General features: G+C 74.4%; 154 protein-coding genes and 2 pseudogenes. 61 read left to right on the top strand and 95 right to left on the bottom strand.

Annotation, left to right across the window (positions count from 1 at the left end; all coding sequences use genetic code 11):
* Positions 1-521 precede the first annotated feature (521 nt).
* Both B073_RS0121115 and ptsP read left to right on the top strand, forming a co-directional pair.
* Entirely contained in the window at positions 522-971 is a 450-nt protein-coding gene (locus tag B073_RS0121115) for a PTS sugar transporter subunit IIA (RefSeq protein ID WP_018540076.1), read from the top strand.
* A gap of 84 nt (positions 972-1,055) precedes the next feature.
* Entirely contained in the window at positions 1,056-2,726 is a 1,671-nt protein-coding gene (ptsP, locus tag B073_RS0121110) for a phosphoenolpyruvate--protein phosphotransferase (protein ID WP_018540075.1), read from the top strand.
* Between the two features lie 104 nt (positions 2,727-2,830).
* Here the strand turns inward: ptsP and B073_RS0121105 are convergent, their stop codons facing one another.
* Together B073_RS0121105 and B073_RS0121100 are read right to left on the bottom strand one after the other, a co-directional pair.
* Positions 2,831-3,784: a hypothetical protein gene (locus B073_RS0121105; protein WP_018540074.1), complete on the bottom strand. Its 954-nt coding sequence runs from the start codon at positions 3,782-3,784 to the stop codon at positions 2,831-2,833.
* Positions 3,785-3,929: 145 nt separating this feature from the next.
* On the bottom strand, positions 3,930-5,954 hold the full coding sequence (locus B073_RS0121100) for an acetoacetate--CoA ligase (protein WP_018540073.1): 2,025 nt from the start codon (positions 5,952-5,954) through the stop codon (positions 3,930-3,932).
* A gap of 347 nt (positions 5,955-6,301) precedes the next feature.
* Here B073_RS0121100 and B073_RS0121095 point away from each other — a divergent pair, with 347 nt between their 5' ends.
* The 4 genes from B073_RS0121095 to glpK all read left to right on the top strand — a co-directional run bounded on the left by B073_RS0121095 (position 6,302) and on the right by glpK (position 13,228).
* Positions 6,302-8,740 carry a TIM-barrel domain-containing protein gene (locus B073_RS0121095; protein WP_037812192.1) on the top strand — a complete coding sequence of 813 codons (2,439 nt, stop codon included), beginning with the start codon at positions 6,302-6,304 and terminating at the stop codon, positions 8,738-8,740.
* Positions 8,741-8,861: 121 nt separating this feature from the next.
* Positions 8,862-9,716: a M15 family metallopeptidase gene (locus tag B073_RS0121090; protein ID WP_018540071.1), complete on the top strand. Its 855-nt coding sequence runs from the start codon at positions 8,862-8,864 to the stop codon at positions 9,714-9,716.
* Between the two features lie 91 nt (positions 9,717-9,807).
* The gene (locus B073_RS0121085; RefSeq protein WP_018540070.1) at positions 9,808-11,550 is read left to right on the top strand and encodes a GGDEF domain-containing protein; all 1,743 of its coding nucleotides are present in this window, start codon (positions 9,808-9,810) and stop codon (positions 11,548-11,550) included.
* A gap of 139 nt (positions 11,551-11,689) precedes the next feature.
* Complete coding sequence (gene glpK, locus B073_RS0121080; RefSeq protein ID WP_018540069.1) at positions 11,690-13,228, top strand: glycerol kinase GlpK; 1,539 nt, start codon at positions 11,690-11,692, stop codon at positions 13,226-13,228.
* 129 nt (positions 13,229-13,357) lie between these two features.
* On the opposite strand, the gene B073_RS0121075 is transcribed toward glpK, so the two are convergent.
* The 5 genes from B073_RS0121075 to B073_RS0121055 form a co-directional block, all read right to left on the bottom strand.
* Positions 13,358-13,969, bottom strand: a complete 612-nt coding sequence (locus B073_RS0121075) for a GTP-binding protein (RefSeq protein ID WP_018540068.1) — start codon at positions 13,967-13,969, stop codon at positions 13,358-13,360.
* A 203-nt stretch (positions 13,970-14,172) separates the two neighbouring features.
* The gene (locus B073_RS0121070; protein ID WP_018540067.1) at positions 14,173-15,039 is read right to left on the bottom strand and encodes an alpha/beta fold hydrolase; all 867 of its coding nucleotides are present in this window, start codon (positions 15,037-15,039) and stop codon (positions 14,173-14,175) included.
* Positions 15,040-15,131: 92 nt separating this feature from the next.
* Positions 15,132-15,545, bottom strand: coding sequence for a DUF742 domain-containing protein (locus B073_RS0121065; RefSeq protein WP_018540066.1), 414 nt, complete (start codon positions 15,543-15,545; stop codon positions 15,132-15,134).
* A gap of 31 nt (positions 15,546-15,576) precedes the next feature.
* Positions 15,577-16,002, bottom strand: coding sequence for a roadblock/LC7 domain-containing protein (locus B073_RS0121060; RefSeq protein ID WP_018540065.1), 426 nt, complete (start codon positions 16,000-16,002; stop codon positions 15,577-15,579).
* Positions 15,999-18,710: a nitrate- and nitrite sensing domain-containing protein gene (locus B073_RS0121055; RefSeq protein ID WP_026247578.1), complete on the bottom strand. Its 2,712-nt coding sequence runs from the start codon at positions 18,708-18,710 to the stop codon at positions 15,999-16,001. The genes B073_RS0121060 and B073_RS0121055 overlap by 4 nt, the downstream gene beginning before the upstream one ends.
* Before the next feature lie 364 nt (positions 18,711-19,074).
* Here B073_RS0121055 and B073_RS0121050 point away from each other — a divergent pair, with 364 nt between their 5' ends.
* Together B073_RS0121050 and B073_RS0121045 are read left to right on the top strand one after the other, a co-directional pair.
* Positions 19,075-19,458 carry a hypothetical protein gene (locus B073_RS0121050; protein WP_018540063.1) on the top strand — a complete coding sequence of 128 codons (384 nt, stop codon included), beginning with the start codon at positions 19,075-19,077 and terminating at the stop codon, positions 19,456-19,458.
* Between the two features lie 218 nt (positions 19,459-19,676).
* Complete coding sequence (locus tag B073_RS0121045; protein ID WP_018540062.1) at positions 19,677-20,480, top strand: IclR family transcriptional regulator; 804 nt, start codon at positions 19,677-19,679, stop codon at positions 20,478-20,480.
* Positions 20,481-20,534: 54 nt separating this feature from the next.
* On the opposite strand, the gene B073_RS0121040 is transcribed toward B073_RS0121045, so the two are convergent.
* From B073_RS0121040 to B073_RS0121010, 7 genes are all read right to left on the bottom strand, one after another.
* A complete protein-coding gene (locus B073_RS0121040) occupies positions 20,535-25,208 on the bottom strand; it encodes a hypothetical protein (RefSeq protein WP_018540061.1) in 4,674 nt (1,557 codons plus the stop codon).
* 58 nt (positions 25,209-25,266) lie between these two features.
* The gene (locus tag B073_RS0121035) at positions 25,267-26,253 is read right to left on the bottom strand and encodes a hypothetical protein (RefSeq protein WP_018540060.1); all 987 of its coding nucleotides are present in this window, start codon (positions 26,251-26,253) and stop codon (positions 25,267-25,269) included.
* A 91-nt stretch (positions 26,254-26,344) separates the two neighbouring features.
* Positions 26,345-27,883: a hypothetical protein gene (locus B073_RS0121030; RefSeq protein ID WP_018540059.1), complete on the bottom strand. Its 1,539-nt coding sequence runs from the start codon at positions 27,881-27,883 to the stop codon at positions 26,345-26,347.
* A 132-nt stretch (positions 27,884-28,015) separates the two neighbouring features.
* Positions 28,016-28,699 carry a pyroglutamyl-peptidase I gene (pcp, locus tag B073_RS0121025; protein WP_018540058.1) on the bottom strand — a complete coding sequence of 228 codons (684 nt, stop codon included), beginning with the start codon at positions 28,697-28,699 and terminating at the stop codon, positions 28,016-28,018.
* Between the two features lie 23 nt (positions 28,700-28,722).
* A complete protein-coding gene (locus tag B073_RS0121020; protein WP_018540057.1) occupies positions 28,723-29,691 on the bottom strand; it encodes a DUF979 domain-containing protein in 969 nt (322 codons plus the stop codon).
* Entirely contained in the window at positions 29,688-30,398 is a 711-nt protein-coding gene (locus tag B073_RS0121015) for a DUF969 domain-containing protein (protein ID WP_018540056.1), read from the bottom strand. Before B073_RS0121015 ends, B073_RS0121020 begins: the two co-directional genes overlap by 4 nt.
* A 214-nt stretch (positions 30,399-30,612) precedes the next feature.
* Positions 30,613-31,356 (bottom strand): GntR family transcriptional regulator, encoded by a 744-nt coding sequence (locus B073_RS0121010; RefSeq protein ID WP_018540055.1) that lies wholly within the window; start codon positions 31,354-31,356, stop codon positions 30,613-30,615.
* A gap of 213 nt (positions 31,357-31,569) precedes the next feature.
* On the opposite strand from B073_RS0121010, the gene B073_RS0121005 reads away from it, so the two are divergent.
* The 4 genes from B073_RS0121005 (at position 31,570) to B073_RS0120990 (ending at position 34,410) form a co-directional block, all read left to right on the top strand.
* Complete coding sequence (locus B073_RS0121005; protein WP_018540054.1) at positions 31,570-32,346, top strand: LamB/YcsF family protein; 777 nt, start codon at positions 31,570-31,572, stop codon at positions 32,344-32,346.
* Entirely contained in the window at positions 32,343-33,068 is a 726-nt protein-coding gene (gene pxpB / locus B073_RS0121000) for a 5-oxoprolinase subunit PxpB (protein WP_018540053.1), read from the top strand. Before B073_RS0121005 ends, pxpB begins: the two co-directional genes overlap by 4 nt.
* The gene (locus B073_RS0120995) at positions 33,065-33,958 is read left to right on the top strand and encodes a biotin-dependent carboxyltransferase family protein (RefSeq protein ID WP_018540052.1); all 894 of its coding nucleotides are present in this window, start codon (positions 33,065-33,067) and stop codon (positions 33,956-33,958) included. Before pxpB ends, B073_RS0120995 begins: the two co-directional genes overlap by 4 nt.
* Before the next feature lie 167 nt (positions 33,959-34,125).
* Complete coding sequence (locus B073_RS0120990; protein WP_018540051.1) at positions 34,126-34,410, top strand: hypothetical protein; 285 nt, start codon at positions 34,126-34,128, stop codon at positions 34,408-34,410.
* Between the two features lie 64 nt (positions 34,411-34,474).
* Here B073_RS0120990 and B073_RS0120985 read toward each other — a convergent pair whose 3' ends face one another.
* From B073_RS0120985 to B073_RS0120965, 5 genes are all read right to left on the bottom strand, one after another.
* Positions 34,475-38,107, bottom strand: coding sequence for a hydantoinase B/oxoprolinase family protein (locus B073_RS0120985; RefSeq protein ID WP_018540050.1), 3,633 nt, complete (start codon positions 38,105-38,107; stop codon positions 34,475-34,477).
* Positions 38,104-38,964 carry an SGNH/GDSL hydrolase family protein gene (locus B073_RS0120980; RefSeq protein ID WP_018540049.1) on the bottom strand — a complete coding sequence of 287 codons (861 nt, stop codon included), beginning with the start codon at positions 38,962-38,964 and terminating at the stop codon, positions 38,104-38,106. Before B073_RS0120980 ends, B073_RS0120985 begins: the two co-directional genes overlap by 4 nt.
* A complete protein-coding gene (locus B073_RS42855) occupies positions 38,961-40,199 on the bottom strand; it encodes a glycosyltransferase (protein WP_018540048.1) in 1,239 nt (412 codons plus the stop codon). Before B073_RS42855 ends, B073_RS0120980 begins: the two co-directional genes overlap by 4 nt.
* Positions 40,196-41,326 carry a glycosyltransferase family 4 protein gene (locus B073_RS0120970; protein ID WP_018540047.1) on the bottom strand — a complete coding sequence of 377 codons (1,131 nt, stop codon included), beginning with the start codon at positions 41,324-41,326 and terminating at the stop codon, positions 40,196-40,198. The genes B073_RS42855 and B073_RS0120970 overlap by 4 nt, the downstream gene beginning before the upstream one ends.
* Before the next feature lie 126 nt (positions 41,327-41,452).
* Entirely contained in the window at positions 41,453-42,877 is a 1,425-nt protein-coding gene (locus B073_RS0120965; protein ID WP_018540046.1) for a hypothetical protein, read from the bottom strand.
* 312 nt (positions 42,878-43,189) lie between these two features.
* Between B073_RS0120965 and B073_RS0120960 the strand changes: the two genes are divergently transcribed.
* Complete coding sequence (locus B073_RS0120960; RefSeq protein ID WP_018540045.1) at positions 43,190-44,656, top strand: PP2C family protein-serine/threonine phosphatase; 1,467 nt, start codon at positions 43,190-43,192, stop codon at positions 44,654-44,656.
* Between the two features lie 218 nt (positions 44,657-44,874).
* Here the strand turns inward: B073_RS0120960 and B073_RS0120955 are convergent, their stop codons facing one another.
* On the bottom strand, positions 44,875-46,401 hold the full coding sequence (locus B073_RS0120955; RefSeq protein ID WP_018540044.1) for a hypothetical protein: 1,527 nt from the start codon (positions 46,399-46,401) through the stop codon (positions 44,875-44,877).
* 285 nt (positions 46,402-46,686) lie between these two features.
* On the opposite strand from B073_RS0120955, the gene B073_RS0120950 reads away from it, so the two are divergent.
* Both B073_RS0120950 and B073_RS0120945 read left to right on the top strand, forming a co-directional pair.
* Entirely contained in the window at positions 46,687-47,820 is a 1,134-nt protein-coding gene (locus B073_RS0120950; protein WP_026247576.1) for an aminoglycoside phosphotransferase family protein, read from the top strand.
* 344 nt (positions 47,821-48,164) lie between these two features.
* Positions 48,165-50,186, top strand: coding sequence for an N-acetylmuramoyl-L-alanine amidase (locus tag B073_RS0120945; protein WP_018540042.1), 2,022 nt, complete (start codon positions 48,165-48,167; stop codon positions 50,184-50,186).
* Between the two features lie 90 nt (positions 50,187-50,276).
* Here the strand turns inward: B073_RS0120945 and B073_RS0120940 are convergent, their stop codons facing one another.
* Positions 50,277-50,777: a hypothetical protein gene (locus B073_RS0120940; RefSeq protein ID WP_018540041.1), complete on the bottom strand. Its 501-nt coding sequence runs from the start codon at positions 50,775-50,777 to the stop codon at positions 50,277-50,279.
* Positions 50,778-51,029: 252 nt separating this feature from the next.
* Positions 51,030-51,635 carry a CGNR zinc finger domain-containing protein gene (locus tag B073_RS0120935; protein WP_018540040.1) on the bottom strand — a complete coding sequence of 202 codons (606 nt, stop codon included), beginning with the start codon at positions 51,633-51,635 and terminating at the stop codon, positions 51,030-51,032.
* A gap of 51 nt (positions 51,636-51,686) precedes the next feature.
* Here B073_RS0120935 and B073_RS0120930 point away from each other — a divergent pair, with 51 nt between their 5' ends.
* Genes B073_RS0120930 through B073_RS0120920 form a run of 3 tightly spaced genes read left to right on the top strand, consistent with a single transcriptional unit; the run spans position 51,687 to position 54,444 of the window.
* Positions 51,687-52,340, top strand: coding sequence for a pyridoxine/pyridoxamine 5'-phosphate oxidase (locus tag B073_RS0120930; RefSeq protein WP_018540039.1), 654 nt, complete (start codon positions 51,687-51,689; stop codon positions 52,338-52,340).
* Complete coding sequence (locus tag B073_RS0120925) at positions 52,331-53,086, top strand: maleylpyruvate isomerase family mycothiol-dependent enzyme (protein WP_018540038.1); 756 nt, start codon at positions 52,331-52,333, stop codon at positions 53,084-53,086. The genes B073_RS0120930 and B073_RS0120925 overlap by 10 nt, the downstream gene beginning before the upstream one ends.
* A 59-nt stretch (positions 53,087-53,145) precedes the next feature.
* Positions 53,146-54,444, top strand: a complete 1,299-nt coding sequence (locus B073_RS0120920; protein WP_018540037.1) for a helix-turn-helix domain-containing protein — start codon at positions 53,146-53,148, stop codon at positions 54,442-54,444.
* A gap of 28 nt (positions 54,445-54,472) precedes the next feature.
* Here the strand turns inward: B073_RS0120920 and B073_RS0120915 are convergent, their stop codons facing one another.
* From B073_RS0120915 to B073_RS0120875, 9 genes are all read right to left on the bottom strand, one after another.
* Positions 54,473-55,405, bottom strand: a complete 933-nt coding sequence (locus tag B073_RS0120915; RefSeq protein ID WP_026247573.1) for an NADP-dependent oxidoreductase — start codon at positions 55,403-55,405, stop codon at positions 54,473-54,475.
* A 29-nt stretch (positions 55,406-55,434) separates the two neighbouring features.
* The gene (locus tag B073_RS0120910) at positions 55,435-55,833 is read right to left on the bottom strand and encodes a nuclear transport factor 2 family protein (RefSeq protein WP_018540035.1); all 399 of its coding nucleotides are present in this window, start codon (positions 55,831-55,833) and stop codon (positions 55,435-55,437) included.
* A 103-nt stretch (positions 55,834-55,936) separates the two neighbouring features.
* Complete coding sequence (locus B073_RS0120905; protein WP_018540034.1) at positions 55,937-56,962, bottom strand: methyltransferase; 1,026 nt, start codon at positions 56,960-56,962, stop codon at positions 55,937-55,939.
* The gene (locus tag B073_RS0120900; RefSeq protein WP_051094104.1) at positions 56,959-58,116 is read right to left on the bottom strand and encodes an acyl-CoA dehydrogenase family protein; all 1,158 of its coding nucleotides are present in this window, start codon (positions 58,114-58,116) and stop codon (positions 56,959-56,961) included. Before B073_RS0120900 ends, B073_RS0120905 begins: the two co-directional genes overlap by 4 nt.
* Before the next feature lie 5 nt (positions 58,117-58,121).
* Positions 58,122-60,056, bottom strand: a complete 1,935-nt coding sequence (locus B073_RS0120895) for a flavin-containing monooxygenase (protein WP_018540032.1) — start codon at positions 60,054-60,056, stop codon at positions 58,122-58,124.
* 23 nt (positions 60,057-60,079) lie between these two features.
* A complete protein-coding gene (locus B073_RS0120890; protein ID WP_018540031.1) occupies positions 60,080-60,556 on the bottom strand; it encodes a flavin reductase family protein in 477 nt (158 codons plus the stop codon).
* 14 nt (positions 60,557-60,570) lie between these two features.
* On the bottom strand, positions 60,571-60,828 hold the full coding sequence (locus tag B073_RS0120885; RefSeq protein ID WP_018540030.1) for an acyl carrier protein: 258 nt from the start codon (positions 60,826-60,828) through the stop codon (positions 60,571-60,573).
* A 40-nt stretch (positions 60,829-60,868) separates the two neighbouring features.
* Positions 60,869-62,104: a ketosynthase chain-length factor gene (locus B073_RS0120880; RefSeq protein WP_018540029.1), complete on the bottom strand. Its 1,236-nt coding sequence runs from the start codon at positions 62,102-62,104 to the stop codon at positions 60,869-60,871.
* Positions 62,101-63,369 carry a beta-ketoacyl-[acyl-carrier-protein] synthase family protein gene (locus B073_RS0120875; RefSeq protein ID WP_018540028.1) on the bottom strand — a complete coding sequence of 423 codons (1,269 nt, stop codon included), beginning with the start codon at positions 63,367-63,369 and terminating at the stop codon, positions 62,101-62,103. The genes B073_RS0120880 and B073_RS0120875 overlap by 4 nt, the downstream gene beginning before the upstream one ends.
* A gap of 313 nt (positions 63,370-63,682) precedes the next feature.
* On the opposite strand from B073_RS0120875, the gene B073_RS0120870 reads away from it, so the two are divergent.
* The 3 genes from B073_RS0120870 (at position 63,683) to B073_RS0120860 (ending at position 66,280) form a co-directional block, all read left to right on the top strand.
* A complete protein-coding gene (locus B073_RS0120870) occupies positions 63,683-64,831 on the top strand; it encodes an acyl-CoA dehydrogenase family protein (protein ID WP_018540027.1) in 1,149 nt (382 codons plus the stop codon).
* Positions 64,832-64,913: 82 nt separating this feature from the next.
* Positions 64,914-65,357 carry a lipocalin-like domain-containing protein gene (locus B073_RS42850; RefSeq protein ID WP_018540026.1) on the top strand — a complete coding sequence of 148 codons (444 nt, stop codon included), beginning with the start codon at positions 64,914-64,916 and terminating at the stop codon, positions 65,355-65,357.
* Positions 65,354-66,280 (top strand): alpha/beta hydrolase, encoded by a 927-nt coding sequence (locus tag B073_RS0120860; protein ID WP_018540025.1) that lies wholly within the window; start codon positions 65,354-65,356, stop codon positions 66,278-66,280. The genes B073_RS42850 and B073_RS0120860 overlap by 4 nt, the downstream gene beginning before the upstream one ends.
* Positions 66,281-66,295: 15 nt before the next feature.
* Here the strand turns inward: B073_RS0120860 and B073_RS0120855 are convergent, their stop codons facing one another.
* The gene (locus B073_RS0120855) at positions 66,296-66,874 is read right to left on the bottom strand and encodes a flavodoxin family protein (protein WP_018540024.1); all 579 of its coding nucleotides are present in this window, start codon (positions 66,872-66,874) and stop codon (positions 66,296-66,298) included.
* Between the two features lie 486 nt (positions 66,875-67,360).
* Between B073_RS0120855 and B073_RS0120850 the strand changes: the two genes are divergently transcribed.
* The gene (locus B073_RS0120850; RefSeq protein WP_018540023.1) at positions 67,361-68,128 is read left to right on the top strand and encodes an AfsR/SARP family transcriptional regulator; all 768 of its coding nucleotides are present in this window, start codon (positions 67,361-67,363) and stop codon (positions 68,126-68,128) included.
* 94 nt (positions 68,129-68,222) lie between these two features.
* Here B073_RS0120850 and B073_RS0120845 read toward each other — a convergent pair whose 3' ends face one another.
* Complete coding sequence (locus B073_RS0120845; protein ID WP_018540022.1) at positions 68,223-68,969, bottom strand: cyclase family protein; 747 nt, start codon at positions 68,967-68,969, stop codon at positions 68,223-68,225.
* A 355-nt stretch (positions 68,970-69,324) separates the two neighbouring features.
* Here B073_RS0120845 and B073_RS0120840 point away from each other — a divergent pair, with 355 nt between their 5' ends.
* Positions 69,325-70,827, top strand: a complete 1,503-nt coding sequence (locus B073_RS0120840) for an FAD-dependent oxidoreductase (RefSeq protein WP_018540021.1) — start codon at positions 69,325-69,327, stop codon at positions 70,825-70,827.
* Between the two features lie 97 nt (positions 70,828-70,924).
* Positions 70,925-71,872: an aromatase/cyclase gene (locus B073_RS0120835; RefSeq protein WP_018540020.1), complete on the top strand. Its 948-nt coding sequence runs from the start codon at positions 70,925-70,927 to the stop codon at positions 71,870-71,872.
* Positions 71,873-71,905: 33 nt separating this feature from the next.
* On the opposite strand, the gene B073_RS0120830 is transcribed toward B073_RS0120835, so the two are convergent.
* The gene (locus B073_RS0120830; RefSeq protein ID WP_018540019.1) at positions 71,906-72,340 is read right to left on the bottom strand and encodes a nuclear transport factor 2 family protein; all 435 of its coding nucleotides are present in this window, start codon (positions 72,338-72,340) and stop codon (positions 71,906-71,908) included.
* Positions 72,341-72,530: 190 nt separating this feature from the next.
* On the opposite strand from B073_RS0120830, the gene B073_RS0120825 reads away from it, so the two are divergent.
* Entirely contained in the window at positions 72,531-73,313 is a 783-nt protein-coding gene (locus B073_RS0120825) for an SDR family NAD(P)-dependent oxidoreductase (protein ID WP_018540018.1), read from the top strand.
* Between the two features lie 58 nt (positions 73,314-73,371).
* Positions 73,372-74,139 (top strand): SDR family oxidoreductase, encoded by a 768-nt coding sequence (locus B073_RS0120820; protein ID WP_018540017.1) that lies wholly within the window; start codon positions 73,372-73,374, stop codon positions 74,137-74,139.
* 31 nt (positions 74,140-74,170) lie between these two features.
* On the opposite strand, the gene B073_RS0120815 is transcribed toward B073_RS0120820, so the two are convergent.
* The 5 genes from B073_RS0120815 to B073_RS0120795 all read right to left on the bottom strand — a co-directional run bounded on the left by B073_RS0120815 (position 74,171) and on the right by B073_RS0120795 (position 78,677).
* Positions 74,171-74,413: a DUF397 domain-containing protein gene (locus B073_RS0120815; RefSeq protein ID WP_018540016.1), complete on the bottom strand. Its 243-nt coding sequence runs from the start codon at positions 74,411-74,413 to the stop codon at positions 74,171-74,173.
* 87 nt (positions 74,414-74,500) lie between these two features.
* Positions 74,501-75,682 (bottom strand): thiolase domain-containing protein, encoded by a 1,182-nt coding sequence (locus B073_RS0120810; RefSeq protein ID WP_018540015.1) that lies wholly within the window; start codon positions 75,680-75,682, stop codon positions 74,501-74,503.
* Positions 75,679-76,725 (bottom strand): thiolase domain-containing protein, encoded by a 1,047-nt coding sequence (locus tag B073_RS0120805; RefSeq protein WP_018540014.1) that lies wholly within the window; start codon positions 76,723-76,725, stop codon positions 75,679-75,681. The genes B073_RS0120810 and B073_RS0120805 overlap by 4 nt, the downstream gene beginning before the upstream one ends.
* Positions 76,725-77,807 (bottom strand): Zn-ribbon domain-containing OB-fold protein, encoded by a 1,083-nt coding sequence (locus B073_RS0120800; protein WP_018540013.1) that lies wholly within the window; start codon positions 77,805-77,807, stop codon positions 76,725-76,727. Before B073_RS0120800 ends, B073_RS0120805 begins: the two co-directional genes overlap by 1 nt.
* Positions 77,808-77,831: 24 nt before the next feature.
* Positions 77,832-78,677, bottom strand: coding sequence for a crotonase/enoyl-CoA hydratase family protein (locus tag B073_RS0120795; RefSeq protein ID WP_051094103.1), 846 nt, complete (start codon positions 78,675-78,677; stop codon positions 77,832-77,834).
* Positions 78,678-78,839: 162 nt separating this feature from the next.
* Between B073_RS0120795 and B073_RS0120790 the strand changes: the two genes are divergently transcribed.
* Positions 78,840-80,468 (top strand): acyl-CoA synthetase, encoded by a 1,629-nt coding sequence (locus B073_RS0120790; RefSeq protein ID WP_018540011.1) that lies wholly within the window; start codon positions 78,840-78,842, stop codon positions 80,466-80,468.
* A gap of 142 nt (positions 80,469-80,610) precedes the next feature.
* Here the strand turns inward: B073_RS0120790 and B073_RS0120785 are convergent, their stop codons facing one another.
* The 3 genes from B073_RS0120785 to B073_RS0120775 form a co-directional block, all read right to left on the bottom strand.
* Entirely contained in the window at positions 80,611-81,315 is a 705-nt protein-coding gene (locus B073_RS0120785) for a hypothetical protein (RefSeq protein WP_018540010.1), read from the bottom strand.
* Positions 81,316-81,485: 170 nt separating this feature from the next.
* Positions 81,486-82,109 (bottom strand): gamma subclass chorismate mutase AroQ, encoded by a 624-nt coding sequence (gene aroQ, locus B073_RS0120780; protein WP_018540009.1) that lies wholly within the window; start codon positions 82,107-82,109, stop codon positions 81,486-81,488.
* 176 nt (positions 82,110-82,285) lie between these two features.
* Complete coding sequence (locus tag B073_RS0120775) at positions 82,286-82,984, bottom strand: alpha/beta fold hydrolase (protein ID WP_018540008.1); 699 nt, start codon at positions 82,982-82,984, stop codon at positions 82,286-82,288.
* 121 nt (positions 82,985-83,105) lie between these two features.
* Here B073_RS0120775 and paaK point away from each other — a divergent pair, with 121 nt between their 5' ends.
* Positions 83,106-84,443 carry a phenylacetate--CoA ligase PaaK gene (gene paaK / locus B073_RS0120770; RefSeq protein ID WP_018540007.1) on the top strand — a complete coding sequence of 446 codons (1,338 nt, stop codon included), beginning with the start codon at positions 83,106-83,108 and terminating at the stop codon, positions 84,441-84,443.
* A 69-nt stretch (positions 84,444-84,512) separates the two neighbouring features.
* On the opposite strand, the gene B073_RS0120765 is transcribed toward paaK, so the two are convergent.
* The 5 genes from B073_RS0120765 to B073_RS0120745 all read right to left on the bottom strand — a co-directional run bounded on the left by B073_RS0120765 (position 84,513) and on the right by B073_RS0120745 (position 91,479).
* Positions 84,513-85,313, bottom strand: coding sequence for a VOC family protein (locus B073_RS0120765; protein ID WP_018540006.1), 801 nt, complete (start codon positions 85,311-85,313; stop codon positions 84,513-84,515).
* Between the two features lie 67 nt (positions 85,314-85,380).
* On the bottom strand, positions 85,381-87,000 hold the full coding sequence (locus B073_RS0120760; RefSeq protein WP_018540005.1) for a fatty acyl-CoA synthetase: 1,620 nt from the start codon (positions 86,998-87,000) through the stop codon (positions 85,381-85,383).
* Positions 87,001-87,108: 108 nt separating this feature from the next.
* Positions 87,109-88,659, bottom strand: a complete 1,551-nt coding sequence (locus tag B073_RS0120755) for an acyl-CoA synthetase (protein ID WP_018540004.1) — start codon at positions 88,657-88,659, stop codon at positions 87,109-87,111.
* 57 nt (positions 88,660-88,716) lie between these two features.
* A complete protein-coding gene (locus B073_RS0120750; RefSeq protein WP_018540003.1) occupies positions 88,717-89,835 on the bottom strand; it encodes an NAD(P)H-dependent flavin oxidoreductase in 1,119 nt (372 codons plus the stop codon).
* A 54-nt stretch (positions 89,836-89,889) separates the two neighbouring features.
* On the bottom strand, positions 89,890-91,479 hold the full coding sequence (locus tag B073_RS0120745; RefSeq protein ID WP_018540002.1) for a phytoene desaturase family protein: 1,590 nt from the start codon (positions 91,477-91,479) through the stop codon (positions 89,890-89,892).
* Positions 91,480-91,673: 194 nt separating this feature from the next.
* Here B073_RS0120745 and B073_RS0120740 point away from each other — a divergent pair, with 194 nt between their 5' ends.
* Positions 91,674-92,978, top strand: a complete 1,305-nt coding sequence (locus B073_RS0120740; protein WP_018540001.1) for a glycoside hydrolase family 27 protein — start codon at positions 91,674-91,676, stop codon at positions 92,976-92,978.
* Positions 92,979-93,021: 43 nt separating this feature from the next.
* Here the strand turns inward: B073_RS0120740 and B073_RS0120735 are convergent, their stop codons facing one another.
* The 6 genes from B073_RS0120735 to B073_RS0120710 form a co-directional block, all read right to left on the bottom strand.
* The gene (locus B073_RS0120735) at positions 93,022-95,010 is read right to left on the bottom strand and encodes a serine/threonine-protein kinase (protein WP_018540000.1); all 1,989 of its coding nucleotides are present in this window, start codon (positions 95,008-95,010) and stop codon (positions 93,022-93,024) included.
* A gap of 108 nt (positions 95,011-95,118) precedes the next feature.
* Positions 95,119-95,973: an oxygenase MpaB family protein gene (locus B073_RS40540; RefSeq protein WP_018539999.1), complete on the bottom strand. Its 855-nt coding sequence runs from the start codon at positions 95,971-95,973 to the stop codon at positions 95,119-95,121.
* A gap of 23 nt (positions 95,974-95,996) precedes the next feature.
* Positions 95,997-97,196, bottom strand: a complete 1,200-nt coding sequence (locus tag B073_RS0120725; RefSeq protein ID WP_018539998.1) for an acyl-CoA dehydrogenase family protein — start codon at positions 97,194-97,196, stop codon at positions 95,997-95,999.
* 213 nt (positions 97,197-97,409) lie between these two features.
* Complete coding sequence (locus tag B073_RS0120720; protein ID WP_018539997.1) at positions 97,410-97,892, bottom strand: hypothetical protein; 483 nt, start codon at positions 97,890-97,892, stop codon at positions 97,410-97,412.
* 141 nt (positions 97,893-98,033) lie between these two features.
* Positions 98,034-98,798, bottom strand: a complete 765-nt coding sequence (locus B073_RS0120715) for a VOC family protein (protein ID WP_018539996.1) — start codon at positions 98,796-98,798, stop codon at positions 98,034-98,036.
* Positions 98,799-98,922: 124 nt separating this feature from the next.
* The gene (locus B073_RS0120710) at positions 98,923-100,092 is read right to left on the bottom strand and encodes an FAD-dependent oxidoreductase (RefSeq protein ID WP_018539995.1); all 1,170 of its coding nucleotides are present in this window, start codon (positions 100,090-100,092) and stop codon (positions 98,923-98,925) included.
* Positions 100,093-100,598: 506 nt separating this feature from the next.
* On the opposite strand from B073_RS0120710, the gene B073_RS0120705 reads away from it, so the two are divergent.
* The 4 genes and pseudogenes from B073_RS0120705 to B073_RS0120690 all read left to right on the top strand — a co-directional run bounded on the left by B073_RS0120705 (position 100,599) and on the right by B073_RS0120690 (position 104,022).
* Positions 100,599-100,790 (top strand): hypothetical protein, encoded by a 192-nt coding sequence (locus B073_RS0120705; protein ID WP_018539994.1) that lies wholly within the window; start codon positions 100,599-100,601, stop codon positions 100,788-100,790.
* 155 nt (positions 100,791-100,945) lie between these two features.
* Complete coding sequence (locus B073_RS0120700; protein ID WP_018539993.1) at positions 100,946-101,227, top strand: DUF5133 domain-containing protein; 282 nt, start codon at positions 100,946-100,948, stop codon at positions 101,225-101,227.
* A 105-nt stretch (positions 101,228-101,332) separates the two neighbouring features.
* Positions 101,333-101,482, top strand: a pseudogene (locus B073_RS47235) (LLM class F420-dependent oxidoreductase); the annotation flags it as partial.
* Between the two features lie 125 nt (positions 101,483-101,607).
* The gene (locus tag B073_RS0120690) at positions 101,608-104,022 is read left to right on the top strand and encodes a phosphoketolase (RefSeq protein WP_018539991.1); all 2,415 of its coding nucleotides are present in this window, start codon (positions 101,608-101,610) and stop codon (positions 104,020-104,022) included.
* A gap of 57 nt (positions 104,023-104,079) precedes the next feature.
* Here B073_RS0120690 and ligD read toward each other — a convergent pair whose 3' ends face one another.
* Positions 104,080-105,024 carry a non-homologous end-joining DNA ligase gene (ligD, locus tag B073_RS0120685; protein WP_026247567.1) on the bottom strand — a complete coding sequence of 315 codons (945 nt, stop codon included), beginning with the start codon at positions 105,022-105,024 and terminating at the stop codon, positions 104,080-104,082.
* A 153-nt stretch (positions 105,025-105,177) separates the two neighbouring features.
* Here ligD and B073_RS0120680 point away from each other — a divergent pair, with 153 nt between their 5' ends.
* Positions 105,178-106,275 (top strand): Ku protein, encoded by a 1,098-nt coding sequence (locus B073_RS0120680; protein ID WP_018539989.1) that lies wholly within the window; start codon positions 105,178-105,180, stop codon positions 106,273-106,275.
* A 39-nt stretch (positions 106,276-106,314) separates the two neighbouring features.
* Here the strand turns inward: B073_RS0120680 and B073_RS0120675 are convergent, their stop codons facing one another.
* Positions 106,315-107,895 (bottom strand): alpha/beta hydrolase, encoded by a 1,581-nt coding sequence (locus B073_RS0120675; protein WP_018539988.1) that lies wholly within the window; start codon positions 107,893-107,895, stop codon positions 106,315-106,317.
* An 88-nt stretch (positions 107,896-107,983) separates the two neighbouring features.
* Entirely contained in the window at positions 107,984-109,027 is a 1,044-nt protein-coding gene (locus tag B073_RS0120670; RefSeq protein ID WP_018539987.1) for an Lrp/AsnC family transcriptional regulator, read from the bottom strand.
* Positions 109,028-109,160: 133 nt separating this feature from the next.
* On the opposite strand from B073_RS0120670, the gene B073_RS0120665 reads away from it, so the two are divergent.
* Positions 109,161-109,637, top strand: coding sequence for a hypothetical protein (locus B073_RS0120665; protein WP_018539986.1), 477 nt, complete (start codon positions 109,161-109,163; stop codon positions 109,635-109,637).
* A gap of 53 nt (positions 109,638-109,690) precedes the next feature.
* On the opposite strand, the gene B073_RS46535 is transcribed toward B073_RS0120665, so the two are convergent.
* Together B073_RS46535 and B073_RS0120655 are read right to left on the bottom strand one after the other, a co-directional pair.
* Positions 109,691-109,876 (bottom strand): hypothetical protein, encoded by a 186-nt coding sequence (locus B073_RS46535; RefSeq protein ID WP_158690169.1) that lies wholly within the window; start codon positions 109,874-109,876, stop codon positions 109,691-109,693.
* Positions 109,877-110,012: 136 nt separating this feature from the next.
* Positions 110,013-110,945, bottom strand: a complete 933-nt coding sequence (locus B073_RS0120655) for a LysR family transcriptional regulator (protein WP_018539984.1) — start codon at positions 110,943-110,945, stop codon at positions 110,013-110,015.
* Positions 110,946-111,340: 395 nt separating this feature from the next.
* On the opposite strand from B073_RS0120655, the gene dnaE reads away from it, so the two are divergent.
* Positions 111,341-114,937, top strand: coding sequence for a DNA polymerase III subunit alpha (gene dnaE, locus B073_RS0120650; protein ID WP_018539983.1), 3,597 nt, complete (start codon positions 111,341-111,343; stop codon positions 114,935-114,937).
* Entirely contained in the window at positions 114,934-115,341 is a 408-nt protein-coding gene (locus B073_RS0120645) for a DUF6300 family protein (protein WP_158690168.1), read from the top strand. Before dnaE ends, B073_RS0120645 begins: the two co-directional genes overlap by 4 nt.
* Positions 115,342-115,448: 107 nt before the next feature.
* On the opposite strand, the gene B073_RS40535 is transcribed toward B073_RS0120645, so the two are convergent.
* From B073_RS40535 to B073_RS40505, 23 genes and pseudogenes are all read right to left on the bottom strand, one after another.
* On the bottom strand, positions 115,449-116,855 hold the full coding sequence (locus tag B073_RS40535) for an SGNH/GDSL hydrolase family protein (protein ID WP_018539981.1): 1,407 nt from the start codon (positions 116,853-116,855) through the stop codon (positions 115,449-115,451).
* An 81-nt stretch (positions 116,856-116,936) separates the two neighbouring features.
* On the bottom strand, positions 116,937-117,176 hold the full coding sequence (locus B073_RS0120635) for a hypothetical protein (RefSeq protein WP_018539980.1): 240 nt from the start codon (positions 117,174-117,176) through the stop codon (positions 116,937-116,939).
* A 135-nt stretch (positions 117,177-117,311) separates the two neighbouring features.
* On the bottom strand, positions 117,312-118,907 hold the full coding sequence (locus tag B073_RS0120630; protein ID WP_037812236.1) for a hypothetical protein: 1,596 nt from the start codon (positions 118,905-118,907) through the stop codon (positions 117,312-117,314).
* A gap of 13 nt (positions 118,908-118,920) precedes the next feature.
* On the bottom strand, positions 118,921-119,841 hold the full coding sequence (locus B073_RS0120625) for an ABC transporter ATP-binding protein (RefSeq protein WP_018539978.1): 921 nt from the start codon (positions 119,839-119,841) through the stop codon (positions 118,921-118,923).
* Positions 119,842-119,844: 3 nt separating this feature from the next.
* Complete coding sequence (locus B073_RS0120620; RefSeq protein WP_018539977.1) at positions 119,845-120,240, bottom strand: hypothetical protein; 396 nt, start codon at positions 120,238-120,240, stop codon at positions 119,845-119,847.
* Between the two features lie 117 nt (positions 120,241-120,357).
* On the bottom strand, positions 120,358-121,545 hold the full coding sequence (locus tag B073_RS0120615; RefSeq protein WP_018539976.1) for a sensor histidine kinase: 1,188 nt from the start codon (positions 121,543-121,545) through the stop codon (positions 120,358-120,360).
* 140 nt (positions 121,546-121,685) lie between these two features.
* The gene (locus B073_RS0120610) at positions 121,686-122,357 is read right to left on the bottom strand and encodes a response regulator (protein WP_026247566.1); all 672 of its coding nucleotides are present in this window, start codon (positions 122,355-122,357) and stop codon (positions 121,686-121,688) included.
* A gap of 92 nt (positions 122,358-122,449) precedes the next feature.
* Positions 122,450-122,680 carry an MbtH family protein gene (locus tag B073_RS0120605; RefSeq protein WP_018539974.1) on the bottom strand — a complete coding sequence of 77 codons (231 nt, stop codon included), beginning with the start codon at positions 122,678-122,680 and terminating at the stop codon, positions 122,450-122,452.
* A 94-nt stretch (positions 122,681-122,774) separates the two neighbouring features.
* Positions 122,775-123,725, bottom strand: a complete 951-nt coding sequence (locus B073_RS40530) for an ArsR/SmtB family transcription factor (protein WP_018539973.1) — start codon at positions 123,723-123,725, stop codon at positions 122,775-122,777.
* Between the two features lie 19 nt (positions 123,726-123,744).
* Positions 123,745-124,653: an enduracididine biosynthesis enzyme MppR gene (mppR, locus tag B073_RS0120595; protein ID WP_018539972.1), complete on the bottom strand. Its 909-nt coding sequence runs from the start codon at positions 124,651-124,653 to the stop codon at positions 123,745-123,747.
* Complete coding sequence (gene mppQ, locus B073_RS40525; protein WP_018539971.1) at positions 124,650-125,900, bottom strand: enduracididine biosynthesis enzyme MppQ; 1,251 nt, start codon at positions 125,898-125,900, stop codon at positions 124,650-124,652. Before mppQ ends, mppR begins: the two co-directional genes overlap by 4 nt.
* Entirely contained in the window at positions 125,897-127,048 is a 1,152-nt protein-coding gene (gene mppP / locus B073_RS0120585; RefSeq protein ID WP_018539970.1) for an enduracididine biosynthesis enzyme MppP, read from the bottom strand. The genes mppQ and mppP overlap by 4 nt, the downstream gene beginning before the upstream one ends.
* A gap of 184 nt (positions 127,049-127,232) precedes the next feature.
* Positions 127,233-128,258: a guanitoxin biosynthesis L-enduracididine beta-hydroxylase GntD gene (gntD, locus tag B073_RS0120580; RefSeq protein ID WP_018539969.1), complete on the bottom strand. Its 1,026-nt coding sequence runs from the start codon at positions 128,256-128,258 to the stop codon at positions 127,233-127,235.
* 111 nt (positions 128,259-128,369) lie between these two features.
* Positions 128,370-129,521, bottom strand: coding sequence for an acyltransferase family protein (locus B073_RS40520; protein ID WP_018539968.1), 1,152 nt, complete (start codon positions 129,519-129,521; stop codon positions 128,370-128,372).
* A gap of 321 nt (positions 129,522-129,842) precedes the next feature.
* Entirely contained in the window at positions 129,843-131,057 is a 1,215-nt protein-coding gene (locus B073_RS40515; RefSeq protein WP_018539967.1) for an acyltransferase family protein, read from the bottom strand.
* A 237-nt stretch (positions 131,058-131,294) separates the two neighbouring features.
* Positions 131,295-132,647, bottom strand: a complete 1,353-nt coding sequence (locus B073_RS0120565) for an MFS transporter (RefSeq protein ID WP_018539966.1) — start codon at positions 132,645-132,647, stop codon at positions 131,295-131,297.
* Positions 132,644-133,987: a serine hydrolase domain-containing protein gene (locus B073_RS0120560; protein ID WP_018539965.1), complete on the bottom strand. Its 1,344-nt coding sequence runs from the start codon at positions 133,985-133,987 to the stop codon at positions 132,644-132,646. Before B073_RS0120560 ends, B073_RS0120565 begins: the two co-directional genes overlap by 4 nt.
* A 3-nt stretch (positions 133,988-133,990) precedes the next feature.
* Positions 133,991-144,958 carry a non-ribosomal peptide synthetase gene (locus B073_RS0120555; protein WP_018539964.1) on the bottom strand — a complete coding sequence of 3,656 codons (10,968 nt, stop codon included), beginning with the start codon at positions 144,956-144,958 and terminating at the stop codon, positions 133,991-133,993.
* A pseudogene (locus B073_RS40510) lies at positions 144,955-153,210 on the bottom strand (amino acid adenylation domain-containing protein); the annotation flags it as partial. The pseudogene B073_RS40510 and the gene B073_RS0120555, both read right to left, overlap by 4 nt.
* A 57-nt stretch (positions 153,211-153,267) precedes the next feature.
* Complete coding sequence (gene mppJ, locus B073_RS0120545; protein ID WP_018539962.1) at positions 153,268-154,281, bottom strand: phenylpyruvate C(3)-methyltransferase; 1,014 nt, start codon at positions 154,279-154,281, stop codon at positions 153,268-153,270.
* 181 nt (positions 154,282-154,462) lie between these two features.
* On the bottom strand, positions 154,463-155,995 hold the full coding sequence (locus B073_RS0120540) for a glycosyltransferase family 39 protein (protein WP_018539961.1): 1,533 nt from the start codon (positions 155,993-155,995) through the stop codon (positions 154,463-154,465).
* A 53-nt stretch (positions 155,996-156,048) separates the two neighbouring features.
* A complete protein-coding gene (locus tag B073_RS0120535; RefSeq protein WP_026247561.1) occupies positions 156,049-157,554 on the bottom strand; it encodes a glycosyltransferase family 39 protein in 1,506 nt (501 codons plus the stop codon).
* A 149-nt stretch (positions 157,555-157,703) separates the two neighbouring features.
* Entirely contained in the window at positions 157,704-158,879 is a 1,176-nt protein-coding gene (locus B073_RS40505) for a glycosyltransferase (protein WP_018539959.1), read from the bottom strand.
* Between the two features lie 262 nt (positions 158,880-159,141).
* Between B073_RS40505 and dhaK the strand changes: the two genes are divergently transcribed.
* The 3 genes from dhaK to dhaM all read left to right on the top strand — a co-directional run bounded on the left by dhaK (position 159,142) and on the right by dhaM (position 161,247).
* Complete coding sequence (gene dhaK, locus B073_RS0120525) at positions 159,142-160,134, top strand: dihydroxyacetone kinase subunit DhaK (protein ID WP_026247560.1); 993 nt, start codon at positions 159,142-159,144, stop codon at positions 160,132-160,134.
* Positions 160,135-160,270: 136 nt separating this feature from the next.
* A complete protein-coding gene (gene dhaL, locus B073_RS0120520; RefSeq protein ID WP_037812220.1) occupies positions 160,271-160,837 on the top strand; it encodes a dihydroxyacetone kinase subunit DhaL in 567 nt (188 codons plus the stop codon).
* Positions 160,834-161,247 (top strand): dihydroxyacetone kinase phosphoryl donor subunit DhaM, encoded by a 414-nt coding sequence (gene dhaM / locus B073_RS0120515; protein ID WP_018539956.1) that lies wholly within the window; start codon positions 160,834-160,836, stop codon positions 161,245-161,247. The genes dhaL and dhaM overlap by 4 nt, the downstream gene beginning before the upstream one ends.
* Positions 161,248-161,274: 27 nt before the next feature.
* On the opposite strand, the gene B073_RS0120510 is transcribed toward dhaM, so the two are convergent.
* Complete coding sequence (locus B073_RS0120510; RefSeq protein ID WP_018539955.1) at positions 161,275-162,093, bottom strand: SAM-dependent methyltransferase; 819 nt, start codon at positions 162,091-162,093, stop codon at positions 161,275-161,277.
* 361 nt (positions 162,094-162,454) lie between these two features.
* Between B073_RS0120510 and B073_RS0120505 the strand changes: the two genes are divergently transcribed.
* The gene (locus B073_RS0120505) at positions 162,455-163,054 is read left to right on the top strand and encodes an RNA polymerase sigma factor (protein WP_018539954.1); all 600 of its coding nucleotides are present in this window, start codon (positions 162,455-162,457) and stop codon (positions 163,052-163,054) included.
* Positions 163,055-163,122: 68 nt separating this feature from the next.
* Positions 163,123-163,887 carry a hypothetical protein gene (locus B073_RS0120500; protein WP_037812218.1) on the top strand — a complete coding sequence of 255 codons (765 nt, stop codon included), beginning with the start codon at positions 163,123-163,125 and terminating at the stop codon, positions 163,885-163,887.
* Positions 163,888-163,903: 16 nt separating this feature from the next.
* Here B073_RS0120500 and B073_RS0120495 read toward each other — a convergent pair whose 3' ends face one another.
* The 3 genes from B073_RS0120495 to B073_RS0120485 form a co-directional block, all read right to left on the bottom strand.
* On the bottom strand, positions 163,904-165,478 hold the full coding sequence (locus B073_RS0120495) for an aldehyde dehydrogenase family protein (protein ID WP_018539952.1): 1,575 nt from the start codon (positions 165,476-165,478) through the stop codon (positions 163,904-163,906).
* Between the two features lie 209 nt (positions 165,479-165,687).
* Entirely contained in the window at positions 165,688-167,100 is a 1,413-nt protein-coding gene (locus B073_RS0120490) for a VOC family protein (protein ID WP_018539951.1), read from the bottom strand.
* A 29-nt stretch (positions 167,101-167,129) separates the two neighbouring features.
* Positions 167,130-168,338, bottom strand: coding sequence for an NAD(P)/FAD-dependent oxidoreductase (locus B073_RS0120485; RefSeq protein ID WP_018539950.1), 1,209 nt, complete (start codon positions 168,336-168,338; stop codon positions 167,130-167,132).
* Between the two features lie 219 nt (positions 168,339-168,557).
* Between B073_RS0120485 and B073_RS0120480 the strand changes: the two genes are divergently transcribed.
* Entirely contained in the window at positions 168,558-169,679 is a 1,122-nt protein-coding gene (locus tag B073_RS0120480; RefSeq protein WP_234025127.1) for a LysR family transcriptional regulator, read from the top strand.
* A 51-nt stretch (positions 169,680-169,730) separates the two neighbouring features.
* On the opposite strand, the gene B073_RS0120475 is transcribed toward B073_RS0120480, so the two are convergent.
* From B073_RS0120475 to B073_RS0120465, 3 genes are all read right to left on the bottom strand, one after another.
* Positions 169,731-170,135 (bottom strand): STAS domain-containing protein, encoded by a 405-nt coding sequence (locus B073_RS0120475; RefSeq protein WP_234025126.1) that lies wholly within the window; start codon positions 170,133-170,135, stop codon positions 169,731-169,733.
* A gap of 239 nt (positions 170,136-170,374) precedes the next feature.
* Positions 170,375-170,896, bottom strand: a complete 522-nt coding sequence (locus B073_RS0120470; protein WP_018539947.1) for an NUDIX domain-containing protein — start codon at positions 170,894-170,896, stop codon at positions 170,375-170,377.
* A gap of 75 nt (positions 170,897-170,971) precedes the next feature.
* Positions 170,972-172,534, bottom strand: a complete 1,563-nt coding sequence (locus tag B073_RS0120465; RefSeq protein WP_018539946.1) for an ATP-dependent DNA ligase — start codon at positions 172,532-172,534, stop codon at positions 170,972-170,974.
* A gap of 146 nt (positions 172,535-172,680) precedes the next feature.
* On the opposite strand from B073_RS0120465, the gene B073_RS0120460 reads away from it, so the two are divergent.
* Complete coding sequence (locus B073_RS0120460; RefSeq protein ID WP_018539945.1) at positions 172,681-173,370, top strand: hypothetical protein; 690 nt, start codon at positions 172,681-172,683, stop codon at positions 173,368-173,370.
* 123 nt (positions 173,371-173,493) lie between these two features.
* Positions 173,494-174,828, top strand: coding sequence for a phosphoribosyltransferase (locus B073_RS0120455; protein ID WP_018539944.1), 1,335 nt, complete (start codon positions 173,494-173,496; stop codon positions 174,826-174,828).
* A gap of 104 nt (positions 174,829-174,932) precedes the next feature.
* Here the strand turns inward: B073_RS0120455 and B073_RS0120450 are convergent, their stop codons facing one another.
* The gene (locus B073_RS0120450) at positions 174,933-176,048 is read right to left on the bottom strand and encodes a hypothetical protein (protein WP_018539943.1); all 1,116 of its coding nucleotides are present in this window, start codon (positions 176,046-176,048) and stop codon (positions 174,933-174,935) included.
* A gap of 385 nt (positions 176,049-176,433) precedes the next feature.
* Between B073_RS0120450 and B073_RS0120445 the strand changes: the two genes are divergently transcribed.
* From B073_RS0120445 to B073_RS0120435, 3 genes are all read left to right on the top strand, one after another.
* The gene (locus B073_RS0120445; RefSeq protein ID WP_018539942.1) at positions 176,434-176,868 is read left to right on the top strand and encodes a CBS domain-containing protein; all 435 of its coding nucleotides are present in this window, start codon (positions 176,434-176,436) and stop codon (positions 176,866-176,868) included.
* 72 nt (positions 176,869-176,940) lie between these two features.
* A complete protein-coding gene (locus B073_RS46530; protein WP_018539941.1) occupies positions 176,941-177,192 on the top strand; it encodes a hypothetical protein in 252 nt (83 codons plus the stop codon).
* A gap of 369 nt (positions 177,193-177,561) precedes the next feature.
* The gene (locus B073_RS0120435; protein WP_018539940.1) at positions 177,562-178,086 is read left to right on the top strand and encodes a hypothetical protein; all 525 of its coding nucleotides are present in this window, start codon (positions 177,562-177,564) and stop codon (positions 178,084-178,086) included.
* Between the two features lie 214 nt (positions 178,087-178,300).
* Here the strand turns inward: B073_RS0120435 and B073_RS0120430 are convergent, their stop codons facing one another.
* From B073_RS0120430 to B073_RS0120420, 3 genes are all read right to left on the bottom strand, one after another.
* On the bottom strand, positions 178,301-178,792 hold the full coding sequence (locus B073_RS0120430; protein WP_018539939.1) for an NUDIX hydrolase: 492 nt from the start codon (positions 178,790-178,792) through the stop codon (positions 178,301-178,303).
* Positions 178,793-178,864: 72 nt separating this feature from the next.
* A complete protein-coding gene (locus B073_RS0120425; RefSeq protein ID WP_018539938.1) occupies positions 178,865-179,479 on the bottom strand; it encodes a hypothetical protein in 615 nt (204 codons plus the stop codon).
* Between the two features lie 66 nt (positions 179,480-179,545).
* Positions 179,546-180,343, bottom strand: a complete 798-nt coding sequence (locus B073_RS0120420) for a glutamate racemase (RefSeq protein WP_018539937.1) — start codon at positions 180,341-180,343, stop codon at positions 179,546-179,548.
* Positions 180,344-180,479: 136 nt separating this feature from the next.
* Here B073_RS0120420 and B073_RS0120415 point away from each other — a divergent pair, with 136 nt between their 5' ends.
* The 6 genes from B073_RS0120415 (at position 180,480) to B073_RS0120385 (ending at position 187,410) form a co-directional block, all read left to right on the top strand.
* Positions 180,480-181,628, top strand: coding sequence for a glycosyltransferase (locus tag B073_RS0120415; RefSeq protein ID WP_018539936.1), 1,149 nt, complete (start codon positions 180,480-180,482; stop codon positions 181,626-181,628).
* Between the two features lie 525 nt (positions 181,629-182,153).
* Complete coding sequence (locus B073_RS0120405) at positions 182,154-182,618, top strand: DUF6643 family protein (protein WP_018539935.1); 465 nt, start codon at positions 182,154-182,156, stop codon at positions 182,616-182,618.
* Between the two features lie 46 nt (positions 182,619-182,664).
* Entirely contained in the window at positions 182,665-183,489 is an 825-nt protein-coding gene (locus tag B073_RS0120400; protein WP_018539934.1) for an MOSC domain-containing protein, read from the top strand.
* A gap of 134 nt (positions 183,490-183,623) precedes the next feature.
* Entirely contained in the window at positions 183,624-184,103 is a 480-nt protein-coding gene (locus B073_RS0120395) for a hypothetical protein (protein WP_018539933.1), read from the top strand.
* The gene (locus tag B073_RS0120390) at positions 184,097-184,555 is read left to right on the top strand and encodes an ATP-binding protein (RefSeq protein ID WP_018539932.1); all 459 of its coding nucleotides are present in this window, start codon (positions 184,097-184,099) and stop codon (positions 184,553-184,555) included. The genes B073_RS0120395 and B073_RS0120390 overlap by 7 nt, the downstream gene beginning before the upstream one ends.
* A gap of 422 nt (positions 184,556-184,977) precedes the next feature.
* Entirely contained in the window at positions 184,978-187,410 is a 2,433-nt protein-coding gene (locus B073_RS0120385) for a right-handed parallel beta-helix repeat-containing protein (RefSeq protein ID WP_018539931.1), read from the top strand.
* Here the strand turns inward: B073_RS0120385 and B073_RS0120380 are convergent.
* Positions 187,380-189,785: a hypothetical protein gene (locus B073_RS0120380; protein ID WP_018539930.1), complete on the bottom strand. Its 2,406-nt coding sequence runs from the start codon at positions 189,783-189,785 to the stop codon at positions 187,380-187,382. The genes B073_RS0120385 and B073_RS0120380 overlap by 31 nt on opposite strands.
* A 318-nt stretch (positions 189,786-190,103) precedes the next feature.
* On the opposite strand from B073_RS0120380, the gene B073_RS0120375 reads away from it, so the two are divergent.
* Together B073_RS0120375 and B073_RS0120370 are read left to right on the top strand one after the other, a co-directional pair.
* Positions 190,104-190,952 carry a DeoR/GlpR family DNA-binding transcription regulator gene (locus B073_RS0120375; protein ID WP_018539929.1) on the top strand — a complete coding sequence of 283 codons (849 nt, stop codon included), beginning with the start codon at positions 190,104-190,106 and terminating at the stop codon, positions 190,950-190,952.
* A 58-nt stretch (positions 190,953-191,010) separates the two neighbouring features.
* A complete protein-coding gene (locus B073_RS0120370) occupies positions 191,011-191,484 on the top strand; it encodes an SRPBCC family protein (protein WP_018539928.1) in 474 nt (157 codons plus the stop codon).
* Between the two features lie 51 nt (positions 191,485-191,535).
* Here the strand turns inward: B073_RS0120370 and B073_RS0120365 are convergent, their stop codons facing one another.
* Positions 191,536-192,705, bottom strand: a complete 1,170-nt coding sequence (locus B073_RS0120365; RefSeq protein WP_018539927.1) for a pyridoxal-phosphate dependent enzyme — start codon at positions 192,703-192,705, stop codon at positions 191,536-191,538.
* Positions 192,706-192,950: 245 nt separating this feature from the next.
* Between B073_RS0120365 and B073_RS0120360 the strand changes: the two genes are divergently transcribed.
* Complete coding sequence (locus tag B073_RS0120360; protein ID WP_018539926.1) at positions 192,951-193,238, top strand: hypothetical protein; 288 nt, start codon at positions 192,951-192,953, stop codon at positions 193,236-193,238.
* A gap of 173 nt (positions 193,239-193,411) precedes the next feature.
* Positions 193,412-193,912, top strand: coding sequence for an ATP-binding protein (locus B073_RS0120355; protein WP_018539925.1), 501 nt, complete (start codon positions 193,412-193,414; stop codon positions 193,910-193,912).
* 15 nt (positions 193,913-193,927) lie between these two features.
* On the opposite strand, the gene B073_RS49315 is transcribed toward B073_RS0120355, so the two are convergent.
* Entirely contained in the window at positions 193,928-194,161 is a 234-nt protein-coding gene (locus B073_RS49315) for an SHOCT domain-containing protein (RefSeq protein ID WP_018539924.1), read from the bottom strand.
* Positions 194,162-194,227: 66 nt separating this feature from the next.
* Here B073_RS49315 and B073_RS40490 point away from each other — a divergent pair, with 66 nt between their 5' ends.
* The 3 genes from B073_RS40490 to B073_RS0120335 are packed head-to-tail and all read left to right on the top strand — an operon-like array spanning position 194,228 to position 196,519.
* Positions 194,228-194,893 (top strand): TetR/AcrR family transcriptional regulator, encoded by a 666-nt coding sequence (locus B073_RS40490; protein ID WP_018539923.1) that lies wholly within the window; start codon positions 194,228-194,230, stop codon positions 194,891-194,893.
* Between the two features lie 40 nt (positions 194,894-194,933).
* Positions 194,934-195,521 carry a DUF4865 family protein gene (locus B073_RS0120340; RefSeq protein WP_018539922.1) on the top strand — a complete coding sequence of 196 codons (588 nt, stop codon included), beginning with the start codon at positions 194,934-194,936 and terminating at the stop codon, positions 195,519-195,521.
* Positions 195,518-196,519, top strand: coding sequence for a phosphotriesterase family protein (locus B073_RS0120335; RefSeq protein WP_018539921.1), 1,002 nt, complete (start codon positions 195,518-195,520; stop codon positions 196,517-196,519). Before B073_RS0120340 ends, B073_RS0120335 begins: the two co-directional genes overlap by 4 nt.
* Positions 196,520-197,034: the final 515 nt, after the last annotated feature.

Here is a 197,034-nt window from a genome sequence, read left to right as displayed (position 1 = left end):
GTTCACAGCGTCCTCGCTGTGTGCCTCCCAAGCATGTTGGGAGGTCTTTCAAAGGAACCTCGTCCCAGCTTGTGCTGGAGACGGGGTATCAACATATCTGGCGTTGACTTTTGGCACGCTGTTGAGTTCTCAAGGAACGGACGCTTCCTTTGGATTCCCTTTCGGGTTTCCGCCGGGCGCTTCCCTTCGGTGTTTCACACTCTATCAGGGCTTTTCCGGCTTTTCGAACCGCGCTTTTCTGCAGGCATGCAGAAGTGCGTGATCCGAGAATCTGGATCATGACTCTGAGGAGTGCCGCCCACTCAGTCGGTCGCGCTGAGCGCTTCCTGGCTGTCCGGGGCAGAGCTAAGACACTACAGGGGCCTGATGGGCGAGGCAAATCGATTCGGCGCCGGAGCCGCATCAACTGGGCTCTGTCATGCGGAACCGTCAGTTCTTATGACTTACGCTTCTCAACGGTGCGCCGTCCGGGACAGGCAGTGACGGCGGCCTGATGAATCTTCACCCCTGGGAGGTTTCCCATGACCACCGTGACGTCCCCTCTTGCCGGACGCGCCATCGGACTGGCCGCCGTGCCGGACCCCGTCTTCTCCGGCGCGATGGTGGGCCCCGGCACCGCCATCGACCCGGTCCGCGAGCCCTCGGAGGCGGTGTCGCCCGTGGAGGGCGTGGTCGTCTCCCTGCACCCGCACGCGTTCGTCGTCGTGGACGCCGAAGGGCACGGCGTGCTGACGCACCTCGGCATCGACACCGTGCAGCTCAACGGCGAAGGCTTCGAGCTGCTGGTGAACAAGGGCGACACCGTCACCCGCGGACAGGCCGTCGTGCGCTGGAACCCGGCGGCGGTCGAGGAGGCCGGCAAGTCGCCGGTGTGCCCCGTCGTCGCGCTGGAGGCCACCGCGGACTCGCTCGGCGAGGTCCGTGAGGACGGCGAGATCAAGGCCGGCGACGAGCTCTTCTCCTGGCAGTAGGAGCAACCGGTCGCCGTTGCGAGACGGCAGGTACGACATCCACCGCGGCGGCCGGGCCCGCCGCAACAACCGGAGACGGGTGACATGGAGACAACGCTGCGGGGCGTCGGGGTGAGCCACGGCGTGGCCATCGGCGAGGTGCGGCACATGGGGACGGCGGTGCTGGAGCCGCCGGCCAAGCAGATTCCGGCGGAGGAGGCGGAGCGCGAACAGGGGCGCGCCCGCCAGGCCGTGGAAGCTGTGGCCGCCGACCTGATCGCGCGGGGCAATCTGGCGGGCGGCGAGGCACAGCATGTGCTGGAGGCGCAGGCCATGATGGCCCAGGACCCCGAGCTGATGGCCGATGTCGACCGGCGGATCGCCGTGGGCAGCACGGCCGAGCGCGCGGTGTACGACGCGTTCGCCGCCTATCGGGCGCTGCTGGCCGGGGCGGGCGAGTACCTGGCGGGCCGGGTGGCCGACCTCGACGACGTGCGGAACCGTATCGTCGCGCGGCTGTTGGGCGTGCCGATGCCGGGTGTGCCGGACAGCGACGAGCCGTATGTGCTGATCGCGCGGGATCTGGCGCCGGCCGACACGGCGCTGCTGGACCCGGCGCTGGTGCTCGGGTTCGTGACCGAGGAGGGCGGGCCGACCAGCCACAGCGCGATTCTGGCGCGGGCGCTGGGGGTGCCGGCCGTGGTGGCGCTGCCGGGTGCGGGTGAGCTCGTCGAGGGCACCGTGATCGCGGTGGACGGCAGCACCGGTGAGGTCTTCGTCGACCCGAGTGAGGACAAGCGGGCCGAGCTGACGGAGGCCGCCGAGGCGCGGAAGGCGGCGCTGGCGGCGGCGTCCGGTCCGGGTGCCACGTCCGACGGGCACAAGGTGCCGCTGCTGGCGAACGTCGGCGGGCCGGCGGATGTGCCGGCGGCGGTGGAGGCCGGTGCGGAGGGCGTCGGGCTGTTCCGTACGGAGTTCCTGTTCCTGGACGACAGCAAGCAGGCGCCGTCGGAGGAGAAGCAGGTCGAGGCGTACCGGAAGGTGCTGGAAGCCTTCCCGGAGGGGCGCGTGGTGGTGCGCGTGCTGGATGCCGGGGCGGACAAGCCGCTGGACTTCCTGACGCCGGCGGACGAGCCGAACCCGGCGCTGGGTGTCCGCGGTCTGCGGACCCTGCTGGACCACCCCGAGGTGCTGCGGACGCAGCTGACGGCGCTGGCGAAGGCCGCCGAGGGGCTGCCCGTCTACCTTGAGGTCATGGCGCCGATGGTGGCGGACCGGACCGACGCCCGGGCGTTCGCCGACGCGTGCCGGGAGGCCGGGCTGCAGGCGAAGTTCGGCGCGATGGTGGAGATTCCGTCGGCGGCGCTGCGGGCCCGGTCGATCCTGCAGGAGGTGGAGTTCCTGTCGCTGGGCACCAACGACCTGGCGCAGTACACCTTCGCGGCGGACCGGCAGGTGGGCGCGGTGTCGCGGCTGCAGGACCCGTGGCAGCCGGCGCTGCTGGACCTGGTGGCGGTGTCGGCCGAGGCCGCGAAGGCCGAGGGCAAGAGCTGTGGTGTGTGTGGTGAGGCGGCCTCCGATCCGCTGTTGGCGTGTGTGCTGACGGGTCTGGGCGTCACCAGCCTGTCCATGGGCGCGGCGTCGATCCCGTATGTGCGGGCGTCGCTGGCCAAGCACACGCTGGCGCAGTGCGAGCGGGCCGCTGCCGCGGCGCGGGCCGCGGACACCGCGGAGGATGCCCGGGCGGCCGCGCAGGCGGTGCTCTCCGGGGAGTGATCCGGGCGGCGCGCGGCGCCGTGCGAGGTGATTCGGGACGGCCGTCCCGCCGGTGTGGCGGGGCGGCCGTTTCGCGTGTGCGTGAGGTCCGGCCCTGGTGGGGGTCAGGGGTGGCAGTGGGGGGCGGGTGGGGGTGGGAGGGGCAGGCCGGGGGCGTAGTCGACGCGGTGTTCGGGTGGGATGGGTTCGTCGGTTTCGGGGTCGGTGCAGTACGCGTCGAAGATCTCGGCGGCGCTGATGGGGTCGGGCCAGGCGCCCCGGAGGCGCCAGCCGCGGACGGTGGCGGGACCGGGGTCGAGGGCGGGACCTGGGTCGCTGGGATCGGTGGGGCGGCTGGGGTCTTCGGTGGCGGGGAGGGTGCGGCAGACCAGGGCGCCGGTGACGGGTTGGACCAGGGCGGCGGCGAGGACCGTGCAGAAGGCGAGGGTTTCGGATGCGGGGAGGTCGGCCGGGGTGCCGTCGGGGGTGGCGGTGGTGTGCAGATAGGCGCGGAGGGAGCCGGTGGGGTCGGGGAGGGTGCAGACGAGGTGGTGGGTGCCCGCCCCCAGGGCCGCCAGGAGGTGGTGGAGGGCGGTGGTGGCGCGGGTGAAGGCGGCGTGCGCGAGGTCCTCGCCGCAGGTGGCGCAGCGGCCGGCGCGGGCGAGGAGGGTGGTGGCGCGGTCGCAGGATTCCCGGCGGGCGGCTTCCTCGGTGAGTAAGGGGAGGAGGTGTTCCAGCGGGGTGCCGTCGTAGGCGAGGGAGGCGCCGGTGCAGGCGACGGCGGCGGTGTAGCGGCTGCGGCTGGCCGGGGCGTCCGGGTCGAGGCCGTGGTCGGCGCAGTAGCGGGCGAAGGCGGCCGGGTCGAAGAGGCAGAGGGTGGTGTGCACGCCCTGGGCGGCGAGGGTGCGCAGCAGGGTCTCCAACTGCCGGAGGTAGCCGCGGTGGTCGTCGAAGGGGAAGGTGCGGTAGCGGCGCATGGCGGCGAAGTCCCGGGCGTCGGCGAGGACGGCGGCGGTGCTGGGGAGTTCGCGGCGGAGCGGGTGGGCGGGGTGGTGGTGGGTGGGTCGGGCGGGTGTCATGGCTCCCCCTCGGTGGGTGCGCTGGTCGGGCGTACGGGTCGGCGTCACTGGTCGGACGTCGACTGTCACCGAGAGTAATCGGGGGGTCTGACAACGGCGGGTGGCCGGCGCCGGGGCGGGGGTGCCACCGGCGCCGGTCCGGGGGTCACTTGGCGCGGTCGGCGGCGATCCGCTCGTAGAAGCGGAGGAGTTCGAGGTTGTCGACGGAGCCGGGGTTGACGGCCTTTTCGAGGGGGGTGCCCTGGAGGAGGCGCTTGACGGGGACCTCGATGCGCTTGCCGGTGAGGGTGTGCGGGACGCCGGGGGCCTCGATGATCTCGTCGGGGACGTGGCGGGGGGAGAGCTGTTCGCGGATGGTCCGCTTGATGCGGTCGCGGAGGGCGTCGTCCAGGGTTCTGCCTGGGGCGAGGTGGACGAAGAGGGGCATCCAGTAGCCGCCGTCGGGGAGTTCGAGGCCGATGACGAGGGATTCGCGGATCTCGGGGAGGCGTTCGACGGCCTCGTAGATGTCGGCGGAGCCCATCCGGACGCCCTGGCGGTTGAGGGTGGAGTCGGAGCGGCCGTGGATGACGACGCTGCCGCGGGAGGTGAGGGTGATCCAGTCGCCGTGCCGCCAGACGCCGGGGTACATGTCGAAGTAGCTGTCGTGGTAGCGGGTGCCGTCGGGGTCGTTCCAGAAGCGGGTGGGCATGGACGGCATGGGCTTGGTGACGACCAGTTCGCCGACCTCGTCGATGACGGGCTTGCCCTGGGGGTCCCATGCCTGGAGGTCGGTGCCGAGGCAGGCGGCCTGGAGTTCGCCGATGTGGACGGGGAGGGTGGGAACGGCGCCGGCGAAGCAGCTGCAGACGTCGGTGCCGCCGCTGACGGAGGCGGTCCACAGGTCGGTGCCGGTCTCGGCGAAGGTGTCGTGGAGCCAGCGGAAGCCGTCGGGCGGGAGCGGGGAGCCGGTGGTGGCGACGCAGCCGACGGTGGAGAGGTCGAGGTCGCGGGCGGGGTGCAGGCCGGCCTTGCGGCAGGCCATGACGTAGGCGGCGGAGGTGCCGAAGACGGTGGTGCGGGTGGCGGCGGCGACTCGCCACTGGGCGGCGGTGTCGGGGTGGCCGGGGCTGCCGTCGTAGAGGACGATCGTGGATCCGGCGAGGAGGCCGCCGACGAGGAAGTTCCACATCATCCAGCCGGTGGAGGTGTACCAGAAGAAGCGGTCGTCGGGGCCGAGGTCGCAGTGCAGGCCGGTCTGCTTGAGGTGTTCGAGGAGGATGCCGCCCTGGGACTGGACGATGGCCTTGGGGAGGCCGGTGGTGCCGGAGGAGTACAGGACCCACAGCGGGTGGTCGAAGGGGACCTGCTCGAAGACCGGGTCGGTGGCGCCTGCGGTCAGGTCGGACCACTCCAGGGCGCCTTCGGGGGCGGGGGTGCCGAGCAGGGGGACGTGGACGACGGCGCGCAGGGTGGGGAGTTCGGCGCGGAGTTCGGCGACGGTGGCGCGGCGGTCGTGTTCCTTTCCGCCGTAGCGGTAGCCGTCGACGGTGAACAGGACGACCGGTTCGACCTGCTGGAAGCGGTCCAGGACGCTGCGGGCGCCGAAGTCGGGGGCGCAGGAGGTCCAGACGGCGCCGACCGCGGCGGTGGCGAGGAGGGCGACCACGGCCTGCGGGATGTTGGGGAGGTAGCCGCTGACGCGGTCGCCGGGGCGGACGCCGAGCCGGCGGAGGGCGGCGGCCAGGGAGCCGACCTGGGTGCGGAGTTCGGCCCAGGTGACGGGGGCGGGTTCCTGGCGTTCGTCGACGTGGAGGAGGGCGGGGGTGCCGGCGCGGGCGGGGTCCTCGGCGGTGCGCAGGGCGTGTTCGGCGTAGTTGAGGGTGGCGCCGGGGAACCAGCGAGCGCCGGGCATGGTGGGGTCGGCGAGGACGGTGTCGTAGGGGGTGGTGAAGCGGACGTCGAACCATGTGGCGACGGCCTGCCAGAAGGTGGGGAGCTCTTCGACGGACCAGCGGTGCAGGGTGGCGTAACTGGCCGCGGGGTCGCCGGGGGTGGGGGCGGGGGCGCCGTGGTGGGTGGTGGCCCAGGTGTGGAAGCGGGTGACCTGTGCGCCGGCGATCCGGTCCGGGCCGGGCTGCCAGAGGGGTTCCGGGGCAGGCTGGGCGGCGGAGTGCGGTGCGGTGGTCATGATGCGGCTCCTGGCAGGTACGCGTCGTGGGCGTCGGCCGTGCGCGGTGGCGGGGGTCCCCCGGTGGGGCGCGTGGCCGGCTTCTTGGGACGATGCCATGTGATCGACTTGTGCACCAGGGTGGATCGGCACATTCCGGGGGTGGCGCGGGCCTGCGGGTGCGGGCAGCGGTGGGTGCGGTCCGGGTGGGGAGGTGGCCCGGGACGGTTCGGGGTGGTTCGGCGGGGTGGGTTCCGGCCACTGGGCGGGGGTGGTCGGGGCACGGAGGTGGCCGGGTCGGCCGTGCGCAGGTGAACGGCAGTTGAACGGTTCCCGCCGGAGGGGTCGGCAGTGGCAGGCTGACCGGCATGGACGGGCGTGATCTGGTGCGGTCGGTACGGATGGTCAGGGCGGTCGGGCCGGCGCAGGGGCTGCGGTCCGTGCGTGCGGCGTGGCGCCGGAGCAGAGCGGATGCGCGGGCGCTGCCGCGGCGAGGTCCGGAGCGGGCGCGGGTGCCGGGCACGGCGCTGGGGGCGGAGCCGTTGCCGGGTGGCGGGGTGATCCGTTTCGCGCGGTCGTCGCTGCGGGTGCGGGTCGCGGCGGGCGGTGCGGTGTTCTGCGGGTGGGACGGGGCCGGGCCGGAGCCGTCGTACGCGCTGGCCGGGGCGTGTCCGGCGGTGGATCCGCGGGTGGTGCTGGAGCCGGACACGGAGGGCGGCTGGCGGATCGTCTCGCAGCGGGTGCTGGTGGTGGTGTCGCGGTTCGGTGCGGTGGAGGTGCGGACGCCGGGTGGGGCGATGCTGCGGCGGGAGCTGCCGCCGCGCTGGTGGGACCGGGTGGCGGAGGCCGGGGCGGGAGCGGAGGGTGCCGGGGCGGACGGGGCCGGGCCGTCGGAGGGGGCGGTGGCGTCGCGGTGGGTGCAGCGGTCGGAGGTGGCGGCGGACGCGCGGTTCTTCGGGCTGGGCGGCCGGTCGGCGGGGCCGCGGCTGCGGGACGGGGTGTACCGGCTGTGGAACACCGATCCGGGTGGCGCCTTCGGGCCCGGGGACGATCCGCTGTATCTGACGATGCCGGTGCAGTTGGTGGTGGCGGACGCGGGGACGCACCTGGTGTTCCACGACAACTCCTGGGACGGCCGGGTGGCACTGCGGGAGGGGGCGGAGGGCGCCGGGTCGGGGCATGACCGGCGCGGTGTCTGCGAGCTGCGGATGGACGGCGGGCCGCTGCGCTACTGGGTGCTGGCGGGGACGCCGGCCCGGGTGCTGCTGGGGTGGACGGCACTGACGGGGGCGCCGGCGCTGCCGCCCCGTTGGGCGCTGGGGTACCAGCACGCCCGGTGGGGCTTCGGCAGCGCCGACGAGGTGCGGCGGGTGGTGGCGGGCTACCGGGAGCGGGGGCTGCCGCTGTCGGCGGTCCATCTGGACATCGACCACTACGACGGGCACCGGGTGTTCACCGTGGACCGTGCGCGGTTCCCGGATCTGCCGGGGCTGGCCGGGGAGTTGCGGGCCGAGGGCGTGCGCCTGGTGTCGATCGTGGACCCGGCGGTGAAGGCGGAGCCGGGGAACGCGGTGTACGACGGCGGGGTGGCGGTGGACGGATTCGTACGGGACGCCCGGGGGCGGGTGGTGCGGGGGGAGGTGTGGCCGGGCGAGTCGGTGTATCCGGACTTCACCGACGCGCGGGTGCGCAAGTGGTGGGGGGCGCTGTACGCGGAGCGGCTGGCGCAGGGGTTCTCCGGGGTGTGGCACGACATGAACGAGCCGGTGTCGTTCGCGGCGTTCGGGGAGCCGACGCTGCCGCGGTCGGCGCGGCACGACCTGGAGGGGCGCGGCGGCGACCACCGGGAGGCGCACAACGTCTACGGGCTGGCGATGGCGCAGGCGGCCTACGAGGGGCTGTGCGAACTGCGGCCCGGGGAGCGGCCGTTCCTCTTCTCCCGGTCGGGGTGGGCGGGGCTGCAGCGGTACGGGGGGACGTGGTCGGGGGACGTGGCGACCGGGTGGCCGGGGCTGCGGGCGTCGTTGGCGCTGGTGCTGGGGCTGGGGCTGTGCGGGGTGCCGTACAGCGGGCCGGATGTGGGCGGCTTCTCGGGGGTGCCGTCGCCGGAGCTGTATCTGCGGTGGTTCCAACTGGGGGCGTATCTGCCGTTGTTCCGTACGCATTCGGCGCTCTGGGCGGGGCGGCGGGAGCCGTGGGAGTACGGGGCGGAGGTGCTGGCGCACGCGCGGGCGGCGCTGCGGGAGCGGGCGCGGCTGGTGCCGTACTTCGTGACGCTGGGGCAGTTGGCGCGGCTGTCGGGGGCGCCGTATGTGCGTCCGGTGTGGTGGAACGCGCCGCGGGACCGGGCGCTGCGGGATTGCGAGGACGCGTTCCTGTTGGGGGACGCGCTGTTGGTGGCGCCCATAGTGGAGGCGGGGGCGGTGCGGCGGGCGGTGCGGCTGCCGCGCGGCCGGTGGTACGACACCGCGACGGGGCGGGCGTACGAGGGGCCGGGGCGGGTGTGGGTGGACGCGCCGCTGTCCCGTATTCCGGTGCTGGCGCGGGCGGGTGCGGTGCTGCCGGTGGCGGGGGCGGACGGTGGGACGGAGCTGGAGGTGTGGGCACCGGCGGCCGGGCGTACGGGCGGGGGGCTGGTGGTGCCGGACGGCGGGGACGGCTGGCGGCGGCCGGAGGTGGAGCGGTTCGTCACCCGGTGGGAGGGCGGCCGGGTGGTCGTGGAGCGGCGGGACGAGGGCCCGGCGGGGTATCCGGTGCGGGTGCGAGGGCTGGCCGGCGAGGAGGAGCCGGGGCCGGTGGTCGGCTGAACGGCGCGGCGGGGCAGGCCCGTTGGGGTACGCCGTGTACGAGGGGGACGTGCCGGGGGTGGTATACGGGCGGTGGGCCGGGGGGTTCCGTCGGGCCCGCCGGGCCTGGTAGACGAGGGGCATGTCGAGACTTGCTGCCACCTGGCGCGGCCTGGCCGCCGCTGCCGCCGCCCTGTCGGCCCTCACCGCCGTCCCGTCGGGTGCCGTCGCGCGGTCCGTCACGGCGCCGTCGCCGGGCCCCGCCGGGCAGGGCGCGCGGGCCCACGACCCCAAGGCGCCGAAGGAGTTCGTGGCACTGCGCGATGTCGATCCCACCATCATCCAGGAGATCCGCTACGCCACCCCGCACGATTTCCTGGGGGTGCCGGCGACGGGCTACCGGGAGCCGATGTGCATCCTGACCCGGGACGCGGCGCGGGCGCTGCACCGGGCGCAGTCATCCTTCCTGCGGCGCGGCTACTCCCTCAAGGTCTATGACTGCTACCGCCCGCAGCGGGCGGTGGACCACTTCGTGGCGTGGGCCAAGGACCTGTCGGACCAGCGGATGAAGGCGGAGTTCTATCCGCGGGTGGACAAGTCGGTGCTGTTCCGGGACGGGTACATCGCGGAGAAGTCCGGGCACAGCAGGGGCAGTACGGTCGATCTGACGCTGGTCCGGCTGCCGGCGCTGCCGACCCGGCCGTATGTGCCCGGGGAGCCGCTGACGTCCTGCTTCGGGCCGAAGGCGAGCCGTTTCCCGGACAACTCCCTGGACATGGGGACCGGCTTCGACTGCTTCGACACCCTCGCGCACACCCTGGACCCGCGGATCAGGGGGAGGCAGCGGGCGAACCGGCTGCTGCTGAAGGCGGGGCTGGAGCGGGCCGGGTTCGTGAACTACGCGGACGAGTGGTGGCACTACACGTTCTCGCCGGAGACGTTTCCGGACACCTATTTCAACTTCCCGGTGGCGCGCGGTTCGCTGGTGCGGCACTGAGGCGCGGGTGCCGCCGCCTGTACGGTCGTACGCTCCGGAAGGATGCGTGAACAGTGCGTGAACGGGGTGCCGCCAGTGCCCCCTGAGCGGCATGCTGCTGCTCGTGCCTGCCTGGACCGACCAGCTCCGCTTCGCTTTCCAGCCCGTGGTGAACCTCGCGACCGGTACGGTCGCCGCGCTGGAGCCGCTCGCCAGACCCGAGGACGGCGAGACCGACCTGCTGACCTGTGCGCGCCACTGCCCCGAACTGGACGCCGAGTTGGCCGCGCGCGCCGTCCGGGCCGCGGCGGAGCAGGAGACCCCTCTGCCGCTGCACATCAACGTCTTCGCGGGGACACTCGCGCGCCGGCCCGGGCTGGCGTCGCTGGGCGAGGCGGTGCGGGACACCGGGCGGCGGCCGTGGGAGATCACCCTGGATCTGGGCGGGCCGTTCAGCCCGGTCCCGGAGCGGGAGCTGCTGGGGGCGGTGGCGGGGCTGCGGGACGCGGGCTACCGGATCTGCGCGGACGGGGTCGGGGACGGCGATCTGCCGCTCCGGCTGCTGGGTGAACTCTCACCGGACGTGGTCAAGTTGGACCGTTCGCTGTGTGTGCGGCTGGAGCGCGATCCGGGGCGGCAGGCGGCGGTGGCCGCGATGCGGGAGCTGTGCGACCGGGTGGGCGGGCTGCTGGCCGTCGAGGGGGTGGAGACCGAGCGGCAGTACGCGGCGGTGCGGGCGGCCGGGGTGCAGCTGGCGCAGGGGAACCTGTTCGCGCCGCCGGCGCGGCGGGTGGCGAGCGAGGTGTATCTGCCGGCCTCGCAACCGCCGCCGGTGAGCGGCCGGCCGGCCCTGGGCCGCCCGCCGTCGGGGCCGCCGGTGGCGCAGTTCCTGCAGCCGGCGGCGCTGCTGCCGATGGAGGCGTCGGCGGGCGCGGTGCGCAGCCATCTGACGGGGTTCCCGGAGGTGTCGGGGGTGCTGCTGGTGGACGCGGAGGGGGTGCCGGTGCGGGCGATCGACCGCGACCGCTTCCTGCTCTCGCTCTCCGGGCGGTACGGGCACGCGCTGTACGCGGACCGGCCGGCGCTGCGGCTGGCGGACCGGCCGCGGACGGTGGGCGCCGATGCCACCGCGTGGCAGGTGCTGGACATGATCGCCGACGGGGAGCGGGACCGTACCGGGGACGATGTGGCGGTGGTGGACGAACGAGGCCGCTGCATCGGGGTGGTGCACCTCGCGGACATCCTGCGGGCGCTGGCCGAGAGCCGGGTGGAGGAGGCGGCGCGGCTCAATCCGCTGACCCGGCTGCCCGGTTCGGACGCGGTGAACGCCGAGGTGGACCGGCGGATCGCCGAGGGCCGGGAGTTCGCCCTGAGCTGGCTGGACGTGGACGGGTTCAAGCAGGTCAACGACGGGGCCGGGTTCGCGGCGGGGGACGAGCTGATCCGGTCGGTGGGGCGGACGCTGGCCGAGGTGGCGGGGGACGAGCCGGGCAGCCGGGTGGGGCACATCGGCGGGGACGACTTCCTGGTGCTGGCCGAGCCGGACGGGCTGGAGCCGTTCGCCAAGGCGCTGCTGGACGTGGACTGGTCGGCGGGTGAGATGCCGGTGACGCTCTCGCTGGCGACGGTGGTCTGCCCGCCCGGGAGCGTCACCGGCCACGGCCCTGCGGCAGCCGCGCTGGCACCCTTGAAGAAGGCCGCCAAGGAGCTGCCGGGGGCGAGCTGGGTGGTGGGGCGGCCGGGGACGGAGCGTACGGAGGTACGGCGCGGGGCGGCGGCGCGGGTGCCGGGGCAGACAGGGGCGGAGGGGGGCGCGGTGGCGGAGGCGGACGCGGGGTCCCCCGCGCGGCCTTGACGCCCCCTCGGCCGCGGAGAACACTTCCGGGTGCCGGTCGCCGGATGCCCCGTGGTGTGGGCACCGCCGTACCCGGGCACGGCACGCACCCTGCACGGAGGACCGGGGCCCGTCCCCGGGCCGGGGCCGAGGAGCCGCCATGTACGGACGGAACGGGTCGGACGGGACGTATGTCGCCGCGATCGACCAGGGGACGACGTCGAGCCGCTGCATCATCTTCGACCGCGCCGGCGCGGTGGTCGCCGCCGACCAGCGGGAGCACCGCCAGATCTTCCCCCGGCCCGGCTGGGTGGAGCACGACGCCGGCGAGATCTGGGCCAGGGTGCAGGAGGTGGTGGCGGGCGCGCTGGCCCGGGCGGGGCTGCGGGCCGACGAGCTGCGCGCGCTGGGCATCACCAACCAGCGGGAGACCACGGTGCTGTGGGACCGGGCCACCGGCCGGCCGGTCCATCACGCCGTGGTCTGGCAGGACACCCGGACCGACCGGCTCTGCGCCGAGCTGGGCGGGGCGGCCGGTCCGGACCGCTTCCGGGAGGCAACCGGGCTGCCGCTGGCGAGCTACTTCTCCGGGCCGAAGGCGGCCTGGCTGCTGGACGAGGTGCCGGGGCTGCGGGCCCGCGCCGAGCGCGGCGAGATCGCGTTCGGCACCGTCGACTCCTGGCTGATCTGGAACCTGACCGGCGGCACCGACGGCGGGGTGCACGTCACGGACGTCACCAACGCCGCCCGCACACTGCTGATGGACCTGCGCACCCTGCAGTGGGATCCGGCGATCCTGTCGGCGATGCGGGTGCCGGAGGCGATGCTGCCGGAGATCAGGTCGTCGGCGGAGGTGTACGGGACGGCGGTGGGGCGGATGGCGGGCGTTCCGGTGGCGTCGGCGCTGGGCGACCAGCAGGCGGCGGTCTTCGGGCAGACCTGCTACGGCGTCGGCGAGGCCAAGAACACCTACGGCACCGGCTCGTTCCTGCTGCTCAACACCGGGGACCGGCCGGTGCCGTCGCGGCACGGGCTGCTGACGACCCTGGGCTACCAGCTGGGCGGGGAGGCGCCCGTCTACTGCCTGGAGGGCTCGATCGCCGTCACGGGGGCGCTGGTGCAGTGGTTCCGCGACCAGCTCGGGCTGATCTCCTCGGCGGCCGACATCGAGGAGCTGGCGGCGAGCGTGCCGGACAACGGCGGTGCCTATGTCGTGCCGGCGTTCTCGGGCCTGTTCGCGCCGCACTGGCGCGCCGACGCACGCGGGGTGATCACCGGGCTGACCGGGTACGTCACCAAGGCCCATCTGGCGCGCGCGGTGCTGGAGGCGACCAGCTGGCAGACCCGCGAGGTGGTGGACGCGATGGTCAAGGACTCGGGGGTGCCGATCACCCGGCTGAAGGCCGACGGCGGGATGACCGCCAACGGCCTGCTGATGCAGCATCAGGCGGATGTGCTGGGGGTGCCGGTGATCCGCCCGGTGGTCCCGGAGACGACCTGTCTGGGCGCGGCGTACGCGGCCGGGCTCGCCACCGGTGTCTGGCAGGACCTGGACGAGCTGCGGTCCCACTGGCGGCCGGACACCGAGTGGACGCCGCGGCTCGACGCGGCGGCCCGGGAGCGCGAGTACGCCAACTGGCGGCGGGCGGTGGAGCGGAGCTTCGGCTGGCTGGCGGAGGACGGCGGCGGCGCGTCCTGATGCCGGTGGCCGGCAGGCGTACGGCCCGCACCCCGGGCGGCGGGGTACGGGCCGTACTTCCGCGCCCTGTCAGGGAGGCGCGGGTCGGGGTGGCGCGAACCGGGCGGACCCGGGCCGGCGCGGCGCCGGTCAGGGCAGGGCGGGCTCGCGCTGCTGGGTGCCGCGCCGCATCGCGTGCTCGACGACGGCGATCAGCACGTCCCGGGCGGAGTCCCGCGCCCGGGCGTCGCAGAGCAGCACCGGCACCGCGGGGTCGAGGTCCAGGGCGTCCCGGACGGCGTCGGCGGGGTAGCGGTCGGCGCCGTCGAAGCAGTTGACGGCGACGACGAACGGCAGGCCGCGGCGCTCGAAGTAGTCGATGGCGGCGAAGCTGTCGGCCAGCCGGCGGGTGTCGGCGAGCACCACCGCGCCGAGCGCGCCGCGGGCCAACTCGTCCCACAGGAACCAGAAGCGGTCCTGTCCGGGGGTGCCGAAGAGGTAGAGGACCAGTTCGTCGTGGACGGTGATCCGGCCGAAGTCCATCGCGACGGTGGTGGTGGACTTGGCCTCGACGCCGTGCAGGTCGTCGACCGGGCGGCCGGCCTCGGTCAGCCGCTCCTCGGTCCGCAGCGGCCGGATCTCGCTGACCGCGCCCACCAGGGTGGTCTTGCCGACGCCGAAGCCGCCCGCGACGAGGATCTTGAGCGTCACCGGCTCGGCCGCGGCGGGCCGGCGACGGCGCTCGGAACGCCCGAAGACCATGGGTTTCGTTCTCCTGGTTGCGGTGGATACGGGGGCACGGGGCAGCGGGGGATGTCCCTGGTGCACTGGCGGCCGCCGCCGGGCGGTCGCCAGTGCACCGTACAACGTGGGCGGTACGGCGCCCACTTGAGGTGCGGCCGGATCGGGCGGGGCCGCCGGTCCAAGGCCGCCAACCGCCCCAAAAGGGCCGTGCGGCGGGCGGATCAGCCCGGCCGGTGGGCGGCGAGGTGGTCGAGGATCTTCGGTACGACCAGGGCCGGGACCTCTTCGGGCAGCCAGTGGCTGGCCCCCTCCAGGGCCTCGAAGGAGTAGGGTCCGTCCACCCACTCCCCCGTCGACTCGGCGGCGGTGCGGCCCAGGGCGAGGTCCTCGCTGCCCCACAGGAAGAGGGTGGGCACCGCGATCCGGCCGGCGGGGACGGAGATCACCGCCTCGGGGGCGCGGTACCAGTTCAGGACCGCGGTCAGCGCGCCGGGCTCGGCGAGCCGCCGGACATTGTCCTCGACCAGGTCGGCGGGCACCTTGCCGCCGTAGACGGCGCGCAGCCGGGCCGCGTCGTCGGCGAGCAGGGCGGACTCGGCGGCACCGTCGGGGCGGCGGAAGAAGCGGACGTAGTCCAGCCGGTGGTGCTGTTCGGGGTCGCCGGCGGCGGCGCGGTTGAGCGCCTCGGGGTGCGGGGTGGCGAGGACGGTCAGCGAGGCCAGCCGCTCGGGGTGGGCGCCGGCCAGCGCCCAGGCGACCAGGCCGCCCCAGTCGTGGGAGACCAGGTGGAAGCGGTCGGCGCCCTGGGCGTCGGCGAAGGCGAGGGCGTCGGCGACGAGTTCGGGGACGGCGTAGTCGGCGATCCGGGGCGGGCGGGCGTCCGGGGAGTAGCCGCGCTGGTCGACGGCGACCGCGCGGTATCCGGCGGCGCCCAGGGCGGGCAGCACCGCGCGCCAGGAGTCGGCGAACTCGGGCCAGCCGTGCAGCAGCAGGACGACCTCGCCGTCGGCCGGTCCGCAGGCCAGGGCGTCGAAGGTGTGGGGTCCGGCGGTGATCCGCAGGCGTTCGAGGGCGGTGGCGTCGGCCATGGCGGGGGCTCCTGGCTCCTGGGTTCGGGGGCCGCCCGCCCGTCGGGCGGGGCGGGCGGCGGGGTGGTGCGCGGTGGCATCCGGCCCGGACGTCACAGCGCGCGCAGGCCGTCGATGACCTCGCGCAGCACGTCCTCGTCGGGCAGTTCGGCCGGCGGCACCGGGCGGGTGACGTGGACCAGCCCGGCGTCCAGCAGGTCGCCGATGAGGACCCGGACCACGCCGACCGGGAGGTCGAACTCGGCCGCCAGCTCGGCGACCGACTGCGGCGCCTCCCGGCACAGCTCGACGATGTCCACCTGCTCCGGGGACAGCGTCTGGTCGGTGATCGGCTCCTCGGCGCGGCTCTCGGCGATCACCAGGGCGATCAGGTCCAGCCGCCCCTCGGCGGCCGTCCGGGTGCGCCCGCGCGTCATCGCGTACGGGCGGACGACGGGACCCGCGTCGTCGTCGAACCACCGGGCCGGCTGCGGTTCCGGTGCCGGCCGGCCCTCCTGATCGGTCATGGCGTCACCGTAGTCGTACTCGGCCGGCAGGTCAGGACCGGGGCGCGGTGCCCAGGTGCGTGCCGACGCGCTTGACGAGCAGGGTCATCTCGTAGGCGACCAGCCCGACGTCGGAGTCGGCGTCGGCGAGGACCGCCAGGCAGCTGCCGTCGCCGGCGGCGCTGACGAAGAGGAACGCGTCGTCCAGTTCGACCAGGGTCTGCCGGACCTGGCCGGCGTCGAAGTGCCGGCCGACGCCCTTGGCGAGGCTGTGGAAGCCGGAGGCGACCGCGGCCAGGTGCTCGCTGTCCTCGCGGGTGAGGTCCTTGGAGGCGCCGGTGGCCAGGCCGTCGCTGGAGAGGACCAGTGCCTTGCGGATGCTGCCGACCCGCTCGACCAACTCGTCCAGGAGCCAGTTGAGTTCGCCCGATCCGTGCGGCGCGACTGCGGTGGAAGCGGATGCCTTGGGTGCGGTCATGGACCGTCCTCTCCCGATGTGGTTCGTGGTGGTGCGGTTGCTCCCCCGGCGGCGCCGTCTGCGGTGCCCGGGTCCGGGGGTGTGGGGGCGTGCGGGGCCCGGTCGTTCTCCCGGCGGCCGCGCTGCCAGCCGCGCTGGAGCGAGGCCATCCGGGCCCGGACCGCCTCGGCGTCCCGGTCGTCCGCGGCCGGTGCGGCGGGGCGGTCCGCCGGGGGCTCGGCGCCCGGGTCGGTCTTGAGCTGCGGGGCGAGGCTGGCCTGGCGGACCCGGCGGGGCAGGCCCTTGGGGGTGGTGGCCGGGGCGGGGGTGCCGTCGGTAGGGGGCTCGTCGGGGGTGTGCCGTGCGGCGGCCGGCGGTTCGGCGGGCTGCGGGCGGTCCTGCCGACTGTCGTCGTCCGGGGTCCGGGCGCCGTCCACGGTCCGGCCGTGGTCGGAGACCAGGACCGGTGTGCGGGGGCGGCGGGGCAGCGGGGTGAGGCCGCCGGTCGGCGCCTGGTCGCCGGCCTGCTGGTGCTGTTCGCCGGAGGGGATGCGGTCGCGCCCGGGTGCGGTCCTGGGGCCGTTGGGGGCGGCGGGCCGCCGGCGGCCGCGGGTCCGGTCACGGAACAGCGCGCCCTGGTCGTCGGCGGGGTCCGCGGCGGCCGGGCCGTCCTCGGAGGCGGCGGTCCGCGGTTCGGCCGGGCCGTCGAGGGCGGCGGGCCGGGAGCGCCTGGGCAGCGGCACCGGTACCTGGGCGAGCGGGTCGAGGCCGGGGTCCTCGGCCGTCTCGGGGCCGGTGTCGGCGGCGGCCGGTCCGGCGGGGCGGGCGCCCTCGGCGGAGTCGGTGAGCAGCGCGCCGGGGACGAGGACCACGGCGGTGGTGCCGCCGTACGGCGAGGGCTGGAGGGAGACCCGGACGCCCTGCCGCTGGGCGAGCCGGCTGACGACGAAGAGGCCGAGCCGGTCGGTGTCGGACAGTTCGAACTCGGGCGTCTCGGCGAGCCGGAGGTTGGCGTCCAGCAGCTGGTCGGGGGACATGCCCAGGCCGCGGTCGTGGATCTCCAGGGTGTAACCGTTGGAGACCTGCACGCCGAGCACCTGGACGGCGGTGTGCGGCGGGGAGAAGACGGTCGCGTTCTCCAGGAGTTCGGCGATCAGGTGGGTGAGGTCGGAGACCGCGGGGCCGTCCACCGCGAGCCGGGGCAGCCGGCGGACCTCGATGCGCTCGTAGTCCTCGACCTCGGCGACCGCCGCGCGCACCACGTCCATCAGCTGGACGGGCTTGCGCCACTGCCGGGAGGGGGCGGCGCCGGAGAGGATGACCAGGCCCTCGGCGTGCCGCCGCATACGAGTCGTCATGTGGTCGAGCCGGAACAGGTCGGCGAGTTCCTCGGCATCCTCGGTGCGCCGTTCCATGGCGTCCAGGAGGGTCAGCTGGCGGTGCAGCAGGACCTGGTTGCGGCGGGCGAGGTTGACGAAGACCTCGGAGACGCCGCGGCGCATGTCGGCCTGTTTGACGGCGGCCTCGACGGCGGCCCGCTGGAGGGTGTTGAGCGCCTGCCCGACCTGGCCGGTCTCGTCCGGGCCGAACTCCAGCCGGGGCGCCTCGGTCTCCACGTCGACCTGCTCGCCGGCGGCCAGCCGGCGCATCACGCTCGGCAGCCGTACGCCGGAGACCTCGTGGGCGGTCTTGCGGAGCCGGGTCAGGTCCCTCACGTGCCGGCGGCCGATGCGCAGCGAGACGACGACCGAGACGAGCAGGGCGACGAAGCCGAGGACGCCGGTGGCGACCGCCTTGACGACGATGCGGGTGGCGATCGGCTCGACCCGCTGCTGGTAGCGGTCGCCGGCGTCCCGGCCCATCCGGCCGAGGTCGCCGAGGACCTTCTCCGCGGCGGTGTTCCAGCGGTCGGCGTTGACCGCGTGGGCGGCGTTCGCGGGGTCGGCGGCGATCACCTTGTCCTCGTAGGAGGTGAGTTCGCGGGCGGCGGCGGAGTGCCAGTAGTCCTCGTAGACGCCGCGGTCGGTGACGGGCAGCAGGGAGAGGTTGGTGCTGTAGAGGATGCGGCGCTCGGCGATCCGGTCGGAGAGGGCGCGCTGGTCGCGCTTGCCGATGCTGCCGGAGGCGAGGATCGCGGACATCAGGGCGTCCTCGCGGGAGAACGCCTCGCGGGCGCGGCTGAGGTAGACCAGCGCGCGGCCCTGCTTGTCCATCTCGACGTTCTCCAGGGCGTGGAGGGCGGCGAGCAGGTCGTAGCCGGGGTCGACCAGGGCGTCGTAGGACTCCATGGCCTCGTCGCGGCCGATCCGGTTCTCCTCGACCTGGGTGCGCAGGACGTCCAGGCCGTCCAGGCCCTTGACGAGGTCGTCGACCCGGCGGGCGGCCGAGCCGGCCAGGTCGTCGCGGATGTCCTGGATGTCGACGTCGTCGTGGAGCCGGGCCACGGCGTCGTCGGTGGCCCGGGTCTGGCCGCGGAGTTCGGTGACGGCGTTGGCGCCGCGGCGGTCGGCGAGGTAGAGCAGGCTCTGCCGGCGTTCGCGCTGGAGGGCCTGGATGACGTCCTCGACCGGGTAGCCGAGGTTGCGGACGACGGTGCCGACGTCGAGGAGCTGGTTGGCCTCGCGTCCGGTGACGTAGGTCGTGACGCTCCACATCGCCGTCAGGGACAGCAGCGGCACGAGCAGCAGCGCCACGATCTTCCGGCGGACCGACCTCCCGCGAAAGCGCATGGCCTCCCCTACGTCGCCCCGGCGTGCGGGGTTGGTGTTCCGTCAACAGCGGCGCGAGCCTACTACTGTCGGGGGAACGAGCCGAGGCCCGGCGGCGCGGCGAGCGACGCCGGCGGGGCGGGATCGTCATGAGATGTCCGGCGATGCCCGGACGGCCGGCGGGCGAGTGTGGCTATGGCCACCCGGGGGCGCGCGGGCGGCCGGCCCGCTGCGGGTGCTTCGGCGCACCTCGTTGTGTGGCACCGGAGACGGATGCGGGGTGGACAGGAGCCCCTCCCGTGTGGCATGTATCCGGTGAAACCCGGGCAGCCGACGAGGAGTCGGACAGGCCGGGGACGCGGGGAGAGTCGGGGAGTGTGACGCGATGGACGGCGGCAGGCGTCCCTTGTGGCAGGAGGAGACGAAGGTCCGGCGCCGGATGGCCGAGCCGGTCCGCACGGCCGCGGTCCGCGCCGTGATCATCGTGGCGGTCACCCTGATCCAGGCCATGGTGGCCTTCCTGTGCACCCTGGCGGGGTCCTGGTTCGCCTTCCCCGCGGTGCTGTGCACGGTCGCCAGCACCGTCGTCGCCACCTGGGCGGTGCTGGACGTCTGGGTGACGCGCCAGGTCTGGGTGCAGCGACACGGGGTGCGGTCCGAACCGAGCAGTACCGCCCGGGAGTTGCGCCGGGAGCGCCGGGAGGCGCGCCGCCGGGAGCGGCGCCGGCCGCCGGAGGAGCCGGCGCGCACGGACCGCGCGGCGGCCTGACGGGCGGGCGCGCGCCGGTGCGCGGGCCGAACGGCGCGGCGCGCAGCGGGCGTTCGACGTGGCGGCCGGTGCGCTGATCGCTATCATGACGTTGCGCATCGTGCATCGCATCGCACGATGCGCAACAGAATCCGAGCCGGGGAGCGCCCCGCCAAGGGCTTTCCGGAGAACGCCCCCAGGACGTGCCCCCGACGCAACGGGCGGTGAGGCGAAGAGCCATGGCGAAGACGACAGACGCGGCGGCGGAGCCCGCCGAGGAGCGGCGCGGGGCGGGTTCCGTCCAGTCCGTGGACCGCGCGGTGAGCGTACTGGAGAGCCTGGCCCGGCTGGGCGAGGCCGGGGTCACCGAACTCGCCGACGAACTGGGCGTGCGCAAGTCGACGGCGTTCCGGATCCTGGGCGTGCTGGAGAGCCGCGGTCTGGTGGAGCAGGAGAAGGACCGCGGCAAGTACTTCCTGGGCGCCGGGGTGCTGCGGCTGGCCGGCGCGGCCGCGATCCGGCTGGACATCTCGCAGGAGGGCCAGCCGGTGTGCCGGGCGCTGGCCGACGAGACCGGCGAGACCGCCAACATCGCGGTGCTGGACGGCGATGCCGCGGTCAACATCATGCAGGCCCGGGGCTCCGCCGCGGTCACCGCCTTCAACTGGCTGGGCCGCCGCACCCCGCTGCACGCCACCGCCAGCGGCAAGGTACTGCTGGCCCACCTGCCCCGGGAGCGCCGGGAGGCACTGCTCGGCCGCAAGCTGCCGCGCTTCACCGACGGCACGCTGACCGCCCCGGCCGCCGTGCGGGAGCAGCTGGCGGCCGTCCGCGAGGACGGCTTCGCCCGCACCGCCGAGGAGTTCGAGACCGGGCTGAACGCCGTCGCGGCGCCGGTGCGCTCCTACGACGGCACGGTGATCGGGGCCATCGGGGTCTCCGGGCCCGCCTACCGGATGGCGCCGGAGCGCCTCCCGGAGCTGGCGAAGGCGGCGGTGAAGGCCGCGGCCGAGCTGTCCCGCCGCATGGGGTACGGCGGCTGAACCCGGCGCGGCGGCCGGTGCGGTGGGGCGGTCGGCGCGGGCCGGACGGCCCGCTCAGCCGCCGGCCGGCTCCGCCCCCGCCGGCTCCTCCGGGCGCCGGTACATCCGCGTCGCGGTGATCTGCCCGTGCACCGCCTCGCCGGACGGGTCCGGCTGCGGCAGGCCGGGGCGCAGATGCTCCTCGACGCTGATGTACTTCAGGCCCGCCCGCAGGTCCGCGTCGTTGCGCAGCCGGATCACCAGCGGGAACTCCGCGAGCGCGGTGGTGTCGAACAGGCCGGTGGTGTAGAGGAGTTGGACGCCCAGGGCGTCGGCGACGGCGCGCTGGAGCTCCAGCAGGTAGGTGGCGTTGGCGCGGCCGATGGGGTTGTCGAGGAACAGCGTGCCGGCGTGCCGCTGCTTGTCGCGGCCCCGGTCGTTGCTGCGCAGCGCCGCCATCGTGCAGTACAGGGCGATGGCGGCGGTCAGCAGCTGGCCGCCGGAGAAGACGTCGCCCATCTGCCCGACGGGGACCCGCTCGGCGCGCAGCACCGCGTCCGGCTTGAGGATCTCCACGGCCACCCCGCGCGGCTGGAGCGCGGCCTGCACCCCGCGCAGCAGCAGGGACATCCCGTCGCGCCGCAGATCGCTGTTCTTCCGCACCGCCGCGCTGGTCGCCTCGTCGATGACCTCGCCGAGCCGCTCGGTGAGCGTGGCCTGATCGGGGTCCTCGAAACGGATCCGCAGGAACTCCTGGCCGGACCACTCCCCCAGCCCCTCGGGCAACCGGGAGAGCCGCTGGGCGGAGCGCAGCGTCGTCAGCGAGGACTCCACCAGCCCGCGGAGCCGGTCGACGATGGAGTCGCGGTTGCGCTCCAGCTGCGCCAGCTCGTCGGTGAGCACCCGCAGGCGGGGCGCGAACGCCTCGGCCCACTTGGCGGCGTGGTCCGGCAGCGCCGCGGCGGGCAGCTCGCGGATCTGCTGCCGGGCGGGGGTGCGCACCTGCTCGTAGCGGGTGGCGTTGGCGTGCCGGACGAGGACGTCGGAGGCGTCCCGGACGGCGGACTCGGCGGCGGAGAGGTCGGCGGCGCAGCCGCGCAGCGAGCGGCGGGACTCCGCGGCGGCCTGCCGGGCCTCGGCCAGGCCGCCGGCGTACGGCTCGATCGGCGCGTCCTCGCCGTCCGCCCCCCGTTCGGCGTCCGGGTGGTCCCGCAGCAGATCGCGCAGCAGGGCGGCGGTCTCGTCGAAGCCGCCGGCCGCGTCCTCGGCGGCACGGTGCGCGCGCAGCAGCTCCTCGTGCCCGGTGCGGGCGGCCTCCAGGGCCTCGGTGGCGGTGGCCAGTTCGGCGTTGGCGGTGCGCAACAGCTCCTTGGCCCGGTCGGCGTCGGCGGGCACCAGCTCCTCGGGCAGCTCGGTGTGCGCCTCACCGTCGGTGGGCGCCAGCCGCTCCGCCTCGCCGCGCAGCCGGCCGAGCTGCTCGCTGGCGGCCGAAGCACGGGTCTCCAGCATCTGCACCATCGACTCGGCGCGGGCCGCGGCGGCCTGCCGGGACGGGCCGTCGGCCGCGTCGGGGCTCTGCAGCAGCTGCTCGGCGCGGGTGCGGACCTTGTTGGTGAGGCGGTTCAGCTCGGCCAGGGCGGCGGACTCGTCGCTCTCGGCGCGGGCCTGCTCGGCGCGCAGGTCGGCGCCGACGCCGACCTTCTCGTAGAGCTGGGAGGCGGCGCGGTACGCCTCGCGGAGCGCGGGCAGCGAGGCGGCCGGGTCCTCCGGGGCGTCGCCGAGGTCGTCGGGGACGCCGGCGATCTCGGAGCGCTCGGCGCGCAGCGCGCGGGCGGTGCGGCGGGCGTCGTCGGCGGCCCGCTGGGCGGCCCGGCGGTCCTCGTCGGCGGCCCGGGCGCGATCCACGCACTCCTCGGCGCGGGCCTCGAACTCCACGGCCTCGTCGGCGAGTTCGCGCATCCTGGACTGCCAGCCGGCGCGCTCGCGGAGCCGGTGGGCGAGGCCGGCGAGCAGGTCGGCGGCGCGCCGGGCGCGCTGCGCGGCCTCCTGTCGTTCGTCACGCACCCGGGTGGCCTCGCCGGCGACCTCGTCGGCCTCGGCGCGGGCCGTACGGGCCTCGGTCAGCTCGGCGGCGGCCTCCTCGGCGGCGGCCCGGGCGGCCTGGGCGGCCTCGGCCAGCTCGGTGAGCCGGCCGGCCGGGCAGCCGGCGCGCCAGGAGCCGAGCCGGGCGGCGAGCGCGCGGTCCCCGGCGAGGCGGGCAGCCAGCGACCGGATCTCCTCGTCGCGCTCGGCGGCGCGGGCGCGCAGCGCGCGGCGCTCCTCGTCGGCGGCGGACTCGTCGTGCATGGCCGGATTCGGCGGGACGAGAAAGACACCGGAGTCGTCCGCGTCGGGGCCCGGGGTGGGGGCGAGCAGCGCGGCGGCGGTGCCCACCGCGACGGCGGAACGGGGCAGCAGCGCGGCCTGGGCGAGGACCTCGCGGGCCCGGGCGTGGGTGTCGGGATCGGTGATGATCACGCCGTCGACCAGCTCGGGGCGGGCGGCCAGCACCCGGGCGTGGTCGGCGGGGTCGACGGACTGGGCCAGATAGCGCCAGCCGGGCAGCGCGGGGACGCCGTGCTCGCCCAGATACTCCACCGCCGCCAGCACGTCGGGGCCGGGCGGCAGCAGGCCGCCGTCGCCCAGCGCGCCCAGGATCCGGGAGTCGTCGGCGGCGGCCGTCCGCAGGTCGAACAGCTGGCGCTCGGCGGCCGCGACGCCGTCCTCCAGCAGCTCGTGCAGGGCGTCGGCGCTGCGGTCCAGCTCCTCGGCGGAGAGCGGGCCGGCGGGGCGGCGCGGGGCGGCGGCCGGGGCGCCGTCGGCCGTACGGGGGCCGGGCAGGGCGATCGCCGACGCCTCGGGGAGGCCGAGGAGTTCGACGAGCCGCTGCTCGGCGCCGATCGACTCGGCGGCCCGGCGCTCGGCGTCGTGGGCGCGCTCGGCGGCCTGGGCGGCGTCCTCGGCGCGGGCCGCGGCGAGTTCGGCGGCGGAGTGCCTTGCGGCGGTCTCGCGGGCCCGGTCGGTGGCCTGCCGGGCGGCCTCGCGGGCCGCGTCCCACGCCTCGACGGCGGTCTTCTCGGCGTCGGAGGCGGCGAGTGCGGCGCGGGCCGGATCGGCGTCCGGCGCGGTGTCGTCGAGCCAGCCGGCCCGGACCGCCTCGGCGGTCTCCTCCGCGACCTCGGCGAGCCGCTGCTTGAGGTGGTCGGCCTCGCTGCGGGCGCGCTGGGCGTGGGTGGCGGCGGTGGTGGCGTCGCGGTGCGCGGACTCGCCGGCCTCCTGGAGGGCGGCGGAGCGCTCCTCCTCCTCGTTGGCGAGGCGTTCGCCGGCCTCGGCGGCGCTGTGCAGGGCGCGCACCAGGTCGGCGGCGGCGGTGGCGCGGGCGGCCAGCGCCGGGGCGGCGTCCCGCTCGGCCTCGCGGATGGCGGCGGCGACCCGCGCGGAGCGGTCGGCGGCGGCGCGGTGCCGCAGCGCGGTCTCGGCGGCCTGCCAGGCGCTGTGCAGGGTGCGGGCGTCGTTGAGCTCGCGGCGCTGGGCGGCGGCGCCCTTCTCGGCGGCGGTCAGCGCCAACGAGGCGTGGCGGTAGGCGAGTTCGGCGGAGACCAGGGCGCGGCGCTCGCGGCCGCGCTCGGCGTCGGTGACGCGGTGCGCGGCCGCGGCGACCGCCTCGGCCAGCTCGGCGGCCCGGCCGCGCTCCTCGGTGCCGCGGGCGTGCAGCCGCTGGGCCAGGCCGCGGGTGCGGCGCTCGGCGGCGGCGTGCACCTCGCGGGCCCGGTCGCGGGCCTCGGCGGCCTCGGCGATCTTCGAGAGCAGGTCCAGCGAGCCGGCGGTGAAGTCGCGTTCGGCGGTCAGCTCGGCGCGGCGGCCGAGCTTGTGGGCGAAGCCGTGGACGAGGTCGGCGAGGCCGTCGGTGTCGCGGGTGTCGGTGACCGCGCGCAGCAGCAGGTCGGTGAAGTCGGAGTCGTTCTTGACCGCGAAGAGGCCGGCCGCCTCGCCCTCGTCGGCGTTCATCTCCCGCTGGTAGCGGAAGAGTTCGGGGTCCAGGCCGAGGTCGCCGAGGTGTTCGTTCCAGCGCTCGTGGACCTCCTCCCAGACCACGTCGAGGTTGGGGTAGTTCTTGCCAGCCTCGGTGAGGGCGTCGCGGAAGCCCTTCATCGTGCGGCGGCGGCCGTGCGCGCCGGAGCCGCCCTCGCCCTGCTCCGTCCGGGGGCGGACGAGGGTGGCCTCGGCGACGGGGAGGGAGTCCAGGCTCATCCCGGGGCCGGGCCGGAAGCTGTACCACGCCTCGGCGAACTTGCGGGGGTCGTTGGAGACCTGGCGGCCGCGCCACTCGCTGACCTTGCCGACCACGACGGACTCGCCGGTGACGACGTGCTGCCATTCCAGGGCGACATGGCCGCAGTCGTCGGCCAGCAGGAACTTGCGGAGCACGCCGGAGCTGGCGCCGCCGAGGGTGTTGCGGTGGCCCGGCAGCATGACCGAGAAGATCAGCTTGAGCAGGACGGACTTGCCGCCGCCGTTCTCCAGGAAGAGCACGCCGGCGGGGGCCGGGCGGCGCGGCGGGCCGACCGGTTCGTCCTCGAAGAAGTCCGCCTGGGCGGGGGCCGGCTGCGGCACCGGCGCGCCGACCCCGCGCAGGTCCAGGACGGTGTCGGCGTAGCGCGCACCGGCGGGCCCGATGGAGTAGAGGCGGACCCGGGACAGCTCGTACATGGCGGACTCTCGTTGGTGTGTGGGTGGGTCGGTGGTCGGGGTGGGCGGCGGCGGGCGGTCAGCCGGAGTGGAACGGCAGACCGGCCTCGGCGACCAGGTCGAGGTCGTCGGACTCCTCGCCGGGCAGCAGCGAGGCGCTGCCGTCGGAGACCGGCACGATGCCCAGCTCCAGCAGCTCGGCCATGGCGGCGGTGCCGGCCATGTCGCGGACCTGGAGCTGATAGCGGGCGGTGGTGCGGTAGGCGCCGCCGGCGTCGTCGCCGGTGCGCTGGAGGAAGCCGGAGTCGACGAGGAAGGTGACGGCCTTGGCGATGATGCCGGTGGTCGAACCGGCCAGCCGCCGGGCGTCCTTGGTGGCGCCGGTGGCGCTGCGCCGCGCGTAGACCCGCCAGGCGGACTCCAGGCCGGGGGCGTCGGTGACCGGGTCGGTGTTCTCGCCGTCCTGCGCGGCGCGCTCCTCCAGGCGGCGGCACGCCTGCCGGACGAAGGCGTCGACGCCGTTGACGGTGATCCGGCCGATGTAGCCGTCGTCGGCGAGGTCCTCGGGGCGGGGGAAGGACATGGCGGCGACGGCGAGATGGGCCAGGCCGTGCAGGAAGCGGTCGGCGGAGTCGGCGGAGGCGCGGCGGGCGTAGTCGCCCATCCGGACCGCGAAGACGGAGTCCTCGGCGGCGGTGACGGCCATCCCGGCGCGGGTGGAGACCTCCAGGACGATCAGCCCGAGGCCCGAGGCGACGGCGTCGGCAAGCCGGGCGAAGGCGGGTTCGTCGCGATACCGGCGGAGCAGGTCGGCGTAGGCGGCGTCGCGGGCCGGCAGCAGCTTGGGCTGGAGGCCGAAGGCGACCAGCCGCGCGGCGTCGGCGGCGTCGGCCGGGGATTGGGGTCTCCCCTGCTCGAGCGGAGCCGAGAGCTCGGGGACCGCGGCGGGAGCGGCCGTCGCGACCGCGGTCGTCTCGGGGGCGTCGGCGGGCGCGCCCCAGGCCGCCTCGCCGCTGCCCGGCGCCGGCTCGGGCCGCGGCGCCTCGTCGGCGTCGTACTGGGTCACGGGTGGAGCTCCTTGCGGGGGACGGTCGGGGGTATCTCGTAGCGCGGCGGCGGTGCGGCCGCTATCCGGCGGCGGGGGTGCGCGGTGGGCATCAGGCCACCTCCGAGCGGTCGGCGGCCATACCGGCCGCGTCCAGCAGGGCGGTGCCGACGATGAGGTCGGCGCCGCCGAACTCGGGGTCGACCAGCTCGGTGCCGTCGTCGACGGCGAAGAGCAGGTGCTGCTCGCCCTGGCGGTAGGCGGTGCCGACCGGGGGGCTGGCGGCGTGCACCGCCAACAGGGCGACCAGGTACGGGAGTTCGGGGTCGCTGCGGCGGGCCTCGGCGAGCAGGCCGGAGAGCCGGCGGGGGGCGTCGGCGGGCAGGTCGAGCAGGGCCGTCGCGGCGTCCATCTGGGCCTCGCTGAAGCGGCTGTCGTCGGGCGTGGCCACCAGGTCGGGCTCGGGCATCTCGGCGCCGAGGTGCTCGCGCTCCAGGGGCGGGGTGAGCAGCACCTCGACGAGGTCGCCGACCCGGACGGCGGTGGGGGTGCGCAGACCGGTGCCGTGGGCGAAGAAGGCGTCGGTGACCCGGGTGGCCGCCTCGACGGGGAGCGGGAGGACGGGGGCGACGAGTTGGCCGTAGAGGTCCAGGCCGGTGCGGGCGGCGGGGGCGGCGAACGCCTGGCGGTCCTGCTCGGCGCGGAAGAGCGGGCCGGCCTCCAGGAGCCGGGACTGCAGCTGGGTGTGCCGGCGGATGCAGTCCTTGACGATGTCGACCAGCTCGGCGGCGCGCCGCTTGTGCTCGCCGGTGCGCGCGTCGACGGCCTCGGCCTCGTCGCGGGCCTTGCGGATGTTGGTGAGGATGGCGTTCTCGTGGCGGTAGCGGTCCGCCACGTGGTCCAGCGCCTCGTTGATCATGTCGGGGACGGTGTGCAGCCAGTCGACCGAGCGGACGTTGCGCCGGGTGGCCTCCAGGGTCCTGCGGAGGGTCTCGGCGTACTGGACGGTGCGGTAGCGGGCCTGCTCGGCGGCGAGCTGGGCGTCGGCCAGCCGGCCGCGGCTGATCAGCACCTCCAGCTTGACCTCGGCGGCGATCTGGGCGCTGGTGACGTCCGTGTCGAGGGCGCCGACGAGGACGTTGACCGCCTCGTCGGTGGCGCGGAGGTAGACGGTGCCGCCGGCGCCGGGGACCTCTTCGACGAGCTTGAAGTCGTAGTCGCGGCGGACGTAGGCGCCGTCGGTGGTGAAGGTGCCGTAGACGGCGCGGAAGCCGCGGTCGACGCTGCCGACGTTGATGAGGTTCTCCAGCACCCAGCGGGCCACCCGCTCGTGCTCCGCGGCGGGGCGGTCCGGGGCCTGGGCGGCGACCCGCGGGAGGACCTTGGCCACTATCTCCTCGTGGTCGGCGCCGGTGTCGAAGTCCATGTTGAGGGTGACCAGGTCGATGACGGCGAGCGCCACCTCCGCCATGGCGTAGACGCCGTACTCGCCCGCGAGGTTGGCCTTGCGCACGTCGAGGTCGTGCAGCGGCGCGGTGCACGCCAGCGCGCGCAGCCGGCGGGCCAGTCCTTCGTCGGCGGCCGGGCCCGGCGCGGGCCGGCCGGTGCCGTTGAGCTGGGGCGCAGCGGCCCCCGGGGCGGAAAAAGTCACGTCGCACAGCGTAGGCGCTGGCACTGACAACGGACGAAACGGCGCGGATCCGCTCATGGGCGGACCGCCGCCGGATGCCGGAAGCAGCTCAGGGGCCGGCCGGCTGGTCATTTTACCGGCGGCGCCGGCGGCTCAGTGCGTGGCCCCCTCGGCGACCCGCAGGTCGGTGCGGGTGCGGGCGGCGGTGGCGGCGATGGCGCGCAGCGCGGTGGCGGCCGCGTCGACCGGCAGCGACGGCCGGGCGCGGTCGGTGACCTGCTCGGGCGCGTAGGGGACGTGCACGAAACCGCCGCGCACATGCGGCAGTTCGGTGGCGATGAGGTGGGCGAGCCCGTAGAAGACGTGGTTGCAGACGAAGGTGCCGGCGGTGTTGGAGACCGAGGCCGGCAGGCCCGCGGCGCGGACGGCGGCCACACACGCCTTGATCGGGAGGGTGGCGAAGTAGGCGGCGGGCCCGCCCGGCACGATGGGCTCGTCGATCGGCTCCGCGCCCGCGGAGTCGGGGATGCGGGCGTCGTCCACGTTGACGGCGACCCGTTCGACGGTGATGTCCGGGCGCCCGCCCGCCTGTCCGACGCATACCACGATGTCGGGACATGTCTCGTCGATCGCGGTGCGCAGGGCGGTCATGGAGCCGCCGTAGACGCAGGGGAGTTCGGCGGTGTGCAGGGCCAGCCCGTCGAGCGGTGCGGCCGCCGCGGCGCGCACCGCGCGCCAGGACGGGTTGGTGGCCTCGCCGTCGAACGGCTCGAATCCGGTGAGCAGTACGCGGCTGGGGGTGGGACGCGAGCCGTTCGGCGGGGTGGTGGAGGTCATGGGTCTCTCCCGGGGTGGGGCGGTCAGAACGCGAACAACGCCATGATCACGATGTTGCAGCCCAGCAGGACGCCGGCGGTCGGCAGTTGCGCCTTGATGGGCCCGTACTGGTCCTTCAGCTCCAGCAGCGCCGCCGGGACGATGTTGAAGTTGGCGGCCATCGGGGTCACCAGCGTCCCGCAGAAGCCGGCGAGCATGCCGAGGGCCAGGACGGCGGCCGGGTTGCCGTGGAAGTGGCCGATCAGGACGGGCCAGCCGACGGCCGCGGTCATCACGGGGAAGGCGGCGAAGGCGTTGCCCATGATGAGCGTGAAGGCGAACATGCCCAGGCAGTAGACGGCGACGGCGACGTAGAGCGAGTCCTTCGGGAGCAGGGCGGTGGCGAGCTTGCCCACCTGGCCGCCGACGCCGGAGACCTGGAAGATGGCGCCGAGCGTGGCCAGCATCTGCGGCAGCAGCATCGCCCAGCCCATCGCCTCCAGCATGGTGCGGCCGGACTGCACCGGCACCGAGATCCGCTTCTCACGCAGCATCACCATGCCGACGACGAGCGCGGCGACCGCGCCGATGCCGAGGCCCAGGATGGTCTCGCTGCCCTTCTGGAGGACCGGTTCGCCCCCGAGGGAGAGGTGTTTGACGCCGATGGCGCAGGCCATCGCGACGACCGGGATGGTCAGCGCGGGGACGAAGAGCCGGTTGCCGAGGCGGGCGGCGCTCGCGGTGCGCTCCTCGGGGGTGGTGGTGCGCGGAGTGCCGCGCCCGGTGAAGCCGAAGCCGGCCAGCGCGGCCATCACGAGCACCGCGGCGCCCAGCGGTTCGGCCGGGGCCTGCTTGGTGACGACCCAGCTGCTGTAGATGAACCCGGCGCCGATCAGCCCCCAGAAGGCGCCGGTGCCCAGCCGCTTGGGGTTGCTGCGGTCGGTGACCATCTGGGCGGCCATCACCAGGAAGCTGAGGCCGACGAGCCAGTAGAACCACTCTGCCTTGATCATCGGGTGGCCTCCGCTGCGGTGGTGGATCGGGCGTCGGCGGCGAGCAGTTCGCGCTCCAGGTGGCGGTCCAGGCGCAGCAGCCGCCAGCCGTGGACGACGAAGGCGCACAGCGCGGTGGGGATCGCCCACAGGGCCAGCTGGAGCGGTTCGAGGTGGGTCCCGTAGGTGGTGTTGACGAAGCCGGTGATCAGCAGGATGGAGCCGACGGCGAGGAAGACGTCCTCCCCGAAGAAGAGGCCGACGTTGTCCGCGCCGGCCGCGAACGAGCGGATCTTCTCCCGGGTCCGCTCGGGGAGCGGGCCGTGGCGGCGCTCGGCGGCGCCCTCCGCCATGGGGACGGCGAGCGGACGGACGGTCTGGGCGTGGCCGAAGACGTTGGTCAGCCCGATGGCGGCGCCGATCTGCCGCAGGCCCAGGTAGAGCGCGAGGAAGCGCCCGGTGGTGAGCCGGCCGAACCGGGCGATCAGGGCGCGGGCCTGCTCCTGGAGGCCGTAGCGCTCCAGGAGGCCGATGACCGGGAGGGTGATCGCGAAGATGGTCACCGCCCGGCTGCCGGCGAAGCCGTCGCCGAAGGCGGCCAGCACCTTCGCCGGCGAGAGCCCGCCGAGGAGTCCGGTGACGATCCCGGCCGCCGCGACGACCAGCAGGGCGTTGCGTTTCGTGGCGAAGCCGACCACGACCACGAGCACGCCGAGGAGGACGATCATGGATCCGCCTTCCGCGTACGGGTCCCCCGCGAGACGCGCGCGCCGCGGGTCGACGGAAGGTCGACGGGCAAGGGGCACGAGGGGGGAGCGTTGAGGAGTTGCTCAGGAATTGCTGCGGAGGCTATGCGATTGTTGAACGATCCGACAAGGGGTCGGCGACGACGAAACGGGAGCGCGGCCGGCGTCCGGCCGCACCGGCGGACCGGCGGCAGCCCTAACCCTCGGCGATGCGCTGGGCGTACGCCGCCGACAACTGGGCGCGGGAGTCCTCCAGATAGGCCCGCAGCAGCAGTTCGGCCGCGGCCGCGTCGCCGGCCAGCAGCGTCTCGGCGATCTGCCGGTTGCGCACCAGGTAGGGCGAGTGGAAGCGCCGCGGGTCGTCCATCACATGGAAGACCAGCCGGAGTTCGGCCAGCACACCGCGCATCAGCTCGTCGGTGCGCGGACTGCCGGCCAGTGCCACGACGGACTGGTGGAAGCGGAGGTTGGCGGTCGACAGCTCGGCCCAGGCCCGCTCCGCGGCAGCCGCCTCGCCGGCCCGCACCGCCTCCTCGATCGCCGCCACCAGCCGGGCGGTCGCGGCGTCGTAGGGGCCCTGGCCCAGTCCGCGCACCGCCGCGCACTCCACCAGCAGCCGCACCCGGAAGATGTCGTCGAGGTCCTCGACGGTCACCATCCGTACGAACACCCCGCGGTTGAGCCGGTGTTCCAGCAGCCGCTCATGAGTGAGCAGCCGGAACGACTCGCGGAGGGTGTTGCGCGAGACGCCCAGCGCGCCGCCGATGCTCTCCTCCGACAGCCGTGCGCCGGGCGGGAAGTAGCCCTCGGTGATCCGGCCCCGCAGGATGTCGGCGACCCGTTCGGCCGTGCTGGCGCGGCCGAGCAGGGCGCGGTCCCCTTCCAGTCCCGCGACCTCGGCGAGCCGCCGTCGATCGTTCCCCGCCACTCCGCCGGCCATAGCGCTGTCCGCTCCGTCCGTCGGGACGGACCGGCGAGGCCCGTCCCGCTGTGCTGTTCCGCTGTCTGTCAGCCGAAGTCAATCCCAGATAACGGGACAGGACAACACACCTCTTGTCGGATCGTTCAACGATCTGTACGTTGGCGAGCGCTTCGGCATCGCCGCAGCCGCCTCCCGCATCCGCACGGCACCCCGCATCCGGAACGGAGATCCATGAGCAACCCGGCGGCCCCTCCCGTCATCGACCTCAACGCCGACCTCGGGGAAGGCTTCGGCCGCTGGCACCTCACCGACGACGAGGCCCTGCTGTCCGTCGTCACCAGCGCCAACGTCGCCTGCGGCTTCCACGCCGGCGACCCGTCCACCATGCGCCGGGTGTGCGCCCTGGCCGCCGAGCGCGGGGTGGTGATCGGCGCCCAGGTCTCCTACCGCGACCTGGCCGGCTTCGGCCGCCGCGCCATGGACGTGCCGCCCGACGAACTGGCCGACGAGATCACCTACCAGATCGGCGCATTGGAGGTCTTCGCCCGCGCCGCCGGCGCCCGGGTCGGCTACGTCAAACCGCACGGCGCGCTCTACAACCGCTGCGTCCACGACGCCGGGCAGGCCGCCGCGGTGGTCGCCGGGATCCGCGCCGCGGGCGGCCGCCTGCCGGTCCTCGGGCTGCCCGGCTCCCGGCTGCACGGGGCCGCGACGGAGGCCGGACTCCCGGTCGTGGGCGAGGCGTTCGCCGACCGCGCCTACACCGACGCGGGCACCCTGGTGCCGCGCCGCGAGCCGGGCGCGGTGGTCCACGACCCCGACGCGGTGGTCAAGCGCGCCGTCGGCCTGGCCCGGGACCGCACGGTCACCTCGCTCGACGGCAACCGGATCACGGTCGCCGCGCGCTCCCTCTGCCTGCACGGCGACACCCCGGGCGCCGCCGAGCTGGCCCGCCGGGTCCGCGCCGAACTGACCTCGGCCGGGGTCCGGGTGCGGAGCTTCGTATGACGCCGGACAGGACACCGGACGGGACGGAGACGGCGGTCCGCGGAGCCGGGCGGCCGTCGCCCACGGTGCTGCCGGTCGGCGAACACGGGCTGCTGATCGAACTGGCCCGTGCCGAGGACGCCGAGGCCCTCCACGCCGAACTGCTGCGCCGTGCCGCCGACGGCCGCCTCCCCGCCGTCCGCGAGATCGTGCCGGCCGCCCGGACGGTCTTCCTCGACGGCCTGGCCGACCCCGGCGCGCTCGCCGTCGAACTGCCCGGCTGGCACCTTCCGCCGCCGGCCGCCGGCGACCGCGCGGCCGTCGAGATCCCGGTGCACTACGACGGCCCGGACCTCGCCGACGTCGCCGCACTGTGGGGCGTCTCCGCCGACGAGGTGGTCCGGCGGCACTCCGCCACCGCCTTCCGCGTCGCGTTCTGCGGGTTCGCGCCCGGCTTCGGCTATCTGACGGGGCTTCCGGAGCACCTGCACGTCCCGCGCCGGGAGAACCCCCGCACCCGGGTCCCGGTCGGCTCGGTCGGCCTGGCCGGCCCGTACACCGGGGTCTATCCGCGCTCCTCCCCCGGCGGCTGGCAGCTGATCGGCCGCACCGAGGCCGTCCTGTGGGATCCCCGGCGCGAACCCGCCGCACTGCTCGCCCCCGGCACGCCCGTCCGCTTCGTGCCCCAGGACGCCCCCGTGCCGGCCCCGCGCACCACTGCCTGCGAGGAGTCCGCCCGATGACCGACCGCGCCCTGTCGGTGGTCCGGGCCGGCGCGCTCACCACCGTCCAGGACCTCGGCCGGCCCGGCCACGCGCACCTGGGAGTGCCCCGCTCCGGGGCGCTGGACGGGCCCGCGCACCGGCTCGCCAACCGCCTGGTGGGCAACCCCGCGTCGGCGGCCACCCTGGAGACCACGCTCACCGGCTGCGCGGTCCGCCTGCGCGGCGCCGCCACCGCCGCGGTCACCGGCGCCCCCTGCCCGGTGACGGTGGACGGCCGGCCCGTCCCCTGGGGCGCCCCGGTCCACGTCCCGGCCGGCGCCGTGCTGGAGGCCGGGCCGGCCACCCACGGCGTGCGCTCCTACCTCGCGTTCGCCGGCGGCGTCGGCCCCGAACCGGTGCTCGGCAGCCGCGCCACCGACCTGCTCTCGGGCCTCGGCCCGGACCCGCTGGCGGACGGCGCCGGGCTCCCGCTGGGGTCGCCGTGCGGCCCCCCACCGGCGGCCGACGTGGTCCCGTGCGCCGGACCTGCGGCCGAGCTGGTGCTGCCGTTCCTGCCCGGGCCGCGCGACGCGTGGTTCACCGCCGAGGGGCTGCGCACCCTGACCGACGGCCGGTTCCGGGTCTCCGCGGCCTCCAACCGGATCGGGCTGCGCACCGAGGGCCCTCCCCTGGAGCGCGCCCGGGACGGCGAACTCCCCAGTGAGGGCATGCCGTTGGGCGCGCTCCAGGTACCACCGAACGGCCTTCCGGTGCTGTTCCTGCACGACCATCCGACGACCGGCGGCTACCCGGTCGCCGGGGTCGTCCCGGAGCGCTTCCTGGCCGCGGCGGCACAGGCGGCACCGGGCACTCCGGTCCGGTTCGTACGGCTCGGCCGGCGACCGGGAGCGGTGGCGCACCCCGGCTGACATCGGCGCACCCTGCCACCCCAAGTACGTTCCGTGCGCCGGGTGTTCGCGCCCGGCGCCCCGGCCCCTCTCGCATCACCACCGGCACAGCCGGGCACCGTCCGTAGCGGATCAACCGCCCCGAGTGACCAGCTCGGGGCTCTCGCACGGAAGGACCCGTCACCACCATGCGTCTCATCCCGCGCCTGGCCACCGCCCTCAGCGGTCTCGTCTTCGCCCTCGGCGGCGTCGTCGCCCTCGCGCCGGCCGCCCACGCCACCCCGCAGGCGTGCTTCTACACCGTCCTGGAGCGACACCCCGAAGCCAACCCGGAGGTGGTCGAACGGGCCTGTCGCCTCGGGGCGGAGGGCGGCGCCGAGAGCGTTCGGGCCTGCTACTTCGAGCTGCGGCGGGAACACGTCCCCGCGGTGCTCGCCTACGAGGCGTGCCGCCGCTCGGCGGCGGAGGAGTAGCCGGCGGGCAGACCCGGCACCCGGCCGCGGACCCGACGCATCTCCGCGGCCGGACCCCGGCCCGCTACGCCACCCCGTACCCCCCGCCCCCCGGTGTACGGATCACCAGTACGTCGTCCACCCCGACCTCGGCCGTGTCGCAGCCCCGCAGCTCCTCCCGCGAACCGTCCGCCCGCTCCAGGAAGTTGGCGCCGAGCGCGCCCGGGCCGCCGCCCGCCATCCCGTACGGCGGGACCCGGCGGTGGCCGGAGAGCAGGGCGATGGTCATCGGCTCCAGGAAGCGCAGCCGCCGCTCCGCGCCGCGGCCGCCGTGCCAGCGGCCGGTGCCGCCGCTGCCCTCGCGCAGCGCGAAGCCCTCGACGCGGACCGGATAGCGCCACTCCAGCACCTCGGGGTCGGTGAGCCGGGAGTTGGTCATATGGGTCTGGACGGCGTCCGCCCCGTCGAAGCCGTCGCCGGCGCCGGAGCCGCTGGCGACGGTCTCGTAGTACTGCACCCGGTCGTTGCCGAAGGTGAGGTTGTTCATCGTGCCCGAGCCCTCCGCCTGGACGCGCATCGCGGCGTAGAGGGCGCCGGTGACCGCCTGGGAGGTCTCCACGTTGCCCGCGACGGTGGCGGCCGGGAAGACGGGCGCCAGCATCGAGCCCTCCGGGATGCGGACCTCGACGGGCTCCAGGCAGCCGCTGTTGAGCGGGATGTCCTCGGCGACCAGGGTCCGCAGCACGTACAGCACCGCCGCCATCACCACCGAACGGGGCGCGTTGGCGTTGCCGGGCTGCTGCGGGGAGGTGCCGGCGAAGTCCAGTACCGCGCTGCGGGCGGCGCGGTCGACGGTCAGCGCGACGTGGATCTGCGCGCCGCTGTCCGTCTCGTAGCGGCAGTGCCCGTCCGGCAGCCGGGCGAGGATCCGGCGCACCGACTCCTCGGCGTTGTCCCGGACGTGCCGCATATAGGCCCGTACGACGTCCAGCCCGAACTGTTCGGTCATCCGCCGCAGTTCGCGGATGCCCTTCTCGTTGGCGGCGATCTGGGCCCGCAGGTCGGCGAGGTTGGCGTCCGGGGCGCGGGACGGGTACGGCCCGGAGCCGAGCAGCTCGCGGGTCTCGGCCTCGCGCAACCGGCCGTCCCGGACCAGCAGCCAGTTGTCGAAGAGGACACCCTCCTCCTGGACGGTGCGGCTGAACGCCGGCATCGAACCGGGGGTGATGCCGCCGATCTCGGCGTGGTGGCCGCGCGAGGCCACCAGGAAGAGGAGTTCGCTCCCCGACGGGCCCTCCTCCGGGGCGAAGACGGGGGTGACGACGGTGATGTCCGGCAGGTGCGTGCCCCCGTGGTACGGGTCGTTGATCGCGTACACGTCGCCCGGCCGCAGGTCGCTTCCGCGCCGCCGCAGCACCTCCTTGATGGACTCCCCCATCGACCCCAGGTGGACGGGGATGTGCGGGGCGTTGGCGATCAGGTTGCCCGCGGCGTCGAAGAGGGCGCAGGAGAAGTCCAGCCGCTCCTTGATGTTGACGGAGTGCGCGGTGTTCTCCAGCCGGACGCCCATCTGCTCGGCGATGGCCATGAAGAGGCTGTTGAAGACCTCCAGCATCACCGGGTCCGCCTCGGTGCCGACGGCGGTCCGGCCGGAGCGCGGCCGGGCGCGGGTGAGCAGCAGATGGCCGCGCTCGCCGACGGTGGCCCGCCAGTCGGGGTCGAGGACGGTGGTGGCGTCCGCCTCGGCGACGATCGCCGGACCGGTGAGGGTGTCGCCGGGCCGCAGCTCGTCGCGGCGGTACAGCGCGGTGTCCCGCCAGCGCCCGCCGGCGTACATCCGGACCGTCGCGGCGGCCGCCAACTCCCCCTTTCTTACGCCCAGTCGGACGGCGTAGTCGGCCGCGCCGCCGGCCGCTCCCCGGGTCTCCACCGACACCGCCTCGGCGACCAGCGGCTTGTCCATGGTGAAGGCGTACCGCTCGCGGTGCGCGCGGACGAACTCCGCTTCCATGGCGGCCGGTTCGCCGAGCGGCACACCGAGGGTGGAGTCGGTCCCGGCGTAGCGGACCAGGACCCGGGCGCCGGTGGTCAGCGACGCCTCCGGCACGCCGTCGGCCAGGAGTTCCCGCCGGGTCTGCCGGGCGAGGCCGTCGCACACCGCCCGGACCCGCTCGATCGCACCGGGCTCGTCGAAGCGCTCCTCGACGGCCTGCTCCCGCATCGCGGTGGCGTCGGCGACCCCGATGCCGTACGCGGAGAGCACCCCGGCCAGCGGCGGGACGACGACGGTGGCGACGCCCAGTGCGTCGGCGACCGCGCAGGCGTGCTGGCCGCCCGCGCCACCGAAGCTCACCAGGGCGTAGCGGGTGATGTCCCGGCCGCGCTGGACGGAGATCTTCTTGACCGCGTTGGCCATGTTGAGCACCGCGATGTCCAGGAAGCCGGCGGCGACGTCCTCGGGGCCGCGGTCGTCCCCGGTCTCGGCGGCGGCCCGGGCGGCCAGCTCGGCGAAGCGGGTGCGGACGGTCGCGGCGTCCAGCGGCCGGTCGCCGTCGGGCCCGAACACCGCGGGGAAGTGGTCGGGTTGGATGCGGCCGAGCATGACGTTGGCGTCGGTGACGGTGAGCGGGCCGCCGCCCCGGTAGCAGGCCGGGCCGGGGTCGGCGCCGGCGGAGTCGGGGCCGACGCGGTAGCGGCGGCCGTCGAAGTGCAGGACGGAGCCGCCGCCGGCCGCGACGGTGTGGATGTGCATCATCGGGGCCCGCATCCGCACCCCGGCGACCTCGCTGCCGAAGATCCGCTCGAACTCGCCCGCGTAGTGCGACACATCGGTGGAGGTGCCGCCCATGTCGAAGCCGATCACCCGGTCGAAGCCGCCGTCCGGGCCCGGCCCGCCGGCTTCGGCGGCGGTCCGCGCCATGCCGACCACCCCGCCCGCCGGGCCGGACAGCACCGCGTCCTTGCCCCGGAAGTGACCGGCCTCCCGCAGCCCCCCGTTGGACTGCATGAACAGCAGGCGGATACCGGGCAGTTGAGCGGCGACCTCCTCGACGTACCGCGCGAGGATCGGCGAGAGATAGGCGTCGACGACCGTGGTGTCCCCGCGCGCCACCAGCTTCATCAGCGGGCTGACCTCGTGCGAGCAGCTGACCTGCGGAAAACCCGCCTCCCTGGCCAGCGCGGCGACCGCCTGCTCGTGCGCGGGGTGGCGGTAGCCGTGCAGCAGCACCACGGCGGCGCTGCGCAGGCCCTCGGCGTGCGCCCGCCGCAGCTCCCGGCGGACGGGCTCCTCGTCGAGCGGCCGGACCGGCTCGCCGCGGGCACCGACGCGTTCGGGCACCTCGATCACCCGTGCGTAGAGCGCCTCGGGCAGCACGATCCGCCGGTCGAAGATCCGCGGCCGGTTCTGGTACGCGATCCGCAGCGCGTCCCGGAAGCCCTCGGTGATCAGCAGCACCGTCGGCTCACCGGTGCGCTCCAGGAGGGCGTTGGTGGCGACGGTGGTGCCCATGCGGACGACCGAGACCCGCTCGGCCGGCACCGGTTCGTCCGGGCCGAGCCCCAGCATCTGCCGGATACCGGCGACCGCGGCGTCGCGGTAGCGCTCGGGGCGGTGCGAGAGCAGCTTGCCGGTGACCAGGCGCCCGTCCGGCCGCCTGCCCACCACGTCGGTGAAGGTGCCGCCGCGGTCGATCCAGAACTCCCAGCGTCCGGTCACCCCGCCATTGTCGCAGCGCCGCCCGGTTCGGACAGGGCCGCCAGCGCGCTGCGGGTGGCGCGCTCGGCGGCGGCGTCCAGCAACCGGCCGGATCCGGCCAGCCCGTACCGGCACTCCCGTACGGCCAGCGCCAGCAGGCCCGGCAGCAGGTCGGTGCAGCGCTCGGCCACCCACCGGGTGCCGCGGGTCGCCATCCACAGCGCCGCGCCGGCCCGGGTGGGCGGCGGCCCGTCGAGGGCGAGCGGAGGCGGCGGGCCGGCGGCCAGTCCGCGAGCGGCGAGCAGGTCGTGGAAGCCGCGGGCCAGCAGCCGGTGGCCGCGCTCACCGGGGTGCAGCCGGTCCACGCTCCAGGTGGCCCGGTCGGCCACCCACGGGTGGTCGGCCAGGTGGAGGTGGACGCCGCCGTAGCGGGCCGAGACCGCGTGCACGACGGTGTTGACGGCGCGCATCCGGCGGGCCAGCGGACGGGCCAGCGGCGCAGGCAGTCCCAGCATCCGCCCGGGGTCGGGCAGACACGCCGTCAGCACCACCGCGCCGCCGGCGCTCAGCGTGCCGTGCGCCCGGTCCAGTGCGGCGGCGACCCGCTCGATGGCGAACGCGGCGCGCAGCGTGTCGTTGGCCCCGACCAGCAGGGAGGCGAAGCGCGGGGCCAGTTCCCGCGCGACCGGCAGCTGCTCCCGCGCCACATCGTCCGCGAGCGCCCCGCTGCGCGCGAGGTTCACCAGCGGGACGTCGTCCGGCCGCTCCCCCAGCGCGGCGGCGAGCAGCGCCGCCCAGCCCCGCCAGCCGCCGCCCGCCACCGGGTCACCGAGCCCCTCGGTCAACGAGTCGCCGAGGGCCGCGAACGGGGGCGTCACCGCCGGCTCCAGGGGCCCGCGGCGGGCGGCACGGTCACCGCGGCCGGCCGCCGTCCGCCGGCCGGCCGGGGCGCGTCGTGGGCCGCCAGGAACGCCTCCACCGCGGGCTGCCAGCCGTAGCCCTCGGCGCGCCGCCGCGCGGCGGCCCGGCGCGCCGGCTCGGGCCGGGCCAGCACCCGCTGCACCGCGTCGGCGAAGGACGGGCCGTCGTCGAGCGCGGTGTCCCCGCCGTCGCCCACCAGCCCGGCCAGCGCCGAGGCCGCGCTGGCGACGACCGGGGTGCCGCAGGCCAGCGCCTCCAGCGCGGCCAGCCCGAAGGTCTCGGCCGGGCCGGGCGCCAGGACGAGGTCGGCGGCGGCCTGCAGCGCGGCCAGCCGGGTTCGGTCGGGCAGGTGCCCGAGGAACGTCACCGGCAGCCGGGCCGCCCGCGCCCGCTGCTCCAGCCGGGCCCGCAGCGGTCCGTCGCCGGCCACCACCAGCGCCGCGTCCACGCCCCGCCGGCGCAGCTCGGCGAGCGCCTCCAGGGCCCGGCCCGGCCGCTTCTCCGTCGACAGCCGGGAGCACATCAGCAGCACCACGGCGGCCCGCCCGGCGCACCGGCCGCGCAGTTCGGCGCTGCGCAGCCGCGGGTGCCAGGCGGTCAGATCGACCCCGAGCGGCGCCCGCACCACGTTGCGCGCCCCGGCCCGGAGGAACTCCGCGGCCGCCCACTCGGTGGTGCACACCACCCGGCTGTAGGCATACGCGGTACGGGAGTTGACGCGGTCGGCGACCGCGCGGGCCAGCGGCCGCGGCACGCCCCAGGTGTGCAGCACCCCGTCCACGCTCTCGTGCGACACCATCACCGCGGGGACCCGGGCCCGCCGCGCCCACTCCCCCGTCCAGCGCAGCGTCGTGCGGTCGGAGACCTCCAGCCGGTCCGGGGCCAGCTCCGCCAGCAGGCGCGCCAGCCGCCGACGGTCGGTCAACACCCGGTAGCCGCCGCTGCCCGGCACCAGGGGCCCGGGCAGGGTGAGCACCCGGCCCTGGGCGCTCTCCTCGTCCCGTATGCCGCGCGGCCCCACCGACTCCGGCGGGCCGGGCACGACGAGCACCGGTTCGTGGCCGGCGGCCCGGTAGCCGGCGCCCAGCTCGCACAGCGCGGTGCGCAGCCCGCCGGAGGCCGGGGCGACGAAGTTGGCGACCCGGACGATCCGCAGCCCCGCCCGGGCGTTCCGGGCCCCGCGGGCGGTCACGCCGCCACCGCCGTCCGGTCGGCCAGCACGTCCTCGTAGTGGGCCAGCAGCTGGTCGCCGACGGCCTCCCAGGTGCGGGCCGCCACCGCCCGCCGCCCGGCGGCGCCGTAGCGCACCCGCAGCTCGGCGTTCCCGCCCAGCGTCCGCACCGCGTCCCGCAGCGCGCCGCCGTCCCCGGGCGGGACCAGCAGCCCGGTCCGCCCGTGGTCGACGAGGTCCAGCGGCCCGCCGGCAGCCGGCGCGACGACCGGGACACCGGACGCCATCGCCTCCTGCACGGTCTGGCAGAAGGTCTCGAACGGCCCGGTGTGCACGAAGACGTCCAACGAGGCGTACAGCCGGGCCAGTTCGTCGCCGGTGCGCCGGCCCAGGAACCGCACCGCGGGCAGCTGCGCCCGGAGGGCGGCGGCGCTGGGGCCCTCGCCGATCACCACGGTGCGCACGCCCGGGAGCGCGGAGGTCTCGGCCAGCAGCCGGACGTCCTTCTCCGGCGCCAGCCGCCCCACGTACCCCACCAGCAGCTCCCGCCCCGCCAGCAGTGAGCTGCGCAGCACCGCGTCCCGCCGCCCGGGGTGGAACCGGCCGGAGTCGACCCCGCGCGGCCACAGCCGCACCCGCGGCACCCCGTGCTCGGTCAGGTCCAGCAGCGCCGCGCTGGAGGGGGCCAGGGTGAGGTCGGCGGCGGCGTGCACCGCCCGGATCCGCCGCCAGGCCGCGGCCCCGCCGCGCCCCAGGTAGGTGTGCGCGTAGCGCGCCATGTCGGTCTGGTAGACGGCGACCGCCGGCACCCCCCGCCGGGCCGCGGCCGCCATCCCCCGCGCCCCGAGGACAAAGGGGCTGGCCAGGTGCACCAGGTCGGGCCGGTGCCCGTCCAGCGCGGCGGACAGCCGCCGCCCCGGAAGCGCGATGCGCACCTGCGGATATCCGGGCAGCGGCATCGAGGGCACCCGCACCACGGGGCACGGGCTCTCGTGGGCGTGCGGGGCGGTGGGGGCGGAGTTCGCCAGCGGCGCGACGACCAGCGGCTCGTGCCCGCGCCGGACGAGGTGGCGGGCGGTCTGGAGGGCACAGTGTGCGACGCCGTTGACGTCGGGCGGGAAGGATTCGGTGACAAGGGCGACACGCATACCGCTGTTGTCGGCGGGCCGTGCGTGGACGGGACCACGGGGATCTTTCCAACCGGCGAACGTCCCATGAGCGTTCGCCTCCCGGCCTCCCGCACCCCGGGCCCGTCAGGGCGGGCCCGGCGGGTCTCACACCGCGGAGGCGTCCGGCCCGAAGCGGGCGCGTACGGCGGTCTGCACCTCGGCCTCCTCGGCCGGATCGGCGGCCAGCCGGCGGAGCTGTTCGACGACCCGGTCGTCGGCGGTGGCCGCGTGCCGGGCGGCCAGTTCCCGGGTGTGCTCCTCGCAGTCCCACAGGCACTCGACGGCGAACCCGGCGGCGAACCCGGGGTCGGTGGCGGCGAGCGCTGCGGCGGCCAGGCCGCGCAGATGGGAGGAGGAGGTCTCGCGATAGATGTGGCGCAATACCGGCGCCGCGCAGCTGATCCCGAGGCGGCCGGCGCCGTCCACCAGTTCCCACAGTGCGCAGACGTCCGGCCCCTCTTCCCGCACCGTGCGGCGCAGCGCGGCCAGCACCAGGTCGGCGTCCCGGCGGTCGCCGCGCCGGGCCAGCATCGCGGCGGCGGACCCGCCCAGCCGGTCGGCGCGCGCCACCCAGACCCGCGCCCGCTCCACGGCGGCCGCACTGCGCATCCGCTCGTACGAGGAGAGCGCGGCGGCGACCAGCGGTTCGGTGGCGAGCGGATCGGTGACGGCGGCCTCGATGAGGTCGAGGACCTCCGGGTCGCTCCGTTCGGCGAGGTGGTGCAGGACGGCGGCGCGGGCCGCGTCCGGTCCGCCGCGGCCGGCCCGCAGCAGCTCGGCGCGGTCCTCGGGGCCGGCGACGGCGCTCAGGCAGCGGGCGGCGGCGAGGTAGCGGTGCTCGTCGGGGTGCGGTTCCAGCTCCTGCTGGGCCCATTCCAGCACCTCGGCCACGCTCCAGCCGGGGCGCGGGCCGCGCGGCCGGAGCTGGCGCTGCCAGCGGTCGAAGGAGCCCTGTTCCCCGGCGGCGGCCAGCCGCGCGCGGTAGCGGGGGTCCTCGGCCCACAGGCGCCAGGGGCGGGGCTCGAAGGCGTCGCGGACGGCGGCGGCCAGCAGGGCGTCGCCCTCCGGGGTCGCGGGGAAGCGGGCCAGGACCGCGGGCGCCAGGCCGAGCAGCCCGGCGTCGTCGTCCCGCAGCGCGAGCTCGTCGAGGGCCCAGCGCCAGTTGCTGCCGACCGCGGCGTAGCTGCGCAGCAGCAGCCGCGCGGCGTCCCTGCCGTAGGCGGCGAGGTGGCCGAGGACCGCGAGGGCGAGGCCGGTGCGCTCCTCGCCGGTGTCGGTGAGGTCGTCGGCGTGGAAGAGGTGCCGTTCGATCTCCTCGAGACCGCCGTCGAGCTGCATGTAGAGGCGCGCGTAGTAGAGCGAGCGGTTCTCCACCTGCCAGTTCCGGCGGGGGTCGCGCAGCACACTGGCGTTGAGTGCCGCGAGCGCCTCGGCCCGCGGCGCCGCGAGGGCATGCAGGGTCCCGTCGCCGCGACCTCGCTGCAGGAGGCCGAGCAGGGTGCCACTGGGCGCTATGTCTGGATCGAACATGAGGTCAGCATCCGGTGCGGGGGACAGGCTGGCAACGGGATTTCCGCCGACCGGCATTCTTGCCGGTGACCGCGGGCCCTATGCGTCGTTCCCCCCATGGATCGGCGGGGTAGACAGCTGTACGGCGGCCGCAGCCTAGCGTGGAACCCTGCATTCCGCCGATTCGGGCCCGACCACGGAAGGGAGGCCATTGGCATATGCCAGGTGCACCACCGTATCGGGTAATGCCAAATCCCTTACGGACCGTCGCAGCCTGTGCAAGAGTCGTAACCGGCCCATACGTTCCGGCGCCGCCTGATCACGGAGTACGTCATGCCGCCCCCTCTCTACGCGGATCACCCAGCCGATCGGACCCCCGAGCGTGATGCGGTCGAGGCCCTCATCTCGCAGGCCCGCACCCTGCGCGGTGGCCTCGACGCGGTACGCAGAGAGTCCTCGGTGGCCGGTGACCTCGCCGCCGACCCGCAGCTGCGCTGGCAGCGGGCACTGTGCGACCTCGCCGTCCACCACCTGGACGACCTCGGCGGCCATCTCGACCAGCTCAGAGAGGGCCTGCCCACCGCGCTCACGGACGCCGCGGAGGCGCCCGCCGAGCCGCCCGCGGCCCCGGCCGGGCCCGCGGCACCCGAGCGGGGCGCACTGCTGCGCCGGGTGGGCAGCGCCGAGTGGAATCTGCTCACCGACGACGTGACCTGGTCCGACGAGCTGTTCGCGATGTTCGGCCAGGACCCGGCCGACGGCCCGCTGACCCTGGACGAGCTGCCCTCCCTGGTGCACCCCGAGGACCAGGAGAAGCTGGCCGTGATGGTCACCGACTGTCTGGTGGACGGCCGGCCGATCGACGGCGAGTTCCGCATCGTGCGCACCGACTCCGGCATCCGCACGGTCCACATGGTCGGCGAGCCGGTGCTCGACTCCGACGGCGGCACCGCCTGCGTGTGGACGGTGCTCCGCGACGTCAGCGAGCTGCGCCGCAGCCAGACGGCAGTGCGCGAGACCGGTGACTCGCTCCGGCGCCAGCGGCACATCGCGCAGACCGAGCACCGGCTCGCGGTCGAGCTCCAGGAGGCCGTGCTGCCGCCCTGGCGCGGCTCGCTGCGCTTCCCCGAGGGCGGCCCGGTCACCCTGGATCTGGCCGGCCGCTATCTCCCCGCCGCCGCCTCCGACCTGATCGGCGGCGACTGGTACGACGCCCTCCAACTCCCCGACGGGCGCACGCTGTTGAGCGTCGGCGACCTCACGGGGCACGGCGTGGCGGCGACGTCCGGGATGGCGATGGTGCTCGGCGCGCTGCGCGGGATGGCCATGGCCGGGAACCGCCCCGGGCAGCTGATGGGGTTCCTCAACCAGCTGCTGGACACCGCCAGCCAGCCGGCGCTGGGCAGCGCGCTGTGCGCGCAGTTCGATCCCGCGACGCGGGCGCTGGAGTGGGCCCAGGCCGCGCACCCCGCGCCACTGCTGTTCCGCGGCGGCACGGGGCGCGCGCTGGACCCGCCGGAGGGCGTGCTGCTCGGCGCCACGACGGGCGCGAGCTACGGCCAACACACCGAGCGGCTGGAGCCGGGCGACCTGCTGGTGCTGCACACCGACGGGCTGGTCCCGCGCCGCACCCACGGCCCGGACAGCACTCATGAGGGCACCGAGCGGCTGCTGGCCCTGGCGCCGCGGTTCGGCGCGGCCCGCAGCGCGCAGGACAGCGTCCGCATCGTGGTCGAGGAGTTCGGCACCACCGAGCGGGAGGACGACGCCTGTGTGCTGATCGCCAAGGTCGGCGACTGACGCACGGCGCTACCGTCGGGGGCGGACCGGCCACGGCAGGCGTCGGCCGCCCCGAGGGTTCGGGGGCCTCTTGACGACGAGCGCTGTGACGTGACGGGCGCTGTGACGTCCTGTCATGCGACCGTCGGCGATGCCCGGTTGGCGGGTTGGCGAGTCGGCGGGTTGGTGAACACGTTGACGAGCAGCGCGACATCGCGCGGCGGTGGTGCGGGCGGCGCTCAGACCGCGAAGTTCGGTCCCAGGTCCGGCCCGAGGCCCGTGCCGAGAGCGGGTCCCTTTCCCTTGGGGCGCTGCTTCGGCAGCACCTGCTGGAGCTCCTCGCGAAGCTCCTGGACCTTGCCGCAGCCGGAGTACTGGCCGGTGAGCCGGAACATCTCGCGCAGCCGGTCCCAGGTGCGGTGCGAGGAGTTCTCACCGATGGAGACCAGCGCCAACCGGGCGTAGCGGTCGGCCTGTTCGGGGTCGTCGCCGATGAAGCAGGCCGAGGCCATCGAGATGTAGTCGAAGATCTGGGACCGCTGGTGACCGTTCTTGCGCAGCTGGAGCGCCTTTCTGGCATGGACCTGGGCGATCCTGGCGGCGGACGGGTCGTGCTCCGCGAGGGTGCGGAAGGCCAGCGCCTGCATGCCGTGCAGATCCGCCTCGTCGAACATCTGCATCCAGGACGGCGGCGGCACATCGCGCTTGTCCGAGACGAACAGCTCCTCGGCCTCGCCGAGGGTGCGCCGCATCGCCTGGCCGTGACCCTTGGAGGCGTGCGCCCACGCCTCGATGGTGTGCAGCATGGCGCGGGTGCGCGGCAGGGTCTCCTGGCCGGAGCCGGACTGGGCGAGCTTCATCAGGTCCAGCGCGTCGTCCGGGCGGCCCAGGTGGACCATCTGGCGGGCGGCGCGGGAGAGCGCCTCGCCGGCGCGCGGGCGGTCGCCGCCCTCGCGGGCCGCGTGCGCGGCGATGATGAAGTACTTCTGCGCGGTGGGCTCCAGGCCCACGTCATGGGACATCCAGCCGGCCAGTACGGCGAGGTTGGCGGCCACCCCCCAGAGCCGGCGCTGGAGGTGGTCGGGGTGGCGGTAGGCGAGCATCCCGCCGACTTCATTGAGCTGGCCCACCACGGCCTTGCGCTGGAGGCCGCCGCCGCGTGCCGCGTCCCACCGGCGGAACACCTCCACGGAGTGCTCCAGTGCGTCGATCTCCTGTGACCCCACCGGGGCCGCGTCGTAGCGGTCGAGGCCGATCTGGTCGAGTTCGTGCAGGGATTCGTGGGCGAGCGGATCGTCGTGGCGGAGGGCGAGCGGGGCGGGGTCGGTGTGCAGCCAGTCGTGCATGGCGCCGGTGAGTGCGGAGCCCGCGGCGAGCGCCGCGCCCGCCCCCACCAAGCCGCGTCGATTGAGCATGAGGTCCATTCCCGTGAATTCCGTGAGGACCGCCGCGGTCCGCTCGGGCGCCCAGGGCAGACCGTCCATGGCCTGCCGCTTCCCCGCGCGACCAGTCCGGGCGAACCCGAGGTCCTCGATGGTTACGACACGGCCGAGGCGCTCGGTGAAGAGGGAGGCGAGGACCTTGGGCACCGGGTCCCTGGGCGTCTCGCCCATGTCGATCCAGCGCCGTACCCGCGAGGTGTCGGTCGCCAGCTGCGGGTGGCCCATGGCCGCCGCCTGCCGGTTGACCAGCCTCGCGAGTTCTCCCTTGGACCAGCCGGCCAGGCCGAAAAGGTCCGCGAGACGGGTGTTCGGCTCCCTGCTCACGTCAAGCCCCCAGGTTCCTCGACTGAGTTGACAGTAACGGCCCGTGACATGCGCTGCGAGCATTCGCCAGGGTTCGCCAGGGTGCGCCAGATGGTCTGCCACCCGCATCCGCGTGTTCGGTAGGTGTGCAGCCCCCGGCCCGGTGGCGGGACCGCATTCCCCAGGGTGCGTGCCCTGCACGGGGACCTACGGATCGGCCGCCCGTACGGGGCCCGTTCACGGGTTCCCGCCACCGGGCCGGGAGCGCACGCAACTCGTCGGCGCACGAAGGGATCAGTCTCACCCATGTATGCAGCATCGTCCGCCGTGACCGCCCCCACCCGGACGTACCGCCCGCACCCCCACGGGAGCGGGCCGTATCTCGATCCCTCCCCTTCCGCGGGGGCGGTGGCCGGCCTCCCCGGAGGACGCAACCGGCGGGCGCAGGGGATGGGCACCCAACCGCTCAGCGGGAGACTCGACTTGTCCGGTCCCCAGGGCGCCCAGCTGCGCGCCGCCGTCGCCTCGGTGCACCGCATCTGTCCGGAGTTCAACCCGGTCCAGGTGCTGCGCCGCGGCGGGAAGTCCGTACTGCTCCTGGGGACGACGGGTCGGATGAGCGCCGTCGCCAAGTGTTTACTGGACCACTCCCCCGCGTGGGTCGAGAGCTTCCGGCAGGAAATAAGCGCGTACCGGGCGTTCGTCCGGCACCGTCCGCCGGTGCGGGTGCCCCGGCTGGTGGCGGCCGACCCCGACAACTGCACGCTGGTCGTGGAGCGGATGCCGGGCCGGGTGGCGGCCCTGGCGCGGCACCCCTCGGAGGCCCCGCCGCGGGCCGATGTGCGGGCCGCGCTGGCGGCGATCTGCCGGGTCAACGCCTGGCGTCCGCCGGCCGGGCTGTTCGACGCCCCGCTGGACTACGCGGGCCGGATCGGGCGGTACCACGACCTGGGGCTGCTCACCGACCGCGACCTGGGTGACCTGCAGAAGCTGCTGCACGGGCTGGCGCACACCCAGGGCCAGTTCTGCCACGGCGACGCGCTGCTGAACAACGTCCTGCTCTCGCCCGCCGGTCCGGTGCTGCTGGACTGGGACAACGCGGGCTGGTACCTCCCGGGTTACGACCTGGCGACGCTGTGGACGGTGCTCGGCGACGCCCCGGTGGCCCGCCGGCACATCAGCCAGCTGGCACAGGCGGCGGGCACCCCCGCGCGGGACGCCTTCCTGGTGAACCTCATGCTCGTGCTCACCCGGGAGATCCGGCGGTACGAGACCGCGGTCCAGCGGACGATGCGGGAGCCCGCGCCGGCCACCACCGCGGGGGCGGGTCACCCCGGCGCGGTCGCGGCGGGCGAGGAGCAGCGGCTGCTGCTGCGCAGGCTGCACGACGACGCGCAGATGGCGCGGCGGGCGGTGCGGGCGGCGGTCGGCACCCGCTGACCGCCGGGGCTGCCGAGAGCGGCGGCCCCGAGGGGAGATTCGTGAGCGGCGCGCCCGGGTACGGGCCGCGCCGCTCACCCGTGTGTTGGTCCATTCCACTGACGCCCCGCAGGTCCCGGCCCGGTCCGGGAAGGCTCCTGGCAATACTGTCCGGACATGCGAAATCCGAACCAGGTGTGGTGATTGACGGCGCGTCGGCACATCTATGGTTCTCGGCCGACCTGAGGCTTACCCTCGGGTTCTCCCGCGCGACCGCGGCCTGGCCGGCTCACACAGCACCGGGCAGGCCCCTGGCACACCACCGTCACACCGTCCCGGCTCGGGCCGGCTAGAAGGAGGCTGTTTTGCGAGGATCCGCACCGGAAGACGCGCCGAGAACCCGCCACCACCCCGCCCTGCGCAGATCCGCCACCGCCGTCGCCGCCGCGGCGCTGCTGCTGCCGCTGGTCTCCGCGGCCCCGTCCGCGGGCGCCGACCGGCCCCCGTCCGGCTCCCTCCAGCGGGCCTTCGCGGACGCCGCGGCGCGCTACCACGTCCCGCGCAGTGTGCTGATGGGCGTCGCGTATCTGGAGTCGCGCTGGGACGGCCATGGTGGCGCGCCCAGTGTGTCCGGGGGATACGGGCCGATGCACCTGACCGATGCCCGGGCGGCCGTGGCGCGGGCGCCGGAGTTCGCCACGGACGGCGGGGACGCACGCGGCGACGCCGCCCGGCCGCTCCGGGCGTCCGTGCAGTCGCGGTCCCGGCGGGTGGTGCTGCCCGCCCAACTCCCCACCAGATTGCGCACTTTGCCGACCGCGGCGAAGCTCACCGGGCTGCCGGCGGCACGGCTGCGCAGCGATCCGGCCGCGAACGTACTCGGCGGCGCCGCGCTGCTGGCCGCCGCCCAGCGCGCGCTGGGGCAGCCGGCCAGCAGCGACCCGGGCAAGTGGTACGCGGCGGTGGCGCGCTACGGCGGTGCGGACGATCCACGCAGCGGCGCGGCGTTCGCCCGGGACGTCTTCGAGGTGCTGCGGCAGGGGCAGAGCCGTACCACCGACGCGGGGCAGCGGGTCACACTGGCGGCCGCGCCGCGGCTGGCCGCCGACGCCGCCCAGGCACGGCGTCTCACCAGCGCCGCCGCCGCTCTGCGCACCGCCCCCCGCGGTGCCGGCGGGGCGCTGGAGTGCCCCTGGTCCGTCGCCTGCGAGTCCTGGCCGGCGCCCTACGAGCAGTACGACAACGGCACCAACTACGGCAACCACGATCTGGCCGACCGGCCCAAGGACCAGAAGATCGACGCCATCGTCATCCATGACACCGAGGGGTCGTGGGAGACCACACTGCGGCTGATCAAGGACCCCAAGTACGTGTCCTGGCACTACACCGTGCGCTCCGCGGACGGGCTGATCGCGCAGCATGTGCCGACCAAGGACGTCGCCTGGCACGCGGGCAACTGGTACATGAACTCGCACTCGATCGGCATCGAGCACGAGGGGTTCCTGGCGGCGCCGGACGCCTGGTACACGGAGGCGATGTACCGCGCCTCGGCCCGGCTGGTGAAGTACCTGGCGAAGGAGTACCGCATCCCGCTGGACCGGCAGCACATCCTGGGCCATGACAACGTCCCCGGTACGGTCCCCTCGACGATCGCGGGGATGCACACCGACCCCGGTCCGTACTGGGACTGGGCGCACTACTTCGCGCTGCTGGGCCGGCCGTTCAAGCGCACCGCGGGCCCGCACGGCGGCCTGGTCACCATCCGGCCGTCCTACGACCGCAACCGGCCGGTCTACACCGACTGTGAGAAGCCCGGTCAGCCCTGCGCGCCGCACGGGTCCGGCGCCGTGCGGCTGCACGTCGCGCCCAGTGAGAGCGCGCCGCTGGTCAAGGACATCGGGCTGCACCCGGACGGCTCGGCGTCCACGACCGGGGTGAACGACACCGGGGCGCGGGCGACGACCGGCCAGCGGTTCGCGGTGGCGGGCCGGTCCGGTGACTGGACGGCGATCTGGTACCTCGGGCAGCAGGCGTGGTTCCACAACCCGCGCTCGCACCCGACGGCGGTGAACGCCAAGGGGCTGGTGGCCACGCCGAAGGCGGGCCGGGCGGAGATCCCGGTGTACGGGCGGGCGTATCCGGAGCAGTCGGCGTACCCGTCGCAGGTGCCGGTGCAGGCGGTGACCCCGCTGCCGTACACGCTGCTCGCGGGCCAGCGGTACGCGGTCGGCGGGCGGGTGCAGTCGGAGTACTTCTTCTCGCCGACCTTCGACGTCACCAAGCATGCGATCGTCCGCGGCCAGGACGTGTACTACGAGATCCAGCTCGGGCACCGGGTCGGCTATGTGCGGGCGGCCGACGTGGACGTCCGGTCCTCGGCGTCGTAGCACCCGGGAGCGGGCGGGAACGCCGACGCGCCCGGTGGTGGCCCTGGGGCCCCACCGGGCGCGTGGTGTGTGCGCAGCCGGTCCTGCCGATCAGCCCTGCTGGAAGAGCTCCGCCGGGAGCGGCTTGAGCAGGGCGTAGAGGTCGTCGGTGATCGGGCGGTCCCAGCTGGCGATGGTCACCAGCACGCCGTCGTCGCGGTCGAACTGCACGCAGGAGATGCGGCCCTCGGAGCACTTGACGCGCTTGACGATCAGGAGGTTGTCCTGGTGCATCACGGGGGTGTCCTCGGTCTCGACGACCGTCACCGGCTCGTCGTTGCCGAGCGCCGCGAGCAGCTGGGCCACCTCGAAGGGCACCTGCTCCCCCTCGACCTCGCGGGCCGGGGAGCCTTCCGGAAGGTTGCCGATGATCATCGCCGGGCCGCGGCCGCCGAACAGGTCGTAACGGAGGAACACGCCCTGGCAGCTCCCGTCGGGCGCGGGCAGCAGCCCGGCCCCGAGATTGCCGGGCCAGTCACCCGGGTCCATGGCGAGTACGTCGAAGTCTGGACCGGCGGGCGTGGCTGCGCTGCGGCGACGGAGGAAGGACATGCCGCCATCGTACGTGGCCCGGCCCGGCGCACCGTGCGGGTGCCCGCCCCCGGCGCACGTCCGTGGCGCGCGAAGCCGGTCGTCGAACTCCCGGCGCTCGCCCGGAGGGCGGGCCGGCCGGTGGGTGGAATCTGACGGCCGAACCCAACCGAACCTAGGGGGCTTCTGACGGATCTCCGCGGCGTCGCGGCGCCTGGTGCGTGCTCTCGCAAGGCGCCGCTCCTTCTTCCACGGAGATCCGTCAGAAGCCCCCTAGGCGCCGTCCTCCCGGCGGCGGCGCTCGTGGTGGCGGGCGACGCGGGCGCGGTTGCCGCAGGAGGGTGTGCACCATTCCTGGCGGGCGTGGTCCTTGACGAAGTAGCGCACGCAGCGCGGGGCGGGGCAGGCCCGCAGCCGGTCGCGGTCGGGGCCGCCGAGGAAGGCGAGGGCGGCCCGGGCCAGGGCGGCGGTGAGCCGGTCGGCGGCGGGCGGGGAGCCGGCCGGGAGGTCGCGCAGGACGGGGGATGCGCCGGTGTCCCAGGTGAGCCGGGGGGCGGTGGGGACCCGGGCGGCAGCGGTGTTCAGCCGGGCGAGCGCCTCGTCCTCGGGGAGCAGCCGGTGGGCGTCGGCGGAGCTGGGCGGGCCCGGGCGGACGGCGCGGGCGAACAGCGAGCGGGCGGCGGCCCGCAGCTCCCGGACGGCGGTGAGCAGTGCCTGGTCCACCGGGGGCGGGCCGTCCTCGGTGCAGTCCAGTGCGGCGGCGCGGTCGCCGATCCAGGCGGCGAGCCCGGCGGGGTCGGCGAGGTCGTCGGCGACGCCGCCGTGTCCGTCGTGGCGGATGGTGACGGCGAGATCCAGAGCGAGCCGTGTTGCGTCCATGACGCTAATGGTACGGTCGCGATCAACCATTAGCACCCACGAGGGGGAAACATGGCCGATGTACGTCAACTGCTGCGCGGTCTGCCGGTGTTCGGGGGTGAGCTGCCCGCCTTCGATCCGGCCGCGACGCCCGACGCCCCGGTGGAGCTGTTCACCGACTGGCTGCTCGGCGCCATCCGGGCGCAGGTCCCCGAGCCGCATGCGATGACCCTCGCCACCGCCGACGCGGACGGCAATCCGTCGGCACGCACCCTGATCCTCAAGGACGTCGACGCGGACGGCTGGCGGTTCGCCGCGCACGACGGCAGCGCCAAGGGCCGGGAGCTGACCGCCCGCCCGTATGCCGCGCTGACCTTCTATTGGCAGCCGCTCGCCCGCCAGGTGCGGGTGCGGGGCCCGGTGGTGCGGGAGAGTGCGGAGCGGTCCGCCGCGGACTTCCTGGCCCGCAGCGCCGGGGCACGCGCCGAGGCGCTGCTCGGCCGGCAGAGCCGTCCGCTGGAGTCCCTGGCCGAGCGGGACACCGCGGTGGCCGGCGCCGCCGAGCGGCTGGCCGGCGACCCCGGGCTGGTGCCGCCGGAGTGGACGCTGCACACCCTCCGGGCGGAGTCGGTGGAGTTCTGGCAGGGCGCCGCGGACCGCAACCACACCCGGCTGGTGTACCGCCGGACCGGTTCCGCCTGGACCAAGGAGCTGCTGTGGCCCTGACACCCGACACCACCGCCGCGCCGGGCACCCCGCCGGCCGCCGAAGCCGTACGGGACGCGGTCGAGGCCGGGCACGCGCGGCTGCGCGCCCTGCTGCCCGGCCTCACCGACGCCGCGGTGCGCGAGCCCAGTGCGCTGCCGGACTGGTCCCGGGCCCATGTCCTCGCGCACCTGGAGGGCATCGGCCGGGCGACGGCCCGCCAGGCCCGCTACGCCCTGCGCGGCGAACTGGTCGAGCTGTACGACGGCGGCCTCCCGGCCCGTACCGCCGCCATCGAGGCGGGCGCCCGGCGCGACGCCGACGGCCTGCGGGCCGCGGTCGAGGACGCGCTGGCGGAGGCGTCCGCGGCCTGGGCGGCGGTCGGCCCGGACGACTGGTCGCGGCCGGTGCACTACCGCGACGGCGAGCTGCGCGGGATGCTGCTGGCCTGGTGGCGGGAGCTGGTGATCCACACGGCGGACGCCCGGCTCGGCCCCGGCACGGACCAGTGGCCGCCGGAGCTGTGCCACCACCTCCTGGAGTATCTGGCTCCGCGCGCGCCCGAGGACGTGCGGCTGGTGCTGGAACCGGTGGACGACGCCGCGGCGGTGCACCCGTACGGTCCGGCCGACGGGCCGGTGGTGACCGTGCGCGGTCCGCTCACCGCGCTGGCGGCCTGGCTGGCCGGCCGCGCCCCGCACACCCCGCTCGGCTGCGAGCGCGCGGGGGCCGCCGCCCCGCTGCCCGTCCTGCGGCCGTGGCCGTAATGCCGCGCCCGGCGCCTCGCCTCAACTCCGGCTGACCGGCGGGCGATTACGATGCCCTCATGGTGTATGCGGACTGGGGGGACCCGCAGCGCACGCTGGCTGTGGCGACGGAGCTGATGCGGGCACCCCTGAAGGAGATCCTGTCCAGGATGTCGGCCGCGCTGGCCGATCTCGTTCCCCACGAAGCCCTGGTGATGCTCACCGGGGACTGCCCCAAGTCGGCCAACTGGGGGCACGGCGACGCCGGGTTGACCGCTGAGGTCACCACGGCCGAGCTGGCGACGCTCGCCACCCATGTCGGCGTCGGCCGGCCGTGGTGGGGGCGGGCCGCGCTGGCCGGCTCGGCCCGGCCGGTGCTGGCCGTCGCCTCGGCGCCGCCGGGGTCGGCCGGGGCGCTGCTGGCCGTGATGGTCTCCGCGGGGTGCGCGCCGGAGCCCGAAGTGCTGGCGCTGGTCCAGCAGTTGTGGGATCTGGCCACCGCGCGGGTGATCGATCTGCTGCCCGGGGAGGTGCCGGTCGACATGGCGGCGCCGTGGATCGCCAACAGCGAGCGGGCCCGGGCGGTGGCCGACGCGACCGACGCGCACGCCGCCACCCTCACCGCCCTGCTCGGCGTGCTGCGCAGCCGTACGCTGCCGGACGCGGCCGCCCGGCGGACCGCCACGGACGTCGCGGTCGCCGCGCTGGTCGAGCTGCGGGCCACCGACGAGGACGCACAACTCCCGCCCGAGGAGAGCCTCCAGGACGCCTTCGGGCGGCTGACGGACATGCTCAGCCTGCTCTCCCGCCACGGCGACGTCACCCTGCAGTACAGCGAGCCCGACAGCCCGCGGCGCCTGATCCCCTCGGCCATCGCGCGGGCCGCCCGCACCACGGCGCGCGGCACCGTGCTGACGATGCTGGAGCAGGGCGGCGTCGAACGGATCCGGGTGAGCTGGGAGGCCGGGGACACCGAGCTGCGCACGGTGATCCGCGACGACGGTCCGGGGACGCTCGCCGCGGAGGCGCTGGCCGTGCACCGGCTCACCGACCGGGTCGTCGCGCTGGGCGGGACGCTGACGGTGGACGCGGTGCCGGCGTGGGGGACGATCGTCACCGTGCGGCTGCCGCTGGCCGCGCCGGACGTCCCGCGCAGCGATCCGCTGAGCGGGCTGCACCCCCGGGAGCTGGACGTGCTCCGCCATCTCGTCCACGGCCACCGGAACCGCACGATCGCCGAGGCGCTGCACATCAGCGAACACACCGTCAAGTTCCATGTGGGGAAGATCCTCAAGAAGCTGGAGGTGCGCTCGCGCGGCGAGGCCGCGGCGCTGGCCCGCGCCGCGGGCTTCCCGGCCGCGGTGTCGCTGGTGCATTAAGCCCGTGGTGTATCTGGGCGGTGGTGCGTCAGGGCGTGAGGACGAGCTTGCCCAGGGTGGAACCCGACTCGATGAGCCGGTGGGCCCGGGCTGCCTCGGCGAGCGGCAGGGTGTGGGCGAGGTGCACCCGCAGCGCGCCGGAGTCGGCCAGGTCCGCCAGTGCCGCGAGGCCCACCTGGTCCGGCTCGGCAGTCACGCCCAGGCACCGCAGTCCGCGGTCGGCCGCCGCACGCGCCAGCTCCGCGTTGCGCATCTCGACGATGGTGACCAGGGTGCCGCCCGGCCGCAGCACGTCCAGGGAGCGCAGCGCGGTGTCACCGCCCACGGTGTCGAGGACGACGTCCACGTCCCGGACGGCGTCCGCGAAGTCCGTGGTGCGGTAGTCGATCACCTCGTCGGCGCCCAGCTCCCGGACGAAGTCGGCCTTGGCGGCGCTGGCGGTGGTCAGGACCTCGGCGCCGCGGGCCCTGGCTATCTGGAGCGCGAGGTGGCCGACGCCGCCCCCGCCGGCGTGGACCAGGACCCGCCGCCCGGTGTCGAGACCGGCCGCGTCCACCAGCGCCTGCCAGGCGGTCAGTCCGGCGAGCGGCAGCGCGGCGGCGTGCGGATGGTCCAACGCCTCCGGTTTGCGGGCCAGTTGACGGGAGGGCGCGGTGACGTACTCGGCGTAGCCGCCGGCGGCCCGCGGCATGAGCGGCATGCCGAAGACCTCGTCGCCGACGGCGAACCGGGTGACTCCGGGAGCCACCTCCTCGACCACGCCGGAGACGTCCCAGCCGACGACGAACGGCGGTTGCCCCAGCAACGGGATGGTGCCGGAGCGGACGTGCGCGTCGATGGGGTTCACGCCGGCCGCCCGCACCCGCACCAGGACCTCGTTGAGCAGCGGCCGCGGGCGGTCGGCCGCGGCCGGCTCCAGCACCTCGGGGCCGCCGAACGACCGCTGGGTGACGATGCGCATCCGGGCGGCCGGCACCGGGTGTTCGGCCGTCACCGGGCGTCCGCGATCAGCTCGTCGAGGGTGCTGCCCTCGGGGACGGCCTGTCCGACGTCCCAGTGCTCGGCCAGTCTGCCGTCCGCGATCCGCCACAGGTCCACCACGATCACCGGCGGGGCGTCGGGGGCGACCCGGACGACGCCGTGGGTCCACACCTGGTCGCCCTCGGCGAGCACGCGGTGGACGGTCAGGGTGAAGTCGGGGAAGGGCGTGGCGGCGTGCTCCCGGAAGCTGTCGACCGTGCGGTCCGGGCCGACCCCGGCCCCCGGGTGATGGTTGGTGAAGTCCTCGGTGAGCAGCCCACGCGCCCGGTCGAAGTCCTTCTCGTTGTAGAAGAGGCGGATGAACTCGGCGACGAGTTCCTTGTTCGCCGTCAAGGAGCCGGACTGCATCGGCGGTTTCCCTTCCTCGTGCCTCGCTGACGTTCCTTCGTCCGCTGGCATTCCTACGTGCGCTGACATTCCGTCGTTCTTCGTTCCGTCGTTGTTCGGTGCGTCATTCCTTGATGCCGACCACGATCGAATCCGGGCCGACGAGGTGCTCGCTCCAGGTGCGGCCGAAGCCCGCCTCGGCCATCCAGTCGCGGCACTCGCGTGCGGTGTAGCCGAAGCCTCCGTCGGTGACCGCGCGCATGGTCAGGCTCATCAGCAGGGCGAAGGCGTTCTCGGACCGGTCGTCGTCGATGAGCGAGTCGTAGACGACGACCGCGCCGCCCGTGGGCAGGGCCTGCCATGCCTTCTTCAGCAGCAGCCGCTTCTTCTCCAGGTCCCAGTTGTGCAGGATGTGGCCGAAGGTGAAGGCGTCGGCCCGGGGGAAATCATCGGCGAAGAAGTCGCCGCCGGCGAACGTCAGCCGCTCTTTCAGGCCATGGGCCCGGACGTACTCGTCGAAGACCGGGCCGACCGCCGGCAGGTCGAAGCCGACGCCGGTCAGGTGCGGGTTGGCCAGCAGGACCTGCACCGCCAGGTCGCCCTGGGCGGTGCCCATGTCGGCCACGGTCCGGTAGTCCCGCCACGGCACCTGGCGGGCGATGGCGCGGTTGGCGGTGTGGCTGATGCCGGTCATGGACGCCAGGAACTGCTTCAGGCGCACGGGGTCGGCGTAGAGGGCGTCGTAGGTGTCCAGGTCGCTGGACTGCGACTCGTCGTGCGGCCGTCCGGTTCGCAGGGTGTCGGTCAGATGGTGGTAGATGCCGTACAGCCGGGAGTTGGCCATCTCCAGCAGGCCGCCGAGGTGGGCGTAGTCCGGCTTGTCACGGTCGAGGAAGGCGTCGGTGTCGGCGGCGTTGTGGTAGACGCCGTCCACCCGCCGCAGCAGGCCCAGCGCGACCAGGGTGTCGAAGAAGTCCTGTGCCGCGCGCGGGTGCAGGCCCAGCCGGGCGCACAGCGCCGGGCCGTCCGCGGGGCCCTTGGCGAGTGCGGTGAACACGCCGAGTTCGACGGCGCTCAGCAGCGTCTTGGACGCCTGGAAGCCCATGCCGAGTTCGAGGATGCGGTCGGGGGTCGGTCGGGGCTGGCTCACGGGGTGCTCCTTGAGGTGAAGAGGGACCGGGCGTAGGCGCGGGCCGTCGGCTCGATCTGGAGGGCCTGGTGGGTGGCGATGGCGTTGACGTCGCGCCAGAAGCGCTGGAGGGGGCCGCCGGCGGCCTGGCCGCTGGTCCCCGCGGTGCGGAAGATCCGGTTCACGGTGCCGGCCAGCGTATCGATGGCGAAGGCGCTGTCCCGGGCATTGCGGGCGACCTGTGCCGGGGTGATCCGGTCGCCGGCGTCGGCCAGGTCCGCGATGCGCTCCAGCAGGAGCTGGACCGCGTCGATCTCGGCGGCGCTGCGCGCCAGCACGGTCTCGTAGGTGCTCTGGTTGTCCAGAGCACCCGGTACGCCGGGCAGGACGGGGACGTCGTGGAGCTTCCGGCCGAGGTGGTGGGTGAGCAGGGCCAGGGCGCCGCGGGCCGCGCCGAGGGCCGGGACGACGAAGGTCAGGCCGTTGACGGCGGGCAGCGGTGCGAGGCCGGCGGTCGGCTCGCCGGGTTCCGCCGGGCGGCCGGCGAAGAGGGCCGCCCGGTCGCCGATCCGGTGCGCGGGGACGAGGACGTCCTCCAGCACCACGGTGTTGCTGCCGGTGCCCTGCATGCCCACGCTGAACCAGGTGTCCTCGGCCCGGCACTGTGCGCGCGGGACGGCCACCAGCGTCAGGCGCGGGCCGCCGCGGGCCAGCAGTTCCTTGGCGCAGACGATGACCCAGTCGGCGCACTCGATGCCGCTCATGTACGGCCAGCGGCCGGAGACCCGCAGCCCGCCCGCCTCGCCGACCGCCTCGCCGAACGGGATGACCGAGCAGACCACGGCGGCGTCGGGCCCCTCGGCCCAGATCTCCTGCCGGCCCTCGGCGGGGAAGAACGACACGAACCGGGGGGAGCTGGCGAAGAGGGAGGCGCACCAGGCGGTGGCCGTGCAGGTCTCGCCGAGGGTGGTGACCGCGGCCGTCAGTTCGCGGAAGGTGCCGGCGCGTCCGCCGAACGCGGCGGGGACGAAGTGCCGCATGAATCCGGCCTCGGTCAGGGCCTTGGCCACGTCGGGGCCGAGCCGGCGTTCGCGTTCCATCTGGGCGGCCAGGCCGGCGGCCCGTTCGGCGACGGCCGCGGCGGCCGTCGGCAGTGACTCGCGCACTGGGTGCATTCTCATCATCCTCGATCGGTTCGGCGCAGGACGTAGTCGGCGGGGTCGGCGGTCCGGGTCAGGCGCCAGTACTCCTGGGCGGAGTAGGGCCAGTTGGTGGCCGAGCGGCCGTTGGCGCGGTACCAGCCGCCGACCGACGACCAGCCCCAGGCGCGGTGGGCGTTCCCGGTGTCGATCCAGCGGTTGTAGGCGTCGTGGGTCTCCCGGCGGACCTCGACGGCGCGGTGTCCGCCGGCCAGCATGAGCCGGAGGACGTCGAGGACCTGGGTCATGGCGCACTCCGAGAAGTAGACGATGCTCCCGCCCTGGCCGACGAGGTTGGTGTTCGGCCCGTACAGGCAGAACAGGTTGGGGAACGCGGGCACGGTGATGCCCAGATAGGCCCGGGGGTCGCCGTGCCAGGTCGTGTGCAGGTCGGCGCCGTCCCGGCCGGTCACGGTCATGGGGGCGAGGAAGCGGGACGCCTGGAATCCGGTGGCGTAGACGACGGCGTCGACGGCGTGTGCGGTGCCGCCGGCGATCAGTCCGGTCGGCGTCACCCGGTCGATCGGCGCGGTCACCAGGCGGACGTCGTCCCGCCGGAGCGTGGCCAGCCAGCGGCCGTCGTCGCGCAGCACGCGCTTGGCGCCGACCGGGTAGGCCGGTGTCACGGCGTCCAGCAGCTCGGGGGCGTCGGGCAGTTGGGCCGCCATCGACCGCAGCAGGCCGGTGCGCAGTTCCTCGTTGAGTGCGGAGACCGCGCGCTCGGTGGGCGGGTGGCCGGGGTCGACGATCCAGCCCTCCAGGATGCCCCGCAGGCCCGGGGCGAGGAGCCAGAGGCGGTACCACTGGGTGTAGTAGGGCAGGTGCTCGCACAGCCATCGGGCGCCGTCCGGCATCGGGTGGCGGTAGTGCGGGGTGGGCCGCAGCCACGGCGGGTTGCGCATGAAGACGACGACCTCGGCGGCCGTTCCGGCGAGTTCCGGGACGATCTGGAAGGCGCTGGCGCCGGTGCCGACGACGGCGACCCGCCGGCCGACGAGGTCGACGGTGTGGTCCCAGGCGGCGGAGTGGAAGGCGGGGCCGGCGAAGCTGTCCCGGCCGGGCAGGTCGGGGAGTTGGGGCCGGTTGAGCTGGCCCACGGCGCTGATGACGGCGTGGTGGGTGACGGTGCGCGGGCCGTCCGGCCCGCGGAGGTCGAGGTGCCAGCGGGCCGCGTGCTCGTCCCAGCGCAGGGCGGTGACCTCGGTGCCGAGGCGCATGTGGTCGGTGAGCCCGGCCTCCTTCGCGAAGTCGCGGAGGTAGTCCAGGACGACGTCGTGGGTGCAGAAGTGGTCGGGCCAGTCGGGCCTGGGGGCGAAGGAGTAGTTGTAGAGGTGACTGGCGACGTCGGTGCGGCAGCCGGGGTAGGTGTTCTCCAGCCAGGTCCCGCCGACGTCGGGGTTCTTGTCGTAGAGGACGAACGGGATGCCGGCCTGGGCCAGGCGGTGGCCGGCCAGCAATCCGCTGAACCCGGCGCCGATGACGGCGACATGGAAGTCGCGGTCCGGGGCGAGCTGCCGGAGCGTCCAGTCGGGGGCCCTGGGGTCCTGGGCGGGGAGCACGATCTCCTCCGCGAGCAGCGGCAGGAGGTCGTCGGTGTCGGCGCCCATGGCCCAGGTGGTGATCGTGCGCAGCAGCTCCCGGTCCGGTGGGGCGGGCGGGGTGGCGGGGCCGCGGTCGCGCAGCCGCAGCAGGATCTGCACGGCCCGTTCGCGGGCGGCGGCCTGCTGTTCCTCGGTCAGCCCGCCCTGCGGCGCGAACAGCCAGCCGGGGGCACGGAGTTCGGCGCCCAGCACCGAGGGGTCGCCGGTCAGGTGCGCGAGCGTCATCAGCAGCGCGGGGACGTCCGCGCCGGCCAGGTGCCGCCGCAGGGTCTCCGCGTCGCCGGTGGGCGGGGGGAACAGCCTGCTGAACGCCATGGGTCAACCGCCTTCGCAGTAGGTCAGCGCGCCGGGCTGATCGTGGTGAACTTCCGGTCGACGTAGACGGCGGGGGCTCCGTGGTCGGCGAGCCGGTGGTCGACGACCTTGCCGACGAGGATGACGTGGTCCCCTGCCTCGTGCCGCCCGTCGACCAGGCAGTCGAGGGTGGCCAGGGCGTCGTCGACGACCACGCCGCCGCGCGCGGTCCGGGTGAAGCCGCCGGCGGCGAACTTCTCGGCCGTACGGGTCGCGAAGCGCCGGGCCAGCTCGGCGTGGTGCCGGCGGAGCACGCTGACCGCGAACTCCCCGCTGCGTTCGAACACCCGGAAGCAGCGCGCGGACCTGGCCACGCAGATCAGCACCAGCGGCGGGTCCAGCGACACCGAGCACAGGGAGCCGATGGTCAGGCCGTGCGGTTCGCCGGCCTCGTCGCAGGTGGTGGCGATGGCGACGCCGGTGGGGAAGCGGGCCATCGCGTCCTTGAAGTCGTGGGTCATCGCGTGCACCGCGGTCAACCCGCCGGGTGCGGGGTGCCGTTGACGAGGTCGAGGACCGCGCGCGGGGTGGTCAGTTCGGCGATCCGCTCGTCGGGGATCTGCACGCCGTACTCGGACGTGATCCGGGCGGCGGTCTCCAGCATGGCCAGCGAGTCGTAGCCGAGGCTGGTGAAGTCCGCGTCCAGGATGTCGCCGGACAGGCTGTCGTCGTCGGTGGCGCCCGCGCAGTCGATCAGCAGGCGGCGGAGGTCGTCGAGGGTCATCTGGGGCATGGTGCACTCCTTGAGAGGGTGTGGGCGGGTCGGTGGCGGGTCACGGTGTGCGGGTGGTTCGGACGACGAGGGCGCTGTTGAAGCCCCATCTGCCGCGGGCGAGCACGAGGGCCGCCGACAGCGGACCGGGCCGGGGGGCGCCCCGCACCAGGTCCATCTGGTACTCCTCGGGCACCTCGGTCGTGCCGGCGGTCGGCGGGATCACGGCGTCGCGGAGGGACAGCAGGGCCGTGCAGACGTCCACCGGGCCGCCGCCGGAGTAGAGGCGCCCGGTCAGCGTCTTGGGGGCGGTCACCGGCACGCCGCGCGGTCCGAAGAGGCCGCTGAGGGCCTCGGCTTCGGCGCGGTCGAGGTCCGGTACGCCGGCGGCGTCGGCGAACACCACGTCGATGTCGTCGGGCGTCAACCCGGCGTCGGCGAGGGCCAGTTCCGCGGCACGGCGCAGGCCGGGCGGGCGCGGCGAGCCCGGTGGCGGGTCGAAGGTGGTGGCGTGTCCGGCGATCTCGCCGTGGAGGCGGGGGGCGCGGCGGGCGGCGGCCGCGCCGGCGGCCTCCAGGACGAGGATCGCGCCGCCCTCGCCGGGGACGTAGCCGCGGGCGTGGGCGTCGAAGGGCAGATAGGCGCGGTGCGGGTCGGTGGCGGTGCTCAGTCGCCCGCCGGAGATCTGGGACACCCAGCCCCAGGGGTCCAGTGCCGAGTCGACGCCGCCGGTGACGACCATGGGCGTGCCGCGCAGGACGGTGCGGCGGGCGTGGCCGAGGGCGTCGAGTCCGCCGGCCTGTTCGGCGACGAGCGCGCTGCCGGGGCCGCGGAGGCCGTTGCGGATGGAGATCTGCCCGGTGTTCACCGCGTAGAACCAGGCGTAGGACTCGTAGACGCTGACCGCACCGGGGCCCTGGGACCAGAGCTTGTGGAACTCGCGGTGGGTGAACTCGAAGCCGCCGGAGGCATTGGAGGTGACCACGCCCATGTCGTAGTCGGCGAAGGCGCCCGGCTCGATCCCGGCGTCGGCCAGTGCCCAGTCCGCGGCGACCAGGGCGTACCGGGTGGAGACGTCGGTCTGCGGCAGGAGGCGGCTGGGCAGGTGGTCCGCCGCGTCGAAGCCGTCGATCTGGCCGGCCAGTCGGGCCGGGTAGCGTGCGGCGTCGAACCGGGTGAGCGTGCCGATGCCGCTGCGGCCTTCGAGGACCGCCGCCCAGTACTCCTCCAGGCCCAGGCCGTTCGGGGTGATCAGTCCGATGCCGGTGACGTGGACGGGTTCCCGCTGCGCTGTCATGTCCGGGCACCCCCGGCCCGGCGCAGGACCATCGCGCTCTGGAAGCCGCCGAATCCGCTGCCGACCGTGAGCACGTTGCGGAGTTTCCGTTCCCGGGCGGTGCGCGGGACGTAGTCGAGGTCGCATTCGGGGTCGGCCTCGTGGAGGTTCGCGGTCGGCGGTACCACCCCGTTTTCGAGCGCCAGGGCGCAGGCGGCGATCTCGATCGAGCCGATGGCGCCGAGGGAGTGCCCGACCATGGACTTGATGGAGCTGACCGGCGCCCGGTAGGCGTGGTCGCCCAGGCTGCGTTTGTAGGCGGCGGTCTCGTGGCGGTCGTTCTGCTTGGTGCCGGAGCCGTGGGCGTTGATGTAGTCGATGGCGGTGGGGTCGATCCGGGACTCGTCCAGGGCGACGCGGATGGCCTCGGCCATCTCCCGGCCGTCGGGCTTGAGCCCGGTCATGTGGTAGGCGTTGCAGCGCGAGGCGTAGCCGGTGATCTCGGCGTAGATGTGCGCGCCGCGCCGCCGGGCGTGCTCGTGGTCCTCCAGGACGAACAGGGCGGCGCCCTCGGCGAGGACGAAGCCGTTGCGGGTCCGGTCGAAGGGCCGGGAGGCGTGCTCGGGGTCGTCGTTGCGTGCGGTGGTCGCCTTGATGGCGTCGAAGCACGCGACGACGATCGGGGTGATGGGGGTGTCGGAGGCGCCGGCGAGCATGACGTCCGCGCTGCCCTCCCGGATCAGCTGGCAGGCGTGCCCCACCGCGTCGATGCCCGAGGTGCAGCCGTTGGAGACCATCGTCACCGGGCCCTCGGCGGCGACGGTCCACGCCACCTCGGCGGGCATCGCGCTGGGCATCAGGTAGTCGAACATGTGCGGGGACAGGCTGCCGTGGTCGACCAGCCAGTTCCGTCCACTGTCGGACAGGACGAGGTACTCCTGCTCCAGGCTGGTCGCCGCGGCCACCGCGCTGCCCAGGCTGACCCCGACCCGGCCGGGGTCGAACGCCTCGAACTGCAGCCCGCTGTCGGCGATCGCCTCCCGTGCGCACACCACGGCGAACTGCGACGCGCGGTCCATGCGGCGGATCTCGCGCGGGGAGAGCCCCTCGTGCACCGGGTCGAAGTCGGCCTCGCCGGCGACCTGGGAACGGTAGGGGGACGGGTCGAAGAAGGAGATGCGGCGGGTGGCGGTGCGGCCCGACGTCAGCAGCTTCCAGAACGCCTTCGCGCCGTCTCCGCCCGGCGTCCGCACCCCGATGCCGGTGATCACCACGCGGCGCGTCATCGCACACCTCCCGTCGTCCTCGAAGCTGCCGAGTCGGTCATGACGATCCCCTTTCGTCGGAAGCGCACGGCGCCGGCTGACGGGTCCGTCGCGGCGCGGCGCACCAAGACGTCCGGCAGGTTCCGGGCGGCTGCTCGGACGTCGCTCGAAGGCCGGTGGTATGCGGCTCGCCCCGGGCGGGGCGGCCGGCCGGGTTCGAGCAAGGTCCAAGCCATCTGCGAACGGGCGGCGCAAGCGTGCCGGGCGCCGGCCGCCGTTGTCGCGGTGACCGGGTCCGCACCAGCCGAGCCACCGAGCCGAGGAGCGCACCAGGATGGACGACCTGAGGTCAACCACGCTGCCGGCGGCGGCCGGGGACGTCGCCGCGGCGGCGGCCCGCTGCGCGGCCGCCGCCGAAGCCGCCCGCCGGCTCGACCCCGACGTGGTCAAGGCCCTGGTCGCGGCGGGTTTTCCACGCCACTTCGTGCCGGCCGGCCACGGCGGGCGANAGGGNACGTTCGTGGAGCTGCACCGCGCGGTGACCNCGGTCGGCGAGGGCTGCACCGCCACCGCCTGGTGCGCGTCGCTGGCCGCGCACGTGTCCCGGATGGCCGCGCACCTGCCCGCCGAGGGCTGCCGCGAGATCTGGGCCGACGGCCCGGACGCCCTGCTGGTCGCCGCGCTNTCCCCGGTCGGCACGGCCGAGCCGGTGCCCGGCGGCCACCGGCTGTGCGGCACCTGGCCGTTCGTCAGCGCCATCGACCACGCCGACTGGGCTCTGCTGTCCGCCATGGCGCGCACCGGCGGCGAGCCCCAGCCGCGGCTGTTCGCGGTGCCGCGCAGCGCCTGGCGGACCGTCGACAGCTGGCAGAACATGGGCATGGCGGCCACCGGCAGCAACACGGTGATCGTCGAGGACGTGCTGGTCCCGGCGGCCCGCTCGATCAGCCGGGAGGACCTCTTCGCGGGCCGGGCCGCCGCCTCCAAGGCGCCCTGCCACGCGGTGCCGATGCAGTCCACGACGATGATGTTCGCCTCCCCCGCGCTGGGCGCCGCCAAGGGAGCGCTGGCATCCTGGATCGACCACGCCACAGCCAAACTCCGGGGCGCGGCCCGCCGTTCGGGACCCGTGCCGGACGGTATGCCGACCGTCGACCGCACCTCCTACGACATGGTCCTGGCCCGCTGCGCCGCCGAGATCGACGCCGCGGACCTGCTGCTCGAACGGGCCTCGGCCACGGCGGACGCCGGCCCCGGCATCGACGGACCGGCGACCATGCGCAGCTGGCGCGACTGCGCGATGGCCACCGACATCCTCGTCGGCGTGGTCAACCGCCTGCTCCGCGCCGTGGGCACCAGCGGCCAGTCCGCGACCCACCCGGTGCAACGCTTCTGGCGCGACGTCAACTCGGTGGCCGGGCACCAGGCACTCCAGCTGGAGTCCGCCGCCACCGCCTATGGGCGGACCGTCTTCGCGCTCTGACCGCGCGGCCGCGCCGCCGGACGCCCGCGCCCGGCGCACCGTCGCCACCCGCCCGCACCCACCACGTCTGCGAAGGGGTCCCATGACCACCACGACCAACCCCCGCCCGCCCGCGGTCTCCCCGGAGGAACTGGTCGGGGCGTGGGAGCTGATGTCCTATGTCACCGTCGAGGAGAGCGGCGCCCTGAGCGAGGGCCCCCTGGGCCCGGACCCGCGAGGGCTGTTGCTCTACAGCGCCGACGGCCGGGTGGCAGTGAGCATGATGCGCGGGGACCCGCCGCCGTCCGGCCGGGAGGGGCCGGCTGCGCGGTTCATGGGATACGCCGGGACGTGGCGGCTGGACGGGAAGCAGGTCGTCCACCAGGTCGTGGTGAGTTCGCACGCATACCTGGTCGGCACCCGGCAAACACGCCAACTGACGCTCGAGGGGCCGGTGTTGACGCTCTCCGGTTCGGCGGGCGCCGCCGGCGGGCCGCCGCAGCAGCGCGTGCTGATCTGGCGACGAGCGGCGGGAGGCCGGCCGTGAGCTACGGCTTCGACCCCGAACTGGCGCCCTTCGCGGCGCGGATGCGGCCGCTCGACTACGCCGATCCGGCGGGGGCGCGGGCCGGGCTCCGCGAGGTGATGTCCAGTCAGCCGGTGTACGAGCCGGGGTCCCGGGTCGCGGTGGAGGACCGCCGGGTCCCGGTGCCCGGCGGGCCCGCGGTGACCGTACGGCTGTACCGGCCGCTGGACCGCCCAGGTCCGCGGCCGGCGCTGGTCTTCCCGCACTGGGGCGGTTTCCTCACCGGCGACCTGGAGACCTCGCGGACGGCCGCCACCCGGATCGCCGATCTGGTGGGCGCGGTGGTGGTGTCCCCCGACTACCGGCTCGCGCCCGAGCACCCCTTCCCCGCCGGTTTCGAGGACTGTGCCGCCGCGCTGGAGTGGACCGCCGCGCACGCCGCCGCGCTGGGGGTGGACCGCGCCCGGATCGGCGTCGGCGGTTTCAGCGCGGGCGGCGGGCTGGCCGCCGCCCTCGCCCTGCGGTCCCGCGACCGCAAGGGGCCGCCGGTGCGCTTCCTCTATCTGCTCTTCCCGCAGCTGGACGACCGCCTGGCGACCGTCTCCGCCCGGGAGTTCGTGGACACCCCGATGCTCGACCGCGGCAATCTCGTACTGAGCTGGCGGCACTACCTCGGCGGCCGGGAGCCCTCGCCGTACGCGGCGCCGGCCCGGGCCGGGGAGCTGGGCGGGCTGCCGCCGGCCTTCGTGGGGGTGTGCGAGTACGACCCGCTCCGGGACGAGGGCATCGCCTTCGCCCAGCGGCTGACCCGGGCCGGTGTGCGGACCGAGCTGGTGCACTATCCGGGCACCTTCCACGGGTCCGTGGGCGTCGCGCACGCCGCGGTCTCCCGGCGGATGGTGGCCGATCAGATCGACGCACTCCGCCGGGGACTCGGCACCTGAACCGCCTACCGGCGGTCAGGTCAGCGACCTGGCCCGGTGCAGCAGGAGCGTGTGCGTGGCGACGCGCTGCCCGAGGTGGGACGCGGTGAGCAGGTCGGACTTCTGCATCGCGTCCGGGCCGGAGTCGCCGGGCGACTGGGCCATCGCGCCCAACCAGCCGCCGAGGCGGTTGAGTTCGCCCTCGCCCGACCCGGGCAGCAGGTCGAGGTTGACCCAGTGCATGCCGTGCTGGGCGGCCAGCACGGTGAAGTACTGCAGGGTGTTGAGCTTGTCGCCGCTCATCGCACCGGAGCTGGTGAAGCCGGCGGCCACCTTGTCCTTCCAGGTCTGTGCGTACCAGCGTCCGCTGGTGTCGTGGGCGAAGGTGTGGAAGGCCGGGCTCGCCGAGCCCATGTAGGTGGGCGCGCCGAAGACGATGGCGTCGGCGGCGTCCAGCGTGGCCCAGCGCTCCTCGGTGAGCGCGTCGACCGAGATCATCTCGACGGCGGCCCCCGCCACCGAGGCCGCGCCGTCCCGGACGGCCTCGGCCATCCGGGCCGTGTGCCCGTATCCGCTGTGGTAGGCGATGACGACGGACACCGAGCTGTCGGACATGTGTTTTCCCCTCGTGATGGCACGTTCGACGGGGCGCGCCCAGCGCGCACCCGTGTCTCCCCGACGCCCGCCCGGCATGGAGCGGCGCGTCCTGCCCCCAGCCTTGCAGTTCGGCCCGGAACGGCGCACTGCTCGAGCGGGCTGTTCCACCTGACCGAAAGGACTGCCCGTCCGTAGCCGTTTGCGAATATCCGGGCAAAATCCGTGCCGCCCGGCGCGGAGAGCAGGTTCGGCAAATAACTGCACTGGTAATTTATGCGATGTGACCGGGGTCACGCCGACCATGGTGGTTTCGGGACGTTCCGTCGGTTACCTTGCCAGGAAAGTGATTCGCCGCTGCCCGCACGGAATGTGTGGGTCCGAGGCGACGGGGGTTGCAAGGGTCGGCCGATCCGACGAAGCCATTGATCCATTGTCGACGCATTGCATTCGAAAATGGAATCAACGCCTCCACGGATTTCGCTGATCAATTAAGGGGGAAAGTCAGTGAAGTTCAAGCTGCTCGGACAATTCGAGATCGTGTCGGGCAACGGCAGGTCGTTCTTACTGAGCAGGTCGAAGGTGAGCCAGCTCCTGGGACTGCTGCTGGTCCAGAACGGCGAGACGGTCGGCGTGGACACGCTGATCGAGGAACTGTGGGGCGAGCACGTCCCGCGCAGCGCGTCCACCACACTCCAGACGTACGTCTACCACGCCCGGAAGATCTTCGCGGAACTGCCGGACGGTCAGGCGGTCCTGGCCACCAGGCCGGCCGGCTATGTCATCCAGGTACCCGACGACGCGATCGACGTCGCCGTCTTCGAGCGGCTCGTCCAGCAGTCCAGGCGGCTGCTGGAGAACGGGCGCGCGGAGGCGGCGCTGGACCGTCTCGACGAGGCGCTCGCCCTCTGGCGGGGGCCGGTGCTCGTCGGCATGATGCTCGGCAGCGTCCTCGACGCCCACCTCACCTACCTCAACGAACTCCGGTTCGCGGCCACCGAGTTGCGCATCGAGGCCAACCAGCGCCTCGGGCGGCACCAGGAGCTCATCCCGCAGCTGCGGCTGCTGGTCGCCGCGAACCCGCTGAACGAACGGCTGCACGCCCAGCTCATCACCTCGCTGCACAAGTGCGGGCGGCGGGCCGAGGCCCTGCAGGCGTACCAGAGCCTGTGGCGGACGCTCGACCTGGAGCTGGGCGTCGAGCCCGCGCGCGAGGTGCAGCTCCTCCAGCACGCCATGCTGAGCGAGGGGAGCGCGGTGCCGGACCGGTGCTGAGCGGCCGCGCGCCGGACCCGGCCGGAAGGCGGTCGGGCCCGGCGCCGCGGCGCAGCGGGCCGGGTCGCCGAAAGAGGTGCGCACCGGGCGCGGCTCAGTCGAGGAGGGCCACCACCCGCGTCCAGCCGGCGCCGGCACCGGCGACGGCGACCGGGAAGCAGGCGACCGTGAAGCCGGTGGCCGCGGGCAGGTCGGCGAGGTGGGCGAGCTTTTCGAGCTGGAGGTACTCCCGGGTCCGGCCGTAGAGATGGGCGGGCCACAGGTGGCCGCGGTCGCCGGTGCGCCGGTAGTCCTCGATCATCGACCGCATCGGCCGGTCCAGGCCCCAGGCGTCGATGCCGATGACCCGCACCCCGCGCTCGACGAGGAAGCGCGTCCCCTCACCGGTGAGTCCGGCGTAGTCGGTGAGATAGCGCTCCGAGCCCCACAGCGCGTCGGCCCCGGTCCACAGCAGGACGAGGTCGCCGGGCCGCAGTCGGTGCCGGGCCGCGGCCAGCGCCTGCTCCAGCGCGTCGACGGTGATGCCCTCGCCGGCCGGCACGTGGCGCAGGTCGAGCCGGACGCCGGGTCCGAGGCACCACTCCAGCGGCACCTGGTCGATGCTCTTCGCCGGGCGGCCGCCGCTGAGCGGGCCGTAGTGCAGGGGGGCGTCCATGTGCGTGCCGGTGTGCGTGGTGAGCGTGACGGTCTCGTTCGAGATCGCCATGCCGTCGGGGAAGTCCGCCGGCGTGAGGCCGAGCACGGTGGTGGCCGCCTCGTGGTCGAGCACCTCCACCGTCACCGGTGTGGCCTCGCTGGGGGTGTCCCGGGTGGTCACGCTGAGGTCGATGAGGCGGGTCACACCGCTCCCCCCTCACCGGCCGGCCGGTCCGCGTCGGTGGTGCGCATGGGCACTCTCCTGTCCTCCAGGCAGCGAATTCGCGCCAGCGTCGGCCACCCGAATCGAATATCGCTCGGATATGCCATGGGCGCGCCTAGCGGAACTACGGGCTCCAGAAGTAAACACCGGCGGGAATCGTGGTACGGCTCCCCGGGGTGTGCAAAGATGCGCCCGACGCGCGGGGGCACCGCGGGGAACCGCGCCGGAACAAGATCCGAGAAGCAAGATCCACAACGGAAAAGCGAGCACCGGAGGGGGAATCGGCATGCAGGCCGATCAGGAAGAGGCGTTCACAAATCCACGGGAATTCGGTCCCATGACCGTCGGGCCGGACGACCGACGGTATCTGGATCTTGTTTCCGGATTCAATCGGCGCTGGCAGGCCGCGCCCGACGGTATTCGTCTGGTCGGATCCACCGGGCAGGTCGTGCGGGCCGTCCAGGAGGCGGTCGACACCGGAAAGCGCCTCTCCATCCGCAGCGGCGGCCATTCCTACGGCGACTTCACGTACAACAAGGACGTGGACATCGTCGTCGACCTCTCGATGATGGACGACATCTCCTACGACCCGCACCGCAGGGCGTTCGCCGTCCAGAGCGGCGCCCAGCTGGGGCACATCTACGAACGGCTCTTCCGCGGCTGGGGCGTGACCCTGCCCGGCGGGGTCTGCCCGTCGGTCGGCATCGGCGGCCATGCGACCGGAGGCGGACACGGGCTGCTCTCACGGCAGTTCGGCTATGTCTGCGACCTGATCGAGGCGGTGGAGATCGTGGTCGTCGACCGCCACCGCAGGGCCCGCGCCGTGATCGCCTCCCGGGAGGATTCCGGCGAGCTGCACGACCTGTGGTGGGCCTGCTCCGGGGGCGGCGGCGGCAGCTTCGGCATCATCACCCGGTTCTGGTTCCGCTCCCGCGACGCGTCCGGGCACCGTCCGGAGCACCAACTCCCCCGCCCGCCGCGCGAGGTGCTGATCAGCACGGTCTTCGCCACCTGGGATCAGCTCGACCAGGCCGCCTTCACCCACCTGGTCCGCAACCAGTGCCAGTGGTACGTGGAGAACAGCGCGCCCGGCTCGCCGGCCGAGGCGCTGTGCGGTCTGCTCTTCCTGCAGCATGTGTCGAGCGGCGGGATCGGCCTGCTCACCCAGGTCGACGCCGCGGCGCCGAACGCGGAGAAGCTGTTGGAGGAGTACCTCGGCACGGTGACCGCCAACACCGGCCTGACCGGGCCGTTCCCGTCCCGCCGGCTGCCCTGGCTGGCCTCGACCGTCACCATCGACACCAGCAACCCCACGGTCGAGACCAACGCCACCCTGCGGGCCGCGGTCAAGCACGCCTTCCTGCGCGAGGCGTTCACCGAGGAGCAGTGCGCCCTCATGTACCGGCAGTTGACCCGCCGGGACTACGTCAACACCAGCCCCGGTTCGGCGCTCATCCAGCTCGGCGCGATGGCCGGCGGCCGGATGAACGCGCCGGCGCCCTCCGACACCGCGCTGTTCCAGCGCCGTTCGGCGACCGTGGCGCTCTTCGAGACGTTCTGGACGGAGACGGCCGAGGACGACAAACACCTCGGCTGGCTGCGCGAGCTCTACGGCGGGGTCTTCGCCGGGACCGGCGGCTACCCCGTCCCCGGCGACCGCTACCAGGGCTGCAACATCAACGCGCCCGACCTGGACATCCTCGACCCCGCGTACAACACCTCGGGCGTGCCCTGGCACACCTTCTACTTCGGCGAGAACTACCCCCGCCTCCAGCGCACCAAGGCCCGTTGGGACCCGACCGACGTCTTCCGGCACTCGCTGTCGGTCAAGGCCGTCTGACGTTCCATCAGGACCGGGCCGGTCGCGGGCATCCGCCCCGCGGCCGGCCCGACACGGTTTCGAGCGGTCCTCAAGCCCCCCGGCCCAATTTGGCCGCATGGATGCCACACACGCACAGCACACCGAGCACAGCCGGATCGTCGCCGCCCCGGCGGCCACGCTCTACGGCCTGGTGGCCGACGTCACCCTGTGGCCGGCCCTCTTCGGACCGAGCGTCCACGTCCAGCACCTGGAGCGCTCCGAGCACGCGGAGCGCTTCGAGCTCTGGGCGACGGTGAACGGAGCGGTCACCCGCTGGGTCTCCCGCCGAACCCTCGACCCGGACCGGCTGCGGGTGACCTTCGCCCAGGAGGTCAGCCGCCCGCCGTTCGCGTCGATGGGCGGGGAATGGCTCTTCCGCGAACTGCCGGGCGGGCGCACCGACGTGGTGCTGCGGCACTCCTTCACGCCCGCGGACCCCGGCCGGGAGGCGGTGGCACGGGCGGTCGCCGCCCTGGACCACAACAGCTTCGCGGAGCTGGCGGCCCTCGCCCGGATCGCCGAGCTGGGCCACCCCGTCGCGGACCTCGCCTTCTCCTTCAGCGACCGCGTCGAGCTGCCCGGCGCGCCCGCCGACGCCTATGCGTTCATCGCGCAGGCGGACCGGTGGGCCGAACGGCTGCCGCACGTCGCCCGGGTCAAGCTCACCGAACCGGCCGAGGGCGTCCAGGAGTTGGAGATGGACACCGTGACGGCGGACGGGGCGGGCCACACCACACGTTCGGTACGGGTGTGCCGTCCGCCGGAGTGGATCGCCTACAAGCAGCAGCTCCCCCCGAAGCTGCTGCTCGGCCACAGCGGCCTGTGGACCTTCGCCGACGGCCCCGACGGCGCGGTGCTCACCTCCCGGCACACGGTCCTGCTCGATCCCGACGCGATCACCGAGGTCCTGGGTCCGGGCCGCGGCCTGGCCGACGCCCGGGACGCGGTGCGCACCGCGCTCGGCCGCAACAGCGCCACCACCATGGCCCACGCGGCGCAGCACGCGGCCCGCGCCCGCCGGTGAGCACGGCGGACGCGGGCCGGGGGTGCGCGGCGGTCAGGGCGCGAGCAGCAGCCGGTCCTGCCTGACCTGCCGGGACCTGTTCAGCAGGGCGCCGTCGACGCGGACCAGCACATCGGTCACCAGACAGCTCGGCCCCAGCCGGCTGTCGACGCCGGGCCGGGTGTCGACCACCAGGGCGTAGAAGGTGGCGCGCAGCGAACCGTCCTGCTGCGGGTCGACGACGAGCATGTCGAACCAGTGCCGGCGGACGACCGGGTCGTCGTCGAAGCGCCGGTGGAACTCCCGCAGCTCGACGACGATCCCGGCCCGCGTCCGGGCCAGTTGGCCCGGTGTGTGGCTGAACTCGCCGTCCTCGGTGAACGTGGCCGCGAACGCCTCGAAGTCGCGCCGGTCCATGAGCTGCATCTGTCGTGCGTAGAAGTGCTGGACCTCGGCGTAGAGCGCGGTGAGGTCCTGGGGCGCTGTCATCGGCTTCTCCTCCGGAACGCGGCAGGGGGACGGCCGCCACCGTGGCCGGGGCGGCTCGCAACTCGCTCGCGGATCGCCTGCAGACTCCTGGGACGCGTCCAGACGCGTCCCAGCGGTCTTCGAGCGGCCCCGGCCAGGGTGACGCCCGTCCCGGACACCGCCCGAGTGCCCCCTGTGGGAGGAGCAGACCATGACCCGTACCGACCGGCATGTCGTCATCACCGGTGCCACCAGCGGCATCGGCCTGGCCATCACCGAACGGCTCGCGCAACTGGGCCACCGCGTCTACGTCTGCGCACGGCGGGAGGACGTGCTCGCCGACCTCGTCGCGTCCCTCCGGGGCAAGGGCCTGGAGGTGGACGGAAGCCCCTGTGACGTGGCCGTGCCGGAGCAGATCCGCGGTTTCGTCCGCGCCGCCGTCGACCGGTACGGCCCGGTGGACATCCTGGTCAACAACGCCGGCCGCAGCGGGGGCGGCGCCACCGCGGAGATCCCCGACGAGCTGTGGTTCGACGTCATGAACACCAACCTCAACAGCGTCTTCCTCATGACGAAGGCCGTGCTGACCACCGGCGGGATGCAGGGCCGGGACTGGGGCCGGATCATCAACATCGCCTCCACCGGCGGCAAGCAGGGCGTCGTCCACGCCGCCCCCTACTCGGCCTCGAAGCACGGCGTGGTGGGCTTCAGCAAGGCGCTCGGCCTGGAGCTGGCGCCGACCGGCATCACCGTCAACGCCGTCTGCCCCGGCTTCGTGGAGACCCCGATGGCCGAACGGGTGCGGGAGCACTACGCCGGCATCTGGGGAGTGACGACCGGTGAGGCGTTCGACCGCATCACCACCCGGGTGCCGATGCGCCGCTACGTGGAGACGGACGAGGTGGCCGCCATGGTGGAGTACCTGAGCGGCGACCGGGCCGGCGCGGTCACGGCCCAGGCCCTCAACGTCTGTGGTGGACTGGGGAATTACTAGGATCGGTCCGGCGATTGGGCCACGAGCGGGCACCACCACCGAGTGCGGAGGGCGCAGCATGACCGACGGACGGCACCACGACGAGACGGCACTGGTGACGGGGGCCAACAAGGGCATCGGCCGGGAGATCGCCCGCCGGCTGGCCGCCGAGGGGATGACCGTCTACCTCGGTGCCCGCGACGAGCGCCGCGGCCGGGAGGCGGAGCGCGCGCTGGCCGGCGAGGGCCTGGACGTCCGCTTCGTGCAGCTGGACGTGACCGTGCAGGCGCAGATCGACGCCGCGGTCCGGCGGATCGAGGAGGCGAGCGGCCGGCTGGACGTACTGGTCAACAACGCGGGTGTGGTCGTGGAGTGGGGCGTCGAGGTGTCGGAGGTCACCGCCGCGCACATGCGGACGGCCTTCGACGTCAACGTCTTCGGGACCGTCGCGGTGACCCAGGCGTGCCTGCCGCTGCTGCGCCGCTCGCCCGCCGGCCGGGTGGTCAACCTCTCCAGCCCGCTGGGCTCGCTGACCTACCTCAGCGATCCGGACCATCCGATCTCCACCCGCGGGCTGCTGCCGTACAGCGCGTCCAAGGCGGCGCTCAACGCCGTCACGGTGGTGTACGCCAACGCGCTGCGCGAGGCGGGCATCACGGTGAACGCGGCCAACCCGGGGCTGGTCGCCACCGACCTCAACTCCCGCTCCCCCTTCGACCGCGGCGGCCGCGGCCCCGAGGAGGGCGCCGAGGTCCCGGTGCGGCTCGCGCTCATGGGCCCGGACGGGCCGACCGGAACCTTCCGCGGCAGCATGGACGGCGCGGTGGAGGAAACGGTGCCGTGGTAGCCCGCTCCCCCGCCGGCCGGGGCCGGATCGATCAGGTCAGGTCGAACTCGCCGGCGCGGGCGCCCAGGACGAAGCCGCGCCACTCGGCGGGGGTGAAGATCAGCGCCGGTATCTCCGGGCTGCGGCCGTTGCGCATCGCCACGTAGCCCTCGACGAAGGCGATCTGGACGTCGCCGCCCACACCGCGGGTGCTCGTCTGCCACTCGGCGCCGGCCAGGTCGAGTTCGGGCCTGGGCCCGCCTGCCAGCCGCTGGTCGATGATGCTGTCGGCCACCTATCCACTCCTCCCGCTCGTCGTCCGTGGCCAGGGTAACGACTGGGCCCGGGGACGGACAGAGGACGTCCGGCGGGCGCCGGGGGGTCAGCCGGTGGGGGCCTCGGAGCCCACCAGCCACATCGAGAAGAACTGCGCGCCGCCCCCGTAGGCGTGCCCCAACGCCCGCCGGGCGCCGGACACTTGGTGCTCGCCGGCCCGGCCGCGCACCTGGAGGGCGGCCTCGGCGAAGCGGATCATTCCGGAGGCGCCGATGGGGTTGGTGGAGAGCACTCCGCCGGAGGGGTTGACGGGCAGGTCGCCGTCGAGTTCGGTGACCCCGGACTCGGTGAGCTTCCAGCCCTCGCCCTCCGCGGCGAAGCCCAGGTTCTCCAGCCACATCGGCTCGTACCAGGAGAACGGGACGTACATCTCGACGGCGTCGATCTGGCGGCGCGGGTCGGTGATCCCGGCCTGGCGGTAGACGTCGGCCGCACACTCCTTGCCCGCGAGCGGGGAGACGAAGTCCTTGCCGGCGAAGAGGGTGGGTTCGCTGCGCATGGCTCCGCCGTGCACCCAGGCCGGCGGGTGCGGGGCGCGGGCGGCGCCGGCCCGGTCGGTGAGGACCATGGCGCAGGCGCCGTCGGAGGAGGGGCAGGTCTCGGAGTAGCGGATCGGGTCCCAGAGCATCGGCGAGGACTGGACCTTCTCCAGGGTGAGGTCGTGCTCGTGGAGGTGGGCGTAGGGGTTCTTCAGGGCGTTGCGGCGGTCCTTGTAGGCGACGAGGGAGCCGATGGTGTCGGGGGCGCCGGTGCGCCGTATGTAGGCGCGGACGTGCGGGGCGAAGAAGCCGCCGGCGCCGGCCAGCAGCGGCTGCTGGAAGGGGACCGGCAGCGACAGGCCCCACATCGCGTTGGACTCGGACTGCTTCTCGAAGGCGAGGGTGAGGACGGTGCCGTGCACCCGGGCGGCGACGAGGTTGGCCGCGACCAGGGCGGTGGAGCCGCCGACCGAGCCGGCGGTGTGCACCCGCAGCATCGGTTTGCCGACGGCGCCCAGCGCGTCCGCGAGGTACAGCTCCGGCATCATCACGCCCTCGAAGAAGTCGGGGGCCTTGCCGATGACGACCGCGTCGATGTCGGACCAGTTCAACTCGGCGTCGTCCAGGGCGCGTCGGGCCGCTTCCCGGACGAGTCCGGCGATCGAGACGTCGCGCCGGGCGGCGACGTGCTTGGTCTGGCCGATGCCGACGACGGCCACCGGCTCCTTCGCGGTCGCTGCGTTGCTCATCGCTCCCCCTCCAGGACGGCGACCAGGTTCTGCTGCAGGCACGGCCCCGAGGTGGCGTGCGCCAGGGCGCGGTGCGCGTCGCCGCGCCGGATGGCGGCGGCGGCCTCGCCGAGGCGGATCAGCCCGGCGGCCATCACGGGGTTGGCGGCCAGCGCGCCGCCGGACGGGTTGATGCGGACCGTGCAGCCGGGTGCGTCGAGGCGCAACGCACGGCGCAGGACGACTTCCTGGGAGGTGAACGGGGCGTGCAGCTCGGCGAGGTCGGCGGGCGCGTCGAAGGCCCCGGCGCGTTCGGCGGCGAGCCGGGTCGAGGGCGAGTCGGTCAGGTCGCGGACGCCCAAGCCGTGCGCCTCGATGCGGTGGTCCAGGCCGCGGATCCAGGCGGGGCGGTCGGTGAGGCGGCGGGCGGTGTCGCCGGCGGCGAGGATCACCGCGGCGGCGCCGTCGACGACCGGCGGGCAGTCGCCGGTGCGCAGCGGTCCGACGACCTGCCGGCCGGGGCCGGTGTCCGCGCCGCCCCGGCTGCGGGCGCCGATTCCGGCCAGTTCGCGGGCGTCGGTGAGGCCGGCCTCGAGCAGGGCCTGGGCCTGGAGGGCGGCGAGCGCCACGGAGTCGGGCCAGAGCGGGGCGACGTAGTACGGGTCGAGCTGGCGGGTGAGGACCTCGCGGAGGTCGCCGGGCGAGGACTTGCCGTACGCGTAGACCAGCGCGGTGTCGGCCTCGCCGGTGAGGAGCTTGACCCAGGCTTCGTACAGCGCCCAGGCGCCGTCCATCTCGACGTGGGACTCGGAGATCGGCGGCCAGGCCCCGACGCCGTCCAGCGCCATGGTGAAGGAGAAGGCGCGGCCGGCGAGGTAGTCGGAGGAGCCGGAGCAGGTGAAGCCGATGTCCCGGGCTTCCAGTCCGGTCTGTGCGAGGACGTCGTGCAGCACCGGCATCAGCATCTCGACCTCGGAGGTCTCGGCGCTGTCCGGGACGTGCTCGCTCTGCCCGAAGGCGACGATGGCGACCTCGCGCACCGGGCCGCGCACTGGCTCGGGCATCAGATCAGCTCCTTGTAGCTGTCGTAGTCGGCGTCGGGCTCGCCGGTGGGGCGGTAGTGGTCGGGGTACCGCGCACCCTCGGTCCAGACGGGCTCCACCCGCAGCCCCATCCGCACCTCGTCGTAGGGGATGCCGCCGATCCGGGCGTGCAGCGCCAGATCGGCGCCGTCCAGGGCGATATGGGCGTAGACGTAGGGCACCTCGATGTCGAGGTTGCGGGCCTTGATGTTGACGATGCAGAAGGTGGTGACGGTGCCGCGGGGGCCGACCTCGACCTGTTCGGCGGTGGCCACCCCGCAGGTGGGGCAGGCGCCACGGGGCGGGACGTACACCTTGCGGCAGGCCGGGCAGCGCTCGCCGAGGGTCCGCCGCTCGGCGAGTCCCTGGATGTAGCGGGACTGGGTGCGGCCGGGCGCGTAGATGTAGTCGAGCCGGGCCGGCGCGACGATCCCGGTGACCGGCTCGGCGAACTGACCGCTGTGCGGGCGTGGTTGGTAGAAAGCGGTCCCTGCGGGAATATCCCCCCGCCCGTCCGCGTTGTGGCCCCGCAGGGGGGCCTCGTCACCCCTACGGGATCCGTTCGCCCCCACCCTAGGTGCCCCCGCCCCCTCCCCCGCCGCCGCCTCGGCGGGCTCCCCCGCCCCCTCCCGCGCGGGCTCGAAGCAGGCGATGTCCCCGATGGCGCCGGTGCGTTCGGCGGCCCAGCGGATCCGGACGCGCATGCCGGTGCGCACCGTGTCCGGGCCGGGGGCGTCGAGGGCGTGCAGCAGGGCGGTGTCGGCGCCGTCGAGCCGCACCAGGACCCAGGCGAACGGCGTGGCCAGCGGCTGGCCGCGGCGCGGGGACGGGTTCCAGGCCCAGCTGGTGACGGTGCCGGCCGGGGCGACCTCGACCAGGTCGCGCAGTTCGTCGGCGGTGACCGGGTCGTACTCGACGGGCGGCACCACCACCCGGCCGTCGCGGGCCCGGACCCCGAGGACGGTGCGTTCGCGCAGTCCGGTGAGGAAGGCGCTCTGGACCGGGCCGAGCGAGCGGGTGAAGGGGAATTCCACGACGAGCGGCGCGGTGAGGACCTCTGACATGGGGGACTCCTCGGTCGGATCGGGTCAGGCGCGCCGGAAGACCGGTGGGCGCTTCTCGGCGAAGGCGCGGGAGCCCTCCTTGGCGTCGGCGGTGTCGAAGACCGGCCAGCCGCGGGCGAGTTCGGCGGCGAGCCCGTCGGCCTCGGTCATCCCGGCGGTCTCGTAGACGGACGCCTTGACCGCCTCGACGGCGAGCGGGCCGCAGGCGTTGATCCGTTCGGCGATCTCCAGGGCCGCCTCCAGCGCGGTGCCGTCGGGGACGACATGGCCGATCAGGCCGATCCGGGCGGCCTCGGGCGCCGGATAGGGGCGGCCGGTGAGCAGCATCTCCAGGGCGTGGGTGCGGGGAATCTGGCGGGCCAGCCGGACGGTGGAGCCGCCGATCGGGAACAGCCCGCGCCGGACCTCGTAGAGCCCGAAGGTGGCGCTCTCGCCGGCGACCCGGATGTCGGTGCCCTGGAGGATCTCGGTGCCGCCGGCGACGCAGTGGCCCTCGACGGCGGCGATCACCGGTTTGCGCGGGCGGTGGTGGCGCAGCATCGCCTTCCAGTGCAGATCGGGGTCGGCCCGCAGCCGGTCCCGGTACGCGTCGCCGGCCAGGCCGCCGCCGGCCAGCGCCTTGAGGTCCATGCCGGCGCAGAAGGAGCCGCCGGCGCCGGTCAGCACGATCGACCGGATGCCGTCGTCGGCGTCGGCGGCGAGCCAGCCGTCGTGGAGGCCGACCAGCATCGGCAGCGACAGCGCGTTCTTCGCCTCCGGCCGGTTGAGGGTGAGCACCAGTGTCGCGCCGGTGCGCGTCACGGTGAGGTGTTCGGTGGCCGCGTCCTCCGGCCGAGCCGGTGCGGTCGCGGCGTGTTCGGTCCCGCCCATTCCGTCCTCCCGTCTCACGACGTAGAACAGGTTGCAGTAGCCGCCCGGCGAGTTCAAGGCTTTTCTGACGCATAGTCAGATTTCTTGTCCGGGCCCCTTCCCTGCGTTCCGCGGCGGCGCTCTAATGACGCCCAGCCGACGCCCGCACGGTCTGGAGGAGCCATGGAGTACAACCTCGCCGACCTCTTCGAGTCGATCGTCGACACCGTCCCCGGCCGCGAGGCACTGGTACACCTCGACCATCCGGGCACCGGCGCGGAGCGGCGGCTGACCTACGCGGAGCTGGACCGGGCCGCCAACCGGCTGGCCCACCACCTCGCCGACCAGGGCATCGGCCCCGGCGAACACGTCGGACTGCACCTCTACAACGGCGTCGAGTACCTCCAGTCCGTCTACGCCTGCCTGAAGATCCGCGCCGTCCCGGTCAACGTCAACTACCGTTATGTAGAGGAGGAGTTGACCTACCTCTACCGGGACGCCGGCCTGGTGGCGCTGGTCTTCGACGCGGAGTTCACCGACCGGGTCGCCGGGGCGCTGCCGCGCGCGCCGAGGCTGCGGCACCTGATACGGGTCGGCGCACCGCCCGCCGGCGCCGCCGAGCCGTCGCTCGCGCCGGTGCCGCTGGCGGCGGCCGCGGCGGCCGGCTCCCCCGACCGCGGCTTCGGGCCGCGCTCCGCCGACGACCGGATCGTCATCTACACCGGCGGGACCACCGGCATGCCCAAGGGCGTGGTGTGGCGGCACGAGGACATCTTCTTCTCCGGGATGGGCGGCGGCGCCCCCACCGGCGAGCCGGTCGGCCGCCCCCAGGAACTGGCCGAGCGGGTCGCGGCCGGCGGCGAGGGCCTGGTGTTCTTCCCGACGCCGCCGCTGATGCACGGCACCTCGATGCTCACCGCGTTCATCGGCTTCCACTTCGGCCAGAAGGTCGTCGTGCACCGCAAGTTCGTGCCGGAGGAAGTGCTGCGCACCATCGAGCGGGAGCGGGTCACCAGCGTCTCCCTGGTGGGCGACGCGATGCTGCGGCCGTTGGTGGACGCGCTGGCCGGGCCGCTCAAGGGGACCGACTGCTCGTCCCTCTTCAGCGTCAGCAGCTCCGGGGCGGTGCTCTCCGACACCGTCCGCGCCCAGTTCGGCGCGCTGGTGCCGAACGCGGTGCTGCTGAACAACTTCGGCTCCTCGGAGTCCGGTTTCAACGGCACCGCCACGGCCGACGCGGGCCCGAACCGGGGCTTCCGCCTCCAGGTCAACTCCCGTATCGCGGTGGTGGACCCGGCCACCCACCACCCGGCCGCGGTCGGCGAGCCGGGCCGGCTGGCGCTGCGCGGCCATGTCCCGCTCGGCTACCACAACGACCCGGTGAAGACCGCCGAGACGTTCTTCGAGGCGGACGGCGACCGGTGGGTGCTGCTCGGCGACATGGCCACCGTCGGCGCGGACGGCATCGTCACGGTGCTGGGCCGCGGCTCGCAGTGCATCAACTCCGGCGGGGAGAAGATCTACCCGGAGGAGGTCGAGCAGGCCCTGAAGGCGCATCCGGACGTCTATGACGCGCTGGTGGCCGGTGTGCCCGACGACCGCTGGGGCAGCCGGGTCGCCGCCGTCGTCCAACTCCGGCCGGACGCCGGTCCGTTGGACCTCGCCACGCTCCAGACGCACTGCCGGGCCCATCTGGCCGGCTACAAGGTGCCGCGCCAGGTCGTCTTCACCGACCGCATCCAGCGGTCGCCCAGCGGCAAGGCGGACTACCGCTGGGCGAAGGCGGTGGCGGCGGGAGAACGCGAGGCGTGAAGCGGGCGGCACGGGCCGGTACGCGGGCTCGGCGGCCGGACGAACCGGCGGGGCGGGCGGACGGGTCACCCGAACGCCGCCACCGCCGCGCCGGTGGAGCCGCCCCGCCGGAGGTGGCTCCACCGCGCATCCGGGCGGACGCTTACGCGTGGGCGCTGAGCACACCGCCGTTGCTGAGCACCATGTACACGCCGTTGGCGACGCCCCCGGCGTCGTGCCCCTTCGTCTCCAGGGTGCCGTCCACCGAGTCGTCGTTGCCGATGATGTCCGCGCGGTAGTGCAGTTCGCCGAGCTTCCTGACCTTGACGGTCCAGCCGCCCGCGACCTTGAAGGTGCGCGGTCCCTGGTGTCCGCCGCCCATCCAGGCGTGGACCTGGCCGTCCAACGTGAGCACGACGAACATGTCGTTGGCGTCGAGCCCGGCGTCGGTCCCCTGCGTCTCCAGCGTCGCCAGGACCGCACCGCGGCTGACGATCTTGGCGCGGTAGTGCTGGGCACCGAGCCGGTAGATCTCGGCCTTGCTGCCGTCCGGCAGGGTCTGGGTACGGGCCGGGGCGGCCGCCTTGGTCGCGGCGTCGTGCGAACCGCCCGACCGCTTGCCCGCGGCGCCCGCCTTGGCCACGCCCTTCGCGCCGGAGTCCGCCCGGGACTCGGACCCCCGCACCGCGGCCGGGGAACCCGCGCCGCTGGACTCGGCGACGGCGGCCGGGTGGCCCGCGGGCTTCGCGCCGGCGGCGTCCGAGCCGGAGCAGGCGGTCAGGCCGAGGGCGGCGGCTGCCGTCAGGGCCGCGGCAGCCACGCGCAGAGTGCGGCGACGAGCGGTGCGTACGGTGCTGCTGGAGCTCATTCTCAGGTCCCCCCGGGGCGGTCTGGGTCGGTGTCTCCTCGGTACGTCCCCCACTCTGACCGGGGCCACTATTGCCGGGCTGCCGCTCCGCTAACATCCGGCTAATACGGCTGTGCGCAGGAAGAACGCGCACGGGTTACGCGACGCCGCGGAGATCCGTCAGAAGCGCCCTAACCCCCGCAGACCGAGCGCAGCGACCGGGCGAGTCCCGCCGCGTGCAGGAGGTCCAGGTGCCGCTTGTGCCCCACTCGGAGCGCGGACACCGTCAGCCGCGGCACGCAGCCCGGCGCCGTACGGGCCTGCGGGGACGCGGCGATGGCCCGGACGAGTTCCCCGTTGATCCGGTTGATCTTCGCTCGGACCCGGGTGAGGTCCGGTCGGTTGGTGGGCGCCTGCGCGGGGTCCGCCGCCCAGCGCCGGTGCAGCCCGCGCTGGACGAGCTTACTGGCCTCGATCTGGTCCCGGAAGATCCGCACCGTCGCCTCCGGGTCGGCGCCCAACTGCCGGGCCTGGGCGGCCACCGCGGCCAGTACCTCGCGCTCCCGGGCCGGGTCGTCGATCGGGCTGCCGGTCCCCCACTTCGCCGCGGCCACGAGGTCGGCGGTGGCCAGCCGGTCGGCGGAGAGCGCGGCGAGCGGCCGGAGCTGCCCGGCCAGCGCGGGCCCGGCACCGACCGGCCCGGCGGCCGGCCGCACGTCCCCGGCGGCGGGCGCCGCGACGGCGCTCCCGGCCCCGGCGAACAGCACCGCGGCCGCGGTCCCGGCGAGCAGCGCACGGCGGATCGAAGTCGTCATCTGCACAGCGAGCCTTTCTCGACTTCCCGAAAGACCGCGGCCCGGCGCGCGGCGCACGGGCCGCGGGGTGGTGCGGACGCTGGGAGCTTACGGCCGCCCGGCGCCGGCCGACACCCGTCACCAGCACCAGGAATTGACGTCCCGTCAGGCATCCGGCCCAGAAAGCTCGTACGCGCTCACCCACTCCCCGCCAGGAACGAGGTCACCGCCGCCAGGTACGCACCCGGCCGCTCCTCGTGGACGAGATGGCCGGCGTCCTCGACGGTGACCAGCCGGGCGGCGGGGATGGCACCGGCCAGCTCGGCGAGGTGGTGCTGGGGGATGTGGCTGGTGGGGCCGCCGGCGATGACGAGGGTCGGGGCGGTGATGCCGGGCAGGGCCTCGCGCCACTGCGGGGCGGGGGCGTTCCGCTCGGCGACGGCGGCGAGCTTGGCCCGCCAGTCGAAGAGCGGAGGGCCGGGCGGCGGCTCGGGGACCTGCTGCGGCGGGTCGGCGGGGATCGGCGGGGCCGGCTCCTCCGCGATCAGCTGCGCGACCAGCTCCGGACGGTGGGCGGCCAGCAGCAGGGCGGCGGTGGCGCCCAGGGAGTGGCCGATCAGCGTGACCGGGGCGAGGCCGAGCGCCTGGACGAAGCCGATGGCGTCGTCGCGCCAGCGCTCGAAGCCGTACTCCCCCGGCCAGTCGCTGCGGCCGTGGCCGCGCTGGTCGAGGGCGAAGACCCGGTGTGTGGTGGCCAGTCGGCCGACCACGCCGCGCCAGTCCTCACCGTCCTCCCCGAGGCAGTGCAGCAGCACCGCCGGGGGCGCGTCCGCCTCGCCCCATTCGCGGTATGCCAGCTGGACGTCACCGACCTGCACCTTCCGTACGTCACCCATGCGTCCGACGCTACCCGTGGGCCGTCCGCGGCACGCCCCTTGACGTGTTCGCCGCGCGCTGATTACTTGGATCCGCACGCGACTACCGAATGATCGGTAGGGAGACGAGGCGGTGAGATCCATGCCGGAAGCGGCGACGGACAGCGGGGCGATCGACGGGGCCTGCGGGGCCGACTGGTGCGACGACGCCGAACGACTCTCGGCGGACGCCCTGCACGCGCTCCAACTCACCCGGCTGCAGCACTCGTTGCGGCACGCCTACGAGCACGTCCCCTTCTACCGCGCGGCGTTCGACCGGGGCGGGGTGCGGCCGGAGGACTGCCGCTCGACGGCGGACCTGGCCCGCTTCCCGTTCACCGTCAAGGACGACCTGCGGGCGCACTATCCGTTCGGGATGTTCGCCGTCCCCAAGGAGCGCGTGCGGCGGCTGCACGCCTCCAGCGGCACCACCGGGCGGCCGACGGTCGTCGGCTACACCGAGCGGGACCTGTCGGACTGGGCGGACCTGGTGGCCCGGTCGATCCGCGCGGCCGGCGGCCGCCCCGGGCACACCGTCCATGTCTCCTACGGCTACGGGCTGTTCACCGGCGGCCTCGGCGCGCACTACGGCGCGGAGCGGCTCGGGTGCACGGTCGTCCCGGCCTCCGGCGGGATGACGAGCCGTCAGGTGCAGCTCATCCAGGACTTCCGCCCCGAGATCATCATGGTCACGCCCTCCTACATGCTCACCCTGCTCGACGAGTTCGAGCGGCAGGGCGTCGATCCCCGCTCGACCTCGCTGAAGGTGGGCATCTTCGGCGCCGAGCCCTGGACGCAGGAGATGCGCCGGGAGATCGAGGAGCGGTTCGCCATCGACGCCGTGGACATCTACGGCCTGTCGGAGGTGATGGGCCCCGGCGTGGCGCAGGAGTGCGTGGAGACCAAGGACGGACTGCACATCTGGGAGGACCACTTCTACCCGGAGGTGGTCGACCCGATCACCGGGGAGGTACTGCCGGACGGTGCGCACGGCGAGCTGGTCCTCACCTCGCTGACCAAGGAGGCCATGCCCGTCGTCCGCTACCGCACCCGGGACCTGACCCGGCTGCTGCCCGGCACCGCCCGCCCGGCCTTCCGCCGGATGGAGAAGGTCACCGGGCGCAGCGACGACATGATCATCCTGCGCGGGGTCAACCTCTTCCCCGCCCAGATCGAGGAGATCGTGCTGCGCACACCGGGCGTGGCCCCCCACTTCCAGCTGCGGCTGACCCGCGAGGGCCGGCTGGACCAGCTGACCGTCCGCGCGGAGGCCCGGCCGGACGCCACGGCGGACGACCGGGCGGCCGCCGTCGGCCTGATCGCCCGCGGCATCAAGGAGGGCATCGGCGTGACCGTCGACGTCGAGATCGTCGATCCGGAGACCCTGGAGCGCTCGGTCGGGAAGTTCAAGCGCCTTGTGGACGCCCGCCGGGAAGCCTGACGCCGGACCGTCGTCCGGTCGTCCCGTCTTCCTGCCGTCCGGTCTTCCCGCCTTCCCTCCTCCCCGTCGTCAGGGCATCGTCGGGTCCCCCTTGATCACCGCGAAGGGCGCGCCGGCCGGGTCCGTCACCATCGCCAGCCGGCCGACGCCGGACGCGTCCATCGGCGCGATCAGCGGCGTGGCGCCGTGCTCGGTGGCGCTGCGGTAGACGGCGTCGACGTCGGTGACGCCGAAGTACGGGTGCCACTCCGATGTCGAACCGGCGTCCAGATGCATCTGCTGGAGCTGCAGGATGCCGCCGTGCGCGGTGTCGTCCCCACGGCCGGCGCCGGGCGCCGAGGCGACGCTGTAGACCCCGTCGCCGCCCATCGGCATGTCCTGGTAGGTCCACGAGAACACCGAGCGGTAGAACTCCTTGGCCGCGGCGGCGTCGGTGGTGTAAAGCTCCGTCCAGCACAGGGTGTTGGACTCCATGACCGCGTCCAGGCCCTTGACGTCACCCGGCTGCCAGACGGCGAAGTCGGCGCCCGTGGGGTCGGTGAGCTGGGCCAGCCGGCCGGCGGTGAAGACGTCCATCGGCGGGACCCGGACGCGGCCGCCGGCCTGCTCCACCGCCTTGCAGGTGGCCTCCGCGTCCGCGGTGTGGAAGTACGGCGTCCAGGCCGGGCTCGCGCCCTCTTCCTGACACGGGCCGACCGCGGCGACCGTCCTGCCGTCGACCTGGAAGAAGCCGTAGCCGCCGCCTTCCGGGCCGGCCGACTGGAAGGTCCAGCCGAGCACCGCGGAGTAGAACGCCGCGGCGGCGTCGACGTCGGGGGCGCCGAGGTCGAGCCAGTTCGGTGTGCCGGGGACGAAGTCGGTCGTCAGCATGAGGTACTCCGATCACGTTCTGGTCAGTGGCGTTTCCCAGCTTGGCAGGGGGCACTGACAACGGCCCTCAGCGCGCCGCTCCGCCGCTCCCGAACCGCTCGCGCAGCGCACGCTTGAGGACCTTGCCGCTGGCGTTGCGCGGCAGCGCGTCCACGAACACCACCCGCTTGGGCACCTTGAACGGCGCCAGCCGGGCCCGCGCCGCGTCGATCAGCTCGGCCTCCCCCACCACACCGTTCCCCTCGGCCTCGTCGGCCCCCTCGGCCTCGTCGGTCCGGTCCGCGGTGGCGGTGCGCCGGACCACCACCGCGGTCACCGCCTCGATCCACCGCTCGTCCGGCAGCCCGATGACGGCGACCTCGGCGACCTGCGGATGCGTGTAGAGCACGTCCTCCACCTGGCGCGAGGCGACCAGCACCCCACCGGAGTTGATGACGTCCTTGACCCGGTCGACCACCGTGAAGTAGCCCTGCGCGTCCCGGACGGCGAGGTCCCCGGAGCGGAACCAGCCGTCCCGGAACGCCTCCGCGGTCTCCTCCGGCTTGTCCCAGTAGCCGGTGCACAACTGCGGCGAGCGGTAGACGATCTCGCCCCGGGTGCCGTCCGGCACCTCCCGGCCCTCCTCGTCCACCACCCGCGCCTCGACGAACAGCACCGGACGGCCGCAGGAGTCCATCCGGCCCTCGTGCTCGTCCGGGCCGAGGACGGTGGCCAGCGGGCCGATCTCGCTCTGCCCGAAGCAGTTGTAGAAGGCCAGGTGCGGCAGCCGGGCGCGGAGCCGTTCCAGTACGGGCACCGGCATGATCGAGGCGCCGTAGTACGCCTTGCGCAGCTCGCCGAGGTCCCGGACGGCGAAGCCGGGGTGGTTGGCGAGCGCGATCCACACCGTGGGCGGGGCGAACAGGCTGTCCGCGCGGCCCGCTTCGACCAGCGCGAAGATCCGCTCCGGGTCGGGCCCGTCCAGGATGGTGTTCTCCGCGCCCACCGCCAGATAGGGCAGCAGGAAGACATGCATCTGCGCGGAGTGGTAGAGCGGCAGCGAGTGGACGGGACGGTCGCTCTCCTTCAGGTCGAGGGCGACGATCGCGCTGGTGTACTCGTGCACCAGGGCCCGGTGGGTCATCATCGCGCCCTTGGGGAGCGCGGTGGTGCCGGAGGTGTAGAGCAGCTGGACGAGGGCGTCGTCGGACACCTCGGGCGGCGCGTCCGCACCGGCCGGGCCGCCGGCCGCCGCCCGCTCCGCCGGCTGTTCCGCCAGCCGCTCCAGCAGCCCGTCCGGCGCCCCGTGCAGCGGCACCGCGCGGGTGCCGTCCGGCAGCCGGGCCGCCAGCGCGGTGTCGGTGAGCACCAGGGCGCTGCCGGACTGCGCCAGGAGGTAGCCCAGTTCCTCGCCGGCCAGGCCGTGGTTGACCGGGACGTGCACCAGCCCGGCGCGGGCGCAGGCCAGGAAGCCGATCAGATAGGCGTCGGAGTTGTGGCCGTAGGACGCCACCCGGTCCCCCGGACGCAGCCCCTCGGCCCGCAGCACCCGCGCGGCGGCGGTCACCGCGTCGTCCAGCGCCCGGTAGCTCCAGCTGCGGTCCGCGTACCGGACCGCCGTCCGCTCCGGCACCCGGCTCGCGCTGCGCCGCAGGATCCCGTCGACCGTGTTGTTCCGCGCGCCCGCCGCGCCCGTGGCATCCGTCATGCGGCGATCCTGGAGCGCGCCCGGGGGCCGGTCAAGGCGGCGGACGCGGGCGGGTCACGGCCGCGGGGGCGTTCCGCAGCCGGGGGCCTCCGGTGTACGGCGGTGCGGTCACACGGCGCGCTCCCGGCCCTGCCAATACGGGTCGCGCAGCCGCCGCTTGTAGAGCTTGCCGTTGGGGTCGCGGGGCAGGGTGGTGGTGAAGTCGACGGAGCGGGGGCGTTTGTAGCCGGCGAGCCGGCGGGCGCAGTGGTCGAGGAGCTCGGCGGCCAGTTCGGGTCCGGCGCGGTGGCCGTCGGCGGGTTCGACGACCGCTTTGACCTCCTCGCCCCAGTCGTCGTGCGGGACACCGAAGGCGGCGGCGTCGGCGACGGCCGGATGGGCGAGCAGCACCGACTCGATCTCGGCGGGGTAGATGTTGACCCCGCCGGAGATGATCATGTCGATCTTGCGGTCGCGGAGGAAGAGATAGCCGTCCTCGTCGAGGTAGCCGAGGTCGCCGACGGTGAAGAAGTCGCCGATGCGGTTCTTCCGGGTCTTGTCCTCGTCCTTGTGGTAGGCGAAGCCGCCGGTGGTCATCTTCAGGTAGACGGTGCCCAGTTGACCGGCCGGCAGCCGGTTGCCGTCGTCGTCGAAGACCGCCAGTTCGCTGATCGGCCAGGCGCGGCCGACCGTGCCGGGCTTCTTCAGCCAGTCCTCGGCGGTGGCGAAGGCGCCGCCGCCCTCGCTGGCCGCGTAGTACTCCTCGACGCAGCCGCCCCACCAGTCGATCATGGCGCGTTTGACGTGGTCGGGGCAGGGCGCGGCGCCGTGGATGGCGTGCCGCATCGACGAGACGTCGTAGCCGCCGCGGACCTCCTCGGGGAGGGCGAGCAGGCGGTGGAACTGGGTGGGGACCATATGGGTGTGGGTGCACCGGTGCCGCTCTATCAGGCGCAGCATCTCCTGTGGCGTCCACTTGTCCATCAGGACGACGCGGTGGCCGATGTGCAGGGAGGCTCCGGCGAACTGCAGGACGGCGGTGTGGTAGAGCGGCGAGCAGACCAGGTGGACGTTGTCGTCGAACGGCCGGATGCCGAAGATGGCGAGGAAGCCGCCGAGGTAGGTCTCCTCGGGGGGCTTGCCGGGCAGCGGACGGCGGATGCCGCGGGGGCGGCCGGTGGTGCCGGAGGTGTAGTTCATCACCCAGCCCAGGGTCCGCTCGGCAGGCGCGGACTCCGGCTGTCCGTCGAGGAGTCGGGGGTAGGGGCGGAAGCCGGCGACGGTGCCGACGGCGTAGCGGCGCTCGGCGGCCAGTCCCGCCTCGTCGGCGGCCTGCCGGGCGGCCTCGCCGAACCGCTCGTGGGCGATCAGCACCTTGGCGCCGGAGTCGGCGACGATCCAGGCGATCTCCGGGCCGACCAGGTGGTGGTTGACCGGTACGAGGTAGAAGCCGGCCTGGGAGGCGGCGAGGTAGGCGGTGAAGAACTCCACGCCGTTGGGGAGCACCACGGCGAAGGCGTCGCCGCGTTCCAGGCCGGCCGCGCGCAGCCCGTGGACGAGGCGGTTGGCGGCGGCGTGCAGCCGGCCGGCGGTCCACTCCTCGCCGTCCGGGGCGATCAGGACCGTCCGGCCGGGGTCGGCGGTGGCCTGTGCCCAGAAGCCGTTGGGGGTGTCGGGCATGGTCGGGTCCTCCTCGGGCGGTGGCGGTGGGGCGGTCGGCGGCACGGGGACCGGCGGTCAGGCGCGGCCGGCGATGCGGTTGATCCGGTCGATGGCCCGCTCGAAGCCGCGGGTGAGGTCGTCGAAGACGGCCTGGACGCTGCGTTCGGTGGTCATCCGGCCGACGATCTGGCCGACCGGGGTGCCGAGCAGCGGCTCGACCTCGTGCCGCTGGATACGGGAGTTGGCCTCGGCGACCAGCAGGCCCTGGAGCGGCATCGGGAGGGTGCCGGGGCCGTCGGGGTCGTCCCAGGCGTCCGTCCAGGCGGTGCGGAGCTGGCGGGCGGGCTTGCCGGTCAGGGCGCGGGAGCGGACGGTGTCGCCGGGGCCGGCGGCGAGCAGTTTCGCGGTCAGCCGCCGGGAGTGCAGGTCGGCCTCCTCGGTGGTGAGCCAGATCGAGCCGAGCCAGACGCCCTGGGCGCCCAGTGCGAGGCCGGCGGCGATCTGCTCGCCGGTGCCGATGCCGCCGGCGGCCAGCACCGGCAAGGGGTCGACGGCGGCCACCACTTCCGGGGTGAGCACCATGGTGGCGATCTCGCCGGTGTGGCCGCCGGCCTCGTATCCCTGGGCGACGACGATGTCGATCCCGGCGGCCTTGTGGTGCAGTGCGTGGCGCGGGCTGCCGGCCAGCGCGGCGACCCGTATGCCGTGGTCGTGGGCGCGCGCGATCACGTCCGCGGGCGGGGAGCCGAGGGCGTTGGCGAGGAGGGTGAGAGGGTAGTCGAAGGCCACGTCGAGCTGACTGCGGGCGACCTGCTCCATCCAGCCGGTGATCCGCCATCCGGACGGCTCACCGGGCGGGAGCGGGGGCACGTCGTACTTCTCCAGGAGCGCCGCGACATGGCGGCGGTGCGCCTCGGGGATCATCGCCTCGACGTCGGCCTCGGTCAGTGTCTGATTTTCCGGGGCTTCGACCTTCTTGGCCGGCATCACCACGTCGAGGCCGTAGGGCAGTCCGTCGGTGTGCTCCTGCATCCAGTCGAGGTCGCGGGCCAGTTCGCCGGGGGCGGTGTAGCGGACCGCGCCGAGCACCCCGAACCCGCCGGCCCGGGTGATCGCCGCGGCCACCGCGGGAAAGGGCGTGAACCCGAAGACGGCGTGCTCGACGCCCAGCGCGTTGCTCAGCTCCGTCTGCATGGGCGCAGGATGCCGCAGCGGGCCGCACGAGGGAAGAGATTTTCTGATGCTACGTCAGAAGATGGCCGGCTCCCGCGGATACCCCGGTTCCTCCAGTACCGCCATCGCCGCGTTGTGGCCGGGGATGCCGCTGACTCCGCCGCCGCGCAGCGCGCCCGCGCCGCACAGCAGGACGTTGGCGTGGCCGGTGGCGACGCCCCAGCGGGCCGGGGCGGTGGTGAGGGTGTCCGCGTCCTCGGCGAACGGGAAGGCCAGCTCGCGGTGGAAGATGTTGCCGCCGGGCAGGCCCAGTTCGCGGTCGAGGTCGAGCGGGGTGCGGGCCTCGACGCAGGGGCGGCCGTCGGCGTCCCGGGCCAGGCAGTCGGCGAGCGGTTCGGCGAGGTGCGCGTCGAGCTGGCCGAGGGTGGCGGCCAGCAGCCGGTCGCGGGTGCCGTCGTGGTCGGTGGCGAACAGCCGGGCGGGGGTGTGCAGTCCGAAGAGGGTGAGGGTGTGGTAGCCCCGGCGGACCAGGTCGGCGCCCAGGATGGAGGGGTCGGTCAGGGAGTGGCAGTAGATCTCGGCGGGCGGCGCGGTGGGCGGCCGGCCGGCCGCGGCCTCCCGGTGGGCGGTCTCCAACTGGCCGTATCCCTCGGCGATGTGGAAGGTCCCGGAGAACGCCTCGCGCGGGTCGGTGTGCGGGTCGCGGAGCCGGGGCAGCCGGGTGAGCAGCATGTTCACCTTCAGCTGGGCGCCCTCGACGGGGGGCGGCGCGGGCTCGCCGAGCAGCCGGGCCAGTTCCCGGGGCGCGGCGTTGACGAGCACATGGCGGGCGCCGATCGTGCCGCCCTCCGCGGTGGTGACCTCCGCGGTGCGGCCGTCGGTGGCCAGCGCGGTGACCGGACAGCCGGTGACGATCTCGGCGCCGGCCCGGCGGGCGGCGTCGGCGAGCGCGTCGGTCAGGGCGCCCATCCCGCCCAGGGGGACGTCCCAGTCGCCGGTGCCGCCGCCGATGACGTGGTAGAGGAAGCACCGGTTCTGACGCAGCGTCGGGTCGTGGGCGGTGGCGAAGGTGCCGATCAGCCCGTCGGTGAGGACCACGCCGCGCACCAGGTCGTCGTGGAAGGTCGCCTCGATCAGCTCGCCCAGGGGGCGCTCGAAGAGGGCGTGCCAAGTGGCGTCGTCGCCGACCCGGGCGCGCAGGGCCGCGCGGGTGGGGAGCGGTGCGGTGAGGGTGGGGAAGACCTTCTCGGCGAGCCGGCGGGTGGCGCCGTAGAAGTCCTGCCAGGCGGTGAACTCCCGGTCGGAGCCGGTGAGTCGGGCGAAGGAGGCGCGGGTGCGGGCCGTTCCGCCGCCGACCAGCAGGCCGGTGGGGCGGCCGGCGCGCACGACGGGGGTGTAGGAGGAGACGGTGCGCTTGCGGACCGCGAAGCGGAGGCCGAGGTCCCGGACGATCTTCGGCGGGAGCAGGCTGACGAGGTAGGAGTAGCGGGACAGCCGGGCGTCGATCCCGGGGAACGCCCGGGTGGAGACGGCGGCGCCGCCGGTGCGGTCCAGCCGCTCCAGCACCAGCACGCTGCGCCCGGCGCGGGCGAGGTACGCGGCGGCCACCAGCCCGTTGTGCCCGCCGCCGACGATGACGGCGTCGTATGAAGTCCGTTCCGGCATGCCTCTTGGTAGCACGGAGGTTCGGCCGCCGCCAGGGAGGAAACGCGCGGCGGCGGCGGAATGAATCGTTTGTTCCGGCCGGTGCGTCTTCTTGACCGGTCATCAGATGACTTCTAGCGTCCGGCCCTGCGCGCCCTGGAACCGCCCTGTCGGTCGTTCTTCCCGGCCGGCCCACCCACCACGTGAGGTGACTTGTGTCCCATCCGTCGGTATCCCGCATCGGCCGCACCCTCGCCGGAATCGTCGCCGTCACCGCCTGCTCGGCGGCAGCGCTCTCGGCCACCGCCCCCGCCTCCGCCGCCCCGTCCCGCGCGCCCGGCGCCAGACCGGACTCCGGGTACCCCAACCTGACCCCGACACCCCCGATGGGCTGGAACAACTGGTCGTACTACCAGTGCGGCGGCCTCAACGAGCAGGTGGTCCTGGACAACGCCCGGGCCCTGGTCCGCAGCGGACTGGCGCACAAGGGCTATCGCACGGTCACCGTCGACGACTGCTGGATGGCCAAGCAGCGCGGCGCCAAGGGCGAGTTGGTCGCCGACCCCGCGAAGTTCCCGCACGGCATGGCGCACCTCGGGCGGGAACTCCACAAGATGGGGCTGAAGTTCGGCATCTACGAGGACGTCGGAACGCTGACCTGCGGCAAGTACCCTGGCAGCTATGGGCACTTCGAGCCGGACGCCAAGCTCTTCGCGAGCTGGGGGGTGGACTACCTCAAGGCGGACGGCTGCAACGTCCCGGTGCCCAAGGGGCAGACCAAGGAGCAGGCGTACCACGCCCTCTACACCCAGCAGAGCCGGGCGCTGCGAGCCACCGGGCGGCGCATCGTCTTCTCGGTCTCGGCGCCGGCCTACTTCCAGTTCGCCGGTGACGCGGTCTGGCACAAGGTCATCCGGTGGTCCGCGGAGCTGGGCAACCTGTGGCGGGGCGGGGCGGACATCGCGCTGCAGTCGAGCACCCCGGCCGCGAAGTGGGCGTCCATCAACGGCAACTTCCGCTACAACGCCAACCTCGCCGACCTCCAGCGCCCCGGGCGCTGGAACGACCCGGACTTCCTGCTGGTGGGCGACTCCGGGCTGGGCCGGAACGAGATGCAGAGCCAGATGTCGCTGTGGGCGATGATGGCCGCGCCGCTGATCTCCAGCACCGACCTGGGCAAGCTGTCGCCGGAGGCGCTGGCGATCCTGGGCAACCGCGAGGTGATCGCGGTCGACCAGGACCCGCTGGGCGTCCAGGGCCACATCGTGCAGCAGGACGGCGACGGGATGGTGCTGACCAAGCCGCTGCGCAACGGCGACCAGGCGATCGCGCTGTTCAACGGGGGCGGCACGGCCCGCACGCTGTCCATCACGGCGGGCGCCGCCGGACTGCCGAGGGCCCGCTCCTACGTGGCGCGCGACCTCGTCACCGGGCGCACCGCCCGGACCGACCGGACGATCATCGCCCGGAACATCCCGCCGCACGCCACGGTGCTCTTCCGGGTCCGGCCGGAGCACTGAGCAGGCGGCCCCGCGCACCGCGGCGGGGCTGCGCGGACGCCCGCTACCGCCGGTGTCCGGCGCGCTCCCGGCGCAGCGCCGCGACCCGGAGGTGGAGGGCGTCCGCCTCGTCCGTCCGGCCCAGCCGCGCCAGGCACTGGGCCTGTTCGCCGCGGCTGGCCAGGGCGTCGAGGTGGGCCGCACCCAGGACCCGGGCGCGGGCGTCGGCGACCTGGCGGTGGACGTCCAGGGCCTCGGCCCAGCGGCCGAGCCGGCCCAGTGCCACGGCGGTCTCGCGGCGGCTGGCCAGGGTGTCCGGGTGGTCGGCGCCGAGCACCCGGGCGCGGGCCGCGGCGACCTCCCGGGCCTCGGCCAGGGCCTCCGGCCAGCGGTCCTGGCGGCCGTAGTTGACGCCCAGGCCGTGCCGGGCGCGGAGGGTCTCCGGGTCGTGCGGGCCGTGGGCGCGGGTGCGGGCCGCCACCAGGTCGCGGTAGTGGGCCAGCGCCTGCGCGCTGCGGCCCAGCCGGCCCAGCGCGACGCCGGTCTCGTAGCGGGCGGCGAGGGTGTCCGGGTGGTCCGGGCCGAGCGCGGCGGCGCGTCCCGCGGCCACCTCCTGATACGCCGTCAGCGCCTCCGCCCAGCGCCCCAACTGCCCCGAGACGAAGGCGTGTTGCCAGCGGGTGGCGAGGGTGTCGGGGTGGTGGGCGCCGAGCACCCGGGCGCGGGCCTCGGCGACCTCGCGGGCGGCGGTGCGGCACTCCTCCAGACGGCCCAGCCGGCCGAGGCCGACCGCGAGGTCGTGGCGGCAGCCGAGGGTGTCGGGGTGGTCCGGGCCGAGCAGCCGCTCGCGGACGGCCAGCACCTCGGTGCGCAGCTCCTGGGCCTCGAAGTGCCGGTCCGCCGCGGCCAGCGCGTGGGCCTGCGCCAGCCGTCCGGCCAGCGTGGCGAGGAGGGCGTGGTGGTCTCCGGGCGGGGCCGGGCGGTCGGGGCCGAGGGCCGGTGACGCCTCACCGCGCAGCGGGTCGCCGGGCGGGGTCCAGACGTCGGTGAGGACCGCGAACGCCGGGTCGGCCGCGGGGCGGTGCGGTGGCCGGGTGCCGGCGGCCGGGGGGCCGGCGGTGATCCCGCGGGTCCAGGACGGCAGCCGCGGGGCGGGCACCGTCAGGTCGTCCGGTGCCGGGCCGGCGCCCCGGGGGGTGCGGCGGTGGCGGGCGTCCGCCAGGCGCTTGGCGAGTTCGCCGGCGTCCCGCGGCCGTTCGTCCGGCTCCTTGGCGAGCAGGTCGAGGACGATCCGCTCGTACGCCTCGGGCAGGTCGGGGCGGACCGCGCGCGGCGGGTCCGGGGCGGTGTCGCGGTGGCCGACCAGCACCGCCCAGGCGTCGCCCTGGGCGAACGGCGGGGCGCCGGTGGCGATTTCGTAGAGCACGCAGCCCAGGGAGTACAGGTCGCTGCGGTGGTCGACGGTGCCGCCGCCGATCTGCTCGGGCGACATGTAGTGCGGGCTGCCCATGGCGATGCCGGTGCCGGTGAGCCGGGTGGTGAAGCCGATGTCGTGGCCGAGCCGGGCGATGCCGAAGTCGCAGATCTTGACCGTGCCGTCGGTGGTCCGCACGATGTTGGCCGGTTTCAGGTCCCGGTGCACCACGGCCTGTTCGTGGGTGTAGGCCAGGGCCGCGGCGATCTGCTCGGCGATCTCGACGACGTCCGGGACGGGCAGCGGCTGGCGCCGGTTGTCGTCCAGCAGCTGGCTGAGGTTGCGGCCGTTCAGCAGCTCCATGACGAGGAAGAGGATGCCGTCGTCCTCCCCGAAGTCGTGCACGACGGTGATGCCGCGGTGCTGGAGCGCGGCCGCGACCCGGGCCTCGCGGCGGAAGCGCTCCCGCAGTACCCGCACAAAACCTGGTTCCTGCCGCTCCCCCATCGGTTTGAGGCACTTGACGGCGACCAGCCGGCCCAGCGACTCGTCGCGGGCCCGCCACACCTCCCCCATGCCGCCCCGTCCGATGGTGTCGAGCAGTCGGTAACGCCCCTGGACAAGACTGTGCTCCGCCATCCCTGTCGCCGCCCCCGCTCCCGCGTTCAGCCGCGTGGATCCCCCTGTGTGCCGTGCCCGTCCAGTATGGCGGCCCAGTGGGCGGGCTTGTAGGGCCTGTCCGAGGGGTCAGGGCCGGAAGGGCCGCGCGTCCGGGCCCAGCCTGGCCACCGCCCGCAGGACATGCCGTGGTGGCAGCTGCCAGCGGACCCCGGCCGGGACCGCGCGCAGCAGCCGGCCGGTTCTGCGCAGCCGCCGGGTGACGATGGCGGGCGGCGGCGCCGGCCGCCCGTAGAGCCGGTGGGCGTAGAGGGGCAGCGCCTCGTAGGCCAGCTCGGCCACCGGCCGCCAGAGCAGGGCGCGGGCCGGGAGGAGCGGGGCCGCGATCGGCGGGCGCCGCAGGAAGGCGTCGACCTGGCGGGCCTCCGGGGTCGGCGCGAGGACCGGGCGCATCCGGTCGAAGTAGGCGGCGAGCGCGGCCGTGTCGCCGGGGACGGTGTCCGGGTCCAGGCCGACGAGCCGGGCGCTGGCGCGCTGTTCGTCGAGGTAGCGGTCGGCCTGCTGGTCGGCGAGCGGATGGCCGGAGCGGCGCAGCACCTGGAGGTAGGAGTCGACCTCGGCGCAGTGCACCCACAGCAGCAGCTCCGGCGCGTCGATCCGGTAGGGCTCGCCGGTGTCCGGGTCGGTGGCGGTCAGCCGGCGGTGGCGGTCGCGGACCGCGGCACCGGCCCGTTCGGCGGCGTCGGTGGTGCCGTAGGTGAGGGTGCCGACGAAGTCGGCGGTGCGCATCAGCCGCCCCCAGGCGTCCCGCCGGCCCCGCTCGTCCATGCCGAAGGCGGCGGAGTTCTGCAGGACGCCGCGCACCGCGCGCGGGTGCAGCGCCTGGAGGTAGAGCGCGCGGACGCCCGCGATCCACATCATCGGGTCCGCGTGCAGCTGCCAGGTCACCGAGCGGGGCCCGAAGAGCCCGGGGTCGTCTGCCATCGGCCTCGCCTCCCGCCGGCCGGTCAGCGCCGCACCCGGGGCATGCCCAGGCCGATCCACGAGATGATCTCGCGCTGGATCTCGTTGTTGCCGCCGCCGAAGGTGAAGATGACCGCGGAGCGGTAGCCGCGCTCCAGTTCGCCGTGGAGGACCGCGCCGGCCGAGCCCTCCTGCAGCGGTCCGACCGCGCCGGCCACCTCCATCAGCCAGGCGTAGGCGTCCCGGCGGGCCTCGGAGCCGTAGACCTTGACGGCGGAGGCGTCCTGGGGGGTCAGCGTGCCCTGCTGGAGGGCGTCGACCATCCGCCAGTTCAGCAGCTTCATGGCCTCCAGCCTGGCGTGCGTGCGGGCCAGCCGCCCGCGCACCCAGCCCAGGTCGATGACCCGTCGGCCGTCGGCGAGCTTGGTGCCGGCCGCCCAGCGCCGGACGTCGTGGAGGGCGCGGACGGCCATGGTGCCGTGGGCGGCGAGGGTGACCCGCTCGTGGTTGAGCTGGTTGGTGATGATCCGCCAGCCCTGGTTCTCCTGGCCCACGCGGCGGGTGGCGGGGACGGTGATGTTCTCGTAGTAGCTGGCGGTGGTGTCGTGCGAGGCCAGGGTGTTGATCACGGTGCAGGAGTAGCCGGGGTCGCTGGTGGGGACCAGGAGCATGGTGATGCCCTTGTGGGGTGGCACCCCCTCCTCGACGGGGCCGGTGCGCACCGCCAGCCAGACCCAGTCGGCGGTGTCGCCGTTGGTGGTCCAGATCTTCTGGCCGTTGACGACGTAGTGGCCGGTCTCCTCGTCGCCCTCGCGCACCGCGCGGGTCTTCAGGGCGGCCAGGTCGGTGCCGGCGTCCGGTTCGCTGTAGCCGATCGCGAAGTCGAGCTCGCCGGAGAGGATCCGGGGCAGGAAGTACGCCTTCTGCTCCTCGGTGCCGAACCGCATGAGGGTGGGTCCGACGGTGTTCAGCGCCATCAGCGGCAGCGGCACCCCGGCCTGGGCCGCCTCGTCGAAGAAGATGAACTGCTCCATGGGCGTCATGCCGCGCCCGCCGTACTCCTTGGGCCAGCCCACGCCCAGCCAGCCGTCGGCGCCGAGCCGGCGCACGGTGTCGCGGTAGAAGCGCTTCCGGTCGGCCGGGTCGGCGTACCTGGCGTAGGCGTTGTCCGGTACCAACTCGCCGAAGTATGCGCGCAGTTCGGTGCGCAGTCGCTGCTGTTCCGGGGTGTAGTCCAGGTGCACGGCCCCTCCACCAGTCGTCCGGTCCACTCGTTCCGTCGCCGGCGGCCGCCGGGTGCTGACGACCCGTCGGATTCCGCGGTCGGGGGCACAGTAGAACGCGTTCCAGTAATACGGAAGGGCGGTGACCGGTCGGGCGCGGGTACGCGAGAGGCCCGGCGCGGCACCTGGAGGGGTGCCGGGCCGGGCCCGTTCGGAACGCCGCGCGGGGCGGCGTCAGCCGGCGTACCGGTATTCGTCGTTCGGCTGGGCGCGGTCGCGGTGCACGTCCTTGCAGTACCGGACGTTGCCGTGGTTCGCCACGTGCTTGGCCGCGATCCAGGTCCGGCGGCTGCCGCGGATCAGGTACCAGAGGTCGTTGCCGCGGATGCTCTGGGCGCGGACCTTGCAGACCAGGTAGATCCGGCCGCCGTTGCGGAGGTAACCCTTGGACGACGAGTCGGTGCTGGGGTACTCGCGCTCGTTCATCCCGCGCGCGGCGGTCACGCTGCCGTAGGCGTAGTCCTGACCGGACTCCATCTGGGGGACGGGCTGCTCCTGGGGAGCGGGCTGCTCCTGCGGGGTGGGCCGGGGGTGCGGCGCGGCCTGGGCCGGAGCCGCTACGAGCAGCGTCGCCCCCAGGGCGACAGCCGTGGTCAGGGCGCCCGCACCGGCTGCGAGCTTCTTGCCTCGGGCCACGAGGACGTCGGTCGTGGGCATAGGGGTCTCCTGTTCTTGACGCGCGATGCGTTGCCGCGCAGTGCCACCCATCGGTGCGTTGCGGACATTACGCGCAAAAACCGCGAATAGTGTGGTGAAACGACGACTGCGCGGCCGATCGTGTGACGCGGGTGCGGGCGGTCAGCCTTCGGTACCGGTCTGGTGGATGCCGAAGACGGCGCCCTGCGGATCGCGCAGCATGGCGATCCGCGGCCCGTCCGGGACGTCCGTCGGCGCCATCAGCAGCATCCCGCCGGTGTCGGCGGCCCGTGCCGCGGTCGCGTCGACGGCCTCGACCGCGAAGTACGGCAGCCAGTGCGGCCGGACGTCCTCCCGGTCGCGCGCCTCCACGGTGCTCATCCCCCCGAAGTCGGCGCCGCCGATGCCCCACTGGGTGTAGGTGCCGTGGGATCTGACGGTCCATCCGAAGACCCGGGAGTAGAAGGCCACCGCGGCCTCGGCGTCGCCGGTGGCCAGTTCGACCCAGCCGAGCGCGCCGGACTCGTTCAGCAACTCGGCGCCGGCGAAGGACCGGGCCTGCCAGACCGCGAAGGCGGCGCCCGCCGGATCGGCCAGCACCGCGAACCGGCCCAGGTCGAAGAGGTCCCGCGGCGCCACCAGCACCCGGCCGCCGGAACCGGTCACCGCCTCGGCCAGCGCCTCGGCGTCCGGGGTGGCGAAGGTGACGGTCCAGGCGGTCGGCTGGCCCGGCGCGTACAGCGGGACGGCCGCGGCGACCCGGGCGTCGCCCACCGCGAAGACCGTGTAGCCGCCGGACTCCGGGCGCGGGTCGGTGTCGGCGTGCCAGCCGAAGACCTCGCGGTAGTAGAGGGCGGCCGCGGGCACGTCCGAGGTGCCCAGCTCCACCCAGCAGGGCGCACCGGGCGTGGGCTCGGTGATCTTCACGCGTTGCTCCGTCCCTCGGCGCCACGGGCCGGGCCGGCGGTGCGCGGGGCGCGCCGCCCCCGGCGTCCTCCGGTGCCGATCGTCCGACGGGCGGTGCGGGCCCGCAACCCGGCGGCGGGCCGGGTCAGGAGGGGTGCGGGTGCCGGCGGCGGGGCAGGTGGTGGGCGGAGCGCGGGGCCTCCGGGGCGAGTGCGGTGTCCAGGTCGTGGGCGGCGGCTGCCGCGGCGGCCGCCGAGCGGGGGAAGAGTGCCGCCTCGTACGCCCGGACCGCCTGGTCCGGGTCGGTCTGCCAGGTGTGCGCCTCGGCGAGGTGCCGGGCCAGCTCACAGCCGTCCCGCAGGGCCAGGTCGGCGCCCGGGCCGGTGAGCGGGGTCATCAGGTGCGCGGCGTCGCCCAGCAGCGTCAGGCCCGGGGTGTGCGGCCAGGTGTGCGGGACCGGCAGCGCGAACAGCGGGCGGGTGGCGAAGCCGTCGTCGCTGTCCCGCAGCAGCGCCCGCAGCCCGTCGTGCCAGCCGTCGAACGCGGCCAGCAGCGCGGCGCGGACCGCCTCGGTGTCGGCGGTGTTCACCCCCGCCTCCCGGGCCCAGTCCTCGGAGCAGCGGAAGGCCGCGTAGACCCGGATCCGGCCGCGGCCGTCGCGCCGGGCGAGCAGGCCCCGGGGCCCGGACAGCGCCATCATGGTGCCGCGGCCGACCAGCCGGGCGAGCGCCGGGTGCCGGGTGTCGACGTCGTGGAGGCCGGTCTCGACGAAGGTCACGCCGGAGTAGTGCGGGACCGCCTCGGACAGCTGCGGCCGCACCCGGGACCAGGTCCCGTCGGCGCCGACGACCAGGTCGAAGGTGGCCGTTTCGCCGTCGTCGAAGACGGCCTGGTGCCGGCCGCCGCCGCGCGGGTGCAGCGTCCGCAGATACCGGCCCCACCGGACGGTGCCGGGCGCGAGCGCGTCCGCCAGCAGCCGGCGCAGCTCGTGCCGGCCGATCTCGGGGCGCTCCGCGGCCGGGCCGGGCGCCGGGACGTCCTGGTCGAGCACCGCGCCGGTGCGGTCCAGCAGCCGCACCTCCTGTCCGGCGGGCCGGGCCGCGGCGCGGAACTCCTTCTCCAGCCCGGCCGCGCGCAGCGCCGCCTGCCCGCTCGCCGGCCGCAGCTCCAGCGGACCGCCGGGCGCGGACCCCACCGGGCCGAGCTGCCGCTCGAAGACGGTCACCGGCACCCCGTACCGCTGGAGCACCCGGGCGCAGAGCAGCCCGCCGGGACCGGCGCCGATGATCGCGATACGGAAGGTGGTGGGGGGCATGGCGCGGCGCTCCTCGGTACTCCTCGGCCCGCGGCCCGTCTCCCGCACCGGGGCCGTCCTCGCTTCCAGAGGAGCACAGCCGCCCGGAAGATGCGATCGGTGCCGGCGGACGGGCCGGTCCGGGGAGGCCCGGGGTGGTCCCGGGCTGGTCCGGGGGTGGCCCGGGCGCGGTCTGGGAAGGCGCGGGGCGGCATCAACGAGGCTGCGGGGCGGGGACGTTGGCGCGGTGCGGCGCGGTGCAGGGTGCCGGGCGGTGCGATACGCGGTGGGGTGCGGTCCGGTGGGCGTGGCCGGTGTCGTCGGTGGACGGGAGGGGCCGGTGATCGCGGGGGCTGCCGGGACGAGGCCGGGTTCGGGGCGGGCCCCGGGTGCACCGCCCGACGGGTGGACAGACCGGCGGACGGCTCGGCGACGGCAAGGTGTTGTGCGGCGGCCGGTTTGCCGAAAGGGGCGGCGGGCAGCAGATCGACGCAGGATGGAACCACCCAGAAGGGAGGGCCGCCGGCATGAACAGGGGAACGACCGGTGACGGGCCGGAGGCGGTGCCGTCCACGCCGCGGCCGGTGCCGCGCGATCCGGGGACGCCCGACCCCGAGGCGGAGCCGCCGGAGGAGCCGGACGAGTCGGACGAGTCGGCCCCCGAGGAGCCGCCCGGCGCCCGGCCCGGCGACCACCCGGCGCCCGAGCCGCCCGACTGAGCCCGCAGACTGGGCCGGTCGGGCGCCGTCCCGGCGGGGCCGTCCGGTTGCAGCCGCCGCCCGACCGGCGCAAGGTGGGAGCCACTCCGGTCCGGGCGCGCCGACGCGCCGGTCAGCCGCCCGGGTCCGCCGGGCCGAGGTCGGGAGAGAACGGCATGTTGCTGCCGGACAAGTCCGTACTCGCGCAGCTGCTGCGGCGCTATCGCGTCCAGGAGCGGGTGGTGCTCGCCGACCCGCACGATCCGGCCGCCCGACGCCGGCTGGAGGACGTCGCGTACACCCTGTGCGTGCTGATGGGGCGGCGCACCGTCCATGAGGCGATCATCGAGGCGGAGCACTACCTCGCGACGGACCGGACCGCGACGGACCGGACGGCGACGGACCGGACGGCGACGGACCGGTCGGAGCCCCGGACGCCCGAGCGGCACAACGGCTAGCGGCGGCCCGGCCCCGATCCACCGGACACCGCACCCGGCCCGGCGGCCGCGCCCCGCAAGCACACGAGCAAGCACAGGTCACGAGCAAGCACAGGTGAGGGCTCCATGGTGCGCATCGGCTACACGATGATGACCGAGCAGGCAGGCCCCCGGGAGCTCGTCGGCCACGTGGTGGGCGCCGAGCGCGCGGGCTTCGACTTCTCGGTGACCTCCGACCACTACTTCCCGTGGCTGGCGGAGCAGGGCCGGCCGTACGTGGACGCCGGGTTCACCGAGGTGGCACTGGTCCAGATCGGCGGGGACCGGCAGGAACCGTTTCTGGAATGGGCGGAGGCCGAGCTGCTGCCCGCCCTGCGCGAACTGACGTGAAGGAGCCGAGAGTGGGAGCGCGCGCCGTCCCGACGACCGACACCCGCCCCGCCACGGCGGACGCCGAGGGCCCCCTCGGCCCGGCCGAGCTGAGCGCCCTCGACGCGCACTGGCGGGCCGCCAACTACCTGTCCGCCGGCCAGATCTACCTGATGGCCAACCCGCTGCTGACCGAGCCGCTGCGCCCGGAGCACATCAAACCCCGGCTGCTGGGCCACTGGGGCACCTCACCCGGCCTGAACCTCGTGCACACCCACCTCAACCGGGTGATCAGGGCCCGGGACCTGGACGCGCTGTGCGTCTGGGGGCCGGGGCACGGCGGACCGGCCGTACTGGCCAACTCCTGGCTGGACGGGACGTACACCGAGACGTACCCGGACGTGACCCGGGACGACGCGGGGATGGCGCGGCTGTTCCGGCAGTTCTCGTTCCCCGGCGGGGTGCCCAGCCATGTCGCACCCGAGACCCCCGGCTCGCTCCACGAGGGCGGTGAGCTGGGCTATTCCCTCGCCCATGCGTACGGCGCGGCCTTCGACAACCCGGGGCTGCTGGTCGCCTGCGTGATCGGCGACGGGGAGGCGGAGACCGGGCCGCTGGCCACGTCCTGGCAGTCCACCGCGTTCCTGGACCCGGTGCACGACGGGGCGGTGCTGCCGATCCTCCACCTCAACGGCTACAAGATCGCCAACCCGACGGTGCCGGCCCGCATCCCGCAGGAGGACCTCGACGCGCTGCTGCGCGGCCACGGCCACGAGCCGCTGTACGTCACCGGCGACGACCCGGCCGCGGTGCACCAGGCGATGGCCGCCGCCATGGACCGGGCGCTGGACCGGATCGCGGCGATCCAGCGGCGGGCCCGCGAGGACGGCGGGACCGGGCGCCCACGGTGGCCGGTGATCGTGCTGCGCACCCCCAAGGGCTGGACCGGTCCGCGCGAGGTGGACGGGCAGCCCGTCGAGGGCACCTGGCGCGCCCACCAGGTCCCGCTGGCCGGGGTGCGCGACCACGCCGACCACCGGCACCAGTTGGAGCGTTGGCTGCGCTCGTACCGGCCGGCGGAGCTGTTCGACGAGGCGGGGCGGCCGCGGCCGGAGGTGCTGGCGTGCGTGCCGGCGGGCCGTCGCCGGCTGGGCGCCTCCCCGCACGCCAACGGCGGGCTGCTGCTGCGCAGTCTGCCGCTGCCGCCGCTGGAGCGGCACGCCGTGGAGGTCGCCAAGCCCGGCACCGCCCTGCACGAGCCGACCCGGGTGCTCGGCGGGCTGCTGGCCGAGGTGATGGCGGCGACGGCGCAGCGCCGGGACTTCCGGCTCGTCGGCCCGGACGAGACCGCCTCGAACCGGCTGGCGGCCGTCTACGACGCCACCGGCAAGGCATGGCAGGTGGCGACGCTCCCCACCGACGAGCATCTGGCGCGCGACGGCCGGGTGATGGAGGTGCTCTCCGAACACCTCTGCCAGGGCTGGCTGGAGGGCTATCTGCTGACCGGGCGGCACGGGCTGTTCTCCAGCTACGAGGCGTTCGCGCATATCGTCGACTCGATGGTCAACCAGCACATCAAGTGGCTGAAGACCGCGCGCGGGCTGTCCTGGCGGCAGCCGATCGCCTCCCTCAACTACCTGCTCACCTCGCACGTCTGGCGGCAGGACCACAACGGCTTCTCGCACCAGGACCCCGGCTTCGTCGACCACGTCCTCAACAAGAGCCCCGAGGTCGTGCGGGTCTATCTGCCGCCGGACGCCAACACCCTGCTGGTGGTGGCGGACCACGCGCTGCGCACCCGCGACCACGTCAATGTGATCGTGGCCGGCAAGCAGCCCTGCTTCGACTGGCTCACCCTCGACCAGGCCCGGGCGCACTGCGCCCGCGGCGCCGGCGTCTTCCCGTGGGCGGGCACCGAGGACGGCACACGGGCCCCGGACGTGGTGCTGGCCTGCGCCGGGGACGTGCCCACGCAGGAGACGCTGGCCGCCGCCGACCTGCTGCGCCGCCATCTGCCGGAGCTGGCGGTGCGGGTGGTCAACGTCGTCGACATGACCAGGCTGCTGCCTGCCGACGCGCATCCGCACGGGATGCCGGACGCCGAGTTCGACGCGCTGTTCACCTGCGACAAACCGGTCGTCTTCGCCTACCACGGCTACCCCTGGCTGATCCACCGGCTCTGCTACCGCCGCACCGGCCACGCGCACCTGCACGTGCGCGGCTACAAGGAACAGGGCACCACCACCACGCCGTTCGACATGGTCGTGCTCAACGACCTGGACCGGTTCCGGCTGGTGATGGACGTGGTGGACCGGGTACCGGGGCTGGGCGACCGCGCGGTGGCGCTGCGGCAGGCGATGGCGGACGCCCGGACCCGGCACCACGCCTGGATCCGGGAGCACGGCACGGACCTGCCGGAGGTCGCGGAGTGGACGTGGTCCGGGTGACTGCGGCCGGGTGTTCAGCCAGTAACAGCCGGACATCTCCTATCAGTTGACGTCACGTCAGGTTGGTTGTCCGGTCAACGCCTCCAGGCGCCTGCGGGCGGCGCGCAGTGAGCGGCCGCGCTGCGGCACGTCGGACCACGGATCGGACCGGGCCTGCCGCACTACGGCCGGGACGTCCCGCAGCGACCAGGTCCGGGCGGTCAGGCCGGGGTCGTCGAGCTGGGCGCGGCTGATCGGCGCGGCGACCGGGCCGCCCGGTTTCGCGCGGACGGTCCAGGGGGCGACCGCGGTCTGCGCATAGCCATTGCGCTGGACGTCGAGGTAGAGGCGGTCGCCGCGGTCCTTCTTGCGGACGGCGGTGGTGAGGCGGTCGGGGTGCCGGGCGGCGAGCAGCTCGGCGACGTCCCGGGCGAAGGAGCGGACGGTGTCGAAGTCGCTGCGGCGGTCGAGCGGGACGACGAGGTGCAGCCCGCGGGAACCGGTGGTCATCAGGGCGGTGGGGAGCCGGAGTTCGTCGGTGAGGAGCGCGCCGAGGTCCCGGGCGGCCGCGCGGACCGGCTCGAAGGAGGTGCCCGGCGGGTCGAGGTCGAAGACCAGCCGGTCGGGGTGGTCCGGGCGGTCGGCGCGGGAGAGCCAGCGGTGCAGGGTGAGGCACGCCTGGTCGGCGAGGTAGAGCAGGGTCGCCTTGCTGTCGCAGAGGGGGTGGGTGACGGTGCCGCCCTCCTTGGCGACCTCGGCCCGGTTGATCCAGTCGGGGTAGTGCTCGGGGATCTCCTTCTGCATGAAGTGCGGGCCGTCCAGCCCTTCGGGGAGCCGCTCCGGCATCAGGGGCCGGCCGCGCAGCTGGGGGACCATGGCGGCGGCCAGTTGCCCGTAGTAGTCGGCGAGGTCGGCCTTGGTCAGGCCGTCGTCGGGGAAGAGCACCTTGTCGGGCCGGTGGATCTCCACGGTGCGGCGGCCGGCCCGCATCGTGACCGCGCGGTCGGTGTGCGAGGCGTTCATGCGGGCCGGGTACCCGGTCGGCGCCACCGGGACGCTCCGGCGTCCGGGTGGCGGGCGTGCGCCCGGGAGGTGCCGGGCAGACCGCACTCCTAGGCTGGAACGGCACCGACACGGGCTGGAACGGCACCGAACCGCACCACGAAGGCGGCTCCCATGCGCCCCACCGCGAAGTTCTCCATCAGCTTCGGCCTGGTCACGATCCCGGTGGCCGCCTACAACGCCACGGACACCGCGGCCTCGGTCAGCTTCGTACGGATCCACACGGCGGACGGCGGGCGGGTCCGCAACCAGCCGGTCTGCTCCCTGGAGGGGACCGAGGTCTCGGCCGACGAGATCGGCCGCGGCTACCGCACCGAGGACGACGCCATCGTCCCGCTGACCGACGAGGACCTGGACGCGCTGCCGCTGCCGACCGCCAGGACCCTGACGATCCTGGCCTTCGTCGCCGGCGGCGACATCGATCCGCTGCAGATCGGCAAGGGCTACTACCTGGGCGCGGACAGCCCCGCGGCGGCCAAGCCCTACGCGCTGCTGCGGGACGCGATGGAGCGGCACCGGCGGGTGGGCCTGGGCAAGATCGCGCTGCACGGCCGGGAGACCCTCGCCATGATCCGGCCGGTGCAGGACATGCTGGTCATGCAGGTGCTGCTGTGGCCGCACCAGATCCGGCCGATGACCGGGGTGCTCCCGGACCGGGACGTGAAGGTCGCCGCCAACGAGGTGCGGGCCGCCGAGACGCTGATGGACTCCTTCGGCGAGCTGTCCGAGGAGGACGTGCACGACCACTACCGGGAGGCCCTGGAGGAGATCGTCGCGGCCAAGCTCGCGCACCGCGAGCCGGAGTTCGGGGCCGGCGAGGAGGCCCCGGCGGGCCAGGTGATGGACCTGATGGCGGCACTCCAGGACAGCGTGCGGGCGGCGAAGCGGGCCCGCGGCGAGATCGACGAGGAGGCGGAGGAGACGGAGGAGACGGAGGAGGAAACGGCGGCCGGCGGCCGCCGTACGGCGACGAAGTCCGCGGCCCGCAAGGGCACCACGGCCCGGAAGACCGCGAAGAAGACGGCCAGGACGACAGCCAAGACAACGGCGAAGGCGGCGGCCAAGACCACGGCGGGCGCGGCGAAGAGCGGTTCCGCGGCCGGGAAGAAGACCGCGGCGGCGAAGAGCGCCGGCACGAAGGAGGCGGCCGGCGCGGCCCGGAAGACCGCCCCCGCCAGACAGACCGCCGGCCGTGGACGCAAGGCGGGCTGAGCGCCGCGGGCGGGCCGGCGGCCGCCGGGTGCGGGCCGCTCAGCGGCAGCCCGTGCCGCCCGCGGGCAGCACGCCGTCCGTCAGGTACGCGGCCACCTTCTGCCGTATGCACGGATCGCCGGAGGTGTACGCCGCGTGTCCCTCGCCGTGGTACGTCAGCACCACACTGTGGTTGCCCAGTGCCCGGGCCATGTGCGCGGCGCCCTCGTAGGGCGTGGCCGGGTCGCCGGTGGTGGCGACGAGCAGCGCGGGCGGTGCGTCGGGGGCGGCCACGTCGCGGACGGCGTCGTCGCCCGGGACGGGCCAGCCGTAGCAGTCCAGCAGCGTGGGGGCGATGTCCGGGCCGAACAGCGGGGACGCCTGGGTGAGTTCGCGGACGGCGCGCGGGTAGTCGTCGGGGCCGTAGCGCTCGGAGGTGTCCCGGCAGGTGACGGCCCGGAGGGCCAGCTGGTCCTGGGAGGGCAGGGCCGCCGCGGCGGCCCGCCCGGGGGCGCGGCCGCCGTCCCGGCCGGCGCGGCCCGTGCCGCTGCCGCCGCTCCCGCCGCCGCTGAGCTGCGCGATCCCGCTCGCGTCCCCGTGCTTCAGCCGCGCCAGCGCGTCCCGCAGGTCGGGCCAGCTGCTCCGGCTGTACATGGCCTCCCGCAGTGCGTAGACATAGGTCGTGCCGTCCACCTCGGTGCCCTGCGCCCGTATCGGATGGTTGGTCAACTGCTGGTACCACTCGGCGAGTTGGTGCTGTGCGGTGGCGGCGTCCGGGCCGATCGGGCAGTTGCCGGTGCGGACGCAGTCGGTGGCGAAGTCGTCGAGCACCCGCTGGAAGCCGGCGGCCTGGGCGACCGCGGTCTGCCACATGTTCCTGGTGGGGTCCTCGACGCTGTCCAGGACCAGCCGGCCGGCGTTGCGGGGGAAGGTGTGGGCGTAGACCGAACCGAGCCGGGTGCCGTAGGAGAAGCCCAGGTAGGTGAGCTTGCGGTCGCCGAGCGCGGACCGCAGGACGTCCATGTCCCGCGCGACGGTCGGGGTGCCGACCCAGGGCAGCAGCGCGCCGGAGTACCGGCCGCAGGCTTCGTTGATGCGCTTCTCGTCGGTGGCGAGGGCGGCCGTGCCGCCGCCGGCGGCCGGGGTGTAGCCGCTGCCGCAGGAGATCGGGTCGGTGCGGCCGGTGCCGCGCGGGTCGAAGCTCACCAGGTCGTAGCGCCGGCCGAGATCGGCGAAGCCGTCGCTGTTGTGGATGAGGTAGTCGACGCCCGAATCGCCGGGGCCGCCGGGGTTGATGACCAGGGAGCCGAGCCGCTTGCCGGGCCCGGTGGCGGGCAGCCGGACCAGTTGCACCCGCAGCGTGCCGCGCTCGGGGTGAGCGTAGTCGCGCGGGACCTCCAGCCTGGCGCACTGGAAGCGGCCCGCGGCCGGCCGCGGCGCGGCGCCGGACGGTGCCGGTGGCGATCCGCGCGGGGCCGGGGCGGCGCCGGTGAAGTCCGCCGGGCAGGACTGCCAGGCCAGGCGCTGCGCGGAGAATCGGGTGAGCTCCGGGCCGGCGGCGGCCGGGGCGGGAACTCCTCCCAGGGCGCCGGCCAGCGCGCCCGCCGCCAGCACCGCGAGGGACCCGCGAAGACCCGGCATACCCCGAGGGTAGGGCCGGGTCCCCCGGCGGGCATCCGGACGCCGGGGCGCCGCCGGGCCCGGGCGGCCGGGCCTCGGTGCCGCCGGCTCAACGCGGCAGCGGCAGCAGCGCCCCGGCGCGCTTGACGGTGCGGATGACCGGGGCGGTCTCCATCGTGCGGATGGCGTCCGACGACGCGATCCGCTCGGTCAGACAGCGGGCGAGGTCGAGGGAGTCCCGGCAGGTGACGGCGGCCACCAGGTTGGTCGGACCGGTGGTCATGGCGGCGAACGACACCTCGGGGTGGCCGGCCATCCGCGCGGCCACCGCGGCGAGCCGGGACGGCCGTACGGACATCCACAGGCGGGCCTCGGCGCGGAAGCCGAGGGCGGCCGGCGGGATGTCGACGAGCAGGGCGAGCACACCGGCCCGGCGCAGCACGGCCAGCCGCCGGCGCACGGTCGACTCGGACACCCCGGCCGCGGCGGCGAGTTCGGTGTGGCCGGCCCGTCCGTCGCGGGCCAGCACCTCGAAGAGCGCCCGGTCCGCGGGCCCGAGGACGAGCCCGCCCGCCTCGCCGCCCGACGGGTCCCCGGCCGGGTCGTCCGCGGACTGCGGGGTGAGCAGCGCGGTCTGCTCCGGGGTGAGCCGGGCCGGGCCGGCCGCGGTGCCGGGCAGGGCCACGGGCGTACCGCCGGGGCGGGCGGCACCGGAGTCGTGCGGCAGGCCGAGCAGCAGATGGGCGGTGACCGAGGTGACCCGGCTGGTCCGGGGGAGCTTGTGCAGCAGCAGGGCCTCGCCGCGCTCGGCGCTCGGTGTCTGGACGCTGCAGGAGATCTCGGTGCCGCCGGAGAGCAGATGGACGTAGGAGGTGTCCGGGCGGGCCGCGAGCGCGTCGGCGAGGGCGGTCGCCGCGTCCGGGGTGCACCGCAGCCGGATGGTCCAGGCGCTGTGGCCGAGCCGGGCGCCGTTGAACGCGCCGACGACGCGCAGCACGCCTGCGCCGCGCAGCCGGCGGTAGCGGCGGGCGACGGTGTTCTCGGAGACCCCGAGGGCGGCGCCGATGAGCCGGAACGGGGCCCGGCCGTCGATCTCCAGGGCGTGCACCAGCTGCTTGTCCACCGCGTCCAGCGTGACGGTTTCCGGCTTCATTCCGCGAAGTCTGCCAGCATCCGCCGCCGGGTGGCGACCGCAGGACGGCGGCCGGCGCCCCGGGCTGACTGTTGAACACATCATTCACAATAATTCGTTGACAACGAATAGGAGAAACAGCCACTCTGACGGCATGTCACCGACACGCGAGCAGCGACCGCGACCGTCCACCCCGTCCACCGAACCCGCCGACCCGTTCACACCCCCGGATCCCGGCCAGGCCCGTGCGCACCGTGCCCATGCCGCGCTCTTCCGGATCGCCGAACGCCATGCGGCCACCGACGAGCAGCGCCACCGTCAGACCCACCCCGCGATCCTCGGGCCCCACGAGGCGGTGCGGCTGGTGTCGTTCCTGCTCAGCGGGGCCGCCCGACTCCACGACGGGGAGGCGGAGGTGGACCGCGCCGACATCACCGCCGCGCTGAGCCTGGTGCCCATGGTGCGCGGGGAGATGGACGAGCTGGAGACCGGACTTCTCCAGATGGCCCGTGGCCGCGGTATGACGTGGCAGGAGATCTCCTTCGGCCTCGGCCTGGGCACGCCGCAGGCAGCCCGGCAGCGTTACGAGCGCCTGGCCGGCCGCACCGGCACCGACGGCGAAGGGGACTGAGACGGCGGCCGGCCCGGCCGCGCCGCGGGTAGGCCGCGCGGATGCCTGACGCCTTACCGGCGCTGCCCGCCGGCTACCGGGCGCGGCCGGCGTCCGCCGAGGACGTCCCGGCGCTCCACGGCCTGGTCGCCGCCTGCGAACACGCCCTGCACGGCCGGGCGCAGACCGACCCGGGCGCCGTCGCCGCCGACCTCCAACATCCGGGCTCGGTACCGGAGTTGGACACTCTGCTGGTCCACGACCGGGCGGGTCGGCCGGCGGCTCGGGCCCGGGTGAACCGGCGCTCCGAGGTGGACGTCCACCCCGCACACCGGGGCGGCTCGACGGTCCTCCGGAAGGCCCTGGCCGAGCCGGGACGAACCTCCTGGGCAGGCTCTAGCGCAGTGCCCAGTCCGGTCGCCAGGTACCCGCGTCGGGGCGGTTGGGGTAGCGGGAGGTGAGGTGGTCGCGGAGCGCGGTGAGCCCGGGGTGCGGGTTGTCGTCGCGCCAGAGCAGCGAGTGCGGGTAGACCGGGGTCGGGTCCCGCAGCGGGATGCGCCGCAGGTCGTGGCCGGCGGGCCAGACGAGCGGGGTCTGCTCGCCGAAGAAGCTCACCACCGTCGCGGAGTCCGCGAGGGCGTCGAGGAGGGCCTCGACGCCGAAGTCGGGGCCGATCGTGTCGATGGTGAGGCCGAACGCGGCGGCGAGATCGTCGTAGTAGGCGCGCCATTCCGTGCCGGGCGCGTTGGACGGCATCCAGATCCGGTGGCCGGCGAGCTGGGCGAGGGTGAGCGCCTGGGCGGTGGCGAAGGTGTGGGCCGGGCCGGCGCAGAGCTGGAGTTCCTCGTCGAAGACCGGGGCGGCCCGCACCTCGTCGGGCAGCCGGCGGCCGGGCCGGGTGACGGCGCGGAAGGTGGCGTCGATGGTGCCGGCCTGGACGGCGGCGACGGCCTCGTCGGCGCCGAAGAGGGTGACGACGTCGAGGGCGATCTCGGGGTGGGCGCGGTGGAACGCGCGCAGCAGACCGGCGGTCGCGGTCCGCCGGCCGACCACGTCGACGCGGAGCGCGCGGCTGCCCGGCCGGACGGAGGCAGCGGCCCGCTCCTCGGCCTGGAGCAGCGCGCGGGCGTGCGGCAGGAACGCCTGCCCGTCGAGGGTGAGGCCGGCGCCGCGCGCGGTGCGGGTGAACAGCCGCACGCCGAGCTCCGTCTCCAGGGCGCCGATGCGCTTGGAGACGGCCTGCTGGGTGAGCGAGAGGTCGACGGCGGCCTTCTGGAACTGCCCCGTCTCCGCGACCGCGACAAAGGTTCGCACAGCGTTGAGGTCCACGCCGCCCACCCTATAGGCACAACGTGGCGTTGTGGCTCGCCGACGTGGCGGTTGTTTGATCCGCCGGGCGGTCGGGGGCTTTGATGTCGGTCGCCAACGGGGAACCCGGTCAGGACCGCGCGGCAGGTGCGCCATATGTGGGTCTGATCGGGGGAATTGGTCGGATTGGGCGCATGCGCGGGGCGAGGGCCGGGATCAGCGGCCGGAACCGGCGACTCCCGTCGCGATACGGGCGGCGGTAGCGACCGGCGGGACAAGGAACAACCATTGGTTGTGCAGCGCCTGTCAGCTGGTGCCCGTCCGAGCCACCCGGCCCCGTTGACGCAGTCGGCCACCCAGGCCCGTCCCGGCTCCGGCCGGGCGGGCCGCCCACTCGTCCCGGAGGTGACGCAGCCGTGCCGGACTCCTTCGTCCATCTGCACAACCACACGGAATACTCCATGCTGGACGGCGCGCAGAGAATGGCGCCGATGTTCGCCGAGGTCGCCCGGCAGGGGATGCCGGCGATCGCCATGAGCGACCACGGGAACATGTTCGGGGCCTATGAGTTCCAGCAGGTCGCCAAGGACTTCGAGGGCGTGCGGCCGATCATCGGCATCGAGGCGTATGTGGCGCCGTCCTCTCGGTTCGCCCGGAAGCAGGAGTTCTGGGGGCCGGGCGGGCGGCGCGCGATGAGCGACGACGGCGAGGGGTCCAAGGACGTCTCCGGGGGCGGCCGCTTCACCCACATGACCATGTGGGCGCGGAACGTCCAGGGCCTGCGGAACCTCTTCTGGCTCTCCACACAGGCGAGTTACGAGGGCCAGTTCCCGGCCGGCAAGCCGCGGATGGACCGGGAGCTGATCGCGCAGCGGCCGGCGGGCATCATCGCCACCACCGGCTGCCCCTCCGGCGAGATCCAGACCCGGCTGCGGCTGAACCAGTACGCGGAGGCGAGGGCGGCGGCCGGTGCGTACCGGGAGATCTTCGGGCCGGAGAACTACTTCCTGGAGCTGATGGACCACGGTCTGGACATCGAACGGACCGTCCGCGACGGTCTGCTGCGCCTCGCCCGGGAGCTGGACCTTCCGCTGCTGGCCACCAACGACGCGCACTACGTCACCGAGGACCAGGCCGACGCGCACGACAACCTGCTGTGCATCGGCGTCGGCAAGAACAAGAACGACCCGGGCCGCTTCCGCTTCAACGGCTCCGGCTACTACCTCAAACCGGCCGCCGAGATGCGCCGCCTCTTCGCGGAACTCCCCCACGCCTGCGACAACACCCTGCTGGTCGCCGAGCGCGTCGAGCCCTACGACGAGGTCTTCGACCACGTCGACGAGATGCCGCAGTTCCCCGACGTCCCCGAGGGCGAGACCCAGGAGTCCTGGCTGCGCGGGGAGGTCCTCAGGGGCCTGGCGATGCGCTACGGCGACCCCGTCCCGGCGCACGTCCGCACGCGGTTCGAGACCGAGATGGCGGTCATCGGCCCGATGGGCTTCAGCTCGTACTTCCTGGTCGTGGCGGACATCTGCCGGTACGCGCGGGAGAACGGGATCCCCATCGGTCCGGGACGCGGTTCGGCGACCGGCTCCCTGGTGGCCTACGCCACCCGCATCACCGAGCTGTGCCCCCTGGAGCACGGCCTGCTCTTCGAGCGCTTCCTGAACCCCGAGCGGATCAACCCGCCCGACATCGACCTCGACTTCGACGACCGCCAGCGCGACCGGATGGTCCGCTATGTCACCGAGAAGTACGGCGACGCGTACACCGCCATGGTCAACACCTTCGGCAAGATCAAGGCCAAGAACGCGATCAAGGACTCCTCGCGCATCCTGGGCTATCCCTTCTCGCACGGCGAACGGATCACCAAGGCCCTCCCGCCGGACCAGAACGGCAAGTCCGCGCCGCTGGCCGCGCTCTTCGACCCCGCACACGAGCGGTACGCGGAGGCCGGCGAGATCCGGCGGATGTACGAGAGCGAGCCGGACGTGCGGAAGGTGATCGACACCGCCCGCGGCGTGGAGGGGCTGACCCGCGGCACCGGCGTGCACGCGGCCGCGGTGATCCTGTCCAAGACCCGGCTGACCGACCGGATCCCGCTGCACATGCGGGCCGCGGACGGCGCCCGGATCACCGGCTTCGACTACCCGTCGTGCGAGGCGATGGGCCTGGTCAAAATGGACTTCCTGGGGCTGCGGAACCTCGGCGTCATCGACCAGGCCCTGGCCAACATCCGGGAGAACCGCGGTGTCGCCCTCGCCACCGTGGACCCGATGGACGGCGACCCGTCCACCGTCGTGATCCCCCTGGACGACGCGAAGACGTACCGGCTGCTGGCCGCGGGCAACACCTTCGGCGTCTTCCAGCTCGACGGCGGCGGCATGCGGGCCCTGCTCAAGCTGATGGAACCCACCCGCTTCGAGGACATCGCGGCGGCCAACGCCCTCTACCGGCCGGGCCCGATGGCCGCCAACGCCCACACCAACTACGCCCTGCGCCAGAACGGCAAGCAGGAGCCCACCCCGATCCACCCGGAGCTGAAGGACGCCCTGGAGCCGATCCTCGGCTCCACCCACCACCTGCTCATCTTCCAGGAGCAGATCATGGCCATCGCCCGGCAACTGGCCGGCTACACGCTCGGCGGCGCGGACATGCTGCGCCGGGCGATGGGCAAGAAGAAGCCGGAGGTGCTGGCGGCGGAGTGGGAGAAGTTCCACGGCGGGATGCGCGCCAACGGCTACTCCGACGAGGCGATCCGGGCGCTGTGGGACGTGATGCTGCCGTTCTCCGGCTACGCCTTCAACAAGTCCCACACCGCCGGCTACGGCCTGGTGTCGTACTGGACCGCCTACCTCAAGGCGAACTACCCGGCCGAGTACATGGCCGCCCTGCTCACCTCCGTCGGCGACGACAAGGACAAGGCGGCCGTCTATCTCGCCGACGCCCGCAAGAACGGCGTCCGGGTGCTGCAGCCCGATGTCAACGAGTCCGTCGCGGAGTTCACCGCGATCGGGGACGACGTGCGGTTCGGGCTGCGGTCCGTCCGCAACGTCGGCGACGGTGTCATCGAGGCCGTCGTCGAGGCCCGCCGCCGGAAGGGGAGATTCACCTCCTTCGCCGACTTCGTGGACAAGGTGGAGCTGCCCGCGCTGACCAAGCGGGCGGTGGAATCCCTGGTCAAGGCCGGTGCCTTCGACTCGCTCGGCCACACCCGCAAGGGGCTGACCGCCGTCCACGAGGCCGCCATCGACGCGATCATCCCCGTGAAGAAGGCGGCCGGCTTCGGCCAGGACGACCTCTTCGCCGAACTCGGCGGCGGGGACGGCGGCGGGCCGGCCTTCGGCCTGGACCTGCCCATCGAGGAGACGGAGTGGCCGCGCCGCCAACTCCTCTCGCTCGAACGCGAGATGCTGGGCCTCTACGTCTCCGCCCACCCGCTCGACGGCGCCGAGCACATCCTCGCCGGCGCCCGGGACTGCTCGCTCGCCGAACTGCTCGCCTCCGGCCGCACCACCGGGGAGGTGCGGCTGTCCGGGCTGATCACCGGCGTCCAGCGCAAGGTGACCAAGCAGGGCAACGCCTGGGCCATCGTCACCCTCGCGGACCGGGACGCCGGCATCGAGGTGCTGTTCTTCCCCGCCGCCTACCAGCTCGTCCAGCAGGCGCTGACCGAGGACACCGTCGTCACCGTCAGGGGGAGGCTTGAGGACCGCGACGGCACCCTGAACGTCTTCGGGCGCGAACTGGGCGTCCTGGACGTCTCCTCGGCCGAGGACGGCGGGCGGCCGCCGGTGCGCCTGGCGTTCCCCGTGCACCGGATCACCGCGGACGGGGTGCGCGAGCTGAAGCGGATCCTCGCCGACCATCCGGGCGAGAGCCCGGTGCACCTCAGCGTCCGCGATCCCCGGCGGACCACGGTCTACGCGCTGGGCGCCACGGTGAACGCCACCGGCCTCGCCTCGGACGTGAAGGGCGCGTTCGGCGCCGAGGCATGGGCGGGTCCGGCATGACGGCCGGCAGCACGGCGGGCGCGGAGCGGCCGGCGACCGTGACGCTGCGGATGCCCACGTCCGCTCCCCCGCCCTGTCCGCGCTGCGGCACCCCGGTGCTCCTGGTGGCCCGCTATCCCCACTGCTGGCACAACCGGTCCGGGGCGCGCGTCGACGGCCTCCGGGAGAGCGTGCTGTGCCCTGGCTGCGACAGCGGTGACCCGGCGGCCGACGGTCTGCTGGCGCTGTTCACGGGGGCCGAGGCCGGGACCGAGACCGGGATCGACCGGCACGGCCCGGCCGTGCCCGGCGAGTTCGCCAGCCGCCTGGATGCCTGGCTGACGGCCGTACGGCGCCGTGTGCCGCACGAGGCCGCCCGGGCCGCGGAAGCCGAGGAGGCCCGGTGGCGGGCCGGCGAACTGTAGCCGCCGGCAGGCCAGTTCCGTAAATGGGCGCCCCGACCGGGGACAGGGGCTCCTGGTCGGGGCTGATCGGGGGGGCCGTCAGGGCAAGGGTCGGGGGTCAGTCGGGGTCAGAGGGTGGTCAGGTCCACGGCGGAGGCCATGGCCAGGTAGCCGGCGTCGCTGGGGTGCAGGCCGTCCTGGGAGACATAGCCGGGGCGGGTGCGGTCGGGGTGCTGGGGGTCGGTCAGGACCCGGGCGGCGTCGAGCACGGCGTCGTAGGCGTGGCTGGTGCGGATCCAGTGGTTGAGCTCGCCGCGGGCCTCGATGCCGGCCGGGTCGGTGAACGGGAAGACCGCACCGGCCAGCGGGGGAAGCGTGACGCCGATGGCCTTGATGCCGCGGGCGTGCGCCTCGCGGATCAGGGCGCGATGGCCGTCGATCAGCTGGCGGGCGGTCACCGGCCGGCTGTTCTCCCCGCAGGAGTCCCCGTCGGGGAGCCGCGAGAGGTCGTTGGCGCCGAGGTGGACGAAGACGGCCCGCAGCCCCGCGTGGCCGCGCAGCTCCCGCACGAAGCGGGCGGTGCCCTTCTCGCCGAAGCAGGGGGAGTCGTGGAGCAGCCGGTCGCCCGCGAGGCCGGCGTTGGCGATGCCGGTGGGGCGGCCGGCGGCGATGAGGCGCTCGGCGAGCTTGTCGGAGAAGCGGTCGTCGGTGCCGGGGCTGGTCCCCACGCCGTCCATCAGGGAGTCGCCGAAGACCAGGACGGACGCCGCGGAGTCGGGGCCGGCCGCGAGCACGTCGGCGCCGGTCAGGTAGTACCAGGCGTGCGAGGTCCGGCGGTCGAACGCCGCGTCGGCGGTGCTGTCCAGCCAGTCGCCGGGGGCGCGGTAGGACGTGGCGGTGGTGAAGCGGTGCATGGTGGCCGGGCCGGTGGGGGTGGTGAAGCGCAGGGTGACGGTGAGCTTTTCGAGGTTGGCGGTGGGCAGGGACACCGGGTCGGTGACGGCGGTGCCGCCGGCGGGGACGGTGCGGGAGCGGGCGTGGTCGAAGGTGAGGGCGCGGGCGGTGCCGGGGCGCGCCTTGGCCTGCCCGTCGGACCTGGCCACCGTGGCACCGGCGAGGTGCAGCGGCCGGGTGCCGTAGGCGTTGGAGAAGCGGAGCCGGAGCGCGGAGCCGCCCACGCTCAGCCGGATCACCTGGCGCAGGCTCTCGTCCTGGAACCCCTCCCGGGACCAGTTGGCCGCGCCGTCGGCGCCCTTGGGGTCGTCGGTGTGGTCGGTGTAGTCCGTGGCCTGCTGCATCGTGGCTCCCCAGGAGGCCGTCCACTGCTGCGCGGTACGGGCGGCGGTGCGGGGGCCGGGGGACGCGGCGCCCGCCGTCCGCAGGGCCGGGTCGGCGGGGGAACAGGCACCGGTGAGCGCCGCGGCCAGGGTGGTGGCCAGCAGGGCGACGGCCGTCGCGCGGAAGGGACGGACACCGGTGTGCGGGTGCCGGCAGGCGGGGTCGGCCGCGCTGGGGTGTCGGCGCCGCAGTCGCATCGGAGCTCCTTGTGTGTGGTCGGTTCGTGTGCGGATGTCACCCCCGTTGTGGTCGTGTCCGCCAGCAGAGCTGACGTAGCGTCAACTTCCGCTGGGCGCGGACGGTCTGCCCGGTATGCAGTGCGGGACGTGGTGCTTGCTGTAGTAGGTGGCGACGGACAGCAGGATCGCGTTGGCGCTGCGCAACTCGTCGACCTCCCGCTCCAGTTCCGCGATCCGGGACTCGGCTCGCGGCGGGCCGGCGAGGCCGGTCGGGCCGGCGGCGTCGGCGTCGACGAGGCGGACGTGGTGGACGGGGTGGCTGCGGGCGGATTCGGGCATGGATCTCTCCTCGCTCGGGGCTCGGGCGGGATCGGGCGCGGTGCGTGTGGTGCGGGCTCAGGGGGGCGAGGCGCGGGGCGCGGGTGTCGCGCCCGGCGGCCGGCCGACGGGGCGGCGCCGGCCGGGCCGGCCGGATCAGTCGCGGCTGAAGCGGCGCAGCACGGTCGCCGCGAAGACGACGGCCATCAGGGCCGCGGCCACCGTGATCGTCATCGGCGGCTGTACTTCGGCCAGTTCGCTGCTGTCGCGCAGGGCGCCCATGAAGTCGAAGATCGGCAGCCCGTTGGCGACGGAGTACCACAGCGGTACGTAGACCGCCTGGAAGAGCCGGTGGGTGCGGCTGAGCGTGCCCAGGGCCATGGCCAGCGACGGGATGAACAGGGCGCCGCCGGTCCAGCCCGCCAGGGCGAGCCAGTCCCCGGCCGCGATCAGGCGGATGAGGGGGCCGATGCCGGCCACGACGGTGACGGTCAGGCCCGCGGCCCACTCGGCCAGTACCCGGCGGCGCACCGCGGGGTAGGCGGCGAGCATGCCCTCGACGCCGTGTTCGTGGCGCTGGGTGCCGAGCCGGGACCAGATCAGGACCGGCCAGATCCAGGACAGCGGCAGCATGACGCGGGTGATGCCGTGGATGGCCGGGGCGGTCAGCCCGCAGATCATCAGGAAGGCGGCGCCCAGCCACCACCACCAGCGCACGCCCTGGAGGAGGATGCGGACCTCGCCGGCCCACAGCCGCAGGGTCACCGCGCCCGGTTCCGGGCGGGTGCGCAGCACGCTGCCCACGGTGGGCCGGGAGGCGGCGGGCCCGACCTCGTCGACGAAGACCGGCTGGACGCCGCCGTCGGCCGCGTCCTGGACCTGCTGGGCGGCGGGCCGGTGCCGGCGGCTGCGCGCGGGGTCGAAGCGGCCGAACCACAGCGTCGGGAGCAGCGCGATGAGGGCGGCGATGAGCAGCAGGGTGATCCGGCCGAGGACGTAGCCGGCGGTCGGTGTGAACCCGTGCCAGGTGAACAGCCCCAGCGGCTTGTCCAGATAGGTCAGGCCGAGGCTGAACGCGCCTGTGACGTCGATGTGTTGGGCGACCATGTCGGTGTACATGGACTTCACCACGCTGTTGACGCCGATGCCGTCGAGCGGCAGCCCGGGGCCCTGTCCGGCGGTCGAGACGACCAGCCAGATGCAGAACCACAGGATGTTGCCGACGCCGGTGCGCAGCACGGGCAGCGACTCGAAGAGCAGGGCGCAGGCGGCGGTCAGCGCGACCAGCGGCAGCGCGATCAGCGCGAACGGCTGCCACAGGGCCACCAGGTCGAGGTCCGTGGACTCGCCGCGGGCCAGCTGCATGACCAGGGCGGTGACCGCGAGCACCCCGAGCATGGAGGCCAGCAGCAGCAGGTTGCTGAGGAACTTGCCGGCCATGTACGCGGGGGTGCGCAGCGGGGTGGCGGCGAGCAGCTGGCCGACGCGGGTGCTGCGGTCGCGCTCGATGGAGTTGCGGACGATGTAGAAGCCGCCGAGGGTCAGCCACAGGCCGGCCGCCAGTGCCGTCACCATGCCGACGTAGGCGCTGTTGTAGATCCCGCGGTGATCACCGACCTGCATGATCATCCATTTGGCGTCCGAGGACGGCACTGCCACGTATCCGAGGGCGACGGCCGCGGCCAGCACCACGAGGTAGGCGGGGCGGCGGATCCGGTCGCGGAAGTCGGCCACCGCGAGACCGGTGAGCATCTGGAGCACCGCGTCACACCGCCCCGGCCCGCAGCGTCCGCCCGCCGAAGCCCTGGGCGGGCCGGCCGCCCTCGGCGGACCGGATGATGCCGAGGTAGGCGTCCTCCAGGTCAGGCGTGAGCGGGGCGGCGCCCTCGTAGGGCTGTTCGTTCGACAGCAGCCGGATCCGGACGCCCTCGGCGGTGCGCACCAGGCGGCTGACGATGTACTGCGCCTGCACCGCCGGCACGGAGGACGGGTCGACCAGCACCTCCCACACCTGGCCGGCCACCGAGCGCAGCAGGTCCTCGGGGGAGCCGCGGCGCTGCAGCCGGCCGCCGGCCAGCACCGCGATGTCGGAGGCCACCGACTCGACGTCGGAGACGATGTGGGTGGAGAGCAGGACGACCTTGTCGGCGGCCAGGTCGCTGAGGAGGTTGCGGAACCGCACCCGCTCCTCGGGGTCGAGGCCCGCGGTGGGCTCGTCCACGATGATGACCTGCGGGTCGGCGAGCAGCACCTGGGCGATGCCGACCCGGCGCAGCATGCCGCCGGAGTACTTGCCGAGCGGCCGCTTGACCGCCTCGGTGAGGTTGACCAGCTCCAGCAGTTCGTCGATACGGGCCCTGGCGGTGCGGGCCGAGACGCCCTTGGCCGCGGCCATGTACCGGAGGAACTCGCGGGAGGTGAGGTTCGGGTAGACCCCGAAGTCCTGCGGGAGGTAACCGAGCGCCCGGCGCAGGGTGTTGGGGCGGGCCACCACGTCCTCGCCGTGGAAACGGACGGTGCCGCTGGTGGGCCGGGTGACGGTGGCGGCGATCCGCATCAGGGACGACTTGCCGGCTCCGTTGGGGCCCAGCAGGCCCACCATGCCCGGATCCAGACGGAGCGTCAGGTTGTCGACGGCGCGTTTGCCGCCCTTGTAGACCTTGGTGACGTCGACGAGTTCCAGCACGGTTCAGCTCTTGCCGCTCAGGGTCTGCTCGCCGTCCTTGGACACCGCGATGCCCTTGGGGACCTCGACCTGGAACTTGGCGTCGCAGATGGCGATGCCGCTGCAGCCGGCGTCGATGTCGAGGGTGTTGCCCTTCAGGACCCACTTGAGGTGCTCGGTGCCGGCGGCGGAGTCGAACCAGCGGGTGACCTTGATGTCCTTGCGGTCGGCCGCGACGATCTTGGTGGCGACCTCGTGCGTGGTCACGTTCAGCGACTTGCCGGAGTAGGCGAAGGTCTTCGTCACGGGCTTGGCCTTCGAGGCGTCCACCGAGCAGCCGGTGAGGCCGAACGCGGCGACGACGGCCGCCGCGGCGGCGACGAGTGTGACGGGCCGCTTCGCGCGGGCGCTTGAGAACATCGGTTCCTCCAGGGTTACGGGCGGTGCACTGAGGTGTCCTGCGGTGCACTGCCGTGCACTGATGAAAGGATCTCGGTTCCCCGCCGCCGCCACATCTGCCGATCGGCAGATATCCGCTCAGCCAAGGGCGGGCGCCGGGAGCACGCAGCGGACCCGCCAGCCGGGGCCGTGCGGGCCGGCGTGCAGGGTGCCGCCCAGGGCGCCGACCCGTTCGTCCAGGCCGGCAAGTCCGGTGCCGCCGCCCTGCCGGGTCCCGGGCGGGGCCGCGGGGCCGGCGTCGTCGGCGACCGTGACCTCCACCGCCCGGTCGGCGGTGCGGCCGGCGAACACCTCGACCCGCCCGGCCTGCGGCGCGTGCCGCCGTACGTTGGTCAGGGCCTCCAGCACGACCCGGTAGGCGGTGTCCTCGGCCTCCCGCGACAGCGTGCCGGCCACCTCGTCCTCCAGTGACAGCGCCACCTCGGCGGCGGCCATCGAGGAGAAGCGGCCGACGAGTTCGGGCAGGTCGGCCAGGCCGTAGAGGCGGGTGGGCGGCGGCTCGCCCCACTTGCGGCTCTCCGCCTCGCGCAGCGCGGCCACCGTCTGGTCCATGGAGTCCAGGGCCCGCAGCCCGGCCTGCTCGATGCGCTGGAGCAGTGACCGGTACTCCTCAAGGCTCGTGTCGTCGGCGAGCTGTGCCGCCTGGGCCTCCAGGACGATGCCGGTCACCTCGTGGGCGACGAAGTCGTGCAGGTCCCGGGCGACTTCCAGGCGCTGTTCGCGCCGGGCCAGGGCCACCGCGTGCGCCCGGCGGTTGTCCAGCGACCGCAGATACAGCCCGATGCCCGCCGCGACGGCGACCGGGAACAGGGCGAAGAGGGCGCCGGCGACCGACTCCTTCAGCCCCGCGGTGGGGGCGTGCAGGGTGAACCGCAGCGGCAGCAGCACCGCGGCGGCCCCGGTCAGCGGGGCGACGAAGGCCACCTTGGGGCTGGGCACATGGCGTACCACCCGCTCCAACAGGACCAGCAGCGCGACGGTTTCGCACGGGTACCACAGGATCACCAGGCCCGGCGGTCCGAAGTAGCCGGCGTCGACGGCCAGGGAGAGCAGCGCCGCCCCGGCCGCCGCCCGGTCCAGCGAGATCCGGCCGATCGGCCAGACCAGCACCGCCACGGCGAGGGTCAGCGCGGCGACGACCGCCGCCGGAGCGGCGCTCGGGGGCGACACGAGGGCGGGGACGAGCATCGCGGCCGCCGCGAACCCGGCCCAGCGGCCGCGTCGTTGCCGCCGGCGCTCCGGGAGCGGAAGAGTTTCGTCATCCATGGGGTGAGGCTACGCACCTTCCCGGGTGCCGGCGGCGGTGAGCACGGAACGCATCGAGCGGCATCTGCCGTACGGCAGATATTTCCGGCGGGCGGCCCCGGGCCGTTACGGAACGGTGTCCGTTCCGGGGCCGGGGAATGTCAGCCGGGCAGCTGTCCGGTGGCATAGCCCAATTCCCAGGCCCGTACCGCGATCCCGACCCGATTCCGGACCTGGAGCTTGCGCTGAATGCTGGCGACATGCGTCTTCACGGTGCCCGCCGAGATGAACAACTCGCGGGCGATATCGGAATTGGACTTGCCCTCGGCGACCTTTCCGGCGATCTCGGCCTCGCGCTCGGTCAGTACCGCATCGCGCTGTTTCCGGGCCCGCCGGCCGGTCGCCGGGCCGGTGACGTGCTGCAGCAGCCGCGCCGTGATCTGCGGGCTGATCAGGCTGTCCCCGGCCACCGCCGCCCGGACCGCCTCGACCAGCAGGGCCGGACCCGAGCGCTTGAGGACGAATCCCGAGGCGCCGAAGCGCAGCGCGGGATAGACGTATTCGTCGAGATCGAAGGTGGTGACGACGACGACCCGGACCGGGTGCGGAAAGGCGGGATCGACCAGCCGGCGGGTCACCTCCAGGCCGTCCATCCGCGGCATGCGGATGTCCACCAGCGCGACGTCGGGGCCGAGTGTGCGGGCCAGTTCCACGGCGTCCGCGCCGTTCGCCGCCTCGCCGACGACCGTCATGTCGGACTGGCTCTCCACGATGCGGCGCATTCCCCGGCGAACCATCTCCTGGTCGTCGGCGATCAACAAACGAATAGTCACAAGCGGGAATTCTGCCGTATGGCGGGACGGGCCGGGGCGGCTTTCTTCCGGGGACTCCTGCCCGGTGCCGCCGCCGGCCGTGTGACGTCCCGTCAGGCCGTGGTGGCCCCTTCCTTTTCCATGGACAGCACCAGGCTGCGGGGGCGCATGTCGGTCCAGTGCTCGGTGATGTGGTCGAGGGCCGACTGGCGGTCGGTCTCCGCGAGGGCCACCGTCCAGCCGGCCGGCACCTCGGCGAAGGCCGGCCAGAGCGAGTGCTGGCCCTCGTCGTTGATCAACACCAGGAAGCGGCCGTCGGGGTCGTCGAAGGGGTTGGCGCCCATCTCTTCTTGTGTCCTCTCGTGTTCGGGGTGCGAGCAGTGCCGGTGGTGCCGGGACCTGGCGGCGGCCCGGGGGGACAGGGCCGCCGCCAGGAGATCAGACCGCCTGCCGGTCGGCGCCGGGGCTCACGCGCTTGAACGGCATCGACCGCATGCGCTGCGGCGGAACGATCGGTAATGGGACGGGGGACCGGGCGGGGAGGCTGTCGCCGCCGCTGTGGCGCAGCAGGGCGGTGCCCAGCGGCGTGAGGGCGTGCAGGGCGGTGTTGCGGTTGCGGGAGGTGGTCACCAGCCCGGACCGGCGCAGCACCGCCGCGTGCTTGCTGGCACCGGCCAGCGAGATGCCCAGCCGTTCGGCCAGTTCGCCCGTGGAACAGCCCTCGGTGAGCGCTTCGAGCGCGGCCGCCCTGGTGTGGCCGACCAGGGCGCCCAGCGCCTGTTCGTCGTGTTCCGGCGTCCCCCAGATGTCGCCGCGCGAGGAGATCTTGACGGGGTAGACCAGCACCGGCATGGCCTCCCGGCCGACCGCCGGGACGAACGCGCAGGACTGCTCGGACAGGAAGAACGACGGGCACAGCAGCAGCCCGCGGCCGTCCAGGTGGATGTCGCGGTGCGGTCCGTGCCGCACCTCCAGCACCGGCGCCCGCCAGCGGACCTTCGGGTGCAGCGAACTCAGCAGCCGCTCGACGCCGTGCGCGATGGCCACCCTGCCCCAGCCGTCCCGGGCCCCGTCGAGATGGCCGCGGATCAGGCTCCAGTGGGGCAGCACCGCCACCCGGCACAGTTCGGCCAGCAGCCGGGTGCCGTTGCGCTCCTCGCCGGGCGCGATCTGGTCGGGATCGGCGCCGGACGTGAAGGCGTCGGCGAAGGCTTCCGGCAGCTCCTCCAGCGTGCGGAACTGCTGGGACAGTGCCATGAACCGTGCCGCGTCCCGGCCCAGTTCGGCGCGGACGGTGCGCCGCCACTCATGGAAGGCGACGTCGCCGTTCCGGCCGAAGAGGTAGAGCGCGAAGGCGCTCTCCGCCAACGGCCCGAGGGTCGCCAGCATCCTGGTATGAGCCAGGTCCTCAACTGTGAAGTGGATCCTCAGCACGTGCTCCCCCATTGTCATCACTGATGTCGTGCGCGCTCGACGAGTAGTCGCTGAGCAGTCGGCCGCCGTGCAGGGTCTCCCCGTAGGCGAACACGTGGCCGTCCCCCACCTCCAAAGGCGCGAGCGTCCGGAAATCATCCCCCAGGCCCTCGAAGAACGTGAGATCGGCCGATCCGGTCCAGATCGGGGAGAACTCCACATCGCTGACCTCGGACGCGACCAGCCGCGGCCGCGGCCCGGCCGCCGAGGGCACCCACTCCGGGAAGACCAGGGTGTGGGCCAGGGGGACGTCGTGCAGCACCGGCCGCCGGTCGGTCTGCCGCTCCACGGTGACGGCGGCCTCCACGACCCGCCGTCCGTGGACGGAGAGCGCGCCGTCGAACCGGCCGCCGGGCGCCAGCCGGGAGCCCGCCCGGCCGACCGTGACCGGCCGGCTCTGGTGGATCACGCCGAACTGCTTGGGCATGCCCTGCACCCAGCCGCGCATCATCGGCACGGCCTGGTCCACCCAGGCGTACGGAGCCCGGGCCATGGGACGGCCCTCGAACTCGCAGCCCAGCAGGATCAGGAACTCCCCGAACTGGCACCGGGCGGGATCGGTCAGCTCCGCGCCGTCCGCGGAGCACCACTGCCAGGTGGCGAACACCGCGGCCGCGGCACCGGGGTCGGCGCCCGGCTCCAGCCCCGGCGGCAGGAACCGCCGTGCCGCGTCCGGGTCGACGCGGTACTCGACCATGACCACCTCGCCGGAGAAGTGCCACGGCGGCGGGGTGAGCATCGCCGACTCCCCGGTCGGCGAGAGCGGCAGGCTGTAGCCGACGGGGCCGCCGTCGCCCGGACCGGCCGCCGTGGGCCTGCCGTCGGTCCCGATGCTGGTCGTCACGATCTCACTCCGATCCGGGGCTCCGGCATGCTGCCGGCCCATGCGGTGGTCAGCCGCTGTGCGGCCTGCTCCAGTACAGCGGGCGGGTTGAAGCTGAAGGCCAGCCGGACGCCGGCCTCCTGGGTGGTGCCGAAGCGCGAGCCGGCGGCGATGCCGACGCCGGCCCGGGCGGCGCCGGCCAGCAGCGCGGACTCGTCCGCCCCGGCCCCGAAGCGCAGCCACAGGAAGAACCCGCCCTGCGGCACGCGGAGTTCCAGCCGCTCCCCCGCCGTCCGGCGCAGGGCGCCCACCAGGGCGTCCCGCCGGTCCCGCAACCGCGCCCGGAACGACGTCAGATGACGGTCGTAGGCGCCGCTCGCGAGCAGCGTGGCCACGGCGAGGGAGGTGGTGTGGTTCAGGGCGCCGCCGCTGACGAACAGTCCGTGCGCCACCAGCCGGCGGGCCAGCGCCCGGTCGGCGAGCAGCCAGCCCAGGCGGAGGCCCGGGCCGAGGGTCTTGGAGAAGCTGCACAGCCGCACCACACCGCGGTAGCCGGCCAGGGAGGCCAGCGACGGCGGCGGGGTGTGGTCGTCGTCCAGCGGCAGTTCCGCGTAGGCGTCGTCCTCCACGATCAGTACGTCGTGCCGGGCGGCCACCTCCAGCAGCCGGCGGCGGCGCTCAGTGGGCATGGTGTGGCCCACGGGGTTGTGGTGGGTGGGGGTGAGGTACACGAAGGCCGTCCGCGCGCCCTCGGCCGCCGTCCGGGCCAGGGCCTCGTCCAGCGCCTCGGGCAGCATCCCCGAACCGTCCATGGCGACCGGGGCCGGCCGCAGCCGGCAGTCCCGGAAGATCTGGCGGCCCAGGTCGTAGCAGAGCTCCTCGGTCAGCACGGTGTCGCCCGGGGCCGCCAGGGCGGTCGCGAGCAGGTACAGGGCCTGGGAGGTGCCGGCGGTCAGCAGGACCTGTTCGGGGTCGCAGGGCCGCCCGTCCGCCGCGGCGGCGCGGGCGGCCAGCAGGGCGCGCAGCGGCTCCGCGCCCGGGTTGTGGCCGTAGCCCAGCGCCGCCGCGCCGTACTCCGCCAGCGCCTGCGCGTACGCGTCCCGGAGGAGCGGTACCGGCAGCAGCGCGGGCTCGAGGTAGCCGGGCCCCAGGTCGAGCACGTCGGCCGGGGCGACCTCCTGCACGACGCCGGGCCGCCACTGCCGGGTGTGCGGCAGCGCGGGCTCCGGGTCGGGCGGGGGTCCGGCCGCGTCGAGTGGCGCCCTCAACGCTGCTGCAGAACGTGGCGCAGCGCGCGCACGGACTGGGTCAGCGGGTCCGTGGAGCGGGCCAGGGCGAGCCGCAGGGTGTGGTCGCCCTGGGACGGGTCGGCCCAGTGGAACGCGCGGCACGGCAGGGCGTAGACGTTGTGCGCCCGCAGCCGCTCCCAGACCTGCGTGCCCGTCAGGTCCGTGAGGCCGATCCGCTCGACGCTGGCGCGGCTGTCCGGGTCGGGCACGTGGACGCCGGGCAGGCCGGCCAACTCCTCGCGGACCATGGCGCGGTGGCCCGCGATGAAGCGGTGCAGGTCCGCCAGGCCGCCGGCGGCCGCGTCCTCGGAGAAGCGGCGGACCATGGCGAGGATCAGGGGGGAGACGCCGAGCAGGATGTCGGAGTAGATCTTCTCCACGGGCAGCGCGAGGTTCTCGGAGTGGACCAGCATGCCGACCTTCAGGTCCAGGGTCGGCCAGAGCTTGCCGGTGTCCTCGATGACCACCCAGCGCGCGCCGCTGGCCTGGAGAACCTCGTAGTGGTCGTAGTGGGCGCGGGTGTCGAAGCCGCGGAAGGAGGTGTCCAGGGCGAGGACCACGCCGTGGGCGGCGCACTGCTCGGCGAGCCGGGTGAGCCGCTCCTTGGAGAGGACCCGGCCGGTGGGGTTGTTCGGGGTGGTGACGAAGACGCAGCCGACCGAGGTGAGCAGGTCGGTGTCGAGGTCGTCGCCGTGCAGCGGGTCCTCGGCCAGCGGCACCAGCTTCAGGCCGTTGCCGCGCAGCAGGTCGGCGATGTTGTCGAAGGTCGGGTGGACCAGGGCCACCGACCCGGTGGTCTCGGCCAGCGCGCGGGAGAGGATCTCCATGGCGACGGACGAGGAGTAGCAGCTGAGCACCCGGCCGGGGGCCGAGGGGTAGCTGTGCTGGCCGAGCGCGGTGAAGAAGGCGGCGTGCGCCTCGCGCTCCAGCTCCTCGACGGGGCGCTTCTCGCCCTCCTCGAAGAGCAGCGGCAGCTCGGCGACGATCTGGCTCTGGCCGGCCGTGAGCGACTGCCGGGCGTGGCCGTCGGCGAGGTTGAACTCGCTGTTCAGCGCCAGGAATTCGAGTTGTGTGAGGTTTTCGGTAGCACCTTCGGAGTTCCCCCGAGCGGCGTTTTCTTGCTGCATTCCGGACACAGGTGTACCTCGCAGAGACATGGGTGTTCCCCGGTTGCGGGATGACGGGGTCCGCGCGGCCGGTCGGCGCGGGGAGTTGCTCCCGGCCGGGGCCGTGCGGACGGCACGATGTGACGTGGGTGGTGGCGGCCGCAGGTCGATGGGCCGGCACCGGGCGGCGGTGCCGCGGCAGCGGTCAGTAGATGACGCGGGTGTGCGCGGCGAGCCGCGACCCGCGGGACGCGCGCAGATCGCGGGCGACGTTGAGCCGGCGCAGCCAGCGGTCCGTGCCGTCGAAGCGGGCGCGGAACGGCTTGCGGCCGTGGACGACACGGTAGTTGTCGATGAAGACCATGTCGCCGGGGGTGAGCACGACACCGGACATGGCGTCGTCGATGGCGGCGCCGATGGTGTCCAGCGCCTGCTGCTCGGCCTCGCCCTGGACGCCCTGCATGTAGTGCGGGTCGATCCGCAGATAGGGGTCGTCGGGGTCGCCGAAGAGGACGGCGACCGGCTCGGGCGATGCCATGGCGGCGTCGACGCGCTGCCGGCTGCGGGTGCGGAGGGCGGCCTCGCGCGGGCTCTCGTCCGCCGGTGCCTGCCCGGACATGCGGTGTGCGTCGTCGGGCAGGATGCGGAAGCGCTCCTGCGCGAGGATCTCCCGGGTCGCGTCGTCCAGCCGGACGTCGGCGATGTCGCAGGCGGTGGTCTCGACGCCGTCCGGGTTGCGCAGGCACATCAGGCCGAGGTAGTCGGTGCGCAGCGGGTGGAAGGCGTCCTCGGTGTGCCAGGTGAGGGTCTCCTCGCTGCCCCAGCCGATCTGCTCGTGCTCGAAGCCGCGGACGGGGTAGATGTCGTGCATGATCAGGCCGTCCTGCTGGGTGGCCCAGCCGATGGGGTCACCGAGCAGGTTGGCTATCAGGTAGAAGGCGATGTCCTGGCGGAGGGAGGAGGACGGTCCCGGCTTGTGCCGGCGCTCGGCCGGGGTCGGCCCCAGCGCGGCGTCGTCCACGGACAGGCCGCGCACGACGAGGAGACCGGACTTCTCCGTGCTGCGGTACTCGTGCAGCGCCTGACGCACCCGACGCGGTAATTCGTCGGCGAAGAGCCGGCTCTCGGCCTGGAAGTCCGGGGACTCCACGGTGTCGTAACGCCGGCTGAGTTCGTCGGCCACGGCGTCGATCGCGGCGACGTCGTCATCTTGCAGATGGTGCGTCAGCACGTACTCGTCCCTCCAGATAGGGCACCGGACTGGGAGGATCCGGCACCGAACGGCCGGTCAGTCGAATCTTTGACGCTTTCGAGAGGTTGTTCCATGTTATTTACTCGCCAGCTAAATTGCCCCGTCCTTCACAGGGTTCCCACTGGCCACACCCGTCACAGGGGTCACTCCGGCCCGGGACCAGCGGCGCATCACCGGCTTCTCCACGCCGTTGTGCAGCAGCCAGGCGAGCAGCAGGGACACCGCGAAGCCGGCGGCGATCACCACGATGCCCAGGGGCGTGCTCCAGGTACGGCCCACCAGCTCGCCGTCCTGCTCACTGTGGCCGAGCAGCAAGTGGCCGTACTTGAGCACCAGGTTGTGCAGCAGGTAGAAGGCGAAGGAGAGATCGCCGAGCCACACCATCAGCCTGCTGCCCAGGAAGGTGCCGCGGCCCCCGGCGTCCCGCGCCGCCAGAGCGGCGGTCAGCAGCGCCACCGGCACCACCGTCATCGCGCTCAGCCGGAACAGGTACGGCACGTGCTGGGCGAGCGCGTAGGCGACCACCAGCAGCAGCGCGGCGGCCGTCGCCGGCAGGCGTATCCACTTGCCGGTGAGCACGATCCGCGCCATCAGCATGCCGAGCACGCACTCCAGCATCCGGAAGGCCGGGAAGAAGTAGGTGAACCAGTACTGGGTGACCGAGACCCCGCCGAGCGGCATCTTCGGGGTGTCCGGCAGCGCGGTGAACGCGATCGTCGGGACCACGGCCACGCAGAGGACCGCACCGGCCGCCCAGAACCACAGCCGATTCGGCTTGATCTTGTTCACCAGCACCAGCAGCACCGGGAAGAGCGCGTAGAACACCACGTCCACCGCCAGCGACCAGCTCACGCTGTTGCCGGTGTCGGTGAACGCCGGGTCGTCGACCCAGGACTGCACGAGGAGGACCTGGGTGATCGACGGCAGCACCTCGACGCTCAGCCCGACCGAGAGGATCAGCACCAGGGCGAGCACATAGGCCGTGAGGTGGTTGGGGAAGACCCGGAAGAAGCGGCGGCGCCAGAACTTCCGCGCGGTGTCCGTGGGCCGGTACGACCACGTGATCACGAAGCCGCTCAGCACGAAGAAGAACGACACCGCGGTGTAGCCAATGGTCCCCATGGCGTCGAGGAAGCCCCAGCTGAGCTTCGCGTCGCTGAAGACCCCCTCGAAGGCGGCATGGGTGAGGAACACCGGCAGGGTGGCGACGAAGCGCAGACCCGTAAGGGACCTGAGGTTCACCCTGGGCGGCGCCGACCGGGGTCTTGGCTGGGTACTGGGCTGGGCACTCGTCTGCATGCGGACCTCCGCCGGACGGGCGACGGGCGGTGCGGACGGCGCAGGTCCGCGGCGGCCGCACCACCGTCTGCTGTTGGATGACCCGGGTGCGGTCGCCGGCACCGGATCTCCACCGCGCACGACTTCTGGCAACGCCTGCCCCGCTCCCCCGTTGATCCGGAGTTTGGCCGAGATCGTTCGCTCGCTCCACATCTTTCACTTGGCGGCTAAGTTGCCGAGCTCCGGGCCTGGTTCGGCGCCGCGCAGGGTGCGGCCGCGGGTCGGCTACGCGACCGGGGTTCCGGCGGGCCGCGGCGGCGCGGCCGCGCGCCGGGGGCGGGACCAGCGGCGCATCGCCGGCTTCTCGACGCCGTTGTGCAGCAGCCAGGCCAGCGCCATCGACAGCACGAACGATCCGGCGATCAGCCCGATGCCGGCCGGGGTGTCCCAGGTGCGCGGCACCACCTCGCCCCGGTCGTTCCGCGCGCTGACCAGGGTGTGCCCGTAGGCCAGGACCGGCTGGTGCACGAGGTAGAAGGCGAAGGAGAGTTCACCGAGCCAGACCATCCGCCGGCCGCCGAGGAAGGTGCCGCGGCCCTCGGCGTCCGCCACCGCCAGCGCGGCGGTCAGCAGCGCAAGCGGCACCACCGGCACCGCGCTCAGCCGGTAGAGGAAGGGGACGTACTGGGCGAGCGCGTACGCGGCGACCACCAGGGCCGCGGCGGCCGTCACCGGCAGGCGTATCCACTTGCCCGTCAGCACGATCCGCGCGAACACCATGCCGATCACGCACTCCACGGCGCGGGAGAGCGGGAAGAAGTAGGTGAACCAGTACTGGGCGCGGGAGGCCCCGCCGACCGGCATCGCCGGGCTGTCCGGAAGCACGGACAGGGCGACGGTCGGCAGTGCGACCATCACGAGCACCAGCGCACCGGCCCAGTACCACAGGCGAGTTGGCCTGATCTTGTGCACCAGGGCGAACAGCAGCGGGAAGAGCGCGTAGAACGCGACATCCGCGCCGAGCGACCAGGTGACGGTGTTGCCGGTGTCGATGAACAGCGGATCGGGCACCCACGCCTGCAGCAGGAACAGCTGGGCGAGCATGCCCGGTACGTCGAAGACGGAGCCCACGGCGAGCATCAGCGCCACCGTGAACACATAGGCCACGAGGTGGTTGGGGAAGACCCGGAAGAGGCGCCGGCGCCAGAACTTCCGCGCGGTGTCCGTGGAGCGGTACGACCAGGTGATCACAAAGCCGCTCAGCACGAAGAAGAACGACACCGCCGTGTAACCGGTGCTCCCCATCCCGTCGAGGAAGCCCCAGCTCAGCTTGGCGTCGTGGAACACGCCCTCGAAGGCGGCGTGGGTGAGGAAGACGGGTAACAGGGCCAGGAACCGCAAACCGGTCAGGGACCGGAGGTTGGGGTTGGGGGCCGTGCCGGACGGCCGGGCCGTCGACGCCTCCGGGGCCGGGCGCGGTGGTCGGGGGGTGGTCTGCATGCGGGGCCCTTCGCCTGGCCGCGCGGCACACACGCCGGAGCGGCCGGGGCGGGTCCGCGGACCGGCCCGGGACCCTCTGCACCGAGGTCGCGCGGACATCTCCAAGTGGTGATCTCCGAGCATCGTCGGAAGCGGAAGGGCGTTCCACCTTCTTTACCGTGGAGTCAAGTTGGCCGGTCGGCACCCGTGGGAACGGCCCCGTGACGCGGCTCCCCGGGCCGCCGGACCCCCCGGCCCTCAGGGCGCGTCGGGTGCCGGGGCGGGGAAGCGGCGCAGGGTCGGGCTGAGGGTCGCGGCGAGCGCGACCACCAGCAGGCAGCCGGCGCAGAGCAGCACGGCGGCGACGCCGCCGCCGGCCAGCCCGGTCAGCGCGCCGCCGAGCGCCGGGCCCAGCACGCCGGCGCCCCCGGAGCAGAAGCCGGCGACCCCGCTCATCCGGCCGCGCAGCGCGTCCGGGGTGACCGTCAACTGGTGGGTGAGCACGGTGGTGTTGGCGAGCGGGGCCAGGAAGGCGAGGGCCGCGAGCAGTGCGCCCTGGGGCAGGCCGGCCGGCACCAGCGCCATCACGGCGGTGGCGGCCACCGCGGTCCAGGCGAAGCCGAGGAGGATCACCGGTGGCCGGACGGCGGTGTGCAGCCGGGCCGCGAACAGCCCGCCGAGCAGTCCGCCCACGCCGAAGCAGGCCATCGTCAGGCCCAGTTCGCCCGGTCCGACCCGGTCCTCGCCGGAGAGCGCCAACAGCACGATCAGCAGCGCGCTGAACACCAGGTTGGTGACCAGCATCCAGGCCATCGTGGTACGGATCACCGGTTGCCCCAGGACCCAGCGGAAACCGGCCGCGAAATCGGCGCCGGTCCCCGGCCCGTCACCCGCCGACCCCTCCTGACCCGCCTCCGCCCGGTCCGGGCGCTCCCGGTCCGCACGTGCGCCGGCGCGGCCGCGGGGCAGCCGCAGAAAGCACAGCGCCACCGACGACAGCACGAACATCGCCGCATCGGCCAGGAACGGACCCGACGGCAGCGCCGCGAAGAGGAAGCCGGCGACGGCCGGGCCGACCAGGGTGGCGACATACGGGCGGGCGGCGTTGCGGGCCACCGCCGTGGAGAGCTGGGCGGGCGGCACCACCTGGGGCAGCGCCGCGTGCTCGGCCGGGTCGAAGACCGAGCCGAGGAAGCCGTCCGCCACCACGACCAGCAGCATGTGCCAGAACGCGTACCGTCCCAGCAGCAGCGCCCCGGCCAGGCTCGCCATCCCCAGCACCCGCAGCAGCTGGCAGCCCAGCATCAGCCGCCGGCGGTCCCAGCGGTCGGCGAGCACCCCGGCCGGCACCACGGCGATCATGTGCGCGGCGGCCAGTGCCGAGGAGGCCAGGCCGAGTTGGACCGGCGACCCGTGCCGGGCGATGATCAGCAGCGGGACGGCCACCGCGGCGATCTCCAGGGCCAGTTCGGACAGCAGCTGGCTCGTCCACAGGACGTTGTAGTCGCGGTTGCGGGACAGCGGGACGGCCGGGCGGCCGGGCCCCGCACCGGCGCCGCCGGCATCCGGTGTGTCCATGGTGTCCGGGGCGTCCGTGGGGATCGCGGTCATGCCGGGCCGCTGTCGTCGCCGGTGCGGGCGGCCAGCCGGCCGGTGATCTGGAGGTAGTCGATCCGGCCGGTGAGCGGATCGGCGACGAAGCGCCCCGGGGAGCACGTACCGTTGCCCAATTCCCGCATGACGAAGCGTAGTTCGGGGTCGCACAGCAGCTCGGCGCGCGGTGCGCCGCCGAAGCCGAGCAGCAGCCCGCCGTCGGCGGCGCGCGTCACCTCGAAGACGGTGTCGCCGTTGGCGTACCGGCCCAGGCAGCCGGCCGGGACGGGCACCGGCACCGGCCCGGCGGGCGCCCCGGGCTCCGGCCGGTCGCCGACCGGCAGCCCCAGCTCCCGCAGCCGGGGCGCCAGGTCCGCCCACAGCCGCGCCCCCGTGTTGGCGTTCGCGGTCAGTGCCACCGCGCTGCCGTTGGACGGGTCGAACCGCAGCGAGCAGTGCGTGCCGTCGCCGGTGCCGTCGTGGCCGTAGACGTCCGCCGCGCCGTCGTCGTAGCGCGCCCAGCCCAGCCCCCAGCCGTCGGCCATGCCGTACGGGCCGACGGCGATCGAGGCGAGCTGGTCGAAGCACATGTCGTCGGCGGTCGCCCGGTCCAGGGGGGCGGGGTTCGGGCAGCCCGCGAAGTACCGGCGGGCGAAGGAGACCAGGTCCGCGGCGCTCAGCGCCAGTCCGCCGTTGGGCAGTTCCACCTCGGGCAGGTCCTGTTCGGCGACCGGCAGCACCCGGCCGCGGGCCGCCTGGACGGCGTGCCCGGCGGCGACCGGGCGGCCGGTGCGCTCCGGGCCGGCGACGAACGCCGGCCGGATGCCCAGCGGTTCGAGCAGCACCGCACCGACCGCCTCCTGCCAGGTCATGCCGGTCACCGCCTCGACGAGCCGGCCCACCACGACATAGCCGACGTTGGAGTACGAGAAGACCGTGCCCGGCGGATGCGCCAGGTCCTCCGTCCGGCAGTGGCGGGCCACCCACCGGGCCCGGTCGCCGGTCCCGGCCGTGCCCTCCGCCACGTCGGAGGGCAGGCCGGCGGTGTGGCTGAGCAGCTGCCGCAGGGTGACCAGGCACCCCGCGCCGAACTCCGGCAGCGGCCCGTCCAGCGGGTCGTCGAGGTCCACGTCCCCGTCGGCCACCAGGATCATCGCCAGCGCGGCGCCGAACGGCTTGGTCAGCGAACCGACCGGGAAGGCCGTGTCCGCTTCCACGGGTGCGCCGGTGGCGGTGTCGGCCACGCCGGTGTGCACCAGGAAGCGGTCCCCGCCGTGCAGGACGGCGAGCTGTGCGCCCGGCACCTGATGGCGGGCGGCCAGCTCGGCCAGGACGCGGTGCAGTCTGTCAGGGTCCACGGGTCAGCGCTCCTGGACGTGTCGGGCGAGGGCGCGCAGCGCGTCGGCGAAGTCGTCGGCCACCTTGGCGACGGTCGCCCGGTGGTGCACGTTGCGCGAGAAGTACCAGGTGAAGCGGAGCCGTCCGGCCTGGACGGTGCCGACCACCTCCAGCGGGTGCCGGACCACCTCGTCCGGTCGCTGCTCGCGTCCGATCGGGTCGCCGAAGGCGTGGTAGAGCCGGCTCTCCCCGGCGCGCTGGGCCTCGTCGGCCTGTCCGTGGTAGTTGAACACCAGCTGTGCCGGGGCGCGTTCGGCGAGCGCGGCGCCGGGCGAGCCGGCCGGGCCCAGCCGGCGCAGCGCGCCGTAGCCGAAGCCGTTGCCGGGCAGCGCCCGCAGTTGCCGGCGGACGCCCTTGACGAGCGCGGGCCAGTCGTCCGGATCGTCGCCCACGTCGAGCGCGACCGGGTACTCGGTGGTGAACCAGCCGACCGTACGGGACAGGTCGAGGTCCTCGAAGAGCTCCTCCCTGCCGTGCCCCTCGGTGTCGAACACCACCTGCCGCTCGCCGGTCCAGCGGGACAGCACGCCGGCCAGCGCGGCGAACAGCACCTCGTGGAAGCGGGTGCGGAACACCCCGGCGGAGCGGCGCAGCAGCACCTCGCTGAGGTCCTCGGGCAGTTCCACCGTGACGGTCTGCACGGACTCCACCACCGCGGGGCCGGCGCCGTCGCGGGGGACCTCGGTCGCGGGCGGCAGCCCCTGCCAGTACGCGGCCTCCGCGTCCAGCGCGCCGTCGGCGACGTGCCGGGCGAGCCGGTGCGCCCAGCGGCCGAAGGTGCTGCCGGGGGCCGCCAGGGACACCGGTGCGCCACCGCGGGCCTGGGCGTAGCCCTCCTCCAGGTCCGCCAGCAGGATGCGCCAGGAGACGCCGTCGACGACGAGGTGGTGGGCGGTCAGGAACAGCGCGGGACGCTCCCCCGGCCCGAAGGTGAACAGTAGCGCCGCGAACAGCGGGCCGGAGCCCAGGGCCAGTCCGGCGTCGGCCTCGGCGGCCAACTCGTCCATGGCGGCGGCCCGTCGGCGGGTCGGTACCTCCGACAGGTCGTGCCGCTGCAGGACGTCCGCCGCGCTCGGCGCGGTGGCGTACTGCCGCCACGCTCCGGCCTCGCGGACGAAGCGGTGGCGCAGCGCCTCGTGCCGGTCGACCAGCGCGGTCAGCGCCCGGCCCAGCGCCGCCACGTCCGTGTCGGCGTGCAGCTCGACGAGGACGGACTGGGTGAAGTGGTGCGGGGCGAGCGGCACGCCGGCGAAGTAGTCGTGCTGGGCGGGGGTGAGCGGGATCGGGCCCGCCGCCGGGGCGTCCTCGGCCACCGGGGCCGGGGCGGTCTCCGCGGGCCGCGCCGGGGCGCGTTCGGTGGCCAGGGCGGCCAGCGGCCGGATGCTCTGGTGGACGAACAGGTCCTTCGTGGTCACCGCCAGGCCGGCCTGGCGCATCCGCTGGACGGCCTGGATGCTCAGCAGCGAGTCGCCGCCCAGCTGGAAGAAGTTGTCGTCGGTGCCGACCCGGGGCACGCCCAGGACGGCGGCCCAGATCTCCGCCAGGGTCCGCTCGGCGTCGGTGGCGGGCGCGCGGTAGGGCGCGGCCTCCTCGGCCGGGTCGTCGTCCGGGTCGGCTCGGCCGCCCTGCGCGGTCTGCCAAGTGACCGAGGACGCCGCCGGGTCGGTCGCGTTCGCCGGCACCAGGTCGGCCACCGCGCGGGGGTCCTCCGGCGCCGCGGCGAGCAGTGCCAGCAGCCGGCCGGCCAGCCGCTCGACGGTCGCCTCGTCGAACAGCGCGGTGCTGTAGCCGATCGCGGCCCGCAGGCCGTCCGGTCGGTCCACGAAGTCGAAGCTGAGGTCATGGCTGACCTCGTCGCTGACGTACGGGACCTCGGTGACCGTCAGACCGGGCAGCGCCGGCGGTGCCGAGCGGTCCGTCTCCAGCCCGACGAACACCTCGACCAGCGCGTTGCGGCTCGGGTCGCGGCGCGGCCGGAGCTCCTCCACCAGCCGGTCGAACGGCACCTCGGCATGCTCGAACGCCTCCAGCACGGTGCCGCGCACCGACTCCAGCAGCTCGCCGAAGGTGCGGTCCATGGCCACGGTGGAGCGGATCGCGACGGTGTTGACGAACAGCCCCACCACGCCTTCGAGTTCCTGCCGGGGGCGGCCGGCGGAGGGGGTGCCGACGACGATGTCCGGCCGGCCGGTCCAGCGGGCCAGCAGCAGCTGGACCGCGGCGGTCAGCACCATGAACAGCGTCGCGTCGTGGCGGCGCGCCAGCTCCTTGAGGCCGGCGGCCACCCGCGGCTCGATGTCCACCAGCAGCATCCGGCCGGCGGAGCTGCGGACCGCCGGCCGGGGCCGGTCGGTGGGCAGCGCCAGCGGGCGGACCCCGGCGAGCCGTTCGCGCCAGTAGGCGAGAGGGCCGTCCAGCGCCGGTCCGGACAGCAGCCGGCGCTGCCAGGCCGCGTAGTCGGCGTAGCCGAGGGGGAGTTCGGGCAGGGCGGGGGCGGTGCCGGCCAGCTCCGCGGCGTAGAGCACACCGAGCTCCTCGCAGAGCACCGCCATCGAACCGCCGTCGGTGGCGATGTGGTGGATGACGAGCAGCAGCAGGTGGTCGCGGGCCCCGAGCCGGAAGAGCTGGGCGCGCAGCACCGGGCCCTCGGCCAGGCGGAACGGCCGGGCCGCGGCGCGCGCCACCTCGTCGCGCAGGGCGTCCTCGCGCCGCTGTGCCGGCACCCCGGACAGGTCCGTCCGGGCACAGGGCACCTCGGCCGCCGGGTGCACGACCTGGCGGGCGCCGCCGTCGACGGCCTCGTAGGTGGTGCGCAGCGCCTCGTGCCGGGCGACGAGCCCGGTCAGCGCCCGCTGCAGCGCCCCGGCGTCCAGCGTGCCACCGAGCCGGAGGCCGGTGACGATGTGGTACTCGCTGCTGTCCGGGTCGAAGTCGTGCAGGAACCACTGGCGTTGCTGGGCGGACGACAGCGGCAGCGGGGCCGCGCGGTCGGCCCGTGTGAGCGGCGGGCCGGCGTCCTCGGAGGGCGCCTGCCGGTCCAGGGCCGCGGCGAGCGCGGCCACCGTCGGGGTGTCGAAGAGCTGGCGGGGCGAGGGTGCCACGCCCAGGGACGCCCGGATGCGGGAGATGACCCGGATGCTGAGGATCGAGTCGCCGCCCAGCTCGAAGAAGTTGTCGTGCACGCCGACCCGTTCGACGCCCAGCACCTCCTGCCAGATGCCGCACAGCAGCAGTTCGGTGCCGTCGGCGGGCGGGGCGTAGGGCCGGGCCGGGTCCTGGCCGCCGTCCGGGGCCGGCAGGGCGCGCCGGGCGACGGTGCCGCTCGGTGTCATCGGCAGCGCGTCCAGCACGACGTACGCGGTGGGCACCGCCGGGGCCGGCAGCCGCTCGGCGGCGAACGCCCGCAGCGCGCCCGGGTCCGGGACCCGTCCGGCGGCGGGCACGACATAGCCCACCAGGCGGGCCGGTCCGCCGTCGTCCCGGCGGACCGCGGCGGCCGCCGCCAAGACGTCCGGGTGCCGGGCCAACACCGCCTCCACCTCGCCCAGTTCGACCCGGAAGCCGCGGACCTTGACCTGGTCGTCGACCCGGCCCAGGCATTCGAGGTTCCCGTCGGCGCGCCAGCGCGCCAGGTCGCCGGTGCGGTACATCCGGGCGCCGGGCTCCGGCGCGAACGGGTCGTCGAGGAAGCGTTCGGCGGTCAGCTCCGGGCGGCCGAGATAGCCGCGGGAGACGCCGTCGCCGCCGATGTAGCACTCGCCGACGACGCCGGTGGGCACCGGGCGCATCCGGGCGTCCAGGACGTAGATCCGGGTGTTGGCCAGCGGCCGGCCGACGGGGACGAACGCGGCGTCCCCCAGCGGGTCCCGGCCGAGCTGGAAGACCGTGGAGTCGACCGTGGTCTCGGTCGAGCCGTAGGCGTTGACCAGCACCGTGCCCGGTGCCAGCCCGTCGAGGATCTCGGCGGCGGCGTCGGCCGGCCAGCCCTCGGACCCGACCATCAGCACCCGCAGCGCCTCCGGGCGGACACCGCGCCAGGTCAGCTCGGCGACCACCGCGCGGGCCAGCGTCGGCACGGTCACCATCAGCTGGGCCTCGCTCGCCAGCAGCAGGTCGGTCAGCGCCACCTGGTCGGCGACCGCGTCCTGCGGGCAGATCACCATCGTGCCGCCGAAGAGGGCGGAGAGCAGGAAGTCGCTGAAGAAGAGGTCGACCGAGATGCTGGAGACCGACAGCGCCCGCGGCCGCAGGGCGGCCAGGCCGTACCGCCGGTCCCAGCCGTGCAGCATGTGGTGGACGTGCCGGTGCTCGACCATCACGCCCTTGGGCCGGCCGGTGGTGCCGGAGGTGTAGATGACGTACGCCAGGTCCTCGGGCGTGACGGCGGTCTCCGGCGGCCCGGCGGGAAGCCCCTGGAGCAGCGGCAGTTCGCGGTCCAGGCAGACCGTGACCGCGTCGTACCCGGCCGTACGGTCGAGCAGCCGCTCCTCGGTCACCACGACCGGGACCGCGGCGTCCGCCAGCATGATCCGCAGCCGCTCCGCCGGATAGGCCGGGTCCAGCGGCACGAACGCGCCACCGGCCCGCAGCACGCCCAGCAGCGCCACCACGGCGTCCACCCCGCGGTCGGCGCAGACCCCGACCAGGGTGCCGGGGCCGACGCCCAGGCCGACCAGGTGGTGGGCCAACTGGTTGGCACGCGCCTCCAGTTCGGCGAAGGTCAGCTGCCGCTCGGCGTCGGTGACCGCCACCGCGTCCGGGGTCCGGGCGGCCCGCTCGGCGAACAGCTCGTGGACCGGCCGGGGCGGCGGGAAGGCGGCCGCGGTGTCGTTCCACCGCACCAGGAGGCGCTCGCGCTCCGCCGCGTCGAGCAGCGGGAGGTCGTCCATCGGGGTGTCCGGGGCGGTGACGATGCCGTCGAGGAGCGTCGCCAGGTGCCCGGTCAGCCGGCGCACGGTGGCCTCGTCGAACAGGTCCGGGTCGTAGCCGAGGTTCAGATGCAGCGTGTCGGCGGCGTACGCAGTCAGGGTGAGCGCGTAGTTGGTGACCTCGTCGCCCTGGAACGTGCCCAGTCCGAGGCCGTACCCGGCGGCGGCGTCGCCGTCGTAGGGGTAGTTCTCGAAGACCACGATGCTGTCGAAGAGGTTGGTGCCGGCCGGGACGCCGCTGGCGCGCTGGATCTGCGCCAGCGAGACGTACTCGTACTGCCGGGAGTCGAGCTGTGCGCCCTGGAGGTCCCGCAGCCACTCGACGGCCGGGGTGCCGTCGATCCGTGCCCGCACCGGAACGGTGTTGATGAACAGGCCGGCCATCGCCTCGGCGCCCGGCAGGGTCGCCGGCCGGCCGGAGACGGTGGTGCCGAAGCAGACGTCGTCGGCGCCGGAGTAGCGCGCCAGCAGGGCCGCCCAGGCGCCCTGCACCAGGGTGTTGACGGTCAGCCGGGCCGCCCGGGCGGCCTCGGTCAGCCGGGCGGTGCGCTCGGCGGACAGCGTGACCCGCACCTCGTGGGAGGAGCGGGTGCCGTGCGCCTTGACCGGCTGCCGGTCGTAGGGCAGCGGGGTCGGCACGGTGAAGCCGTCGACCACCGACCGCCAGTGGGCCCGCGCCGCCGCCTCGTCCTGTTCGCCCAGCCAGCGCACATAGTCGCGGTACGGGCGGCGGGCCGGGGCGGCGGAGCGCGGGCCGCCGGTCAGCGCGGCGTAGCCGGCGCACACCTCCGACAGCAGCCCGGCGAAGCTCCAGCCGTCCATCAGGATGTGGTGCGAGGTCCAGTACATCTGCACCGCGGTGTCGGTCAGCCGCACCAGGGTCAGCCGCAGCGCGGGCGGCTGCGCGAGGTCGATGACGGTCTCGGTGCGCCGCGCCCACAGCTCGTCCAGGGCCGCCTGCCGGTCCTGCTCGGTCAGCGCCCGCAGGTCGTGGTGGGTCACCGGGACCCGGGCGGTGCGGTGCACCACCTGCAGCGGCTCGGCGACGTCCTGCCAGACGATCGCGGTGCGCAGCGCCGGTGTGCGGTCCACGACCTGCTGCCAGGCCGCGGCCAGCGCCCCGGGGTCGGTGACCCCGTCGATCCGGACGCCGAAGTGCCCGGTGTACGGGTCGCGTCCGGACTCGCTGAGCGCGTGGAAGAGCATGCCGCTCTGCATCGGCGTGAGCGGGTAGACGTCCTCGACCGCCCGGCCGTCGCCGGCGATCCGGTCCACGGTGGGCTGGTCGAGGGCGGCCAGCGGGAAGTCGGAGGGCGTGGCGCCGCCGGAGCCGGGCTCGGCGCAGTGCGCCACGATCGCCTCCAGCGCGGCCATGAACGCCGTCGCGAGCCGCTCGACGGTCTCCGTGCGGTGCCGCTCGGTGGAGTACGTCCAGGCGAACTCCAGCCGGCCGCCGGTCACCTGGCCGTTGATCTCCAGCAGGTGGTGCCGGCGCTGGTCCGCGGCCCGTTCGGCGCCCGGGCTGTCCAGCAGCGCGCGGGCCAGCCCGCCGGGTCCGGCGGTCGCCTCCAGCCGGCCGAGGTAGTTGAAGCCGACCTCCGGTTCCGGGCCGGTGGCGAGCCGGGTGCCGGGTCCCGCGAGGTGGCGCAGCACCCCGTGGCCCAGGCCGTTGCGCGGTATCGCGCGCAGCTGCTCCTTGACGCTCTTGAGGACCGTCCCCCAGTCGCGGTCGCCGGGGAGTTGCAGGGTGACCGGGAAGACGGTGGTGAACCACCCGACGGTGCGGCTGAGGTCGACGTCGTCGAAGAGGTCCTCCCGGCCGTGGCCCTCCAGGGCGACCAGCACCCGGTCGCCGCCCGTCCAGTCGGTCAGCACCCGGCCCAGCGCGCTCAGCAGCACGTCGTTGATCTGGGTGCGGTACGCCTCGGGCACCTGGCGGAGCAGGGCGTCGGTGGCCGGCGCGGAGAGCCGTGCGGTGACCGTACGGGCCGAGCCCGCGGTGTTGCCGTCCGGCGCGCCGGCCACGTCCACCGGGAGCGGTGCGGCCTGGTGTGCGGCGGCCGACGCGGCCTCCCAGTACGGGAGTTCGTCCCGCAGGCCGTCCTCGGCGGCGTGCCGGGACAGCCGGCGCGACCAGTCGCGGAAGGAGGTGGTCCGGGGGCCCAGGTCGACCGGCCGGCCGGCCAGGGCCTGGCGGTATCCGGTCTCCAGGTCCGCGAGGAGGATGCGCCAGGACATCCCGTCGACGACGAGGTGGTGGGCGACGAGGTACAGCCGGGCCGGCCGGCCGGCCCCCAGGGCGAACAGGCGGGCGCGCAGCAGCGGCCCGGCGGCCAGGTCGAACCCGCGCTGGGCGGCGTCGATCTCGGCCGTCATCGCGGCGTCCTGCGCCTGTGGGTCGAGGCGGGACAGGTCGACGGGGACGAGGAGTTCGCCGGTCTCGGCGGCGGCGTGGTGCAGCCGCCACCGGTCGCCGTCGGGCTCCGCGCGCAGCCGCAGCGCGTCGTGGTGCGCGGTCAGCGCGGCCAGTGCGGTGCGCAGCGCCGCGCGGTCCGGGTCCTCGGCCAGCTCCAGGTACAGCGACTGGTTGAACTGCTCCAGGCTGGCGCCGAGGGTGTCGAAGAACCAGTGCTGGATGGGGGTGAGCGGCAGCTCGCCGGTGACCGGTCCGTCGTCGGCCGCGGCCCGTCCGGCCGCCGGCTCCTCGGCGACGGCCTCGGCGGCCAGGTCGGCGATGGTCTGCCGCAGGAAGGTCTGCTTGGCGGTCACCCGCAGTCCGGCGGCCCGGGCCCGCGCCACCACCTGGAGGCTGAGGATGGAGTCCCCGCCCAGGTCGAAGAAGTTGTCCTCGACGCCGAGGTCGTCGACCCCGAGGACCTCCGACCAGATGCGGGCCAGGGTCCGCTCCGCCGGGGTGCGCGGCGCGACGCGGGGACCGTGACCGGTCCGGCCCAGGTCGGGGGCCGGCAGCGCCCGCCGGTCGACCTTCCCGTTGGCGTTCTGCGGGAGGCGGTCCAGCAGGACGACGACCGAGGGCACCATGTGCTCGGGCAGCGCCGCGCGGGCGAACTCCCGCAGGCGGGCGGCGGTGTCGGCGTCCGCGGGGCCCGTGGGGGCGGCCGGGACGGCGTAGGCGACCAGGCGGTGGGTGCCGCGCTCGTCCTTGTGGACCGCGGCGGCCACCGCCGTGACGCCGTCGTGGCGGGACAACACGGCCTCGACCTCGCCGAGTTCGATCCGGAAGCCGCGCAGCTTGACCTGGTCGTCGGTGCGGCCCAGGTAGTCCAGGTCGCCGCCGGGCAGCCAGCGGGCGCGGTCGCCGGTGCGGTACATCCGGCTGCCGGGCGGGCCGTACGGGTCGGCGACGAAGCGTTCGGCGGTCAGCGCGGTACGTCCCAAGTAGCCGCGGGCCAGCGCGATGCCGGAGAGGTACACCTCGCCGGGGACGCCGGCCGGCACCGGGCGCAGCCGGTCGTCCAGGACGCTGACCCGGACGCCGGGCAGCGGGCGGCCGATGGGGACCGCCGCACCGACCGTGTCGGGGGTCAGCGGGCGGCTCATGCTGGCGCAGACGGTGGCCTCGGTCGGGCCGTAGGCGTTGATCATGCGGTGGTGCGCGGACCAGGCGCGGGCCACCGCCGGCGGGCAGCTCTCGCCCGCCACGATCAGCGTCAAGTCCGCGGGCAGCGTGCCCGGGGTGAGCGCGGAGAGCGCGCCGGGCGGCAGCGTCACATGGGTGACCCGGTGTGCGGCCAGCACCTCGGTCAGCGGCGGGCCGGGCAGGATGCGCTGCTGGCCGACGACCACCAGCGCGCCGCCGGACAGCAGCGCCATCCCCAGCTCGGAGAAGCCGGCGTCGAAGCCGAGGGCGGCGAACGACAGCACCCGGGCGCCGGGGCCGGAGCGGAAGTGCGCCGACTGCCCCGCCGCCAGGCCGTGCGCACCGGCGTGGGTGACCACCACGCCCTTGGGGCGGCCGGTCGAGCCGGAGGTATAGATGACGTACGCCGGGTGCTCGGGCAGCAGCGGGGCCGGCAGCTCGCCGGCGGTCAGCGGGGCGCCGTCGTACCGGGCGGCGCCGGCCTCGGGGCCGTCGAGCAGCAGCGCGGGCGCGCCGAGGTCGGTGCCGCCGTCGAAGCCGGACACCGTGAGCACCAGCAGCGGGCGGGCGTCCTCGACCATCAGCCGGTTGCGTTCGGCGGGGTTCCTGGGGTCCAGCGGCAGATAGGCGGCGCCGGCCTTGAGGACCGCGAGGATCGCCACGACGGTCTCCGCGGAGCGCGGCAACGCCAGCGCCACCAGCGTCTCCGGGCCGGCCCCGCGGGCGAGCAGCAGCCGCGCCAACCGGTTGGCGCGGGCGTCCAGTTCGGCGTAGCCGAGGGTCTCCTCGTCGGTGACCAGGGCGTCGGCGTCCGGAGTGCGGGCCACCTGCGCGGCGAAGAGTTCCGGGATGGTGCGGGCCGGGCGGCCGGGCCCGGAGTGCGGCCACTCCTCGGTCACCTCGCGGCGCTCGCCGGCCGGCAGCACGGCCAGTTCCGCCACCGGGACGGTGGGCCGCGCCGTCAGGTCGTCGAGCAGGGTGAGCAGTCCGGCGGCGGTGCGTGCGGCGGTGTCCGCGTCGAACAGGTCGATGTTGTAGGTGAGATGGCCGTCCAGGCGGCCGTCCCGCTCGGTGAAGTCGAAGGCCAGCTCCATGCTGGAGGTGACCACCGGCGGCAGCAGCTCCTCGATCCGCAGCCCCGGTGTCCTGGTGCCGGCGCGCGGGGTGTTGTGGAGGTTCACCGCGACCTCGGCCAGCGGCGGCCGGCTGGGGTCGCGCTCCGGCCGCAGCGCCTCGACGACCCGCTGGAACGGCACGTCCTCGTGCGCGAAGGCGTCCAGGACGGTGCCGCGCACGGCGGTCAGCAGCTCGGTGAACGGGCGGTCCTCCGCGATGCGGGTACGGAGCACCAGGTTGTTGACGAAGAAGCCGACGAGGTGCTCGGTCTCCGGCCGACCGCGGCCGGCCGCGGCGGTACCCACCGCCAGGTCCAGCTGCCCGGTCCGGCGGGACAGCAGCAGCTGGACCGCGGCGACCAGCGTCATGAAAAGGGTGGCGCCGTGCGCCCGGCCCAGCGCCCTGAGCCGGCCGGTGAGCTGCGGGGGCACCTCGAAGGTGTGCAGCGCGCCGGCGCTGGTGCGCACCGGCGGCCGCGGCCGGGTCGTCGGCAGGTCGAGCGGGGTCAGACCGGCCAGCGCGCGGCGCCAGTGGTCGAGCCCTTCGGCCAGCCGCTCGGCGGTCAGCCGGTCGTGCTGCCAGGCCGCGACGTCGGTGAAGCGCACCGGGAGTTCGGGCAGCCGGGCCGGCTCCCCACGCACCGCCGCGGTGTACAGGGCGGTCAGCTCGCGCTGCAGGACGCCGGTCGACCAGCCGTCGGTGACGATGTGGTGCAGGCCCAGCGCCAGGACGTGGTCGTCGGCGGCCAGCCGGATCAGCTGGGCCCGCAGCACCGGGCCGCGGCGCAGGTCGAACGGGCGCCGGGCCTCGGCCAGCAGCAGGGTGCGCAACGCGTCGTCCCGCTCGTCGCCGGGCGTCGCCGACAGGTCGACGAGCGGGAACTCCGGCTTGCCCGGCGGGTGCACGGTCTGCTGCGCCCGGCCGTCACGGGCGTCGAAGGTGGTGCGCAGCGCCCCGTGCCGGGCGACGACGCCGGTCAGTGCCTCGGTGAGCGCGTCGAGGTCGAGCCGGCCGTGCAGCCGCAGCACCCGCAGGGTGTTGTACTCGTTGCTGTCCGGTTCGAGTTCGTGCAGGTACCACAGGCGTTCCTGGGCGGGCGAGAGCGGGACCGGGCCGTCGTGCGCGAGGCGCGGGATCGGCTCGGCGCCGGGCGCCGCGGCCGCCTTGCCGGCGAGCCGGGCGCGCAGCAGCTCCCGGGCGTGGGCGGGCAGCGCGGCGGTGCGTGCGGCCCGGGACGCCGGGGCGGTGGTCGGGATCTCGGGCTGGTCCGCTGCAGAGCTGGTCATAGGGCGCCGCCTCCGACGGCTTCTTCCAACTGCGCCAGGATCGTGTCCTCCAGGCGCTCGGCGAGTGCGGCGATGGTGGGAGCGTCGAAGAAGTCGCGGGGCGAGACTTCCACGCCGAACGCGCCGCTCATCCGTGCCATCAGGCGCAGGCTGGTGACGGAGTCCCCGCCGAGGTCGAAGAAGTTGTCCTCGACCCCGACCTGTGCGAGGCCCAGCAGCTCCGCCCAGAGGGCGGCCAGGGCCTCCTCCGTGGGGGTGCGGGGGGCGACCGGTGCGGCGGCGGTCCGGCCGGCCGGGTCCGGTGCGGGCAGCGCCCGGACGTCGACCTTGCCGGTCGGGCCGAGCGGCAGCGCCGCCAGGGCGACCAGGGCCGACGGCACCATGTAGCCGGGAAGTTCGCCCTCCAGGGCGCGCAGCAGTGCGGTGGTGTCCGGCGCCGTGCCGCCCGCCGGGCCGGCCGGGTCCGCGACGACGTAGCCGACGAGGCGTTTGTGGCCGGTGCCGTCGTCCCGGGCGATCACCGCCGCCTCCGCGACGCCGGGCTGCCGCAGCAGGGCGCTCTCCACCTCGGCGGGCTCCACGCGATAGCCACGGATCTTGACCTGGTTGTCCACCCGCCCGGCGAACTCCAGCCGGCCCTCGGGCGTCCAGCGCACCAGGTCGCCGGTGCGGTAGAGGCGGCTGCCGGGCGGGCCGAACGGGTCGGCGACGAAGCGCTGGGCGGTCAGGTCCGGGCGGCCCAGATAGCCGCGGGCCAGGCCCGCGCCGCCGAGGTACAGCTCTCCGGTGACGCCGACCGGTACGACGGCCAGCCGCTCGTCCAGGACGTAGCAGCGGGTGTTGGGCACCGGCGGGCCGAGCGGTACCCGGCGGCCGGTCGCCGCGGGGTCGACGCGGTGCAGCGCCACCGACAGGGTCGCCTCGCTGGGCCCGTAGATGTTGAACAGCCGCCGCCCGCGCGCCCATTCACGGGCGAGTTCGGGCGCCAGCACATCGCCGGCCAGCCCCAGGCTGCGCACGCCGGGCAGTGCCGAAGCGTCCAGCACCGCGGCCACCGCGGGCGGCAGCGTCAGCGCGCTGATCGACTCCGCGCGCAGCTGCTCGGCGAGCCGGGCCGGGCTCTGCCGCGCCTCGGGCGTGGCGATGACGAGGGTGGCGCCGGACGCCAGCGTCAGGAAGACCTCCCAGACACCGCCGTCGAAACTCATCGTGTAGAACTGCAGCATCCGGCTGCCGGGGCCGAGGTCGTAGAGCCGGACGGCCTCGGTGACGATGTTGAACAGCGAGCGGTGCTCCACCATCACCCCCTTCGGGCGGCCGGTCGAGCCGGAGGTGTAGGTGACGTACGCCAGGTCACCGGCGTCGCCTGGTCCCTCCGGGGCGGTCTCCGGGTACCCGGCGACGGCCGTCAGGTCCCGGTCCAGGCAGATCACCCGGGCCTGGGTCGGGGGCAGTCCGGGCCGCACGTGCTCCTGGGTGAGCAGGACCGCGGGCCGGGACTCGGCGAGCATGGCGGCCAGCCGCTGCGCGGGGAACTCCGGGTCGAGCGGGACGTAACCGGCGCCCGCCTTGAGGGTGCCCAGGATGGCCACCACGACCTCGGCGCTGCGCTCCACGGCGATGCCGACCAGCGCGCCCCGGCAGGCGCCGGCCGCCCGCAGGTGGTGCGCGAGCTGGTTGGCCCGCCGGTCCAACTCGCCGTAGGTCAGCTGCCGTTCGCCGTCGACGACGGCCACGGCGTCCGGCCGGGCCGCGGCCCGTTCGGCGATGACCGCGTCCAGCCGGCGGTCGACCGGGTACGCCGAGGCGGTGTCGGTCCAGGTGTCCACGATGGTGTGCCGCTCGGCCGCGGTGAGCCAGGGCAGCTCGCGGACCCGGCGGTCGGGGTCGCGGGCGGTCTCCGTCAGCAGGGTGTGCAGCTGCCCCGTGAGCCGCTCGACGGTGCCGTGGTCGAACAGCGCGGTGTCGTAGGACAGCACCACGGACAGTTCGTCGCCGGCGTAGACGATGGCGTTGAGCGGGTAGTTGGAGGTGTTGCTGGCCTCGATCGCGTCGAGCCGGAGGCCGTAGCGGCGGGCGACGCCCACCTCGGCGGGGAAGTTCTCGAAGGCCAGCACACAGTCGAACAGCGCGCCGTCGGAGTGCTCCGGGGCCCATCCCTGCACCTGGGCGAGGGAGACCTGCTCGTGGTCGCGCGCCTCGGCCTGCTCGTCCTGCACCCGGCGCAGCCAGGCCGGCAGGGCGGCGTCCGGATCGACCTCGACGCGCACCGGCAGGGTGTTGATGAACAGCCCGATCACCGACTCGGCGCCGGCGAGTTCGTCCGGGCGGCCGGCGACCGTCGCGCCGAACAGCACGTCCCGCTCTCCGCTGTACCGGGCGAGCAGCAGCGCCCACAGGCCCTGCACCACAGTGTTCAGCGTGACCCCGGCGCGCCGGGCGACCTCCCCGAGCCGGGCGGTCTCCGCGGCCGACAGCCGCAGGGTGCGGGAGGCGTCGGGGGCGGCCCGGTGGGTGCCGGTGGGCGGCCGGTCGTACGGCAGCGGGGTGGGCGACTCGCGTCCGGTGAGCGCCGCCCGCCAGTACGTCTCGGCGGCGGCGCCGTCCTGGGCGGCGAGCCAGGCGACGAACTCGGCGTAGGTGTGCCGCTCCGGTGCGGTGTACGGCACGCCGTCGGCGAGCGCGGCGTACTCCCCCAGCACCTCGGCGAGCACCTGGAGCGCGCTCCAGCCGTCCAGCAGCAGGTGGTGGAAGGTCCACACCAGTTGGAGCCGGCCGGCGCCCAGCCGGGCGAGGGCGAGCCGCATCAGCGGCGCGCGGTGCAGATCGAGGCCCCGCGCCCGGTCCTCGGCCAGGTGGCGGGTGAGCGCCGCCCGGCGCCCGGTCTCGTCCAGCGCCGTCCAGTCGAGGTGCGCCACCGGTATCCGCGCCCCGGACCGCACGACCTGGAGGGGTTCGGCGAGCCCTTCCCAGAACAGGTCGGTGCGCAGCACCGGGGTGCGGTCCACCACCCGCTGCCAGGCGTCGGCGAGCAGCTCCGGCGCGTGGATGCCGTCCAGCACGAAGTGGAAGTGCTCGACATACAGGCCGCGTTCGGTGTCCATCAGGTTGTGGAAGAGCAGCCCGCTCTGCATCGGGGTGAGCGGGTAGGCGTCCTCGGCCGGGGCGCCGGGGTCGCCGAGCCGCGCGATGCCGGCCGCGTCCAGGCCGCTCAGGGCGAACGCCCGCTCGGCCGGCTCCCCTTCCGGGTCGGCGGGCCGCCGGTCCACGGTCACGGCCGGGCCGAGCGCGGCGATGGTCTGCAGCCGGAAGAGGTCCTTGGACGCCAGCCGCAGACCGGCCTTGCGGGCCAGCACCGCGACCTGCAGCCCGGCGATCGAGTCGCCGCCCAGGGCGAAGAAGTTGTCGTGCACGCCGACCCGTTCGACGTCGAGCACCTCGGCCCAGACGGCGGCCAGCGCCTCCTCGACGGCGTTGCGGGGCGCGGCGTAGGCGGTCCCGCCGGCGGCCGGCTCCGGGTCGGGCAGCGCCCGCCGGTCGATCTTGCCGTTCGGGGTCAGCGGCAGCGCGTCGAGCAGCACGAAGGAGGACGGGACCATGTACTCCGGCAGTACGGAGGCGAGGTGCCCGGCCAGTTCCTCCGGGTCGGGTGCCGCGCCGCGGTCGGGGACCACGTACGCGACCAGCGCGCGGCGGCCCGGTGCGGGCTCCCGGACCGTGACGAAGACCTGTACGAGCTCCGGGCGGCGGGCCAGCGCGCTCTCGATCTCACCCAACTCGATGCGGTAGCCGCGGAGTTTGACCTGGTTGTCGGCGCGGCCGAGGAAGTCCAGGGTGCCGTCCGGCAGCCAGCGCACGATGTCGCCGGTGCGGTACATCCGCGTGCCGGGCGGCCCGAACGGGCAGCCCACGAAGCGTTCGGCGGTCAGGTCGGGGCGGTCGAAGTAGCCGCGGGCCAGCCCCGCGCCGGCGAGGTACAGCTCGCCGGGCACGCCGACGGGGGCCGGGCGGAGCCGGTCGTCGAGGACATAGGCGGCGGTGTTGTACAGGGGAGCGCCGATGGACGGCAGGCCGGTGGGCGCGCCGGCGCCGAGCGGGGCGACCGGGGCCTGCGTCGCGGCCACCGTCGCCTCCGCCGGGCCGTAGGCGTTGACCAGTGTGAACGGCAGCCCCGGCTGCGGCCGGCGGCGCAGCGAGTCGCCGATGACCATGAGGGTGCGCAGCCGGGTCCCGGTGATCGCCGGGACGTCCAGCAGCGATTCGATGCGCGGGGTCGGCAGATAGGCCACCGTGGTGCCGTTGGCGGTGAACCACTCGACCAGTGCCGTCGGGTCGTCCAGCGTCTCCTGGTCGGGCTGGTCCACCCGGGCGCCGGCGCACAGATACGGCCACACCTCGCCGACCGCCACGTCGAAGGCGAGCCCGACCACCGAGGAGCCGCGGTCCTGCGGGCCGATGTCCCAGGCGTCGTTGTGCCAGGCGCAGTAGTCGGTCAGCGCGCCGTGCGGCACCGCGACGCCCTTGGGGCGGCCGGTGGAGCCGGAGGTGTGGACGAGGTACGCCAGGTCGTCGGGGCCGGTCGGGACCTTGGGGTCGGCCGCGGAGTGGCGGGCGATCTCCGGTGCCGCCGCGTCGAGGTCGACGACGGCGGTCCCGGTGGCCGGGAGCCCCGCGGCCCGCTCGCCGGTGGTCAGCAGTACGGGCGTGCCGGTCTCCGTCAGGAGCTGACCGAGCCGCGCGGCGGGGGTGTCCGGCGCGGTCGGGACGTAGGCGCCGCCGGCCTTGAGCACCGCGAGCATCGCCACCACCAGCTGGGGCCGGCGGTCGAGGTTCAGCACCACCGGCGTGCCCCGGCCGACCCCGAGCCCGATCAGGAAGTGCGCCAACTGGTTGGCGCGGGCGTCGAGTTCGGCGTAGGTCAGGGATTCCGTGCGGTGGGTCACGGCGAGCGCGTCGGGGGTGCGGCGCGCCTGCTCGGCGAACTGGCGGTGCACGCCCAGCGTCGTGGGCAGCGGGGTGGCGGTGTCGTTCCAGTCGTGGAGCACGGTGCGGCGCTCCTCGGCGGTCAGCAGCGGCAGGTCGTGCAGCGGCGTGCCCGGGGCGGTGCGGACGGCGTCCAGCAGCACCCGCAGCTGTCCCGCCAGCCGCTCGACGGTCGCGGCGTCGAACAGGTCGGTGTTGTACTCGACCGAGACCTCCAGCGCGCCGGCCCGCTCGGTGACGTCCACCGTGAGGTCGAAGATCGCGGCCGGTCGCGGCAGCGGGACGGTCTCGGTGCGCAGGCCGGCGAACTCCTCAGCGGCGGCCGGGGCGTTCTGCAGCAGCAGCATCGCCTGCACCACCGGGGTGCGGCTCGGGTCGCGCTCCACGCCCAGCGCGTCCACGACCTGGTCGAACGGCACGTCCTGGTGGGCGAAGGCGCCCAGTACGGTCTGCCGCACCTCGCCGAGGAAGGCGTCGAACGGCTGCTCGCCGCGGACGTCGGAGCGCAGCACCACGGTGTTGATGAACGCGCCGACCAGGCGCTCGACCTGGGGGTGGTCGCGGCCCGAGACGGCGGTGCCCAGGGCGATGTCGCGCTGCCCGGACCAGCGCGCGAGGAGGACCTGCAGCGCGGCGGTCAGCGTCATGAAGAGCGTGGCGCCGTGGGCCGCGCCCAGCTCCTTGAGGCCGGCGACCAGCCGGCGGTCCAGAGTGCAGCGGTACGCCGCGCCGGCGGAGGTCCGCACCGCGGGCCGGGGCCGGTCGGTGGGCAGCTGCAGCGCTGCCACCCCCGCCAACCGGCCGCGCCAGTAGTCGAGTTGGGGCGCCAGCCGGCCGTCGGCGGCGAGGGCGCGCTGCCAGGCGGCGTAGTCGCCGTAGCGGACCGGCAGCGGCGGCAGCTCCACGGGGACGCCGCGGCGGGCGGCGTGGTAGCGGGTGCTCAGCTCGTCGGTGATCAACCCCATCGACCAGCCGTCGGTGGCGACGTGGTGCACGCCGATCACCAGGACGTGGTCGCGGTCGCTGCGGCCGACCAGCAGCACCCGCAGCACCGGCCCGGCGGCCAGATCGAACGGCCGGGCCACCTCCTCGGCCAGCAGCCGCCGTTGGGCGTCCTCCAGCTCCTGGCCGCTCAGCGCGGTGAGGTCGCGGACGTCCAGCGGCACCGGGTGGCCCTCGGCCGGGGCGATCACCGCGGTGGGGCGGCCGTCCCGGGACAGCACGGTCGTGCGCAGCGGCTCGTGGCGGGCGATCAGCCCGGCCAGGGCGGTGCGCAGCGCCGCGGTGTCGAGGGGGCCGCGCAGCCGCAGCGCGGAGTGGACGTTGTACTCGACCTCGCCCGGGTCGAGTTCGTGGAACAGCCAGAACCGCTGCTGGGTGAAGGACAGCGGCAGCGCGCCGGTACGCGGCGCGGCCGGTATCCGCTCGGCCGCCCCCGTGCCGGCCGCCGCGCGGCGCCGGGCCAGCGCGCGGACCGTGGGGGCGGCGAAGAACTCGGCGGCGGTCAGGTGCAGTCCGAGGGCGGTGCGCATCCGGGACAGCACCCGCACCACGGACAGCGAGTCGCCGCCCAGCTCGAAGAAGTCGTCCTCGGCGCCGACCTGTTCGGCACCGAGCACCTCCCGCCAGATACCGGCCAGCGCCTCCTCGGTGGCGCCCTCCGGCGCGCGGTAGGCGGCGTCGATGCTGTCCGCGCGGGTCGGCGCGGGCAGCGCCCGGCGGTCCAGCTTGCCGTTGGCGGTCAGCGGGAAGGCCGCCAGGGTGTGGAACGCGGTGGGGATCATGTAGCCGGGCAGCCGGGTGGCCAGCGCGGCACGCAGCCGGGACGGCGTGGGGCGGCCGGCGCCCGACGGCACGACGTACGCGACCAGCCGGCGCTCGCCCGACGCCTCGTCCCGTACCACCACGGCGGCCTGGTCGACCGAGGGGTCTTGGGCCAGCGCGTGCGAGACCTCGCCCAGCTCGATCCGGAAGCCGCGGATCTTGACCTGGTCGTCGCTGCGCCGGAGGTATTCCAGGCCGCCGTCGGGCAGCCGCCGCACCAGGTCGCCGGAGCGGTACATCCGGGCTCCGGGCGGGCCGAACGGGCAGGCCACGAAGCGCTCCGCGGTCAGCCCCGGCCGCCCCGCGTAGTTGCGGGCCAGGCCCGGCCCGGCCACGTACAGTTCGCCCTCGGCACCCACCGGCACCGGCCGCAGATCCTCGTCGAGCACGTGGAAGGCCAGGTCGGGGAGGGCGACGCCGACGGCGCTGCCCGCGGCGCGGGCCGCCCCCTCCCGGTCCAGCGCCAGGAAGGAGGCGTGCACCGTGGTCTCGGTGATGCCGTACATGTTGACCAGCGTCGGACCGCCGGCGGTCCCGTCGTCGTGGCGCTCGTACCAGTCGGCGAGCTTGCCGAGGTCCAGCGCCTCGCCGGCGAAGACGACGTAGCGCAGGGCGAGCCGGGCGCCGAGTTCCGGGTGCTCCCGGTCGGCGGCCATCAGCTGGTAGAACGCCGACGGCGTCTGGTTGAGGACGGTCACCCGCTCCTCGACCAGCAGCCGCAGGAAGTCGGCGGGGGCGCGGGTGACGGCGTGCGGAACGACCACCAGCCGGCCGCCGTGCAGCAGCGCGCCCCAGATCTCCCAGACCGACACGTCGAAGGCGAAGGAGTGGAACAGCGGCCAGACGTCGTGCTCGTCGAAGCCGTACCAGTGGGCGGTGGACGACAGCAGCCGCGCGACGTTGCCGTGCGGGACGACGACGCCCTTGGGCCGGCCGGTCGAGCCGGAGGTGTAGATGACGTAGGCGGGATTCTCCGGGGAGCGGGGGGCGGCCGGGACGGGCGCGGTGTCCGCCCCGGTCGCGCGCCGGGCCGCGGCCTCGGCGGCCTCCCGCTCCCAGGCGTCCATGACCAGCCAGTCCGTCCCGGCCGCGGCCGGCTCCCCGGCCAGGGCGTCCCGGAGGTCCTCGGTGGTGACCGTCGTCACCGGGCGGGCGTCGCCGAGGATGTAGGTGATGCGGTCGGCCGGGTACTCCGGGTCGATCGGGACGTAGCCGGCGCCGGACTTCAGCACCGCGAGGATCGCCACGACCAGGTCGGCGGAGCGGGGCAGCAGCAGCGCGACGAACCGCTCGGGGCCCGCCCCGCGCGCGGCCAGCACGGCGGCCAGGCGCGCGGCCCGGTCGTCGAGTTCGCGGTAGCTCACCGCCCGGCCCTCGAACACCACCGCCGTGCGGTCCGGTGTCCTCGCCACCTGCTCCGCGAACAATTCGTCCAGGCGACGCTCGCGCCACTCACCCATGGAAAACCCCCTCAGCCGACATGGTCGTTGGTGCCTGCGCGGTTATTCGAGTTCGAATACCACGGAGACCGACAGCGAATCGATGGCGTGCTTCTTCACGCACCGCCAGCCGCCCTCTTCGAACACCCCGTCCCATTCGTCGAGGGTCGGCAGATAGACGCCCATCATGTCGTGTCCGAACTCGAATCCCAGGGTGAATACCGGGAGTTCGGTGTCCGGAATGCCGACGGTGCGGGTGGCGTCGCCGAGCAGGAACCGGCGGACGTTCGGGAAGGACTCCCGCAGATTCCGCAGGATCCGCACGCAGTTCTCCCGGGGCCAGAAGTCGTGCCCCATCATGAAGCAGGTGAGCAGATCCACCTCGGCGAATTCCTCGGGCGCCTCGACCTGGTCGATGGTGCGGGCGTCGCCGCGGACGAAGGAGATCCGGTCGCCGAATCCCTTGGCGGCCACCTCCTGCTTCGCCATCTCGATCGCGCCGTCGGCGATGTCGATGCCCAGACCGCGCGCGCCGGGGAACCGCCGGGCCAGCTGGATCAGCCGCTCACCGCTGCCGGAGCCCAGGTCGGCGACGGTGGTGGGCTCGTAGCCCAGGCCGTCGACGGCCGACCAGAACGCCGGGTCGAAGTAGCGCTCGCTGATCTCGCGGCAGGCGTAGCTGATCGCCGCCGCGTCCCGCTGGTAGAAGTCGCCGACGCGGTGGGCGTTCGGCAGCACCTGCGGCATCCGGCGGAAGAGTTCGCCGCTGCCCTGGTTGAGCCAGTGGAACAGGGAACGGTGGTGGTCGGCCTCGGTGAAGTACGGCCCGGCGAGGACCGTCTCACCGTCCCGCCGCACGATTCCCACACTGGCCAGCGCGGTGAACATACCGACCACCGCCGGCCGGTGCAGATCGTGCCGCACGGCGAAATCGGAAACGTCCAGCTTGCCGTTCTCCCGCAGCTCGTCAAGAGCTCCGAGCTCCCACGCGGCGCCTATGGCCGATGAGGCCAGCGTCGAGTTGAAGATGTCGGCCACGGCGCGTCGCGCCTGCGCCTCGGAAACCTCGGTACTCATATCACGCCTCCACCCCAAAGGGGTTCGTCCGCAATTCCATTGGGCGTACGCATTCCAGCGATTTCCAGTCTCGGGTGAACTGCCCGGCCGGGCCACGACTTTTCCCGTGCAGCGAAGCAGGTCGCCCCGCGGCCCGGTCCCGGGGAGAAAACCCCCGCACCGGGCCGCGGGCCGGGCCCCGTCACAGATAGGCGTTGTAGTGCCGGTAGCCGGGCCACTGCGCGGACCAGGGCTGCTTGAGCCCGCGGCAGACCGTGAGCGGCACGCCCTGCTCGGGGTTGTCGATGCCCAGCCCGTTGTCGAGGTGGCCGACGACGGTGCACGAGCGGAAGCCCGCGGCGAGCCGGGCGCGGTCGATGCCGACCGCGAGCACGACGTCGGCGCGCTCCGGCGGCGGACCCCACTTGTGCAGCTCGTTGTGACCGCTGTAGACGCGCGGCAGCCCGTGCCCGTACACGTCCAGGGCCCCCGCCTCGCCGAAGTTGTCGGCCAGCACCACCGCCCGGGCGCGCTCCGCGGCCGGCAGTGCCCGGTAGGCCGCCTCGGTCTGCTGGACCATACGGGGCCAACCCACCGTCTCCAGCGGCATGCTGGCGATCTGGAAGTCGCGCAGCGCGCTCTTGGGGATCACCGGCAGCGACAGCAGCATCTGCGCCGCCGCGCTGAGCACCAGGCAGACCGCGAGCACCGACAGCCGCAGCCGGCGCCGGCCGGTCCACCGGTCGGCGGCCACACACCCGGCGGCCAGCAGCGCGATCAGCAGTCCGCCGGTGTAGTCCGGCCGGCCGCCCTCGATCAGGTACGACGCCGCAGTGGCCGCCAAGTAGCCGACCCCCAGGGCCCGTACGGGCTTCCACTCGGGGACCCGGAACAGCTTCCACAGCCCGATCAGGCAGAGCACGAACAGCGCCGGCCCGAACAGCAGCACCAGGTTGGTGGCGAACATGGCGCGGTTGGCCTCGCCGTCGGTGCCCGCCAGCCCCTCCGCCATCTGCAGCTGCGGGAAGTCATGGGTGGCCTGGTAGATCAGGTTCGGCGCCCCGATCGCCAGCGCCAGCGCGATGCCCACGTACAGCCGCCGCTCCCGGAACACCTTCCGCGGCCCCACCAGCGCCAGCCCCACCAACAGCGCCACCGCCAGCAGCAGCACGATGTACTTGGCGTACAGCCCCACGCCGACCACCACACCGGCCCACAGCCACCACTTCCCCTCGCCGCGCAGCAGCGCCCGCACCGCGAAGAGCAGCACCGCCGCCCAGGCCACGGTGTCGAAGCTGGTGGTGAGGATCCAGTGGCCGAAGCTGAGCACCATGGTCGAGGTGGCCACTCCGAACGCGGTCAGTGTCTGCGCCCGCCGGGAGCCGCCCAGTTCGGCGGCGATCAGCGCGCCGAGCAGGGTCACGACCACGGCACACAGCACCGCGGGCACCCGGATCGCCCACATGCTGTCGCCGAACACCGCCGTCGCCGCGCGGACCGCCATCGGCAGCAGCGGCGGCTGGTCCACGTACCCCCAGGCGAAGCCGTGCTTCCCGAGCAGCCGGAAGTACAACTCGTCGGCGTGGTAGCCGTATTCACTCGCGAACGCGAACAGCAGCACGGCCAGTGCGGCCGCCACCACCGCGATCGGCCGCCACGCCACCGGCGCCGCCCGCAGCGCCGGTGCGCCACCCGCTCTCGCCTTGTTCGTCCTGTCCAGGGACGTCGTCGTCATCACGCCTCATCTCCCGCCGAGTCTTCGCTTCTCCCCCGGTCCCGCCGGGCGGCTCAACCGCTCAAGTAGTGGTAGGCGGGCCACAGCCGGGCCCACGGGGCCCGGCGGCCGTGACAGACCGTCACCGGTCTGCCCTGTTCGGCGTTGTCCACGCCGACGCCGTTGTCCAGATGGCCGACGACGGTGCAGCTGCGGAAGTCGGCCGCCAGCCGGGGCCGTTCGACGCCCACCGCGACCACGACATCGGCCCACTCCGGCGGCGGACCCCACTTGTGCAGCTCGTTGTGACCGCTGTAGACGCGCGGCAGTCCGCGCCCGTACCGGTCCAGGGCCCCGCTCTCCCCGAGGTTGCCGGCCAGCACCACGGCCCGTTTCCGCTGCTCGGGCGGCAGCGCGAGATACGCGGTGCGCACCTGGTCGGCCAGGCGGGGCCAGCCCACGCTCTCCAGGGAGATGTTGTTCAGCGGAGTGAAAGGGGAGTTCTGCGGCAGCACCGGCAGCGCCATCAGCACCTGCAGCACCGCACTGACCGCCAGCCCGCCGCCCAACAGCACCTGCCGGAAGCGCCGTTGGCCCAGCCACCGGTCGACGGCCACCGCCCCCGCCGCGAACAGCGCGATCAGGAACCCGCCGACGTAGTCGGGCCGCCCCCCGCCGTAGAGCGTCAGCGCCACCGCCACGCCGAACGCCGGTGCCAGCGCGCGCACCGGGCGCCAGGCCGGCGCGCGCAGCAGCCGCACCAGCCCCGCCACCCACACCACGGTCGGCACCGGCCCGAACAGGACGACCAGGCTCGGCACGAAGATGACGCGGTTCATCGGCCCGTCGGTGGCGCCCAGCGCGTCGGCCATCTGCAGCTGTGGGAAGTCGTGGGTGGCCTGGTAGATCAGGTTCGGCGCCCCGATGACCAGCGCCAGCGCGATGCCCGCGTACAGCCACCGGTCCCGGAACACCTTCCGCGGACCCACCAGCGCCAGCCCCACCAGCAGCCCCACCGGCAGCAGCGCCACGATGTACTTGGCGTACAGCGCCAGGCCCAGCACGGCGCCCGCCCCCACCCACCACCTGCCCTGGCCGCGCAGCAGCGCCCGTACGACGCACAGCAGCAGCGCGGACCAGGCGAGCAGGTCCAGGGTGGTGGTCACCATGATGTGGCCCACGCCGAGCACCAGGAACGAGCTGCCCAGGCCCAGCGCGGCCAGGGCCTGCGCCCGCCGGGAGCCGCCCAGTTCGGCGGCGGTCAGCGTCCCGAGCAGCACCACGGCGCCGGCGCACAGCGCCGCCGGCACCCGGATCGCCCACACGGAGTCGCCCAGCACCTGGGTCGTGGCGTGCACCAGTGCGGGCACCAGCGGCGGCTGGTCGGTGTACCCCCAGGCCCAGCCGCGCTCGCCCAGCAGCCGGAAGTACAGCTCGTCCACGTTGTAGCCGTACCGGCCGGCCAGCGCGAGCAGCAGCACGACGACGGCACCGGCGACCGCGCCGGCCGTCCGCCAGGCCGGCCGCACCCGCGGCCCGGCAACCGGCACCTCCCGCACCTCCACAGCGACCGCCCCCACGTCCACCGCCCCATCCGCCGTCGTACGTCACGTCGCCGTCCGGTCCGGACGGCGCGATCACCGCCTGGAGTCTCCTGTCGGGCCGGGGCGGACCGCCACGAGTTTGCGTTGTCAGCTAAGCAGCGCGCCCACCTGGGGCGCGGGCCTCCTCAGGCGGTGCGCTCCTCCCCCGCACCGCGCACCGCCGCGGCCCGCCGGCGCTGCCTGCGCCGGTAGATCAACGTGTCCACGAGCAGGAACCGCACCACGAACACCACCACCAGGCTCAGCACCGTCGCCGGCACCGGCCCCATCCCGGCCCGCTCCACGAGCAGCACCATCAGCGGGATCCGGGCCGGCAGATCGAGGTTGCCGAGCGCCGCGAACCCCGCCAGCCGGCCGGCCCAGTGCCCCCGTTTCACGCTGCGGTAGACCAGGAAGTCCAGCAGGGCGAAGTTCCAGGCCACCCCGAGCTGGTTGGCGAGCACCTCGGCCACCGCGTAGTGCAGCGAGGTGAGGCCGGTCAGCGCCCCCAGCGCCAGCAGCTTCGGGACGAACCCGGAGACCCCGATCAGCCCGAACGCCACCATCCGCGCCCGCTTGTCGCTGCTGCGCAGCTCCGCGAGGTGCCGCAGGAACCGCAGCCCCTCCCGCACCGTCGACTTGGACTCCCCCGCGAACCGCTCCCCGAACGCGTACGGCACCTCGGCCACCCCGCGCGGCCGGCAGCGCACCGCGAGCTCCAGCAGGATCTTGTACCCCAGCGGCCGCAACCCGCCCTCCTGCCGCGCCTCGCCCGCCCGCCCGGCCCGCTCGACCGCCTCCCGCCGGATGGCGAAGAACCCGCTCATCGGGTCGGACACCCCGCGCAGCAGCCGCGGGAACAGCGCCTTGGTCAGCGTCGTCGACGCCCCCGACACCGCCATCCGGTACCCGCCGGCCAGCCCGCTGCGGCTGCCGCCCTCCGCGTACCTGCTGGCGACCACCAGTTCGGCCCCGGCCCGCTCGCCCGCCCGCACCAACTCCGGCATCAGATGCGGCGGGTGTTGCAGATCGGCGTCCATCACCACGATCCACGGCTTGCTGGTCCGCGCGATCCCGGCCACCACCGCTCCGCCGAGCCCGCCCTCGGGCACCTCCCGGTGCAGCACCGCCACCGGGATCGGCACCCGTCCGGCCGCCTTCTCGATGACCTCCGGCGTGTTGTCCGTCGAGTCGTCGACGAACAGCACCTCGACGTCCCACCCCGCCGGAACCGCCGCGCTCACCACGTCCAGCAACTCATCGATGTTCCCTGCCTCGTTGAACGTCGGAACGATCAGCGACACGGCCGGCGCGGAAGCCATGGCTCCTCCTGAGGGGTCAGCAACTGTCACCACAGCGGCCACCAGATCCCAGGACGGCCCGGAACTCACCATGTTTTACGGAGAAGTCAAACTGACCGACCGGCCGTTCGACGTGCTCCGTTCGGGCGTCCGTCGCGGCGGAGCGACCTCGTGGACGGCGGCGGCGCGTCGGACGTCTCGGGGCCCGATACTTGATCCGCCGAGGTGCGCCCGGGAAGACTCGGATCATGGCCCTGCTTGCCGAGCTCCCTGGGAGGTACCCGTGAGGATGCTGATCAACGTCCCCGAGACCGTGGTGGCGGACGCCCTGCGAGGGTTCGCCGCGGCGCACCCGGAGCTGGTGGTGGACGTGGAGAACCGGGTGATCGTGCGGCGGGACGCGCCGGTGGCGGGGAAGGTGGCACTGGTCTCCGGCGGGGGAAGCGGGCACGAGCCGTTGCACGGGGGGTTCGTGGGGCCGGGGATGCTGGACGCGGCGTGCCCGGGAGAGGTGTTCACCTCGCCGGTGCCGGACCAGATGGTGCGGGCCGCGGCGGCGGTGGACAGCGGGCACGGGGTGCTGTTCGTGGTGAAGAACTACACCGGCGACGTGCTGAACTTCCGGATGGCGGCGGAGCTGGCGGAGGACGAGGGGGTGCAGGTCGCCACGGTGCTGGTGGACGACGACGTCGCGGTGCGCGACTCGACGTTCACGGCCGGGCGGCGCGGGACGGGGGCGACGCTGTTCGTGGAGAAGATCGCGGGCGCGGCGGCCGAGGAGGGGATGCCGCTGGAGCGGGTCGAGGCGCTGGCCCGGCAGGTCGTGGCGTCGTCCCGGAGTTTCGGTGTGGCGCTCAGCGCCTGCTCGACGCCGGCCAAGGGCGGTCCGACGTTCGAACTCCCCGAGGGCGAGCTGGAGTTGGGGGTGGGCATCCACGGCGAGCCGGGGCGGGAGCGGCGGGCCATGATGACCGCGCACGAGATCGCGGACGCCGCGGTGGACGCGGTGCTGGCCGACCTCCCGCCCAAGCTGCCGGTGCTGGTGCTGGTGAACGGCATGGGGGCGACGCCGCTGCTGGAGCTGTACGGCTTCACCGCGGAGGTGCACCGGGTGCTCGACGAGCGCGGGGTGGCCGTCGCCCGTACGTTGGTGGGGAACTACGTCACGTCGCTGGACATGGCCGGCTGCTCGGTGACGCTGTGTCAGGTCGATGAGGAGCTGCTGCGGTTGTGGGAGGCGCCGGTGGCGACGGCCGGGCTGCGGTGGGGGCGGTAGCGGGCGGCGCCGGGTGCCGTCGGGAGGTGCACGGTGTTGACTGTCGCAGACGTTGTCAGCTGTCGGTTGTCCGGTTGTGCAGAGGGGTGATGGTGTGGTGGACGTGACGCTTGACGGTGCGTTCTTCGTACGGTGGATGGCCGCGGCGGCCGGTCTGGTCGAGCGGGAGGCCGCACGGCTCACGGAGCTGGACTCGGCCATCGGCGACGCCGATCACGGGACCAATATGCAGCGCGGCTTCGCGGCCGTGGTGAAGGCGCTGGAGAGCGAGCCGCCCGCCGCGCCGGGCGCGGTGCTGATGACCGCGGGGCGGCAGCTGATCTCGACGGTGGGCGGTGCGGCCGGGCCGCTGTACGGGACGCTGCTGCGGCGGGCCGGGAAGCGCCTGGGTGAGGCGCCGCAGGTGACGGTGGCGGAGCTGCAGGCGGGGCTGCGCGCCGGGCTTGCGTCGGTGCGGGAGCTCGGAGGTGCCGCACCCGGCGACAAGACCATGGTGGATGCCCTGGTGCCGGCCGTCGACGCGCTGGGGACCTCGCCGGACGCGGCCGCCGCGGCGGCCGACGAGGGGGCCCGGGCGACGGTGCCGATGCTCGCGCGCAAGGGCCGGGCCAGCTATCTCGGGGAGCGGAGCGTGGGGCATCAGGATCCGGGGGCGACGTCCACCGCGCTGCTGTTCGCGGCGCTGGCGGAGGTGGCGCGATGAGCGGTGCGCAGCCGGTGGTGGGTGTGGTGCTGGTGTCGCACAGCAGGGCGGTCGCGGAGGCGGTCGCGGCGCTGGCGGCCGGGCTGGCCGGGGACGGCCCGAAGGTGCCGGTGGCCGCCGCGGGCGGGACGCCGGACGGCGGGCTGGGGACGAGCGCCGAGCTGATCGCGTCCGCGGCGCGGGAGGTGGACCGCGGCGCGGGGGTGGCGCTGCTGGTCGATCTCGGCAGCGCGGTGCTGACGGTGAAGGCGCTGCTCGCCGAGGGCGACGAACTCCCGCCGGGCGCCCGGCTGGTGGACGCGCCGTTCGTCGAGGGGGCGGTGGCCGCCGTCGTCAGCGCCTCGGCCGGGGCGGATCTGGCGGCGGTGGTGGCGGCGGCCGAGGAGGCGTACGGCTACCGGAAGCGGTGAGCGCCGGACCGCCGCGCGGACGCCGGGTCAGGGTTTGCGGGCGACGGCGGCGTAGCAGGCGGCCTCGCCGTCGGTGACGTGGGTGGCGTCCTCGGGGCGGTCGGGGCGCCACTGGTGGGAGAGGGTCACGCCGGGGTCGAGGAGTTCCCAGCCGTCGAAGAAGCGCACGAACTCCGCGCGGGTGCGGAACTGCAGCTCGGTGCCCGCCTCGCGGTAGATCCCGAGGATCCGGTCCATGGTGTCGGGGCTGAAGTCGGAGGTGGCGTGGGTCATGGCGAGCGTACTGCCGCTGGGGAGGGCGGCCTTGAGGGCCGCCACGACGGTGTGCGCGCGGTCCCGGCCGTCGTCGGTGACGAAGTGCATCAGGGCGTTCAGGCTGAGGGCGACCGGCCGGGTCAGGTCGAGGGTGGCGCGCAGCTGCGGGGCGGTCAGGATGCTCGCGGGGTCGGTGACGTCGGCCGGTACGTACGCGGTGCGGCCCTCGGGGGTGCCGTGCAGCAGGGCCGCGGCGTGGGCGAGCACGATGGGGTCGTTGTCGGTGTAGACGACGCGGGCGTCGGGGGCGGTGCGCTGGGCGATCTCGTGGAGGTTGGGCGGGGTGGGGATGCCGGTGCCGATGTCCAGGAACTGGCGCAGGCCCGCGGCGGCGAGGTGCCGGGTGGCGCGGTGCATGAACGCACGGTTGATGCGGGCGGCCACCAGCGCGGCGGGGAAGACGCCCAGGACCCGGCCGGCGGCCATCCGGTCGGCCAGGAAGTTGGTCTTGCCGCCCAGCATGTAGTCGTAGATCCGGGCCGAGTGGGCCCGGTCCAGTTGCAGGTCCACCACGGGCTCGTGGTCGTTCATCGCGCGCTGCCTCCCGCCGCCGGATGGTCGCTGGCAGGGCGCTCCCCGGGGAGCGGTGACCGCCGTGGTGAGCACTGCCCGGCGGGGGAGCGTTCATGCGCCGGGGCGGGGCCGTGCACGGGGCGCCTGGTGGCGTGCGCCGGGGTGCCGGTGGTCGTGTGCGGATATCGGCGTCCGCTTTTGATCGTTCCCGGTCACGAGTAGTCAGATGACTGCGGAGCGCAGGATTATTTGCCGCCCGGTGCCACAAAACCGCGAGGTTTCCTGTTGATTGGAGGGTGAGGGCAAACCGTCCTCCCGGCGCGGCCGCCCTCCTCGGTGGCGCCGCGGCGGTGCACGGCGAACGGAACGAGGGCGGCGCGTGAGCACACACCGGAACCGACTTCTGCCGGCCCTGGGGGCGAACCGTGCCGCCATAGCGGAGTTGGCCGTCCCACCGGAGTCGGGCCGGCAGCTGTCGCTCGCCTTCGAGGCGTTCCTGTCGACCCACGCCCGGAAGTGGCTGGCCTACGCCTATCTGCACACCGGCAGCGAGGACGCGGCCCGCGCGGTGACCCGGGCGGCGTACGAGCGGCTCGGCCGGGTGTGGCCGCATGCGCTGCGGCAGGCGTCGGTGGAGGCGTACGCCTGGGCGCTGCTCAAGGAACAGGTCATGGAGTGGCTCTACGACCACCGGCAGTCGACGGCGCTCACCGAGACCGCCGCCTTCGCCGTCGTCACCCATGCCCTGCTGCGCGAGTGCCAGCAGCAGTTCGCCATGCTGGAGAGCCAGTTGGGGCTCTACGCGGCGATCTCCCGGCTGCCGGAGCGGCAGTGCGACGTGATCGTGCTCCGGCACGTCATCGGCTACGGCGACGCGCAGATCGCCGCGCTGCTCGGGGTGGACGAGGTCACCGTGCGTTCGTACGCGAGCCGGGGCCGGCGGAAGCTGGCCGCCGCGCTCGGCATCGATCAGGGATAGGGCCTGTCGGGTGGATCGGGGCCGGACCGGCCGGAGACCAGCGGGAGTCGGACATGGGGGAGCGGAAGATGACGAGGGCTTATCGGGGTCCCGGCGAGCGGCGGGAAACCGTCGAATCGCTGCTCAGCGCCGCCGCGGCAGTGGCCGGGATCGGCGGGCTGGCGGATTTCGGTGCGCTGGACGAGGCGGGGGCGCTGGACGGGCTGGGCTGTCTGACGCCGGCGGCCGAGTGGTCGGCGACGTCGCCGCCCGCGGTGGTGCCGCCGCCGGCCGGGCCGAGCCGAGCCGCCCCCAGCGCGTATCCCACCGCACGCGACGAGGCCACCCACGAGCTGCAACTGGCGTGTGCGCTGGTGGTCAACGCCGCGGCGGCCGCGGCGAGTCTGGAGCGGCTGGTGGACGACCACCACATCGACCCGGAGGGGGCGCTGGTCTTCGGGTGCCTGCTGCACATCACCGGGCGGTCGGCGGCGGCGCGGTTCTGGTGGCTCTTCGGCGCCGGCGCCGGCAGCCGGACCGCCGCGTACTGCCTGTATCTGGCGCACCGCGGGGACGGCGAGTTCCGCGACGCCGTCTACTGGCGCGAGCAGGCCGCACACGCCCCCGACGAGGAGCCGCGGGCGGTGGCGGCGTTCGACGACAAGCAGTTACTGCCGGACGAGGCCCGGCACAACCTCCTCGTCCAGTGGCACAGCGGACTGGCGCCGACGCTGCCGGCCGCGCTGGAGAACGTCATCAACCGGCTGGTGGTGGAGGGGGACGACGAGGACTTCGGGGCCATCCCCCGGCCGTCGCCGACGCTGGTGGCGGACCTGGGCCGGGCCCTGCACTGACGCCGGCGGGCGCGGGTCAGAGGAAGTCGACGCCCTGGGCGAGCGGCAGGTCGGCGGAGTAGTTGACGGTGTTGGTGGCCCGGCGCATGTAGGAGCGCCAGGCGTCGGAGCCGGACTCCCGGCCGCCGCCGGTCTCCTTCTCGCCGCCGAACGCACCGCCGATCTCCGCGCCCGAGGTGCCGATGTTGACGTTGGCGATGCCGCAGTCGGAGCCGTCGGCGGCCAGGAAGGCTTCGGCCTCGCGCTGGTCGCGGGTGAAGATGCTGGAGGACAGGCCCTGCGGCACGCCGTTCTGGAGGGCGATGGCCTCCTCCAGGGTGCGGTAGGTCAGGACGTAGAGGATCGGGGCGAAGGTCTCGGTGCGGACGATCCCGGTCTGGCCGGGCATCCGGACGAGGGCGGGGCGGACGTAGGCGGCGTCGGGGGCCTCGTCGGCGAAGCGGCGGTCGCCCCCGGTGAGCACGGTGCCGCCGTCGCGCCGCGCGGCGGCCAGCGCCTCGGCCATCGCGGTGTGCGCGGCGGTGCTGATCAGCGGTCCGACGAGGGTTCCGGGCCGGTACGGGTCGCCGAGCGGGAGCCGCTCGTAGGCGTGCGCGACGCGTTCGACGAGGCGGTCGGCGAGGTCCTCGTGGACGATCAGCCGGCGCAGGGTGGTGCAGCGCTGGCCCGCGGTGCCGGCGGCGGCGAAGACCACACCGCGGACGGTGAGGTCGAGGTCGGCGGAGGGGGCGATCACGGCGGCGTTGTTGCCGCCGAGTTCCAGCAGGCAGCGGCCGAAGCGGGCGGCGACCCGCGGCGCCACCTGCCGTCCCATCCGCACCGAGCCGGTCGCGCTGAGCAGGGCCACCCGGGGGTCGTCGGCGAGCAGTTCGCCGTGGCGCGGGCCGCCGAGCAGCAGGTGGTGGACGCCGGGCGGGGCGCCGGTGTCGGCGGCGGCGCGGGCGAGCAGGGCGGCGCAGGCGAGGGCGGTGAGCGGGGTCAGTTCGGAGGGCTTCCAGACCACCGGGTCGCCGCAGACCAGGGCGAGGGCGGTGTTCCAGGACCACACGGCGACCGGGAAGTTGAAGGCGGAGATCACTCCGGCGACGCCGAGCGGGTGCCAGCTCTCGGAGAGCCGGTGGCCGGGGCGTTCGCCGGCGATGGTGCGGCCGTAGAGCTGGCGGGAGAGGCCGACCGCGAAGTCGCAGATGTCGATCATCTCGCGGACCTCGCCGAGCGCCTCGGAGCGGATCTTGCCGGCTTCGAGGGTGACGAGGTCGGCCAGGTCCTCCTGGTGGGCGGTGAGGAGTGCGCCGAGGCGTTTGACCAGGGCGCCGCGGACCGGGGCGGGGACGGTGCGCCAGGTGAGGAAGGTGCGGTGGGCGTCGGCCAGGGCGGCCTCGGCCTGGTCGGGGGTGGTGGCGGGCAGGTGGGCGAGGACGGCGCCGGTGAGCGGGGTGCGGGCGGCTACCGTGGCACCGTCCCCGGGGGCGGCGTCCGGGTACGCGTCGAGCCCGGCGGCGCCGCAGCGGCGCAGCGCGGTGGTGGCGCGGTCCCGCAGGGTGTCGGTGCCGGGAAGGCCGAGGGTGGCGGGTTGTGCGCTGACGGTCATCGACAACTCCCTTGTGTATCAAGGTAGGTGACTAGATGAGTGAGTCCGAAGTCCCGCCTGCCCCGCGGTGTCTGGTGCGGCACCTCGCCGCGTTGCCGAAACGTCCCGATAGCTCCGCTATCAGGCCGCTCCGGCGCCTTGCGATGCACCGCACCAGACACCGCGGGGCCCGCCCTTCGGGCGGACGACGGGACTTCGGACTCACTCATCTAGGCATCGGATGGGAGCGCGGCCAGGACCTCGTCGGCCCGCAGGGCGGCCAGGGCCCGGCGCAGCGAGCGGTCCTGCTGTGCGGCGTAGCCGGTGAACGGGTCGAGCACCGGGCGGTCGAGGGCCGCGGAGAGGCGGTCGGCGTCGAAGGGGGTGCCGTCGCGGTGCGGGTCGCGGGTGCCGTCGCCGGTGAGGTTGGAGTGGAAGATGCCGGCGGCGGAGCGGGGCAGGAAGTCCTCGTAGACGAGGGGGTGGGCGGTGAGCCAGCCGTCGGCGAGCAGGGCGGGGAGGTCGGCGGGCGGGCGGCGGCCGTCGCGGGGGCGGTCGGTCACCGGGCGGTAGGTGAAGAACGCCAGCCGCTCGGCGGCGAGTTCGGCCTCGGTGCGGGGGAAGCCGTCGTGCCACACGGCGCGGGCGGTCGCCTGCCGATCGGTGCCGGGGCGCTCGGCGATCCGGCGGTCGGTCTCGGCCATGAGGGCGTCGTAGCGGGCCCGGCCGGTGCGGGTCAGGGCGATGCCGCGGGCCTCGACCTCGCCGAAGCGGACGCGCAGCGCACCGCGGGTGAGCCGGCCGTCGGGGTCGCGGAAGGTGCGGGGTTCGGCCAGGGCGCGGAAGGAGGTCTGGCGCAGCAGGACGTCGGGGCCGGCCCAGCGCGGCGGCCCCTGGATGCGGTCGATCATGGTGATGCCGCGCTCCCCCATCCGCCGGTAGAGGGCGTCGATGTCCAGGACGCGCGGGGTGAGGTGGTTGACGTGGGTGGTGGTGACCCCGCCGATGTCGGCGGCGACCGCGGAGACCCGTTCCAGTTCGGCGTACCAGGCGCGGTCGACGGGCTCGGCGGAGAGGGTGAACGCGCCGACGGCGAGGGTGAGGAAGCGTTCCGCGGCGGCTTCGTCCAGGCCCTGTTCGCGTTCGGCGCGCTCGGCGAGGCCGAGGAGTTCGGGCGGGAAGAGGCGGCGGCGGGCGAGGAAGGCGGTGAGGCGGGCCTCCAGGTCCGGGTCGAAGAAGCGGCGGTCGCCGGTGGTGAGGAGGGAGGTGAAGACCCGGAACGGGTTGCGGTCGAGTTCGGCGGGGTCGGTGGGGCGGAAGGCGGTGGAGACGACGGGCACCGCGCCGACGGCGCCGTCCCGGAGGTCGTAGAAGCCGACCGGGTGCATGCCGAGGGCGGCGAAGATCTGGGCGGCCTGGCGGAGTTCGCCGGGGGTGCCGACGCGGATGGCACCGTGGCGTTCGGCGGTGACCCGGTCGATACTGCCGAGCCGGCCGGCGTCCGGGTAGCGGGCGGCGACCTCGTCGTTGATCTGCCCGGCGACCTCCAGGAGGGTGGTGTAGGCGGGCACTTCGGTGCCGTACATGGCGGAGAGCCGGCGGGCGAACGCGGCGCGCAGCCGCCAGGTGGGGATCGTGGCCATGGGGTCTGCTCTCCTCTTCGCGGGCGGGATCAGATGATGTGGGCCTCGGGGCGGGTGGCGGCGTGGCGGCCGTCGAAGCGGGTGGCGGCGAGCGGGCCGATGTCGAGGAAGGGTTCGCGGCGCAGGTAGAGGTCGCGGACGAGTTCGCCGACGGCGGGGGCCTGGAGGAAGCCGTGGCCGGAGAAGCCGGTGGCGTAGAGGAAGCGGCCGGGGTGCGGGGCCTCGCCGATGAGGGCGTTGCGGTCGGGGGTCATCTCGTAGAGGCCGGCCCAGCCGCCGGTGACCGGCAGTCCGGCGAGCGCCGGTGCCCGGCGGGCCGCGGCGGCGCGGAACGGGGCGAGCCACTCGCGGCTGAACTCCCGGTCGTAGCCGGGCGGTTGGGCTGGGTCGGAGAGGCCGAGGAGGAGTCCGTCGGCGCCGTCGTTGTGGAAGTAGAGGGTGGAGGCATAGTCGAGGGTGAAGGGGATGCGGGGCGGGCGGGGGCGCAGCGGCCCGGTGAAGGCGATCTGCCGGCGCAGCGGGGTGACCGGGAGGGCGACCCCGGCCAGCGCGCCGACCTCGCCGGACCAGGCTCCGGCGCAGCAGATCACGGTGCGGGTGCGGACGGTGCCGTGCGGGGTGCGGACGGCCTGCACACTGCCGTCGGCGGTGTCGATGGCGATGACGGGGCAGCGGGTGCGGACGGTGGCGCCGAGCCGGCGGGCCGCGCGGAGGTAGCCGGTGACGGCGGCCTTGGGGGTGGCATAGCCGTCGGTGGGCGAGAAGGCGGCGGCCACGAGGGTGCCGGGGTCGACGTACGGGCACAGGTCGCGGGCGGCGTGCGGGGTGATCAGGCGGCTGGGCACGCCGTGGGCGTTCTGGAGCTCGATGCCGGCGGCGAAGGTGTCGCGTGCGGTCTCGTCGCCGAGGAGGAAGAGGTAGCCGACGGTCTGCAGGCCGATGTCGGCGCCGGGGCGGCGGGCGAAGTCCCGCCAGGCGTCCAGACTGCGCAGGCCGAGCCGGATGTTGAGCGGGTCGGAGAACTGGGCGCGGACCCCGCCCAGCGGTTTGCCGGAGGAGCCGCCGGCCGGCAGGTCGCGTTCGAGCAGCAGTACCCGGCCGGCGTCCGCCTCGGCCAGGTGGAAGGCGATGCTCGCGCCGATCACCCCGCCGCCGATGATCACGACGTCGGCGGAGACGGGGAGCGGGGCGGGCTGCGGGTCGGGGAGCGAGGGGGCCGAAGCCGTGGAGTGGGCCATCCGGGCCGCCTTCCCGTCGTCACATGGTCGGGTGGGCACGTCGTCACGCCGTGGTCCGTCCCGGCGGCCGGGGCCGCGGGGACGGTGCCCTTCGATGGTGACGGGCCGGGGGTCGGCCGTCCATGCAGCGTCCCTGGAGGTGATCTGTGAGGAGAGGTGGAGATCCGCGGGTTTGGCGGGGCGCGGGTGGCGCCGGCGGCCGGTGGGTAGGGTCCCGCCGTGGAATTGCCGGGGGTGCAGCTGCGGACGCTGCTGGAGCTGACCCGGAGCCGGACGATGACGGCGGCGGCCGCGGCGCTGGGCTACACACCGGGCGCGGTCTCCCTGCACATCGCCGCGCTGGAACGGGCCACCGGCACCGAGCTGGTCCGGCGGGCCGGGCGCCGGGTGGAGCTGACGGACGCCGGGCGGACGCTGGCGGTGCATGCCGAGCGGATCCTGGGGGCGCAGGCCGAGGCGGTGGCGGCCCTGGAACGGGCCCGCGGGGAGGTGGCCGGGCGGCTGCGGCTGGGGGTGTTCGGGACGGCGGCGGCGCTGCTGCTGCCGCCCGCGCTGCGCCGGCTGGCGGCCCGGCATCCGCAGCTGCGGGTGGTCGGCCGCGAGGTGGACGTGGACCAGGCGTATGCGGAGGTGCTGGCCGGCCGGGTGGATCTGGCGCTCGGCCTGGACTATCCGGACGCGCCGCTGGCCCGGGACGGCGCGGTGGAGCTGGTGCGGCTGCGCACCGAGCGGTTCTCACTGGCGGTGCCGGCCGGGCGGGCGCCCCGGGAGGCGGCGCCGCTGGCCCTGGCGGGGGCGGCGGCGTACGACTGGATCCTGCCGCCGGCCGGCTCGTACTACGGGCGGGCGATCCGGACGGCCTGCCGCCGGGCCGGCGGCGAGCCGCGGGTGGTGCACGAGGTGACGGACACCGCGACGTCGCTGGCGATGGTCGGGGCGGGGCTCGGGGTGGCACCGCTGACCGGGCTGATGCTGCGGCTGCGGTCGGCGGGGATCGCCGCGGTGCCGCTGCGGGAGACCGTCGAGCGGCACATCGTGGTGGCGGTCGGCGCGGCCGCCCGGTCCCGGCCCTCGGTCGCGGCACTGATCGCCGCGCTACGGGCGGGGGCGGAGCCGGGGGACGGCGGGGAGCCTGGGGCGACGTGGCCGGAGGACGGCGGGGAGCCGGCCCCGGACCCGGACGCGATGCCGGAGGCGGTGCCGGGCCCGCGGGCCGGGGCTGTGTCCGGGCGGCCGGAGCGTCACACGCAGGGGTCAGCGCGGTCGGGCCGGGCCGCTTCGCCCACAGGCGTGACCGCTCCCCCACATGGCCCAGCCGGCCCGCGGGCGGCCGGCGGTTAGGGCGCTTCTGACGGATCTCCGTGGACACCGCGGAGATCCGTCAGAAGCGCCCTAGTCCGCGGGGTCCTCGGGCGGCGGCCACGCCGGACGGCTGCCGTCGGGGACCGCCGCCAGGGCGTGGCCGACCGTCGGATAGCAGGAGAAGACCCCGAGGGACTGCGTCCCGATCAGCAGCTTGAGCATCCGTACGCCCAGGGAGGCCAGCAGCAGCCGGCCCTCCAGGCGGCGGCAGAGCCATTCCAGGGCGAGCAGGCAGCTCAGACCCCGGGAGTCGCAGAACCGCAGGGCGGTCAGATCGAGCACGAGGAAGCGGTGGCCCGCCGAGACGACGGACCGGGCCTCGGCGAGGAACGCCTGCTCGGTGCGGAGGTCCAGCTCACCGCTGACCCGCAGCACCGCGCACTCGTCCTCCTGGACGAGTGGGGTGACCGCCAACGACCGCATCTCCGAGCTCATGCCGTCCAGCCTAAGCGCCGCGGTACCCGGCACCACCGGCGTACGCGGGCGGGCGCCGGCGGCGGAGACGGGCCTCCGCAGGGGCCCGAACCGGCCCGGACCAGCGACGCAGCCCTGAAAAACGGCGCTCGGAAGCGATCGAAAACAGGCGCATTTCCCTCCGTTGCGGGCAACCTCGGGCAGTCCCGGGCAGCCTCGGCAGCAGAACTCATCCGGGGCAGTACCGATGGTGCGGACCGTCACCGGTCCTCGCCGGTCCCGTCCTCGCCGGTCCCGCCGTCACCGGCCCCGCCTCCGGCGAGGGCGTCCGCCAGCCGGTCCAGGAACGCCCGCTGGGCCGTGATCAGCCGGTCGTACGCCTCCTGTGGCGTGCACCACGCCACCCGGTCGATCTCCGGGAAGGTCCGCAGCACCCCGGAGCCGCGCGGCCACTCCATCTCGAAGGTGCCCGGCTCGATCCGGTCCGGGTCGAGGTCGGCCTCGACGGCCCAGACCGTCACCACCTTGCCGCCGGACTGCCGGACGTCCCCCAGGGGCACGTACCGCCCCTCCGGCGGTGCCGTACCCAGCTCCTCGGCGAACTCTCGGCGGGCCGCGGCCAGCGGCTCCTCCGGCGGCAGGTACTCGCCCTTGGGCACCGACCAGGCACCGGCGTCCCGGCGGGCCCACAGCGGGCCGCCCATGTGCGCCAACAGCACCTCGGTGCCGCCGTCCGCGCCACCGCGGTACAGCAACAGCCCGGCACTCCGCTTCCCGGCCATCCCTTCCGCCGCTCCCTTCGCCCCCTCGACCCTTCGTCCCGTCTACGACCCTTCCCGCTCCCCCGCCCGCGCTCCCTACTGCCCGCTCCCTGTTCCCGCACGCCATCGGTGGGCGGCGAGTACCGTCTCCACGGTGTCGGCCTCCGTGGCCGTCTTGTCCTCGCGGTAGCGCACCACGCGGGCGAACCGGAGGGTGATTCCGGCCGGGTAGCGCGGCGAGGTCTGCAGTCCGTCGTAGGCGATCTCCACGACGAGTTCCGGGCGGACCGTCACCACATGGCCGTCGTCCGCCACCGCCAGCCGCCGGAGCCGTTCGGTCTGCCAGTCGAGGGTGGCGTCGGTGAGTCCCTTGAAGGTCTTGCCGAGCATGACGAAACCGCCGTCCGCGGCCCGCGCCCCCAGGTGCAGGTTGGAGAGCCGGCCGGTGCGGCGGCCGTGACCCCACTCGGCCGCCAGGACCACCAGGTCCAGGGTGTGCACCGGCTTCACCTTCAGCCAGGCGGCGCCCCGGCGGCCGGCGCCGTAGGGCGCGTCCAGGGACTTGACCACGACACCCTCGTGGCCGCGCCGCAGGGCGTCGGCGAAGAACTCCGCGGCGGCGGCGCGGGCGCCCGGGTCGTCCGGGTCCTCGACGACACAGCGCCGCACCCGCGCCGACTCCGGTACGACGGCGGCGAGTTCGGCGTGCCTGCGGTCTCCGGGAAGGTCCAGCAGCTCGCGGTCGCCGAGCGCGAGCAGGTCGAAGAAGACCGGGGTCAACGGGAGGGCGGCGCGGGCCGCGGCGACGTCCGTCCGGGAGCCGAACCGGCCGGCGACCCGCTGGAACGGCAGCGGGCGCCCGTCCGCGTCCAGACCGATCACCTCGCCGTCGAGAACGAGGCGCGCGGCGGGCAACTCCCGGACGAGGGCGGTCACTTCGGGCAGCCGGTCGGTGACCTCGTCGAGGGTGCGGGTGTGGATCCGGACGTCGGGGCCGTCCCGGTGCACCTGGACCCGGATGCCGTCGAGCTTCTCCTCGACGGCGCAGCGGCCGAGCCGGCCGATCGCCTCGTCCACGGAGGCGGCGGTCTGCGCGAGCATCGGCCCGACCGGCCGGCCGACGGTGAGCCGGAAGCCGGCCAGCGCCGGCGGCCCCTCGGCGAGCAGCGCCCGGGCGACGTCCGGGAGCGAGCCGGCCAGCATCACCGCGCGCCGTACCGCGTCCGGCGGGGCGTCGGTGGCGGCGGCGAGCCCCTCGACGGCGAGCGCGTCCAGGGCGCCCTGCCGGACCTCGCCGGTCAGCAGGCCGTGGAGGAACCGCTGCTCCTGCGCGGTGGCGGCGGCCAGCAGCGCCCCGACCAGCCGGCGCCGTTCGGCCTGCGCGCCGGGGCCGGCGACCCGGGCCAGGGCGGTCAGCGCGGCGTCCGCGTCGCGGACGGAGAGGGTGGGCCGGTCGGCGGGCGGCGGCGGGTCGCGCAGGGCGCTCCAGCCGACGCCGATCCGGCCCTGGGGCAGCCGCCCGGCCAGGTAGGGGATGACCACCGGCACGTCCTCCGGAGCGGCGGCCCGGAACAACTCGGCCAGCAACGCGGTCTTCCGCGACCGGGCCGACGTCGCGGCGACCTCGGCCGAGACCCGTGCGAGGGCGGCGAGCAGCATACGGTCATCCTGCCTCCGCGACACCGCCGCCGCCCCCGCAGACGGTCCGCACACCCTGCCGTTCCCGGGCGATCCGGAGGGCGCAGACGGCCCGGATCGGCCCAGGCAATCCGGATGCCGACGCAGACGCGCGCTACCGTGAAGAGGTGACCGCGCCCCGCGCCCCGGAACCCTTCGACGCCGGCGGGAACGCCACCCGCCCGCTCCCCGTCACCCATGTCTGGTACGCCGCGTACGGCTCCAACACCCACCCCGAACGGCTCGGCTGCTACCTCGCCGGCGGCCGTCCGCCGGGCGCGCTGCGGGAGTTCCCCGGGTGCCGCGATCCCCGGCGGCCGCGGCGCAGCGCGCCGGTACTGCTGCGCGGGCGGCTGTACTTCGCCACCGAGTCCGCGGTGTGGACCGGCGGCCGGGCCTTCTACGACCCCGACGACGACGGCGAGATCCCCGCCCATGCCCACTTTCTGACGCTCTCTCAGTTCTCGGACGTGGCGGCGCAGGAGATGCTCCGGGAGCCGGCCGCGGACCTGGATCTGGCGGAGGTCCTCGCCCACGGGCGCGCCCGGCTCGGTCCCGGCCGCTACGAGACGCTGGTCTGCGCCGGCCGGCTCGACGGCCACCCGGTCCTGACGTTCACCGCGCCCTGGCGGAGCACCGACGTCCCGCCGAACCCGCCCTCCCCCGCCTATCTGCGCCTGATCGGGACCGGCATCGGCGCCGCACACGACTGGTCCGTACTCCGCACGGCGGAGTACCTCGCCACGTGCCCGGGGGTGCACCCTCGGTGGTCGGTACCGGAGATCACCGCCCTGCTGACGACCGGCGCGACTCGATGACCACCCGGCTCGTTGACCGCCCGGCTCGTTGACCAGCGCGGCTTGCGGAACGACCGGGACGGGGCTATTCCAGATTTAGGTGTGGACGTGGCTTTCGTCTCCCCTGGGTAGGGGGTGCACACTGTGCTGTTCACTGACCGCGCGGACGCCGGACGGCGGCTCGCCGAGGCGCTGCGCCACTTGGAGAAGGAAGAACCCGTCGTCCTGGGCCTGCCGCGCGGCGGCGTCCCCGTCGCCTATCAGGTGGCCCAGGCGCTGCGTGCCCCGCTCGATGTGATCGTGGTCCGCAAGCTCGGCGTCCCGTACCAGCGGGAACTGGGCTTCGGCGCGATCGGCGAGGGCGGCGTACGGGTCCTCAGCGACGACATCATCCGCCGGGGCCGGGTCGCGCCCGAGGACGTCGAGGCCGTGCAGCGCACCGAGGAGGCGGAACTCTCGCGCCGGGCCGAGCGGTTCCGGGCCGGCCGGTCGCGGCTGCCGCTCGACGGCCGGACCGCGATCGTCGTCGACGACGGCATCGCCACCGGGTCGACCGCGGCGGCCGCCTGCCAGGTGGTCCGCGCCCAGGGCGCGGCCCGGGTCGTACTGGCCGTGCCGGTGGCCCCGCCGGACGCCGCCGAGCGCCTGCGCACCGCGGCCGACGAGTTCGTCTGCCTGTCCACCCCGTATGCGTTCGCGGCGGTCGGCGAGTGGTACGAGGACTTCTCGCAGACCTCCGACGACGAGGTGGTCTCCCTGCTGTCCCAGGCCGCGAGCGGCACCACCGTCGCCCGGTCCGGTACGAGGCACGGCCCCCGTACGACGACGGCGCACCGCGCGGGCGACTGGGAGGAGGTGCGGATCGAGGCCGGACCGGTCCGGCTCGTCGGGGATCTCACCCTGCCGGTACCGGGCGGGCCGGTCGTGATGTTCGCGCACGGCTCCGGCAGCAGCCGGCACAGCCCGCGCAACCGCGCGGTGGCCACCGCCCTGAACCGCGCGGGCCTGGGCACCCTCCTCTTCGACCTGCTCACCCCGGCCGAGGAGGCCGACCGCGCCAAGGTCTTCGACATCGAGACACTGGCCCGCCGGCTGGCCGAGGCCACCCGCTGGCTGCGCGCCCGGGAGAGCGTCCCGATCGGCTACTTCGGCGCGAGCACGGGCGCCGCGGCCGCCCTGCGGGCCGCCGCCTACCCCGACGCGGACATCGGCGCCGTGGTCTCCCGCGGCGGCCGCCCCGACCTCGCGGGACGCTCGCTGCTCTCCGCCGTACAAGCCCCGACGCTGCTGATCGTCGGCGGCGCCGACACCCTGGTACTGGATCTCAACCGCCAGGCGCAGTCCGCGCTGGTCTGCGAGAACCGGCTCGAAGTCGTGCCCGGCGCGACCCACCTCTTCGAGGAGCGGGGAGCCCTGGACAGGGTGTCCACCCTCGCCCGCGACTGGTTCACCCGCCACTTCCATCTGCTCCCGGCGTAGCGGCGCCGCCAGGTGGCAACAGCCGCATCACCAACACAACAGCCACATCACCAACAGTGGTCAACGGGCAACCCGTTGACCACTGTTGGTACCGCCGGCCGTTGCTAATACCGCAGCGTCCCCGCGATCCCGCCCACCTCGGCGAGCACGCCGTCCGGTACGAAACGCACCTCCGCGCCGGTGTCCAGCGACCGCTCCACGATCGAGTCCACGATGTCGTCGACGGCGTCCGGTTCACCCGGCGCGGCCGGCGTCAGATGGCCGCCGGTGTCCCGTACGGTCTCCTGGTAGTTCTCCTCCACGGCCAGCAGGGCGACCCGGCCGGTCTCCGCGTTCTGCCGGATCTCGTCCAGCCCGGCGGCGAAGGCCCGGCGCCCGCGCGCCCGGTCCAGCTCGGCCAGCACATCGGTGACTTCGGCGTCCGCGCGCTTTTCCGCGTACGGGCGGACGGCCTGCCAGAGCGGCTCGGGCGGCCCGGCGGCGAGCCCGGCCTGCGGTACCTGCGTCACCGTGACTTTGGTGCCGGTGCCGCCCCGCATGACCGTGCCCGCGTCGTCGAGCAGCGAGAGCGCCGCCGCCTCGCCGACCACGTACAGCGGCCGCGGGTCGGCCTTGAGGACGGTGGCCAGCGCGGTGTCCGCCTCCCGCAGGAACTTGCGGGTGTGCTCGTCACTGAAGGTGCTGGGCACCTCGCCCACCTGCAACTGGTCCTCGGGGTCGGGATCGACCAGGCTGCGGGTCAGCGGGAAGCCGCCGCGCCGCAGCTCGGTGAGGCGGTCCGCCGCGCCGCTCCACAGGCTGACGTGATCGGCGGAGAGCGCCAGTACCCAGAACGGGTGCTCGGCGGCGTGCGCGGCGACGAGATTGCGGGTGAGGAAGGTGTCCGAGAGCACCACCCGGGCCGGGACCGTGCGGCCCAGCGACCACACCTGGTGCTCCCCGGGTGCGGCGAAGAGGACCATGCCCTCCTCGGCGTGCGTCAGATCGACCTCCGCCGCCGCCTTGTCCAACTGCTCGATGACGTCGATCCGTCGCTCCCTGGAGACGTCCGGATCGGCCTGCAGCCGCTCCTTGGCCTCGGCGAGCATGTTCCGCAGCAGGACCGGGTCCTGTGCACTGTCCGGCTCACGGCGATGCGTGGGCATCAGCACCGACACGGCCGGATAGGGCCGCTGCCGGCGAAGCTTGGCGAGTTCAGCGGGGCTCAGCGCAGCATGCATCGGAACCCTTCTTTCGGTGAGCGGATTCACGAACTTCGGTGAGCGGATTCCCGAACGGATTCACGAGTAGCCTCGTCCGGCCCCCGGCGCCCTACCACACTATGCACGATATGCCCGTTTCCCCGGTGCGGCAGCAGGTGCGGCGGCAGTGACGTCCAGGCCGTGCGGCAGCCGGTTTTCGGCCCGGCCGACGGCGTCCCCGCCCCAGAAGCGACCTTGCGCCATCCATGGTGTCATCGAAGTGTGGGCGCCCCGCGGACCACGCGGATGCCATGCGAGGAACACTCCGCGGACGCCACCCGAGGAACACTCCGAAACACTCCGGAGAACCCCTGAGAAGAACTCCTGACGAACCCTGAAGAACCCTGTGACAGCGGGAGGAATCATGGCCGGCAACCTGCGAGCCCGGGACATCATGACCGGCGGAGTGCAATGCGTCGGCGCGCACCAGTCGTTGAAGGACGCGGCGCAGATGATGCGCGACCTGAAGGTCGGCGCGTTGCCGATCTGCGGTGACAACAACAAGCTGACGGGGATGATCACCGATCGTGACATCGTCATCAAGTGCTGTGCCGAGGGCATCGACCCGGCGACGGTGCAGGCCGGAAGCATGCAGAGCAAGATCCACTGGATCGACGCCGAAGCGGACGCCGGCGATGTCCTGCGCACCATGGAACAGCACCGGATCAAGCGCCTCCCGGTGATCGACGTCAAGGGCGGTCACCAACTGGTGGGCATGATCACCGAGGCCAACCTGGCCAAGAACCTCACCGACGCCCAGGTCGCCGAATTCGCCAACCGCGTCTACGCGACCGCCTGACGCGCCCGTACAGCGGCCGAGCGCGCCGCTTCCGCGCCCCGCACCCGGCCGCTGGCGGACCGCCACCGTCCGATGCACCGATCTGGCGAGGAGATCGCCGACCAACAGCGGCTCGACCAACAGCGGCTGCGGATGGACGAAATGCCGACGGCCCGGGAGCCGGGCGGTCCACACCGTGTGCCGCCCGCCGTCGAAGCGGAACTCGAACTCGCCCTGGGTAGCGGCCCGTTCGAGCAGCCGGTCGGCGAGCCCGTGCCGGGCCGGCGCCCGTACCGCCCACTCCTCGACGAACCCGGCCCGCGGCCGCCGCTCGATGAACGATGACGACGAACGATGACGACGGAGGTACGGGCGGGCGGCGGGGCGACCGTGTGGGGCTTCGCATCCACGCTGCCGCAGCTCCCCACCACCCGCATCCGGAGCCGGAGTCCGCCGGCGCCGCTCCGTGCGCGGTCCAGCCCCCGTCCAGCGCCAGGGAGCTGCCGGCCACCGCCCGGCGCCCGGCCGCGGGCGCCGCGCCGTTCACCCGAACGGCCGCCCCGGATCGCCCCGCCCCCGCGGGCCTCCTACGGTCTGTCCGATGGGTCAGGGCCGAAAGGCCGCGCCGCGGCCCCGGCCATTGCCCATCGGACAGGCCCCAGCGTCGAACGACGCAGCGCGCCCACCGCGCGCCGCCGCCACAAGGAGGCCGACATGCGGAGGCTCATCGCCGTGCCGACTGTGCTGCTCGCCCTGGCCGCCGCGGGCTGCGGGACCGGGGAGGACCGCGAGGAGGCGCCGGCCACCGCGTCGGCGTCCAACCCGGGCGGGGCGTCCGACGCACCCGGCCCGCAGGACTCCCCCACCATCCCGGGCCAGCCGGTGAGCTGCGGCGCCATTGCCGACGCACTGGGCAAGGCACACGGCGTCGCCCTCTACGCGGACCCCGGCGCGGGCGGCACGGTGGGCTGTGACGAGGCCCGCGCGGTGATGAAGGAGTTCTTCCTGCGGGCGCCGCCGCAGTCGGCCGGGCACCCGGGATCGCTGGCCGTACGGGGCTGGGCCTGCCAGTACGACGGCGGCCCCACCGGCACCTGGGTCACCGAGTGCCGGCAGGGCGAACGCGCGATGCACACCGAGGACTCCGGCCAGCAGCCCGGCCCCAGCGGCCCCCCGGACGAGCCCGGCGCGCCCGACGAGCCCTCGCTCCCCGGGGAGCCGTCGACCACCGAGCTGTAGGGCCCGGCCGGCCGCCGGTCCCTGGACGAGTGACTCCTAGATGAGTGAGTCCGAAGTCCCGTCGTCCGCCCGAAGGGCGGGCCCCGCGGCGTCTGGTGCGGTGCATCGCAAGGCGCCGGAGCGGCCTGATAGCGGGGCTATCGGGACGGTTCGGCAACGCCGCGAGGCGCCGTGCCAGACGCCGCGGGGCAGGCGGGACTTCGGACTCACTCATCTAGATGAGTGAGTCCGGCACGGCCATCCCCTGGAACCAGGTCGGCCCGCCCGCGAGCGCCTTCTCGATCCGGGTGCGCGCGTAGTCTTCCAGCTCCGGGAGGGCGTCCAGGGAGAACCAGCCGACCTCCAGCGACTCGTCGTCGTTGACCCGCGCCTCGCCGCCGACCGCCCGGCAGCGCAGTGTCACGTCCAGGAACTGGCACTCGTCGCCGTTCGGGTACCGCACCGGCGGCAAAGCCTCGACGAGGACCACCCCCTCGGGGACGACCCGGACCGCGGTCTCCTCGTACACCTCGCGGATCGCGGTCTCGGCCGGCTGCTCGCCGGGCTCCGGGATGCCGCCGATCACCGACCAGTCGCCGGTGTCGACCCGCCGGCCCAGCAGCACCCGGCCGGCGTCGTCGAGGACCACCGCGGTCACCCCGGGCAGCCACAGCAGCTTGGTGCCGATGTCGGTCCGGAGGTCACGGATGAAATCGGGCGTCGCCATGCCCCGACCCTACGGGACGATCACCGGCCCCGGCGCCGCCCACGACCTCGCCCCCGGTCCGGACCTCGCCCCCTAGCCCGCCGACGCCGGGCGGCGCAGTCGGAGCCGCGCGCGGACGCAGCGCACCGCGCCCTCGGCATCGTCGACGGTGACGGTGAAGGTCCGCCCGTCACCGAGCCGGAGCACCATCGCCTCACCGCGGCGGACGATCACGGCCGTGCCCTGCTCGGGCCGCCAGCGGTACCCCCAGCCGCCCCAGTGGCGCGGGGTGACCCGGGGCGCGAAGTCCGCGTCGACGACGCTGTCCAGCGGGATTCGGCGGCGCGGCAGGCCCATGTGGCCGCACCGCACCTCCAGGCAGTCCGCGTCCACCCGGACCGCGACATGGACGAAGGCGAGGGTGCCGAAGAGCACCAGCAGCCCGGCCGCGACACAGCCGACCACGGCCATCACCAGGGGCGCCAGCCCGGAGGTCCAGGTGCTGTTCACGGCGAGGGCGACGCCCAGCGCCAGGCAGGCCGCGCCCACGGAGGCCAGCAGCCACTGGACGCGGTTGGACGCCCGGCCGTGCCAGACCTCGGGAATCTCCGCATGCGCGCCGCCGGCCGGTCGTCCACCGGCCGGTACACCGTCCGTACTTCCGCGCTCACCGGGGGCTGCGGCCCCCTCCTGGGGGTGGTCCCTCATGAGACGCAGCGTACGCGCCTTCGCACCCCGGGGCCCGGCCGATGGGCCCGGGTGGCAGGCGCTGCGTCACACCGTGCGCGGCGCGGCCGGGACGGCGCCGGCGAGCAGCCGGCCCTCCGCATAGGCCAGGACCACCTCGGGGAGCGTGCCCGGGCGGCCGCTGAGGAGGACGTCGAGGGTGCCGGTGGGGGCGGCCGCGGGGGCTGGTTCGGCGCCGATCCGGCGGAGTGCCTGGGCGGCGACCGCCTCGGCGGAGCCGTGCAGGACCAGCGGCGGGGTGCCGGGCTGCTGGAGGGCGGCACGGATGCGTTCGGCGACCAGTTCGTAGTGGGTGCAGCCGAGGACGACGGACCGGATGTCGCGCGGGGTGCGCTCGGCGGCGGCGGCCACCGCGGCGTCGATCGCGTCCTCGTCGGCCTGCTCGACGGCGTCGGCGAGGCCCGGGCAGGGCACACCGGCGACCGTGACGCCCTGGGCGAAACGGGCGATCAGGTCCTGCTGGTAGGGGCTGCCGGTGGTGGCGGGGGTGGCCCAGATGGCGACCGGGCCGCCGCCGGCTGCGGCCGGCTTGATCGCCGGGACGGTGCCGATGACCGGGATGGCAGGCTCCAGCTCGGCACGGAGCGCGGGCAGCGCGTGCACGGAGGCGGTGTTGCAGGCGACGATCAGCGCGTCCGGCCGGTGCGCGGCGGCGGCCCGGGCGACGGCCAGGGCGTGCGCGGTGACGTCGTCGGGGGTGCGCGGGCCCCACGGCAGGCCGTCGGGGTCGGTGGAGAGGACCAGGTCCGCGTCCGGCCGCAGGCGCCGCACGGCGGCGGCCGCCGGGAGCAGGCCGGTTCCGGAGTCCATCAGCGCGATCTTCACCCGGACACTTTACTCAACGGGCCGCCCTACTTGTCATACCGGCCCGGAAAGGACCGGAAGGGGGCGGGGGCCGCGAGTCCGTGTCGGGCACCGGCCCGCGGCGGCCCCGGTGGGGCAGACTGCGGCCGTGGACGCGATGGAGTGGATCGCCGCGGTGTCCCTGGTGGCCTGGGTGTGGCTGCTGCTGGGGCAGGGCTTCTTCTGGCGGACCGACGTCCGGCTGCCCGCCCGCCGGGATCCGGACCGCTGGCCGTCGGTGGCGGTGGTGGTGCCGGCGCGGGACGAGGCCGCGGTGCTGCCGGCGAGCCTGCCGACGCTGCTGGCGCAGAAGTACCCGGGCCGGGCCGAGGTGTTCCTGATCGACGACGGGAGCACGGACGGCACGGGCGGGCTCGCCCGCGAGCTGGCGACCGCCGGGGGCGGGCTGCCGCTGACCGTCGCCTCGCCCGGCGAGCCGGAGCCGGGCTGGACGGGAAAGCTGTGGGCGGTCCGGCACGGCATCGCGCTGGCGCGGGAGCGCACCGCCCCCGAGTACCTCCTGCTGACCGACGCCGACATCGCCCACGAGCCGGACAGCCTGCGGGAGTTGGTGGCCGCGGCCCGGTCCCACGGGCTGGACCTGGTGTCGCAGATGGCCCGGCTGCGGGTGGTGACCGGCTGGGAGCGGCTGATCGTGCCGGCCTTCGTGTTCTTCTTCGGCCAGCTCTACCCGTTCCGGTGGGTCAACCGGCGGGGCGCCCGGACCGCGGCGGCGGCCGGCGGCTGCGTGCTGCTGCGGCGGGAGGCGGCGGAGCGGGCGGGCGTCCCGGAGGCGATCCGGCACGCGGTGATCGACGATGTGTCGCTGGCGCGGGCGGTCCAGCGCTCCGGCGGATGCATCTGGCTGGGGCTGGCGGACCGGGTGCGCAGCGTGCGCCCGTACCCGCGGCTGGCGGAACTGTGGCGGATGGTCTCCCGCAGCGCCTACGCGCAACTCCGCCACCGGCCGCTGCTCCTGCTGGCCACGGTCCTGGGGCTGGTGCTGGTCTACCTGGTGCCGCCGGCCGCCCTGCTGGCCGGACTCGCGGCCGGCGACCCGGTGGCCGCGGGCCTGGGCGGCGCGGCCTGGGCGGTGATGTGCGGGACGTACCTGCCGATGCTGCGCCACTACCGGCAGCCGCCCTGGGCGGCGCCGCTGCTCCCGTTCACCGCGCTGCTCTACCTCCTGATGACCGTGGACTCGGCCGTGCAGCACTACCGGGGGCACGGCGCCGCCTGGAAGGGCCGCACCTACGGCACGCTCTGAAGTTGCCGCCCCGCTTCGTCAACGAGAGGGCCGGGGCGCCCTTCGTGAGGGTGAGTTTCGTCAGGCGGGACGGGAGCGGGCGCGGGGACCGGCGCGGCCCGGCCGGGCGGGGCGGAATTGACGCCACCGGTTGACCGGCCGGCAACGGCGGCGCGGCGGCCGTCGGGGGCACGGTCGGTGGCACCACAGCAGGCCGCGGGGCTCCACGCGGACCGCCGGCGCCGGAACCGGGACGTTGCCGCCCGTGAGTATCGCCCTTGGGCATCGACATCGCCGTGCCCTCCCGCCGTCCCGCAGCACTCGCGCCCCGTCAGCCGTAGCCGGCACCAACCCACTTGGCCGGGAACGCCCCGAACGCCCCCTGTTCATCCTCTGGAGGCGAGGTCTTTACACGATCCCTACGGGCGATCGCGACCGATTTTCGCAAGTTCGCTCACATTGCGGACCCGGGACCTCTCCGAACCCGTAAAACAACCCTCTTGTCAGGCTCCCCAATCGACACATCGTGGGCTTAACTTATGAGGCATGACCTCCCCCCGCTCCACTTACAGCGGCGGCTACTACGCATCGCCCTCCTTCCCCGACACTCCTATCTACGACAGCCTGGTCGCAGAGCGGGGTACGCCGCAGATCGCCCCGATCCGGGTGAACCCGTCCCCTTGGGAGACCGGTTCCTCGCTGCCGGCCCTGCCCTCGGCACTGCCCGCGCTGCCCGCGGCGCCCTCCGCGCCGTCCGCGCCCCCGCAGGGCCACGGGTATCCGGGCGCCGTGCCGCAGCCGGCCGCCCCGCTGCAGCACACCCCGGCGCCGTACATCCCGCAGCAGGCGGGCCATCGCGGGTACCAACCCCCGCAGCAGCACCAGCGTCCGGCACCGGGCATGGGCACGGGGTACGAGGCGATGCGCCCGGCCGCCCCGGTCGCGCCGCGGCCCGCCTCACCGTTCGACGAGCCGGGGTACGGCCGCCAGTACCCGCCGCGCGGGTACTGAACCGGCCACTCGACCCGATGTGCGAAGCGGCTGGCAGGATGAGGCCATGTCCAGGCCACAGGTCCAGTCGCTGCACGTCTATCCGGTCAAGGCCCTTGCGGGCTCCGATCCCGGCGATGCGGTCGTCGAGCCGTGGGGGCTCGCCGGGGACCGACGGTGGCTGTTCGCCGACGCCGCAGGCCGGCAGATCACCCAACGGCAACAGCGGGGGCTGGCGTTGGCCCGTGCCGAGGGGCTGCCCGGTGGCGCCCTGCGGCTGACCGCGCCCGGGATGCCGCCGCTGGTGGTCGAGGTGCCCGAGCCGCTGGGCACGGTCCCGGTCCGGGTCTTCGACGACGTGGTCGAGGCAGTGCCCGCGGGCCCCGAGGCGGCCGCCTGGTGCCAGGGCTTCCTGGGTTTCGAGTGCCGGCTGCTGCACATGGACGCCCCGGAGAAGCGCCGCCGCGTGGACCCCCACTACGGCGAGCCCGGCGACACCGTCAGCTTCGCCGACGGCTATCCGCTGCTGCTCACCACCGCCTCGTCGCTCGACGCCCTCAACTCCCTCGTCGCGCAGGGCGACCACGCCGCCGAGGGGCCCCTCCCGATGAGCCGTTTCCGGCCCAATGTCGTGATCGCCGGTACGGCGCCCTGGGCGGAGGACGGCTGGCGGCGGGTGCGGATCGGCGCGGTGGAGTTCCAGGTGGCCAAGCCCAGCGGGCGCTGCGTGGTGACCACCGTCGACCAGCGCACCGCCGAGCGCGGCAAGGAGCCGCTGCGGACCCTCGCCCGCCATCGCCGCTTCGGCGACAAACTGGTGTTCGGCCAGAATCTGATTCCCCGTGGTGCGGGCACGCTCCGCGTCGGCGACCCGTTCGAGATACTCGGCTGACGGCCGCACGCGGTCCCTGCCGCCCTCGTTGCGGGCCGGTCGGCGGCTGCCTACAGTGAGCGCTCAGCGCCGCCGACGGGACCGGCCGCGGGGTGAGACAGAGAGCTGCTGTGCCGATGCCTGCCAGGGATGCCGTGAGCGGCCACCTCCTCCCCGTCCAGCGCCTGCGCCCCGGGGACCACGCCTCTGCGGGCCACGGCGACGACGAGGCCCGGGCCCGCGAGCGCGGCCGGCTGGTGGTCACCGGCCTGCGGGAACTCATCGGGCCGGACGCCCAGTTCACCGCCGCCCGGCAGAGGAGGCCGCTGCGCGCGGCCACGGACCGGGCGACGGGCGAGGGGTGCACCGTGCTGCGGGCGTTCGTCGACATGGGGTGGGCGGCCGCGCTCGGCGCCGGCGTCGCGCCGGCGGCCCGCCGGCTCACCGTGGACCTGACGCGGCGGCACTTTCTGCCGGTGGGCGGCGCGGTGGGTCTGCCCGCCCCGGCCCGGGGCGCCACGGGACACGATCTGGTCGAAGTGCGCCGCGGCCGCGGGCGGCACCGGATGCTGCGGCGGCCGGGCGCCGAGGCGGTGCCGCGGCTGACGCCGAGGGAGGTGGTACGGCCGTGCTGAATCCGGAACCGGCCGGTCACGGTCGGGCGAAGGAGCCGGTGGAGGAGGCCGGGCGCCGGCTGCTGCAGCGCCGCTTCACCGCGCGACTGCTGCCGCAGCTGCGGCTGCTGGTCGAGGAGTGCGCCGCCCGCGAGGGGCTGAACGAGCCGCGGCGCGGGGAGTTCGTGCTCGCGGTGGACGAGATCGCCGGGAACGCCGTGGAGCACGCCGGCGGCGCGGGGCGGCTGGTGCTGCGCCGGGTGGGGGACGAGCTGGAGTGCCGGATCAGCGACGCCGGCCCCGGCTTCAGCGAGACGGTGATCCCGGAGCTGCTGCCGGGCCTGGACGGCGCCCCCAAGGGGCGGGGGCTGTGGCTGGCGCGGCTGGTGGCGGACCGGTTCGCGGTCGGGCCCGGCACGGGCACGGCGGGCGAACGGGGCGCGGTGGTGACGGTGGCGGTCCGGCTGCGCTGACGGCACGGCCGGGCCCGGAACGGGTACCGGCCCGTGCGGGGGCGCGGCGGGTGGTCGGCGCGTGCGCCGTGCGGCCGCCAACCGGGCGCGTCATCAGCGGCGTTCGGGGTGGGTGCCGCGACCGCGGCCGGCTGGTTCGTCGAGGGCGGCCGGCGGCCGGCCGTACCGCGGCTGACGGCACGTCGGTTCCGCCGCTGGGACGCGGCCGGGGCATGCGCCGGGCAGGACTGAGGACGGCCGACGCCGGGAGTTGAGGAGCGGCTGACCAGGCTGCGGACCGTGTCAACTGCCGCCCCCCGGGCGCGCTACGGTGGTGCCTCCAGTCTCTCGGCTGGGGCCTCGCAGACCGGAAGCGGACATCCCGCTTCACGCATGGCTGCCGGGCCGACATCTGCCGCACGAAGTGGGGACACGACACCGCCATGGCACAGGGCTCGGTCCAGGTGACGCACGCCGGAACGTCGCGTTGGCGGCGTCGCACCGGTGAGTACAGTTCGCTCGCCGCCGCCCTGGAGGCCGCCGGCGACGGGGACGTGCTGACCGTGCCGGCCGGGACGTACCGGGAGAACCTGGTGCTCCAGCGGGCGGTGACGCTGCGCGGACCGGAGGGGGCGCGCGGCTCGGTGCGGATCGCGCCGGCCGACGGGGTGGCGCTGACGATACGAGCCTCGGCCACCGTCCACGACCTGCACCTGGAGGCCGCCGACTCGGCGTCGCCGGCGCTGCTGGTGGAGGACGGCGCCCCCGAGCTGACCGACATCCGTGTGGTGACCCGGTCAGCGGCCGGCATCGAGGTGCGCGGCGGCGCCCGTCCGACGGTGCGGCGCTGCACGGTCGACAACGCCGGCGGCGTCGGCATCAGCGTCCTGGACGGCGCCGGCGGGGTGTTCGAGGAGTGCGAGGTGGTGGCGGCCGGCCAGGCCGGGGTGACGGTGCGCGGCGGCGCCCACCCACGGCTGGCGAACTGCCGCATCCACCACGCCTCGGGCGCCGGGCTGTCGCTGACCGGCGAGGGCACCACCGTCGAGGCGGTGGGCTGCGAGCTGTACGAGATCAAGGGCACGGGCGTCCAGGTGACGGGGCGGGCCGCCGGCCATCTCACGGACTGCACGGTGCACCGCACCACGGCGGACGGCGTCACCCTGGACACCGACGCGGTGCTCACCCTCGCCGACTGCGACATCCACGACATCCCGGAGAACGCGGTCGATCTGCGGTCCCGTTCGGTGCTGACGCTGACCCGCTGCACGGTGCGGCACTTCGGGCGCAACGGCCTGTCGGTGTGGGACCCGGGCACCCGGGTGGACGCCAACCAGTGCGAGATCCACGACAGTACGGGCGACTACCCGGCGGTGTGGGTCAGCGACGGCGCGACCGCGGTCCTGGACTCCACGCGGCTGCACGACGTGCCCGACGCACTGTTCGTCCTGGACCGGGGCTCCCGGGCCGACGTCGTGGACTGCGATCTCACGCAGGTCCGCAACACCGCGGTGTCGGTGAGCGACGGCGCCACCGTCCAGCTGGACGACTGCCGGATCCGGGAGACCTCGACCGGTGCGTGGTTCCGCGACCACGGCAGCGGCGGCACGCTCGCCAACTGCACCATCGACGGGGCGCAGACCGGGGTGATCGTCACCAAGGGCGCGGACCCCACCATCGAAGGCTGCACGGTCAGTTCGCCCGCCGAGGCCGGGTTCTACGTCTCCGCGGAGGGCCGGGGCACCTTCCACGGCTGCCGGGTCACCGGCAGCTCCGGCTTCGGCTTCCATGTGATCGACGGCTGCCGGACGACGCTGACCCGGTGCCGTACGGAGCGGTGTGCCCGCGGCGGCTACGAGTTCGCCGACGCGTTCGGCGACGGCAGCGGCGGCGGGCCCACCGTCGAGGACTGCACCAGCGACGAGAGCCGGACCACGCAGGCGCCGCCGGTGACCGCCCCGACGGCGCAGCCGGCGACCCAGACGGCCGGACTGCTGGGCAACGTCCCGGCGCCGCGGCCGGCGCCGGCCGCCGCCGGCGCCGCCCCGGAGACGCCGGCGCCCGGCCGCCCCTCCGAGGAGGTGCTGGGCGAACTGGACGCCCTGGTGGGGCTGGACAGCGTCAAGCGGGAGGTGCGCACCCTGATCAACATGATCGAGGTGGGGCGCCGCCGGCAGGAGGCCGGCCTCAAGGCCGCGTCGGTCCGGCGGCATCTGGTGTTCACCGGCTCCCCCGGCACCGGCAAGACCACGGTGGCCCGGCTGTACGGCGAGATCCTGTACTCCCTGGGGGTGCTGGAGCGCGGTCACCTGGTCGAGGTGTCGCGGGTGGACCTGGTGGGCGAGCACATCGGCTCGACGGCGATCCGCACCCAGGAGGCGTTCGACCGGGCGCGCGGCGGGGTGCTCTTCGTGGACGAGGCGTACGCGCTCTCCCCCGAGGACTCCGGACGGGACTTCGGCAAGGAGGCCATCGACACCCTGGTCAAGCTGATGGAGGACCATCGGGACGCGGTGGTGGTGATCGTGGCCGGCTACACCGCGGAGATGGAGCGGTTCCTGGCGGTCAACCCCGGTATCTCGTCACGTTTCTCACGGACCATCAGGTTCGGTGACTACGCTCCGGAGGAGCTGCTGCGGATCGTCGAGCAGCAGGGCGAGGAGCACGAGTACCGTCTCGCCGAGGGGGCCTGCGAGGCGCTGCTCAAGTACTTCACGGCGCTGCCCAAAGGGCCTTCGTTCGGCAACGGCCGCACCGCGCGGCAGACGTTCGAGGCGATGGTCGAGCGGCACGCGGGCCGGGTCGCCAGGATCACCGACCCGAGCACCGACGACCTGACCCTGCTCTACGCCGAGGACCTGCCCGAACTCCCCTGATTCTCCCCCGGGTCGGACCGCTGGGCCGGTATCCCCGGGGCCAGCCGGGCGAACAGTTGGGCGCGCACCCGGTCGAAGACGGGGTCGGCCTGGTAGTCGCCGTGGCCCAGGATCTGGGCGGGCAGCGGGTTCTGGAGGGTGCGGCCGAAGGCGAGCGGGTCGCGCAGCGGCCCCTCGTCGATCGCCCGGCCGTCCTCGCAGGTGAGCCGGATCGGGCCGCCGATGGGGTCGGTGAAGCGCCAGAGGTTGCGCCAGTCGTCCATCTCGCGGTGCAGGCCGGTGAGGGCCGGCGGGCCGAAGTAGGCGGGGAACCAGCGGCCGTAGAGGCGTTCCAGCGGGCTGCCGTAGGTGAGCAGGGCGACCCGGCTGCGGGTGACCAGATCCAGCTGCCAGACGGCCGCCGCGGCCAGCACACTGCCCTGGGAGTGGCCGGAGATCACCAGCCGGCCGTCGTAGCGCTCGGTCCAGGTGGCCATCCGCCACGTCAGGTCGGGGACGGCGCGCTCGGCATAACAGGGCGGCGCGAAGGGGTGTGCGGCGCGCGGCCAGAAGGTGCCGACGTCCCAGAGGATGCCGATGGTGCGCCGGGCGGAGTGGTCGCGGTAGGCGCGCCGGCCCATGGTGAGCAGCAGGACCACCCCGGCGCCCATCAGCCAGGAGCCGAGGGACTCGGCGGCCGCGGCGGCGGCGTGCACGAAGGGCGGGGCGCCCTCGGTGGCGCGGCCGGGGGCCCGGTCGGTGAGCCAGGCGCCGGCCACCGCACCGGCTCCCAGGACGAGGGTGACGGCGGCGATCGCGGCCACCAGGACGGGCGCCGCGTCGGTGAGCCCGGCGCGGGCGATGGTGCCGGCGATGCGCTCGGTGCGCAGCACGTCGGGCCGCTCGCGCGGGTCGTAGAGGCCGGGGACGTCCTCGGCGACCCGCTTGCGGACCATCAGGACCCGGACGCCGGCCAGAACGACGACGACGGCGACCACGACGAGCAGCGCGGGCAGTACCGACGCCTGCCAGGACAGCAGCACCGGCGGCCCGGGGATCGGCGCATGGTCCTGGCCGGGAGTGGCGGGCCCGTCGATCCAGTCGGCGAACCGTTGGGCCACGCCTCCCGTCAGCACCCCGGCGACCGCGCAGGACAGCAGCGCGACGGCCGGCCCGCCCATGCCGCGCAGCGCGGTGCGGGCCTCGCCCCGGGCGGCGCGCTGGAGGAACCACGCGGTCACCACCAGGGCCAGCACCAACCCGCCCTGGAGGACGGCGATCCCGCCGAACGCCGCGACCCCGGGCAGCGGGCCGTGGCTGTGCGCCGCCGGCCGCGACCAGGCGGCGTAGCCGGCGGTGAGGGCGAGCACGGCCAGCGCGAGGTAGGGCAGCGCGCGGACGGCGAGGCGGTCGGACTCCTCGTCGCGGACCGCCTCGCTGCGGGCGGTGCGCCAGACGACGAGCAGGGTGCCGGCGGCGAGCAGCACGACCAGGCCGGTGAGGGTCCGGCCGACGGCGGTCAGGGCGACGGCGCCGGCCCGGTCGTCGGCCCGCAGGGAGGCGACGAGCAGGGCGGCGGCGATGGTCAGCACCCCGGCCGTGGTGTGCGCGGCGCGCAGCCGGGCGACGAGCCGGCGGCCGTACCAGAAGCCGTCGAGACCCAGCGCGGTGCGCTCGTGGGCGGGGGTGTCACGGGAGGTGCCGGGACGGCGCGGCGGCGGGGAGGCGGACTCGTAGGCGCTCCAGGTGCGGTGCGAGAGCCACCACAGGAAGCCGACGACCGCCAGGGGCAGCGCGGAGGCGAGGACCAGACGGCGGCCCGGGGTGCTCCACCAGCCGCCGCCCGCGGGGTCGAGGAAGCCCAGCCAGGACTTGCCGGTGGCGCAGACGGGGGTGCCGGCGCACTGCCAGGCGCTGAGGTCGAGGGCGACCTCGCAGGCCGCGGCGGCCAGCAGGACGGTGAGGGTCAGCGCGAGCAGCCGTACGAGGAGGTCGTAGAGGCGCTGGGCCCGGTGGCCGGGCGGGGCGGCCGGGCGCATCCAGTGGGCGAGGTTGGCGACCATGAACGGCAGCAGGATCAGCCAGAGCGCGCGGGCGCCGTTGCCGGAGGTGAGGTTGGACCAGCAGTACGCCTCGCGCACCGGCCGGGTGCGGTAGGCGCCGGGGCGCCGCTCGGCGTCGGCGTCCTCGGTGCGGCGGTAGCAGGCGGCGGTGTCGTCGCCGGTGATCAGCTGGACCCGTGGGTCGCCGAGCATCTCCTGCGGGGTGGTGCCGCCGACGCCGTGGACGAGGAGCTCCAGGGCGAGCGGCGAGTGCGGTGCGGTGACGGGTGGCGGGTCCGCCGCCGGGCTCGGTTCCGGCGTACGGGCGGACGGTGGTGTGGCCGCGGTCTCCACTGGCTTTCCCCCGATGTCAGTGTGGAGCGGTGTGAGGTGGTGGGCGAGGGCTGTCCTGGCGTGGTGCGGGCGGGGGCGCGGGTGGTCGGTCGTGCGGTGCGCCCCCTTCTCGGATTGTCCCCGTCTTCTGGGAGCGTTCGCACCCGGCTTGCGGTTCCCTGGGCGCCGGTTGCGGTTCCCCGGCCGCGGCCTACCCGGATCGGGGTCGCTGTCGGACCCGCGTGCGAGGATGAAGGTCGGCAGCAGCACAGAGCGCAGGCGGCGGACAGCCGGCGGAAGGACCCGGGGCGGTGAGCCGGGTGGAAGGGACGGGCCGCGGTGGTCGACAACCAGAACCTCCTCGCGGAGCAGCGGCGGGCCCTGATCCTCGATGAGGTCAGGCGGCGGGGCGGAGTGCGGGTCAATGAGCTGACCCGCCGGCTGAGCGTCTCGGACATGACGGTCCGTCGCGATCTGGACGCACTGGCCCGCCAGGGCATGGTCGAGAAGGTGCACGGCGGCGCCCTGCCGGTGAGCGATCCCAGTACGCACGAGCCGGGTTTTGAAGTGAAGTCGGGGCTGGAGCCGAGCGCCAAGGCGGAGATCGCCAAGGCGGCGGCGGAGCTGGCGGTGCCGGGCAGCGCGATCGCGCTGGCCGGTGGCACCACGGCGTATGCGCTGGCCCAGCGGCTGCTGGAGGTGCCGGAGCTGACGGTGGTGACGAATTCGGTGCGGGTGGCCGAGGTGTTCTACAACGCCCAGCGGGCCGCGGCCGGCGGCGGCGAGGGCCGCCCGCCCGCGGAGGCGGCGACGGTGGTGCTGACGGGCGGGATGCGCACGCCGTCGGACACCCTCGTCGGCCCGGTGGCGGACGCCGCGATCCGGTCGCTCCACTTCGATCTGCTCTTCCTCGGGGTGCACGGCATATCGGTGGAGGCGGGGCTGTCCACGCCGAATCTCGCCGAGGCGGAGACCAACCGCCATTTCGTGCGGTCCGCGCGGCGGGTGGTGGTGGTCGCCGACCACACCAAGTGGGGCACGGTGGGCCTGAGTTCGTTCGCCGCGCTGGACGAGGTGGATGTGCTGGTGACGGATGCCGGGCTGTCCGCCGAGGCGCGGGCGGAGTTCGCGGACCGTCCGACGGAGCTGGTGGTGGCGGGCGAATCGGCCGCCGACGCAGACAGCTGACGCTGTGCCGGCTATGGTGTCCGGCGCAGCCGGCCCCGTCCGCAGGAGGTGCTCGTCCATGCCCCGACGGCTCCGTCCCGTCCCGCTCGACTTCGCCGGATCGGCGCCGCTGCGGCTGGTGTTCACCGCCGAGGTCGCCGCCCCGCCCAAGGCCGTCTACGCCGCGCTGGCGGACGACGTCCCGGGCTGGGCCGACTGGTTCACCGGGGTCGCGCGGATCGCCCCGACGCCGGACGGCCGCGGCCGCGAGGTGCGGCTCACCGGCGGCGGCCGCTTCCGCGAGACGATCATGGCCGCCGAGCCCGCCGCGCGCTACGCCTACCGCGTCGACACCACCAACGCCCCCGTACTGCGAGCCCTGTTGGAGGACTGGCGGCTCACGCCGGCCGGCGACGGGACCCGGGTGCGGTGGACGTACGCGGCGGACGGCCCGGCGCTCTTCCGCTGGCTGATGCCGCTGGCCCGCCCGGCCCTGGCGCACGCCTTCCGGCGCTCCCTGCGGTCCCTGGACCGCCGGCTCGCCGACGGCTGACGGACGGGCCCGCGGCGGCCGGTGGCCCCTCGGCCGCCGGCCTGCCGCGCGTCAGTCGCCCCAGGACCCGGTGGCGAGGAAGTGCTCGATGGTCCGGGCGTAGGGGGCGATGTCGAGCCCCTGCTCGGCCAGCCAGGCGTCCGAGTAGTACTTGTCGAGGTAGCGGTCGCCCGGGTCGCACAGCAGCGTCACCACGGATCCGGTCCGGCCCTCGGCGACCATCTCCGCGACGATCCGCAGGGCGCTCCACAGCCCCGTGCCCGTCGAGCCGCCCGCCTTGCGGCCGATGGCCCGCTCCAGCGCGCGGACGGCGGCGACGCTGGCCGCGTCCGGCACCTTCATCATCCGGTCGATCGCACCCGGCACGAAGCTCGGCTCCATGCGCGGCCGGCCGATGCCCTCGATACGGGAGGCGGTGGCGCAGTCGGTCGAGGCGTCGCCGGTGAGCCAGCCGTCGAAGAAGCAGGAGTTCTCCGGGTCGGGGACGCAGATCAGGGTGTCGTACTGCATGTAGTGGACGTATCGGGCGATGGTCGCGGAGGTGCCGCCGGTGCCGGCGGTGGCGACGATCCAGGTCGGCTCGGGGTAGCGCTCCAGCCGCAGCTGCTGGTAGATCGACTCGGCGATGTTGTTGTTGCCGCGCCAGTCCGTGGCCCGCTCGGCATAGGTGAACTGGTCCATGTAGTGCCCGCCGGACTCGGCGGCGAGCCGGGCGGACACCTCGTAGACGGTCCGCGGGTCCCGGACGAGGTGGCAGGTGCCGCCGTGGAACTCGATGAGCCGGGTCTTCTCCCGGCTGGTGGTCGCCGGCATCACCGCGATGAACGGGACCCCGATCAGCGAGGCGAAGTACGCCTCGGAGACCGCCGTGGAGCCGCTGGACGCCTCGATCACCGGCTTGCCCGGGCGGATCCAGCCGTTGCACAGCCCGTAGAGGAACAGCGAGCGGGCCAGCCGGTGCTTGAGGCTGCCGGTGGGGTGTGTCGACTCGTCCTTGAGGTAGAGGTCGATGCCCCACTCCTCGGGCAGCGGGAAGCGCAGCAGGTGGGTGTCGGCGGTGCGGTTGGCGTCCGCCTGGACCTTGCGGACTGCTTCTTTGAGCCACGCCCGGTAGTCCGGATCCGAGCGGTCGACGTCGACGGTCGGAAGGGCGGACGGGGCCGTCACACCGGCCGCGTGCGGGTCTCCGGGCCGCCCCTCGGGCGGTTGTGCGGTGCTCACCGGCGCGCTCCTCAAGGGGATGTACGGGGCCGGCGGAAGGCCGGTCCGGTTTTGACTATAACCACCCGGCGCACGCTTCTCACCTGCATAAACATCCCTTTGAGAGGCCCCAAGAAGACCCTGGGGCAAGGGGGTTGTGCGCCTTGGCGCCCCCTGTGGCACTGGTGAACCGGGCGCAATGGCGGCAAACTTCCCTGTGGGGGGCGGTGGACGGAACCCGCCCACGGCATCGGGGAGTGGTGAGAATGGCGGAGCCGGAGTACAAAGCGACCGGAGTACGGATAGAGCGCTCGTTGCGGTCCCTGACCAGAGCGGGCCAGGTCCGCATCAGCGGCGGCCGGCTGGCCCTGCTGACCAGCTACGGCAGGGAGATCGACAGCGCGCCGGTCGGTGCCGTGGAAGCCCACAAGCCGCTGTTCGCCGCCCGCGACCGGGCACTCGCCATCCTCAACGGCAACCGCTACTCGCTGACCCTGGGCGCCCGGGACCGTTTCCTGCGCGCTGTGGAGGCGGCCCGTCGGCCACGCGCGTGAACACCGGCTTCGGTGCGGCGGTGCGGTTGCGGTCGCGCACCGCCTGCCCGACCCTGGACACGTATCACTGAGGGTTCACCAGCGGTGACACTGTGACGCAGCCGGCATCGCTGTTCCGATCTTCGCCCCTCCCCGGTACGAGGGGCGCCCGGCCTCATCAGGGAGTCGCGGTCGTGATCAGGCAGCCCAGCAGACACTGCACGGTGGAGCTCGAGGCCGTCCCGGCCCGCATCGGCCACGCACGCGGCATCGTCTCCGCGCAACTACGCCTCTGGCATCTCGACGCCCTGGTCGATCCGGCCGCCCTCGGGGTGACCGAACTCCTCGCCAACGTCCACCGGCACGCCCGCCCCAGCAAGCAGTGCACCGTCGAACTGTGCGTACTGCTCGACCAGTTGACGGTCTCGGTGCACGACCTCGACCCTCGGCTGCCGCGCCTGCGGACCGCCGGCGGCTGGGAGACCTCCGGCCGCGGACTGGCGCTGATCGCGGCGCTCAGCGAGAGCTGGGGAGTACGCCCGCACGACCCGGGCAAGGTCGTCTGGTTCACCCTCCCCGCCCTGACCACCGCCCCCGAAGAGGTCCGCGCACCGCACACCTGCTGGGACACCGCGCCGCTGGAGGACGCGGACGCCGACCCCCGGCCCCGGACCCGGAGCGCGCGGGTCGGCTGACCGCGGCCCGGGGCGCTACGCGGCACTCCCCTTGCGGCCGCCGCCGAAGTGCTCCTCCAGGACGGACAGCCGCCGCCAGTACTCCTCCTCGTCGATCTCGCCGGCGGCGAACCGGCGACCGAGGACGGCGATCGACGTCGGGGCGTCACCACCACCCCCGGGCCGGGAGCGTCGCGCCCCGGCGGCCGCGCGTCGTCGTACCGGGGGCTGCGGGTACGACGGTGGGGGTATGGGCGGCCCCCTGCCCACCTCCCCCTCTTGATCTCTGCAACTCCTTACTTGATCTCTGTAACTACTAGTATGTACAGTCAGGGTATGAGCAAGAGCACGCGGGACAGTGAGACGACGGCGGCCGACGCTCCCCCGGCCGGCAGCACCCAGGAACGGCTCGTCACCAGCACCCAGGAGCTCCTGTGGGAGCGCGGCTATGTCGGCACCAGCCCCAAGGCGATCCTGGAGCGCGCGGGCGTCGGCCAGGGCAGCATGTACCACCACTTCGCGGGCAAGTCCGCTCTCGCGCTGGCCGCGATCCGGCGCACCGCCGACGGCATGCGCGCGTCGGCCGACGAGATCCTCTCGGCTCCCGGCACGGCGTACGACCGCGTCGCGGCCTATCTGCTGCGCGAGCGGCAGGTGCTGCGCGGCTGCCCGATCGGGCGGATGACGCAGGACCGCGACGTGGTGCAGGACCCCGAACTCCGGGCGCCGCTGGACGAGATGTTCGGCTGGCTCCGGCAGCGGATCGCCGAGGTGCTCACCGAGGGACAGCGGCGCGGCGAACTGGCCGCCGCCCTCGACCCGTCGGCCACCGCGGCCAGCGTCGCCGCGGTCGTCCAGGGCGGCTATGTCCTGGCCCGGGCGGCCGAGGACCCCGCCCCCTTCGACGCCGCCGTACAGGGCCTGTTGGCGCTGCTGGCCGCGCAGTCCACCACGGCGCCGGCCCCGGCACCGGCCCGTGGGAACGGCCCCGCGGCCCCCTGACCGGCACCTCTCCCTTCTCCCCTCCCCTACGGAGCCCCCGATGCACGCCATGCAATACAGCGTCACCCTGCCCGCCGACTACGACATGGAGATCATCCGGCACCGCGTGAAGACCCGTGGCCACCTCCTGGACGACTTCGACGGCCTCGGCCTCAAGGCGTACGGCATCCGGGAGCGCGGCAGGGACGGCTCGCCGGTCAACGAGTACGCGCCGTTCTACCTCTGGGCCCAGCAGGAGGCGATGAACCGCTTCCTGTTCGGCGAGGGCTTCCGTGGTGTGGTCCGGGACTTCGGGCGTCCGGCGGTGCACAACTGGCAGGGCCTGTACCACCGTCCGGGCCCCGCGGCCGACCACGTCCCGGCCTCCTTCACCCGGCACGCCGTGCCCGTCCCCGAGGGCACCGACGTCGCGACCGTCATCGAGGACGCCCTCGCCGTGCACGAGAAGCTGGCGACCACCGACGGGGTGCACACCACCGCCCTGGGCCTCGATCCCCGGCGCTGGGAGCTGCTCCACTTCACACTGTGGGCGGACGCCGCCCCGGAATCCGTCGCCGGGGAGCGCTTCCAGGTGCTGCACCTGTCCACCCCGGGCGTCGGCCGGCTGGGCGCCGGGCGGCAGTGGTGACCGCGGGCCCCACGGCCGCACCCGGCCGCCGTACCGTCCGCACGGTCCTGGGCGACCTCGCCCCCGACCGGCTCGGCGTCTGCGACGCCCACGACCACCTCTTCATGAGCAGCCCCCAACTCCCGGGCCAGGAGCTCGCCGACGCCGACGCGGCCGCCGCCGAACTGCGCTCCTTCCGGGACGCCGGCGGGGCATCCGTGATCCAGTGGACGCCGTACGGCATGGGGCGGCAGGCGAACGAACTCCCGCGACTGGCACGGGAGTCGGGCGTCACGATCGTCGCCGCGACCGGGCTCCACCAGGCGGCGCACTATCGCCCCGACGTCCTGGAGGGGTTGCTGTCGGCCTCGGCCGACCTGGCCGGGCTGTTCGTCAGCGAGCTGACGGAGGGGATAGGCGCCATGGGCGCCCTCGGTGCCGATGGCGGCGACGCCGGCACTGTGGATTCCCCGGCGCCCCGGCCGCGGGCCGGCATGATCAAGGTGGCCGGCGGCTTCCACGGTCTGGACCGGCACGCCCGCCACACCATGACGGCCGCCGCCGAGGCCCACCGCGCGACCGGCGCGCCCATCGGCGTCCACCTGGAGCTGGGCACCGGCGCGCTGGACGTCCTCGACCTGCTGTGCGGCGAGTTGGCGGTCCCGCCGGACCGGGTGATCCTCGGCCATCTCAACCGTTCGCCCGACTTCACGGTGCACCGGACGGCCGCCGAGTCGGGCGCGTACCTCGCCTTCGACGGGCCGTCGCGCGCCAACCACCCCACGGACTGGCGAATGCCGGACGCGGTGGCGGCCCTCTGCGACGCCGGCTTCGCCGACCGGATCCTGCTCGGCGGCGACACCACGACGGCCGCCGCCCGCGCGGTCAACGGCGGCCCCGGCCTGCCGTATCTGCTGCGCAGGCTTCGGCCGCGGCTGGAGGCCGCCGTGGGGGCGGCGGCCGTGCGGGGGATGTTTGTCGCGAATCCTTCGCGGGCGTTTTCGGCCGAATGGCCGTGAATCCCACGTAGCCGGCTTTCCCGCCGTAGGGGTTCGCCGCCGTTTTTGCGCCTGCGGCGCGGTGCCCGCCTGACGGCGGGAATTGCCGATCCGCTGCGCGGGGCCGGTCCGCTGCGCGGGGCTTATCGGCCGCGGTGCCGGGTCTGCGGGGCAGGGGGTGTGTCCGGACTGCTTCGCTTTACGTCCGGACACACCCCCTGCCCCTCCGACCCGTCCCCTCCCGTGGGTGGTCATAGAGACGGTGCGTGGGGGCCGGCCTGAGTGGTCCGGTGCGGGTCGCTGTCATCGACGGTCACCCCTCAGTCCAGAGCCGGCACCGGCCCACAGACGGATGGTGCAACTGGCCTGTAATCCGACCCCCAACGGGAGGGGACGGGCCGGAGGGGGTGGTGTGCCGGACGTAAAGCGAAGCAGTCCGGCACACCACCCCCGCAGGCCCGTCACCGCACCCAACAGCCCCGCGCAGCGGACAAGCAACGCGCCGCAGGCGCAACGGCAAGAACCCCTACGGCGGG

It is taken from the genome of Streptomyces sp. MspMP-M5 (genome assembly GCF_000373585.1).
In the GTDB taxonomy this organism is placed as follows: Bacteria; Actinomycetota; Actinomycetes; order Streptomycetales; family Streptomycetaceae; genus Streptomyces.
The sequence above is the reverse complement of the archived record's forward strand: the minus strand, read 5'-3'. Positions and strand labels throughout refer to the sequence as shown.

What these genes read in the sequence shown, in the direction of transcription:
- B073_RS0121115 (WP_018540076.1), top strand. Translation starts at nt 522, where the DNA reads ATGACCACCGTGACGTCCCCTCTTGCCGGACGCGCCATCGGACTGGCC.
- ptsP (WP_018540075.1), top strand. Translation starts at nt 1,056, where the DNA reads ATGGAGACAACGCTGCGGGGCGTCGGGGTGAGCCACGGCGTGGCCATC.
- B073_RS0121105 (WP_018540074.1), bottom strand. Translation starts at nt 3,784, where the DNA reads ATGACACCCGCCCGACCCACCCACCACCACCCCGCCCACCCGCTCCGC.
- B073_RS0121100 (WP_018540073.1), bottom strand. Translation starts at nt 5,954, where the DNA reads ATGACCACCGCACCGCACTCCGCCGCCCAGCCTGCCCCGGAACCCCTC.
- B073_RS0121095 (WP_037812192.1), top strand. Translation starts at nt 6,302, where the DNA reads ATGGACGGGCGTGATCTGGTGCGGTCGGTACGGATGGTCAGGGCGGTC.
- B073_RS0121090 (WP_018540071.1), top strand. Translation starts at nt 8,862, where the DNA reads ATGTCGAGACTTGCTGCCACCTGGCGCGGCCTGGCCGCCGCTGCCGCC.
- B073_RS0121085 (WP_018540070.1), top strand. Translation starts at nt 9,808, where the DNA reads ATGCTGCTGCTCGTGCCTGCCTGGACCGACCAGCTCCGCTTCGCTTTC.
- glpK (WP_018540069.1), top strand. Translation starts at nt 11,690, where the DNA reads ATGTACGGACGGAACGGGTCGGACGGGACGTATGTCGCCGCGATCGAC.
- B073_RS0121075 (WP_018540068.1), bottom strand. Translation starts at nt 13,969, where the DNA reads ATGGTCTTCGGGCGTTCCGAGCGCCGTCGCCGGCCCGCCGCGGCCGAG.
- B073_RS0121070 (WP_018540067.1), bottom strand. Translation starts at nt 15,039, where the DNA reads ATGGCCGACGCCACCGCCCTCGAACGCCTGCGGATCACCGCCGGACCC.
- B073_RS0121065 (WP_018540066.1), bottom strand. Translation starts at nt 15,545, where the DNA reads ATGACCGATCAGGAGGGCCGGCCGGCACCGGAACCGCAGCCGGCCCGG.
- B073_RS0121060 (WP_018540065.1), bottom strand. Translation starts at nt 16,002, where the DNA reads ATGACCGCACCCAAGGCATCCGCTTCCACCGCAGTCGCGCCGCACGGA.
- B073_RS0121055 (WP_026247578.1), bottom strand. Translation starts at nt 18,710, where the DNA reads ATGCGCTTTCGCGGGAGGTCGGTCCGCCGGAAGATCGTGGCGCTGCTG.
- B073_RS0121050 (WP_018540063.1), top strand. Translation starts at nt 19,075, where the DNA reads ATGGACGGCGGCAGGCGTCCCTTGTGGCAGGAGGAGACGAAGGTCCGG.
- B073_RS0121045 (WP_018540062.1), top strand. Translation starts at nt 19,677, where the DNA reads ATGGCGAAGACGACAGACGCGGCGGCGGAGCCCGCCGAGGAGCGGCGC.
- B073_RS0121040 (WP_018540061.1), bottom strand. Translation starts at nt 25,208, where the DNA reads ATGTACGAGCTGTCCCGGGTCCGCCTCTACTCCATCGGGCCCGCCGGT.
- pcp (WP_018540058.1), bottom strand. Translation starts at nt 28,699, where the DNA reads ATGACCTCCACCACCCCGCCGAACGGCTCGCGTCCCACCCCCAGCCGC.
- B073_RS0121020 (WP_018540057.1), bottom strand. Translation starts at nt 29,691, where the DNA reads ATGATCAAGGCAGAGTGGTTCTACTGGCTCGTCGGCCTCAGCTTCCTG.
- B073_RS0121015 (WP_018540056.1), bottom strand. Translation starts at nt 30,398, where the DNA reads ATGATCGTCCTCCTCGGCGTGCTCGTGGTCGTGGTCGGCTTCGCCACG.
- B073_RS0121010 (WP_018540055.1), bottom strand. Translation starts at nt 31,356, where the DNA reads ATGGCCGGCGGAGTGGCGGGGAACGATCGACGGCGGCTCGCCGAGGTC.
- B073_RS0121005 (WP_018540054.1), top strand. Translation starts at nt 31,570, where the DNA reads ATGAGCAACCCGGCGGCCCCTCCCGTCATCGACCTCAACGCCGACCTC.
- pxpB (WP_018540053.1), top strand. Translation starts at nt 32,343, where the DNA reads ATGACGCCGGACAGGACACCGGACGGGACGGAGACGGCGGTCCGCGGA.
- B073_RS0120995 (WP_018540052.1), top strand. Translation starts at nt 33,065, where the DNA reads ATGACCGACCGCGCCCTGTCGGTGGTCCGGGCCGGCGCGCTCACCACC.
- B073_RS0120990 (WP_018540051.1), top strand. Translation starts at nt 34,126, where the DNA reads ATGCGTCTCATCCCGCGCCTGGCCACCGCCCTCAGCGGTCTCGTCTTC.
- B073_RS0120970 (WP_018540047.1), bottom strand. Translation starts at nt 41,326, where the DNA reads ATGCGTGTCGCCCTTGTCACCGAATCCTTCCCGCCCGACGTCAACGGC.
- B073_RS0120965 (WP_018540046.1), bottom strand. Translation starts at nt 42,877, where the DNA reads ATGTTCGATCCAGACATAGCGCCCAGTGGCACCCTGCTCGGCCTCCTG.
- B073_RS0120960 (WP_018540045.1), top strand. Translation starts at nt 43,190, where the DNA reads ATGCCGCCCCCTCTCTACGCGGATCACCCAGCCGATCGGACCCCCGAG.
- B073_RS0120950 (WP_026247576.1), top strand. Translation starts at nt 46,687, where the DNA reads ATGTATGCAGCATCGTCCGCCGTGACCGCCCCCACCCGGACGTACCGC.
- B073_RS0120940 (WP_018540041.1), bottom strand. Translation starts at nt 50,777, where the DNA reads ATGTCCTTCCTCCGTCGCCGCAGCGCAGCCACGCCCGCCGGTCCAGAC.
- B073_RS0120935 (WP_018540040.1), bottom strand. Translation starts at nt 51,635, where the DNA reads ATGGACGCAACACGGCTCGCTCTGGATCTCGCCGTCACCATCCGCCAC.
- B073_RS0120930 (WP_018540039.1), top strand. Translation starts at nt 51,687, where the DNA reads ATGGCCGATGTACGTCAACTGCTGCGCGGTCTGCCGGTGTTCGGGGGT.
- B073_RS0120920 (WP_018540037.1), top strand. Translation starts at nt 53,146, where the DNA reads ATGGTGTATGCGGACTGGGGGGACCCGCAGCGCACGCTGGCTGTGGCG.
- B073_RS0120915 (WP_026247573.1), bottom strand. Translation starts at nt 55,405, where the DNA reads ATGCGCATCGTCACCCAGCGGTCGTTCGGCGGCCCCGAGGTGCTGGAG.
- B073_RS0120910 (WP_018540035.1), bottom strand. Translation starts at nt 55,833, where the DNA reads ATGCAGTCCGGCTCCTTGACGGCGAACAAGGAACTCGTCGCCGAGTTC.
- B073_RS0120900 (WP_051094104.1), bottom strand. Translation starts at nt 58,116, where the DNA reads ATGCACCCAGTGCGCGAGTCACTGCCGACGGCCGCCGCGGCCGTCGCC.
- B073_RS0120895 (WP_018540032.1), bottom strand. Translation starts at nt 60,056, where the DNA reads ATGGCGTTCAGCAGGCTGTTCCCCCCGCCCACCGGCGACGCGGAGACC.
- B073_RS0120890 (WP_018540031.1), bottom strand. Translation starts at nt 60,556, where the DNA reads ATGACCCACGACTTCAAGGACGCGATGGCCCGCTTCCCCACCGGCGTC.
- B073_RS0120885 (WP_018540030.1), bottom strand. Translation starts at nt 60,828, where the DNA reads ATGCCCCAGATGACCCTCGACGACCTCCGCCGCCTGCTGATCGACTGC.
- B073_RS0120880 (WP_018540029.1), bottom strand. Translation starts at nt 62,104, where the DNA reads ATGACAGCGCAGCGGGAACCCGTCCACGTCACCGGCATCGGACTGATC.
- B073_RS0120875 (WP_018540028.1), bottom strand. Translation starts at nt 63,369, where the DNA reads ATGACGCGCCGCGTGGTGATCACCGGCATCGGGGTGCGGACGCCGGGC.
- B073_RS42850 (WP_018540026.1), top strand. Translation starts at nt 64,914, where the DNA reads ATGACCACCACGACCAACCCCCGCCCGCCCGCGGTCTCCCCGGAGGAA.
- B073_RS0120855 (WP_018540024.1), bottom strand. Translation starts at nt 66,874, where the DNA reads ATGTCCGACAGCTCGGTGTCCGTCGTCATCGCCTACCACAGCGGATAC.
- B073_RS0120840 (WP_018540021.1), top strand. Translation starts at nt 69,325, where the DNA reads ATGACCGTCGGGCCGGACGACCGACGGTATCTGGATCTTGTTTCCGGA.
- B073_RS0120835 (WP_018540020.1), top strand. Translation starts at nt 70,925, where the DNA reads ATGGATGCCACACACGCACAGCACACCGAGCACAGCCGGATCGTCGCC.
- B073_RS0120830 (WP_018540019.1), bottom strand. Translation starts at nt 72,340, where the DNA reads ATGACAGCGCCCCAGGACCTCACCGCGCTCTACGCCGAGGTCCAGCAC.
- B073_RS0120825 (WP_018540018.1), top strand. Translation starts at nt 72,531, where the DNA reads ATGACCCGTACCGACCGGCATGTCGTCATCACCGGTGCCACCAGCGGC.
- B073_RS0120820 (WP_018540017.1), top strand. Translation starts at nt 73,372, where the DNA reads ATGACCGACGGACGGCACCACGACGAGACGGCACTGGTGACGGGGGCC.
- B073_RS0120810 (WP_018540015.1), bottom strand. Translation starts at nt 75,682, where the DNA reads ATGAGCAACGCAGCGACCGCGAAGGAGCCGGTGGCCGTCGTCGGCATC.
- B073_RS0120805 (WP_018540014.1), bottom strand. Translation starts at nt 76,725, where the DNA reads ATGCCCGAGCCAGTGCGCGGCCCGGTGCGCGAGGTCGCCATCGTCGCC.
- B073_RS0120800 (WP_018540013.1), bottom strand. Translation starts at nt 77,807, where the DNA reads ATGTCAGAGGTCCTCACCGCGCCGCTCGTCGTGGAATTCCCCTTCACC.
- B073_RS0120795 (WP_051094103.1), bottom strand. Translation starts at nt 78,677, where the DNA reads ATGGGCGGGACCGAACACGCCGCGACCGCACCGGCTCGGCCGGAGGAC.
- B073_RS0120790 (WP_018540011.1), top strand. Translation starts at nt 78,840, where the DNA reads ATGGAGTACAACCTCGCCGACCTCTTCGAGTCGATCGTCGACACCGTC.
- B073_RS0120785 (WP_018540010.1), bottom strand. Translation starts at nt 81,315, where the DNA reads ATGAGCTCCAGCAGCACCGTACGCACCGCTCGTCGCCGCACTCTGCGC.
- aroQ (WP_018540009.1), bottom strand. Translation starts at nt 82,109, where the DNA reads ATGACGACTTCGATCCGCCGTGCGCTGCTCGCCGGGACCGCGGCCGCG.
- B073_RS0120775 (WP_018540008.1), bottom strand. Translation starts at nt 82,984, where the DNA reads ATGGGTGACGTACGGAAGGTGCAGGTCGGTGACGTCCAGCTGGCATAC.
- paaK (WP_018540007.1), top strand. Translation starts at nt 83,106, where the DNA reads ATGCCGGAAGCGGCGACGGACAGCGGGGCGATCGACGGGGCCTGCGGG.
- B073_RS0120765 (WP_018540006.1), bottom strand. Translation starts at nt 85,313, where the DNA reads ATGCTGACGACCGACTTCGTCCCCGGCACACCGAACTGGCTCGACCTC.
- B073_RS0120760 (WP_018540005.1), bottom strand. Translation starts at nt 87,000, where the DNA reads ATGACGGATGCCACGGGCGCGGCGGGCGCGCGGAACAACACGGTCGAC.
- B073_RS0120755 (WP_018540004.1), bottom strand. Translation starts at nt 88,659, where the DNA reads ATGCCCGACACCCCCAACGGCTTCTGGGCACAGGCCACCGCCGACCCC.
- B073_RS0120750 (WP_018540003.1), bottom strand. Translation starts at nt 89,835, where the DNA reads ATGCAGACGGAGCTGAGCAACGCGCTGGGCGTCGAGCACGCCGTCTTC.
- B073_RS0120745 (WP_018540002.1), bottom strand. Translation starts at nt 91,479, where the DNA reads ATGCCGGAACGGACTTCATACGACGCCGTCATCGTCGGCGGCGGGCAC.
- B073_RS0120735 (WP_018540000.1), bottom strand. Translation starts at nt 95,010, where the DNA reads ATGGCGGAGCACAGTCTTGTCCAGGGGCGTTACCGACTGCTCGACACC.
- B073_RS40540 (WP_018539999.1), bottom strand. Translation starts at nt 95,973, where the DNA reads ATGGCAGACGACCCCGGGCTCTTCGGGCCCCGCTCGGTGACCTGGCAG.
- B073_RS0120720 (WP_018539997.1), bottom strand. Translation starts at nt 97,892, where the DNA reads ATGCCCACGACCGACGTCCTCGTGGCCCGAGGCAAGAAGCTCGCAGCC.
- B073_RS0120710 (WP_018539995.1), bottom strand. Translation starts at nt 100,092, where the DNA reads ATGCCCCCCACCACCTTCCGTATCGCGATCATCGGCGCCGGTCCCGGC.
- B073_RS0120705 (WP_018539994.1), top strand. Translation starts at nt 100,599, where the DNA reads ATGAACAGGGGAACGACCGGTGACGGGCCGGAGGCGGTGCCGTCCACG.
- B073_RS0120700 (WP_018539993.1), top strand. Translation starts at nt 100,946, where the DNA reads ATGTTGCTGCCGGACAAGTCCGTACTCGCGCAGCTGCTGCGGCGCTAT.
- ligD (WP_026247567.1), bottom strand. Translation starts at nt 105,024, where the DNA reads ATGAACGCCTCGCACACCGACCGCGCGGTCACGATGCGGGCCGGCCGC.
- B073_RS0120680 (WP_018539989.1), top strand. Translation starts at nt 105,178, where the DNA reads ATGCGCCCCACCGCGAAGTTCTCCATCAGCTTCGGCCTGGTCACGATC.
- B073_RS0120675 (WP_018539988.1), bottom strand. Translation starts at nt 107,895, where the DNA reads ATGCCGGGTCTTCGCGGGTCCCTCGCGGTGCTGGCGGCGGGCGCGCTG.
- B073_RS0120670 (WP_018539987.1), bottom strand. Translation starts at nt 109,027, where the DNA reads ATGAAGCCGGAAACCGTCACGCTGGACGCGGTGGACAAGCAGCTGGTG.
- B073_RS0120665 (WP_018539986.1), top strand. Translation starts at nt 109,161, where the DNA reads ATGTCACCGACACGCGAGCAGCGACCGCGACCGTCCACCCCGTCCACC.
- B073_RS0120645 (WP_158690168.1), top strand. Translation starts at nt 114,934, where the DNA reads ATGACGGCCGGCAGCACGGCGGGCGCGGAGCGGCCGGCGACCGTGACG.
- B073_RS40535 (WP_018539981.1), bottom strand. Translation starts at nt 116,855, where the DNA reads ATGCGACTGCGGCGCCGACACCCCAGCGCGGCCGACCCCGCCTGCCGG.
- B073_RS0120635 (WP_018539980.1), bottom strand. Translation starts at nt 117,176, where the DNA reads ATGCCCGAATCCGCCCGCAGCCACCCCGTCCACCACGTCCGCCTCGTC.
- B073_RS0120630 (WP_037812236.1), bottom strand. Translation starts at nt 118,907, where the DNA reads ATGCTCACCGGTCTCGCGGTGGCCGACTTCCGCGACCGGATCCGCCGC.
- B073_RS0120620 (WP_018539977.1), bottom strand. Translation starts at nt 120,240, where the DNA reads ATGTTCTCAAGCGCCCGCGCGAAGCGGCCCGTCACACTCGTCGCCGCC.
- B073_RS0120615 (WP_018539976.1), bottom strand. Translation starts at nt 121,545, where the DNA reads ATGGATGACGAAACTCTTCCGCTCCCGGAGCGCCGGCGGCAACGACGC.
- B073_RS0120605 (WP_018539974.1), bottom strand. Translation starts at nt 122,680, where the DNA reads ATGGGCGCCAACCCCTTCGACGACCCCGACGGCCGCTTCCTGGTGTTG.
- B073_RS40530 (WP_018539973.1), bottom strand. Translation starts at nt 123,725, where the DNA reads ATGCTGGCGACCCTCGGGCCGTTGGCGGAGAGCGCCTTCGCGCTCTAC.
- mppP (WP_018539970.1), bottom strand. Translation starts at nt 127,048, where the DNA reads ATGCAGCAAGAAAACGCCGCTCGGGGGAACTCCGAAGGTGCTACCGAA.
- B073_RS40515 (WP_018539967.1), bottom strand. Translation starts at nt 131,057, where the DNA reads ATGCAGACCACCCCCCGACCACCGCGCCCGGCCCCGGAGGCGTCGACG.
- B073_RS0120565 (WP_018539966.1), bottom strand. Translation starts at nt 132,647, where the DNA reads ATGACCGCGATCCCCACGGACGCCCCGGACACCATGGACACACCGGAT.
- B073_RS0120555 (WP_018539964.1), bottom strand. Translation starts at nt 144,958, where the DNA reads ATGACCAGCTCTGCAGCGGACCAGCCCGAGATCCCGACCACCGCCCCG.
- mppJ (WP_018539962.1), bottom strand. Translation starts at nt 154,281, where the DNA reads ATGAGTACCGAGGTTTCCGAGGCGCAGGCGCGACGCGCCGTGGCCGAC.
- B073_RS0120540 (WP_018539961.1), bottom strand. Translation starts at nt 155,995, where the DNA reads ATGACGACGACGTCCCTGGACAGGACGAACAAGGCGAGAGCGGGTGGC.
- B073_RS40505 (WP_018539959.1), bottom strand. Translation starts at nt 158,879, where the DNA reads ATGGCTTCCGCGCCGGCCGTGTCGCTGATCGTTCCGACGTTCAACGAG.
- dhaL (WP_037812220.1), top strand. Translation starts at nt 160,271, where the DNA reads ATGGCCGCGGCGGCCGGTCTGGTCGAGCGGGAGGCCGCACGGCTCACG.
- dhaM (WP_018539956.1), top strand. Translation starts at nt 160,834, where the DNA reads ATGAGCGGTGCGCAGCCGGTGGTGGGTGTGGTGCTGGTGTCGCACAGC.
- B073_RS0120510 (WP_018539955.1), bottom strand. Translation starts at nt 162,093, where the DNA reads ATGAACGACCACGAGCCCGTGGTGGACCTGCAACTGGACCGGGCCCAC.
- B073_RS0120500 (WP_037812218.1), top strand. Translation starts at nt 163,123, where the DNA reads ATGACGAGGGCTTATCGGGGTCCCGGCGAGCGGCGGGAAACCGTCGAA.
- B073_RS0120495 (WP_018539952.1), bottom strand. Translation starts at nt 165,478, where the DNA reads ATGACCGTCAGCGCACAACCCGCCACCCTCGGCCTTCCCGGCACCGAC.
- B073_RS0120490 (WP_018539951.1), bottom strand. Translation starts at nt 167,100, where the DNA reads ATGGCCACGATCCCCACCTGGCGGCTGCGCGCCGCGTTCGCCCGCCGG.
- B073_RS0120485 (WP_018539950.1), bottom strand. Translation starts at nt 168,338, where the DNA reads ATGGCCCACTCCACGGCTTCGGCCCCCTCGCTCCCCGACCCGCAGCCC.
- B073_RS0120475 (WP_234025126.1), bottom strand. Translation starts at nt 170,135, where the DNA reads ATGAGCTCGGAGATGCGGTCGTTGGCGGTCACCCCACTCGTCCAGGAG.
- B073_RS0120470 (WP_018539947.1), bottom strand. Translation starts at nt 170,896, where the DNA reads ATGGCCGGGAAGCGGAGTGCCGGGCTGTTGCTGTACCGCGGTGGCGCG.
- B073_RS0120465 (WP_018539946.1), bottom strand. Translation starts at nt 172,534, where the DNA reads ATGCTGCTCGCCGCCCTCGCACGGGTCTCGGCCGAGGTCGCCGCGACG.
- B073_RS0120450 (WP_018539943.1), bottom strand. Translation starts at nt 176,048, where the DNA reads ATGCATGCTGCGCTGAGCCCCGCTGAACTCGCCAAGCTTCGCCGGCAG.
- B073_RS0120445 (WP_018539942.1), top strand. Translation starts at nt 176,434, where the DNA reads ATGGCCGGCAACCTGCGAGCCCGGGACATCATGACCGGCGGAGTGCAA.
- B073_RS46530 (WP_018539941.1), top strand. Translation starts at nt 176,941, where the DNA reads ATGCACCGATCTGGCGAGGAGATCGCCGACCAACAGCGGCTCGACCAA.
- B073_RS0120435 (WP_018539940.1), top strand. Translation starts at nt 177,562, where the DNA reads ATGCGGAGGCTCATCGCCGTGCCGACTGTGCTGCTCGCCCTGGCCGCC.
- B073_RS0120430 (WP_018539939.1), bottom strand. Translation starts at nt 178,792, where the DNA reads ATGGCGACGCCCGATTTCATCCGTGACCTCCGGACCGACATCGGCACC.
- B073_RS0120425 (WP_018539938.1), bottom strand. Translation starts at nt 179,479, where the DNA reads ATGAGGGACCACCCCCAGGAGGGGGCCGCAGCCCCCGGTGAGCGCGGA.
- B073_RS0120415 (WP_018539936.1), top strand. Translation starts at nt 180,480, where the DNA reads ATGGAGTGGATCGCCGCGGTGTCCCTGGTGGCCTGGGTGTGGCTGCTG.
- B073_RS0120405 (WP_018539935.1), top strand. Translation starts at nt 182,154, where the DNA reads ATGACCTCCCCCCGCTCCACTTACAGCGGCGGCTACTACGCATCGCCC.
- B073_RS0120400 (WP_018539934.1), top strand. Translation starts at nt 182,665, where the DNA reads ATGTCCAGGCCACAGGTCCAGTCGCTGCACGTCTATCCGGTCAAGGCC.
- B073_RS0120385 (WP_018539931.1), top strand. Translation starts at nt 184,978, where the DNA reads ATGGCACAGGGCTCGGTCCAGGTGACGCACGCCGGAACGTCGCGTTGG.
- B073_RS0120370 (WP_018539928.1), top strand. Translation starts at nt 191,011, where the DNA reads ATGCCCCGACGGCTCCGTCCCGTCCCGCTCGACTTCGCCGGATCGGCG.
- B073_RS0120360 (WP_018539926.1), top strand. Translation starts at nt 192,951, where the DNA reads ATGGCGGAGCCGGAGTACAAAGCGACCGGAGTACGGATAGAGCGCTCG.
- B073_RS40490 (WP_018539923.1), top strand. Translation starts at nt 194,228, where the DNA reads ATGAGCAAGAGCACGCGGGACAGTGAGACGACGGCGGCCGACGCTCCC.
- B073_RS0120340 (WP_018539922.1), top strand. Translation starts at nt 194,934, where the DNA reads ATGCACGCCATGCAATACAGCGTCACCCTGCCCGCCGACTACGACATG.